This is a genomic window from Colwellia sp. KS18-150 (genome assembly GCF_057551365.1).
The window spans coordinates 115,344-346,029 of record NZ_BAAJMC010000001.1; the positions used below are offsets into that span (position 1 = coordinate 115,344).

Genomic DNA, 230,686 nt, shown 5'->3' on the forward strand with positions numbered 1-230,686 from the left:
CCACCAGCATAAGCAGTGACACAGTAGCGACCACTCCAACCGGCTGCACAGGCATAGGCCGCTAAATCTATCCATTTCATAACGGCACCACCATGTACTTTTCCACCAAAATTTACATCTTGTGGCTCCGCTAGAAATCTTAGGGTGATATCACGTTGTGGCTTATTCATTTATTTTCTCGAAAATTTGTTAGTAAAAGAAATTTATACGGATAATGTTTTTTTAGCAAATAATTAATAATCAAGCTTATGAGGCTTTGGCTATATGTACAGGTTTGTATGAAATTTGAGCTATAGTTAACTGAAGTTGTAGAAACCTTGATGTGAAGATGGAAGGATTAGACATAAGAACTTTAGCAGTGACAAATCTATTGTTAGGTTTGTTTCTTGGCATTGGCTCGTTAGTTTTTGCTCGAATACACCCTTCTTTTCGAGGGTTTAAAGCACTAGGTTACAGTTATTTTTTTATTGCTTTTGGTTTTATTTTACTCGGCCTACGTCAATATATATCTGACTTTTTCTCTATTATTGTTGCCAACTTAGTCATTGTTGGTGGCTATAGTTTGTTAATTTTAGGTGTTCTGCGCTTTTTAAAGTATGAAAAGCGCATCTTTGTTCAAATATCGGTGTTATCACTATTTTTAATGACTCTTGCTTTTCTATATTTTACCTATGTTCAAGAACACACCAATATTCGAATTATCATTGTGAGTATTATGCTTTCTGGGTTATCACTTTTCGCAGGGGCGGTGGTTTTAACCTATAAAAAGCACAAGGGGTTAATTTTTATTCGTTTTCTCGGCGGTGCATTTATCATATGTGCAATTATCTTTTTAATAAGAGTTCATTTTACCTTTACGGAAGTGCCGCTAACTAATTTTATGGATGCTGGAACTATCCATGCATTTTCATTACTAGCTATGCAGCTTGTCACTATTAGTAGCTGCTTTTCATTAACGATAAGTGCCAGTCAGCAATTAGCTAAAAAATTAGCGGTTCAAGCTACCATTGACTCTTTAACTAATATATATAATCGCCGTGCATTTGATGAGTTTGCCACAAAAAGTGTTTTGCGTGCTCAGCCAGAGGATACGCCAATATCTGTAATCATTATGGATATCGATTTATTCAAGCAAGTTAATGATCAATATGGTCATCAAGTAGGGGATAAAGTTTTACAAGAATTTAGTGCAAGGTTAAAAAAAAGCCTCAGGCAATATGATATTTTGGCGCGTTATGGCGGCGAAGAGTTTACTTTGTTATTACCTGATACGGATACCGAAACTGCGATGATTATCGCTGAAAAGTTACGAGATAAAATAGCACAACCTGTGTTTTGTTTTGAGGGAGGAGCAGAGCTTGCTGTAACTGCAAGTTTTGGTGTGGCGACTAGCCAAGGAAAGTACATTGATTGGCAACAATTAATTTCTCTTGCCGATCAAGCTTTATATCATGCTAAAGCAAGTGGCCGTAACTGCGTTAAGCTACATATTGCAGATATTCATAACCTAGCAAAAATTGAAAAGCACCAATAAATTTATTTTTAATCTTTACTCTTCCTTTACACTAGCCAGTAATTTTTTACTTTATACTTGCTGAAATAAGACATTATAAAGTAAAAATTATCATGATAATCAAAAACGCATTGGCGATATTACTAACTTTGTTGTTAATTTCTTGTGGTGGCGGTGGAGACAGTGCTGAAGAGGCTAGCACTGTAATTCCAGAGGTTACGATTCCTGACACGCCTGAAGAAACGCCAACACAGCCAGATGATAGTTCACCCAATATATTGTTAATTATCGCAGATGATCAAGGTGTTGATGCCTCGTCACAGTATTCCTATTCATCTGACACACCTAATACACCAACGTTAAATACTTTAGCTGAGCAGGGCATTATTTTTGATAATGTATGGGCAACTCCTGCTTGTACAACTACTCGCGGTACTCTTATTACTGGGCAATATGGCGTGAATAGTGGTATTGACCACGTTCCCGCTGCTATGTCGACAGAGACACAAACATTACAGCGTTATATAAAATCTCAAACGGTGAGTAGTAACTATCAAACAGCTGTCATTGGTAAGTGGCATTTAGGAGGAGCAAACCCAGATTTAGATCACCCGACAAAAAGCGGTGTTGATTATTTTGCTGGTACCATAAAAGGGACTATTGATGATTATTATGATTGGCCTCTGACAGAAGATGGTGTTCAATCAAATAGTAATGAATACCACACAACAAAAATGACGGATCTCGCCATTACTTGGCTTGGTGAGCAAAATCAGCAAAATACTCCGTGGTTTTTATGGTTATCTTATGTGGCTCCTCACTCACCTTTTCATCTTCCTCCCGAACACTTGCATGACCGCACCGACTTGACAGGCACAGCAGCAGACATAAATGCCAATAAGCGTGAATATTATTTAGCTATGATTGAAGCCATGGACTCAGAAATAGGTCGTTTGTTAGCGTCAATGACTGATGACGATCGTGCCAAGACGGTTATTATTTATGTTGGTGATAATGGCACTCCAGCGGCTGTTATAGATCACTCTGTATTTACACAAGGTCACCATAAGGCAACTTTATATGAAGGAGGTGTTAGAGTGCCTATGGTTGCCTCTGGCTACGGTATTACTCGCATGAATGAGCGAGAAGCCGCTCTAATCAATACCACTGATTTTTTTACTTCAATAGCGAATCTTGCTGGGAGTAGTTTAAGCCAGTTCAATGATAGCTATGATTTTACCCGTTTATTTGATGGCTCCGCGCCTAGCTTACGTCAACTGAACTATAGTGAATTTGTCAGTAATAATGTTACTGGTTGGGCAGTACGTGATGAGCAGTATAAATTGATAGAGCTTGAAGACGGTAGCCAAAGCGTTTTTGATATTAGCGAGTCAGTTGCTGAGAGTGAGGAGGAACTAGTCAGTAATAGCACTATTACCCATGAGTTATCTACTCAGGGATTAGAAATCCGTAATGAAATTGCTCAAGGAGCTATTGATATAACTAACGCTATCATGGTTAATCGAAGTGGTAATTGTGCAGATTATGTCGAGCAATACCAATCAAATGTGATGGATATTAATAACGGCCTTTTATTTGAAGGTGATTTAGTGATTTCAGTGGTTGATAATAAATGTGTTTTTCAAACCAATAATATCCCCAATCATGACTTTAATGATGGTGGTCAAGCGTTTCCGAATGATGTTAGTGCCCAGAATAACAGTTTTGAAATCACAACAGCTCCTAGCCATGCTTTATCTGTAACAGCTATTAGCTTGCAAACTGATAATGCCATACTACTTAATGGTGTAAAAGTTGATTTATTAGCCGCAGCTTGCTTTGGTGTCGGTGATGGTAAAACAGGTTGTAATGACATGAGCCAACCTTGGCGATATGACCCGATGTTTAGTGCCAATGGCTTTAGGGTTGATACTCATAATGCGCATTCTCAACCCGATGGCAGTTATCATTATCATGGCACGCCAAATGCTTTTTATGCTGAAGATGACAGTAGTGCTGAATCGCCCGTAGTTGGTTTTGCTGCGGATGGTTATCCTATTTATGGCCCTTACATTAATGATAACGGCACGGTAAGGAAAGTAACTTCAAGTTATCGAGTTCGTAGTGGTAATAGAGCAAACGATAACGGTAATCCTGGTGGCAGTTATGATGGTACTTATCGTGATGATTATGAGTATGTATTAGATCATGGCGACCTAGATGAGTGTAATGGTATGAGTGTTAATGGCGTTTACGGTTATTACATTACCGAGGGTTTCCCTTATATTTTGAGCTGTTATAAAGGCATACCTGATCCGTCTTTTAATAAATGAATCATCAATTAATGTGCTTGCTATTAGTACCATTACCTGAAACTGAAAGCCCTTTTTTAAATCCCCAAATAAAAAAGCCTTTCTCAAAGAGAAAGGCTTGAAATGCTCGCTTTATGGTCTTGTTAATCAAGATTCTTATTAGTTATTTTAGAAGTATTGTTATTATTAATCGTTGCTTCTTTGCTAGCGCAGCTATTTTATATCAAAGCATTTTTGCTGCTGCAACAACTTTAATAGAGTATAAACTCGACGATTTTTTTCGTATAAAGTCCTGATTTACTTAATCTGTAGCTAAGTGACTGATTGCAGTTGAGTTGATGTTTGTTACTTAAATGTAACAGCCTTGAAATATTTTTTTGTAATCATGTACAAAAAACGACCAAAGTTAATTCTAGTGTCAAAGGATTTGATCTAGTGCATAGATTCAACATACGGCTAATGCTAGAATGAGCATTATAAATTATTCATTTTTTAAAAAGATAATAATAGTTAATAGGCGAGATTTTTTATCTCGCAAATCAAATATAAGAGGATTTATTGGTGACCGAACTGAAAAATGACAATTACTTACGCGCGCTTTTAAAGCAACCAGTCGATTACACACCAGTATGGATGATGAGACAAGCAGGTCGTTACTTACCTGAATATCGTGAATTAAGAGCAACTGCAGGTGACTTTATGTCGCTATGTCGTAATGCCGAGTTTGCTTGTGAAGTTACAATTCAACCTTTACGTCGTTTTAAGTTAGATGCTGCTATTTTATTTAGTGACATTTTAACTATTCCAGATGCGATGGGGTTAGGCTTATATTTTGAAACGGGTGAAGGGCCAAAGTTTACTAACCCAATTACCTGTAAAGCTGACATTGAGAAAATAGGTATTCCAGATCCAGAAGATGAACTGGGTTATGTGATGAACGCAGTACGTACTATTCGCAAAGAGCTCAAAGGTGAAGTGCCGCTGATTGGTTTTTCAGGCAGCCCTTGGACACTGGCAACTTATATGATTGAAGGTGGTAGCTCAAAAGCGTTCACCAAGATTAAAAAGATGATGTTCAGCGACCCACAAAGTTTGCATTTATTACTTGATAAGTTAGCTAATTCTGTCATCACTTACCTTAATGCTCAAATTGCTGCGGGTGCACAATCTGTGATGGTTTTTGATACTTGGGGCGGTGTATTGTCACCACGAGATTACAAAGAGTTTTCATTGCAATACATGGCAAAAATTGTTGATGGCTTAACACGACATGCTGACGGTCGTCAGGTTCCAGTTACCTTGTTTACTAAAAATGGCGGTATGTGGTTAGAAGATATTGCCGCAACAGGTTGTGATGCACTGGGATTAGATTGGACTATTGATATTGAAGATGCCAAAGCACGTGTTGGTGACAAGGTTGCACTTCAAGGAAATATGGACCCTTCTATGTTATATGCACCTCTTCCTCGTATTGAGCAAGAAGTAGCGAAAATTTTAGCAGGATTTGGACAAGGCGGTACAGGTCATGTCTTTAATTTAGGCCATGGTATTCACCCTGATGTGAACCCAGAGCACGCCGGACACTTTATTGAATCGGTACATAGACTAAGCAAGCCTTACCACGTGTAATCGAAGTTATTAAATGATTAGCAATAAAAAAGCCATGAATATTGATATATTCATGGCTTTTTTATTGCGCGAATGGTTTAAAAATTAAAGACGCTTAGTCTTCGTCTACTTCATAGGCGCTAAAATCGGTAATGCCTTTTTCTTCTAGTATTCTACGGACACTTGCTGGTAATTTTTCATCGTTATCTTTAGCAAGATCCTCATCATCAGGTAATGGTTGCCCTGTGAACGCATGTAAGAAGGCTTCACATAAAAGCTCACTATTAGTAGCGTGACGCAAGTTGTTTACTTGGCGTCTGGTACGTTCATCGGTTAATACTTTTAATACACGCAAAGGAATGGATACAGTGATTTTTTTTACTTGTTCACTTTTCTTACCGTGTTCGGCATAGGGATTAATATATTCGTCATTCCACTGAGCCATGTATATTCCTCTGTTGTAATTGTATGAATTATAATTTTTTGTTCTAGTAGGTAATTTTACTGATTGCAGAAACTCAGTCAAGTAGAAGTTTAGATGTCTAAATATCTTGACCTAAATATTCAAAGTGTTTAGAGTTATAGACGTCCAAACATCTAAAGTGTTTGGTGAAATGTAATTCTATATCTGATAAATGAACCTGAGGATAAAATATGTCGAATGCTAAGGTAAATAATATCACCACAAAATCGGTGAGAGCAGGCATTAATACTGATCTGCATCATGGTGCTGTTGTTGCGCCAATTCATTTATCAAGTACTTATTCATTAAAAGGTTTTAATGATAAACGTCAATTTGACTATTCTCGTACTGGTAATCCAACTAGGGCCACATTCGCACAGGCCATTGCTGATTTAGAGCAAGGAAGTACCGGTATTGTAACTAGTACAGGTATGTCAGCAGTACATTTACTTTGTCAGTTATTGTCAACCGATGACTCTGTCGTTATTCCTCACGACTGTTATGGCGGTAGTTTTCGTTTATTTACCCATTTAGCAAAACGCGGCCAATTTAAATTGATTGTTGTTGATCAAAATGATCCAGTGGCGCTCGCAGAGGCATTATCTGAAAGACCTAAGTTAGTCTTACTTGAAAGCCCGAGTAACCCATTACTGCGTTTAGTTGATATTGAAGAAGTGACCAAAGCTAGCCATAACGTTGGTGCTTTAGTTGCAGTAGACAATACCTTTTTATCGCCAGCTTTACAGCAACCATTACTATTAGGTGCAGACATTGTTTTTCACTCTACTACTAAGTATATAAATGGCCATAGTGATGTAGTGGGAGGCGTTTTAGTGACTAAAGATGAGTCATTAGGTGAAGAGCTTGCTTGGTGGGCAAATTGTATTGGCATCACAGGCAGCGCGTTCGATAGCTTTTTAGCTTTACGAGGCTTAAAAACCTTACCGATTAGAATGAAACAACACCAAGAGAATGCTCTGCAAGTGGCGAGTTTTTTAAAGGATCATAACGCTGTCGATGCGGTGTATTTTCCCGGTTTTGAAGATCATCCCGGACACGATATTGCCAAAAAGCAGCAAGCCGGTTTTGGCGCTATGTTAAGCTTTGATATTAAGGGTGGCGTAGAATCAGTTAAAAAGTTATTTGCCAACTTAGAATTATTCACGTTAGCACAATCTTTAGGTGGCGTAGAAAGCTTAATTTGTCATCCGCCGACGATGACACACGCTGGTATGGAAGAAAGTGCACGCCTTGCGGCGGGTATCACTAATTCACTAGTGAGAATTTCAATTGGTATTGAAGACATAGACGATATTTTAGCCGACTTAGCAAATGGCTTAGCAAAAAGTCAGCAATAGTAGATAATCGAGAAAATAATGACGCAAGTAGTGACTCAGCCAAATGATTGGCAATTTGAATTAGCCGCAGATGAGCAGGCTGAAAACCAGTTAGCAAAACATGCTATTCATGTACACAAATTTGGCGGTAGCTCTCTGGCAACGCCGGAATGTATTTTACGTGTTGTTGAAATTATTCAACAAAATTGCCAGCTTAATGACATCGTTGTGGTGTCGGCTAATGGTAAAACTACCGATCAATTGTTTGCGTTATATTCATTAGCTAGCGAGGCTATTCATGATAAAGAAGAGGCTGAATTAGCCAATAATCATGAGCAAGCGCTAACTAACGCCATTGCCAATTTACAACTATTACAAACGGAATTAATTACTCACTTATTAAAGCCTAGTTATGCCAAACAATTAGTATTAGCGCTTGAACACGATTTTTCACAGCTGAATACTTGGCTAACGGGTAATTTAATTGAACATCATAATGATATTCTAGGTTTCGGTGAAATCTGGTCGGCGCGTTTATTATCGGCATTGTTGAATGAGAAAGTTTGCCCGAGTATTAGTATTGATGCTCGTGATTTTTTGGTTATCGATAATGAGCAAAATTGCAGTGTTGATCAGCGACTAAGTGCTGCTAACCTTAAACAAAGAAAACAGTTCGGTAAATTAGCCGTAATTACCGGTTATATTTGTCAAGATTCACAAGGGCGTACTTGTACGCTAGGTCGTAATGGCAGTGATTATTCAGCCACTATAATGGCTTCGCTAGTTGGAGCGCTAAATGTTACTTTATGGACGGATGTTGATGGCATATACAGCGCTGATCCTCGAGTTGTTCCTAGTGCGAGGAAGTTACACCGCTTGCCCAATGGCGTCGCTAAAGAATTAGGTCGTTTAGGTAACCCGGTTTTACATGCAAAAACACTAACCCCGCTAGTGAACGAAACCTTAAATCATCACTGTCACTTACATGTGGCAAATAGTTTTGATGCACAAGTGGTGGGTACTGAAATTGGCAAGTTCGGTCAAATTGCAAAGCAGGAGCTTTCAGTAACTTATTTAAATGAATTACTGTTAGTGCAGTCGAATAGCTTTTCGGGTGAATTATTTACTAAAATTAAGCAAGAATTTACCCCTATTTGTGTTGATGATTCACAGGCTCAGTTTGTTATTCGTCAAGATCAGCAAAAATTATTAAGTCAGTATGTCGCAAGCCAACATATTCAAGTCAAATTTCAACCTGTAGCTATTATTGCGACTGTTGGTCATAAAGTCGCGCAACGTGGTGATATTAAAGTAAGATTTAAACGCTCGTTAAAGAGTGCACAACCTATAGGTATTATTCCCAGCGAAAACAATCATAGTATCATCGCTATTTTGGCTGAGCCTTGTAGTACTGAATTATTAAATAATGTTCATCATGATATGACCAAAGATTCTCGCCATATTGGTGTCGTTGTTGCCGGACTTGGAAATATAGGTCAGCGGTTTATCGAGTTACTACCAGCGCAATTAAATCGAGTTTACTGTTTAGAGAACATCCATTTAGTGGGTTTATTGTCTTCGAAAAAAGCATTAATCAACAATGATGGTCTTGACGTACAACAAGCGCTAGCTTTATTTAAAGAGGAAGCTCAAACATATACTCATCAGCAATTATTGTCTTGGCTGACCAACCATCCATATGATGAACTTATTGTGGTAGATATCACCCCAAGTGAAGAGTTTAGTTTGTTGTATCAAGATTTTCTTGCTCAAGGTATTCATATTATTGGTGCAAATAAGTGGGCTGCGTCTGCCAGCACTGAACAATACAATCAGTTGGTGAACACTGCTGATGAAAACAATAGTTTATGGCTAGGAAATACTACTGTAGGTGCTGGTTTACCAATAAATTACGCGATAAATGATTTAAATAATAGTGGCGATGAAGTTACTGCTATTGCCGGTATTTTTTCAGGAACCTTATCATGGTTGTTTGAGACTTATGATGGCGCAACGCCTTTCTCAACGTTATTAATCGATGCATTAGAGCAGGGGATAACCGAACCAGATCCTCGTGAAGATCTATCAGGACGAGATGTTCAGCGTAAACTGTTAATTTTAGCTCGTATGGCAGGCTTTGAATTAGAATTAGATGATATCGACTGTAAAAATTTAGTGCCTCAAGCATTACAAGACTTAAGTACAGCTGATTTCCTTACGCGCGCAAACGAGCTTGATGAGTATTTTGCTACGGCATTAGCAAATGCTGCAGCTAAAGATTGCTGTATTCGCTATGTGGCGCGTTTAATTGTTGAGAGCACTGGCGAAATTAATGCACAAGTGAGTTTGGAAGTGTTACCTAAAACTGATGCTTTTGCGAGTTTGACACCTTGCGATAACATTTTTCAAATTAGCAGCCATTGGTATCAAGAAAACCCATTAATTATACGCGGCCCTGGCGCAGGTAGAGATGTGACTGCTGGAGGTCTACATTCAGACTTAGTTAATATTTGTCAGCAATTAGCTCATAAGCAACAGCAAGTGAAAATAAAAGGCATTAATTAAGCGCTGTTATTTTGATTTTAAAGGTAGGTTAGGTTTTTAGCTGGTAAATTATCAGGAAAATACTAACCTACTGTGTTAACTATGTTGCTTAGTTTTGATTTTTCTAGCATCATTAACTTTTATCCCTAGTACATTTTCATATTCATGGCTAAAAGTTCTTCTTTTCAAACGCATTTTACCTATCAAGTGCAAGCGTTACTCGCAAAAATTTATGGGCGCAGTAAGCTTAAAGATTCCTTATTAGAGCGTGCAATTGCTTATTTTGATAATCAAAACTTTGCTGGTAATAATGACCAACAAAATGAAGATAAATCTAGGTTAAACGACTTAGAGAAAACTGAACGTACCAGCCATTTACTCAGTATATGCCAAGAAATCATTGAACTCACAGAGGGAGATGATTTTGAAGAAACCAATCGAAAATCAGCTCAACTGTTAGGCTCTATTCAGCTAATTAGCCCGACGGAAGGGAAAAAGGTTGCAGAGAATAACGAAAAAAGTAAAAGCTTATATAAAGCCATTTTATCAATTCGTTTATTAGACAGACTACTGCTAGACAACGATGTTAGTGATAAAAATATTTCTCGTATCATTAATGAATTTCCTGACACAGCTTATGCCGACTTTGATGCCACAGCTAGACGACGTTTTACGGAACAAATCAAAATACCTTTGTTAATGGCGGCATTATTACAAGATATAGGAAATTTTCATCCTCAAGCCCAAGCTATTTTAGTGGGCGCGGATAAAAGTCAAAACCCTCACCGAACACTGGATATTGAACAGCGGAAAAAACTTTTACAATTGAATTATAAATATACTCTCAATTATATGAATGAAGGTTTGGGAGTGATGAGTTATGTTGGTAACTCAAGAGAAGAGCGTGATCAATTTGTGATTGATGAACAAGCCAAATTAGCGTTTATTCAAGACTTGCTTAAATCAAGCGTCAAGCCCAAACAAGGTTTAGGTAACTTATTAAAAGTACCGCAAATTTATACCTCAATTATTTTCTCTACTAAAGAAAGTTATAACTACAAAGTATTGCCTAAAGTTTTTCAAGTGGTAAACAAAAATGCCGAGTTAGGCGCCTGTAGTCAAAAAGTAGTGGACGCTCTTTATCAAATTACCGGCATGTTCCCTCAAGGCTATGGTGTTATTTATATGCCGGAGGATGAATCGGGGCAACAAAGTGATTGTTATGAGTATGCTATTGTTAACAGGCTTTATCCACCAGTTCCTGAGCAGCCCTTATGCCGTATTGCAACCAGGAAATTAACCTTTATTAGTTATGGTCATAACATCGAAGTGAAGAAGAGAAATAATTTATATTTTCCGCATATGGCTAAAAAAATAGCAAATTTAAGTAAGGATCGTTTAAATGAAATTCTTGAACTGTTATCTTCTAACTACCAAGAACGACAATCGTTAGATTTATTACCTCGATGTTGGCATGCCAATGAGTTTTTTTCAGCTAAGGCAAATCAGAAGTTGTGGAATAAAGAAGAAAAATAAAACAAACAATTAGGGAGGATAGAATGGCTAAATCAACACGGATAGCATCAATCGATTGGATGCGTGGCTTTGTGATGATCATCATGGTGCTTGATCATGTGTCTATGGCTTATAATTCTGGACATTTAGCGAAAGATTCTGCGGCAAACTATATTGTTGGTACGCCATTACCCGCTTTTGAATTCTTCACTCGCTGGATCAGCCATATTTGCGCTCCTGTTTTTGTTTTTTTAGCCGGTACAGCGTTAGCCATTAGTGTCGAGCGTAAAGTAAGTAAAGGCTTTGATGGTAAAGCCATCGATAAAGATATCCTATTACGCGGCGCTTTTATTGCTATTTTAGATCCCACTTTGATTTCTATTTTTGGCGGAAGACTCACCTTTCAAGTGTTATATGCTATTGGCATCGCCATGATGTGTATGGCATTTTTCCGCCGACTGTCTAGTCGCACTTTATTAATAATTGCCTTTGCTTGGATCTTTGGTGGCGAATGGGTAACAAGCCTATTTTGGAATTTTGATGTGGCTAGTCAATCTCCAATATCTGCCTTGTTTTTTGCCAAATATTACACTTCAGATTTAAGTATTTCCTATGCCTTTGTCCCATGGTTATCCGTGATGATTATTGGTTGGGTTTTTGGCCGATATATTTTAGATTACGGTCAAGGAAAAACAAAGTTAGAGCCAGCTACTTTGCTCTTTTTGCTAGGAAGTGCAGCATTAGTTGCCTTTGTCGTTATCAGATATTTAAATGGCTACGGCAATATGCAATTATACCGTGAAGGCTTTAGTTGGCAACAATGGTTGCACGTAAGTAAGTACCCACCATCAGCAAGCTATTTGTTTTTAGAGTTAGGGTTAATGGCAGTGATTTTAGCTTTGATGATACGATTGGAAAAAATCATTGGTACCCGAGATAACGGCGTGTTGTTGGTTTTTGGTCAAACCTCGATGATGTTCTATTTAGTACACAGGTTATTTCTTACCGGCACAGCAAACTTTGGCGATTTAAAAAAATTCACGGACCTTCCAACAACTTACTTGATCACCTTGGTGATGTTACTGCTACTTTATCCATTTTGTGTTTGGTATCGAAGTTTTAAAGCCAAGCACCCTGATTCTATTTGGCTGAAGTATTTATAGCTTCTTAGCTAAATAATCCACCAATAATCGGGTTTTGGCAGGCAAGTAAGATTTATCTGGATAGACTGCCCAAACCCCTTCATCGGGTATTTTAAATTTCTCCAGTAAATTGACTAGCTTTCCTGAGTTAACGTATTGCTGCACATAATAATCCGGCAGCTGAATAATACCGATATTTTTAAGGGCAGCGTCAACTAAACCAATACCACTATTACAACTTAAACTTCCACTAACACGCCAATTCTTTTCTTTTTTTTGCTCACTAAAACGCCAATAATTGTTGGCACCAGATAAACAGTTATGGGCTTTCAAGTCAGAGGGAGTCATGGGGGTGCCAAACTCGGCTAGATAATCGGGAGATGCACAAACATGAGTGGCTCTTACAGTTAGTTTTTTAGCTATCAAGGTTGAACTCTTTAAATTTCCCGTTCTGATGGCCAGATCAAACCCCTCCTCCACTAAATTAACATGTGTGTTGGAAAGCACAGTATTCACTTCAATTTGCGGGTGTTCAATAATAAAATCATGCACTAAAGGGAGTATTTTTTGCTCTCCAAAAGTTACCGGTGCTGATAGTTTTATTTTACCTTGAGGTGTGCTTTGTAACTGAGTGACAGCAAGCTCTGCTGCATTAAGACCGTCTAAAACATCTCGGCAATGCTGGTGAAATATTTTCCCTTCTTGAGTGAGTGATACTTTGCGGGTACTACGCTGTAGTAATTTTATCTGCAGCCTTTTTTCTAAAGCACTCACTTGTCGACTTACTTGAGCAATAGAGATATTTAATTGTTTAGCCGCTAAGGTAAAGCTTTCTGTTTCAGCTACCTCAACAAATTCATTAATTCCTTGCCACTTCATGTTAGTCATCTATTATTACCATAGTGTAAAAGTAATTTGCAATTTTGCTATATTATCAACAAACAAGAAACAAATATAATAGCTACAAGTTCAATATTATAGGAAATACCATGACTGCTCAGTTTATTAAATCAAAAGCCGCTATTGCTTGGGGGCCTAAGCAACCATTATCCATTGAAGAAGTTGATGTAATGCTGCCCAAAGCGGGGGAAGTACTAGTGAAAATTATCGCTTCAGGTGTTTGCCATACCGACGCCTTTACCTTATCAGGAGAAGATCCTGAAGGGATATTTCCCACGATTTTAGGTCATGAAGGTGGCGGTATTGTTGAGCAAGTAGGTGAGGGCGTAACGAGTGTTCAAGTTGGCGATCATGTTATTCCTTTATACACGCCAGAATGTGGAGAGTGTAAGTTTTGTTTATCGGGTAAAACTAACCTTTGTCAAAAAATTCGCGAAACTCAAGGTAAAGGTTTAATGCCTGATGGTACGACGCGATTTTATCAAAACGGTAAGCCTATTTATCATTATATGGGCTGTTCAACCTTTTCAGAATACACGGTATTACCGGAGATCTCGTTAGCAAAAGTTAACCCACAAGCGCCATTAGAAGAAGTGTGCTTATTAGGTTGTGGTGTCACTACTGGTATGGGCGCTGTAATGAATACGGCAAAAGTTGAGGCGGGAGATACGGTTGCTATTTTTGGATTGGGCGGCATTGGTTTGTCAGCCGTTATCGGTGCGGCTATGGCAAAAGCCAGTCGTATTCTTGTCATTGATATTAATGAGTCTAAATTTGAATTAGCGAAAAAACTTGGCGCGACAGATTGTATCAATCCGAAAAATTTCGATAAGCCTATTCAAGAAGTGATTGTTGAATTGACTGACGGTGGTGTTGATTATTCTTTTGAATGTATCGGTAATGTGGATGTCATGCGCTCAGCATTGGAGTGTTGTCATAAAGGCTGGGGCGAGTCTGTTATTATTGGTGTGGCTGGCGCAGGACAAGAGATATCGACCAGACCATTTCAATTGGTAACAGGCCGAGTATGGCGTGGTACGGCATTTGGCGGCGTTAAAGGTCGTAGTGAATTGCCTGATTATGTAGAGCGATACCTTGCGGGTGAATTTAAGTTAGATGATTTTATAACTCATACCATGGGGTTAGATAGTATTAATGAAGCCTTCGATTTAATGCATGAAGGTAAAAGTATTCGTACTGTGATTCATATGGATAAGTAAGTGATGATTACTGAATTAAGTAAGGTAAAAACTTTTGGTGGTTACCATTATCAATATAGCCACCAAAGTGAGAGTACAAACTGTGCCATGCGTTTTGCAATCTATTTACCGCCGCAAGCGAGTGAAGATAATAAAGTCCCCGTGCTTTATTGGCTTTCTGGTTTAACTTGCACAGATGAAAACTTCATGCAAAAAGCAGGGGCATTAAAAATGGCCGCAGAATTGGGGATGGCGATTGTTGCGCCAGATACCAGTCCACGCGGTGAAAACGTGCCAGATGATGAAGATAATGCTTATGATTTTGGTCATGGCGCAGGCTTTTATGTTAATGCTACTCAAGCACCTTGGCAGCAACATTATCAGATGTATGATTATGTGTTAACTGAGCTACCAGAGTTGATTGAGTCACATTTTCCTGTGACGAGTAAACGAGCGATTAGTGGTCATTCAATGGGAGGGCATGGCGCGTTAGTTTTGGCGTTAAGAAACCCTGATAAGTATGTATCTGTTTCGGCTTTTAGCCCTATTTGCAACCCGGTAAATGCACCTTGGGGTAAAAAAGCTTTTACTCATTACTTAGGTAGTGATGAAACAACTTGGCAAGATTATGATGCCAGTGTCTTAATGGCAAAAGCACAACAAAGAATACCGGCTTTAGTTCATCAAGGTAGCGATGATGATTTTCTCACTGAGCAATTAATGCCGAGTGCGTTAGTAAATGCCGCTGAAACTTCCATGTATCCTCTGCACTTTGTACAAGAGGCGGGTTACGATCATAGTTATTATTTTATCGCCAGTTTTATTGAACAGCATTTATCGTTTCATAAACAGCATTTGCTTTGAGTTGAAAATGAATAAGTATTGGCATTTCTAATGCGCTCAATAAATTACTGGGTAAACTGCTAAGTTAGGGTTGCCCACGTAATATTTTTTGCGTTTCAACACGATTTGGCTGAAAGACTGTTTCTAATAAGCTAATGGCTTTGTCTGGCTGTGAATCACCACACATAAAGACATCAAAAGCAGCATAATCTCTTTCTGGCCAGGTGTGTACGCTAATATGCGACTCCGCCAATAAAGCGACACCGGTAATACCGCCGCCATCGGTGAACTTATGTAAATGGATATGCAGCAAAGTAGCCCCCGCAATGTGTGAGGCATCAATCAAGGCTTTTTCAATTTGTTTAATATCAGTTAAATGTGATGCCCCATAGAAATCAACAATATAGTGCTTTCCTGCAATACTTTGATCGTGACACTCAATCTGATTATTTGTCGTTGTTAAGCTTTTTTCTTGAGGGAATGTTTTAGTTGTTTTAGATGAAATCATTAGTGACTAGAGTGAAATAGCGTTCAGAATATGATTGTCTTTATATCATGAATAAGAATATTAAACTTTAACTATATCTATTGAGGTAAAACTATCGTTTTCCCTGTATGAGTAAAATGCTTTTATAATCAAAATAGCATTTGCTATTTACTTATCTTAAATAGAAAGTTTTTAACGTAAAGGCATATTGCTCTACAAATAACTATTTAGTTAATTGCAGAGCATCTGTTCTAGTCGTTAAGCCGCTTTTTTAAACTCAATCACTTTATTACTTTTGGGTTTGGACTTAATAAAGTTACTCATAAAGCCAGCGATAAAAATTAATAGCAAAATATACAACCAAGTATAATCCTCATCTATTTCATCCACTTTATTGGCCTGCTCTGCAAGTTTTTGCCCTTGTACTTGCTCTGTCTTCCCTTGTTCAGTATTTGGCTGCTCAGGGGCAACTTGCGGCTCTGCTTGCATGCTATCAGGTAGCAGTGCAGCTAAACCAAAACCTGCAGCCTGATTTTTAAGGTTGTCATTAAACTTAGTGTTGTCGGTAACGACATCAAACGCTTTGGCGAGTTCAGCATAGGTTTGTACCATGGTTTTTATGGTCTGCTCATCCGTTTGCCAATAACCTTTACGCTCAGCTTCTAGCATGCGCTCAATAATTTGCGCTAAAGCGTGGGCATTATTTTTCTCAAAGAACTCACGCATATCAAGCTGATATTTATCTTCAACGTATATTTCAAAGAACTCTTGCCATTGATCGTCACGTACTGCCTCTGGTGTCATGACTTCCCAGCCCCACATGTTATTCATGCGATCAAGCATAACTGTAGCACCGGCATAACCGGCATCTTGCATGGCCTGAATCCAGCGAGGGTGAAAATAACGGCTGCGCATTTCTTGGTTTAAAAAATGCTCCATGGTTTGTGCTTTAATATTGTCTTTTCTACGTAAATTAGAGACATACATTTCAGGCGTTTTACCATCTAAATGACGTACCGCTAAACCAATACCACCAAAGTACTGGAACGGGTCGTCATTAGTCATTAAGGCGTAAAGGTTGGTTGAACGGGAAAATATTACTGCATCGGTGCCAGAAAGCACTTTTGAATACAGCTCGCTATCGGCGACATTTTCACTCCAGCGCTTTTCATCACTACCAAAGGCATAGCCCATACGGTTAAGGTATAAATCGGCTAGTTTACTGTCGTCTTCCCAAGTGTCTGAGGCTAAACTTGCTCCCGCTAAACCGGTACCATAGTTGCCTGTTTCATTGGAGAAAATACGAATAGAAGATAAGTAATCTGCATCTTCTTCTGATTTCCCTTGTGCTAATAGCTCCTCTTTCAGGGCATTGGCGTGGCGATAGACAAAGTTATTGTCCTCTTTCATTTTCGCTATTTTGTCTATTGCCTTAGCAAGCCATAGCATAACGTTTGGAAAAGCATCACGATAAAGGCCCGTGGCAGTAATGGTGACATCAATGCGGGGTCTACCCAGATCTTTATACTCGATAACTTCAGTGCCGATAACATTACCTTGTGGACTCCACTTTGGCTTTAAACCTAAGGCATGTAAAACTTGTGCCTCAAGGGCTCCTTGGTGACGCATCGTTTCTAATGACCACAATGAAAAGGCTAATTTTTCAGGGTAACGACCATGCTTAGCGACATAATCTGCTATGGTTTGGTCCATTAAGGTAACACCAGCTTGATACGCTTCTTTACTCGGTACTTTGGCTGGGTTAAAACCAATTAAGTTACGGCCCGTTGGCGCAGCATCAGGGTTTCTAATTGGGTCACCACCATGGCTAACCTTGATGTACTCTCCATCTAGGGCGCGCATTAAGTTTTGTGTTTCTGCTATATTTTTAAAGTTTTTCCAGTAGGTTTTTGCTTGCTCAAGCTGAGTTTTTAACGACTCAGGTAAATCAGGTAATACTTGATTAGTGTTTGTAGCTGCTAAGTAAGTTTTTAGTAACTGAAAACCAGACAAAGCTTCAAGGTTTTGTACGTTTCGCTTATCTTGTTGAACTTCACTAGGCAGTGATAAACCATGTTCTTGCTCATATTGCTGTGCTAACTCAGTAAACTCATTGCCAAGCATTTGCAAAATAGTGGTGTACACATGCGTAGTTTCGGGTAATAAACCAAAAGTATGTACGCCTAGTGGCTGACTTTGCTGAGCAAGTTCATTTAAATGATCTTGAATGGCAATGACATCGTTATCAAAATTAGCATTGAGTTGAGCTTCACTTAGCTGGAGATCCGTTAAGATATTCAGCTCGCTGGCTAAGGTGACAATATTCGTTTGGGTATTTTGCTTGGTTTGTCCTTCTTCAAGCATTAAATAATTGCTGATTAACTCATTGAGTTTTGCCACGTCGGTATATAAACCCGCTTTAGCAAAACCGGGCGTTAAATGACTGATCATAGTGGCGCGTCCACGACGTTTTGCTTGCATGGCTTCACCGACATTATCAATAATATACGGATAGAAAACCGGTAAATTACCAATGGCTAAATTTGGCGCATCATACACGGATAAACCGCGTTCTTTGCCTGTTAACCATTCTTGCGAGCCATGAGTTCCTAAGTGGATAAAGGCATCTGCACCGAAGGTTTCACGGGCGTAAAGATAAAAGGCCATATAAGCATGGTTAATCGGTGTTTTAGTACTGTGATAAAGGGCGCCGTGCTCTTTTGCATCTTTGCCGCGCATACCTTGAGGTAGCACAATAAGGTTACCTAAGCTCATGCGAGGTATAACAAAAGCAGGCTTACCATTGTGCTCTGTCAGTAAGTTATTTTCTTCAGGAGTGCCCCAACGCTCGTTAATAGGAGTTTGTACATGTTCAGGCAACTGAGAAAACCATTCTTGGTACGTTGCTAGTGGTAAGTAATCTGCTAAGTTTTGTTCAATTAAGCCACTAACATCCTCACCACGATAAAAAGGACGTAATAATTTACCTGCTGATTCAATTAACTGTTCTGCTTCTTTAACTTCGACAGTATAGCCTTCTGCTTTCATGGCTTTAACTATTTGTTCGATAGAAGAGGGCACATCTAAAAATGCCGCACCAATGTTTTTTTCACCGGGAGGGTAGTTCCAAATAAACGTTGCTACTTTCTTATCTTTATTTGCTGTTTTTGCTAAAGAAGCGTGATTATAGGCTCGCTCAACTAAGGCGTTAAGCTGCGCTTTCATTACCACTTTTGCACCGTCTTGTTTAGCGGCAATAATCGTCGGATCTGTACTACCGGTATCTTCTGGCATCACAAGGAAAAATGGCGTTAATGAAGGTGATATACCAGCATGATCTTGCTCAAAAGCTGCTTCGTTACCGTCGTTATAATTTAACGCGTGAAGAACAGGTACACCGATTTTTTCAAACTCGGCTCGACGTTTTTTGACGTAATGTAATGAACGATAATTAATTAACACATCGGCACGAGGTTTTCCTTGTTCATCAAGTAATAGGTCAGTGTAATTAAGCGGCTGATCTTCTCCTTCAAAAAAGAAGGCAAAAGCTTTAGCGCCTTTTGCTTCAAGACCCGTGATAATGGCATTAACAATCTGTTTTTGCTCATAATCAATAGTGCTTCTATGTATCCCTAACGCAATAACGGGCTGATTGTCAGTTGGCGCTAGCCAGTTAAAAAAGGCTTGTTCATCATCAGTAACCGCTCCAGGGAAATCATCATGAAATAAACCAACCGATGGCACAATGAAAGGGGCATCAATTTGCGCATTATTCGTTAAAGATAAAACGTCTGCGGATAAATACTTCATTAGGTTAGCATAATTTTCTCGGCCAGCATTTTGATAGTATTTACCAACGAGTATTCTTTGTTGGTCAGTTAATCCTTGGTTCATCTCTGGGTTATCTATATCACCTAAAGACACTACAGGTACTGTGGGAAATGTTGCTAAATGGGCTTGGTATTTAGCAAACATGAATTTTGATAAAGCTGGGTTGATACCATCTAGTAGTATCAAACTCGCTGATGACCAAGCATTATTAATGTCTGCTTCAGATTTTCCTTTAGCACTAAAATTCACCAATTCAAAAGGTTGCTCACTCGCCATTAGCTGTAATAAGTCGCCTTTAGGTTTTGACACATGGCTTGAAAGCATAATTAATACTTTAGGCTTATCTGCGGCATGAGCAATAAAAGTGAGTAGGGATAGCAGTAAAATGAGTATACGCACGATTAATTATTTCCTTGTTGAATGTTGTTAGTTTCTTTCGAATCTTCAGGGACATATACAAAACTACCGTCAGCCATTTTGTAGGCGACGCCGGCGCGAGATCCTTCACCACTACCAATGGCACCATTGGATTTATATTGTTTAATTTCTTTACCTTTTTTAACGATCATTTCCATATCAGGTTTTCCGGCATTTTTTATTACGGTAACGTCATCAGTGGAATAGATGTTCAGCGGGCTTTGCGCCAAGGCAATTAATAAAGCGGCAATGATCACTAAAAAGACATCCACTAAATTAACCGCACTAACAATTGGATTTAGCTCTTCGTCTTCGTCTAAAAAACGCATTAGATTGCTACTCCGCTTTGTTCATCTCTAAGTTTGCGAATATTAATTAGCTCTTGAGCGCACCAACGTTTTTTTACCGAGGCAGGCCAAAACGTTAACGTTGAAATAGTAAGACCCCAAATAACGGCAGCGAAAGCAATAATGAGATTTTCGCTAATTCCCTGAATGTTGCCATCAGCCATGGCTTGTAATGCAGGCCCCATTGGGATCATGGTGGCAATAAGGCCCAACATAGGGGCAATTCGAGTAACAATACGCAGAGTTTCTAATTTTTTAAGGGCAAAAACTTCCAATTCATCTTCACAAGCTTGTGGGTTAGCAACAAAGTAATTATGTACTGGGTAGCCAGCAATATGATTAGAACTAAGCTGGCTTACTTGTCTGGTGTAACTTAGGGAGTTTTTTTTACGAACAGCATATTGAGAAGCGAAACGTCCCAAGGTAAATATCGCGTAAATCAGTAACAACACAATGGCTAAAATAACTGGCGCCATTAGGAAGGTGGAAATCTTGGCCATTAAGCCTTCTATTAATTGAATATTCATTTATATATCACTCATAAAACGTTAATAGCGGCATTTTACTTTAATTGAACGTTAATGCAAATAATAATGATTGTCGTTTGCAACAAAAAAGAAACTTATGTATGATCGCCGCAACTAGAAAATTACGGTCTCAATCGTCCTGTTTGACTGTGGTTTGTTTTTAAAAATATGAAACAGGAATATAAACATGAAGACGATAAAAAAATCAGCATTAGCACTCGCTATTGCCACCTCATTTATTGCGATACCTAATGCATACGCTGATGCACCCGATGATAACGTTGAAGACTTAGAAGTTATTGTTATTAGTGCTAGCCGCACAGAGAAACAACTGAAAGATGTTGCTGGCAGTATTTCAGTGGTGACTAGTGAGGAACTTGAAAAACAAGTGATTAGCGATATGAATCAATTGTTTAAATATGATCCAAGTGTAAATGTTACCGGCTCAGTTGGTGGTGCGCAAAACTTCACAGTTCGAGGTATGGGTGGTGATCGCGTATTGATGATTAAAGACGGTATGCGCATGAATGAAGGTTACGGTGCAAACGGCTTAAATGATATTGTAGGCCGAGGCTTTATTGAAACAGATACCTTAAAACAAGTAGAGGTAGCTAAAGGTGCGGCATCATCACTTTATGGCTCAGATGCGTTAGCAGGTATTGTGGTCTTTACCACTAAAGATGCCAGTGATTATTTAACTGAAGGTGAAAAATTCGCCGCTGATGTTAAGTTAGGTTATAACAGTGATGGTAAGCAAAGTAATATTGGTACCACGTTAGCTTTAGAAACGGGTAGTTTTGAACATTTATTGAACATCAGTTATCGCGATGGTGAAGATCAGCAAAACTATTATGATACTAAACCCGCATTAGATATTTCTTCAACGAGTGTTTTATTTAAAAGTAAGTTTAATATTAATGACGACGATTATTTAGGTTTTACTGCTGATCTTTGGCAACAAGATGTTGATGGCTTGGTGGCCAATGGTTTGCTGGAGTATTTCCGAGATTTACCAGGCTATGATATCGTCACTGAAAATAGCAGTAGTGAAAAAGATAATGAATCTTTCCAATTGCAATACCACAACAGTAGCGGCACAGCGATTTTTGATGTGGCTAATGTTTCAATTTATTCAAATACGACAGAACAAAGTGACGTTGAATACGGCCAAATAGATATTAATGCCAATTTTGGTTTTCCACTGATTGAGTTAAGAGATATGTGGAATACCGCAGTCTATAAACAAGACACTGTTGGTTTACTATCCAATGCAAGTATCAAATTAAATGCCATGAACACACTTGGCTATGGTTTAGATATTGAAAAATCAACATCAACCCGCCATGTTTCTAAACTCTATTCCGTTGAAGGAACGCCTAAAAATGGTTATCCATTAGAAGAAGATAAATTTCCTAAAACAGAAGTGCTTCGTGCCGGCTTCTTTATTAATGACGAAATCAGTTTGTTAAATGGTGATTTACTTATTACGCCAGGTGCGCGTTTCGATACTTATGAAATGGAGCCAACAGGCGCGATTAAAGAAGATGGCAGTGCTTATAAAAGTTATGACGAAAGTCATGTCTCTCTTAACTTAGGTGTTTTATATAAATTCAACGACATGGCGGTAGTTTTTGCTCAGTATGGTCAGGGCTTTAAAGTACCTGCCTATGACTTAGCTTACATTGATCATGATAACTCACTTTATGGTTATAAAATTATTCCTTCTGATGATTTAGCACCTGAAGAAAGCGACAGTATTGAATTGGGTTTACGTGGCCATCAAGGGGACTTTATTTATAATGCGGCGATCTTCTATTCTGAATATGAAAACTTCTTAGAAACTGCTTTTGTCGGCACCGAAAAATATACTAGCCCATATACAGGCCTAGAAAGTGACATTTATTTATATCAGTATAAAAACATTGATGCTGTAACCATTAAAGGTGCTGAGCTAGGCGTAGAATATCTACTTAATGATAACGTGAGTATTTTTGTTAATGCCGCTTATCAAGATGGTACCGATGATGATACTGGTGACTATATTCAAAGTATCACTCCTTTATCAGGTAATGTAGGTATTAATTATGAAGCTGAAACTTGGTCAACTGAATTAATCGTTAATTGGGCCGATAAAATGGATAAAGTTAATGAAGGTAATGCCGAAATACCAGGATATGGTAGTGTTGATTGGTTGGCACATTGGCAAATTACTCAAGACTTACGTTTTAATCTTTCTGTAACCAATATTCTTGATAAAGAATATGCTCAATATAGTAATGTTGCAGGTCATGCTGAAGATTCATCCCTTGATTATGCCACTGAATCAGGTAGAGAATTTGCTGTGAGTTTAAAGTATTCTTTTTAAGATTTAACCCCAGCTATGATTAGCTAATGAAATAAAAAAGCGGCTTACTTCAAGGTGAGCCGCTTTATATTTATAAGCTGAGTAATTATGCTTTAGATTGTAAGTAGTTTTTAATACCCGCACTGTTAATAAAGAACTGTTGTTCGTCTATCCAATCTATTTGCTCTTCAACATTAGCGAGTAATTTTTCTCCCAAATTACGACTAATATAATCTTGTTGCAGCTCACTTTGTTCAATTAAGGTTTTTAGTGCCGCATGAGATTCAAGCTCTAAAGTCCCATTGGCTTTTAGCATTTCTTCGGTGTTTTCACCGATACGCAAGCGACCTAGCTCTTGTAAGTTAGGTAAGCCTTCTAAAAATAATATTCGCTCTATTAAGTCATCAGCTTGCTTCATTTTTAAAATAGATATTTTATAATCAGCTTTATTGAGTTTTTCTAAGCCCCAATTTTTATACATGCGTGCATGTAAAAAATATTGATTAATAGCAATGAGTTCAATTGCCAGTACCTTGTTAAGTAAGGCGATGATGTCTTTATTTCCTTGCATTAAATACTCCTAGCCGGCTAAATGATTACCCATATGTGATTGGATATAGTTTTGAAGGCCCATTCGATCGATTAAACCAAGCTGTTTTTCAAGCCAATAAATATGATCTTCTTCAGTGTCTTCTAGCAGCTTTAACAGCATTTCACGGGTTTGAAAATCTTGCTCTTGCTCGCAAAGTAAAATGGACTCTTTTAATGCTGTCATTACTTCCATTTCAAGGATGAGATCATTTTTCAGCATTGTTGGTACATCATTGCCGATAATTAAGCCTCGACGGCTGGTTAAGTTAGGGGTGCCTTCCAAAAATAAAATACGTTTAATTAGCGCATCAGCATGGGTGATTTCTTCTTGCATCTCATGATCAAGCTGTTCAAATAGCTTATCTAAGCCCCAATCTTGATACATACGTGAATGGGTGAAGTATTGATCAATTGCGGCGAGTTCATTGTGCAGTAGACCATTTAAGCTTTCAATTACCTTGGCATTGCCTTTCATTATTTCTCTCCAAAACCATAAAATATGTTTAAAAGATAATCTAACAGCAAGCGTTAAACAACACTTATTTATCTTTTACGTGAAATAAGCTGTTGTTTTTAATGGTAATTGTTATCGTTTGTTTTACGTTTATTAGCCTGTAATGATACTAAAGTTCAAATATATACCAGTATGAATAGGCAACGATAACGGCAGGAATGGCAGAATACAATGTTGCTATCAGCGCCATTTTAGGTGCCATAGCAATAGCTGGAAATAAGGCATCACCATCATTGCTAATGGCATTACCAAGCTGAGCAGATAAAGGAATAGTGCCCGAAAGGTATAAACTGGTGGTGATAATTTGTGGGCCACAGCCGGGTAACAAACCAATTGTTACAGCAATTAATGGCGTTAAACTCCCCCATTGGGAGAAAAATTTTGCTAAGTCAAAACCTGAAAAATGCATGGAAAGCTCAAAAAGTAAAAAAGCAACGATGACCCAGCTAGCAACAAAATTAGTATCCTGAGCAACTTTTTGAAATAGGTTGCGGGTATTTACTTTGGAGTCCTCAGAAACAATGGTCTGATAGCTGTTCACTTCTCCTGAAAGAGCCCAGAGCGTCATCACAAATACTGCAATGGCAGCACCAATGATGTTTATTGTGCCAGAGGAGAAGTTAAAGACTTGGTCAACATCTACTTGGAAGGAAAATAGCAATGCGATAAAAACTGTTGGTAATAATAGCCATTGCCACACGACCCCTTGCCACTTAATAAAGTAACTAAAGTTTAACTTGCTTACTGAATTTTGTTTTTCAGCAGGTTTAGTGACTGCTTTTACAGGACTCATGAAGCTATCTCCATGAATATAATCAACAATAATCCCTGAGATGATGCCAACTAAAACACCTACACCAATAACAAATAAACCAATGCTCGGACGTGACGCCAATAATAAGAAAGCAGCATCACCCATGGTGGCAGTTAATACAGCTACAACAGCACCAAAAGAGAACTTACCCTGAACAAACTGAGTGATAACAATAATGGCGCCGCCGCAGCCAGGTAATGCTCCCATAAAGCCAGCAAAAATTACTTGATAGCTACTGTTTGTTTTAGGTACGTTGAGTAGCCATTTATAGCGGATGATTGCACTGGCGATAAGGTGATATAAGGCTAAGCTTGCCGCGACGTAAGCTGAAACCTGCCAAAAGGCATCTGCTAACACATCAATGGTAAGTTGGTATGTAGAGCTATTTAGCAACAAAGCTAAAATCAATACAGGTAAAAGTAAGCGTTTATGAGTTAGGTATGTACTTTTAATACCTTGTTTATTTGTGATGGATTGCGTGTCAAAGGTCATAAATAAAATACCGTGAAAGGGAGATTAATTATTGAGGCGACAGGGCAGGTTGTAGAAACACTTTCAATACTCTGCCTATAATTTGTTTTTTACTAACTGGACCTAATTTTTCGACTGATATACTTGAAGCATTTTCACCTTTACACCATATCAAATGGTTTTTATCGACAATAGCAACAGTTTTGATTATTAAACCGTATTTGGGGTGTTCGATAAGAATAGTTTGATTTGGCTTGAGCCTTTTATAGGTATACCATTTTCCCACAAGCACATAACTATGTTGAGGAATACGAGGGAACATACTATGTCCGGTTACCTTCCAAATTTTCAAGCCAAATAGTGTCATTATTTTAATACTGGATATACCAGCTCTTGCTCTGGAGGATAAGGGCATATGGCCGTGTAAGTTTCATATCCTTTGCATTGCCAAAATATTTCGGCAAAACGGTTTACCTTATCAAGAAGCACTAAAGTCGCCTCTTTATCAATATGCTGCTTGGCACTAGAAGCTGCTAACATGATGCTATGAACTAAAGCATGAAGCTCTGGAAATTTTTCTAATTGCGGTGCTTTAATAAAGTCGCCCCAAATTACATTAATTTCATCTTTTACTTGTTTGCCATGGGTTTCTTTTTGGCTAACTAAACGAGCAAATTTAGCTTGCTCATTAGCGGTGAAGTTATCCTTGTCTTTAAATTCATCCAATAAATCCACCATTCGAACCATAGTTAATACCGCTAACTGGGCAGTAATTGGATCATAAATTTTACAGGGAATATCACAATGGGCAGAAACTGTAGAAAAATTAAATTTCTCATCTAATTTATTGATTAGCTTATAAAGCATATTATTTATTCCTTAACTGTGATTCGTTTGATTTAATTTGATAGTTTCTTTTAAGGAGTTTGCTATATATAACTCCCACAGCAATTAATGCCGGCGCTAACCAGACCAAGTGTACTAGGCTGGCAAATATAGACGTATGATCATGGCCAGCATGAGCAAAGCTTGGTAAAGACAGTAAAAGAGCGCTACAAACGAGTATTAATTGGACTATTTTCATTGTTATTCCTTGGATAAATTAGTGGATAATTTGTTGGTTTACATCAAGACTTGCTTTGAACTCAGCAAGTGATTTTTGACAGGTGTTGCACATAGGATGTCTTTTTGAAAACATCAATATCGGCATAAAGGTCATTTTTAGGGCATTTTGCGCGATGAGCTTAGTATCCTCACAGCTATCATCGCTATGGCAAATTGACAGCATTCGATTGTGTGGAATAAGTAAATATTGCAGAGACAGCTCAGGGTTTTCTTGCACTTCAAATAGCGTCGCTAAATTGTGAGAGGCGCAGATCCATGCCATTAACAACTGTACATTTTGAGTATCAGCTGACCAAAGCGAATCTAAATGGAACGCCGCTTCTTTATAACAATATTCGGCTTGCTGCCAGTTTCTCTTATGAAAGTTATCATTGCCGTCATCTAGTAAATTTTGCCACTGGTACATAGTAATTACTCCTAAAATAAGCTATTTAAGTTTACTCATAGCGGCATCGATGACTTCTTTATTCATCGCAACCCCTACTTTTGCTTTATCCCAATCAGCTTTTGCTTTGCTGCTATCTACGTCATCACCTACCTGTACAATGCCTACCATGCCTAAGGCAAAATGTGGTAAACATTTCACTAGCACTACACCTTCTTCTGAGAACGTGACTTTAGTAGGTTTTCCATATGGTGTATTGAATGAGGATTTATCAGAAGGAACTGAAAATGATTCGGCGTTATGTGATGGGTCTGAAGGAACAAAATTAATAGTGTCTCCAACAGCAATCTTGATAAATAGCGGTTCGAAAACCATCATTTTTCCATCACTGCCTTGAGTTAAAAGTTTTACAGTATGTTCTTTGGCGTTGGTAACTCCGGCACAAAGTAGTAAGCAAAGTGTGAAAATTTTTATCTTGGACATTTAATTAATCTCATAATTATTACTTGTATCAAATAATAATCATTCTCATTTGTGTTTGCAAGTATTTATGGCTTTATTGACAAAATATTCATTATTAGTGAGGAAAATTTAAATAAAGTAGCTATGGCTAATGAGAGAATAGCTATGCACAGTATTGGCTAATCTATAATAGGGGATTTTTTTGGGGGATCTAGAAGGCGCCTATCGGCATTCGGCACCTTCTAGTTTATCTGGTCGGTTTAAAATTTTATCTGATAAATCACTCGTAATAATTCGCTAGTATTAATCTAGATGTTAAATCGAGATCAAGTTAACTTAAACAATAACGTTGGATCATGGTAGTTAAAAGCGTATCGGTTTTTTCTATTTCGCTGTGCGCTAAAAACTCATTAGGTTGGTGCGCTTGATCAATAGAGCCAGGCCCTAATACAAGAGTTTGACAACCAAGCTGCTGAATAAATGGGGCCTCAGTTGCGTAATTAACCGCACAACATTGATGACCACTTATTTCTTCGGCAATACTGACAAAACACTTCTCGACACTAGAGCACTTATCTTGCTCAAAGCTTGGTGAGCTAGGATGTAACTCTTCAAAGCTGATACGCCCTGGAAACTTTTCTGCTAACGGCTTAAGTGTTTCGCTTAACCAATGTAGTAATTCATCGTCACTCATGCCTGGTAAAGAGCGCAAGTCGAGATCTAGCTCACAATGACCACAAATACGATTGGCATTATCACCGCCTTTAATCGCACCCATATTTAAAGTTGGTGCTGGTACGTCAAAAGCTTCATTTTTATAATTAAGGTTAAACTTTTCTTTTAACTCAATTAACGCGCCAATGATCTCATACATGATTTCAATAGCATTAACGCCTAAGCTGGGTTTACTTGAGTGTCCTGATTGCCCTTGGACACTAATACGGTGTGACATGTGACCTTTATGCATATACACAGGTACCAAGTTAGTTGGCTCTCCGATAATTGCAACATCAGGTTTCGCTGCTTGACTTTGAGCAAAGAATCTCGCTCCCGCCATAGTGGTTTCTTCATCTGCGGTAGCTAATATATATAAGGGCTTTTTTAAGTTCTTAGCATTCAAACCTTTGCAGGCTTGTAGAATAAAAGCAAAAAAGCCCTTCATATCACAGGTGCCTAATCCGAAAAACTTATCATCTTTGTTCACAACACCCATAGGATCACTTTGCCAGCGACTTTCATCAAAAGGTACGGTGTCGCTATGTCCGGCTAGCAATAAGCCACCTTCACCACTACCTAATTTTGCTAATAAGTTATATTTATTCTCACCACCTTGATGAGCACTAGGCACTTGTTGAATATCAATATGAAAACCTAATTGTTCAAACCATGTTGCAAGTAACTGAATAACTTTTAAATTGCCTTGATCCCAACTAGGTTGAGTAGAGCTAATAGAAGGGCAAGCAATCAATTCAGTTAAAGATTGTGCGAAGTTTGGTAACTGTGACATAAATGAAATCCAAAAAATAATTCGAATAAAAGCTTAAATACTTATGCTTAATAGTTGCATAACTACCCATATACTGGTAAATTGCTTTTAAAGTGTAAATAACCTGTTTTTATTAGGCTACTTTTATCATAAGGCACAGTGTAATGCTAATTGTTCAAGGAATACGACGACGATAGATAATTATTTTATTATCTCTTGGATGCTTTAGTTATAAGAGATTGGTTATGTCGTTTTAAATATTTGAATAGTAAGGTTTAAGTTGTGTCTGATGTAAAAAAGGTTGCTGTTATTGGTGCCAGTGGTTATGCCGGTGCCGAGTTAGTTGGTATGTTATGCCAACATGATAAAGTTTCAATACAACATCTTGTTGTGTCGGAAAATTCTACTTCCTGTGGAAAACTTTTTAGCGAGTTACATGGTCGCTGGCAGGGGATATGTGATGTACCCCTGCAGTCTTTTTCTCAAGAATGGTTTGAAAATTCTGCACAATCATTAGATGTTGTCTTCTTTGCTACCCCTCATGAGTTTAGTGCTGATTGGGCGCAAGCTTTTGTTGATGCTGGCGTGAAAGTTTTTGATCTTTCCGGTGGCTTTAGGCTGAAGCAAGCTCAAGATTACCCTACCTTTTATGGTTTTGAACATGCGAACGTCGACGCACTTTCACAAGCTAAATATGGCTTAGCCGAATGGCAACAAAGTGATATCGCCAATACTGATTTAGTGGCAGTACCGGGTTGTTATCCAACCGCCAGCTTACTTTCTTTAAAGCCTATTACGTCTAATAATCTTCATATTGAAAACTCATTGATTGTCGTTAATGGCATTAGTGGTGTTAGTGGCGCTGGCAGAAATGCATCTCTTGCTACCAACTTTAATGAAGTGAGTTTAAAGCCATACAACATTTTACAACACAGACATCAGCCTGAGATTTCTCAAGAAGCGAATGCACAGGTAATATTTAACCCGCATTTAGCACCATATAAAAGAGGCTTGTTGGCAACCGTCACCATGCAATTAAAAGCAGAGGTTACTGCTAAGCAAGTTGATGAGGCATTTGAGCAAGCTTATAGCGATAAACCTTTGGTTAGAATTGTGAATGCGTGGCCACAAATTGGCAATGTAGCGCATACACCTTTTGCTGATGTTCATTGGCAAGTTGATGAAGAGAAAAGCGTTGTTGTTATCAGTTGTGCAATTGATAACTTGCTTAAAGGTGCTTCATCACAAGCCTTACAATGTTTTAATATTTCACTCGGCTTACCAAGTGAATATAGCTTACTCCCAATAAACAACGGGAATTAAGGAATAGTCATGACCAAGCCTTTAGTGATAAAAATTGGCGGTGCTATCTTAGAAAAAGAAGATGCATTAACTGCTTTATTAGCTGTGATTGCTGAACTTAAAGCCGTTGCTAAAGTTGTGTTAGTACACGGTGGCGGTTGTGTGGTCGATGACATGTTAGCACAAGCTAATTTTACGACCGTTAAAAAGCATGGCTTACGTGTTACGCCAAAAGAGCAAATAGGCTTAATAAGTGGTGCTTTAGCGGGGACAGTTAATAAGTCAATTGTAGCAACCGCAAACAGTATGAGTTTTCCTGCAGTCGGACTTTCATTAGCCGATGGTGACATGATAGCTTGTACTAAATCTGAATTAGATTTAGGCGAAGTTGGTGTACCAAGCCCTAAATCAAGCCAGTTATTGGATACGTTATTAAATAGCCATTTCCTACCGGTTATTTCATCTATTGGCGCCTTATCAAACGGTGATTTAGTTAACGTGAATGCTGATGATGCCGCGGTCGCTATTTGTCAATTACTCAACGCTGAATTGCTGTTATTAACCGATGTTAATGGCGTAAAAGGTGGTGACGGTGAATACTTAGCTTCTTTAAATAGTAAGCAAGCAAATCAACTTATTGAGCAAGGTGTGATTGCCGGTGGCATGACCGCAAAAGTTAATGCTGCATTACAGGCGGCAAATCAATTACGACGAAGTATCGCGGTTGCTAGTTGGCAATCGCCTGAACAAATTACTGAGCTACTATCAGGTAAAGGTGTTGGAACACAAATACAGCCAGATTAGTACCTTATAACTGTCATATAACTTAGCTAAGCTGATGACAAAACAAATTTAAAAGAAGATACTTATGTCACAATCATTGAATAACTTTTTAGCCGACGATGAGCTAAATAAAACTCAACTTACAGCGTTAATTGAATTAGCCATAAAGATTAAAAGTAATCCTGCAGAGTACAGTCAAGTATTGGCCGGTAAATCTGTGGCGATGATTTTTGAAAAACCATCATTAAGAACCCATGTTAGCTTTGATATGGGCATTAATAAATTAGGTGGCCATGCTCTTTATTTAGGGCAACAAAATGGCAAGCTTGGCGAGCGTGAACGCGTAAGTGATTATGCTAAAAACTTATCGTGTTTTGCCGATGCTATTGTGGCGCGTGTTTTTAGCCACGACTCAATTCAAGGGTTAGCTGAGCATGCCACTGTACCTGTTATTAACGCTTTGTGTGATCTTTATCATCCATGCCAAGCATTAGCAGACTTTGTGACATTAACCGAGCTGCTTCCTGCGCTTGGTAAAAATGAGCTCAGTGAAGTGAAACTCGCTTATATAGGCGATGGTAATAATGTCTCTAACTCTTTAATGATTATGGCTGCGACATTAGGTGTTGATTTTACGCTTGTTACACCAACAGGTTACGAAGCAACGTCAGCGTTTATTGAAAAAACGCAGTCTTTAGCAAATAAGTCAGGCGCAAAACTTAACATTACTACGGATATAAATAACATTGGCTCACAAGATGTCATCTATACTGATACTTGGATTTCAATGGGTGATGAAGATGCCAGTAAAAAAGCTGAAATTTTAGCGCATTTTGCTCCATATCAAGTTAACCATGACTTGATGGCAAAAGCCGATGCAAGCATAGTATTGCATTGTCAGCCAGCGCATTTAGAAGAAGAAATTACTACTGAGTTATTTGATAGTGAAATGGCGGCTGTATTTCAGCAAGCGGAAAATAGAATGTGGGCACAGAATTCCGTGTTAGTAACCTTATTTAGTGAGTAACGATTATCTTTTTGCTATTTAGTCCAATTTAAACGTCAAAAGTACTCACAAATTCATCGGGAATGAATTTGAACATACAAAGGATGGCCTATTAAGGTGGAGTACAGGATGTACGGAATAATGACTAGCGTCAACTCCGTGCTTTTTCCTTTAAATTGAAATAACTATCTGCAAGCTAAAACGTTACTGCAATAATCAATATATTAATTAAGAAATAATTTAATCAAATTTAGAGAATAAAATTATGAGTATTCAAAAGAAACAAATTAAAAAAGTCGTACTAGCGTATTCAGGTGGTTTAGATACTTCAGCCATCATTCCATGGTTAAAAGAAAACTATGATAACTGTGAAGTAGTGGCTTTTTGTGCTGATGTTGGTCAGGGTGAAGAAGAGCTTGAAGGTATTAAAGAAAAAGCTATCGCCTCAGGTGCATCTGAATGCTACGTTGCTGATCTTAAAGAAGAGTATGTTAAAGATTATATTTACCCAATCTTAAAAACGGGTTCAGTATATGAAGGTCAATATTTATTAGGTACGTCGATGGCACGTCCTATTATTGCTAAAGCACACATTGAAGTTGCGCTTAAAGTTGGCGCTGATGCAGTGTGTCATGGTTGTACTGGTAAAGGTAATGACCAAGTGCGTTTCGAAGCGTGTTTTGCAGCCCTTGCACCACAGCTTACCGTTATTGCGCCATGGCGTGAATGGGATATGGTTTCTCGTGAAGACTTATTAGATTACTTAGCTGAGCGTGATATTCCATGTTCTGCTTCATTAACTAAAATTTATAGCCGTGATGCGAATGCTTGGCATATTTCTCACGAAGGTGGCGAATTAGAAGATCCATGGTGTGAGCCTTCTAAAGAAGTATGGACTATGACGGTAGATCCAATGGATGCGCCTGATGCTCCAGAAACTGTAGCTTTAAGCTTTGTTGAAGGTGAATTAGTTTCAGTAGACAGCAAAGAGCTTTCTCCTTATCAAGCATTAATGTACTTAAACGAAAAAGCAGCAGCACATGGTGTTGGTCGTATTGATATCGTAGAAAACCGTTTAGTTGGCATGAAGTCTCGTGGTTGTTATGAAACGCCTGGTGGCACTGTGTTAATGGCTGCTTATAAAGGTTTAGAAACACTTATTCATGATAAAGAATCGTTAAAATTCCGTGAGTCTATCGGCTTAGAATTTTCTCATGTTATCTATGATGGTCGTTGGTTTACGCCATTAGCTAAGTCTCAACTGGCGGCAGCAGCATCATTAGCAGAAAAAGTAACTGGTGATGTGGTTGTTAAGTTATTTAAAGGACAAGCAACTGCTACCCAACGTCGTTCACCTAATAGTTTGTACTCTGAAGAATTTGCAACGTTTGGTGCTGATGATGTTTATGACCAAAAACATGCAGAAGGTTTTATCCGTTTATTTAGTCTTTCAAGTCGTATTGAAGCGCTTAAAGCGCAAGACGAAAAAGCTAAAGGAGAATAACCATGGCTTTATGGGGCGGAAGGTTTAAAGAAAAAGCGAGTATCCAGTTTAAAAAGTTTAACGACTCGTTACCTGTTGATTACCGCATGGCAGTACAAGATATTGTTGGTTCAATTGCTTGGGCACAAGCAATTCATGAAGTGGGCGTAATAAACGATGATGAACTATCACGTTTAACGACGGCTTTAAATGAATTAAAGGTGTCAGTAGAAGAGAACCCTAAACAAATTTTGTTATCTGATGCAGAAGACATTCACAGCTGGGTAGAGATTCAGCTGATTGAAAAAACAGGTGATTTAGGCAAGAAGCTCCATACCGGCCGTAGTCGTAATGACCAAGTAGCGACCGATTTAAAATTATGGTGTAAAGAAACAGGCGGCGATTTATTGTTTGCTTTGGTTAACTTACAACAAGCCATGTTAAATTTAGCTGAACGTGAAAAAGATACAGTATTACCTGGTTATACTCATCTTCAGCGTGCTCAACCAGTAACTTTCGGTCATTGGTGTTTAGCTTATGTTGAAATGTTTAACCGTGATATTGGTCGTTTAAAAGATGCTCTTTATCGTTTAGATGTGTCACCACTTGGCTCGGGCGCATTAGCGGGTACAGGTTACCCAATTGATCGTAAAGGTTTAGCTAACCGTTTAGGCTTTAGAAGCGCGACTATGAACAGCCTAGATGCGGTATCTGACAGAGATCATGTGATTGAATTATTAGCTAGTGCCAGTATTTCTATGATGCATTTGTCACGTTTTGCTGAAGATTTAATTTTCTATAATTCAGGTGAAGCTGGGTTTGTAGAAATGAGTGATTTGGTTAGCTCTGGCTCTTCATTAATGCCACAAAAGAAAAACCCTGATGCTTGTGAGTTAATTCGTGGTAAAGCTGGGCGTGTTTTTGGTTCATTAACAGGTATGTTAACCACCATGAAGGCGCTTGCACTAGCTTATAATAAAGATATGCAAGAAGACAAAGAAGGTCTTTTTGATGCTTTAGATACTTGGCAAGAATGTATGGAAATGGCGGTATTAGTTGCAGACGGTTTAAAAGTTAACCGTAGCCGTACCTTAGCTGCTGCTCAGCAAGGTTATTCTAATGCAACAGAATTGGCTGATTACTTAGTGGGTAAAAATATCCCGTTTCGTGAAGCTCACCACATTGTCGGTGAAGTAGTGTTAGCGGCAATAGAAAAAGGTTGTCCATTAGAAGATTTAACCATCACGCAATTAAAAGAGTTTAGCGATCAAATTGAACAAGATGTGTATCAACATTTATCTATTGAATCGACTTTAGATAAACGTGAAGCACTTGGCGGCACTTCGCGTACGCAAGTAGAGCAAGCCATTGCTAATATTCAATCTGGTAATGAAGATATCTTAAATGAACAAGTTGTCGGTGCACCAGGTAAACAGCAAACACAAATTGCCTTAAAGCAGGTCAAGCAGCGTTTAAATGCCCAACGTGCAGCAGCAATGTCAGTACGTAGAGCACGTATGTCGGATGTTGAAAAAATACATCATCTAGTTAATTTACAGGCGGATAAAGGTGAGATATTGCCACGTACGCTGGACAATATTATTCACGATGTTCAAAACTTTGTTGTCGCGGAGCTTGACGGTAACGTAGTAGGTTGTGCATCGCTTTATATTTATCAAACGGGCCTAGCTGAAATTCGTTCAGTGGTTGTTGATGAAAAAGCTCAACGTCAAGGACAAGGACAAGCATTAGTACAATACTTGCTTGAATTTGCTCACCAGATGGAGTTAGAGCAAATTATCGTTTTAACTTATATTCCTGAATATTTCACTAAGTTAGGTTTTAACGGCATTGATAAAAACTCTTTAGCTGAAAATATTATTGAAGATAGTGAGCCTAGCCCACATAAAGATCCGGCTGATGAAGTAGCAATGGAATACATTGTTGGGCAAACGAAGTAGCAATATAAAGCTAATTCGAAAATGATAAGCGTTTTATAAAGTATGGAAAACATGAATAATAACGATCAAAATTACGTTAAATGGTTTAGAAATGCCGCCCCGTACATTAATGCTCACCGTGGTAAAACCGTGGTATTAATGTTTGGTGGAGAAGCCGTTTTACACCCTAATTTTGCCAATATTATTCATGATATTTCTTTACTGCGCAGCTTAGGTGTCAAGCTTGTTGTTGTGCACGGTGCTCGTCCTCAAATAGAAGATCGTATTGCTCAACGCGGTATTAGCACGCATGTTGAGAATAACATTCGTGTTACCGGGCCTAAAACTTTAGGTGCGGTTAAAGATGCAACGGGCTCGTTGCGTTTACATATTGAAGCTTTGCTCTCAACTGGTTTAGCTAACTCTCCTATGCACGGCTCTCAAATTAGAGTCAGCACCGGAAATTTTGTCATCGCTAAACCTATGGGCGTACGTGATGGCGTTGATTTTAAGTATACAGGCACTGTACGTAGAATAGACTCTGAAGGCATTAACATGCAGCTCGATTATGGCTCCATCGTATTGCTTTCACCTATTGGCTATTCTCCTACAGGGGAAGTGTTTAACTTAGCGCTTGAAGATGTTGCAGCACAAACGGCTATCGCCTTAAAAGCAGATAAATTAATCACCTTAACGGAAGATGAAGGTTTATTAGATAATGCCGGTGAGCTGATTAAAAGCTGTAGTGTCCGCACCGTTAAAACTTTGCTTGATGAAAAAGATTGTCATGTTCGTCAGTTACTACTTCGCGCTATTATACAAAGTGGTGAGAATGGTGTAGAGCGTTGTCACTGTGTTAGCTATCAAAGTGAAACGGCCTTATTACAAGAGCTATTTACCCGTGATGGTGCAGGTACTTTGATCGCTAAAGATCATAAAGAGCAATTATCAATAGCCACTATTGATGATGTCGCAGGTATTTTAGAGTTACTTGCACCGTTAGAGGCGGAAGGCATTTTAGTTAAGCGCTCGAGAGAATTACTGGAAGTAGAAATAGACCAGTTTATTGTCTTGAAAAAAGAGGATGTGATAATTGCCTGTGCGGCACTTTACCCCTACCCAGATGCAAAAATGGGCGAAGTCGCTTGTGTCGCTATTCATCCAGATTATCGTAAAGGAAATCGTGGTGGACGGTTAATGGCAGCATTGGAAACCGAAGCAAAAAAACAGCAACTTGCTTCAATCTTTGTATTAACCACCGTTAGTGGGCATTGGTTTCAAGAGCGTGGATTTGTTGAGCAAGCCATGAACAAATTGCCTAAAGGAAAACAAGAAATGTATAACTTTCAGCGCAAATCTAAGGTTTTTGTCAAAGAAATTTAATAGCTAGGTCATCGCTTGCCAGTTTCTAGACCAAGAAATAATATCTTTAGCTGGCATAGGGTGACCTATGTAATACCCTTGCCCAATATTACAGCCCATCTCTGTTGCTAAACTTAAAACACTCGCACTTTCAATACCTTCAGCAATAGTTTTCAGGTTCAACTTATTTGCTAAAGCAATACTACTATTTATAAGCGATAGTTGTTGAATACTGTCTTTATGTTCGATGAAGTAACTTTTATCTAGCTTTAAATAAGTTAATGGCAACTTTTGTAGTCGCTCTACGGTTGAATGACTTTGTCCAAAATCGTCTAAAGCTAGCTGGATGCCGCGCATATTCATTCTGTTTAAATTCATTAATTCTTGTAATTGGTCTTCTGCCAAAATTCCCTCTGTAACCTCAATACATAGTTTATCGGCGGATAAATTAAACTGTTCTAATAACAAGAACAGGGTATCTGTAAATTCGGGTTGTTGTAGTGCAATTGGGGAAGCGTTAACTGAGAATTTGATATCTAATCCATGTTGAGATAACTTTTGACAGTCTTTAAGAGATCTTTTTAACACCGCTAATGTAATATGAATAATGAGATCGCTTTCTTCTGCTTTATCAATAAATCGATCAGGTGAAACCATACCAAATCTAGGGTGTTGGATTCGACATAGTGCTTCAACACCAATAAATTTTCGTGAAATTAAATCTACTTGTGGTTGATATAATACCTCAATGTCGTCATTTTTAATGGCTCGGATAATTTCATAATTTTTAAGAGGCTCAGCTTTTTGATATTTACCTCTAGAGACTCCAATTTTGTCAATGATGATCTCAAAGTCTATTTCATGGATAGGTTTTAATAATGTCCCTATATAGTTTAAACCATATTTTTTTGCTAACAGCTCGACGGATGATAGTATCTGGGTAGATACCCCGCTCATAATGACAATATAGCCTTTGTATTTAAATTCCTTTAATTGCTCTAATAATTGAATACCATCAAAGTTTGGCATGTTGAGATCAAGAAAGAGTAAGTTAATTTGATTAGGCTGACGGAGAATTTGCAATGCTTCTAGTGCCGAAGACGCAGAATATATATTATCAATATTATAATTTTCTTCGAGTATTTTTTTGACGAGACTTAAGATGGTAACACTGTCATCAATCAATAAAACATTCAGCCAATCCAATCCTTTGTTGCTCATTTTAGCTTCCATTTCACCGTGCTGATTTGTATCGCTAAGTATTGTATAAATAATCTTGAAAGCAAGTAGTCGGCGAAATAATAGCTAAAATATTACTAGTCTAGCTGGATGTCTGCTAACTCTTTATAACCTGTTAGATATAAATTTTCTTGGAATGCTGTTCGACATGCGACAGAGCGGTTTTGTGATAATTTAAATTTACTTTTAACATTCTTGATTTCAAGGGTGAATACTGTAATTGCAGATAACATCTGTTGAACCATTTTTGTATTGGCTTGATTATTAAATTCACTAAACTCCCATTTAGGGTCAAAGTAATGACTTAGCTGCTCCATTGCTATCAATTTTTCTTGGCTAGATTCAATTACGTTTAACCGACAAGTTAATGAAACACTAGCATAATTCCATGTTGGCACCGGTTGTTCACTGTGCCACCTCGGTGAAATATACCCGTGTGGGCCATTAAAAATGACGCTAACTAAGTTATTCTCTTTTGTTGCCTTAATAAGTGGATTATTGTTGGGTAAATGACCTAGAAATTTACCCTCTCCAAGGTGTTGTAAAGGACAATAAACTAGCTCGGCAAAACCTCTTTCTCCAATTGCTGAAGAGAGTATTTGTGCAAAGGGGTTCTTGCGCATAACCTCAAGCTCTGGCTCAGATAAATTAGTCATAAACACACTCCATTTTTGCTTTTAAATTTTCTTTAACAACAGGCCATTCATTTTCAAGGACTGAAAATATCGCGGTATTTCGGTAACTTCCATCTGACAAAATTCGTTGGTTTCTCAATATACCTTCAAATTTTGCCCCTAGCCTTGTGATAGCGTTACGTGATTTGTCATTTTTTTCGTGGGTTTTAAATTCAACTCTAATTGCGCCCAATGTTTCGAAAGCATGTTTTAACAAGCAGTATTTAGCATGGGTATTTATATAGCTTCGCTGAAATTTTGGTGTGATAAAAGTAAAGCCAATTTCAACGCTTCTATCTGCTGAATTTATTGAACAATAACGAGTGCTGCCGACAAATTGGTTAGATTGATTATCATAGATAGCAAATGGCACATGTTGCCCTTGCTCTGTCATTTGCTCAGAATATATTAACCAATCTTTGGTGGCTGATATTGAAGTGCATTTATCCGGGAGTGACCAAGTCCAGATTTCTGGAAAAGAGCCAGCACGATAAAACTCATTTACATGGTCAAGAGTTAACGGGCGAAGCGAAATTTTATCAGTGCTTAGTGTTGTCGTTTTTGGTGGAAACATAGTTAGACCTCATTAAAAAATATCACTATATTTTGCCTAGTTATGATATAAACAAAACAACCAGATTTTATCTTTTACTTAGACCAGTTATGAAAAACTTAACCCTCGACATTGAAAACTCTCAAGAGAAATTATACTTAAAAATTGCCAAAGCGATAATAAAAGCAATTAGAGTAGGGGCTGTTGTTTGTGAAGAGAGATTACCTTCTGCACGAGCGTTAGCAGAGAAGTTATCTGTTAATAGACATACGGTTATGGCGGCTTATAGTGAGCTTATTGCACAAGGTTGGGTTGAAACCGAGCAAAGAAAAGGCTACTCAGTGGCGAAGGTGCTGCCAATATATTCTTCATTAACGAGTGATAGCAAACAAGATGAAAAAATAAACAATCATCAATGGCGAATTTTAAAGCCATTTAAGAACTCTTTTGTAAGGCCTGCTCATGACTACAAGTATAATTTTGCCGGCGGTAATCCTGATGTTGCACTTTTCCCGTTTGATGAATTTAGAGGTTTTGTTAATGACGCGCTAAGAAGACCCGCGATCAATGAGTTGAACTATGGCGAAAATAACGGTTTTCATGCTTTTATTGAAGAAGTAAGTACCTATTTACGCAGAGTTAGAGCGATTACCAATAAAGAAATTATCGTTGTTAATGGTACCCAAGAAGCTCTATATATTATTTCACAAGTATTGCTCGAAGCGGGTGATAAAGTTGCCGTGGAAAATTTAGGGTATCGCCCTGCATGGACAGCATTGCAAAATGTTGGTGCACAATTGATTGGTATTAAGCAGACTGAGCAAGGCATTGATGTTGACGATCTTGAAGTAGCGATAAAAACGGACAAAATTCGTTTATTGTATCTGACACCATTACATCAATATCCAACTACCACTACGCTATCGGCAGCTAATCGTGTACGAGTGTATCAACTTGCCCATAGATATAACATTCCCATCATCGAAGATGATTATGATCATGAATTCCATTATAACAGCCAACCTTTACCGCCCATGGCTGCGAATGACCCAGCAGGTTTGGTTATTTACATTTCTAGTTTTTCTAAAATTATGTTCCCTAGTGCTCGCCTAGGCGTTATAGCTGTCAGTAAAGACTTAGCCCCTCATCTTGTTAGTTATCGCACCTTGATGAATCATAAAGCGAATGTGTTATTACAAGATGCTGTTGCCAGGTGGATGAAAGATGGTGGCTTCGAACGTCATTTACGTAAATCAACTCGGCGTTATCAAAAGCGTAGAAAGTGTATGGTTGATATACTTAATTCGTTTATTGATGAGGGCATAAATATAGAATTTACCGTACCTAAAGGTGGCATGGCATTGTGGATTAGCATTGGTAGGAACGCACAAGAAGTTGCTGAGCTAGCAAAAGCTAAAGGTATATTTTTGCTGGGAGAAGAGGCTTTTCATTTAGACCAGAAAAATAACGAAAATAAATATATAAGATTAGGTTTTGCAGGGCAAAGTGAAGAAAAAATTACCGCTGGGTTAATGTCGCTTAAATCATTGCTATTAATTAACTCAAGCGACACCAAATAATATTAGTCTAGAAAAGCTCCTCTTCTTCATTTTGTAGACCTTCTTCACTTTGAAATATATCAACACTATTATCTTGTCTGACGTATTCCGTAGGAGCAGTATTAATTTGAAAATATTCAAACTCACTACTTTTATTGGTATTTGTACTTAGCTTGCCAGTAACCTTATCAATTCTCACCGAGACTATGTCTGTGGGAGGATCAAAGGTTTCAACCGGTAAATCGGCTAAGGCAACTTTCATAAAATCAACCCAAGCTGGCTGTGCCGATTTTGCTCCAGCTTCAGTACCGGTTATTTGATTCTTGCTTAAATTGTTGTTGTACACTGACTTCCCTAAATTACGACTGTGGTCATCAAAGCCTATCCAAGAAGTAGTCACTAAATGACGAGAGTAACCTGAGAACCACGCATCTTTTCCTTCATTAGTTGTACCTGTTTTACCCGCAATATCGCGACGTTTCAATGCTCTAGCGCGCCAGCCAGTACCTTGCCAACCATTTTCTGCAGACCAGTCAGCTCCCCAAATTGCACTATTTAAAGCCTGAGTGATTAAAAAAGCATTTTGCTCTGAAATAACCCTAGGCGCTGAAACTGGCTGGATTGTAGTAGCGACTTCTTCCGATTTATTTTGAGCACTGTCATCAAGGTTTGTTTGCTCATTATCGTTAAATGATTCGGCTATTTCGCAAGGGTCACATGCTAAAACAGGTGCTGCTTGATAGAGGGTTTCACCTTTAGCACTTTCAATACGTTCAATTAAATATGGCTCTATCAAAAAACCGCCATTTGCAAAAGTAGCAAAACCCGTAACAACCTCCATGGGAGTTAAAGAAGCAGAGCCTAGCGCCAATGATTCATTACGTGGCAATTCATCTGGGGCAAAGCCAAAATTAGATAAATAATCAATCGCTTTATCTAGGCCTATACTTTTGAGTAATCTCACCGCGATAACATTTTTAGACTGAGCTAGCGCTAAACGTACACGGATCGGCCCAACATATTTATCAGGGGAGTTTTTCGGTCGCCACACTTGGCCCGTACTTCTATCCCACTGATTAATCGGTGCATCATTTACAAGTGATGCTAACGTATAACCATTCTCTAAAGCTGCAGAATATATAAATGGTTTGATATTAGAGCCCACTTGTCGCTTTGCTTGAGTAACTCGATTAAATTGACTTTGTTTAAAACTAAAACCACCAACCGCTGCTTTTATCGCACCATCGTCAGGTGAAATAGATACCATAGCGGCACTGGCTGAAGGTAATTGACTAAGACGATAATCTCCATTTTCTTCTTGGCTTACCAAGATGACATCAGCAAGGTTTAATATTTCACTGGCAAGTTTTGGGGCAGGGCCTTGTTTTCTATCATTAATAAATTCGCGTGCCCAAGCTAAACCTGACCAAGGTATTACCGCTTTTTTATTGTTGCGAAGTGTTATATTGACTGAACGTTCATCAACTTGTGTTACTACTGCTGGCTCAAGAGATTGATAAGAATTAACTTCCTTAAGGGCGTCTGCTATTTCTTCATCACTTAAAGGAGGAATCTCTTGAGGTGGAGTATCTATATTGTTAGCTAATTCATCTTCATTGAATTCGGGGCGTAGGCTTAATACCGCACCACGATAACCATGGCGTTGATCATATCGAAGTAAATTGTTAGTAACAGATAAGTTCGCAGAGTTTTGTAGTTTGCTATTTACCGTAGTAAATACCTTATAACCGCCCGTATAAGCTATTTCTGTTCCATACATTTCCACCATTTTTTGATGAGCCATTTCTGCAACATAAGGAGCATTTAGTGCTATTTTCGCACCATGACGTTTTCCCGTTATAGGAGCATTCTTAGCGGTTTGATATTCTTGCTCGGTAATATAGCCACTGACTAACATACGTTGTAAAACTGTAGTGCGGCGAATTTTTGCACGATCTGGACGGCTGATAGGGTTATAAGTTGAAGGTGCTTTAGGTAAGCCAGCAAGTACTGCTATTTGTGCGAGGTTAAGTTCATTAATATTTTTACCGTAATATACTTGCGCCGCTGCGCCGAAACCAAAAGCTCTATGGCCTAGTGGAATTTTATTGATATAAAGGGCTAATATTTCATCTTTAGTTAATAAGCTTTCTATGTGGAAAGATAAAAATATCTCTCTCACCTTCCTGATATAAGTGACTTCTCGAGTAAGAAAGAAGTTACGGGCTACCTGCATAGTAATGGTACTAGCTCCGCCGCTATGATTTCCAGTAATTTGACCTAAAACAGCGCGGGTCATACCAATAGGGTCGACACCAAAATGAAAATAAAAACGATCATCTTCAGTGGCTAAAAGTGCATCAATTAATTGTTGAGGAATTTCTTCAAAGATTAAAGGTATTCGTTTCTTTTCACCAAATTGAGAGATCAATAACCCATCATTGCTGTAAATTTGCATTGGAGTTTGCCACTTTACATCTTGTAAAGATTCAATATTTGGCAATTCACTTCGTAAGCTTAAATATAGTACAAATGTACCGATTAAGGTTATAAAAAGTACAGCTAGGGCGAATTTGAAAATTTTTTTAACTGAAAACACAACAATAACTCTATTTATGGATAAAATTGTCAGATAATACTAGTATATCTTGTAAAACCATGTAATAAATGTATTTATGTGAAAAACATGTCTAAAATAATTATAACAATATAATTTAGTGGGTTGTTATGCTAGATAATCTATGGAAAAAGAAAACCACCATGATGGTAGGGATTGATATTGGCTCCCATGCTGTTAAAGCGGTTTTACTCAGCCAGGGCAGTAATGGCTATATTTTAGAAGACTATGCTATTGAACCAATGACTCGTGGTGCTGTTATTGACCGTGAAATTCAAGATATTGAAGCTGTCGGTAATGTTATTGCTAAGATTCGCCAAAATATTTCAATGAAAGCCAAAGAGGCTGCAGCTGCAGTATCAGGCCAAACGGTTATAACCAAAATAATTTATATGGATGTCGCGTTAAGTGAAGATGAGCTCGCCAGCCAGATTGAAATTGAAGCCGATAGTTTAATTCCCTACCCTTTGGATGAAGTTAGTCTAGACTTTGAAACCCTTGATGTAAATGAATCGGATCCGAGTAAAGTTAATGTTCTTTTAAGTGCTGCCCGTACTGAATCAATAGAGGCTAGAGTAGCTGCATTAGAATCTGGCGATTTTCATGCCAAAGTTATCGATGTTGAATCATATGCTGTCAGTAGATCACATGATCTGTGTTTATCACAATTACCTGATGATGCAGCTGACAAAATGGTTGCCATTGTTGATATTGGTGCGACGATGACACTGTTTTCAGCCACGAAAGCTGGAAAACATGTCTATAGTCGAGATCAAATGTTTGGTGGCGAGCAGTATACTCGCTCAATCGTATCTTATTACAATAAATCTTTTGAAGATGCTGAAGTCGCAAAAATAAACAATGACTTGCCACCCAACTATACCTTTGAAGTTTTAGCTCCTTTTCATACCATATTAATGCAACAAATACGCCGCGCAATTCAAATGTTTTTGACTTCAAGTGGTGTCGATAAAGTCGACTATTTAGTCATTTCAGGTGGCTCTGCGGCAATTGAAGGTATAGAAAAACTACTAACAGATGAACTCGGCATACACACTATAATAGCTAACCCATTTAATGACATGGAAATAGCTAAGACGGTTGATGAAGAAGAGCTTGTTAAAGTTGCTTCACAACTCATGGTTGCAACAGGCTTAGCATTAAGGAGTTTTACGCCATGGCATATATAAACCTGCTTCCTTGGCGCGAAGAAGCACTCAAAGCCAAACAAAAAGAATTTTTTACTATATTAGCTGCTGTTTGTTTATGTGCATTCGCCCTAGTATTTACTGTTAACTTATATTTTCAAGCTCGGGTTGATGGTCAAGTAGCTCGTAATCAATTTTTGAAAAATGAAATTCAAAAACTCGACATTCAAATCGCTGAAATAAAAACCTTAAATAAGAAAAAAGAAGAGCTACAGAAGCGTATCGATGTTGTTGAACAGTTACAACGTAGTCGAAATGTCGGTACACAGGTTCTCGATGAAATAGCAAAAATTATACCTAATGGCATTTACATTACCCAATTAAATAAACAGGGTAATACTATTGAGATTATGGGTAAAAGCGAATCAAATAACCATTTAGCAAATATGATCAGGGCAATAGAATTATCAGATTTGTTCACTGACGCAACACCAGAGTCGATTACTTCAGATGATGGCTCCCCTAAGCTACTGAGTAACTTCAAGATGAAAGTGAAAATTAAAGGCTTAGTAAACGATCCTGATGCGGCACTTGCTAATGTACCAAAAGGAGCTGGAAAATGAAATTTGATGCTTCGCAATTTGAAAACCTTGAGTTAGATAATATTGGTCAATGGCCACCGGCAGCAAAACTTGTCCTTACTATATTTCTTGCCATTGTGGTTATGGGGTTAGGTTACGTAGGTTTAGTGAGTGGTAAAATAGATCAACTTGAACGTGTTGAAGGTGAAGAACAAACATTAAAAACATCTTATCGTTCTAAATATCATGTAGCGGCAAATTTAGAATTGTTTAGAGCGCAAATGATTGAAGCGGAAGATATTTTTGCAAACCAATTACGAAGTTTACCCAATAGCCATGAAACTCCAGGTTTACTTGATGATATTACCTTTATCGGTACCACAAGCGGTTTAGATTTCGTTAAACTCGAATGGCAACCAGAAATAAGCAAAGAAATATATATTGAGTTGCCCATTGATATAGAAGTGAATGGCTCATATCATTCGTTTGGTAATTTTGTGAGTAAAATAGCGGGTTTACCTCGTATTGTTACCTTGCATGACTTCACTATCGATATTACTGCAGTTGGCGCAGAAGTGCTAAACTTGAAGCTTGAAGCTAAAACATATCGATATCAGGGAGCTGAAATAAAATGAGAATAGTAGTTTTATTTGTTCTAGTTTTTATTAGTGGTTGTTTTGACGATACGAGTGATCTCGTTGCTCATATGGAGCAGGTGAAGTCGACCACAACGAGTCAAATTGATCCTATGCCAGAAGTTCACCCTTTTAACCATTTTGATTATTCGGCTCATGAGCTACGTAGCCCGTTTGTGCTACCTAAGCCAGAAGTTATTCAACAAAAAATACAACAAATGTCAGGATGTTTAAGTCCAGACCCACGTCGCCGAAAACAACCACTAGAAAAATTTGCTTTAGGTGATTTAACTATGCGTGGAACTATGGGTGATGATGGTGTGCTTTGGGCCTTAGTTGAAGCATCAGATCAGACACTACATCGAGTGTCAAAAGGAAGTTATCTTGGTTTATTTAATGGTGAGATTACAGAAGTGAGTGCCAGAAGCGTGAAAGTAAAAGAATTAACACCTGATGGTGCTGGTTGTTGGGTGGAAAGAGAAACCACGATGAAAATTGCTCAAACAGATTCTCAAGGGTAAAGGAAATAATAATGCTATTTAATAAAATGAAAAATTATAAAAACTTTACTGGAGTTGCTTACAATCAATTATTTTTGTTGTTTGGTTTAATCCTGTTAGCTCTGGTTTCTACATCATATAGTGTTAAAGCCGAGCAGGCAGAAAATAGTAAGCTTTTAGGAATTTCATACAACACGATTCAAGATGATCAAATTGAATTGGTCTTTGAGTTTTCCGAAAATATATCTGCCTTACCAGCCGTACAAACGTCAATGGATCCTGCTTATGTTGAAGTTAGCTTTAACGCAAACTCTTATAATGAAAATGTTAAAGAAACTTTAGTTAATCACGCTGGTATCACCACAATCGCGGTAGATGATACCTCAGGTAAAGTTGTTGCATTAATTAATCTTGAAAAGCTTGCCGTATTTGATGTCGCTTTAAATGAAAAAGAATTTTCAATCACTTTTAATTATGGAGATTCGGCTCAAATTGTTGAATCTTTAAGCCCTGCAGGCGAGCAATTTATTAATAATGTCAAATCCTTAGATTTCCGTTTAGGAGAGCATAATGCAGCTGAAGTTTTAGTCTACCTAGAAGACAATATGGTGGCTGTTGATGTGAACGACAAATTAGGTAAGGTGAATGTTGAGTTTCACAACACTGAAATAATTGAAGACTTACTCTATAAATTAGACGTTACTGATTTTGGTACCATAGTAACAGGCATTGAAACTTTTAAAGATGGTCGTAATGCTAGATTAGTTATTGATGTAAATTCCCATTTTGAGTTTTCTCATAAGCAACAAGATAATTTATTTGTATTAACCGTTAGAGAAAAAGAAAAACAAGCGCCGGGTTACTTAGGTGACAGTGAAGATTTTACTGGTAGAACTATTTCACTTAACTTCCAAGATATTCCTGTCAGAACTGTTTTACAAATAATCGCGGATTATAATGAATTTAACTTAATTACCAGTGATACAGTAACGGGTAATATAACTTTAAGGTTAGATGGTGTACCTTGGGATCAAGCGCTTGATATCATCTTAAAAGTAAAAGGCCTTGATAAACGCATGCAGGGCAATATTTTAATGGTTGCGCCTAGTGATGAATTAGCGGCACGAGAAGCTAAAAATTTACAAGCTCAGCAGCAAGTGGAAGAGTTAGCACCACTATATTCTGAATACGTACAGATCAATTATGCAAAAGCTAGCGAGTTTGCTGAATTAATTAAAAATGAAGATACCAGTATTTTATCTGCACGAGGTACGGTATCAGTTGATGAACGTACTAATACATTATTAATACGTGATACGGCGAAAAGTATTGAAGATATTAAGCGTATGATTAATATCTTGGATGTCCCTGTTCGACAAGTGGTTATTGAAGCCAGAATGGTTACAGTAAGCGATAATATTGGCGAAGAATTGGGGATTCGTTGGGGAATAACCGATACTGATGGAGATTATGCAACTTCGGGTACACTAGAAGGAGCTGATTCTGCAGCAGCAGGTATTCTTCCTGCAATTGCAGATCGTCTAAATGTGAACTTGCCAGTGGCTAACCCTGCTGGTTCAATAGCGTTCCAAGTTGCTCGCTTAGCTGACGGTACTATTCTTGATCTTGAGTTGACCGCTTTAGAAAATGAAAATAAAGGTGAGATAATTGCTAGCCCGCGTATTACAACTGCAAACCAGAAAGAAGCCTATATTGAACAAGGTGTAGAAATTCCATACCAAGAAGCTGCTTCAAGTGGTGCAACAGCAACACAATTCAAAAAAGCGGTATTAAGTATGACGGTTACACCGCATATAACTCCTGACAATAAAATTATCTTAGACTTAGTAGTTACACAAGATACCATATCAGAAGTTTCAAACGGTACAGCTCCAGCAATTGATACACAGCGAATTGGCACACAAGTACTAGTGAATAATGGTGAAACTATTGTACTAGGTGGTATCTATCAACAGTCAATAATTAGTAGTGTTTCTAAAGTTCCAGTAATTGGTGATATTCCTTATTTTGGCTGGTTATTTAGAAATACCAACCAGTACAATGAGAAAAAAGAGTTACTTATTTTTGTAACTCCGCGAGTTGTAACTGAACATTTTTAGTATTAATTATTAATATGTTAGTCAGTAAGTGGGGATTTTCCCTTACTTACTGACAATGTTACTTGCAATCTTACCCCAACAATTGCGATAATTACGCCCTTGAAATTCCCGAGGGAGACCTCTAAAACGTCAAAGAGCTGTAGGCAGCCACTGTAACAAGCATCTTTGATAGGATCCGTAACAAACGAGTATTAAATAAATCTAATGGCAGAAAAAAGAAATATCTTCCTAGTTGGCCCTATGGGCGCAGGTAAAAGTACTATTGGTCGTGAGCTTGCTGACAGGCTACATCTTGAATTTTTTGATTCTGATCAAGAAATTGAGCGTCGTACAGGAGCAGATATTGCTTGGGTATTTGATCTTGAAGGCGAAGAAGGATTTCGTAAAAGAGAAGAGACTGTTATTGAAGATCTGAGCGAGAAACAAGGTATTGTTTTAGCGACTGGTGGCGGCTCTGTAATTAGCGATCAAGTTCGTAATCGATTATCAGCACGCGGTATAGTGGTTTATCTTGAAACAACTATCGATAAACAAGTCGCACGTACACAACGTGATCGTCGTCGTCCGTTATTACAAACTAAAGAAGAACCACGTACAGTGCTAGAAAACTTAGCACTAGAGCGTAATCCTCTTTATGAAGAGATTGCCGATGTTGTAATCAAAACAGATGATCAAAGTGCAAAAGTTGTAGCGCATAAAATTATTGAGCGTTTAGACTTTTAGCCATTACCATATTACCTAGCAGTACATAATTATGCCAACACTTCAGCTTGATCTAGGCACCCGTAGTTATCCCATCTATATTGATTCAGGGCTGTTTGAAAATGCAGCCTTATTCGCTAAGCATATCCGCAGTAAACGCGTTTGTATTGTAACTAATACTATTATTGCACCTTTATATCTTGATGCTATCAAAAATCAACTTTCTGAATTTACTCTTGATGAGGTAATTCTACCTGATGGCGAAGCAGAGAAAAGCTTAGCAAATTTTGAAGTAATCATGTCGCATTTACTAGCGAATGGACATGGCCGTGATACCACATTAATTGCGCTTGGTGGTGGAGTAATTGGTGATATTACTGGTTTTGCTGCTGCTTGTTATCAGCGTGGCATTGATTTTATTCAAGTGCCAACGACAGTGCTATCACAAGTGGACTCCTCAGTAGGCGGCAAAACGGCAGTAAACCATGCTTTAGGTAAAAACATGATAGGTGCTTTTTATCAGCCAAAAGCAGTTATTATAGATATAGATAGCTTATCCACTTTACCTGTACGAGAATTTAACGCAGGTATGGCTGAAGTAATAAAATACGGTATTCTAGGTGACAAAGACTTCTTTGTTTGGCTTGAAGAGAATATTGATGCGATAAAATCAAATGATAAAAACATTTTATCAACAATGATTGAAAAGTGTTGCCAATGTAAAGCTGATATCGTCGCTTGTGATGAAACCGAAGCTGGTGTTCGCGCTTTACTTAATCTAGGTCATACATTCGGACATGCTATTGAAGCCGAGCAGGGCTACGGTAATTGGCTTCATGGTGAAGCAGTTGCCACTGGCATGGTACTTGCTGCTAAGTTAGCAGTAGCAATGAATTTGCTCGAAGTGTCAGAACTTTGTCGAATTGAGTCACTTATAAAAGCATTTGATTTACCATTATTAGCGCCAGAAAGCATGAGTTTAGACGATTTTGTTCGTCACATGCAGCGGGATAAGAAAAATATTGGTGGTAAATTACGCTTTATAATACCTACCAGTATTGGCCAATCAGAAATTCGCGATGATGTAACTGTGGAGATGCTTCAGCAAATTCTATAAGTGTTTTTAACTGCTAATTTATCTAGCAGTAAATATTATAGAAAGGGTTGAATATGTCCGCACTAGAAAATACGCGAGCAAATCAAAATATCTTCAGTGTACCGACAAACAGTCGTGATAAAGTAGCAGCTATTGATAAACCAACGGCGGCTATTAGTGTTACGGCTCGTATTGATTATATACAACGATTTTCAAAACAATTAACCCTAGTGGTGGATAATACACCTGCGGTATATTCACAACTATCTCGTCAGTATTTAGCTAATATAAGTCAAGAATCTGGCAAGCAAGAAAATAATGTCGCATTCGTAGCAGCATCCGCTAAATTAAATGACATTCAAATGCGCTGTCGATTAATCGAACAGTTGTTTGCTAATACCCTATTCGACCCAGAGCAATCATTGGCGGTAAGTCTTTCACGTCTAGCCAAACAAACTAATGACACCATCATCATTATTGTAGAGCATGCTCAATCATTATCTCTACAGATAAAATATGAATTGTGCCAGTTAGTTGATGTAGCAAAAAAAACACAACATAACATCCATGTGGTGTTATTTGGTTTAGAGCAAGCAGCCCAAGAAATAGCAAAGAATAAAAGTATTTTTGATAAGAAAACTAGTATTGTTGATGCGAATACAGGGCAAGTTCTTGCACTTGATCACACACGTTTTAAAAATAAGACCGAATTATTCAAGAATGACTCATGGGTTAAAATCAGCATTATTAGCTTGCTAAGCGTAATCCTTTTTAGTTTTATTGTTTTAATACTTGTTGAACACGAAAGTTTTGGTCTCTCTAACTTACCGGAAAAAGCACCTGAAATAAAAACAACTCAGCTTACGGTGCAAAACAATGAACTTGACTCAACCCCAAATCAAATAGCTAATGTTGCTGAAATTCATACTGCTCTTTTAGCAAGTAATATCAGTCAAGTGTTACCTAATTTGAAAGCTGAAAATGAAGATATTTTAAAAGCACTCGCTATAAACGAAAGCAGTATCGAAAAACAGGCTCTTGAAAATAGTGACAGTGTTGTAACGAAAACTGACGATGTGGCAGTAGTACCGCAAGTTACTCCTGAGGCGAAAAGTAATATAAAGCCTAGTGAAATAAATCTACTTAACTTACCTTTTGATAAAGACTATTACTTGAATTTAGAGCAAGGTTACGCAGTTCAAATAACTGGTTTTAGCCATTTAGCTAGGCAAAAAGAGTTTATCGCACAACATGGCGCGATGAAATTATACACTTATCAAAGAAAATTAAATGAACATAGCTTTATCGTGATAACCACTGAAATATTCCCAGATAAAGCAGCAGCTAAGGCTGCATTGAATGAACTTCCACAAGAGTTAAAAGGTCTTGGCGCTTTTTTGAAGTCGGTATCTATAATTAAGCATGAAATCAATACCGTTGCGCGTTAAATCAAGCTACAATCCGCAGTTAGAAATAAATGAACAAAATAGTTAGCAGAAAGGTTTTGTTCATTTACATATTAAAACTAATATAACGCGGTAGTATGAACATAATTCAGTATACATTGTTAAATTGTCCTAGATATACCAGCGATAAGAACAAAACTCTACCTCTTCAAAACGCACAGTCCGTGTCAATCGATGTAGTGCTTTTTAGTTGTATGGAAATTTCGGGATAAGCTGTGACTGAACGTTCGAATAAAAATAACATGCGTTCTGCGCTTAAGTGGGCAGGAGGAAAGAAAAAGCTTATTGATCATATTAGCCGAAATTTGCCTATGGAAGGTAAACAAAGGTTAATTGAACCTTTTGTTGGTGGTGGTTCTGTATTTCTTAATCTGGATTTTGATGAGTATCTGCTTATTGATATGAATGCAGATTTAATTAATTTATTTAACCTTTTAAAAACAGAACATTCCTCATTTATTGTCGAAGCAGAAAAATACTTCACCGCTCAGCAAAATACCCCAGAACGTTATTATGAACTAAGAAAAGAGTTTAATGGCTCTACCGATCCACTTTATCGTTCTCTTATTTTTCTTTATATGAATCGGCATGGTTATAATGGCTTATGCCGTTACAACAAAAGTGGTGGATATAATGTACCTTTTGGCCGCTATAAAAAACCATATTTTCCGAAAGCAGAGTTAGAGCATTTTGCTGAAAAGGCGCAAAAAGCTCAGTTTCGACAAGGTGACTTCAAGCTGGCTTTTGATGAAGCTAAATTAGGCGATGTTATCTACTGTGATCCTCCGTACTCACCAATAAACCGAACCTCTAATTTTACGTCATATTCAGGAAATTCATTTGGCGATGTTGAGCAAGTTAGGTTAGTAAATGAGGCAAAAAAAGCACGAAATAAAGGCGTAGCTACACTTATCTCTAATCATTATGTAACTTTCACTAAAGAGCTATATAAGAGCGCAGATAAAATTGATGTATTAAAAGTACAACGTTCAATTAGTCAAAAAGGGCATCAGCGGGTTAAAGTTGATGAAGTGATGGCCTTATATTCAATTTAATACTTTGGAAAAGAAAGCGAGTTTTTCATTGATTGTAATAACGAGTTATATCTTAACCCTCAGGCATAACCAGACTAACCACAGCTATTAAGCAACAAATAAAAACGATAACCGATAAAATTCCAACAATAATAAAGTGGCTTAACTTACCTTGAGAGAAGTCTTGCTCTCTATTTTTATTACTTTGAACGCCAAAAAAAGCAGCTGCAACGCTTTTAATAGTGCGAGTTATTGAAGAAGAATTTTCAGACATTGTGTTTCACCTAATCATCAAATGATTATAAAGTTGTTAATGAAAACTATAATGCAAAAGCTCAACTAAATCTAAGAAATGTAAATGAGCAGATTTTTTATCGTTGCTAACCCAAGATAACCAACTCTTATTTTGCATGTAAGTAGCATTACATGGGTGACTACTATGATTTACTGGAAGATTTGATTCGACAGCCATACACGAAGCAAGTAAATTGCTTTGTTTATTAGCTGTAGCGTTACTTATATTAATGGATACCGCTAAAGTAATACTTAATGCTAGCGTAAATGTGGTCAATTTTGTCATCATCCGTTTTGACATGTTAGCCTCGTGGTGTAGAAAATAAAAAAACGTTAATCGGCGTTATTATAGCCAATTAACGTTTTAATGTCTGTACCTGTTTTAGTTTTACAGTTTATTGAACTGTATTACTTATAAATCAATATCTACAGAGTATGATACATAAACTTTAACGTCGCCAGCTGCGTCGTCTAAATCAGTTGCTGATGCACCAAAGGTAAAGCCTGATTTTGAAATGCTTACACCGTAATCAATTGAATCTTCAGCTAACCAGTCACCAGAATATGAACCAAGGTGTAAGTTTACTTCTGTGTCGTTACCTAAATCGATAGCATAATCAACATTAGCATAAATAGTATCACCAGCATCGGCGCCTTCACCTGATGTTAATACTGCTACACCAAAGGTTAAAGATTTGAATGTTAAGCTACCGTATACTTCTGAAAAGTCAGCATCACCAGATGTTTCATCAGGGTATGCGTAATAAATAAAGCCAACATCGTAAGAAAGGTCATCATTGATGTCGCCACCAAAACCACCGTAGAAGTCTAACTCGTAAGTCATACCGTCAGCCCAGTCAGCATTTGATGCCCAAGTACCCACATAAAAACCTGAATCAGCAGCATAATCGATACCACCAGAAACAGCGGCTTTACCATTAGTTTGTTCTAGACCACGCCATAAGTAGTTAGAAGTTACAGCTGCGTTAGCGCTAAGTCCTTCAACTGCAGAAGCAGAAGTAGAAACAAAAGCACTAGTGGCTAAAAGTGAAGTTAGTGCGATGCTTAGTAATGATTTTTTCATAAGTCTCTCTTTATTTTATTATTAATTTTAATCCTGATTATTATTTAGCAAAGATAGTGCCTGTATGAATGCTGAATATCATATGTTGAAATAGTTGTTTATTTTCAGTTGTTTATTGTTTCTGCTTTTTGCACTACTAAAGCGCAGGTTATTTTTTGCACGCCATGCTGGTGCAATGAAAAGTGGTTTGTACGAACTTGGTGCATCGCGTCGGTTATTTATTTGTATTATGCCATGCTCGCATTTAGTGAGGTCTTGGGTATAATACGCGCATATTTTCTTATTGAGCAAAAGTGATGTCTTCTTTTTTAATTGCACCTTCTATTTTATCTGCAGATTTTGCTCGATTGGGCGATGATGTCGCTAAGGTATTATCTGCTGGCGCAGATGTTGTCCATTTTGACGTTATGGATAATCACTTTGTACCTAACTTAACATTTGGGCCAATGATCTGTAAGTCATTACGTGACTATGGCATAACCGCCCCCATTGATGTTCATTTGATGGTGAAGCCTGTTGATAGTCTGATCCCTGAATTTGCTAAAGCAGGGGCTGATATTATTACTTTTCATCCAGAAGCGAGTGATCATATTGATCGCACTTTACAGTTGATTAAGGATCATGGTTGTAAAGCGGGTTTAGTATTAAACCCGGCAACACCTTTGCACTGTTTAGATTTTGTTATGGATAAACTCGACGTTATTTTGTTGATGTCAGTGAACCCAGGTTTTGGTGGGCAATCTTTTATACCCACCACGCTAGATAAATTACGCTTAGTAAAAGAAAAAATTAATCAAAGTGGTCGAGATATACGCTTAGAAGTAGATGGTGGCGTGAAAGCCAGTAATATTGCTGAAATTGCGGCCGCGGGTGCAGATATGTTTGTTGCCGGTAGTGCAATTTTTTCTCAAGCCGATTATAAAGCCGCCATTGATGAAATGCGCGCACAATTAGCCACTGTTGCTAAATAGTTAATCGCACATTTTAAAGTTTTAGATAAGACATACCGTTTAAAGGAAAGTTATGAGTAAACCTATTGTATTAAGTGGCTGCCAGCCATCAGGCGAGTTAACCATTGGTAATTATTTAGGCGCATTAAAACAATGGGTCAATATGCAGTCTAGCCATGAATGTTATTACATGCTGGTAGACCAACATGCGATTACTGTACGTCCGAAAGCGGAAGATTTACGTAAAGCGACATTAGATGGATTAGCCCTGTACTTAGCCTGTGGAGTTGACCCAGAGCAAAGCACTATTTTTATTCAATCTCATGTGCCAGAGCATGCGCAATTAAGCTGGGTGCTAAATTGTTATACCCAAATGGGTGAGTTAAATCGCATGACTCAATATAAAGATAAGTCACAAAAATCTGAAGCCAATATGAACTCAGGCTTGTTTACTTATCCGGTGTTAATGGCGGCTGATATTTTGTTATACCGCGCTGATAGCGTGCCCGTTGGTGATGATCAAAAGCAACACTTAGAGTTATCTCGCGATATTGCCACACGCTTTAACAATCTTTATGGTGATATTTTTACCGTGCCAGATCCATTTATTCCACAGCATGGCGCTCGAGTGATGAGCTTACTTGAACCGACTAAAAAAATGTCGAAGTCTGATACCAATCCAGGTAACTTTATTGGCTTGCTTGAAGATCCGAAAAAAGTGGCTAAAAAAATCAAACGTGCAGTGACAGATTCAGACGAGCAAGCGCGTATCTACTATAACTTGGAAGAAAAGCCAGGTGTATCTAACTTACTTTCTTTATTGTCATGTACTACAGGTAAATCTATTGAGAGCTTGGTACCTGAATATGAAGATAAAATGTATGGGCATTTAAAAGGTGATGTTGCGAATGCAGTTGTTGCAATGCTTGAGCCTATTCAAACTAAATATCATCAATATCGTGAAGATCAGGCCTTTCTTGAGCAAGTGATGAGAAGTGGCGCAGAAAAAGCCTCTGAAAGAGCAAGCAAAGTGTTAACGTCTGTTTATGATGCGGTAGGTTTTATTCCTCGCCCATAAGCAGTATGCATTGAGTTGATATTATTAATAAAAAAGGCGGTAGATAACATCTACCGCCTTTTTTATTGGATGATTTGCCTCTTATTCTTCTAGTGCCTTTTTACTGGTTTTATCAAACAGCTTACTAGTATCTTCAATAAAGTCATCAACACTACTGCTAGGTGCAAGTAAAAAGCTTGGCATCATAATTGTGGCGTCGTATTTTGGTCTTGGATTAAACTCAGGTTTATTAGAGTATTGAACTAAGTAGCTTCCGCCAAAGAGTAAGGTAGTGATACTGGCAGCTACTATTATTCGGCGTCTAGCACTCATATGAAAACCGATATAACCATTTAACCAAAATAGGCTAAAAGCGAGTGCAACAGAGATAAGCGTAGTGACCAAGGGCAATAAAGAATTACTGGCACTATTAAAAGTTGCAACACTTTCTAAAACATCGCTAAACCACATAATGTTAAAGAACGCGAAGCTTACTCCAAGTTGAGCCATTATTCTGGCATCGTGTTTACTTAAATGTGATACCAAAGATACGCCAGCAGGCCACAAAGCAAACCCAAGTGCCATACCAATAGCGGGCACTAATAACTGACTGAAATTGACTTCGATTGGCTTATTTAAATAAAACATGCCTCCGGCAATAAGTGCAAATAAACTAATACTTAAAAACAATGCTATTGGATGTCGCATTAATTCAATAAAGCTTTCAAATGGACTAAAAGCCAGCGTTGGAGCGACTTTATGATCGGTAAATAAGATACGTAACTGGCTCTTACCTATACTGATAATATCGCCATCGTTCACTATATGTTGATTAGCATCATGCTTTTTCTGCTTGGGATTTTCAACGAAAGAGCCATTAATGGTTTGGTGATCGATAATACGCCAATCACCATCAATAAACTCGATACTAATATGACTTGGGCAAAGATGCGGATCAGAGATAATAATATCGTTGTGATAATCACGACCTATGTGAATTTTATCTTTGTTTAATTTATGCCGATGTAAGAGTTTGTGACCTTTACTGACTTCTTCAATTATGATGTCAGTTGGTATGGCTTTAGTATTTGAGCTTTCCACCTCTAAGTCGTTTAATTCTATGCTATCTATTTCCATGACACAGCCTCCATAAATTTACGTGTAAAGGCTAAAGCATTGGCTTGGTTAACACCGGCAATAGTGAAGTGACTCACTAGTGCTTGCTTGTCTTTGTCTACAGAAGCACTTAAGTAAAGGACATCATATAAGCTAGGAAATTTTTTATAGGCTCGAGTACAAAAAATGCTTTTGTTATTTATAGCTTTATTATCAGGCATAACTAAGTCGTGGTGACACTGGTATTCGGTAACATTATCTTTACCAGCTCTGTTACCTGCGCCTGCACGAGATATTTGTTGTTGGTATAAATGATAAAACTTATTGGCGCCAATCTCTTTCGCTTGCATGGTGCGAAATTCAATCTCCATTGAGCCGGTAAAAAAATGTGAAGATAGATAAGTGTTTTCATCTAGTGAACAGTTAGCAACGGCGGTTAAAATAAGCGCATCGACTTTATCTGCGTTTGAGTCACCCCAACACCGGATAAAAGGAACATCAATAATAGGGATTGCTGCTTGTTTACCCAATTGTTTAGCTTGCCAAGGGCTATTGAGAATTTCAGTCATCATCTTGTCTTGATTGGCTGTTAATTGCTGAGCCATTTGCTCTTCTATCGAACTAGGTGGAGCTTGTAAAAAAGCTTGGTATAACGTCACTAATTTATCATGTGGTACCAAAAATCCAATCGAATTACCTGAGGTTGCTACGTTAACACCAACCACTTCAGCAGCCTTATTTACGACAGGGCCGCCACTCATGCCTGAGTTAATTGAACCGGTGAAATGAATTTTTTCGTTAAAGGATTCTTTTTTCAAGCCATTGTATGTGCCGGGTACAACAATCATTCCCAAATCATGTGGATTACCTAATGAGAATAACTGCTCACCTTTATGAGGAGCTGTTTTTGAGAGCTCGAAAAAAGCCATTTCTTGTTCAATATCGCGTCGTACTAATGCAAGGTCGTTAATAACATCAACACTTTGCAAAGTTAAATTGCCTTTGTTACCCAAGTTATCTAAATACTCAATGCGATATTTTTTTGGGTGCAGAGCATAGCTAGAAATAACATGGTAATTAGTGGCAATAATACCATCTTTACTGATTTGAAAGCCTGAGCCTATGGAGGATTTCTCGCCACTGGCTTTATCAATTAACTTTATTTGATAAAGCGATGGCTTTAACTGATTGAATAATTGCTCTGCCTGCTCGGTAGCGAAACTACTAGCGCTTAGTACAATAAATACCAAGGTAAAAAAAACTTTCATTAATGTTCCTACTAAATAATTACTTTTCTATTGTGCCATCGTCTGGGCATTAGTCACTCAATATTTTGTGAATTATTATTTCCGAGTGGTGAAGTTGACAAAATATATAGACAGGATGATTTTCTCAGAGTTATCAAACTATTAATAATGAGATCATAATTAGGTTATTACAGTAACTAGACACTGGCAAGTGATGAAACGACTTAACCTCAGTTTCAGCTCAATATAGGCATTATTCAAGGCATAAAATGAGGGGAGATTGATGAAATGATGAATAACGTTTTAGCCGAAAAGTCTTCTTTATTGATCTAGTGCAAATATATGACATTTTACCTGCGACAAATTGTCGCGCATTGCGCATTTCCCTTTGTTTTAAATAAGTTAAGCCGTGAGAATAAGCTCAATTAGAACCAATATATAAAGTGAAATACTATGCGAGCTTTTCTTACTCCTGCAGCGATGGCTGTGAAATTAGTGTTGTTTTCGACAATAACCTCATCAGCTATCTCATTTTCAGCGCAAACATTAGCAGATGAAGCACCTGATGCCATTGAGGATTTAGAGGTTATAACCATTACCAACCAAAGGCATCATGGTATCGAAAGAAATGAAAGTTTTGCTCAAGGTAAAACTAGCGCACCTGATTTAGCAAATTGGTTGGCAACGGTTCCAGGTGCCAATATTAATAGAAATGGGCCGGTAACAGGCATCGCGCAATATCGTGGTTTATATGGCGATCGTATTGCTGCAAATTTAGATGGACACATACTCATTGGTGCTGGGCCAAACGCGATGGATACTCCACTAAGTTATTCAACACCGTTAATTGTTGAGTCAATGAGTGTTTACCGAGGAGTCGCCCCTGTGTCTGCGGGCATTAATACGTTAGGTGGTGCCATCGACGTTAAAATGCGTAAAGCAGAAGTAAGTAATGCCCAAACGACTCAAGTGAGCGGCGACGTTCAAGCGGGTTATCGCAGTAATAACAGCGCCAATACTTTTTCTGGCGTGGTAAACATCGCGCAAAATGATTTTGCTTTAATGGCTTATGCTAACCAACAAAAAGGTGACAGCATGGAGTCAGGTGACGGAACGCTTATCTCCCCAACAGATTTCAACAAGACGCAAGCAGGTACAGATATTCGTTACAGCAAGGGTGACAATGAAGTTGGCGTGAGTTATCACTATACCGACACAAAAGATTCAGGGACACCAGCCTTACCCATGGATATTGAGTACATTGAAAGTCATCGAGTCAATATTGATGGTAAATTTGTGCTTTCAGGTTGGCAAGGTGAATGGTTAGTCGGTTATTTAGATGCAGATCATGGTATGACGAATTTTCTTATGCGTAGTAATGATGATATGGACAAGCATAGAAGAAATACTGCGTTAGCTGATACCACAGATTTCAAAATTGAATTATCTAAAGGCTTTAGCTTTGGTGAATTAATGTTTGGTATTGATGGCTATTCGGCGACACACGATTCAGTGATTACCAACCCCAATAATGCCATGTTTGAAGTGGTTAATTTTAACAATGTCCTTGATAGACGTTACGGCATCTATGGCGAGTGGCAGGAAAAATTTGCTGATACAACCGTTAATTTGGGGGGTAGAGTAAAACGTGCTGATGCCAATGCTGATGTAGTGTCAACATCAATGGCCATTATGTCAGGTATGAATATGGACTCAGGTATGGACATGGATTCGGGCATGGACATGGATTCAGGTATGAATATGGATTCAGGTATGAATATGGATTCAGGTATGAATATGGATTCAGGCATGAGTACTATGCCATCGATGGCGGAGTTAGCGAGCGATCTAAGGGATGATTTTAATAACGCCGATCGAAAAGTGAATGACACTAATGTTGATATTGCCTTGAGCACTGAAACTCAGTTATCAACACACGCTTCGTTATACTTTGGTTTAGGTGTTAAAAATAGAGCCCCGTCGTATCAAGAGCGTTACTTATGGACGCCTATGGAAGCAACAGGTGGCTTAGGTGATGGTCGCACTTATATAGGTAATATAAATTTAAAATCAGAAACAGCCTATCAAATTGATCTGGGCTTAAACTATCAATCTAAAGCTTTTAGTGTCGCACCGCATATCTTCTATCAATCAATTGATGATTATATTCAAGGAACGCCCCTACCTATGGAAGCAATGTCTGCCTCTATGATGGCTTCAATGATGGCAGGTGATGACTCACCATTACAATTTAACAATGTCGACGCCAAGCTTTATGGCGCAGATGTTAATTTTTCTTATGCTATTTCGGATTCCCTTTCAATTTCAGGTCTTGCCAGTTACGTCAAAGGTGAGCGTAGAGATATTGATGATAATTTGTATCGTATCGCCCCATTAAATGGTCAAATTAGTGTTAGTTATGCTTTTGAAAACCTAATTACTAACTTAAGCTTAGTGGCAACAGCAGCGCAAAATGATGTATCACAAACTAATCAGGAGCAGAAAACAGCTGGCTACGGTGTCGTTAATCTTGATGCTAGTTACTTTGTCGGTAACAACCTAACCTTAAGAGCAGGTGTAGATAATTTACTCGATAGAGAGTACCAAAACCATTTAGGAGGTTATAATCGGGTGAAGGGTACTGGTACGCCTGTAATGTCAAGACTACCAAGTGAAGGGTTAAGTGCTTGGGTAGAAGCGACTTATAGCTTTTAATTTAATCGTGAATAACATAAAAAGCCAAGGCACTTAGCCTTGGCTTTTTAAGTTTTAACATTCAAATGATCACCGTCTAATTAAAAAGCTTTAACTATATTGACTTTGAATTTCCGCAGGCGTCACAGTAAAGTATTTCTTAAACGCCGTAGAAAAATTTGATACATGCTTATAGCCAGCAATATAAGCGACTTCACCAATAGTTTTTTTATCGAAAATTAATGATCTTCTAGCATGTTCTAGTTTTTGATTGCGAATATATTCTTTTATGGTGAGTTGATGTTTGGTTTTAAAGTAGCGTTGTAAACTACTTATGCTTGCGCCTAAATGCAGAGAAATGTCTGTTAAAGACAGCGATTGATAGATGATCTCTTCAAGATGTTTCTCAAAGTAATCATCTTCATTAATACGCCCTCTAACTGAACTGACTGGCGACGTTGCATGATCGCTAGTTACTAGTGCGAGTTGTTGATAACAGTAGCTAAATAACTGAAAGGCTATTTGCTCGGCTTGTAAATTAGCTAACAATGAATCTTCATGATGAAAATTGAATAATTTAGCCACAAAAGGAAGTAATTCTTTATCGCATGACCATTGATAAACGGCTTGTTTTTCAGCAAAGACTTTAGTTGCAATCAGTTTATCTTGCTCGTTTCTACACCGTGAGAGTAACCAGTGTTTATCCACTGAAATATTCAACTTTCTAATATGTTTACCGCGACTAAAATAGCGGGTGAACAGTTGCTGTTCGCCAATACAGCTAATCAAAATAAGTGGTTTATCATCAACAGAAAAGCTAAAGCGGTTATTATCTAAACAATATTCGACACTTCCTTCCAGTAAAAAATTGATGCTAATACATTCATCTATTTCAGAGGTTGTTCGGCCCGATTGCTCTTCAACAACATCAGTACAATGTAATTTCATGCCAGAAGGAAGAGTGTTAAAGCACAGCTCTCCTTTCACTATTGTTGAAGTGTTTTTTTGTAATTTAGCGTTAGCTGAGAGATCAACAACAACTTGTTGATAACCGGCATCCTTGAGGGTGCGAGTTAGACCAATTTTAGAATGCTCTTGTGTTTTTTTCATCTCAATTCTAATTTTTATCCAAGTGGCGATTTAGCATAAGAAGTTGACGATTTAGCATATAAATTACACTAAATAGGTGCACAACAACACTGATATAATACGAATTATTATCATTAACATCATTGTTCTAAGAATTAACTTATTTATAAAGGAAATATCATGCTTACTAAGCATCTTGGTCAAAGTGCCGTTGCATTAGCTGTTACCAGTGCCATTTTTTCATCCTCTTTACTTGCTGAACAAGTACAAGATAGCGATGAAGTAGAGCGTATTTCAGTGTGGAGTACGCAAGTTAAATCATCTTCAGTCTACATGGGCAATGTGGCTATAGCAACTAAGCAAGCTGACCACATTAGCGATTTACTCCGTACTATTCCAGGCGTTGATGTCGGTGGTGCTCATTCATTAAATCAGCGTATCACTATACGTAGCATGGATGATAAAGATCTAAAAATTACCATTGATGGTGCTAATCAAAATACTTATATGTATCACCATATGGGTAACTTACAAATTCATGCTGATATTTTAAAATCTGTTGATATCGAAGTGGGTAGTAACTCGGTTATTAATGGTGGTTTAGGTGGCTCGGTACGTTTTGAAACGAAAGAAGCGAAAGAGCTGTTGGCAAAAGATGAAAAGTTTGGGGCAAGAGCTCAAGTAAGCTATGCAGATAACGCCTCTAAAGGTTACTCGTTAACAGGCTACGGGTTATTAACCGATAACATCGATTTTCTTGCTTATTATAACTATGTTGATCGTGAAAACTATAAAGTTGGTGGCGAAAAAATATTAGACTCACAAGGCAATGAAATTGACGGCACTAATGGTGAAGTTGTTGGTCTTGAGGGCGAAGTAAATGATGCTTTAATTAAATTTGGTTGGGATATTACTAACGAACAACGTATCGAGCTTGGTTATGAAAGTTACACAGATAAAGGTGATTATAGCTATCGACCGGATATGGGCTTAGCTACTGATATTGCTATTGGTGGCGCTTTAGGTTTACCGCTAGTGTGGCCAACAGAGTTTAGCCGTGACACCTTAACAGTAAATTATGATGCCAACTTTGGAGATAGCTCTTCTGTAAAAGTGGCGCTATTTAATAATGAAAGTGAATTGCATCGTGATGAAACGGGTATGGCTGAAAGTCCTTGGTATGTTGATGCGGCGGGTTATATTACCGGCACGGCTGAAAACACTGGCGTTAATGTTTTGGCTAATTCAGTACTAGGTAAAGGTATTGAACATGAACTAACTTACGGTCTGGATATCGTTAAATATAAAACCAGTTATTATGCAGATTACATCAATGTAGAGGATGCTAGCTCCGGTGAGAAAGCTATAAACTCAGCTGTTTTCATTGAAGATCGTATAGATTTTGGCAACGGATTTTTCATTATTCCGGGTGTGCGGTACGACAGCTACGATTTAGAGTCTACAGTGGTGGACGATACTTTTAGTGATTTTACCGCAGCCTTAGCGGCTGAGTATTCTTTTAATGAAAATTTCATCATTAAAGCAAGTAGTACGCAATTATTTAAAGGCCCTGAAATAGGTGAAGTTTTCATTGGCGCAGGACTGGGTGATGTTGAAAATGCAGACATGAAGGCAGAAACTGGTTTTAACCATGAAATTGCTTTTGCTTACGATGATGATGTCTTAGGTGCCGACTCATTTACTGTTGGTGTGACTTTTTTCAAAACTAACATTAATGATTATATCTATGATTATGCGGCAGTACCCGGTGGCGGTCCAAGAGATACTTGGAAAGATAATATTGGTGATATGGATGTAGACGGTTTTGAATTTTACACCGGCTATGCCATTAGCGAACTCGCCCTACAGTTAACCTATGCATCAGCAGAAAGTGAATTAAATGCTTTTGATGATTATAGTGATTTTGATGGCGCTAGATTAGATCGTCAACAAGGAGACACCTTAACGTTATCAGCCGATTATACTATTCCGGCAGCTGATTTAGCCCTACATTGGGATATGCAAATTGTGGATGATGTTGAAGATGCGTTAGCACTTGATGCTTCTTCATCAGTAACAGCCAAAGATGGTTATACTCTACATAACCTTTCGGTAAGTTGGCAGCCACAGCAAGCCGAAGGTTTGTCCGTTATTTTTGGTATTGATAACGTATTTGATGAATTTTACGTGAACCAGTCATCAAGAACCGGCAGTACTTTCCATCCGTTATTTGGTGAACTTTATCTGGTCGATTATGAGCCTGGTCGAAATATTAAAGCGACTGTCTCGTATCAATTTTAATGTCGATAATTAGACCTCAAATACGCACTAAATTTGCTCGGAGTGGGGCTACTTCTCCTCCGGCTAAAAAAGTAAAAATTAGTGCAAAATTTCGAAACCCTAAGGCTAAACGTTTGTTTAGCCTTTGTCGTTGGCTACATATCTATATTTCATCGGCGCTGTTCTCCTTGTTACTATTTTTCTGTGTCACGGGCATTACCTTAAATCACCCTGATTGGGCAAGTGGTAGTTCTACAGATGATTATTCAATTGCACTACCTGCAGCGTTAAGCCAAACAAGTGCCGATGAAGAAGTTCCACTGAAACAAATTCAACGTTTTGTTGAAGAGCAAACCGGCTTAACACAGCCGCGCAGTGTCGATTTAGCCCTAGATATTGGCGAGATAACTTATGATTATCCACTGCCGTCAGGTTATGCCTTTGTAACTGTCATACTTGAGGAGCAACTAGTTGATATTGAATATAGCCAAGGTGGCTGGCTAGCCTTGTTTAACGATTTACATAAGGGCCGACATAGTGGCGCTGTTTGGTCGTGGTTAATCGACCTATCAGCAGCACTAATGGTGCTATTTACCTTAACCGGCATTATCATTTTATTGCAAAATGCCAAACACCGCCGACAAGCTTTATATATTTTATTTATTGGCTGTTTAACACCGGTTTTATTGTATTTATTTGCAGTACCTAGATTACTTTTATAAAGGACGTTTATGAAACATTTACTATTACTAACCCTTGTCATTTCAACCTTGTTAGTTACCTCTATTTGCGCGGCAGAATCTCTTGATGTTTCGGTCGAAGTGCCAGTGATTAACGCTAACCCCTATCACAAACCTTATGTTGCCGTTTGGATTGAAACGCCAAAGCGCAAAGGGATACATACCTTAGCTTTTTGGAAAGAGCAGTCGGATTGGTATAAAGACCTACGCCAATGGTGGCGAAAAATAGGCCGTAAAAAGTCACCTAATTATGACGCGGTTTCTGGCGCTACGCGCAAACCTGGGATTTATAAACTCAGCTGGGATGGCAAGCTTGAGTCCGGTAAGCAAGTGGTTTCTGGAGAGTATGTACTGCATATAGAGGCCGTACGAGAGCAGGGCAGTAGAGAATATTTACGCCAACGTATTCGCTTAGGTGAAAACCAAAAGCAGCAATTTGAATTACAGGGCCAAACTGAGCTTGGCAAAATATTAATTTCAATAAATTAGGGAAATGTTATGACATTGATAAAACGAATTTCAACCTTAGCTAGTTTTTGTTTACTAGCGAGCACAACGACTTTTAACTCTATCGCTCACGAGCGATTTATTGTGCCTACTCATACCTTATTATCGGGAGATAAAGCGCAAGCTATCACTCTGATGGCGAGTATTTCCAATGATATTTTTCATCCGGACAGACCACTTGGGGATAGTAATACCGGTGCTGATGTTGGGGACTTGAAGAACCTTTTTAAGGTATTGCAACATAGGGTGATAGCACCTGATGGTTCAATATCAAATAATACTCGCTGGCAAGCCTTTGCACGTTTGTCAGTGGCTGATGTCTGGTTGAAAGACTCGGGTACGTACCGAATTGGCTTGATTCAGCCAGAAGTTCCCATGACAACCTTTAAGAAAAGTGATGGGACGCCAGGGCGAGTCTTTGGTAAAAATCCGGCGCTACCTAAAGGTGCTACTAATATTGTTAGGCGAACCACATCATCTCGTGTTGAAACGTTTGTGAGTCTTAACTCACCAAGTACCGCCGCGGTGAAAGCCATTGGAAAAGGCGTAGAGCTGGCAGGTGAAACTCACCCTAATGATCTCTTTGTTGGCGAAGAAGCTAATGTTCAATTACTTTTTGATGGTAAACCTTTAACGATACCAACCAATATCAAGGTTATTAAAGCAGGTACACGTCATCGTAATAATCGTAATGAAGTCTCTCTTACTGCTAATCAGTCAGGAGAATTTACCTTCACGCCGACAGAAGCAGGTTTTTACTTTTTAGCCGCTGAAACGTCAGTAAAAGTGCCTCAACCTGCGGAATTTGATATTAAACACTACAGCTTATATTTAACCTTAGAAGTTTTCCCAGAGTAACTTTAGCCCTAGTAGATTGAAACGATAATATTAGGGGCTGTTGATCTTTCGCGATTAAATTTTGTTCGAGATAAAAGCGTTTTAATCGCGGCGAGTAGTTTTTAGCCTAGTCATTCTAAGCAAATACTACTCAACAATGAGTAAAGCGCTTTTAGCCGAATCCTTCGGACAGCGTTTGTTGGTCATTTTTACGGCGTCATCGCCTTTTTATGTGGAACAACCACATGGCAAAGGCTCTACCTTGTATAAATACCCAACAATTCGCTGCAAAAACAATCTCGAAAGATCAACAGCCCCTATTGATACATATCAATAATATTATCGAGGTAATTCAATAATCGCGACATTATGTCACACCTCAAAAATCAATAAATACTTTACTATAACAACAGTTTAACTAATCAAAGAAATTCTGTTGTTATGAATAAAAGTCTTAAAATCTCCTTACTTGCTACCCTAATAAGCCAATCTTGCTCTGTCGCCTTAGCTGACGATGATGCACCACGTTATGATGACAATAGTTTTGAGCGCATTACCGTTACCTCTTCAAGACAAGAAAAACTGGATACCGATTTAGCGATGTCAGTACAAGGTATTGGCAAAGAAGAGCTAGCATTAGATAACGGCCAACATGTGGCTGAGTCACTTAATAGTATTTCAGGGGTGTTAATCGACCAACTTTCAGGTGGTCAAGGTCATAAAGCGGCCATCAGAATGCCAATGAACACTAGTGGTTACTACTTATATTTACAAGATAATATCCCACTGCAATCACCGGCCTTTTTTAATCATAATGCCTTGTGGTGGTCTAGCTTTAATTCTAATGTTGCTCGCATGGAAGTACTAAAAGGTGCAGGTACTGCTTTATATGGCTCTGGCGCTGTTGCTGCTACGGTAAATATTTTATCCGCTGATGTTAGCGATTCTCCTGAGACAACCGCGGATGTGATGTTAGGTGAAGATGGCTATGGCAAAGTGCAGCTAAGCCACAGTAATAATATTTCAGATACACAAGGCTTTCGTGTTTCAGGCTCTTATTTAAAAAATGATGGCTGGCGTGATCATACAGGCTCTGAAAGAGCTGAATTAACCTTTCGTCATGAGCTAGAATTAGGTGCAAATGAGCGCTTAGTAACATCATTAGTGATGTCAGATCTCGAGCAAGAAATGGCTGGCAGCTTATCAGAGGAGCAATATGAAAACGATATCACTAACTCAGGACTTTCTGATGAAGTGTTGGCGAGTGATCCATTGAGGAAAACTCAATATATAAGATTATCAACACAGTGGGATAAAACTTCAGGTGATGATTATTACTCATTAATACCATACCTTCGCCACCGCACTAACGATTATACGGCAACATGGAATCAAAACATGCCTAAAGTAGAGTCGGAAGTGAATACTTTAGGGTTGTTAGCATTAGCTAACTTTGACCATCAAGGTGACAGTAATACCACGGTAGGTTTAGATATTGAGCTTACCGAAGGTGATCAGTTGTCCTATCAGCCGCTTGATTTCACTACTACCGGTTGGGGAGCAGATACCTTTGTAAAAGGTGAAAAATTTTACGATGACACCACCCAATATATTGGTATTTCACCTTATGTTCAGCATCAACGCAAATTAACCCAAAACTTAGATTTAACCTTAGGTGCTCGCTATGATTACGCTAAATATGATTTTGACAATCATCTTGGTGTCTATGGTGATATTGGCCATGGCAAGATAAGTGTCGAGAATCGTAGTGATGATTTTAATCATTTTAGCCCGAAGGCCAGTTTGAACTATCACTTAACGCAAGACTCTAGTGTTTACGCAAGATATGCCAATAGTTTCCGTTTACCTACTGCTGGCAGTTTGTATCATTTAACCACAAAAGATGACGGCAATGCCAAAGCGGTTGACCCAGAAGTGTCAGATACTTACGAGCTTGGTTATAAAGCGAACTGGCAATCTGTTACTTTTGACACGGCACTTTATTATATGGATGTTGATGATGGTATCGTTCACGCCTATAACGATAATGGTCAACGTTATTTAACCAATGCCTCACGCGTTACTCATAAAGGTGTTGAAGTGTCACTGATGTGGCAAATTAATGAGCAATTTAATATCAGTACGGCTTACAGCCACTCAGAGCATGAGTATGATGAACATGATGACTATTCAGGTAATGAAATGGCAGCAGCACCTGATTACATTGCTAATGTTCGTTTTCGTTACAATCCTAACTTCTTAACTGGATTAACCGCCATGCTTGAAGTGCAATCGATTGGTGAATACTGGCTAGATGATGCCAATAGCCAAGACGATGAAGGTAATGATCGTATTGAAGACGGCTATACTATTGCTAATTTAAAAATGCGTTATCAAGTAAACGGTGCTTTGTCGATAAATGCGAGAGTGCTAAACATCAGTGATGAGAAATATATTCAAGAAGCCTCCTATCGTTATGGCTCGGTAAGTATTTCTCCAGGCGCGCCAAGAACCGCTTATGTAGGTGTTAATTATCAATGGTAAATGTAATGACTAAGTTTAAATTGTTAGCAAAGCTCGGCTTATTGTGCGCCTTGGTTTTTAGTCATGCGTGGGTGAATGCGAATGCCCATCAGCACTCAAGTAAAGGACACTCTAAGGAAGAACATAAACAGAAAAATCTTTGTGATAGCAGTAACATACAATGTGCTAAAACTGTGACTTCTGCTTTTGCACCTAACGGTGATTTATGGCGAGTTTGGGCGAAAGATGCTGCTATCTACTATCAAATATCCGCTGATAATGGCAAAACCTTTAGTGAAGTTAAGCGAGTTAATACGATAAAAGAAAACATTTCAGCACGAAATGAGAATCGCCCGAAAATCGCCTTTGATAATCACCAAGGTGTTTACCTCTCATGGGCGATGCCTCGAGAGAAAAAATATACTGCCGATGTCAGGTTTGCCTATTCTAATGACGATGGAAAAACCTTTAGTCAGCCAATAACGGTGAATAACGATAATCTGCTAACCGGCCATAGCTTTAATGAAATGTTAGTAACGCCTGAAGGGGACATAAGCATTGTTTGGCTTGATGGCCGCTTAAAATATCAATTGAAAAAGGCAGGTAAAGAAGCTAATGGCTCCGCTTTATATCTTGCTAAGGCTAACTTTAGTAAAGGAGAGGGTACTTTTACCAATCAGGCGCTAGCTAATAATACTTGTGTTTGTTGTCGCATTGCCATGGACTATAACCAAGAAGGTGAATTATCGATATTTTGGCGACATATTTATGGTGATAATATCCGTGAGTTTGCACTATTAACACTGAGTAAGGCCAATACAGCACCACTTGAACCTTATCAAATTAGTTATGATCGTTGGCAAATAAATGGCTGTCCGCATCAAGGTGGTGGCATCAGTGTTGACGCGAATAACCGCTACCATATGGTGTGGTTTAACCAAGGAGAATTAGGTAAAGGCATTTTCTATGGCAGTAGTGATGATCAAGGAAAAACACTCTCAACACCGATTGCCGTTGGTGATAATAAAGCACAGGCAGCTCACCCCCATTTAATTGTAAATGGTAATAATATTGATATAGTTTGGACACAGTTTAATGGAAAAATCCATGAGCTTTGGTGGCAACAATCAAATGATAATGGTCAAAGTTTTGCTAGTGCCAAAGTTATTGCTACAGCAAGCTCAGGTGCAGATCGTCCATTCATCATCAACAAAGGCAACACTAATTATGTTTCTTGGCAACGCCTTAAACAGGGACATATATTGCAGGCCTTATGAAAAATATAATTAATATATTATTGGCAACAATACTGGCGTTAGCTGCCTCAAACGTTTACGCCAGTTCGAGTGTGTTTACCAAGGCTGAACTTGAGCTAGTGAAAAAGCAATACCAAGGTCAGCAGTGGTTAATGCTGCTTTGGTCGGTAGATTGTCCTCCTTGTTTTAAAGAGTTAGCTATAATCCAAAAGCTTAAAGCAAGCTCGGCAAATCTTAAAGTCATGCTAGTGAACACGGATGCTGATGAAGAAAGTTATTTGGAGCGAGAAACCATTGTTAAACAGTTTGACCTGCAGTCATTAGCAAATTATCACTTTGTGGATGGCCAAGGAGATCAAAGTCGTTATGCCATTGATCCTCAATGGTACGGTGAACTACCCCGGAGTTATTTCTTTAAAGCTAGCGGTGAGTCAATTGGCAAAAGTGGTTTAGTGAATGAGGTATTAATCAAAAAGTGGCTAGCGTTATAAAGCGTTTATTCTTAGCTAAATTTCTATCACATTTATACTCTTTCCTTGCCACCCCATAAATAATATAAATTTGGCTCTTTAGGGGGAAACTTTGCTGAATATTTATACTACAGTCTATTCGAACAAAGTTTACACATGAAAGAGTAATAGCCCTATTTCTATATTCAATTAATGTTGAGATAAAGATGTGACGGTTTCAGATATATTGGCCGCGCCACTTTTAATATCATCCATTACTTTAACCACTTCAGATATTTGTACAGTTCCTTTTTCAACAAATTCAGTAACAATAGCCATTCCTTCTTGTACGCCGCTGGTAATCTTTTGATTATTAGAGACGACACTCTCTATTTCATTAGTTGACTGACTTGTTCTAGAGGCAAGTTGTCGCACTTCATCAGCTACTACTGCAAACCCTCTCCCTTGTTCTCCAGCTCTAGCTGCTTCTATAGCTGCGTTGAGGGCAAGTAAATTTGTTTGATCGGCTATCCCTCTAATTGTTGAAACAATCGCTTGTATACTCTCAGATTGCTCACTCAGTTTATCTATTTGCTCTGTTGTGCTTTTTGCTTTTTCGGAAATATCACAGGATAACTCTACCGATGAGGTTAATAATGCTGATGCATGTTCGGTTATTTTTACTGTTTCTAATGAAGTGCTACTTGCCATTTCTGAAGCATCTCTAACTAATGCCTCTTTCTCTATATTTTCAGTGATATCACTAGCAAATTTTATGACTTTAGTGACGTTTCCCTCGTCATTAAAAATTGGGTTATAAGTTGCTTCAAGCCATATTGTTGTTCCATGTTTGTCTTTGCGTAAAAATTGTCCGCTATTAAACTCCCCGCCCTTTAAGCTACTCCAGAAGTTTGGATTTTCCTCGTAAAATTTATTTTCACAGAAAATTCTATGGTGTTTACCAATAATGCTATTTAAATCATATTTAACCGTATTAACAAAGTTCTCATTGGCAGTAAGTATTTCGCCGTCGGGCGTAAACTCTATAATTGCTTGAGAGCGATTTAAAGCATTAAGAATTTGCTCTTGCGCTTGAGAGTCGATAACTTCGGTAGTCACATCTGAAGCAATTTTCATTACTTTTATAACAATATTATCAAGTAAGATAGGAAAGTAAGTTGCTTCAAGCCAAATGATATCGCCACTTTTATTTTGACGCTTAAACCTTCCTTTTTGTGCTTTGCCGGCTTTTAAGTCGTCCCAAAATTTTTTATATTTTAGCGTTTTTACATAATCTGTGAGGCACATTGCAGAGTGATGCTGTCCAATGACCTCACTTTTTTGGTACCCCGCTATTTCAAGAAACAGCTCATTTACATCGGTAATTCTTCCATCTGGCGTAAACTCTATTGTTGCTACATTTCCTTTTATAGCGTTGATAACTGATAAATACTCAGCTACTTGTGCTTGGGAGCTCTTTAATTCGTCTTTAATTTTCTTATTAAACATAGCTACCTACTACCTTTTCATAGTTAGATGGTTAATTATATGTTAGGAGTAATTAACTAAAATGGCCAATGAGAGTGTTCTTTATTCTAATCAGAGAGCTAGCTGTTGATTAAAACAATACTATTTGTGAGTTATCATATGGCTAGAGTAATAAAGTATTTCGTTCATTTTAGCTTGCAGCTAAAATGAATTTTCATATGTTAATAGAGGGACATGTTATGGTGGCCAGTTTCGCTGAGTTACAAGCTGAGAAATACCTGCTTAAGAAACCTGAGGTTAGGCTCGATTATCCTTTTGGTGATGATGTTAAAGTTTTTAAAGTGAAAAATAAAATGTTCGCCACGTTAGCATTAGGGAAAATGGGTAAAGGTGATGGAGAGAAAAAAGATTGGTGGATGAATTTAAAGTGTGATCCCGATGAAGCTATTATGCTGCGAGATATTTTCCCTTCGGTAATCCCAGGTTATCACATGAATAAGCGATTATGGAACACCATTATTCTTGATGGCTCAATCCCACAAGGAGAGGTTGAACGCATGATAGATAATTCGTTTAAATTGGTGGTGAGTAAAATGACCAAGAAAGATCAGCAGTCGTTATTACTCCATATTTTATAAATATCTATCTACTGTAACTCTGTCGATTACTAGTAATATTAATCGATATTTAAGTAACCATGAATATCTTAATATCGGCCCTTAGCCTCTTAATGGTATTGGAGTAATAACAAAGAGCTATTTAATTCCGTCCCCACCTTGATTGATACTTCTTCAGAGTAACTACACCATATCATAATAAATTTCATTTCAAGCACATTTACTATTGACAAGAGACTGCTGGTCTTCTACATTTGTCATTAAGAGACCGGTAGACACTAAAGTGATTCGTATGAATTGGCAACGAGCGAGAACAGACGAAAATAAAAATGCGCGCAAAGAAGCAATTTATAAAGCTGCTTTTACGCTATTCAAAAACAATGGCTACGATAAAGTGAGTTTTAACGCAATTGCTGTTGAAGCAGGGTTTACCAAGTCCAATATGTATCGTTACTTTAGTTCAAAAGGTGAAATATTTTTGAATATATTTGCCGATTTATTTGAACACTGGGCAGGTGACTTTAGTCTGCAGTTGCAAACACTTGAACAAGAGGCTGCGGCAAAGTCATTTGCTGATATATGGCTAAACTCAATGTTGTCGCATCCCAAATTGTTAGATTTAATGCCCATTCTTTTTACTTCTTTAGAAAGAAATAGTTCATTTGAACAGTTAATAAAGTTTAAGCGTCTGTCGATGAATTTACTCTATCGCCTCACATTGGATATCACGAGAGTTTACCCTGACATTGAAGGTGAAAAGGCCTTTAAGCTTTTAAACTTAAGTTATGCAGCCACGACAAATTCTTGGACAGCTGCCATGCAAAGTGACGAACTAAAACAACTTTATCAACTTGATGAATTTCAAGCATTGAAGCCAGACTTCGAAACTGATTTAACCACATCAATAGAAATAATTATTCACGGCTTAAAAGCAAGTAAACAACACAACAAGTAAACAACAACAGGCATATTCATTGAGCTAGCTAATCATTAATTAGCTAGTTTGTAGAAATTAAATAAAAGGTAGATATCATGGCGCATCATAGTGAAAGGACATTAAAGGTAAATGTACCAGCAGAAAAAATTTGGCAGGTACTTGAGGACTATAACAATATTGAAAAGTTTGCGATGACGATTAAATCATCAGCTAGTGCAAATGAAATTAGCTCAGGTTTAGGCGCAAAAAGAACTTGTACTTTTAATGACGGTTCAAGTCTTGTAGAAGAAATTATTGAATACCATACAGGGCAAGGCTATAAGATGGATATTTCAAATCATTCAATGCCATTAAAAAGTATGCAATCAGAAATGAAAGTGACGGCTATTGATGAAAACACCAGTGAAATTTATATGTCAGCGGACTTTGTTGTCAAAGGAGGGCCACTTGGTTGGGTAATGGGGCAATTGATAATGAGATCTGTAATGAAAGCCATATTTAAGAAAGTAATGACAGGTTTAGCGTATCATAGTGTGACGGGCAAAGTTATTGGGGAAAAATTACCACCAAACGATGAGTTATCTAAAATAATTCTCGCATAAATCAGCATACCTATAAAATTTATATAATGAATCATAACCTTGTATATTCATTAAAATTCAATTGACTTCAAGTAAGTACAATATCTCTCAATATTAAGCGATTATGGAACACCGTAATTCTTGATGATTCAATTCCGCAAATTGGGATTGAATGCATGATAGATAATTCGTTCAAACTAGTAGTAAGTAAAATGACCAAGAAAGACCAGCAGTCGATCTTGGTTCATATTTGATTACTAATACTTTAAATATGTTAAGGACGAATAAAGCTATTATGTGCTAATTCAACTTTTTACGACTCATACAATTGTTGACATGATCATTGATAAGTTCAATTACTTGCTTAAAGACGTATACGGTTGTGGACCATAATTTGAAATCATTTTTTGCATCTTATTGTTATTCCTGCTTGATATTAATCGAGTAGAAACTGTAAACGTGGGTCAACTTTTTTTGCTTCAATCTCAAGTATTTCTGCGCTGACAACATTGTGAACTACAAAAGGATCTTCATTTACTCTACTTTCTAATTCACTCAATAAACGACTCGTTGCGATGACTGAACCGCCTAAATTGGGCTTAAGGCTTCCAGCAAGAATAAATACACCATCGTCAAAGCCCTGTTTTAGCCATTGATTATGACCAGCCATAAAGTCACTTGCCATATGTTTGTTGTCTGAAAATGTTAATAATACGATGAACATAAATTCTCTCTGTTTAAGGGTGAATAGAATTGATATAAGGGGTTAACCATGCATGCAAACTGTCTACTTCTTGTTTGATATAATCTTTATCATCAAATGCACTGGCTAATGTTGCTATCCCTTGGCTACGAGCCAATAAATGCATAGCTAACATATCAGCATTATCATGATGATTAAGCTCGGTAAATTGGCGATTTAACCAAATACGGAATAAAGTAAAAACCGCTTTAGCATTCTCTTTCGCGGGATGATTTAGTTTAATTAATTCACTACTAAGTGTGCCGACGGGGCAACCAAATTTTTTAATTTTTTCACCATTGACCAACAGAATATTAATGAAGCTTTTGATTCTCATATCGGGAGTCTCTCCTTCAATTTGCCATTGTTCCAACATAGTTGAAGTGTTTTGAAGCCTTTGGTTTATCACTGCTATTAATATGTCGTCTTTGGTTTTAAAGTGATAATAGAAATTTCCCCTCGATATTTTTACTTGCGTCGCTATTTGTGAAAACGAGGTATGTTCAAAACCTTGTTGATAAAAGAGTGTGTCTGCTGCATTAATAATTTTTTCACGTGTTAAGTTTTTATTCATAAATTAAAGACTAAATTTGATTTTTAGGACGGTTGACCTATTTAGGTTAGGTCGACCGTCCTATAAAGTCAATATTTAATGTGGAAAATGATCTTAAGTATGGACTTAAACCCATTTGGAAAATAACTTCTTTAAGAAAGAGAGGTAAAGGTTGATTTTGTTGTGAGTATATTGAAGTGTATAAATAAGTGTTTATGGAACATCATCATTCTCGATGGTTCAATCCCGAAAATTGGGATTGAACGCATGTCAGAAAATTTATTTAGTTGCTACTCTGCAAAATGACCAAGAAAAATCAGCAATCAACCTTGGTGCATTATTGAAACGAAGGATATTAGCTTTGTTCTACAGTTACTTCTTTGGTTGCTATAAGGTTAGTAGCATCAAGTGGTAGGCTCCAAATACTATTAGTTTCACCATGGAAAGCCCGTTGTTTAGTCTTAAAAGCACCATAATAAAATACTCCGGCAAACACTAATGCAATTAATTCAACAATATAGCCCGAATAATTATCGACCGCCCATAGGGATAAACTTGGAACTGTATTAGTTAACATTGTTGTTAATGGAATGAATATGCAGACGACAAATAAAGCTTGCTGTATATGAATGGCACTTATTGCTGCCCCTCTAATAAAGCTATAAAGTACCGCGGCAAAAAAGACGATGTAATAACAAGCGATGTAGCTTTGATTAATTTGAGCATCAATTATATACAACCATTTACTCACAAGGACAGTACAAGCAACAGCCAGCATTGATCCCAAGCACATACCAATGGTTAGTGATGCCATAAACCGGTTAGATGTACTTTGTACAAGTTGTTTTTTTCGGCGTTTTTCTAACCATATTAAGTTACCACTATAGAACAAAAATGCACCTAGTAATCCCATAATAAAATAAATCCAGCGTCCTAAATCACCAGCAAAGCCGCCAAAATGTAGTGAGAAAAAACTCGCCACTAATGGCGTATACAGATCATTATTCGTGACCGGAATACTGCTAAAGTTAACTTTGTAAGTATAGGGGTTCATATAAATAACATCACCACTACTGTGTCGCATCATTTCTTTGTTATTTACCAGAGTAATACCTACGGAAGCGCGGGGTGAAGATAGCTCTGAAAATGTCATTGATTGAACTTGATAATCATCAGTTAACTCGTCAACTTTTTTAATATAACTAGCAATAGAGGGTAAATCTTTAATCGTGTATTCAATTTTGGTTTTTTCGCCACGTTCAAACAATGGTTTATCGCCATAGGCCACACTTAAACCACCATAAAACACATCATGAAAGGCAAAAACAACCACAGTAATAGAGATTATTATATGGAATGGTAAGCTGATAATGCCGACAAGATTGTGACTATCAAGCCAAAAACGATTTACGCCTTTGTTTCTTCTTAAAGCAAAAAAGCTTTTCACCAGTGTTGGCAATAAAAATATAATGCCGGAGACTATAGCCAAGAAATATAGTATTGAGGCAACACCTAAAACTAAGACCCCAATGTCTTCATGGCCTACTTTCCCTGTTATCCCAGCGGTACGGTGTAATGTATCAGTTAAGTCGCCTAATTCATTACTTAAGTTAACTTGAGTGATTAACTCCCCTTGTTCGGACAGGGTTGCATGCCTTACAACATAGTTTAACTTAAGCCCACGACCTCCGCCTTCTTCAGACCATGTTAACGGAGATGACTTTTCATCGAAATTAACCGTAAAGCCATCTTGGGCTTTATCAAAACTTGATGAAGATTTGACAATCAAATCATCGAATAGCTCTGTTTGTATTTGTGGTAAATGATGACTAGAAGGGGTTGCCCAGTGAGATATTTCATCTTCAAACATACTCAAAGAGCCAGCATAAAAGCCAATAAATAAAACTAAACCTGCAATAATACCCGTCCACGTATGTATAGACTGGTAAGTACGGAGAATATCGCCACGAATTTTCATGAAAACCACCTCAATAAAAAAAAGAGGCTATAAAAGAATATATTTGCTGAGCCTAAATAAATAAAAGCTTTGAAGCCTGTTTTAAAGAGATAAGTAAAGCTTAATACTAATAACCAAATAGGTGTAATCATCCACATATTAAACTGAACCTTAACTGGCGCATCAATACCACCTGGGCCATACCACGCAAAAATAGCCACTAAAGCATAAGCGAGTAATAAGCCAAGGAATAGCCCGGAGAATGTTTTAGACCACCAATGAGGTTGGATCTTTTCATCAGAGGTTAATCGTGTCATGAAAGCTTCTTTTTCGGTTTGGTTAAGCTCGTATTCAAGCTAATTAATGGAATAATTATTAAAGCGACAACACTAGTAAAAAGCCATATAAATACAGCAGAACTAACTACAAGTATTTGTAACCAAACGGCTAATGAACATAAAGCGCATAAGTAGCCGATTACTCGCCAAATCTTAGCAATAGGTTTTTTAATAAAGCCTTGATGTTTATTACTTAGATAAATAAATGTTGAGCTAAGAATCGTTAGTACTAATGCAAAAATTTGCCACATTAAACAACCCCTCTTAAATGTAAAATAGAACTCTTGCATATTATTGTAAATAAGAATCATTTTCAATTCAAAAGTTGTTGCCAGACAATATGACATATATCAATAAGGTGTAAATGATAATGGTTTTTATTTGCGTTTGTGTCTTGGTTGCATTAAATTATTGCCTATAAAAATAAGTACCGTTTTCTTTTAACAAAAATTAGGTTACACATGAAAAACACAACAATGAAATTCAGTGCAATTACAGTGGCTTTACTAAGCGCATGCACAATATCAAACGCATTTGCTGACGACGAGCAGCAATTACAATCAATTGAAAAAATTACCGTTCGGGGTGAAAAAACTGAACGCTCTCTAAAAGATACTAGCTCTTCTGTATCGGTGATCACTGAAGAAACGTTAAAGACCATGCAAAGTCTCAGTATGAGTGAAGCTATTTCTGATATTCCCAACGTTGTTGTTTTATCTAGTGCGGCACCAGATATTCGCGGTGTTTCAGGCAACGGCGGTGCCTCTGGCTTTAATGCATTTAGTGGTGGTGCTAAAACTCGTGTATCTACCTTAATTGATGGTGTTGTTGAACCCTTTGTTGCTTATGTGACAGGTGATTCAGGGATTTGGGATATTGAACAAATTGAAGTGTTCCGTGGCCCGCAATCAACAAACAATGGTCGTAACAGTATTGGTGGTGCGGTATATATTAAAACTAAAGATCCAACATTTGATTGGGAAGGTGCGGCTCGTTTAGGTTATAGAAATCAAGACAGTTATATAGATACTTCTGCGGTAATTTCAGGGCCACTTATTGATGATGAATTAGCCTTTAGAGCGTCATTTCAACGCCTTGATGGTGAGACTGTGGATAATCCGATCTTTTTTGACACTAATACACCAGATCATGACTTTAAATCGGTAGAAACTAATCGTTTTAAAACCAAATTATTATGGAAGCCAAAAGCAATTGAAGATTTTTCTGCTTTACTAACCTATTCAAGTAATAACGAAGAAGGTAATGCAGGCCGTAAGTATTACTCTGGAGATGATCCATACGCCTATGTGCCTATTAACCCAACTCATACAGATACTGACTCTCAAAATATTAACTTAAAACTTGATTACGCTGTCAACGACTCCATCTCGATTGATTTCCTAGCAGCTGTCATGGGTTATAAATGGAGTATGGAAACTTATACTGCGCTTGAAGCGAGAGATCAACATGTAGTAATGGATGAAGATAGTACAACCATTGATGCTAAAGTTAATTTTGGCAATAATAACCCAACGCTGAATGGTTTTATTGGTTTCGCCTATTATGAACGAGAGCAAGAATTCAGTGCCGGCGGTGGCTTCCCATATAGTGGAGAAGATAGTAGTGACTCAACTGCGGTTTATGGTGAAGTTAGCTATGCATTTACAGACGCATGGACAGTTATTGCCGGTGGTCGAATTGAGCGAGAAGCTCAAAATCGTTTTTTTAAAATGCCAGCCTTTGGTGTTGAACTAGCCGAGTTGGATAACAGCAAAACAATCACCTTGCCTAAGCTAGTTTTGCAATATCAAATTACCGATGAAACTACCTTATCTTTAAGTGGCCGTAAAGGTTATAACGCTGCTGGTGGTGCACTAAACTTTACTACACAAGAATATTATTTTTATGATGAAGAATCAGTAAATACCTATGAATTTACTGTACGTAGTGCTTTATCAAACGATATAAACATCAGTGCCAATGCTTTCTTTAATAGTTTTGATGGCTACCAAGCAGTAAATTCATTACGTGCAATTGTTAACATGGATGAAGCTGAAACTTACGGTGTTGAATTTGAAATATCAGCAATGCTTACAGATGATTTTCAAGTGAATGCTGGTTTAGGTTTCTTGAAAACTGAAATCACCGATGCGGGTGAAGATTATGCTGATGCTACCGGTAACGAGCTAAACTCAGCACCTGCAATTACCGCTAATGTTGGTGGTAAATATTGGCTAACTGAAGAACTAAACGTTGGTATTTCAGCTAATTATGTTGATGAGTATTTTGGTGATTTAGCCAATACTGAAGAGCGTGTCGCAGGTGGTTATGTACTGACACGACTTAATGTTAATTATGAAACAGAAAATTGGTTAGTCGCAGTTTTTGTTAATAATGCACTTGATGAAGAGGCATTAACGTTAAATTCTCCTGCAGATAGATCTTACCCTAACGGCTATTCATCGATAGTTGATCCTAGAAATATTGGTGCTTCTGTCACTTATTCATTCTAAATAAGAATGTAATAAATAGTAAATAAAGTCTCCTTAATTATTAGTTAAGGAGACTTTTTAATAATTATCAACCAAATGTTTGAGAATTACTATGGCGATATCACGCAAGGCAATGAAGTATTGGCATGCTATTCATAAGTGGAGTAGCTTAATTTGCACGGTGTTTTTATTAATGCTGTGCGTTACAGGTTTGCCACTCATATTTCATGCTGAAATAAATGAATTATCATTGCCTGAATTTGTTGAAGTACAATCACAGCAACAAGCTAAATTGGCTGATATTGAGGTATTAGCGAGAGCTGAAAAGCCTGATGATTTTTTAATGTTTTTGTTTTGGGATGACAGTAAACCTATGGTGAGTGCTGTGATAGGTGAGTCTATGTCAGCCGGAGAAGGAGAAGTATTAATAGTGCCATTTGATAGTCGTACCGGAGAACGATTATTAGCTCCTCCTCAAAATGAAGGCGTTATGGCATTTATATTAGACTTACATGCCAGTATGCTAATGGGTTTGCCCGGTACTTTGTTTTTAGGGTTAATGGGTTTAATTTTCTTTATCGCTATTATTTCAGGTATTGTGGTTTATGCGCCATATATCAAACGTTTACCTTTTGCGACTGTAAGAAAAGATAGAGATCCTAACATTGAACGCTTAGATACCCATAACATGGTGGGAATTATTACCGCCGCTTGGGTTAGTGTAGTCACTATCACCGGCATCATTTTAACGCTAGTAACACCGCTTACGGCAATATGGCAAAATGGCGAACTCGCAAACATCAAAGCACAATATCAAAATTCAGCACCGATAAAAGAATATGTATCACCAGATATTGTACTTGCTTCTGTATTAGCGAAAATCCCTGACGCTAACATTTCATTTATGTCATGGCCAGAGAGCCCTTATGCAACACCATATCATTATACCGTTGGCTGGAAAGGCAATACGCCTTTGACTGAACACTTGTTAAAAGTGGCATTAGTTGATGCAAGAACGGGAGATATTTCATCGATAAGAAACACGCCTTGGTATTTAGATATGATCAATATTTCAGTGCCATTGCACTTTGGCGATTACGGTGGCTTACCTCTTAAAATAATTTGGGCTATTTTGAACATAATGGCAATCGTCGTGTTGTGGACAGGGCTGATGTTGTGGCTTAAAAAGCACCAAAAAATAAAGCAGCAAGATAAGACTGAGATAGCCACTAATGAGTTAGTTGGAGAAATGAAATGAAAGACAAAGATAAAAAAAAGTCACTAAATCAATATACTTGGCGTTTACCAATATTGATAAATATTGTTGCGCTTATTGGCATTATTGTCGCACTTATTGGGCATGGTTGGCTTGATGCATTATCTTGGCTTTGTTTAGGCGGTTGCGCAGTATTTGTAATTTATAAATATTATTTCACCTCTTCAGTACGCTAGCTTAACCAAGCGTAGCTCTATATTTCATTTGTTTAAATACATCGTGGCTTTAACAATAAAGAAAAATACGGTTATAAAGTATAGGCTTAAAAGCAGCGTGAAAGGTTATATAATTGAGCGCATGATAGATAATTCGTTCAAATTAATAGTAAGTAAATTGACTATGAAAGATCAGTCACTGATCTTAATGAATTTTTGAAAAGTAGATTGTGGTTTTGATAAAAAGCACCACTATATGTGGTGCTTTTTTCACACAACTTTACCTTTTAATTCTTTTCCATTCTGCGTGCAGCTAGACCTAATAAGCCTAATGCAAAAACTGCCAATGTTGATGGCTCTGGCACTGCCGTGGTGAACATTACACCTGAGTTACTAAATTGGCTGATATTAGAGCCTCTATAATATTCTATACCTTGAGAAGCATCTGCATTTTCAATACCTATTGTATGAATACCGCTGTCAGTTAATAGTGCTCCGTACTGAATTTCTAAGTTATTAGATGTTTCATGCAAAATCATTTCAAAAGTAACATTGTTGCCTGAAGGCCAATGTGCAACATCATAAAAACCTACAACAAATTCACGGCTTCCAACTGCCCCTAATGTTTGAAAGTACATGGTGCCTGTTGTGTTTTCATTAGAATCTAAATCTTCCCACAAGCCAGCGAATAAGTTGTTATAAGCATCATTGACAAGTAATTCTCTACCAGAACAACAACCGCTAGCAGGACTCCCATCAAAGTCTATAAAGCCATTTGATGAGACTTGTATAGAGCTATACATATTATCAAAGAAATTGAAATCAAATCCGATGTTGAAACTTGAAGAAAGCTGATCATCTGACAAATTAATTTGTGTACCTGTAGTACTTATATCTCTTAAATTACTAGCAACTTCATCTGCGGAATAAATCACCCCCGCATTAGCATTAAAAACAAAACCTAAACCTATTAATAAACCTAAAGCTAAACTTCTCATTAATCTCTCTATCCTAGAATAATTATTAAAAATCATCCTTTGAAGGCAATTATTAAGCCATGGTGTAAGTTGTTGTATTTTAGGTGCTATTTTTTATTGTTTTTATTTTATGTATAAAATCCTGACAATCTGAATAAACGAGTTGAGTGCTAAAAAGATATGTTATGTCAACTATTGTTAGAGCTTGTGGTTAAGGATAAACAGTAATTATACAATTAGTTAACTTGCTTGCTATAACACCATTTTAAAGCATTGAGTATGAGTTGCTTTACTGTTGGGTGCTGCCAGCCTTCGGAATTATGGCAAGGAGTGAGTACACAAACTCGGCCTGATTCTTCTACTCTTGTCCAGCCAGCAATGCTTTGACCATATTTTGAGGTTGAGGTTGAGGTGAGGGATATTGCAGCATTTGGATCATTTAATTCAACAACGTAATGCTCATCTTTAAAAGAAAAGTCAGCTAGACCCTGAGTTATCTCGTGTTGACTGTTAGCGTTAATGTGCACTTCACATTGGGGAGGATGCTCGATAAATCGTCCGCCAATAAGGCGGCTGATAATGGTTATATTTTCATAATCGGCTAAACCTGAATGCAGCACTAATAAGCTTTTTCCTTCTTGCACAAAGCTGACAAATAGCTGGGCAAGTGGCTCATTCATCCATGGCTGTGATGTATTATCATCAAGACAATTTGATTTTGCTAAGATTAAACAATCAAACGTACTTAAATATTCTCTGTTAATCCCTTCAACTGCTGTCGCTAATTCAAAGCTTAATTTATCCGATGCAAACTGTTTTAGCGCATCAAAAACCAAAGATGGCTTATGCCAATCATCACCACAAAAAACAAGGTTTTTCATGGTTTTTTCTGAGTACTTGCTTGAATAACAAGTATATCAACGGGCTTATTAGAATTGTTAAATAAGCCATGACAACCAAAAGGAGGATTAAGAATAAAATCCCCAGTGGTAACGGGAATTTTTTCATTGTTTAGGTGCATTTCGGCGTCACCCTTTAAGATAAAATATAACTCTTCATTATTACCATGTTGGTGCTCACCAATAGAGGTGTTAGGGGGCATCACCAGCTTGACTGCAAAATCAAATGAGCTTTGAAAATCTTCAGCAGAAAAAATGACTTGTTGTTGTACTGTACCTACTCCCTCGTGTAGGTTTTTTATAGCTTCAACAGGGAGCTCGGTAAGCTTTTTGATCATGGTGTTCCTTAATTACATTATGGTAACGGGTATATTAACTAATAGAGTGTTGCAAGTTGACTGTCATCGTAAGCACGTAATGGAAGGTTATTGGTTAATCGTTTGACCAAATCAGCATTAGCAATAAAGGGCCTACCTATGGCAACTAAGTCAGCATGCTCCTCTTTAATGACTTGATTACCTTTCTTGGTATCGTAGCCGCCACTGGCAATAACGGTGCCATGATAATGCTTGCGAATAAATTGCGTGGCGGTACATTTAAGCTGTTCAATATAGTCATCATCAAACTGACCTTTGTGAATATAGGCTAAATCATAGTTGTTTAACTGGCTTAATAGGTACTCAAAAACGGCAATATCTTCTTCTTGCGAGACCATAAATAAAGGCTCTAAATGGTAGGGGAGTATGCGAATACCTACTTTATTCGCCGGAACCTTAGCCGTTACTGCCTCGAGTACTTCAAAAAGGAAACGGCTCATGTTTTCAACACTACCACCATAATTATCAGTGCGTTGATTACTTGAAAAGTGTAAAAATTGATCAATAAGATAACCGTTAGCACCATGAAGCTCGATACCATCAAATCCCGCTAATATGGCATTTTCAGCTGCCGTAGCATATAGCTGAACAACTCTATCAATATCTTGTTGCGTCATTGCTTGTGGAGTTTCATATGACAAGTTATCCGTTTGAAATACTCTTCCTTCTAAGGCTATGGCAGAGGGAGCTATAGGTACATTGCCTTGATGATAAATAGAGTGTGACACTCGGCCTGTGTGCCATATTTGCGCAAAAATTTTACCACCATTATTGTGAACCGCTTCAGTGACTTTTTGCCAAGCGCTAATTTGCTCTTTAGTATATAACCCCGGCCCTCTAGGGTAACCTTGTCCCTCTTGAGCAATGAGTATTGCTTCAGAAATAATCAAGCCGGCATCTGCTCTGCGAGCGTAATAAGCTGCCATTAACTCTGTAGGTGCAAGTTGTTCGTCTGCCATAGAGCGCGTTAATGGCGCCATAACTATTCTATTTTTTAATTGGAGCTCAGTATTTAACGTAAATGCTTCGAACAATGGATTGTCTTTCATGCTTGCTTTCCTATGGTTGCTACAAGTGTATGAACAATATTATAGAGCTATCTATTGTTATGAGTAGATGCTATTTTTACATTTCTTCGTTCTAAAAAAGAGAACAATAAAAGCGGTTAATAAGACATTGCTATGGATGAATTAAAAAGAATAGGTACTTTTAAAAAAGTAGCTGAAGCAAAGAGCTTCTCTGCAGCAGCAAGACAAATAGGTGTAGCCAAGTCGGCAGTAAGCAAACAAATAAGCTTGTTAGAAAAAGAGGTGGGAGTACGACTTTTTCATCGAACAACAAGGCGTTTAAGCCTGACAGAAGCAGGAGATATTCTATATAAACATAGTACGGATATTGCAAAACTAACTAATACCGCTTTAGGCGAATTAAGCCAATATCAAAAGCAACCAACGGGTACATTGCGTGTTTCTTGTCCTTCGTCTTTTGGTGCTAAGTATCTTGTCCCTGTCATAAAGCAAATTACAGATCAGTACCCTTTGCTCAATATTGAACTTATGTTTGAAGACCGTATCATTAATATGGTTGAAGAAGGTATTGATTTGGCGATAAGAGTTGGATGGATGGAGGAGTCTAACTTAGTGGCAAGAAAGCTATGTGAAACCTCAGTGGTTATTTTTGCTGCGCCAAGTTATCTTTCTGAGCATGGTATTCCTAAAAAGCCAAAAGATCTTCAGCGTCATCAATGGGTGAGTCTTTCTTTATTTAAATCGCCGTTACGTTGGTCCTTTGAAAAAGAAGGAACAACCGAGGTTATTCAGCTAAAAAGTAAATTAAAAACTAATAGTGTTGAAAGTGTTATATCACTAGTGAAAAGTGGGCAAGGGCTTTCCGCTATTGCAAAATATAACATTGAGGATGAATTTGAAAATCAAGCGTTAACACAAATATTGCCTGACTATAATCTTAATAAAATGGGGATATTTGCGGTTTATCCGCATCGTGATCATGTGCCAGCAAAAATAAAAGTGCTGATTGAATTACTGGTTGAGCAGTGCAAAGAAATTGAGTCTATATAACGAATGGTGCTTATAGCACTCGAGCTGAGTTTCATTTTTATCCTGTCATACTCGCTAAGTCACCCTTAGTGAGAATATTTCCTTACAGTGAGATTCGATAACAATGAAAAAATTATTATTACTAGGAATGCTTTTATTAAGCACTCTTACTTCCTATGCATCAATGTTAGGTGCAGAAAATTTAAATGAAAAATTAACCAAGCATCAGCTAAAACAAGGGCTCGATGGCGTAATAAAGGTTTTAGAGAATAAATATATTTTTCCTGAAAAAGTGTTACTGATAGAAAATGAATTACAGCATAAATTAGCGACTAAGAAGTTTGATGATATTAGCGATTGGTATTCATTTATCAGGCAAGTAAATCAAGTTATAAGGCAGGTAAGCGGTGATATGTACTTAGATATTGTTGAAACTACCCCTAGGTTTACGCTTGAAAAACCGCAAAATACCTTAAACCATAAGGAAGGTTTAGAGCATTATAATATCAACATACTTTCAGGGAATGTTGGTTATGTTAAGTTGAAATACTTTTATCAAAATTCTGAAGCCGTAGTCGATATTTCCCGTGCTTTTGAAACGCTCTCTACGGTTGATGCATTGATTATCGATGTACGTAATGCAGAAGGGAAATCACTATCGCTTGCGCAATATGTCATGAGTTATTTTCTGGAAGAGGGCACTATTTTAAGCGAGATACTCTTTGAACAGCAAAATAAACGTAAGTTGATAAGAGCAGGTAATAATCATGGCAATGATAGATTCAAGCGTAACTTTCCTGTGTACATACTGACGTCATCGTTTACTGCTAATGCTGGCGAGTTTTTAAGTTACACCCTTAAACATTTGGGAAAAGCAGTTGTGATCGGTGAAGAAACAATGGGAGTTGCCTATGTGCAGCAAACGCTGGAAATAAATTCACATATCAGTATCAATATACCAGTCGCTATCCCTATTCACCCCAAAACCAAAAGTAATTGGGCCCATAGTGGCGTAATTCCGGATTTACATAGTAAGGCAAATTTGAGCTTAGAGGTGGCACATAAAAAGGCTAAAGAATATTTAGCTGTATTTTAGTTACATATAAATAAGTACTTATAGGGATTGATACTCTGGTATCAATCCCTATAGTCAATATTGCTTTTTATAAGTAATCTAAATAACAAGATCGCTAATTTTATACACCTACAATGCTCGCTATCGCAAAACTACTTAAATAAAAGTATATATGCCTTGGTAGTGATTATTTAAATGCTTGAGATATTTTTTTTACGTAATCTAGCGATAACTTAATCTCTTGTGCATCTTCACCAACAGACTTAGCATTATTATAACTTTGCTCTGCAAGATCGTTAGAAGCTTGAATGTTTCTGTTAATTTCTTCAGCAACAACGCCTTGCTCTTCAGCAGCTGTGGCTATTTGTGCGGAGTGATCGTTAACTACCAACATCATTTCAGTTAAGTTTTGCATTAACTCTTTTGAGGCTAATGTTGTCTCCTTACAATCAGCCGCTTGGGATATATTTTGTTCTATAATGTCATGCCAATCTTCTATGGTATTTACTATGGTGGAAATCGAAGCCTGAATGTCTTCACTTGAACTTTGTGTTCGTGTCGATAATGAGCGGACTTCATCGGCTACCACAGCAAACCCTCTGCCTTGTTCACCAGCTCTCGCCGCTTCAATGGCAGCATTTAAAGCCAGTAAATTGGTTTGCTCAGCAATGCCGTTAATTTCTTGCATCATGCCGTTTACTTTATTTATTTCTTGCTTTAATTGCTCGGCAGATGAGGCTGTGGATGAAATATTCTCAACAAGTTTTTCTATGCCAAGATCATTCACATCAATATGTTCGTTCACCTCCCGGCATTTTTCAGATGTTTGCTCGACTACCGATAAACTTTCATTAGCATTTTTAGCGATATCTAAAGACGTCGTCGCCATTTCATTCATGGCTGTAGCAACTTGAGTTAATTCAGATTTTTGTTGCTCAGTGTTATCTATCCCCTGAGATGATTTACCTAATAATTCTTCACCTATGGTTTGTAATTGCTCACTCAAATCAACAAACCGACCTAAAATTGTTCGTCCCTTTGCCTTGGCTAAACCAATGTGAAAATCAAACACTGAATGTAAGCCTTTACCTGAATAAACAAAGCGACTGACACTGTCAAAATCTTCCTTCAAGCTGGTACTTAGTTTAGGGGCAGAAAGGAGCTCTTCTTTGAAAATAAATAAAAAAGCAATCAAGGATAAGGCAAAGAGAAAAGCAGCAGTAATATCAGCGAAGAAAGCAAGTAAAGCAAAAAATATGACCGAATTAATCATGGCAAAGATTAACTTTTGCTGGTGATTAATTTCACGAGTTGTTTTAGCCTTTCCGTTATTTATATCGCCGTATAGTTGTTGAGCTCTTTGCTTCATTTCATTACTAGGTCGTACTCTCACCGATTGATAACCAATGACTTGGTTCTTTTCCATGATAGGAGTAACGTAAGCATCAACCCAGTAGTAGCGACCATCTTTACAACGATTTTTTACTACACCTCGCCATGAATTACCAAGCTTCAAGTGATGCCATAAATCTTTAAACGCGGCTGCGGGCATATCAGGATGTCTAACTAGGTTATGGTTTTTACCCACTAATTCTTGCTCTTCATATCCTGCGATTTGGCAAAATTTAGCGTTAGCATAGGTTGTTATTCCACGTAAATCTGTGGTTGAAACCAGCTCATCATTTTCATGTACTAATACTTCTTCGTCGGTTGATGATCCTGTACGGCGATTTTTTTTCATGTGCAACAATTTCTATTTAATAAAGAACATTAGCAAGCAATTATAGGTTAATATCAATAATAACCATAAATTAAATATGGTTTATTTGTTAACAATTGTTTTTTACACCTTAATTGTTGGCGTTGTACCTTTACAATACCGCCAATGAACATTGGTAGGATACTGAGCAATGCCAGTAAAATAATCAATTCTGAAATCCAGTCGATGACTGTATAAGGTTCAGAGCTATTATCTCATAAGGCTTACAGCTATATTTTTATTGCTCTAATGTCACGTTTAATATATTTTTTGACATTAATCGAGTTAACTTGAGTCTTTATTTTTTGTTAGTAATCCATACTGTTTGATACGGACTCAATTCAATGCTTGCTGTTATTTCGCTAATCTTTTCTCCAGAGATAAGCTCAAACCAATCTTCAGTTACAATTAAGTTAAGCTCATTTAAAGGTAACGTTATTGCTTTATTGGTAATGTTACTAATACAAAAGATACTTTGTTGCCTATTTTGGCTTTGACGCCAAAAACCGAAGAGTTCAAGCCCTAAATGCAGGGTAAATTGTGTTGCATTTGGGTGAAATGCTGGTTGTTCAATTCGAATACTCAATAAAGTGTTGAGGTTTGAAAGTACCTTGGCATGATGTAAAGAGTCATCAGCTAGTGCTGTTTCTAAAGCGTTTTTCTCCCAACGGTGGCGATTAATAGACCGGTTATGCTGGGTATGTGCTAACTTTTGGTAATCATTTTTCGTGCCTAAAGTGCTGTGAATATAAATACCAGGGATACCTTCTAATGCAAACATGATGGTATGTGCACAAATAAAACGCTCAAAGTTCCATTGGTCTGTACCATCGGCGGTACCTTGTAAGGCATCATAGAGTGAAATATTTAATTCGTATGCTTTTTGTTCACCATTATCACTGGTACGCCAGGATACTTCTCCGCCAAATTTTTGTACGGTAGTAGTGAGTGTTGCTATTTCTTCGTCACTTAATAGCCCCTCAGCAGGGCGTAAGCCAATGCCGTCATGTGAAGCAATAAAGTTAAAGTACATAGTACCATTTTGCGCCGGTGGCATACTCATTAACCAGCGTTTTAAATATAAACAATTACCGGTTAATAAGGTGTTTAATAATAATGGTGGCAATGAAAAATTATAAATACCGTGAGCTTCATTAGCATTGCCAAAATAAGTTAAATTTTGCGTATTAGGTATATTGGTTTCTGTAATTATTACCGCTTCTGGCTCTGCAGCTTCCATTAAGGTTCTGAGTAACCTCACCACTTCATGTGTTTGTGGTAAGTTAATGCTCTTGTTGGCCACTATTTTCCATAAAAATGCAACAGCATCTAATCTAAATATTGTAACGCCGCTATCAAGGTATTGCCTTATAATGCTAGTAAAGGCTTTTAATACCTCAGGGTTACGAAAATCAAAGTCGACTTGATCATGGCTAAACGTACACCAAACATATTTAGTACCTTGCTTTGTTTCTACCTCTTTTAACAATGGGCTTGTTCGTGGTCTTACGACAGGTGATAGATCATCACTGGGTAGTGCAGTAAAGAAAAAATCATGACCTATTCCTTCCCCTTGAATAAAGTTTTGAAACCAAGCACTACGACTAGAGCAATGATTAATGACTAAATCAGCCATTAAGCGGCGCTCTTTACTTATTTGTTCTACATTTTGCCAAGAGCCTAATGACTCATTTACTGATGAGTAGTCGATGACAGAGAAACCATCATCAGAGCTGTACGGGAAAAAAGGTAATATATGTACACTATTAATAGTATTATCGAGTTTACTATCGATAAACCACTTTAATGTGCTTAATGGTGCTTCATCTTTACAGATAATGCTGTCACCATAGGTGATCAATACAATATCTTTTTCTGACCAGTGATTCGTATAAGGTTGTGTGTCAGCGACTTGTTCCTTTAATCTCATTATGTCGAGCAAATGTTGAGCGATATTATCTATTGATTGCTCAAGAGGGATACCTTTGTAAATAAACGTAAGCTGCTGAATTAATTTTTGTTTTAATGAATTAAGTTGCGCTGTCATAGGCTATTTTTCCTCAAACAATTGACTGAATTCTTGATTATCTAACTCAACTGCCTCTTTTAGTTGAGATAAAATATCCGGAATTGCACTAATCACCCTGCTCCATGAAGGAATAAAAGGTGTATCCATGGGTCTTTCTAAGAAAGTGTTACCTGCTGTTAAAATGTTTTCAGCAAACATTTCTACCGCTTTTTCTTCATTGTGAATATCTAATGATAAGCCATTCATAATGGCGTCATTACGATATGTTTCAACGTAATCAAGAGCAATTCGATAGTATGTTGCTTTTAAAGTTCTAAACTTCTCGGCAGTAAAAGTTTCGCCCTGTGTAGCTAGTTTACGAATGAAGGCTTTACTGATGTCAATTGACATTTTTGATAAGCCACCTTCGGTATTGTCTAATGATAAATCTTGATGTTTATGATCATAGGTGGCGGCAATATCAACTTGACACAAGCGATTAGATGAATAGTTACGGTGCATTTCAGAAAGCACACCTATTTCTAACCCCCAATCACTTGGAATACGTATATCTGTTAAAACATCGCGACGGAATGAAAACTCACCTGCTAATGGGTATAAGAAACTATCCATGTACTCTAGATAATCACAATGACCAACAGTTTTCTTTAACGCTTTAATTAATGGTGTAACGAGTAAGCGAGATACACGGCCATTAATTTTGCCACCGGCAACACGTGCATAAAAACCTTTGGAGAACTCATAGTTAAATAATGGGTTGGCAACAGGGTAAAGTAATCGGTCTAACAATGAACGTTCGTAAGTTAGAATGTCACAATCATGCAGTGCAATAGATTCAGTTTTTCCTGAAGCCAATATGTAACCCATGCAGTACCAAACATTGCGGCCTTTACCTAGCTCTTTAGGCGCTAAACCGAGTGCTTGGAGCTTTTGATCAATCGCCTGTAAACGTGGGCCATCATTCCATAAAACGCGGTGATGTTGTGGTAATTGTCCAAAAAAAGATAATGCTTTTTTATATTGCTCTAAATCTGCTCGGTCTAAACCAATAACAATCTCAGATAAATAATTTACATCTTTTATTTTATTAATAATATCAGGCAGGGCCTTGCCTTCTAGCTCAGAAAAAAGTGATGGTAGGATAAGACCTAGCGGCCTTACCTTAGAAAAAGAAGCGAGTTCTGCCGCCATATCTTCAGGCGCACGCTGCGCTAAATTATGTAATGTTGTAACGGTTCCGTTTTGATAAAAATCAGCCATGATTTACCTCTTAGTTAGATGAGTGGTCGTTAAATATTAATGTTTGAATACTTGAAGACCATCCTGCTGGTCCATGAAGGTCGGTTTTAATAATACCTAGTTGGCGTGTTAATAGTGGAAAGTCGTGTGTTGGAGATTTAACTTGGACAGCAATATCTGCAGCATCTAGCATCGGAGTATCATTGCCTCCATCACCTAATGCAATGGTTCTAAAGGTTGTGCTCTTAAATTGTTCAGCGTATTGGCTAGTGAGCCACTGTAAAGCCAACCCTTTGTCACAATGATCACTAATGTGCATAAATCGTCCACCGTGCATGACATTAGCTCCTAATCTTTTTAAGGTGGCAACAAAGCGTATTTTATTCTCTTCGTCACCTGTCCAATGAATAGGTTCACCGTATTCTCTTTGTTTAGCTTGCTTCGCTTTCTCAGGAGTTAATCCTGTATGGTTGCACAACTCATCTACTGAAAATGATGAAAACCCTTGGTAAAAACCTTTAAATTCAGCTAACTGGGTATCTAGCATTTTTAGCCAATATGTCCGTGGCAATGAAAAGGTTTTTACCCAATATTCGCCATCGTCTTCAGTTCCTACAGGTTGTTGCTCAAAAGTAGATTTTGGAATAAAGACCGCTGATCCATTTTCAATAATAAAAGGTGCGTCTAGTGCTAATTCCTGTTGAATTAGTTCTAATTCTGCTCTTGTTTTACTGGTATTGAGAATAATCGGTATTTGACGTGCTTTTAATTGTTCAATTGTTTCTTGCGCATCACTCCACTGATAGGTGTAATGATCAAGTAATGTTCCATCTAAATCTGAAAATATAAGATCGCAAGTGCGTTCCATCATTTCTCCTTTATAATCATTTTGGTTATTTTACGGTTATCATCTAGTCGTAATGTTACATCTGCGGTGGTTGCTAATGTTTGGATTGAATATTCCGTGAGCCGTTGAAAGTACTGTATAAAGTTATTTACTTCAGCAGGATTCATTATTGCTGATTGTTTAATATTTTGTGTCTTACCCGCGAGTTTTTGCTCTTGTTCTAAACGCCATTGATAAACACAGTCAAATGAAGGGGGTTGTAATGTCACCCAATAGTTCATCATGTTGTATAGTGGTTGGTAATATTGGCTTAATTGCGTATTAACATAATCTCGCCAAATTGATTGTGGATCATGCTCTGCTTCTAAAGCATTAATTGGGTTAACAAGTTCCTGCGTTGTTTGTGCAGGTACACCCCAGCACCACCCTTCAAATAAAATGATATCAACCGGCTTAGTTATACGGCTCCAATCTGCTTCAGAATATGGGTTGTCAGTAGCTTTGTTGAATCGTGGTATTAGCAAGCCTGTTTTTTGAACAGCCAAATCAGTTAATGTTTGTTGAAGTAAATTTGTATCGTGTGTGCCAGGGACCCCTCGTGTTGCTAATAAAGGGTGAATGGCTGTTGCTAATTTTTGCCGTTCTTTACTTGGTAAGTAAAAATCATCAAGCGACAAAACTGCCACATTAAGATGGTGATTTGTTGTTAAATATTCAGCAATAAACTCAGTGAATGTTGACTTTCCACTACCTTGACAGCCATTAATTCCAACAAAGTATGGGGAGCCATGATGATGAAATTCATCAAACACGCTTTCTGCAATGGGTTGATAAAAATTGTTAGCTGTAACAATAAACTCTTGTGGCAATTGTTGTTCTGCAATGAATTTTTCAAGCATAAATACAACCATTAGCGTTAAGTATTGGTGTCTTTAGCTTTTCAAGTATTATGCCATTTCAGAAAATCACCGTGTTAGCTGGCTCAATCCTTTATAGAATAAGGTTTGTTAATGAACTGTAAATCAATGATTGCTTTATATATCATAATCTCACTGCACCAAATCAGTTCTATGTTTTGAAACGGTGCATTAATAAACAATAGTATGTTGTTTATTCATCGTTATATGTACTTTTTCTACTCTGCTCTTAAAACTAAGCTGTGATGAGCAATCTTAGCTATGAGGTTTAGTATTTTAGAAATCAAAAAAGACGATCTTTCTTGATCATATAAGTGAATAAGTATTGACTCTATTTGGTTGGCACAACAGAGTCGGCTAATAACAATAATTCAAAGCCCTTAACTAACTCCATTTTCATAAACGATATTACCCCATGCATTACGATTAGTAGGGTTTGATATTCAGCTTTATGCTTGGCGGCGATATTTTTTGCATAAGAGTAACCTTGTTGCTCGTAAGCTAAAAGTAGGGCGACGCTATGCTCTTCTGGGGTTATTGTTCGTGCAATGGGCGTATAGCCTAAAGCTTGGATAACATTTTCAGAAAGAGTCCATACTGACCATGGGTTTTGGCCGGTAATTAAATTTTTATCTTGGCTTACTTGGTCTAAATAGGTTGTACCAGAGACAAAATTTGCGCCACGCTCGGTGAGTTTATCTTGCAATAAAAAAGGAAACACTTGTTCAGCATCAGGAATTAGAAACAGCTCTTCATCGTTGGTAAAAGCACTAACATTGGCATTATTTACCAGCCATTCACCATTATCGAGTTTTACATTAACTAAGGCCGCAGGCCCGTGACACACCGCTGAAATAACCTTGTTATTACTGTGCATTACTTTCACTAACTCTTGAATGGCAATATTATCTGGGAAATCAAACATAGCGCCTTTACCGCCGACAAAATAAACCGCCTGATAGGCGTAAGCATCAACATCAGCTATTTTTAAAGTGTTATTTACTTTTGCTTGTGTTGCGGCATCGTTCAAGAAGGCATAGTCATAGTGAGCCATATCATCATCGTCAAGCACCACGGGAGATTTACCTCCTTGCGGACTGGCAATGTCTACTTCAAAGCCATTAGCAGTAAATACCCAGTATGCACGTGCTAACTCTGTTAGCTCGTAACCTGTACTTTTACCACTATCCCCCATTTTGTCCGTGCTAGTGATCACCGCTAAAATTTTACCTCTGTTTTGAGGTAAGGCTTGTTCAAGGTATGGCAGCTGATCTGCGGTGGTCGCTTCTAATTGACTCATGTTAGTGTCTTCAGGCACTAAACTGAAAAGCCAATAAATACCAGCTCCACCGATACTTACAACTAGGGTGATAATAACAGCACTGGTAATGAGTATTTTCTTTAACATAATGTATTCCTCGTTTGGTTAGGAATACTTTAATTAGGGTTAGGTGAAAATAAGGTGAAATTCACCGATTATTTTAACTTTATTTAGTTTATGTTTTAGGTGTGATGGCAAATGAAAAAGTATTATTTACCTGTTGTAGTTGATATTGCCAATCAAAGCACTCAACAATTCGAGTGACCAAATATAAGCCTTGGCCAACGCCATGACTGGCTTTGCTTTTATTACCCTGAAGTGTGATGTCGTTTGGCAGACTTTCCTGAGCTGCATTTTCAAAAATTAAGCTATTATTTTGCTCACGAATGATCAATGCTTTTGAGCTTGCATGCTCACGGGCATTATCTAATAAATTTCTAAGCATTAAATGAAATAACGTTGGGTTGGCACTAACTTGAAACCCTTCGCTGATCTCTAATTTTACCTGTAAACTATCTTGGCTTGTAGATAAATTGCTGAGTATAATTTGTTCCAATATCATTTTTACATTACATGGCTCTTTTTCCAGGGACTCAGAACGTGCTAAAGCCAGTAGCACTGATACTGTGTTATCCATTTGTTTACTGACTTTATTTAACTGAGCGAGATCATTATCTTTAAATCCTCGTTGTTCGATTAGTGTAAGCGCATTGTTGAATACGGTTAGTGGCGTGCGTAATTCATGGCCCACATCAGTGGTGAAAGCTTTTTCTCGCTCAAACATCAGTGTCAATTCTTTAAAGGTCTCTTCTAAGGCGTTTGATAAGTAGCCTAATTCGTATTCTAATTGCGGAAAAGGTTTGTCTTCACCCAGTAATTGTTTAGATTTTACGGTATCAGCTAATAAAATAACGGGTTTAACGATTCGTGTTGAAAATTTTAGTGATAAATAAACCGCTAAGCCAAGTGTAATAAATAAGCTTATTAAGAATATTTGAAAAATTTTAGGGTGATTAGTCACCACGAGTAAATCAGATACTTCTGCTAATAAATATCCGGTTTTATCTTCAGTTAATCTAAGGGGGATATAATGGTAATGCTTTTCGTCGTTGGTGAATATTTCATTGTCTTGAGTGACATGTAATATACTGTCTTTAGCCCATGCTGGTAGCTGGCTAGCATCTTCATAAGTCTTGATAAATTGTAGGTTTGATAAAGGCAGTTGACCTGTTTTTTGATATTGGTTTTCATTGTAATAAGCTTGCGTTTTTAATAAATTATTAATCAATTCATCTTCGACAATAAAAGCGATCACCACGGTTGATGCCAAGTATAATAAGGTCAAGCCAGTGGTTAGCCCAACCAACAAGGCTAGAGTTTGATGTTTAATACTTGAGATGATTTTCATGTTAACACTCCAACTTGTAGCCGACATTCATCACGGTTTTAACAGTAACATTGCTCAAAGGTGTATCGAGAGCTTTGCGTAAAGTATAAATATGCGATTTTAGCGCATCGCTGTCTGGCGGTGAATCTGACCACAGTTTATGGGTGATAAAAGAGCGGCTTACTGGCTCTGGATAAGCTTTTACTAATAACGCTAAAATTTTAAATCCAATACTGGTTAGCGCTAAGTTTTTACCCTCAATGGAGGCACTATTATTACTAAGATCTAATGTGAGCTGTTTCAAGGTGATCGTTTTAGATTGATGTAAATTGTGTCGACGTGTAAGTGCTTGGCAGCGAAGCACTAATTCACGTAAATCGAATGGTTTGGTTAAGTAGTCATCAGCACCTTGCTTAAATCCTGCTGACTTATCTTCAAAACTATCTCTTGCCGTTAACATTAATATCGGCGGGGTGATCTGGGCATTATCTTTAATTATTCGGCAAACTTCTAGGCCATCTTTATCAGGTAAATTTAAATCCAGAAGAATGACATCATAGATTTCAGCCAATGCTAGCTGAGAGCCTAATTCCGCGTTGCTGGCGTGATCTACTTGCCATTGGTGACTAGATAAAAATTCAACTATTTGCAGCGCTATAGTGTGGTTATCTTCTATTAAAAGTATTTTCAAAGTAAGCCGTCAATTTAACTATTTTAATTAGCATACTGCAGATAAAGTGAAATCCAAGTGAAATATGACATATATTATTTTTATGCTAGCTTGATAAATGAACCACTATAGTAAATTCCATAATTGTTTGGCTATTGGCTCTGAAGGTGTGCTTAGCCTGAACTTTAACTGCTTACTTCGTAAATAAAGCCTAGTTTGAAATTTGAATGCCATGGTAAGAAAAAGATAGTTAGACATAAAAAAACGGCTCTTAAATGAGCCGCTTTGATAATGAATATTTATTTTGAATCGTGAGGTCGAGAAACTCTAAGCCCAATTATAGCTAAACTTAATAAAAGTAATGAGCTTGGCTCAGGAACTTGTGTTGATACTATCTGCCAACTTCCTTGGGGCGCAAGTCCAGAGCAATTACCTGAAATTTGTTCGTGATAACGCCCTTGATTGAAGTCGTTTCCTGATTGATAACCATTACCACGACTAAAACAGGCAGCAGCAGCTTGGGCGTGAATAGTACTAATACCCGCGTTATCAGAGTTAAGATTTATATCCCAAAAGGTGATGTTACCATCAGTATCAGTGGTTACTCCTGAATCTCCTAAATTGACACCAAGATCGCCAAACGTTAGCGTTTGTTCGCCATCGCTCATGGTTAACGCAAAACCAGCAAAGCCACTTACCTCATCTAGACTGAACCAAGCACCATTTGATGGGCCGAAATTAGCAGGTAATAGCTCATCAAAGCTCATTGATAAAGTGACTCGGTTAGTATTGTCATAACTAGAGGGGTCAGTAAAGTTATGAAAATATTCTCCTGTATAGTTATAAATCACGCCCGCCTGTACGCTACTTGCAAATAGCATAATGGCTGAGATTCTAACTAAAGTTTGAGTTACGTATTTTAATCTAGGTTTTACGAAGGAAAGTAGAGGTCGTCGCATTGTTTGCTCTCATTATTGTTAATGATTGAATTAGAGCAAATACAGTGCCATTAAATTAATTTGATAATAATCAAAGGTTTGCCGTGTTTAAATGTAACAAAATTGTACAAGTGTAAAATATTCCGACATTGTGCATTTGTTCAAAATCAATACATCAATTTGTTTGGAGTAATATTTTATTCATTGGCCGTGTTAAAAGTAATGGTGACACTCGTTCCTTGTAACTCTTCACTCACTATTTTTAAACGCCAATTAAGCTTTTTAATAATACGTTGCACTATAGATAATCCCAAACCAATACCGTCCGGTTGTAAGCTATAAAAGGCTTGCTTAATGTTATTGATTTCTTCTTTAGGGACACCTAATCCTGTATCCGTAATAGAGATTGAGTGGTTAAAATAACTAATATTGATCTTACCTTCGTTAGTGTATTGCATTGAATTAGCAAGTAAGTTCATCAATACAATTTCAAGTAATGCCGGATTAACCGTGAGAATTTGATGTGTGTCTATTTTGTTAAAAATACTAATAGTTTTTTTACTTCGTAGATGACTAAGCTTATTAATAACTTGATTTACATAGTTATATAGCTCTATATCTTTTGTTGGTGCACTTTCAGGCTTACTTTTGGCTAACCACAAAAATGTGTTAATAAGACGAGTCATATCAATATTTGCTCTTTTCATTCGCCCCAGTAATTGTTCTTGACGCTTATCAAGTGCGGTAGTTTCAAATAGCTCTATCGCCATAGTTAAGCTGGTTGTTGGGGTTCTTAATTCATGACTGACTTCTCGAGAAAAGCGTTTTTCGTTTTCAACATACTTTTCAATACGGGCGATAAATAAATTGAAGGTATTAGCTAATTCGCCTACTTCGTCAGGGTAATAATGTTCGGTAAGTGGTGTTGAAAGTTGCTCCGGAGACACTGATGTAACTTCAGAGGCAAGCGTGGTTAAGGGTTTTAAAATTGTATGTGTAAGACCGATACTCAAAAGTAGCGCTAATAAGCCGACTAACACTGCTAACGGAATTAAAACTAATAATACGAAGCTATCACTCCATAAGTTATTAGGTTCGACGGCAGTTTCGTAGTTGGAAATATCATAAATGACATAAAGCCATTCGGATTGCCATGGGCTTACTACTATTTGGAGTTCAAGTATGTTGTCGATTAATTCAAGATCAATAATCTTATGCTGATCCGGATAAATTGAGGTATGAGTAACTTCAAATATGTCCTCAAGCCTCAAGGATTGATGGTCATTAATACCTAAGGAATATTTATCTATCAATGACTTAGTTAATGTTTCTTCATTACCGACAACAGAAAAGCTATGTAGATTATTTTGAGGGAGCATATTTTCTTTGAGCGCTTGTTTATTGATTGACATGATATGCCAATTAAATAGGCGGTCATCCGATATTTCATAGATGAACCATGAAAAAACCGAGTAAATTAGTGCGCTTATTAAGGCTAGTGAGGTTATAGCTAACGTGATGCGAAGCCGTAAACTACGTCGGTATTTACTTATTCGCATAAACGGAAACCTCTTTTGGAGACGGTATGTATCAAAGGTTGGGCAAAAGGTTTGTCTAGCTTTTTACGAAGTGTGTATAAATGGCTTCTGATGGCATCACTGTCAGGGACAATATCTTGCCAAATCTCAGTCTCTAACTGTTGACGAGAGACAACATTGGGCGAGGCTTTAGCGAGTATCAATAGAATTTGATAACCAATAGGAGATAAGTGAATAGTTTCATTATCACGTGTCACTTGGCATTGTTGCGTGTCTATACTTAGCCCAGCAATAGTGATGCGCGATTCACTATGCTGTTTACAGCGTTTTAATAAGGCATTGATTCTGGCCAATAGCTCGGCAATTTGAAATGGCTTGACTAAATAGTCATCTCCACCTGCTTCAAAGCCCGCTAATTTATCTTCTAAACTATCTCGCGCGGTTAAAAACAATATTGGGGTGGTGGAGAGCGGATTTTGGCGCAGTAATTTACACAGTGATAAGCCATTTAACCCTGGCAAGCCAATATCAATTATAAACAAATCAAAATATTGCTGAGTGGCAATATGTGAGGCAGTAATGCCATCACCTGCAAAATCGACAACATGTCCATGTAAAGTCAGAAAATCGCCGATACTTTCTGCAATATCCCTTTGATCTTCTACGATTAATATACTCGCCATTACCAATACCTTTTAAAAACGGACTGAAACACCTAAACCCACAAAAGGTTCATCAGGAAATTCATAATCGGCAACTGATTCGGTGTAATCGGCATTCCATTCATCTTCCTGAATTTTTTGATGTCCATAAATGTTTAAAATATCGACATAAACATTGATAGGATACTGAGCAATATCAGTGAAATAATCAAGCCTGATATCTAACCTATGGCTAGCATCACGTTCAGAGCCATTGAAGTCCCCGTATATTGGTTGATAAAAAACGGGTTCATTAATATTTTCATCTTCAGCGTAGATAGGAGTGGAGCCCAATACTTCAGTGTAACGTCTACCACTTCGATAAAGCCATTTTATTCCTAAATGCCAATGCTCATTAAATTGATACTGTGCAACAAGGTTAGCAATGATAGGAATATCGAACTCATACTCGAAGCTCTCGTTTGTTTTGGTATTTTTCCGCTCACTATTAGCATAAGCGAGTGAAAACCAGCCATACCAATTGTCAGTTAGGGCTTTATTTATGATAAATTCTGTCCCCCAAGCTGTACCTTCACCGTCATTTACATATTGTGGCGGGGTATCTGCACTATCACTCATGGTAGACGCTATTTGTGCCTCCGGGTTAGCTATAATCAAATCGATTAGCTGTTTATAATAAACGTCAAACTTCCATTGCCAACCGTCATTTAATTGTTGAGCAAAACTTATTCCCAGCATATTCGCTTTGTTTTGTATAAGGTCTGGGTTACCAAACACAGGGCTTAAATAATTGTAATTGCGAAACCATTGGTGATGACGGCCTAAAGATAAGCTTATGTTACTGCTCTCGTTGATGTTATAGCGCGCAGACAAGCGGGGTTCAAATAAGGTTTCGTCAGTAAAATCATTGTTGTTAATCAAAGCCCCTACTTCTGTTTGCCAGTCACTCGTAACATTGTGCTGCCAATGTACGAATCCAGAAATAAAACGCACGTCTTCTTTAGTAAAGTCTTCGACGATGGGAGCAAAGCTTGATGGTGGGCAAGTAGAGAATTCACTATTACAAGGTTGCAACCTGCTTTTGTTGGTTTGTTCTATCTTTTGTTGTTTAAGCTCTCCGCCCCACAGCAGATAACCATCTGATAAGGACGTTTTTGTTGTTGATTTTAATAAAATTTCGTCAACATCTGAGGTGCTTTGTTCAGCTATACCTTCGCTAATATTTAAATGAGTGGACAAAAAATTAAGTGCAGCGGTAGTTTCACCTAAACTAGAGTCATTTAACCAAAGTATACCAAGATTATTATAATCTCCTTCAAACCCCTCACCACTTGCTAAATCTGGGTTGCGAGCAACTTCGCTAGCCCCTTCTTTATAGGCTTGCCTTACTTTATCTTCTGCACCTGTAGCGACTAGCTTTAATGTATTATCGAGGTTTATATCCCAGACAAATTTAGCTTGATAGTCATGATTTCGGGGTGGTTGTGAAAAGGTAAAATCTTCGTCTTCAACGATATCGTCAACAAAGTTATGAATGAGTGATTCTCGGTAAGAAACATAAAAAGCGGTGTTATCCGTTAATGGCGTTTCAAAAAGCACACCAGATCTGATCATACTTAAGTCAACAAATAACTGTGCTTTTTCAAACGAAGGGTCTCTTAATTGTGTGGTAATAACACCGCCAATAGCATCATTATATTCACCAGACCATCCCGAGGTTTTTAACTGAAAGTTTTCAATTAACTCAGGATTAAAGGTACTTAAACTGTCTTGATGAAAAACATAACCGACAGGTAAAAAGTCACTCAAATATTGGTTGTCTTGTGGTGAGCTACCGCGAATAGCTGGTTGCGCTACAGGTCCGCCACTGCTAGGAGTGGCAAGTATCACACCCGGTAACGCGTTTAGTGCTTTTAATGGATCTCCTAAGCTACCCGGCATAGTTGCCATTTGTTTTGACGAAATGGTTATACTGTCTGACTTTATCGCAACTACTTCTATTATTTCTATAGCTTCATTATTACTGAGTTCTTGTTGAGGTTTTTCTTCAATAGCCTGTGCGTTGAAATGGCTAAGCAAACAGCAAGAGATTAATATCGGTTGTGGCTTAATTTTCATTATATTTCCTTGTTAAAAAATCTACTGATATTTTTAAACAAGTAAAATCAAAGCAATGGCAATAAAATGTGAAAGTTTAGTGAACAGTTACATATTTTTTACTAGTTACGTAATCCTATTAGTTTTACTGATAAAAGCCGCTGATTTACTGCAATGTATTCCGGTAAAGAGCAGTGACAAATTCAATAAATGCTTTTACTTTGGGGATATTAGCTCTATTACGAGGGTAGAGAGCACAAACATCTAGATCTTTCATGCCCCAATCAGGCAGTATTTTAACGAGTTTTCCTGATTGTATTTCATCACGCGCCATATACTCAGGTAAAACCGCAATACCGACACTATCTATCATGGCTTGTTTTAACATGGCAAAATCATCAACCAGTAAACGAGGTTTACACTTTATTTGAACTTGCTCATTTTGCGTGGAGACTAAATCGAGTCGAAGATCATTATTTATCGGATTCATAATTAATAATTGATGCTCTAACAGTTGATATACGGAGTTAGGCACACCATTTTTTGCTAAATATTCAGGGCTCGCATACAACCTTCGTATCACAGTGCCTAAATTTTTGGCGATTAATGAAGAGTCATCTAATTGTCCGATGCGAATAACAACATCATAACCTTCTTCAATAAAGTCTACTCGGCGGTTAACAAGATTTAACTGCACTCTTATTTCGGGATATTGGTGTAAGTACTTTGATAAAGCCGGCTTTAATATTTGATGACCTGTGGATATTGATGCACCAACTTTAAGATCGCCTTGGAAGTTTTGTAAAAGTTGTGATACCGAATCCGTTGCTAAATCAAGCTCTTCATGAATACGCTTACAATGTTGTAAATATCGACTACCCACTTCGGTTAGATGTTGAGAGCGCGTTGAACGCTCTAATAAGGTGACTTTCAACTTTTGCTCTAGTCTAGATACTTTACGACTAACATTGGCTTTAGGTATACCTAGCCTGTCTGCTGCTAGAGTGAAACTACCTGTTTCTACTACTGCAAGAAAAACCATCATGTCGTTTAAATCGTGATCCATAGAATATTCACTCTGAACTGATTGTTGTTATAAATGAAATTATCATATCAACATAAGTGTATATATCAAACAAATGCTTAGCTTTATTATTACCCTACTGAAGTAAATAACTACATTATGTCAACGGAGTAGATCATGAAAATATTAACAAGAAAGTCGTTACCTTTAGGCGGTTTTGCCGGACTAACTGAACATCGATTAGTGACAGATAAACGTATCTTTGGTGCTAGAAAATCACCTGAAACGTTTAACGGCATTGGTAATTTTGTTTACCTAGCAGACGCAAAGTTTAATCCTCACGGCGAAACGCATATGCATCCTCATAAAGAAATTGATGTCATTACTGTGATGATGGATGGGCGAGTTAGCCATGAAGGCTCACTGGAGCATGGTCAAAATTTACATGCTGGCGAAGTACAGGTTCAGCGCGCTGGTGGAGAAGGCTTTTCCCATAATGAGATAAATCCAGATAATAGTAAAAACCGATTATTACAATTGTGGGTATTACCTGATGAATTGGGACAAGCTGCTGGATATAAACATTATGTGTTAAAGGATAAAGGGGTAACACGCATTTATGGCGGTAATAAGAACCAAGATGCTACTTTTAATAGTCATACCAATATAGACATAGTGCGTTTATCTTCTGGGGAGCGTTTTAACATTGAGGGAGAGTCCTTGGTATATTTGAGTCGAGGTAAAGCTGAATTATCTGATGCGAATAGTCATTTTCAATCAGAAGAGGGTGATTTGATTGTTAGTGTCGATACTGAAATTTTAGCCCAGAATAACGTTGAAGTTGTTGTCGTTACCAACACTTAGATATACCTAGCTTATGCTCAATTTGTGGAGAAATATGATGAAAGTACCTAATAAGCATTTAATCGCTTTGATAAATTATATAGCACTCGTTCCTTTAGTATATCTCATACCTCAATGGTTAATGCCGTATTTACCTGGCAATCCATTTTTCCAAGTGCTGATTATAGTGGCTATTATTGTGCCAATTATTTCTTATGTAGTTATGCCTATTACTATGAAAATACTGAATTAGTTACTCCACGTTGGATTAATTCACTAGCAATAACTGTCCTGTTTTTTTACAACTTTAAAGAGAACTTGAACAATGGTCTTATTAATGTGCTGAAAAATATAGTTATTATTTTTTGGCACACTTTCTGCTTTTAGCGAAGCAACTTTACTCTCATTGATCTATTTAAATGTTTAAAAATACGCGTAAAAATTTATTAGTTGTTTTATTTTCTTTTTTAGTTGCTAACACTGCATCAGCTACACGCATAGACTTTTCGGCTGCGACACTAAATGAGGTTGCTAGCACGGCATACAACTCTGTTGGTTTAGTCGTGGATGATATTGATGTCACAGTTACGGCTTACACTATAATTAATGATGGTAATGGCGCTATTACTTCATTAACTCTGCTTGATGAAGTTGGTACAGGTGTTTATGTTAGCTCTAGTGACAACCTAGGTGTGAGAAGCCATCCGGATGATGGTAGTTATTTAGATGGTGGCGATGGTTTTTTTGACCCTATTACCAATATCGACTACGACAAAGATGAAGGTTTACTTTTTAGCTTTGATCAACAAGTAAGTCTTGATTTTGTTGATTTTGACCGCTTTGGTGGCGATGATGATTTTAACTTAACCGTTGATGGCACTTTATATTTAGTTGATTTTTATGCAGGAGATTTTTCTGTTTACGCTAATCAAGCGGCTCTAGGTGATAGCTCTGAATTTGATTTTCATAATGTGGTAGGTACAGAATTCCTTTTTTGGGCTGATGGTGATTCAGACGGTTTTAAAATTGACGCTTTTGAAGTCACCGCAGTGCCAGAGCCAACATCAATTATTTTATTAGCCATCGCTTTACTTGTGCTTGCACAACGCAAGAAGCAATTAAACGGTTAAATAATATAGCTAGGCTGCTTTCTATAGTTGCGCCTAGCTATTTTCCTAAAGAAACTTTAATCATTTCCTGCTAGCATTGAATATAAGAGAACACTTTATATTTTGGTAAGAGGTTTATGAGTTTACTTTTTGTGTATGTTTTTGCTGCTATTGCTTTTTCTTTTCTTTGTTCCATTCTTGAAGCCGTATTATTAAGCGTTAACTCTGCGCATATCGCCATGTTAACAAAAGAGGGAAAAGAAGCGGGTACTTTATTCAAGCAGTGGCAGAAGGATATAGATAAACCTTTAGTGGCTATTCTTACCTTAAATACGATTGCCCATACTGCAGGTGCTGCTGGCGCCGGTGCACAAGCGGCAGCTGTATTTGGTAGTGCTTCTCTAGGTATATTTTCTGCCATTTTAACCTTACTTATTTTATTCTTTTCTGAAATCATTCCTAAAATGTTAGGCGCACGGTATTGGCGTACCTTATCCGTTTTTGCTGCGATTACGTTAAAATATATGATCTGGTTTCTATACCCGTTTATTAAAATGACTGACGTTATAACTCGTCGCTTTAAAAATGAAAATAGCTTGTCCGGCTTTAGTCGTGAAGAGTTTGCGGCTATGGCGGAATTAAGCTCTGAAGAGGGACAGCTTGAGGCGCAAGAAAGTCATTTTTTAAAAAACTTGCTATCACTACGTAGCATGCGAGTTAAAGATGCTATGACTCCGAGAACGGTAATTTTTAGCGTACCTGAAACCTTATTAGTAGAAGAGTATTATCATAAATACGACCAAGTATTTTTTTCAAGAATACCTGTATATCAAGGGGATTCAGAAAATATTACCGGTTATGTATTTCGAAGTGATCTGTTATTAGCTCAAGCGCGCGGTAATGGTCAAAATGAACTGAAAAACTATCTTCGTCCTATTGAAGCTGTGTTAGAAAAAACACCAATACAAAGTGTTTTTAATAAGCTATTAAATAAACGCACTCATATTATGTTAGCGGTGAATGAATACGGTAGTGTCGATGGAATTATTACCTTAGAAGATGTGATTGAAACTGCACTGGGGTTAGAGATAGTTGATGAAAAAGATCGCGCGATAGATATGCAGCATGAAGCCCGTAAATTATGGAAGAAAAGAGCAAAAAATCACGGTATTGAAATAGATAGCTGATAAGTTATAGCGCTGTAATATAAACGCGATCATAGCTGTGCTCACAATATAAGCATTTAACGTGGACAATTTGGTTTGGGCAAAGCAGGCGATGATATTTTTAGCAAGTCATAATTATTGAGAAGAGCAGAGAGCCTACGCGAATGTTTACTGGCATCAGCGTAACTCTCTATATTTGAAGAGGTGAGTGTTAACTATGCGACTGTATCAATAAGAATAATTTCACAATCTGTTGTGGCAGTTATTGTAATAGATTTAGAGTTGGTTATTTCAGCACCATCACCCTTATTCACCGTCACAGTAGTGGTATTATCCGTCACTTTGAACATGCCATGCGAAGCTAATAAATACGCTTGGTGGTCAATCTCATAGTCGATAACCATACCTTTAGTTAGTTTCGCACCATAAATTCTTGCTTCTTGATTTATAAACAATGCCTTATTTTTATCTTCGAGGTAACCTGAAACTAATAAGTTTAATGAGGGGCTTACTTTAGTTGGGGATTTTTTACTTTCCCATCTCGGCGTTACATTTTGCTTATTTGTTTCTATCCAAATTTGATAAAAAGTTAAAGGTTGCTTCGTCAGGTTATATTCTGAGTGAACAATACCAGTACCGGCACTCATCACTTGAACTTCACCCGTTTTGATTACACCTTTATTGCCAGTATTATCTTGGTGCGTAATAGCTCCGGTTCTAATAACACTGATAATTTCCATGTTACGGTGTGGGTGAGCCGAGAATCCTGTGCCAGCTTCTACCCAGTCGTCATTTATAACACGAAGAGTGCCAAACCCCATGCGTCTTGGGTTGTAGTAGTTAGCAAAACTAAAATGGTGTGAAGATTTTAGCCAACCATGGTTAGCTTTGCCTAACTGCTTAAATGGAAAATGTTTAATCATGATTGCTCTCCTATTCGTCGTAATTGGGTTTTCGTTAATATTGTCGCTCTCTATCATGCGGAGCATTAAACTGAGGTACTGGCCCTAAAGGTACAATTTTCGTTGGGTTAATTGAGGTATGGCTAGCATAGTAATGAATTTTTGAATATTCCAAATCTACTGTTTCTGCTACACCTTCGACTTGATATAACTCATTGACATAATTGCTTATGTTATGAAATTCATTTAACCTTTGGCGATTACATTTAAAGTGACCATGATAAACAGCATCAAAGCGAACTAATGTGGTAAATAAGCGCCAATCCGCTTCCGTAATCTGCTCGCCAACTAAATAGCGCTGGTTAGCTAACCTTGCCTCTAACCAGTCAAGACCCGCAAATAACTCGTTATAAGCTTGATTGTATGCTGTTTGAGAGGTGGCAAATCCAGCCTTGTAAACACCATTGTTAATGGTGTCATATATGCGAGTATTTACTGTTTCGATCTCATCTCTTAGTTCAACAGGAAAGTAATTATCGTGGTTTCCTGTTAACTCATTAAATGCGAAATTAAATAAGCGGATAATATCAACCGATTCATTATTGACTATGGTTTGTGTTTTCTTATCCCATAAAATAGGTACAGTAACTCGGCCTTGATAATCAGGGTTAGCTTTTAAATACAGTTGATAAGCATAATCTAATTGGTATAAAGGATCGCCATTTTCACCAAACTCCCAACCGTTTTCCATCATTTTCGCTTCAACAACGCTGACAGAAATAACCTCTTCAAGTTGTTTTAATTGTCGAAAAATTAATGTGCGATGTGCCCAAGGGCAGGCTAATGAAACGTATAAGTGATAACGCCCAGCCTCCGGTGTAAATTGACTACCTTCTTGTGAAGATATTTGTTGCTTAAAAAGACTGTCTTGACGGATAAACTTTCCATCATTATTTTCTGTATCGTACCACTTATCTACCCATTGACCGTTTACTAATAAACCCATAATAAAATCCACCTATAAATTTTTGATGCCTACACAAGTAAGTATCAGGAAATAACGTAATTTGTTTGTTAAGCTGCTGTGTTCAATTTTTTAAATATAAGATTATCAATAGAATACTTACCTGCTCCTTGTACTAATAATGTTAGGGTTATGGCTATAAGTGCTAGACCAAACTCATAACCATTGTTAGCCATAAATAATCCGTTTGAGATATGCACTGAAAAAATAGCCACTATCATAGTGATAGCCAGCACAAAGCTTGTCGGTCTAATTAATAAACCAGCGATAAGTAATAAGCCGCCAAAAAATTCAGCACTACCAGCTAGAAAAGCCATATATACACCCGGGGAAAGACCGATAGAATCCATCCATTGACCAGTGCCGCTTAATCCGTAACCACCAAACCAAGCAAAAAGTTTTTGTGCACCATGTGCCGTAAATATAATACCTGCAATAAGACGTAACGGCAGAGTAGCTAGTGATTGTTCAGTTTTAATAATGTTTCTAATATTCATGTTAACCCCTTGAAGGCCTGTTTTTTTAATGTGAAGCTATTATGAACCTTGAGATGAAATTGAATAAGTCCTATTATTTGTTTAGTTTGTTCAAATAATTTGAACAATAAGTTGTTTTGGAGAGAAACATGTTAGTGCCACCTATTACTGTTGAAGCATTGTTGGTATTAGATGCCATAGAAAGTCGTGGCAGTTATGCGGCAGCTGCAGAGCAACTTAATAAAGTTCCTTCAGCTTTATCCTATATAGTGCAAAAGTTAGAAGAGCAGCTTAATGTCACTATATTTGAGCGACAAGGACGGCGTTCGGTATTGACACCAGCAGGTAAGCACTTGCTTGCAGAAGGAAGAAAAGTACTTAGCGCAATGAATACTTTATCTGAGCAAACCCAAACAATAGCCAACGGTTGGGAAACAAGAATTCGTATAGTGTGCGATACCATTATTGATATTCAACCTGTTTTTAATACCTTGGCCGAATTTTTAGCTGAGCATGAAAATATTGAAATTGATGTGCAAGAAGAAGTATTAAACGGTTCTTGGGAGGCATTAATTGAAGATAGAGTTGATTTAGTGATTGGTGCGCCGGCTCCTGTTCCGCCGCAAAAGGGCATACGAGCCATCAAAGTTGTGGAGCTTGAGAATGTACTCGTGGTGCATAAATCACATGAGTTAATAAAGGCAAAGTCGCCAATAGATGCCGCAGCGTTAAGTCAGTATAGATCGGTTGTCGTTCATGATTCAGCAAGGCAGGCAATACCAAGATCGGTTAACATTATCACGGGCAGCCGTCATATTTATGTTAGCTCAATTCAGCAAAAAATTGCTGCTATTGTCGCAGGAGCAGGTATTGGCTACCTACCAAGACAAAGTATTCAGCATTTATTAGCAGATGGCACATTAAAAAGCATTGAATTACTTCAAGAGCGTCCTAAGCAAGAGTTGTTGATGGCATGGAAAATAACCAATAAGGGCAAAGGCTTGTTAAGGTTAAGTCGCTTATTAGAGAAACAACTTAACCAGTAACCTATTCGACTCACCAATTTAGAATTGTTGAGTCGTTTTTTTAGGGAAGGCTGTGCTGAAACGGAATTGCTGGTAGCAAGGACATATCGTATAGGTTGGCAGGGCTGTTATCTGCCCAGCCATAACGCACCGATTTAGGCTGAGTTATTTTATCACTATAAACAAATACTTTACTGCCAATAATTTTTGCTTGCCCGTTAACATAGTGTTGATCTTGTCCTGCTATGGCAAAACCTTGAATTTCATTTCCTGTATGTTGAATTTTAGTTTCTTTACCTTGAAAAGTAATGAGTAAACCAGATTTACCATCGACTTCACTAGAAGTCATCGCGGCTAAAACAGGGCCGGAATAGTTAACCTCATCATTAAATACCAGATGTTTTGCTGCTAACCACAAACGTTTCCCAACGTCTGCTTTATTTCTTGGATGTATATCGTCGGCGTCACCTATATCAATCGTGACAGCCATGCCGGTATAAGGTAGTGCTAACGCTTCTGTTTGCGCTTGCCTTAACTCCGCCCACTGGCTTTCCCTTGGGTCTGACTGCTCTTTCATAAAACTGGCAAGTTGTACAAACAAGAAAGGGAGCTCAGGTTGCTGAAATTGTATACGCCAATCTTGAATAAGTGATTTGAATAACTTTGCATAATATTGTGGTTTGTCAGCGTTACTTTCACCCTGATACCAAATAACGCCTGTTAGGGCATAATTGGTTAAAGGTTTGATCATTGCGTTGTACAATACCGCAGATTGCCAATTATATTTTTTAACTACAGGCAGTTTAGGCTCAAGGCTATTAGTGTAATTCCATTGTCCTTGTAAGTTTTGGATATTGTTATCTAACTTAAGCCATAATTGCTCTGTCTTACCAACGATGACTTTATTATCCCAGTCATTAATTACTCTCATTGCAAGAATGTTCTTTCCTAACTTGAGTGAAGATACCGGAACTTTTACTGCCTTGGTGGTATCTTGCCAACCTTCTTGATAAATGATTTCACCATTGAGGAAAACTTTTCCGATTTGATTCATTTCACCGATATTAATCTCAGCTTTATTAGGAAGAGCATTTAAAGTAAAAGATTTACGTAGCCATACGATATCGCTAAGTGGTTTGTTTGGATCAGTAGGTAACGAAATAGTTTGCCAGTGGCTATCATCAAAGTCAGGTGATAATACTTTACCATCGGCGTAGTAACTATCATCCTCAATCATCTGCCATTTTTTAGTTTCATTTATAATGTTTTGAGCAAATTTATCTTGCCATTCTTGGCGGTTATTCTGCATGTTTTTAGCTTGTTTTTCATAACCAGGCACTTCAATTAATGAGGGTAGAGATAACCAAGCCTCAGCTGGTGTGCCTCCCCAAGTACTATCGATAATAGCAACCGGAACTTTCTTTTCAGCTTGATACCGCTTAGCAAAGTGCCAAGCGACAGCGGAGAAGTTAGCTGCTGTTTCTGGGCTCGCTATCTGCCATTTTCCGCCGGCTAGTTGTTCTTGCTCACTGGCATGTAAAGCATTAGTCACTTCAAAAAAACGAATGTCATCATTGCGGCTATTAGCAATTTCAGAGGCTGCATTATTAACTTTCCAGCCTAGCTTCCACTCCATATTTGATTGCCCCGAGGCTAACCAAACATCACCAAATAAAATATTATCGATAGTGATGGTTTCTTCGTTGCTGTTAACAATTAATTGGTACTCATTACCGCTTTTTTGGGCAGGTAAGCTCGTAAGCCATTTACCCTGACTGTTTGTTTGCGCAGTGATTGATAGTTTTTTACTACCTGATAAAAGCGTTATTTCCACAAGACTATTTATCTTGGCCCAGCCCCACAGAGTAATTTTTTGATCACGTTGCATGATCATATGATCAGAAAAAATAACCGGTAAAATTAATTCATTACTGGGGTTTGGGGATTTACTTATAGGCTCTGCGCCTAATTTATTTAGCATATTCTGTGTGGTTAATAGCATTATTACTAATATTATACATTGCTTCATTAACTTGCTCTTCAGTATGTTTGTTATTAAAACTAGCTGTTGTAAATAAAACAGCTTAAGCATTGGTTAAACTTAATTTTTGTATAGTTACAGAAAAAGTTAACCGGTTCAACTTTTTCTGGTTAAATCGATAAATTGATGTTTAGATTGTCTTGAATTGATTGTCGGCTCAGTATTATAGTGGGAAAAAGCTCTAAGAAAAATTTACCGTTTCACTTAGAGCATTAATACAATAGTGTAGGGGCTGTTGATCTTTCGAGATTGTTTTTGCAGCGAATTGTTGGGTATTTATACAAGGTAGAGCCTTTGCCATGTGGTTGTTCCACATAAAAAGGCGACAACGCCGTAAAAATGACCAACAAACGCTGTCCGAAGGATTCGGCTAAAAGCGCTTTACTCATTGTTGAGTAGTATTTGCTTAGAATGACTAGGCTAAAAACTACTCGCCGCGATTAAAACGCTTTTATCTCGAACAAAATTTAACCGCGAAAGTTCAACAGTCCCTAGTAATTTCTCACTCTATTTTTAATTATTTCACAGGCTAACTTATCCCATGCCTTACTGTTATAGCTTTCAACCATGTTGTTATTTACCTTAGTCCATAACGATGTAGTGGCATTATCAAGTTTGAAGACTTGAATATAATCTTGTTTCACCACAATAAATTGACTTTTATAAGGCAACAGCCATTTATTTTTTATCTGTCCCGAGAAGACTTCCTCGGCTTGTTGATAATCTGCAAACCATTCATTGATAAAGCCGTTACAACCTTTGGTATAAAAAAAGCTACCCATTTCTATATTCTCTTCAGGCTTTTTATTACCCGATAAAATATATTGAGCATGGTGCCAATTATCAAACCCTAATGCTTGAGAAACTATTGATAAACAGTGCTTGAGTTGTATATTTTCTGTTGAGTTTAAGGCTAACCTTTTCAACGCGAGTAGCGTATTTTTATCAGTCTCTTTACCTGCTCTTAGTACTTTTAATAACTTCTTAGCCTGAGTTTTCACTTCATTTAATGCAAGTTCCATGATGCTCTCCTAATTCAGCTCTATTAAAGCATTAAAGGCGATGGAGTCACCCAATGATAAATTACAGCTAGCAATGAAATTAATGGCAACTAAAGGCTGGCATTGAGTAATGATGATGATAGCGATAAAGAACAAAACCAACTTATTAAGAAAAATCCGCTTGGTAGTTTTAATAAATAGATTGGTATTATAATCAGCATAGCGCTGAGGTTTTTGTTGAATAGTCACAATTCAATTTCCTCTAAGTATATGTGGCATTCCGCAAAGCCTACTTAGTTCGTATTGAACTGATTAATATTTGATATCAGAGTGAATTCATCTTTGGCGGAAAAGGCGTCTCTGCAACCTGAAGCGGATTCTATGCCTAATTTTTAGCCAAGTCAACGTTCAAATATGAAAATTAACTTGGCTAGTGAGCGCTCTAATTAATGTACTTGATATTATTGTGAAATATCTCGACAAAGTAATAAGTCTTTCAATTTATGTGAAGCCCCATTATATAAACCCACCTCATCAGCAAACTCTTTTGGGTTATTAAAAGTGCCAAAAATAATATCAAAAATGGGCAGGTCAGAATAATTATAGGCATGAACACCTTTTTGGTGATGCACTGAGTGGCTTTCTGGACGCTGAATTATATAGCCTAGCCACTGTGGTGTTTTGATATGGGTATGTTGAAAAACCACCAAAAACATATTGATATATAAAAACCAAGTAATAGCATCAGGCGACAAACCAATAACGACGCTTAATGCCAAACTTGATAAGAAAGTGAAACCTATCATGTCCAAAGGACTAAAATAAAAAGCGCCAAAAGTATCTACCCGTTCAGCACTATGGTGCATCTGGTGAAAAGTACGCCACAAAAAGTTATGCTGATGCATAGTACGATGCCAAACATAAATAAATAGCTCAAATACTAGTAGGGCGATAAACGTACTAAGATAAGGATTAGTATTTTGTAAGTCGAATAACTGATAGGGTAGTAAATATTGATCCCATATCAATGGCAAATAAGTTGATAAGTAAAAATAGATTATAAATACTAACAGTGATTTAGGTACCCAGTTTTTCACTGGTTTAAGCTGCGTCGCTGGAGCAACGGCTTCCAGTAGCATAAGCGCGCTGTAAATAGCGAGTAAAATTAAGGAAATGGGATCGAGTAATATTTCAAGTGGTGTTGGCATCATTGCGTCCTTTTTAATAATTAAAATCTTGTTAATTATTATTAAATGGCGAGAATTAACATGATGGTTAGGTAATATTTAGCTAATTAATCGATAATGTTTTAATTATTCTATAAAACGGAGTTTACGGTGCACTACCGGTTAAAAAATATCGAAATAGATATGAATCAATACGAGATTCGAGAGCATGGTCAGCTATTACCCGTTGAGCCAAAAGTATTTGATCTCATTATTTATCTGATAAGTCACCGTACACGGCTAGTGTCTAGGAATGAATTGCTAGAACAGGTATGGGACGGCCGCGAAGTATCTGACACAACATTAAGTAACCATATTAAGAGTGCTCGTAAAGTATTGGGGGATAACGGAGACCTACAAAGCGTTATTAAAACGGTACGTTCTAGAGGTTATCAATTCATTGCTCATGTTGATGAGTATATGAATGATTCTCGAAAAAACGCTATTGATAACCAACTTAATATTCCTATTGCAGAGCCACTAAAGAGTCAGACGAAAAAAAGGCAAGTTAACATAGTATTGCTAACTGTTTTATTGTTTACATTATTAGCTGTGTTGTGGCAATTATATCCTAAGTTATCTGCTCCCAAACAAAATCCGCATGTTCTCGTTGTGCCTTTTTCGATTGCTAGTAATAATGCTGAAAATTGGGGGGCATTTGCCGATCAAATGACCAGAGAGTTAATTCAAGATTTACGTAAAATTTCTGGTTTAACTATCGTACCACCCCCATCTGCATTTACCTTTAAAGGAAATAAGTTTCGAGAGCATATTAAAGCTCAGCTGCCACAAGTAAGCCATGTATTAGACGGTGTAGTCAGTGAAGGAGTTAATGGCAATATTAGAATTACTATTGAAGTGGAAGATCTAGCCACTGGTGTATTGTTGTGGAATGGTGATTTTGATATTCAGCGTGATAACAATAACCTTTTTACCATACAAGGTGATATTGCTGCCTCGGTTTCAAAGTCGCTGAAAGTAGTCATGCTTGAGGAAGAAAAACTACAGATAGCCCAATCGCCAACAGCAAATCTACAAGCCTATGAATACTATATTAAGGGCCAACATCAGTTTTCACTAATGACACATGAATCGGTATTAACGTCGATAAATAGTTTTGATCAGGCGATAAGGTTAGACCCACATTTTGAAGCGGCCTATATTGCCAAATCTAATGCTTACCGGGTCATTATGGTGTTATTTGATAAGCCGAAAGATGTTTTACCGAAAGTAATTTCATCGGCCATAGAGCTATTAACAATAAACCCCAATTCAGCACAAATAAAATCGTCATTAGGTTTGGCTTATGTGCACGCTTGGCTTTGGGATGATGCTTGGAAAATGCTTATTGAAGCGAGAAAAAGTGATCCTGATATAGCGCTTACCGAATTGGGGTTCGCTCTTTACTATTCAGCTATGGGAAATGCTTTAGGAGTAAAGAGTGCTCTATTAACTGCTGACAAACTTGACCCACTAAACATTGAGATAGCTGATTGGGGTTTATGGGCTTTGATGATGGTTGGTGAGTTCGATGAAGCTGTAATTTGGGGGCAAGAAAAAATGCAGCAACACCCCAATATTGCTAATTTACCGTTGGGGTTAGCAATTGTAGAGTATATGCAAGGTAATCATCAGCGAAGTATTGCGCTGGCTAAAAAAGGTGTCAGCTTAGCTAAACGAGACCCTTTTGGATTAATTATTCTTGCTCAGTCATATGCCGCAGCAGGTAAGTTTGATTTTGTGCCTGCACTAATTCAAGAGGCTGAATTGAGCAATCAATATATGTGTCCTTATGAAACAGCGATAATCCATGAGCTTATGGACGAAAGGGATAAAGTATTTCCACTATTAGATAAAGCGGTTGAGTATCAGTCGAATTGTTTGATCTTTACTCGTAATGATCCGAGGCTCAAGCAATTACGCACTGAGCCAAGATACCTGAAAGTATTGAAGGATATTAGGCTTGATGATGAGTCGGTAAGTCAGTACTCTCAATAAACTTAATTAAGGTAAACATTAAAATGCTGTCAATCGTTCAATAAACCATAGTGTAGCCACAACGCCGCAAAGATAACTCATGGGTAAGCGTAGCATTGGCAAAGTTAGCGGTTTCCTAAACAGCCATGTGTAGAGATATGACACGAGTTTAACGGTGATGAACAAGGCTAAAACAAACAGTAATTGCCCTAATTCAACACCAATATTAAAGCTTAATAAAGCAAAGAGCTTTTCAGTTTCAGGCAAGCCTATATCACTTAGTACCGCGGCAAAACCAAAACCATGCAGCAAACCAAAACTTGATGACACCAACACTGGATAACGTAAACTCAAGCTGTTTTTCCTATGCTTGGCTATCTCCCAAGCTAAAAATATTATACTTAGCGCGATCACCGCTTCAACGGGCTCAATTGCAATAACGATAATATTACTTGCTGAAAGAAACAGAGTGATTGAGTGAGCAACCGTAAAACCAGTGATAGTATAAAATAGCTTTTTACGAGTACCTGAAATATAAACCAAACAAGCGACAAATAATAAGTGATCTAAACCGATGAGAATATGCTCTATGCCCAGCTCGATATAAGTCATCATAGTACTGAAAGTGGTTAAGGGAATTATTTTTTGTATTTCGTAACTGGGTTTATCCGCGTTAAGTACCGTGGTTAAAGTTTCTTGATTGCTGCCAATAACTCGAACAAGTACATCGCCCGATGAACGTTCGATATTATCAATGGCCAGTGTCATGCCAGACAAACCTGCAGCTCGCTGGAAGTGACTATATTCTATATAAGCATTATTGATAATGTGCTTTCTTGTTAACCCCACTTGTTTACTTTGCTCAGGTAAAACAAAGCTGATTTCTTCTTTCTTGCCATTTTTTAACGGTACTTTCCAAACAACATCAAAAGCGGTATCACTGGTAGCGGTAACGGTTAAAGAAGCCGGTCTCATGTCATCAGCAAAAACAGCACTACAAAAAAGAGTGAAAAAAGCTAACAACAAGGTTAGTGGTGGTAGTACTTTTAGCTTAGTCAATGTGATCATTGTACTACGTCGCCTACCGATGCAGGCTCTTGCTCTATGGTATAAATTTTGAGTAGCTCTTCTTCAAAGTTGGCTTTCGCACGTTGTAAATTATCATATTGCCAATCCGTTAATACTTTTGGCTTTACGGACTCAAACGTTTTACTGCTCGCGGGTATTTTTTGCTCTACCAATACAAAGTGAACACCATAGGATGATTTTATTGGGCCTGACCATTGTGATAATGGCGCAATGGATAATTGTTCACTAAAATTTGCACCGAAAGCTCGATCAATTTGTATCGTGCTTTTTTGGCTAAGCTGGTAAGGCAGTAACTTTACCTCACCCTGTGGTGCTTTTCCTTGTGCAATAAGTGCCTGTTGCTGAGATATCTTTTGTTGTAATTCATCTTCAGCGCCATCAGTAGATAAATGGATTTGTTGAAAACTAAACACGGGTTGATTTTTGTATTTATCAATATGCTGTAGATAATATTGCTTTAATTCACGGGTGTCAGGCTCTTTCGTGGTGGCGTGATCTTCAATCAAAAATTCTATTTTTTGTCGTAAGCGCCTATCAATCACTTTATCGCCTAAGTCCATATTGAGTGCGCGAGCTTCACGAATATACATTTCATTAATGGCGTAATGACGTGTGGCATTTTCTAACTCTTTAGCTAAAGGCGATCGGCTCCAACGGGTAATAAAGCTTTGCTTTATTTGTTCTATACGCCCTTGGCTAACGAAAATTGTGTTGGGGTTTGACTCTTCAGCGTTAAATTGTTTAAAGAGAAAAAATAAAATAATGGCGATAACTAAAAAGTGAACCAGTGGCTCGGTGATAAATTTTTTAAGCATAGTATGACGAGTAATATATTAGAGACGAAAAATACGAATGTACGCTATAGCGGGTAGAAAATAAAACCCCTGACAGTCATTGGTTGTCAGGGGAAATATCTTAGTTAATACTTATTTAGCTGAATACCAAATTGGAGAGCTATAAGCTCGCTCTTGACCAACTAATTCTGCTTCTTTAGGTAATACTGCACCTAGTCTTACTTTATCGTAAAGTACCCAGCGCGGTGTTGGTATTTCAATAACACGGGTGTAGTAGAACGACGACTCATTTTTATCAAAATCAGGGTCAGTCCACACGGTTGATAATTGTGCATCGCCTATGCTGTTGCTCCACGTTGCGGTTTTAAGATCGACAGTATTGCCAACTGCTTTTTTCACTCGACCAGACTTATCAATTTTACGACCATCTGATACAGCAACATCATAAACACGTTCATGTAATTTACCTTTGGCATCTAACCAACCTTTGACAATTTGGATGCGATCAAGATAGGCGCTTTTAGGGTCGCGCATTGCATAAACCATAAATGAAGGGGATTTATTCGATTTTTGCTTAACAAGATCGCCCCCCATAGGAACTCCTTTTGCGTAGCCGACTTTAGCAGGATCGTTTGCCAGTAAATCTTTTTGGTTATAATCCCAACCACCAAAAAAACGTACCGTCATACGTGGCCCTGTTGTTCCGTATGTTTCTTTACGCTTCATGGCATCAAATAAAGCACCTCGAGTATTCTCATGCGCCCATATACCGGTATAACCTGAAGCAACTAATTTATAGCCTTCAAAGGTACCTAGCTTAGAGGATACAAATGGGTGATTAATGCGATCTTGAGAAGGCTCCACACTGGTTGATTTACCAAAAAAGTTATCTTCATCGGCCGTAGCTAATGAGGTATGACTGTCTGTCGCGCCACCAAAGCCAAACTTATACGGATTAACTCCTAGTTTCTTCTCTAACAACAAACCTTGCTTAAGGGCTTCACGCGCATATTCGCCTTTTAGCATGTCAGGTTTTTTAAGTTCAGATATATCTAAGTTACCAACATCCCAAGTTTCGTAATCAGCAAACTCATCTTTAGGTGATAAATAAGGGTGAGCTTCACCATCACCTTTTATTTGAGTAATTTCGTAATGGGGTTCCCATTTAGCTCTAAGTTTTACGTAGTTTTTGTCAACCACGCCACCTGCATAAGTGCCTTCAGTTGGGAACATCCAACCATTTGATAAATTACCATTGTGTGCAAATGAAAATGCTTGACCACCATGTTTATTTTCATAGGTTTCTAACCACTGATAAAGGGCTAATGGATCTGTACTGCCCAGTGGCGGTTGAGTGGTTAATGGTTCAACTTGTAGCGCTTTATCGGCATTGTCACGTAAAATTACATTACGGTGTAAGTTGAACCCCTTAGGGACTGATGTCCATTCAAAACCAATAAAAGCGGTGAATAACCCCGGTTCATTGTGCTCTTCTGCGGCATTGACTATTGTTTTCCAAATACGGCCAAAAACCTCAGAGCCAGGGCTATAATCTTTAACAAGTTGCTTTGGTAGTGTCATTTGAGAAAAATTACTGATTAAGTCAAAAGCGGCCTCACCGGCGGCTTTACCACCTTTTTTAAACCCTTCGTGCCATTCTTTGCCTTTAGGGACTGCTAAGATGTTATCAGTACCTGCTTGAATATCCGTTGCGACACCCATCAAATCGGAATGATCGGTAACGATTAACCAGTCTAAAGGACGAGCAAGTTTTACGGGAATACCTTTGGCGGAGTTTACTTGTTCGCCGCGGGCTAGTCTGTAGGCATCATCAATACTAACTGTGTTACCAAATAAACCGGCATCAAGTGACAAGCCTGTATGAAGGTGAGAATCTCCCCAATAAACATTATTTGGCTGAGTACTATTTGCGTAAGGTGAGTACTTTTTATCTTGCTCGGATACCTTTGAAGCTAAAACCTGTTGGCTGCTTGCTAATAAGCACGCAATGCTAGCTACTTTTAGCACTGTTTTATATGGCATAACAATTCCTTGTATATAGATTAGTTATTCTAAAGTAGCATTAAAACTCAGATAATAAAAGAACACATTAATTGCATAAAGCACCAATTTGATGCAGGGCGTATTTATAGAGATTTTTTATTGATACTTAGCTAACCAGTCTAAAGTATGAGACCAAAGTACTTGCGACGTTCGACTAAAAAACTTCATATGACCAATTTCATTTAGATTATGATCTTGTGCTGTTAAGGTAAGTCGTTCAGCGCTAAATTTGGTAAATACTGATATCATGTCATCGACATTTTCATCGATGGCTATGAAGTCATCAACCGCATTAACCCACATTGAAGGCGTTACTAATTCATAGTATAAGTGTCTATTAATGGTTTTACCAAATGCTGTCTTCACATAGCCTTGGCCGTTACACCATTCTTGCCACTGCTTCGCTACTTCCTTAGGAAGTGGCTCTCCCATGCCTACCCAATCAGATTTTACATAACCAAACAGAGCATTTGATATCGGTATGAAAAAATTCATAAAAAAGTTTGCTTTTAGCCAGTGACGTTTTTTCATGTTTTTTAATCGTCCTGAAGAACAGGCAAAATTATAGATTGAGCTTAACTCTTTGGCGTTATGCATTAAACCAATAAGTTGACCGCCAGCGCTATGACCAATTAAATGATAACTTGAATCTGGAAATGAGCTCTTTAATGCTTCTAAGGCGGCTGGCATATCTTGCTCCCCCCAACATTGCAGCGATGCTTCGCAGTCTTTTATATTCCCATTTAAAGAGCCACCAATGCCTCTATTATCAAAAGTAATAACACCATAACCTTGCTCTGCAAAGTAGGACGCAAAATTGGCATAGAATTGTCTCTTTATACCCGTTGCAGGGCCAATTAATATGGCTGCCTTAGGGGCTTCACTCGGGGAATAGCAAGTGGCGGCCAGCTCAACTTGATCACTACATGTTATAGTTACATCTTTAGCGGAATAAAGTGTCATAGGATTAACTCATCATTGGGGGAGTTAATAAAATAGCAGTGGTCAAACCAGCTTGCAAGTATGAAAAAAAAGCACCAGCCAAAGGCATGGTGCTTTTTAAAAGAGTGGGGGCTCTTTTGAATCTATTTTAACTCATTATTTTCTAGCGCGACGTGCAGTTAAACCTAAAATACCTAAAGCAAATATAGCAAGAGTTGTTGGTTCAGGAATATCGTTACTTACATTACTTCTAACTACCCATACATCTGAGTTATTGTGAATTGAAGGGTTTGGCGCATAATTAACTATATAACGGCCTGTTCCATCACTATAATCACATTGATTCATATTTGAAAAATATGATGCAGCACATTTGAAGCTTGAAGAGGTACCAAAGTCAGCAGCGGTAGGTAAATCACGAAGAAAGTCAGCAGTTTCCGCTAGAGCCCATCCATATTGAGACTGAAAAAGAATATCTAGTTTATAATTGTCTAGGCCAGTTGATGCATCATCTGTAACAGCAGCTGCCCATGCCCAATCGTACTCACCAATAGTAATAAATAACTCATCAGGAACCTCTGCTTCTATTAGAGCAGCATTAGCTTTTAAAGATGTAAGTTGAGTAAGTAATAATGTGCAAAGAATAAATAGTAAATTTTTCATGTATGAGCTCACGGTTGATGAATTTGTATATATATATCTATAAGCATGGAGTGTGCCAATAATTTAACTGATTGATTTTTAGTGTTTTTATTTGTTTTGTAATTAAAAAAGGTAAAAGTTGTAAATAATACTGACAGAGAGACTACAATGGCGTTACGAAACCTTCAGGCACTTATATGCGTTAAATGATTATCCCATTTTAGTGTCGAAAAAGTTAAGGCAAGTTTTTCGGCTGACGGGTTAGAGTCAGCTTTTGTTGAAATTAAACGTCCCTTACCACTCGTGGCGTATATCTTGTCTAGGTGAGTTAAACCGGCGCCATCAGCAAATTTCTCATGGCTTAAGTATTCTCCTTTACTTAAAGACCAATAGGTAATTAAGTCAGCTCTTGGGCAGCTAATCGCAATCATATCTATACTATCATCGATGCAAACACTGGCGGTATATTGGTTCATTCGACGCCAAGTATTGTTGTTGGCGGTTAAATATTGCAATGCCCCTTCACCATGATGCGAGACTGCCAAAGGTACTAAATCATTTTTTGATCCCTGATACTGCAAACCAGCGATAACTTTACCTTGTTTACTTACTGCTAAATGTCGAATACTGAGCTTATGATTATCTAACGTGAATGAATCGGTTACTTTACCTGAAGTTATATTTAAATAGGCAAGGTTGGGTTCCATGGTTTCTATATTAAGCTTTTTACGTGGTATCTCTGGGTGTGTTTGAATTCCACCATTAGCGATAACAATGGATTTTCCATCTGGCATTAAACTTAGTTGATGTGGGCCAATGCCGCCGGAAGAAAACTGCTCAACAACTTGATAGTTTTGCGCATCTCGTAACACGATTAAGCCTTGACCTTTAGCGAAATCATTTTCACTGGTTAACAGTAAGTTATGCTTTGTAGAGACCACACCATGACCATAAAAATGTGAATGACTCTGTGACGTGATTTCATTAGTTATGGTGCCGGTATTAAAATCAACTTCGAGAATAAAAGTACCGGGGCGGCGAGCAAAAATTAACGCGTGCCCTGGTTTATCAGGTATCGCAATCGCATCATGACCACGTGCGGGCAATTTAACTTGATTGACAACATTTCCGTTTAAATCAAATGCAGCAACAAAGTGCTCGTTATGATTATTACTACAAGCACTCACTAACCAGTGTTTGTTACCTTGAGCAAAAGGCATAAATCCTAATGCTGCAGCAGATCCCGCTGCAGCAGCACCGAGTAGTAATTGACGACGTGTGATCATAAATTCAGACTTATTCGTTTAGTTAAAATGTATACTTAATGCCAACAATCGCTTGGCGAGGCTTACCAGATCTTGCCCCAAAAGGTCGGCGTGACACTATGACGGTTTCATCGGTTACATTGTCAACTTTACCGTAAAGCTTGATAGCATCATTAAGTTGATACCAAGCAGCAAAGTCCACTTGTTGAATATTGTCAGTGTAATAACCTTCAAGTTCAGTGGAGGTACCTGCCGCCTCCAACATCTCATCAACATATTTAAATAATAATGACACTTGCCAATTCTCATGAGCTAAAGCAACTTCAACACTCAACTGATTTTCAGGTAAGTAGGGGAGTTCATCTCCTTCGCTTACTGTGCCCCATTGAGAAAAATCAGATTGAAAACTGTTTTGAAACTCAGATTGAGTAAAGGTATAAGCAATATTTATCGGAAGTTCGATACTATCACTGACAGTAAAGCTTGTATTAACACTGGCTTCTACGCCATAAATATCAACTTCACCACCGTTAAATTCTTGGCCAAGATCTTCTTCACAACCATTAGAAAAAGTACAGTTGCCTTTAAGATTACTGTAATCATTATAAAAACCAATTAGCTCGGCTTTAGTGATGTTATTCCCATAGCGCAGACCAAACTCATAATTCCAACTTTCCTCTGGGTCAATACTGTCATCTTGACCAGGGCTGTTTGGTACATAGCCTTTGTTGACCCCAAATAGAGCACCTAGGTTGTCAGAAATTTTATAAAAAGCGCCAAACCCTGGCATAACTACCGTGGTGTCATTTGTTGAAGTACTTTCTTCTACACCAGTTTCTAGGTCAAAATTGATGGCTTCGCCTTCGATATATTCAACTCTTAAGCCAGCAGTTAGGTTAAGTTGACCAAAATCTAAGTTAGCATTAGCATAAGTTGCCAGTGCGGTAGCGGTATCTTCGTTTAAAGTAATTGTTTCTCTGTTACCTAGTAGGGTTAAATGACCGTCTTGCATGGCATATTCATCTTGGCGGTGGTTTCTAGCTACTTGGTCTTGATGGAGTCTGACACCAAAATCCATAGCGAGATCTGCATCTAACCAACGAGTATCCCAAAATAGCTTTGATTCAATACCTTGAGAATAAAACTTTCTGTCATTTAAGGTAAATAATAACCGTTCTTGGCTGGTTAATGTATCGCGCTCACCTTTGAGTACTTGCATGTACAAGGCATTAATACCCGTATCTGGTGAGGTTAAAATGGTGGCCATACTACGGTTAGTATTAAAGCTGTTAAATCTGTCCCAGTCTCGGTCAAAGTCACGACGATAGGCTTGTGTGTAAATACTGGTATCGCCACTGAGTTCAATGTAGTGAGATAATTGAAACTGGTAATGTTCCCAATCCATTTTATCATTTTCACTGGCAACATAGCGGCGAGTGGGGGACTGGGCAAAGTCGTCATCGGTTAAACCTAAATAGGTTTCATGAGACACTTCTTCACCATAGCCCATTTTAAATTGCCAGAATTGATAATAGTCACTATTAGCTGGTGTGAAGTTAGCTTTAAAGATCACTTCGCTTTTATCAAAACCAGTATCTGTATTAGAGTTTTGATTGGCATCATCATTAGTATCTAAATCTTTAAAGCCATCGGAAGATACGGTAATCCCTTCAAGTAAAAAACCGAGCTCACCAAAATCATCAATGTCGTAACTTTCACTATAAAAGCCATGTGCCTTTTGGTAATTAGTTTCACCGTAGGCCAAGTCAATTTCGGCCTGACGACCTTCATCTAACGTAGCAACAGAGCGAGAAACCATGTTTATTGCACCGCCAACCGTATTAGGCCCGTATTTTATTGCAGCCGGCCCTTTAAATACTTCTACCTGAGTCATTCTTGAAATAAGCGGAAAGTAATAAGCGGCCGGAGCGGCATAGGCTGCAGGGGCAATTAATACGCCGTCTTCCATCAACGCTATTTTACTACTACGCTCAGATGTAGCGCCGCGTAAACCAATATTAGGCCGTAAACCGTAACCATCTTCTTCGCGAATATAAACCCCAGGTACTGATTGTAAAACACGGTGAATATCGTCGAATTCATTTAACTCTAGCTGCGCTTCATCTAATACAAAGGCAGAGCCAATGGCGGTTTCTAGTGCATTTCGTTGGCCAAAAATACTGATGACTTCCACTTGTTTGTTAGTGGTTTCTTTAGCCTTTTCATCATGTTCAACATTTTGCTCTTGAGCAAATACTGCACTAGAGCCAGTTAACATTAATGCTATTGCTATTTTACTTACTTTCATTCTATTCAGTGTCCAATAAAATCTTTAATTGTGATCGTTGTCGTTCGCTAACATTAACGTGCTTATTAGTCGCCGTCGTTGGAGTTAAAGCCGATGTTGATATCTGTGGCTTGTACAAAATCAGCGGTAATCACATCTCTTAATTCACGAATTTTCTGTATTACTTCAGTAAGCTGTGTTCGGCTAGCGTCATCATTAAGTAATTGTTCAAAAGTCATATTCGTGTCTAAGGCATTTAATGACGTCTCGATAGCTGCAATTTTTGCGGTTATATCATCACTAATCGTTTGTTGGTCAAAATGGTCGGTTAGAATGTCATCAAAACCATGACCATCACCGGCAGTGTATAACTGACTAAACGCCAAATTATTCAATTTAACACTTGAGATAACTTCATTGGTGAGAGTAAATTCTGCAATATTAAGAATACCTGGCGCATTGATGGCAAGCGGCTGTAAAAGCTTTTCATCTTTTACTTTTTCAACTTGCTCTAGCCAGTTTGTGATCAATTCTTCAACGGCATCTTTCTTACTGGTGAAATCACCGGTACCTGACGTTAAAGAAGCGGCATAATTATCGCCTGTGCTTTGCCATTCACTGTTTATTGCGGTAGAAATATTGACTAAATTCTCGCTGATGGCGACAACGGCTTCACAGCGCTTTGTTTTATCACTTGCGGATAATAAAGAGTCACTACCAAATAAAAAGATTTCTAAAGCAGGTATCCCTTGGCCTCCGACATACTTAGCGGCAAACAGATCGGCGGTAATTTCTGGTTCATCAAGTATTAACGCAATATCACTTGCCACAGAGCCGTTATCGTCTGGCCATAGCTCTAGTCTAAAAATACGGCTTTCTTCTAGTACTGGGCCCACTTTTAACCATTGAATACTTTGCCAACTGTTATTAAAGTCTGCCCAGTTTTGTTGCAAAGTTTGTAAGTCACTATTGCTTGGGCTACTAAGCGCACAAAAACTAGCACTTTGATTTGATAACGCTTGTGCTTTAGTTTGTAAATCTTGATAACCAGGCAAGATAACATTATTGGCTAAATCGGTAAGCCATAAACCAAATTGCTCCTCATCTGTAGAAGTGGGCGTTGTCGGTGTTGTTGTATCAGGCGTGGTATCTGGTGTTGTGCTTTCTGAGCTTCCGCCACCACCACAGGCAGTTAATGCTAAAGTTAATGCCAATACTATCGGGGTAGTCGCCTTTAATGGTAATAAATTAGTCATAATATTCCTAAATTGATTTTATGAAGGTGAGCAATGCTTGGCGCTCATCTTTGGATAATTGTATAAACTGTGCTTGGGCGAGTTTGGCTTCACCACCGTGCCATAATATGGCTTCGGTAATTGTCCTTGCTCGACCATCGTGTAAAAAGTGTTGTTGGCCAGTAACTCTTTTTTGTAAACCTATGCCCCAAAGCGGTGGAGTTCGCCACTCAGTGCCTGTGGCATTTGCTTCATATACACCATCTGCTAACTCTGCCCCCATATCATGTAGGGCGAGATCGGTATATGGCCAAATCTTTTGATTGGCTAAGGCGGGATCTGCGTAGTTTTCATCGGTGATATAACTTGGGGTATGACACTGGGCGCAGCCTATTTGATGAAACAATAACTGACCTTGTTTTTGCTTAGGTTTAGTTAAACCTCTTGCCGGTGGTACTCCCAGTAAACGGTTAAAAGTGATGACCAAATCAAGGTTTTTATCTTCAATTTCAACAGTGTCATGCTCACCAAGTGCACTTGCTTGTTGGCAAAATAACTGGCTTTTAGAACAAGCTTCAGCATGAAAGAAACTGTTGGTTATGCCTATATCATCTCTAAAAGCTGCAGCCACTTGCTGTGCTAGACTAGGGTGCTTGGCTTTCATACCAAAGCGCCCTATGGATTCTTGACCTGTTTTAACATCAATAACGCGGTTATATTTAGCTGAAATACCATCATTATTTTTATCTTGAATATCTTCTTGCGCTAGTAAGTCTTGCTCTTTAATAGCATCTAATAATCCACTACCAAATACGTTGGGAGAATACCTTGGGGAAAGCGCTGCATGCTCTGGTAATTCGCCATAAGCAAGTTTAGTTAATTGATAATGAGGCTTTTGTAGTTGATAAGCTTCACCATCAGCGAACTTACCATCAATGACTGAATAGCTTAAATTCAACCAAGCTTCGTTTTGCAAGGTTTGATTGAGGTTATTATTGATGTACTTAATAGCACGGTGTTGAATTTGCCCACCGTAGTTATTGTTTTCATGAGTAAGGCCAGGTTTAGTAAAGCCCACACGTATTAATAATGCGGTTGGTATACTTTCACCACTTTCAGGCATAGGCGCGCGTGAGCCGTCTTGGTGACAAGCAACACAAGATCTGGCATTAAATAGTGGCCCTAAACCGTCTCGTGCTTTGGTCACACTTGGCGCAGTAACCCAAGGGTCTCTAAAAAAAGAAAAACCACTCCAAAAATCTAGCTGTTGCCTACGCGTTGCAGATTGTCCGGGGTAGATATAACTGCGCTTGGATAACCGCTTCACAGTCATGCCACCACCGGCGCTTTTTTGCTCGGCTAAACTCTTTGGCGTTAAGTTAGCATCACTGGCATAGACACATGAAGTGACTACATTTGCCAAGAACATAAGCGCTAGCCCTAGACCTAACCTAAGTGTGATTCTAGCGCTCATTTATAGCGACTCAACAAAAGCGATTAACTGTTGACGTTGAACTTGACTCAGTGCCATAAAAGCTTCTTTTCGAGAAGTCGCTTCTCCGCCGTGCCATAAAATAGCTTCTTCAATCGTTCTGGCTCTACCATCATGTAAAAAACTAGCGTTCGGGTTGACGGTTTGTACTAAACCTATACCCCACAGCGCCGGTGTTTTCCATTCAGTGCCAGAAGCATCACCTTGAATTAAGCCATCAGCAAGACCTTCACAGCGCTGCACATACATGCACTCAGCGCCATTAGTACATGAATCGCCTAAAGATGTTTCACGCGTAACAGCACAAGAGCCCCCCATGTCATGGAGTAAAAGATCAGTGTATGGAAAAATAGTTTGCTCAGACAACATAGCGATCGGCTCAGCGTTTTCTTCTAAACCAAGTAAGGTTAATTTACCTAACACGCTCCCTTGCGCTTCACCTGTTACATGTCTGGGTGTATGACAATCAACGCATTGGGTATCAAAAAATAGCGTACGTCCAGCGGCGATATCTTCATCCCAAGTGTTTGTATTTTCATCATAACCACGACGGGCTGGAGCACCTAACACACGGTTATAAAACTCTACCAAAGCTAAATTTCTATCAGGAAAGTCAAAGTCAGTACCGACTTTATTCTCTTGCTCTGCCACCATCTGACAGGCAACTTGTTGTTCGGTACAGGCTTCATCAGGGAATATGCTGGTTGAAATGCCGATATCACCACCATAGGCGCCGGCGACTTGCTGTAATACTGAAGTGTTTTGGGCTTTATAAGCAAAACGACCTAATTTAGTTTCACCGCTAAAAGCATCCAGTGCCATTGAAGCACGACCCGAAATACCATCATTATCATCATCGTTTTCATCAGCAAGTGAGATAATATTATCGGCGGGAATAGCATCTAATAAACCAACACCAAACGCTTGTGGAGCAATGCGTGCAGAAAAATTAATATTCGCCATGAAGGGGCCGAAACTTAAATCTTTTACTTTATAAACGGGGTTTCTTAACTCATAGCTAGTGCCATCAGGGTAGGTGCCGTTAATGATTTCATACTCAATAAAGGGAAATGCTTCACCGTATAACTCGGTACCGTTAATTGAACCATCGTGAACAGAAACGCCGGAATTAAAATCGGAGCTAGAAAAACTTTGTACAGCAAAAGGCTGTAATTGATCGCCGTATATAGGATCGGCTGCACCACTATCATCACCTAACTTAAACAACATGCTTAGCATTGGCGATGTTGGTGAGTCAGGAACACTGCCACGACCATCATTGATGTGGCAACCTTGGCAATTTCCGGTACTTAGCAGTGGACCTATGTCTTGCTCAGCCGTACGAAATAAATGATCTCCTGACGTAAAGAAACCATCAGCTTGAAAGTCATCCGCTATCATGTCTGGGCGAGTACTAAAGGCATCTTCATCGGCTACAAAAACGGTAGCATCACCGCCAGGTAAGTGCTCGTTTTCATCGATAAGTTCACTACTAAGCGGTGTTAAACCACTATGATCAACAATAGGAGTAGGTGGCTCTGGCTCTGGCGTGACGGGTGGTTCAACTTCACCAGATCCACCACCGCCACACCCTACTAAAACGATAGTGAGTATACCGACATAGATATTAGCTTTAATGTTTGAAAAATAGGACATTTTTTTCATGTATGGTTTCCAGTTTCGCTCTAAAAAGTGTGATAACTTACAGGGTAATCGTTTATCAAATGTTAAAACTTGATCTAAATCGCAAATCTAAAAGATAATGATTATTATTAGTGGTAGTTCAGAAACTAAAAAATAGGCTCAAAAGCCTATTTTTTAAATTCGATATAGAAGTTGTTGTTTTATTAGATTAAATATCTTCTTCTGTATCTTGTCTTAGATCTTCAGTCGTTACGCCTAAGGCATCAATAGCTTGTTCAATAACATCTGTTTGTGCAGAAAGAGCTGCAATAACGGCAACAACATTGGCTTGATTGAAACCATCTTGAATTAACAAATCAAATGGCATGCCTGTTTTCGCTTTAGTATCAATAACCGTAGCGGCTGCCATAGTTGCTTCTAGCGAGGCACGTAGAGTGTTGGCTAATTCATGATCACCATTTACCACAAGTAAATCGTAAATTGACGCACCAGAAACTACTTCGCCATCTATACGAGTGTATTGAGCGTTGTAGCTATTTTGTACACCTTTAGCATTTAAGAAAATATCTCTGTGGGTGTTATCACTAAAACATGAGTGCTCATCTTCTTGAGAGTTATTTACTAGCGCAATATTGATACGTTCACCAGCTAGTTCACCGAAGCTTAAACGGCCCATACCTTCTAAAATAGTGGCTAAAGAGTCATCACCGCCGGCAATGAATTTTTGGTAGTGATTGTCAGTACCACTTGGCTCCCAAGCTTCAACGATATCCGTTAAATCAGTTACTAATAATGAGGCTACGGCTTGTAAGTATTGTCCACGTCGAACACAAATTTCATCAGCAGCCATATTTTCACCTGAAGTACATGCGCTTGCTACATTTGAGTAATCAGATACTGGGCGTTGACCAGCGCTGCTGTCACGTACACCACTACCAGATAAGTCATTATTTAAATCTTGACCCCATAATAAAAACTCAATAGCGTGATAACCTGTGGTAACAAAACTCTCATCGCCTTCTAATTCGAAAACGGCATCAATAGCATCTGATGTGATAGTAGGGTAGTCAGCCGTGTTAGCGATGATATTACCCGCTGAAATATTAGCTGCATCACCAGAGTTTGCTTCACCGTCTACTTCTACTGCAACGTAATCAATTACCGCTTCACCTAAAGGCCATGCGTTGATATTGCCTTCACGATCTTCAATTGGACCTTCACGAAAACGATAAACTTCAGTTTGACCGTAAGGTTCGCGAGCATCTAACCAAGCTTCTTTAGCAGCAAGCATGTTTTCATCTGTTGGCTCAGCAACAAAAGTGTCAATAGCTGTTGCTAAATCTTGTGCAGAAATTAATGAATCAGAATAAGCAGCATACGCAATATTCGCATTGGTTTTTAATACATCATCAACAGTTACAAAAGTGCTAACACCATCAGTACCATTAGCGCCCGTCGCACCATCTGTACCTGCTATTCCATCATCACCGTCGTCTACACATGCTGTTAAAGTACAGGCAACAAGTAAGGCAACTGATACTTTTTTAAGATTCAAATTCATCATAAATTCCACAAATAAAAGGTTAATAAAAATTATTCTTGTTTAGATTTGCGCAAAATTGTAATCAATCGTAACTTTAATAGCAAGCTAAATGAGAACTGTTTTTATTTGTGTTTAGTTTGTTGGGGATGATGCTTACCCGAGGAGAAATGATTATCTAATAAATAGCTAGCAGAATTACTTCGCAAAGCCTTTTAATTCGCGTTTGTGCTCACTTCAACTACACTTATTTTCATAAAAAATAAAAAGGAAGCTATACACATGAAAAGTTTAAAGTTTTTATCTGCATTAGTTGGTTCGCTAATAATATCTCAAATCGTTTTTGCTGATCAGCAAGAGGTTACTAATCTTATATATACAGAAAAAGGCCTTGCAGGTAAGCAGGTGATGACCAAGATTTCAGCTACCCAGTATCAAGGTATGTTGGATGTTCGTTGGAATAACCGCGTGTTTAAAATAGATGAAAAGATTACGGTTAACGATAAAGGCGCGCCTATAAGCTATGAATCAACAGGTTTATCGCCTTTTGGAGCACCAATAAAGGAAAGCTATACATGGCAAGATGGTATCGCGACGTGGGAAAGTAACAAAGATGATGGTCAAGTTAAACTTAGTCAGCAGGCTTTTTATTTGCCAGCGAATAGTGCTGTAGTCGTTGATAATTTGATGGTTCAAGCCATGCTCAAGTCGATAGACAACTCAGTTCAACTATTACCTTCTGGTAATGCACAGCTAAGTAAATTGACAAGCGTAGAGATAAGTAATGGTACAAAAACCGAAAAAGTATACTTATACGCAATTAACGGTTTAGGATTTTCGCCTGATTTTAGCTGGTATGACAGTGAAGGTAATTTTTTCGCAAAAGATATTTCTGGCTTTCTGAGTATTATTCGACAAGGTTACACGTTAGATAACTTTACTCAGTTAAGAACCATTCAAAATAAAGCAGAGCAAGATTATTTAGAAGGAGTGAATACGTCATTAAGTCATGCTTATACGAGCTTGCTTATAAAAAATGTTCAGTTGGTGGATGTACTTGCGGGTGAAGCACTTGTTAATACTGATGTTTTATTAAGAAATGGCAAAATTGCTAAAGTAGCCAAAAACATTGATGTTAAAAAATCCACTCCAACTATTGATGGCAAAGGTAAAACGTTAATTCCGGGGTTATGGGATATGCACGGTCACCTAAGTAAAGGTGATGGTTTACTCAATATTGCTGCCGGTGTGACAAGCGTCAGAGATATCGGTAACAATCATGAAAATATCATGGAAATTGAAAAGCTATTCAACAGCAATACTCTAATTGGAAATCGAGTGTTTCGCGCCGGATTTTTTGATCAAATGAGTGAATACTCGGCTGGTTTGTCAGTAGAGTCTCTTGAAGAAGCCCACGAAAAAATAGATTGGTTTGCGGATAATGGATATCTGCAAATTAAATTATATAGCTCTATTGACCCTCTTTGGGTGCCGTCAATTGCAGAGCATGTTCATCGTCGAGGCATGAGATTAAGTGGTCATATCCCTGCATTTATGACAGCAGAGCAAGCAGTAGAAGCCGGTTATGATGAAATACAGCATATTAATATGTTGTTCTTAAACTTTCTTGCCGGAACAAAATTAGATACTCGTCAACAATTACGGTTTACCTTAATTGGTGAACACGCCGGTGATTTAGATATTAATAGTAATGAGTTCAATCGCTTAATTAAACTATTAGCGGATAAGCAGATTGTTATTGACCCGACAGTGTCCACTTTTAGAAGCTTACTGCTAAAAGAGCGCAAAAAAATTGACCCTGAATTTACTGCTGTTGCAGCGCATCTACCACCCAATGTACTAAGACAATTAAAAGGGGCGGAAATGGATGTCGCCCCTGATCTTATAGACAATTATCAAGCTGGAGCTAAGGCCATGTCTAATTTAGTGAAGAAACTATATGACAATGGCATTCCACTTGTGGCGGGCACAGATAACATTGCTGGTTTTACACTACATCGTGAATTAGAGCTCTACGCTGAGGCAGGTATTCCTAACATGGAGGTACTTAAAATTGCCACGATAAATTCAGCAAAAATCGTCGGTGCAGCGTATGAGTTAGGCTCTATTAGTGAAGGAAAGTATGCTGATGTTATTTTAATTGATGGTGACCCTTTAACTAACATGAGTGATATTCGTAAAATATCACTCGTCGTCAAAGGGGATAATTTTTATAAACCTGCTGAATTGTATAAGGTGTTAGGAGTAAAACCCTTTGTTGCAGCGAGCGTTTTTCAATAGTGTATATTGATAATTAACTTTTGATATCAGGCTAATTAGAATAGTTAGCCACCAATAACTATTTCTTGAGTGGTGATATCGCTCATGATCAGCGCTTCATTGTCAGGTAAGGGCTCATGACCCGATAATAAATAGATAACTTTTTGCCCTTGCAATGCTAATTCGAGTGCATGCTGGAAGTTTATTAATATACTCGAGGTAATGACTTGAGGAAACTTTTCAGCATCGCGACGAACATATTCAATAAGTTCAATATTGACGTCATCATCATAAAATACCGCATCAGCAAACTGCATCGCTCGATGGGCGCTTAAGGTTAAATTGTCAGGGTTACCTTCTTTAGTGTGAATAAAAATAATCTCACCTGATGGTGGTGCAATTTCTTGTTTGATACTGGCAATTAATTGTTGCTCAGCTTGCTGTTGGTTACCATCAAGCACAGCTTGGCCAATGGGGCCTCGCAGAGTATTTTCCCAAAAACTACGACGATTACGTAATCCTTTCACTCTTGCTTTAACATGATCACGAAACTTAAAAGAAAAGTCAGCTAGCTTGCCGTAAGCCTGTGGTAAAGTTTTTTCAATTTGTTCACGTAACATACGTATTAAAATAGGTGAACTACCCGAACTTGAAAGAGCAATAATCATCGGACTTCTGTCAATAATTGCCGGGGTAATATAAGTGCATAACTCTGGCTGGTCGACAACATTGGTTAAAATATTTAATGGTGTTGCTTCATGATAAATAGCTTGGTTGACAGATAAGTCATCTGTGGCAGCGATAACCAAGTTTATCTTGGCAAGATGTCCGGCTTGATAGTTGTGCTTTAACCAAGTTAATTGGTGCAAGTTAATTAAACGCTCGACACCTGAGCAGACAGTCTCACTCATGATAGTAATATTATTGGTGGACTTTAATAGCAATTCAATTTTTCGAGAAGCGACTTCTCCGCCACCGATAACCATGGCTGAGATATTGTTTGCATCGAGGAAAACAGGAAAATATTTCATAATAAATTTGTGTTATTTTATGGGGTAGTTAAACGCCATTTATGCAGTATTTGTTGGTATTGGCCGTTGGCTTTAATTTCTGCTAATCCGGCTCGTAATTGACTAATAATTTTCTCATCAGTACCTTTACTTGCTGCTAGATATAAATCAGAGGCAATATTCGGGATTTTATAAATAATATCAATCTGGCTAGGATCTAACATCGAATCTGCAATTTCATATCTCCAGACTATATTATTGGTAAAGGCAAGCTCTGTTCTTTCACTATAGAGCATTTGCCAAAGTACTTGGTAATCACTACTTAAATATAAATTTTGGTTTTCAATAAAACCATGCTTACGCAGGTAAGATTCTGCTAAATCTTGTCGAATACTACCAACGCTATATTTTTTGGCGTCGTCAATTGATTGGATATTATAAGTACCGCGACCTTTTAATGCCACTAAATAGGAGTTTATAGCGAATAATTTACCTACCCAAATAAATTTATCTTCTCTGTCTTCACCCCTTAACATCGAAAATATCAAGGTGTTCTTTTGTTCTAGCGCTATTTGATAACTACGTGCCCACGGTAACATTTCAATATTGCTATCAATACCTGCTTTATCTAACAGCAGGTGAACAATATCAGCCATGGCACCAGTGATTAAGCCATCACCTAGGCGTATTTGTAATGGAGGGAGTTTTTCAGTAACGATGCGAACTGATTGAGCTTGTATAAAGGAAGGAAATAATATTAAACACGTTAATAATATGACTTTAATGCCGCTCATATAATTCTTCCCTTTTAACTATACTTATAAATCTATCCTACTACGTAGAATAAAGCCTGTATAGCCGTAAAGGTGTTTGCTTGATCTAGCTTAAAGATAATTGTTGTTGACTGATTGCCAAGCCGTTTGCATCACCATAAATGTATTGGCCAGGTAGGAAGTCAACACCAGCAAAGTTGACAGCTATATTCACTTCACCAACACCAAGTTTTTCAGTTTTAATTGGATTACAGCCAAGTGCTTTCACTCCAAGTGGTAAAGTGTTAATTGTGCCGGCATCTCTGATACAGCCGTTGATTACTATTCCTTGCCAGCCATTTTTTACTGCTTTCTCAGCGAGCATATCACCGAGTAATGCCCTGATTAAACTTGCTTGACCATCAACTACCATCACTTTGCCAGTACCATCGGTTGCAACTAATTCTTTTACTTTTGAATTATCATTTACACAGGAAACGGTAACAATTTCGCCACTAAATATGATCTTTCCACCATAGTCATTGAATAATGGCTCGGCCAGTTGTAGTTGTGATTCAAAGTTATCGAATAAGTCAGGAAGTAAATCAAGCATAATATTTATACTCAGTAATAGGTGAATTTGTTCCTACTCTAGCACCAATGAATGATAAACTATCATCAACCACAGTTATTGTGATCATAAATCAAATCGGAAATAGAAAATGCCTTGGATTCAACTTAGATTAAACGCCAATGAAGAAACTGCAGAAAAGTATAGTAACTGGCTCTCTGCAGCGGGCTCGCAAGCTGTGACTTTTATTGATGCCCAAGATACACCAATTTATGAGCCTTTACCAGGAGATGAAGTTATTTACTGGTCGAATACCGTCGTGATGGGGTTATTTGAAGCAAGTCATGATATGGATAAAGTAATTGGTTATTTGCAAAGTATTCACCCAGATAAAGACCAAATGCAATACAAGTTAGAGCAATTGGAAGATAAAGACTGGGAACGAGAATGGATGGACAATTTCCACCCAATGAAGTTTGGTGAGCGTTTATGGATTTGTCCTAGTTGGCGTGAAGTACCAGAGCCAGATGCCGTTAATGTTATGCTTGATCCAGGCTTGGCGTTTGGTACCGGTACACACCCTACAACAGCACTATGTTTAACTTGGTTAGATGGTTTAGATTTACAAGATAAAACTGTGGTGGACTTTGGTTGTGGCTCAGGCATTTTATCATTAGCAGCCTTAAAACTTGGCGCTAAAAAGGTTATTGGCGTTGATATTGACCCACAAGCTCTACAGGCCAGCCTTGCGAATGCCAAGCGTAACCATGTTGATGACAGACTTGAATTGTACTTACCTAAAGATCAGCCAACACTTAAAGCTGATGTGGTTGTAGCAAATATTTTAGCTGGCCCACTACGTGAGTTAGCGCCTACTATTATCGAATTTGTTGGCGATAAAGGTTTGCTAGCCTTATCAGGCGTTTTAGAAGAGCAAGCCCAAAACTTACAAACAATTTACGGTCAGTGGTGTGATATGGAGCCGGTTAGCGTGCAAGAAGAATGGGTTCGATTAAACGGTCAACGTAAATAACCTGAGCTCGGCTTAATACCTGTTTATCTAGCTCGAGATATTTATAAAGTAATTTGTCACTTTATTTCAATGAGTTAAATGTCTCTTAAACCGAGTTCAGGTTGAATAACCTGAACCCAAGTTATTTTGGTATTAAAAGATATTTCTTGAATCGTCTAATTGCATGGTTTGTTGTACAGGCTTTATTTCAAAAATAGTTGTTCGGTCACGCCCTGCGTGTTTTGAACTGTAAGCTGCACTATCAGCATCAGCAAGTAATTTTTCTAAATCATAACCACTGGTGTTTGCATCGGTAACACCAAAGCTTGCGGTGATGGTGAAGTCAAAGCCCGAATCAGCAGTATTAATAGCAGCAATGGCTTTTCGACACGCTTCTGCTCGTTCAAAAGCTATCTTACTGTCACAACTGTTTAGCAATATACAAAACTCTTCGCCACCTAAACGTGCAAAGATATCATTCTGGCGACCAATATCTTTACAAACTTCAACGGCTTTTTGTAACGCCCAATCACCACATGCATGGCCAAAGGTGTCATTGATTTTTTTGAAGTGATCCAAATCAAACATGATCAGGCTTAAATCTTGCTCTGCACTTTGACAATATTTAAGTGCGTTGTTAGCAACCTGCACAAAGTGCCCACGATTAAAAATACCTGTTAATGAATCGTACTCCGCCAGCTCTTTAATTCGCTTGTGAGCTTTTAGTAATCTAAGCCCCCAAAAAGTAAGTACAGATAAGGTCAGCGCTAATACAAGAATGATCAGGCGGTTGTTAGCTGCATTGGCACTAGCCAAAGCTTGCTCAGCTGTTAAGAGTGAATTTTTTTTATTTAGTAAATCTATTTGATTTTTTTGCTCGATAGCTTTGTGTTGAGCAAGTTGAAAGGCTAGGTGTTTGGCTTGGGTTTCATTAATATAAGTTTTATCAAGCTCTGCGTGAGTTTCATGTAAGTTGAGTGCTTTTTGATGCTCATTTTGAGCTTTTGCTACTTGGTAAAGTAACTTATAAGCGGCAACAACAGCTTGAGTCGTTTTAAAGTTCTGACCTGTTTGTATTGATTTTTCAGCGTATAATGATGCGTTATATAAATCGTTTTGTAACCAATAAGCTTTTGCGAGTGAAGTATAAATTTCAACAATAAGCCTTGGGTATTTAGTTGATTCTATCGCTGGTAAATGCGGAGATAAAAAGTTGATTACTTTATTATATTTATTATTTTCTAAATAATACTTGGCTTTGTAGGAGCGGATAAAGTTAATTGCAATCGCTTCATCGGCACACTTCAATATTAACTGGTTACTCTCAATATCACTTTTCTTTAATAGTCTTAAATGAAGCTTAGATTCTATAATTAAACTTTCTGCCACGCATTCAAGCCTTTTATCTGGCGTTGATTGTATTATTTTTTCGGCATATTTTAACCCTGAGCTGTATTGACCTAATTGGTTATAAAAAATTGCAGCTATAGCTAAACCATTTAAGTAAAACTCAGGTTGTTGAATATTAGGTAAGTCTTTTAAAATAAAAAATAAGTGTGATAGGCCTTTAGTCCAGTTTTGCTCTATAGCAAAAATATTGATAATAGTTAATCTTGATCTGAATTTTATAAGATTATCAGCTTCGTTAGAGTTGATAATGCTTTGGAATAGAGGGATCGCTTTATTAGAGTTGCCACTGTAAGTAAGCTGATATGCTTTTAAGTATTTTAAATAATTTTGTTGCTGCTGAGTCATATGAAGCGAATGAGCGCTTATAGCTTCTAATTGCAATGAAAACTCTACAGGCTTGCTACTTCTAATCTTATCTATCGCTTCTAATTTTATGGCAAAATCTGTTGTATTTTGAGCAGCCATACTGTTTGATGAAAATAAAAGAAAGCATTGCATTAGGCAGAAGACAATAAAGTTCTGCCTAATGATATTCATATTACATCTGATAGAAAGCATATTACCTATTTACAACTGCTTTTTCTTCACTTGATTCGTCTTCTGCATCACTTTCAGCTTCCTCATCTTCAGCAGGTAAAAGAAAACAAACAATATCAGGGCAAACATCTAATTGTTGTTCAAGTGAAATTACATCTTTATTAGATATTGCATCTGCAAACGTATCTTCAATGTTATTATCTTTCAGTAATTGCTCAGTGGCGCTTGAGCTTTGTAAACTAGCATCGCTAGCCAATTGTACTAGGGTATCGATTACTGCTGTCATTGGTTTACTCCATTGTTATTGTTGTGAAATTAGTATTTTTCTATCTAGCTTTATAACACTAGCCTTAGTTTAGGTCTATGTTTACTTTGTGCTTCGTTATGATCAATTTCGGCTAACTTATCTAAAATAACTTGGTTAGGCTGCATTTTTGCACAGGGAGGAATAACTAAGGTCGTGTGCATAAATAACTCTGCAGTTACTAACTCTGTTAAGGTAATGTATTCGGCTCTTACAGTATCAATAGGAAGTACTTTCGCTTGATATAAAATCACTTGGTGGTCGCTTGGGTAAGTTTCTAATAATAAATCCACAAGTATTTGGCGATAGGCACTGCCAGTGGAATATTTGGCTAGTGTTTTATCACCTGCTAAGCCTACTTGCCAAAGCACCAAATAAGCAGCAGGGTCAATATTACGTTGATAAAACATAAATTGACTGGTTTCAAAATGGATACAGCCTGTTTTACCTGGATCAATAGCAAGGTCTGCATATAAGCAGCCTTCAGCAGATATTCCTGGTTCCATGTGTGCAAAGAAGTTTTCTTTAGTTGCTTTGCTTATAGCACGATGAGCAACACAGGCAAAAACACCTGGATGTCCATAAAATGCTGCAACGACTTTTTTAGCTGCTCGTACTTCTGTTAATATGACTTCCACCATTTCGTTGTACGTGGTGTTGCGGTTTTTTCCTTCTTGGTAACAGTATTGTAGGCTTCGCACATCAGGATGCATTTCATCAAGCCAACGTTCAGTAATACCCGTCGACATTAATGAAAAAACGACATCAGCGTTATTGATATGGCTTTGAGCTATTGGAGTGAGATGAGCTCCAATAGTCATGCCTGTACCGACACAGACTAAACTACCTGACATTCATTAAAAACCTTGTATTTTTATAAAGGAGATAAAATACCAGTAAATAGTTTTGTTTAAAATAAATATATTACAATGCGATCAACAAAAGGATTGTTTAATGAACCTTTTTTTCCAATCTTCATTAAAGAACTGATCTGAGAATGTATCAGTATCATCTGACGGATGTTTTTGTTTTTGAATGAACCCCAGTTTCTTAACAAAGCGCTTGGTTGCAAGGTTTTCTTTAACATAATTTGCCATAATAACTTTAACCTTTAGAGAATTAAACGCAAACTCCATTAACGCACCCATAGCTTCTTCGGGGACTAATTTTCCATTACTATTTCTCAGAAGCATAATTCCTATCTCAGCATTACTAGATGTTTTGAAATTTAGTGCTTGAATTCCAACAGCTTGTTCATCATCCAGAGTCACTATCGCCCAAGTCATCACTTTAGTCTTTTCAGTCTGTATGGCTTTTAAAGTATTGTTAAAGGCTTTTTCAGCAGCAATTTTCGATAATGGTTTACCTATATGGCGCATTATTTTTGCATCGGTATAAAGGCTGATATATAGCATTTTATCTTGTGCTGCTAACGGCCTTATTAATAATCGTTCAGTAGTGAAAGCGTGCAATGATTTATGTCCTTGTTATTTTTGCTGTGCGAACTTGATAACGCCAGTGGTGTTTACCGAACGGTCGAAAATCACGTAGTAATTATTTAATAGTGGTAACCCGATTATTGATTGATTTGGCCATTGAGGTAACTGGCTAAGAAAACGAAAACAGGCTTTACCATAACTTGGTGTATTAACTTGCCAGTAGTTTTGCGGCGTACAGGTTAATTGTACGGTTTGTTTTTGTTGGTCAATGATGTCACTAACAAAAGTAAAAGTGATATCAGGCCATTGCTCAAGGTTTAGTTTATTTACATCAATACCTACTTCCTGTGCACTTATGTCTTTAAATAAACTGAGCAGAGAAGCAAAGCTGTTATTTATGCTGATTAAATCGCTAATCATTTGTTGGTAAATGTCGGCTGTTAATACGATTCCACCAGCGCCTGTATCAATAATGGCATTGGTAAAATAGCTATTAATTTTATCTGTTTGCAAAGGTGCGGCGGCAATTGGCGTTTTATCACCTATTTGCATCGAGACTAATTCAACATTGTAGTAAATATCATGCTCTACTTTAATGTAACTGAAATCGCCACTATATAAGTCTGTTTGTTCTTCTCCACCACCAAAAATCAACCAGCCTTGATTCAGAGGGTCTTGTTTTAATTGCTCAGTAGTAGATTGTTTATCACAATTTTCATTTATATGTATGGCAGAGCGTTTGCTGTAAAAACTGAGTTTATTGGCACAGAGGTTATGTAGCGCTAAATCGGTAAAGTAGGGGGTAATATCATCTTCAGGGTATTGCCACAAAAATTTTTTAAACTGTTTTAGGTTGCCACTATCTTCTAGAGGGGCTTGTGAGAAGGGCCAAGGATAAGTGTGAGCAGGATTAATTTGTTGTGCTTTTAAATACTCACTAACATCGAAACCTTTATTCAGGTGATGGTAAGCAAGCCCTACCATGCCATCTGCTTTACCGAAAGTGGCATATTGAGCTTTATTTGAAACGAGCGCCAGTGTTGCGTTTTCTAAAGTAATATTTTGCAAGTGCTCATCTTCAATTGAAATACTGGTATGTACCACTGAACCATTCCAACCGCCAATGCCATAGTTTACTTCTTGAGCAATAGCCGTAGGAGTGAGGCTTTTATCCAAGTGTGCTTGATATTTTTCATCTTTTACAACGAGTGTACTACTACCACTATCAAGAATTAGATTCACAGGTGTTTGGTTGCTACCAAGATTAAAAGTCGCGCAATAGTCGCCTTTAGCATAGACATTGGTAATAGGGAGTTTTAAAAATGAAAGCATTTTAGTTTAATTATGATATTTTTCAGTAACTTTACTGTGGCACATATAAGTGAAATTTTCGAGAGTTAAATAAACAGTTTCTTTGACTTTGTTGTTAATGAATTGTACGAATTATGTTCGCATCAATACTTTGTCAAAAGTCAATATATAAAACATAAAAAAAAGCTTAATTTGTTTAAAAACTATGCTTTTCAAGGGAGAGAAAAACACGTAAACTTAGCGCCCTTTTGCAGTGATGCTTAAAAAATAGTCAGCTTTTTTGTTGTCAATGTGGTGATGGTTTGGTAATCGGTTCATATCAATTCGATAGTAATGTTTTTCTTGCCCCAATGGCGGGAATTACGGATCAACCTTTTCGAGAGTTGTGTTGTCGTTTAGGTGCGGGTTTGGCTGTGTCAGAAATGGTATCGTCGAATCCTAAAGTATGGAATACCGAAAAATCTAAGCTAAGAATGATTCACAGTGAAGAAGCTGGTATTAGAAGTGTGCAAATTGCGGGAAGTTGTCCTGATGAGCTAGCGTTTGCTGCTCAAATCAACCGCGATAAAGGCGCTCAAATTATTGATATTAATATGGGTTGCCCGGCAAAAAAGGTAAATAAAAAATTAGCAGGATCGGCATTATTAAAAGAACCAGCTCAGGTTGAACAAATAGTAAAATCTGTAGTGAACTCTGTTGATATTCCGGTGACGTTAAAAATTCGCACTGGTTGGTGTGAAAACAGCCGTAATGGTATTGAAATAGCAAAAATTGCTCAAGATAACGGTATTGCTTCGCTTGCAGTACATGGTCGAACACGTAATGACTTTTATAAAGGCAATGCGGAATACGACACTATTAAAGCAATTAAACAGGCGGTTTCAATTCCTGTTGTGGCAAATGGCGATATAACCTCAGTTGAAAAAGCTGAGCATGTATTAAGCTATACCGGAGCCGATGCAATTATGATTGGCCGAGGTGCCCAAGGGAGACCTTGGATTTTTCGAGAAATTAATCACTTTTTGAAAACAGGCACTAAACTACCTGCTCCCTCAATGAATGAGGTACGTTCAATTTTACTTGGACATGTAAAGGATTTACATCAGTTTTATGGTGACTTTATGGGGGTAAGGATTGCCCGTAAACATGTGTCTTGGTATATCCAATCGCTTGCTACTTATGGTGAAAGGTTTTCTGTGCATTTTGCAGGCGACCAAGGCAAAGCTTTTAGAGCTACTTTTAATGGCTTATCGTCGACAAGTGAACAGCTTGAGACGTTAAACTTATGTTTTGATCAACTCGCTCATTAATGAGCGGTTGGTTGTTTAATTTATACTTATTATAGAAAGAGTTGTACATTATGTTCGAACAAAATATTTCTTCTCCATTTATCACTGGTGATATTCAAACGCAAACTAAAACGTCTCCGTTACGTACACAAGCTAAAATAGCTATCAATAATTACTTAAAGCAATTAAATGGTAACGACGTTGATGATATGTACGACCTTGTACTAAGTGAAATAGAAGCGCCAATGTTAGAAGAAGTGATGATGTATACGCGCGGTAACCAAACAAGAGCCGCCAACTTACTAGGTATCAACCGTGGTACATTACGTAAGAAATTAAAAAAATACGGTATGAACTAATACTAGGGCAGGTTTATCCTGCCAAATAAAAGCACCTTCGGGTGCTTTTATGTTTTTAGCGCCCAAGAAATTTGGCCATTTGGTCAAGAATTTAATTTAATAAAGGTACAAATACATAATGGATACTCCTCGTCCAATTAAACGCGCACTATTAAGTGTTTCTGATAAAACTGGTATTGTTGAATTTGCTCGAACTCTAGCAGACAAAGGTGTTGATCTACTTTCAACAGGTGGTACTGCTAAATTACTAGCTGATAACGGTATTGCTGTTACTGAAGTTTCTGATTACACCGGTCACCCAGAGATTATGGACGGTCGTGTTAAAACATTACACCCTAAGGTACACGGTGGCATTTTAGCTCGTCGTGGTACTGATGAAGCAGTAATGGATGAAAACAATATCAGTGCAATTGATATGGTAGTAGTTAACTTGTATCCATTTGCTAATGCAGTTAGCGATGAAAATTGTACCTTAGAAAATGCCATTGAAAATATTGATATCGGTGGACCAACTATGGTTCGTGCCGCAGCAAAAAATCATAAAGATGTAACTATTGTTGTTAACGCTAGCGATTATGATCGCGTATTAGCGGAAATGAATAACAATGATGATTCATTAACGTATCAAACACGTTTTGATTTAGCGATTGCAGCTTATGAGCACACAGCTAGCTACGATGGCATGATTGCTAACTACTTCGGTAAAATGTTATCAGCATATGGCGATAAAGAAGCGACTCCTTCTTTCGAAGAGAAAGCTAAATTCCCACGTACCTTCAATAGCCAGTTCGTTAAAACACAAGACTTACGTTATGGTGAGAATTCTCATCAAGATGCGGCTTTTTATAAAGAAGCTAATCCAGAAGAAGCGTCAATTTCTACTGCGAATCAGATCCAAGGTAAAGCATTATCTTACAATAACATTGCAGATACCGACGCAGCCTTAGAATGTGTTAAAGAATTTGATGAGCCGGCATGTGTCATTGTTAAGCACGCTAATCCGTGTGGTGTTTCTATTGGTGAAAACATCCTTGCAGCTTATGAAGGTGCTTATAAAACTGATCCAACATCAGCATTTGGCGGAATTATTGCTTTTAACCGAGAATTAGATGCCGATACTGCTGAAGCGATAGTATCTCGTCAGTTCGTGGAAGTAATTATTGCTCCATCAGTATCTGATGCTGCAGCGCAAATCGTTGCCGCTAAGCCAAACTTACGTTTGTTAGAGTGTGGCCAATGGGATACTTCAACGTCAGGCTTCGACTTTAAACGCGTTAATGGTGGTTTATTAGTTCAAGACAGAGACCAAGGCAAAGTTGCTAGTGATGACTTAAAGGTAGTAACTAAGCGTCAGCCAAGTGCTGATGAGATGCGTGATCTGCAGTTTTGTTGGAAAGTCGCCAAATACGTTAAATCGAACGCCATTGTTTATGTTAAAAATAGCATGACCATAGGTGTTGGTGCCGGCCAAATGAGTCGAGTTTATTCTGCTAAAGTTGCCGGAATTAAAGCTGCTGATGAGAATCTTGAAGTTAAAGGTTCAGTAATGGCCTCTGACGCATTCTTCCCATTCCGTGATGGTTTAGACGCAGCAGCAGAAGCTGGTATTACTGCCGTAATTCAACCGGGCGGTTCAATGCGTGACGATGAAGTTATTGCCGCTGCAGATGAGCATGGCATTGCTATGGTATTTACAGGAATGCGCCACTTCCGCCATTAATAAATAATCTTGTTGCTAGTTGAAGCAAACTCTTCTTGATAAGTACTCACGTATAGTCATACGCTCCGTGTTTATCAATTGATTTTGAGTCAGCTAGCTTAAATATTATCTATTAACCGTTGCTGAAGTTAAGCAGTGATAGTAACAATATATCTGGCAGTATTGGTTTGTTCATAGTTAGAAACAAATTCATCGCTGCTTGTTTATTTTAAATCTGGTATAACTAGAGTTCTTTGAATAACTTAAATCACTTAATGGATATATCATGACGCAATTTAAAACTTTAAAATCACTGTTAATTACAGCAACACTTGGCCTAAGTGCTCTATCAAGTAGTCACTTATATGCGCATGTTGATCATGATCACAGTAGTGCAGCATTGAAAAAAGCGGTTACTGGTGAACATCGTTCAGCTAAAAACAAAGCACGAGATCAATATCGTCATCCAGTTGAAACGTTAAGTTTTTTTGGTTTTCAGCCAACGATGACCGTTGTTGAAATAACGCCAGGTGGTGGATGGTATACAGAAATTTTAGCTCCTGCGTTAAAAGGACAAGGTAAACTTTACGGCGCTCATTACCCTGATACTGGCGAAGATAATTATTTTTCTAAATCACGTAAAAAGTTAGAGAAAAAATTAGCGTCAGATGTTGTGTTTAGTGAAGTAGTCTTAACGGATTTTGTTCCACGTAAAGAAAGTGAATTAGCACCTCAAGGTAGTGCCGATTTAGTGCTGACATTTCGTAACTTACACAACTGGAAAGATGCGGGTGTTGAACAAGTATTTAAAGATGCGTTTAACGCATTAAAACCCGGTGGTGTACTTGGTGTTGTAGAGCATAGATTACCAGCAGGTGGAGATCTTAAAAAATCTAAAGGCTATGTTTCTGAAGCTCATACCATTAACCAGGCAAAAGCAGCTGGTTTTCGTTTTGCAGGGGCGAGTGAAGTCAATGCAAATCCAAATGATATGACAGTATATGAAAAAGGTGTGTGGACACTACCGCCAGTTTTAGCATTAGGTGATACCGATAAAGAAAAGTATTTAGCGATTGGCGAAAGTGATCGTATGACTTTAAAGTTTGTTAAACCTGAAAATACCAGTTTTGATGACTTTAAAAAGCAAATAAAATAATAGGAAAAATAAATGAAAATTTTAGTTATAGGCTCAGGTGGCCGTGAACATGCTTTAGCATGGAAAGCTGCGCAATCTAGTCAAGTTACTAAAGTATTTGTAGCGCCGGGAAATGCCGGCACAGCAATTGAAAATAAGTTAGAAAATGTCGCTGTAGACCCAAGTGATAACAATGCATTAGTTGCCTTTGCACAGAGTGAAGATATTGCACTAACGATTGTTGGACCTGAGCAGCCATTAGTTGACGGTGTTGTTGATGCTTTTCAAGCACGTGGTTTAGCTATTTTTGGCCCAAGTGCTAAAGCAGCGCAACTTGAAGGATCTAAATCTTTCACTAAGGACTTCTTAGCTCGCAATAAAATCCCTACGGGTAGTTATGCGAACTTTACTGAAGTTGAGCCAGCGCTTGCTTATGTACGCGAACAAGGCGCGCCTATTGTCGTTAAAGCGGACGGTTTAGCAGCAGGTAAGGGCGTTATTGTTGCGCTAACATTGACGGAAGCAGAAGACGCGATTAAAGACATGTTAGCGGGTAATGCTTTTGGCGATGCTGGCCACCGTGTGGTAATTGAAGAATTTCTTGAAGGTGAAGAAGCAAGCTTCATTGTAATGGTTGACGGCAAGAATGTACTGCCGATGGCAACCAGTCAAGATCATAAACGTGCACTTAATGGTGATTTAGGTCCTAATACTGGTGGTATGGGAGCTTATTCTCCTGCTCCGGTAGTAACGCCTGAAATTCATGACCGTATTATGGCTGAAGTTATTATGCCTACAGTTGAAGGTATGGCGGCAGAAGGTGCTCCTTATTCTGGCTTTTTATATGCTGGCTTAATGATTGCTGCCGATGGCACACCTAACGTTATTGAGTATAACTGTCGTTTTGGTGATCCTGAAACACAACCTATTATGATGCGTTTACAATCAGATATTGTTGAATTATGTTTAGCGGCCACTCGTGGTGAGTTAAATCAAACGACAATTGATTTTGATAGCCGTGCAGCAGTAGGTGTTGTACTCGCTGCGAATGGTTACCCTGCGAGTTACCCTAAAGGTGATGTAATTTCTGGTCTTGAGACTAATACTAATGATGCAGCTAAAACCTTTCATGCAGGCACTAAGCTAAATGAGCAAGGTGATGTTGTTACCAATGGTGGTCGTGTACTTTGTGCCACTGCTTTAGGTCATACCGTGACTGAAGCGCAGCAGTCTGCTTATGAGTTATTAAAACAAATTACTTGGCAAGGTGTTGAATTCAGAACGGATATTGCATACCGCGCTATAGAACGTGAGCAAAATAATGCTTAGTGTTTAGTAATTTTATAACTTTGAAAAGGCCGATAATGACTATTATCGGCCTTTTTTATTTCATCAAGGTGAAAAGCAACGAATTGCGAATAATTGACTATCATTTGCTAAATTCATGCCGCTAAGTTAACGTAACCTCCATCTTAAAAGGAAACTACAGGAAGTATTGATGTTAATTAGCAACTTAGAAGTTATTCCAGGCGTAACCATTAATGAGCATTTAGGTCTGGTTCAAGGTAGCACTGTGCGTAGCAAGCATGTTGGCCGTGACTTGATGGCAGGTATTAAAAACATATTTGGTGGCGAACTGGTCGGTTACACCGAATTATTACAAGAAGCCAGAGAAGAAGCCGTTGAACGTATGAAACAACAAGCACAATCTATTGGTGCAAATGCGGTTGTTAATGTTCGTTTTTCAACCTCTTCGGTGACACAAGGAGCAGCTGAACTCTTTGCCTATGGTAGTGCAGTGGTAGTGGAGTAATGCCATGGAATTATTTCATTTAGGTATCGTATTTCTTTTACTCATTCTCGGTTATTTTTTTGGCCGATACGCTGAAAGAAGACATTTTGAATCAATTATTAAACGTGAAGCTGAATTAGCTCATGTTGTGGTTGTTGCAGCAAGAAAGCTAACGTCGAACGATGCGACTAAACCTGGACAGATGGTGACAGGTAGCGTGGTAGTGTCAGTAGATTACTTTAAGCGTTTTTTAGCCTTGTTAAGATCAATTGTAGGCGGCAGAGTTACCGCGTACGAAACGTTATTAGATCGTGCAAGGCGTGAAGCAATACTTCGCTTGAAGCAAGAAGCGCTCTCGTTTAATGCAGATAGAGTTTTTAATATAAAAATTGAAACGGCATCCATTTCAAAAAACGCAGCTGGTAATATTGGCTCGGTAGAAGTTTTCGCTTACGGTACCGCCTTAATAAATTCACCAGAGTAATGAAATCTAGTGTTAAGTGAATTAAATTGATTTGATGAAGTATTCCAACCCTAAAATTCCGGAAGGGATAAATACCACGGAAGAACATCCCTTAAAAGAGTTTGCGCTATTATCGACCGGTATACTCGTCTTTATTATTGTTTTAGTGATGCTGATAGGCGCAATGTTAGATTGGGCCACTCGCTTTATCCCTTTTAGTTATGAGCAACACCTTGCTACGCCTATTATTCAGGAGTTTTCTGGTGAGAAGGGTATTGTTGATGACTATTTACAAACTTTAGTTGATGAAGTCGCTACTAAGATGGATTTACCTGAAGAGATGACTATTCAAGTTCAGTATGTAAATCAGGATGTTGTTAATGCGATGGCAACGTTAGGAGGAAATATATTTGTCTATCGTGGGCTTTTAGAAAAACTACCCAGTGAGAATGCTTTGATGATGCTTTTAGCTCACGAAATAGCGCATGTAAAACTTCGCCATCCATTAAAGTCTCTTAATAAGGGATTAATCATTAATTTACTTATTGCCATGATTGGTGGTCAAGCAAGCTCTGATGTGACGAGTTTGCTTTCTGATACCTCCCTTATAACTTTGTTGAGTTTTAGCCGTAGTCAAGAGCAAGATGCTGACTATGAGGCGGCTATCGCAAATTACCGACTATATAACCATATGCAAGGGGCATTTGAATTGTTTAATGTGTTGAAGCAAGAAAGTCTAGCAACTGGCTTTCATAGTGTTCAATTCCTTCAATCCCACCCTGAAATTAAAGTACGTAATGAGTTAGTGAGCGCTTTAGCTGCGTCAAACCAATATTTGACCAAAGGTGCAACGATACCTATTCCTGATAAGATTCTCGAAAAACTTAAGCTAGACAAGTTAGCAGAAACTAAAGATAAAACAGAGAGCTAGAGCTAATTTTTTAAGCTCTTAATATTGTTTAAGTTTGATGGGACTAAACGTAGTAATAAATGACAATTAAACTTCAGGCACAAAAAAGCCTACCGAAGTAGGCTTTTATATTAACTTATATTTCTAATGAAATAGGTTAATTATTTTCTAGCAGCTTCTTTAGCTTCTTTAGCCGCTTTGGCTTCAGCAATTACTTCTTCAGCTACGTTGTTTGGACAAGGCATGTAGTGAGAGAATTCCATAGAGAATTGACCACGACCTGATGTCATTGTACGTAAAGATCCGATGTAACCGAACATTTCTGAAAGTGGTACGTCAGCTTTAATACGAACACCAGAAACACCAGCGTCTTGACCACCGATCATGCCACGACGACGGTTTAAATCACCAATAACATCACCAACGTGATCATCAGGCGTAAACACATCAACTTTCATGATAGGTTCAATTAACTGAGCACCAGCTTTTGGAATTGATTGACGGAAAGCACCACGAGCAGCAAGTTCAAATGCAACAGCAGATGAATCGACAGCATGGAAGCCACCATCATATAGTTCAATTTCAACGTCAAGTACAGGGAAACCAGCAAGAACACCAGTATCCATCATGCCTTTGAAGCCTTTCTCGATTGCTGGGAAGAATTCTTTAGGAACATTACCACCAACAACAACAGAGCTGAATACGAAACCAGAACCAGGTTCGCCAGGCTTAATACGGTAATCAATTTTACCGAATTGACCAGAACCACCAGATTGTTTCTTATGCGTGTAAGAATCTTCAATTTCTGCAGTAATTGTTTCACGGTAAGCAACTTGAGGTTTGCCAACTTCTAATTCAACACCGTAAGTACGTTTTAGAATATCTACTTTGATATCTAAGTGAAGCTCACCCATACCAGATAGAATTGTTTCACCTGAATCAACATCAGTTTCAACTTGGAAAGTAGGATCTTCTGCAACCATTTTACCGATAGCAATACCCATTTTCTCAGTTGAACCTTTATCTTTAGGCTTAACAGAGATAGAGATTACCGGCTTAGGGAATACCATAGCTTCTAGGATGATTGGATCTTTAGGATCACATAATGTGTGACCTGTTTGAACGTTACTCTTCATACCAACAATCGCGATAATATCACCGGCTTGTGCTGAAGTTAGTTCGTTACGATCATCGGCTTGCATTTCACACATACGGCCAACACGCTCAGTTTTACCTGTTGCGGCATTAAGAATGGTATCGCCTTTCTTTAATGTACCTGAATAGATACGTACGAAAGTTAATGTACCAAAACGGTCATCTGTGATTTTGAATGCTAATGCTTTGAATGTTTCATCTGCAGAAACAAGTGCATGTGCGCCAGTAGGCTCACCTTCTTCATCAGTAAGTGGTTGTGGATCAACCTCTGTAGGTGATGGTAAGTAATCAACAACAGCGTCAAGAATGTTTTGAACACCCTTGTTTTTGAAAGCAGAACCACAGTAAGTAGGGAAGAAGTCCATAGTACGTGTACCTTTACGGATACAACGTTTGATATCTTCCATAGAAGGCTCAACACCTTCTTCTAGGTATGCTTCGAAAAGGTCATCGTCTTGCTCAAGAGCAGTTTCGATAAGCATTTCGCGGTATTCTTCTACTTTTTCAACCATGTCCGCTGGAACATCTTCGATTTTGTAGTTTTCAGGAAGACCTGTGTCATCCCATACCCATGCTTTACGGGTAAGTAGATCAACAACACCAACAAACTCATCTTCTTCACCAATTGGCAATACCATAACAAGTGGGTTAGCACCTAATACGTCTTGAGTTTGTTTAACAACACGGTAAAAATCAGCACCTAAACGGTCTAATTTGTTTACAAAGATAATACGGGCAACTTCTGAGTCATTCGCATAACGCCAGTTAGTTTCTGATTGTGGTTCAACACCACCAGAACCACAGAATACACCAACACCACCATCAAGTACTTTTAATGAACGGTAAACTTCAACAGTGAAGTCAACGTGACCAGGAGTATCGATAACGTTGAAACGGTGATCGTTCCAAAAACAGCTTACCGCAGCAGACTGGATGGTAATACCGCGCTCAGCTTCTTGCTCCATGAAATCTGTTGTTGACTCACCGTCATGTACTTCACCAGTTTTATGGATCTGACCTGTTAATTTTAGGATACGTTCAGTTGTTGTGGTTTTACCCGCATCAACGTGAGCGAAAATACCAATATTTCTGTATTTGGATAAATCTGCCATTACTTTTACTCTACTTAGTTAATGTCTATTCTGCTTTCTTATAGTTATAAAATAAAAATATCTATATAAGTATAAGAAAGCAGAACTGTTGAAAATTTGCGCGCGAGTATACCATTACTCGACAAAGATCGGTAGAAGATTGACAATTAAATTGTAAATAGTATAAAAAAGCAGCGAAGTGCTGCTTATATATAGGAGGATATGAGAACTAACTCTGTTTATTGTATTAATAGAGTTTATCTTAATGCTCTACGTAATAATTTACCGACAGTGGATTTAGGGATCTCATCGATAAATACCACATGTTTAGGAACCTTATAAGCAGTGAGCTTTTGGCGACAGAAACTTATCACATCATTTTCGGTAATACCTGAATCTTCTTTGACTACGAATAACTTGACTGCTTCACCTGAATTAGCATCATCTACACCAATACAAGCCGATTCTAATATACCCGGCATGTTTGCCACTTCAGCTTCTATTTCATTAGGGAAGACATTAAAGCCGGAGACATTAATCATATCTTTTTTACGATCAACGATATGAAAAAAACCTTTATCATCAAGCATGGCAATATCGCCAGTTTTGAAGTACCCATCAGCGGTCATGCAGTTGCTCGTTGCCTCTTCATTATTCCAATAGCCGGACATGACTTGTGGGCCTTTAGCGCATAATTCACCGGATTCTGTCCCGGCGACAATATTACCGTGATCATCACGAATTGAAATATCGGTACCGGGTATAGGAATACCAATACCAGCGATATAATCAGTTTGATCACTGTTACCAAAATTTAGCGTTAAAATTGGTGACGTTTCAGATAAACCATAACCTTCTTGTAAACGTACACCCGTAACCTCTTGCCATTTATCTGCTACAGCCTGTTGTACAGCAGCGCCACCACCAATAGCAAGTTTCAACGCAGAGAAGTCAACTTGATCAAAACCAGGCGTATGTAATAAACCATTAAATAAAGTATTAACACCTGTGAACATGGTAGCAGGTGTATTCTTCCAAATTTCAACAAAGCTTGGCATATCTCGTGGGTTAGTTACTAAGACATTTTTTGCCCCGAAATAGAAGTAAGCTAGGGTATTCGCCATTAAAGCAAAGATGTGGTACATAGGTATAGCTGTTATAACAACGTCTTCACCGTAATTAATATGGTTTTTAGAGAACTCTTGGTATTGCAGAATGTTGGCAATTAAATTGCCATGACTGAGCATTGCTCCTTTTGATAATCCCGTTGTACCACCTGTATATTGTAAGAAAAGTAAATCATCTTGGCGCAGTGTCGGTTCAGTAAATGCAAGTTTTTTACCTTGCTCTAATGACTCGGAGAAACTGATTGTATCAATGAGTCGTTCGTCAACGGGAGCACAAGGTAAGCCTTTATTGACTAAGTCGTCCAAAGTAACCGTAATAATATTTTTAATATTTGTATTATCAATAATGTCAGCTAACATTTTCGTTGAGGGAGAAAATATAACAATAGTTTCAACCTGAGCGTCGTTAAGTTGATGCTGTAATTCACGTGATGTGTACATAGGATTAACATTAACTTGTACAGCTCCAACACGAACAATACCCCACATAGCGATAGGGAAACTCAAGGTGTTAGGGCACATTAAAGCAACATGGTCGCCTTTTTTTATCTGTAAATTTGACTGAAGAAAAGCAGCAAAATATTGAGATAGCTCATCAACTTGCTCAAACGTTAGTTCAGTACCGAAATTACTGTAAGCTGTTTGTTGCTGATATTTAGTGGTTGAATGTTGAAATAAATCAATCAAGGAGCTGTGTCGATTTAAATCAATGTCATGTGCGACATTAGCCGGATAATTATTAAACCAAGATTTAGTCATACTTTCCTTCACTAGTCAGATTTGTTTTTGCTTGATAATTGCTATATTAGAATAAGCGATGAAACAAAGCAGTATAAAATTGTAATTTAAATTCAGTTTGTTAAGGCGACTAATCTTAAACGAATATTATTGAAAACAATTACTAACATAGGTGTTCCGTCAACAAGGTAGTATGAACATCAAATAGCCCGCGAATCATGTTTTTATAATTGATGTGATAGGGATTAACGTAAAAGGATATAATTTAATATGATTATTTTTTTCATATGTTTAACATTACTCATTTTAGGCTATAAGTTTTATAGCCCCTTTGTAGAAAAACAAGCTGGCATAGACTCAACGATTAAAACGCCGCAAGTTCGTTTTGATGAAGGAGTTGATTATGTCGCCATTCACCCTGTAAAAGCTTTTCTTATACAGTTTTTAAATATAGCGGGAGTAGGTCCCATTTTCGGCCCAATACTTGGTGCACTATATGGTCCTATTGCTTTAGTTTGGATTGTACTGGGTAATATTCTAGGTGGTGCTGTCCATGATTATTTTTCCGGTGTAATGAGCATCAAGGAAGATGGTAAAAGTCTTCCTGAAATAGCAGGCCATTACTTTAATGTTTTTTATAAAGCCATCATGTTGATTTTTACTGCCATGTTACTGTTTTTTGTTGGTGTGGTATTTATCATGAGCCCAGCAGGACTGCTTGGCAGTTTGAGTTATTTTGAAGGGACTTTTCTGGCAGGCAATACTTTTTGGGTGCTTGTTATTTTAGGTTATTACTTTCTGGCGACATTACTGCCCATCGATAAAATTATCACTAAGCTATATCCATTGTTTGGTCTACTCATGATAGTGATGACAACACTTATAGCGATAACATTACTGATGAGTGCACCAAATCTCCCTGAAATGGGAGATTTTCTCGGTTACTTTAACCATGATCATTTTAGTCATGACTTCTTAGAGCCTAATCCGGATGGTTTGCCTGTGTGGCCTTTATTATTTGTCACCATAACTTGTGGTGCTATTAGCGGATTCCACTCAACACAAGCACCTATAATGGCGCGTTGTTTAACTAATGAGAAATATGTCCGTCCGGTTTATTATGGCGCAATGATGTCTGAAGGTATTGTTGGCTGTGTATGGGCACTTGCTGGAATAGCCGCTTTCCCCGAAGGTTATACAGAATTAAAAGCCATGTTAGATCAAGGTGGCCCTGGATTAGTAGTAAACCATATTGCGACTAGTTATTTAGGTGCTTTTGGCGGTATTATGGCCATTATTGCCGTGGCAGTATTTCCGATTACCTCAGGTGATACAGCATTCAGATCATTGCGCTTAACGATAGTAGATGCTTTTAATATTCCACAAAGCATGCGTAATCGTATCTTCTTAGCAGTACCTATTTTAATCATTGCCTATTTCATGACGAAAATAGATTTTTCATTAATTTGGCGATATTTTGCTTTTTCAAATATGCTACTTTCTACTAGCGTACTTTGGTTGGCGACTAAGTACTTATTTGACCGTGGAACATTCCATTGGATAGTAAGTGTTCCTGCTGTTATCGGAACAAGCGTCACGGTATCTTATATCATGACTGCAGGTATTGGCTTTAATCTTCCTGTACAATTTAGCCAATATATAGGAGCTGTTGTTGCTGTTTTATTAATGACTATTTTAAGTTTACTGCATATGAAGCGAACAACGCCAACACAAGCGTGAAGGTATATAAAATAATGGCACATATCAGTAATTGGAAGTGTGCCCATAGGCCATAGTCATAGACCCTTATAAATTGACTTACATGTTAATAGTGGAATTTAGTTAAATAGGGGTTTTGATAACACAAGTTAAAAACGTGTTGTAATATAACTTCCAATATACTGAAGAGAATAGAGTGAAGTTGATGAACATAACAATAAAAATACTTAAAGCTTCTTTAACAGTTGTGTGGACATTGACCATCGCAGGTTTGTTAGATATCTCTCCGTTACCACAACTAATTCAATTTTATCTTTTCATAATTGCAACAGGAGTGCTGTTAATACACTTAATTGAATATTATTACTTGAGAGTTAAATTTGAGAGAGAAACCACAACGACAATGAATTTTATACAAACTATGTTGTGGGGATTTGGTTATTGGCTACCTATAAGAAAGCGCGCTCAGACAGAAAACGAGTAATGAAAATAAGCGCTTGCTCAATTAACAAAATTAGGTATAATACGCGACCACATTCAGGTAACTGAGTGTGCGAAAGCCTAAAATTAATTGTTTTGGCTTTTTTACAGCAACGCTAATTTTGCGTTGAATGTTTATTTTGTAATACACCCCCTTCCGGTACATAAGGAAGCAGAGGGATGTATTTTTTTGTTCTTTTAAAAGGGGATTTGATAAATGTCAAATCAAAGAATTCGCATTCGTTTGAAAGCGTTCGATCATCGTTTGAAAGCGTTCGATCATCGTTTGATTGATCAATCTACAGCAGAAATCGTTGATACTGCAAAGCGTACTGGCGCACAGGTTCGTGGTCCTATTCCACTTCCTACTCGCAAAGAACGTTTCACTATCTTGATTTCTCCACACGTTAACAAAGATGCGCGTGACCAGTACGAAATTCGTACTCACAAACGCATGATTGATATCGTTGAACCAACTGAAAAGACTGTAGACGCTCTAATGCGTTTAGATCTTGCAGCTGGTGTTGATGTTCAAATCAGCTTGGGCTAAGAGGAGTTTTAACAATGACTATAGGTCTAGTTGGACGTAAAGTAGGCATGACACGTATCTTCACTGAAGATGGCGTATCAACACCTGTTACCGTTCTAGAAGTTGAAGCGAACCGTGTTGCTCAGGTTAAAACTGTAGACAACGATGGTTATTCAGCGCTTCAAGTTACTACGGGCAAGCGTAAAGCAAGCCGTGTAACAAAACCAGCAGCTGGTCATTTCGCTAAAGCAGGCGTTGAAGCAGGTCGTGGCCTGTGGGAATTCCGCTTAAACGAAAATGAAGGCAGCGACATTGAAGCGGGCAGTGAAATCACTGTTGAGCTTTTCAATGACACTAAATTAGTAGACGTAACTGGTACCTCTAAAGGTAAAGGTTTCCAAGGTGGTATCAAGCGCTGGAATTTCAGCATGCAAGATGCAACGCATGGTAACTCGATTTCTCACCGCTCTAACGGTTCGTTAGGTCAGTGTCAAACACCAGGTCGCGTTTTCAAAGGCAAAAAAATGTCTGGTCACATGGGTGCTGTGCGCGTTACTACACAAAACCTTGAATTGGTTCGCGTTGATGCTGAACGTAACTTGCTACTTGTTAAAGGTGCAGTTCCGGGCGCAATCAATGGCAACGTAATCATCAAACCAGCTGTTAAAGCTTAGTCCAGGAGATTTTGTGATGGAATTATCATTAAAAGACGCATCAGGTGCTCTTGAAGTTTCTGAAGCAACTTTTGGACGTGAGTTTAATGAAGCTTTAGTACACCAAGTAGTAGTTGCTTATGCAGCTGGTGCTCGTCAAGGTACTCGTGCTCAGAAAACTCGCTCAGAAGTTAGCGGCGGTGGCAAGAAGCCATGGCGTCAAAAAGGTACTGGCCGTGCACGTGCTGGTACTACTCGTGGTCCAATTTGGCGTTCAGGTGGCGTAACATTCGCTGCTAAACCTCAAGATCACAGCCAAAAAGTTAACCGTAAAATGTATCGTGGTGCTATCGCTAGCATCCTATCTGAATTAGTTCGTCAAGAACGTTTAGTAGTAGTTAACGATTTCGCGGTAGAAACACCTAAAACTAAAGACTTAGTTGCTAAGTTGAAAGGTTTAGAACTTAAAGACGTATTGATTGTAACTAAAGAAGTTGACGAGAACTTGTTCTTATCAGCACGCAACTTATATAAAGTTGACGCAGTAGATGTACAAGCAATCGACCCTGTAAGTTTAGTTGGTTTCGAAAAAGTTTTAATTACTGCTGATGCAGTTAAAGAAATTGAGGGGATACTAGCATGATAAACGAAGAACGTTTGTTAAAAGTGCTTTTGGCACCAAATATTTCTGAAAAAGCAACTGTAGCTGCTGAAGCAAACAACACTGTTGTTTTCAAAGTAACTACTGATGCAACTAAAGCTGAAATCAAAGCGGCAGTTGAGAAGCTTTTTGAAGTTTCTGTTGTTGGTGTTAATACACTTAATGTTAAGGGTAAAACAAAACGTACAGGTGCTCGTTTTGGTCGTCGTAACGACTGGAAAAAAGCCTACGTTACTCTTGCAGAAGGTTCTGACATCGATTTCGTTGGCGCAGAGCAATAGGAGATAGAAAATGGCTATAGTAAAATGTAAACCTACTTCTCCGGGTCGTCGTCACCTAGTTAAAGTGGTAAACAAAGAGCTTCATAAAGGTAAGCCTTATGCACCACTATTAGACACTAAGTCTAAGTCTGGTGGTCGTAACAATAATGGTCGTATTACTGTTCGTCATATTGGCGGTGGTCATAAGCATCATTATCGTATCGTTGACTTTAAACGTAACAAAGATGGCATTCCAGCCAAAGTTGAGCGTTTAGAATACGATCCAAACCGCAGTGCTAACATCGCTTTAGTATTATACGCAGATGGCGAACGTCGTTACATCCTAGCCCCTAAAGGCTTAACAGCTGGTGATACAATCCAGTCTGGTGTAGACGCTCCAATCAAAGCGGGTAATACCATGCCACTTCGCAATGCTCCATTAGGTAGTGTTGTTCACGCAATCGAACTTAAACCAGGTAAGGGCGCGCAAATTGCTCGTGCTGCTGGTACTTACGCACAATTAGTTGCGAAAGATGGTGCTTACGTTACTTTACGTCTTCGCTCTGGCGAAATGCGTAAAATCGAAGCAGATTGTCGTGCTACTTTAGGTGAAATCGGCAATGCTGAACACATGCTTCGCTCTCTGGGTAAAGCTGGTGCTTCACGCTGGCGCGGTGTTCGCCCAACTGTTCGTGGTGTTGCCATGAACCCAGTTGACCATCCACACGGTGGTGGTGAAGGTAAAACATCTGGCGGTCGTCACCCGGTATCACCTTGGGGTGTACCAACTAAGGGTTACAAGACTCGTAAGAATAAGCGTACTGATAAATTTATCGTGCGTCGTCGTACTAAGTAATTAGTGCATTAAACTAAATACTCTCAATTATCGGCATTAGGTCGGTAATTAGAGTAATGATAATTAAGGAATCACCATGCCACGTTCCCTCAAGAAAGGTCCTTTTATTGACCTACACTTGTTGACGAAGGTAGAGAAAGCGGTGGAAAGCGGGAATAAAAAGCCAATTAAAACTTGGTCCCGTCGTTCAATGATCATCCCTACGATGATCGGATTGACCATAGCTGTCCATAATGGCCGTCAACACGTTCCTGTATTTGTAACCGAAGAAATGATCGGTCACAAATTAGGAGAATTTGCACCAACTCGTACTTATCGCGGTCATGTCGCTGATAAGAAAGCTAAGAAGTAAGGGGAAGTTAAATGGAAGCAATTGCTATACATAAATTTGCCCGCGGTTCTGCTCAAAAAGCACGTTTAGTTGCGGATCAAATCCGTGGCGTACACGTTGAGAAAGCACTTGAAATTTTAACTTACAGCAACAAATCAGCTGCTGATTTAGTTAAAAAAGTACTTAACTCAGCGATTGCTAATGCAGAGCACAACGAAGGTGCAGACATTGATGAATTATTCGTTAAAACCATTATGGTTGACGATGGTCCAACAATGAAACGTATTATGCCACGTGCGAAAGGTCGTGCCGATCGCATCATAAAGCGCACAAGTCACATCACTGTGATTGTGTCTGATAACTAGGAGTATATTAGTATGGGTCAAAAAGTTAATCCTACCGGTATTCGCTTAGGTATCACAAAACCTTATGCGTCTACTTGGTTTGCAAGCAGCGCTGATTTTGCTAACAACTTAGATGGCGATCATAAAGTTCGTGAATATCTAACTGAAAAGCTTAAGCGTGCATCATTATCTAAAGTAGTTATTGAACGTCCAGCTAAATCTATCCGCGTAACAATTCACACGGCTCGTCCAGGTGTTGTTATCGGTAAGAAAGGCGAAGATGTTGAGAAGTTACGTTTAGCGGTTTCTAAAATTGCTGGTGTTCCTGCTCAAATCAACATTGCTGAAGTACGTAAGCCAGAAATGGATGCGCAGCTTGTTGCTGACAGTATTGCTAGTCAATTAGAACGTCGTGTTATGTTCCGTCGCGCTATGAAGCGTGCCGTACAAAACGCAATGCGTTTAGGCGCCAAAGGCATCAAAGTACAAGTTAGTGGTCGTTTAGGCGGCGCTGATATTGCACGTGCAGAATGGTATCGTGAAGGTCGTGTACCTCTACATACATTACGTGCTGATATCGACTACGCAATTGCGCGTGGTGACACTACTTACGGTGTTATTGGTATTAAAGTTTGGATCTTTAAAGGCGAAATCATTGGTAAAATGCCATTGCAAGCAGAGCAACCAGCTGCTAAGCCTAAAAGAAAAAACAACCGCAAAAACAGTAAGTAAGAGGAATAAGTAATGTTACAACCAAAACGTACTAAATTCCGCAAGCAGATGAAACTGCGCAACCGTGGCTTATCGCACACAGGTAGCTCAGTAAGCTTCGGTACTTACGGTTTAAAATCGGTTGAGCGTGGTCGTATGACTGCTCGCCAAATTGAAGCCGCACGTCGAGCTATGACTCGTCACGTTAAGCGTCAAGGTAAAATCTGGATTCGCGTATTCCCTGATAAGCCAATTACCAAAAAGCCTCTTGAGGTTCGTATGGGTAAAGGTAAAGGTTCAGTAGAATATTGGGTTTGCCAAATTCTTCCTGGTCGTGTTCTTTATGAAATGGAAGGTGTTTCAGAAGAATTAGCACGCGAAGCTTTTGCTTTAGCAGCTGCTAAACTTCCTTTCAAAACAACCTTCGTAACTAGGACGGTAATGTAATGAAAGCTAGCGAACTTAAAGCAAAAAGCATTGAAGAGCTTAACGCTGAATTACTAGAGCTTCTACGCGAGCAGTTTAACTACCGCATGCAAGCAAGCACTGGTCAATTAGCACAAACTCACTTGCTAAGAACTGTACGTCGCAACATTGCACGTGTTAAGACTATCATCACTGAAAAGGCAGGTAAGTAATGAGCGAAGCCAAAATCCGCACACTACAAGGCGTTGTTATCAGTAACAAAATGGATAAGTCTATTGTTGTAATGATCGAACGTCGCGTTAAGCACCCTATATACGGTAAATTCATTACGCGTTCAACTAAGTTGAAAGCACATGATGAAGCTAACGTATGTAACGAAGGTGATGTAGTAACTATCACTGAATGTGCACCAATTTCTAAGTCTAAAAACTGGAAATTAGTAGACGTTCTAGTTAAAGCTTAATTAGTATTTATACTTAATTTAACTTTTTCAAAGTGACCGTTAAAAACCCTTATCATTAATTTGGTAAGGGTTTTTTTATTGTGTATTATTTAAATTATTGACTAACTAATGCCGTTAGCAAAAGTCATTTTTCATTGGCTGGAGCGTTAGACACTTAAATAAAACTCTATAACTTTACAGAGCTAATTTTAGGGTAGGAGACTTAGCAGGGAGGGTTTTAAGATTAATTGATTCTTGTATTAGCTTGCCTTCTTTAAAGCGATTAATCTCGGCTGTCGTAATATTAAGCTTTTGGCAAATTCTGTAAAACACCTGATAGTCCTTTTCACTCAGACCTTCATCGTCTCGACACATGAAACCATCTATGTGCGCGGTATCCCCATAGAAATTTAAATTAGCAATAGCGCTATAGGGTTCACCGTAATTATCTACTTTGATGGCACGGATAGATTTTATTTCAAAAATCCAATCATTCATTTTCATAATACGCAGTGGAATATCACTCATAAATAACCTTTAAAAAGGCCGACTGATAAAATGTGTTGGGAGCAGCCGGCAAAAAATAGCAAAGAGAAAACGGAATATTCAGTAAAAATATCCCGTTTTAATTTGTAAAGTGAAAGGTAAGGTGTTTATTTAACTTTATTGATATATGTAGATAGTTCATCTTGGCTGATACTGGCGTCACCATTAATATCAACATTTGCGAAATCATTATGTAAAAGCTCATTCCCTTTTGTTTCTGAGATACTCAGCAAGCCATCTTTATCTGTATCAAGTGCAGCGAATGAAATTTGTTCACTAGGTAGTGACGTAATGGATGGAGCTATATCTGGAGTGTTATTTTCTGCGCTTACGTAAGTTGACGCTAAAGTTGTTATATATACAGCTAAAGTAACTTTGATTAAACTAATATTCTTCATGTTATATTCCTAGAGTTGGTAGTTGTAGTGTTCAACATGAGATAGCACAACTTGCGCCAACTTTCTAAGTTATTGTTTTTAGGTTGGTTGATGGGGTTGTTGTTAATATTTATTGGTTTGATTGTCAGCAAATAGAGACAGTTATAATTATTTAAATATTTTTCTTTAAATTTAACCGCTGTTAATTATTTATAATGTATTGATAAATTGGGAATAATTCTATTCAGTGTAGGTTTATATCTGTGTCTCTATTTAGCGACAGTATTGTGCTTTAACTAGAATTGAATTAAAAATGCGATAATGACCTAATTTAAAGCTGGAAGCTTAAAGCAATTGCATTCAACAAAAGCACATAAACTGTCTGGGCTACTAAATAAAATCAGTAGCCGAACTTTATCAATTAAAAAGTTAACTTTATTAGGATTTACGTTAGCCGTTGTACCTCTAGTGTTTGCACTTATCTACAGTGCGGTGAAAGTGAGTCAAATATCTAAGCAAGCAAGCCAAACAATATTCTCAGTTGTAAATCTAACAACAATAACGAGTGAGTTAATTGAAAGTCAGTTAAAACTTGAGCGGTTTGCTAGTCAATATATCATCCTTAACGATGAAGAACTCAAAGAAAGTTATTTGAGTCTTGAACGTCAGGTACTTGTACTTATTGATTCTGAAATATCTGTATATCAAGATGAAAAACTGACCAGACTAGCAAATGAATTAAAAAGGGTTATTAATGTAATTCATCTTCAATTCGATAAAGAGGCTACTACCAATGACAGGTTAAGACTTATTGAAAATGACTTTATTATTGTAAGTAAAATCAGTCAGAGTATTGATCAACGAGGTCGGGAGTTAATCAAAGAACAAGCGGTTAAGATTAACTTAATGACACAGCAAGTCAGTAATACAATTTTACTTAGCTTGTTAATCATTCCAATTACGTTACTTATTGCAGGTATATTTGTTTATCTAATTACAACTCCGTTAAAACTATTAATATCAAAGATTGAAAATTTAGAACGAGGAGAATTTGATAATCAGATAAAGTTGAATGGAACGATAGAAGTAAGAGAAATTGCCAATGCTCTTGAGATGATGCGTCTTCGTTTACAAGCATTAGAATTACAAAAATCGAGTTTTATACGACATATATCACATGAATTGAAAACACCTCTCGCTGCTATGCGAGAAGGAACAGAGCTGCTTTATGATAATAGTGTTGGAGAGCTTAATGATGCCCAACAAGAAGTGTGTGAAATAATTAAAACCAGTGTCAGTCGATTACAGCTTTTAATTGAAGAGTTATTAAATTTTAATATTGTATTAGACTCCACTAGTTTACAAGATAGAGAAGCGATATTTATACACGCATTGGTTGAAGAGGTTATTAGTGATCATATATTAGATATTAAAAAGAAAAACCTTCAAATAATACCCAGTTTGGGAAAAATCACTGTTTATTCTAATTACAAACAATTGAAGGTCATACTTGATAATATTATCTCTAATGCAATTAAGTACTCTAAAGAAAAAGGTAGAATATCTATTGACTGTTTACTTAAAAACGAACAATTGCAATTATCAATAGAAGATAATGGGGTAGGCATAAATGAAAATATTCAAGGTAACGTATTTGATGCTTTTTATCAGGGGCCTGAGCCCAAAAGTGATCATATTAAAAGCAGTGGGCTTGGGCTTACGATAGTGAAGGAGTTGATAATGCGTTTAAATGGTGACATTCAATTAATTAGTCAAACTAAAGAAGTCTCGGGCACCAAAATACAAATAACGTTACCAAAAGCTGAACGATTAGTAGATACAGCATGAGTTTATTTGAAACTAACTTTACCCGTAAAGGGGATAACGAATTTAAAAGAAAATTTAAACAATGGAGCGTATATCTATTGATGGCTTCAATGTTGTTTGCTTGTCAATCTATACCTGAGTCTACTTCTCAAAATAATGAAGTTAGTGATTATTATTTATGGCTAACAACACTTAACAATGTCGAGCTTACACAGGAAATAAATAGCATAAAAAATAAAGGTGTAATAGCGAATAATAAAGTAAATATACAATTAGTTGTACTATATAGCTTACCTAACTCACTGATATACAACCCTTATACAGCTAAAGCTAAATTAAATCTTCTGGATTTAAGCGCACCTCAAGACTCTTCTTTCAGCGAAGCAGATTTAGCTTTTATTACTATGTTAAAAGATCAGTTAAACCAACAGTTGTTGCAATTAGAGCAAATGAATAACTATAAAGGTGCGTATAAACAGAGCAAACAGACTATTAATGCACAGCAACAAACAATTTCGACATTGAATAAACAAATTGTACAGCTTAAAAATATTGAAAAAAATATCAATGAACGTGGCCAATAAACACACATGCATAATACAGAGAATGACTTAGTTAAAAAAATCTTGGTTGTTGACGATGATCCAAGTTTATTACGTTTACTAACTATAAGATTGTCAGCCCAAGGTTATAGTGTTGAATCGGCAGAAAACGCGAAAGTGGCCTTGGGAATATTAAAAAGTTTTCATCCACATATGGTTATCAGCGATTTACGCATGGAAGGGATGGATGGCATGGCATTATTTGCACAAATTAGGAAACAGTACCCTAATATGCCAGTAGTTATCATGACCGCGCATGGCACGATACCAGATGCCATTAATGCAACTAAAGAGGGGGTATTTGGTTTTCTTACCAAACCATTCGAAAGCCAAGAGTTGTTAGATACTGTAAAGAAGGCGATTAAATTACAACCAACAATCACGCGAAGTAAAACTAAAGAATCGGCGTGGCGTGCAAAAATTATCAGCAGAAGTGCAATAATGGAATCATTGTTACTTCAAAGCAAGCAAGTTGCACAAAGTGACTTTAGCCTATTAATACATAGTGAAAGTGGAACAGGAAAGGAATTACTTGCACAGGCGATACACCAAGTAAGCAGACGGAAAGATAAGCCTTTTACTGCCATTAACTGTGCTGCAATACCTGAGCAGTTATTAGAGTCAGAATTATTTGGTCATGTGAAAGGAGCCTTTACAGGAGCTGAAAAGAAACATCTAGGGTTATTTCAAGCAACGCAAGGAGGAACGCTCTTTCTTGATGAGATTGGCGATATGCCAATGAACTTTCAAGTGAAATTACTCAGAGCTATACAGGAAAAGGAAGTACGACCCATTGGTAGTACTACATCAGTAAAGGTGGATGTACGGGTTATATCTGCTACTCATAAAAACTTACAACAAGCTATTGCCGATAAAACCTTTAGGGAAGACTTATATTATCGATTGAATGTCGTTGAGTTAGAGTTACCTCCTCTATCAAAGCGTCGCGAAGATATACCTCTGTTAGCACGACATTTCCTAGATAAAGCAGCGACAAAAGCGGCAATAGAAATTAATGACTTCTCTGTTGAGGCAATGGAGCTACTAATAAGTGCACCGTGGCCTGGTAATATACGACAATTACAAAATGTTGTTGAGCAAGGTGTCGCTTTATCCACAGATTCTTTAATTAACGCCAGTTTAATAAGAAATGCAATAAAGGAAGAAGATACACAGTTACCCTCATTTCAACAGGCCAAAGAACAGTTCGAGCGAGACTATTTGGCCAATTTACTTAAGTTGACAGCAGGAAACGTTTCTCAAGCGGCAAAAATAGCGCAACGAAATAGAACTGATTTCTACAAATTATTGAAACGACATTTCCTGAATGCAGAATCCTTCAGAGAAGAAGATGTTTAACATTGCCGGTAACCTCAATTAATAGCCTATCTATTTATTAGTACATTAAACTACCACTTTCACATAAGTGGTGTTATAATCTCGCGCCCGCTAACTTTGAGTGCCCGACTATTAGTCGGTTTTTTGAGCGAATGGGTGGTCTTTTTAAGGCAGTGACGGGTCAAATTTCTGGCCTTGAATTTTAACTTACCTTTTGAAATTTTCTCATGGTTTTCATGTGGATAAAAGGTAACTAATGGAGCAAAAAATCAATGATCCAAATGCAATCACAGCTGAATGTTGCTGATAACAGTGGCGCTAAGCGTGTTCAATGTATAAAGGTTCTTGGTGGCTCGCACCGTCGCTATGCACGCATTGGTGATATCATCAAAGTTGCCGTAAAGGAAGCAAGTCCTCGCGGTAAAGTAAAAAAAGGTGATGTTCACACTGCGGTAGTGGTGCGCACTAAGAAAGGTGTTCGTCGTACAGATGGTTCTGCCATCCGTTTTGATGAAAACGCGGCTGTAATGTTAAATGCTAACTTACAACCAATTGGTACTCGTATTTTCGGGCCTGTGACACGTGAACTTCGTAATGAGAAATTTATGAAGATCGTATCATTAGCACCAGAAGTACTATAAGGAGTCACGATAATGGCATCTAAGATTCGTCGTGATGATGAAGTAATCGTACTTGCAGGTAAAGACAAGGGCAAAACTGGTAAAGTTACTAAAGTTCTTGTTGAAGACAGCAAAGTATACGTAGAAGGCGTTAACTTAATCAAAAAGCACACTAAGCCTGTACCTCAGTTACAGCAGCCTGGTGGCATCATTGAAAAAGAAGCACCTTTGCATGTTTCTAACGTAGCTATCCTTAACCCGAAATCGGGCAAGGCTGACCGCGTTGGTTTTAGAATTGAAGACGGCAAAAAAGTTCGTTTCTTCAAATCTGATAACGAATTAATTTAATTGGAGTAAACGATGGCGAAACTGCATGATTTTTACAAAGATACAGTTGTTGCTGAACTTGCTAAAGAGTTCGGTTACAAAAGTGTCATGCAAGTCCCTCGGATTGAAAAGATCACCCTTAACATGGGTGTTGGTGAAGCAATTTCTGATAAGAAAGTGTTAGAACACGCCACAAATGATCTTACTGCAATCTCAGGTCAAAAGCCGGTCACGACAGTAGCACGCAAATCAGTTGCGGGCTTCAAAATTCGTGAAGGCTATCCTATTGGTACGAAAGTAACTCTACGCGGCGAGCGTATGTGGGAATTTTTAGAGCGTTTAATCTCTATTTCAATTCCTCGTATCCGTGACTTCCGTGGCTTAAATCCTAAGTCATTCGATGGTCGTGGTAACTACAGCATGGGCGTTCGTGAGCAAATTATCTTCCCTGAAATCGATTACGATAAAATCGATAAAATTCGCGGAATGGATATCACTATTACTACTAGCGCGAAAGATAACGAAGAAGGACATGCTTTATTGTCTGCCTTCAACTTCCCGTTCAAGAAGAAGGTGTAGAGTTATGGCTAAAACGTCAATGAAAGCTCGTGAAGCTAAAAGAACCAAGTTAGTAGCACAATATGCTGAAAAGCGTGCTGCGTTAAAAGCAATCATCTCTGGTGTAGATTCTTCTGAAGAAGAACGCTGGGATGCTGTATTGAAACTTCAAAGTTTACCTCGTGATTCATCAAGTAGCCGTCAACGTAATCGTTGTAACGTTACTGGTCGTCCACATGGTTACTTACGTAAATTCGGCTTAAGCCGTATTAAGTTGCGTGAAGCAACTATGCGTGGTGAAGTTCCAGGTCTTAAGAAAGCTAGTTGGTAATTCACGGGAGTAAATGGTTATGATGACTGATCCTATCGCGGACATGTTTACACGCATCCGCAACGGTCAATCTGCAGCAAAAGTTGCAGTAACAATGCCGTCTTCAAAGTTAAAAGTTGCAATTGCTAACTTACTTAAAGAAGAAGGTTATATTTCAGATTATTCAGTAGCGGGCGATGTAAAGCCTGAGCTATCTGTAGAATTGAAATATTTTGAAGGTAAAGAAGTAATTGAAGTGATCAAGCGTGTTTCACGTCCTGGTCTTCGTATATACAAAAGCTGTGATGAACTTCCTAAAGTTCTTGCTGGCATGGGTATTGCGATTGTTTCTACTTCTAAAGGTTTGATGACGGATCGTGCCGCTCGCTCTGCGGGTATTGGCGGTGAAGTTCTTGGTTTCGTAGAGTAAGGAGAATACTATGTCTCGTGTTGCAAAAGCACCTGTCGTTATCCCTGCTGGCGTTACCGTTACGTTATCAGGTCAAGACATAAAAGTTAAAGGTCCAGTAGGTGAATTATCACGTACGATTCACAGTTTTGTAGCAATTTCTCAAGAAGAAAATGCAATCATTACTGGTGTTTCTTCAGATGATAAAAATGCCTGGGCACAAGCCGGTACTGCACGTGCTTTAATCAATAATATGGTTGAAGGTGTAAGTAAAGGTTTTGAAAAGAAATTGGTTTTACAAGGTGTTGGTTACCGTGCAAAAGCTGCAGGTAAATCTCTTGATTTATCTTTAGGTTTTTCACACCCTATCAAGCACGCTATTCCTGAAGGAATTAAATGTGAAACTCCTAGCCAAACTGAAATCACACTTACCGGTGCTGATAAGCATTTAGTTGGTCAAACCGCAGCGAACATTCGCGCTTACCGTAAACCAGAGCCTTATAAAGGTAAAGGTGTACGTTACGCTGATGAATACGTTCGTCGTAAAGAAGCTAAGAAGAAGTAGGGTAATACTATGGATAAGAAAACATCTCGTTTGCGCCGCGCTAAACGCGCTCGTGCAAAAATTAGCGAGTTGGGTGCGAATCGTTTAGTTATATTCCGTACTCCTCGTCACATTTACGCTCAACTTATTGCTCCTACGGGTTCTGAAGTAATCGCATCAGCGTCTACTTTAGACAAAGAAGTTGCAGCTAAAGTTGAAAAAACAGGTAATGTTGCAGCAGCAACTGCAGTAGGTACAGCAATTGCTGAACGTGCTGTAGCCAAAGGCATCTCTAAAGTTGCTTTTGATCGCTCTGGTTTCCTTTACCACGGTCGCGTAAAAGCGTTAGCAGAAGCAGCTCGTGAAGCTGGTCTTCAATTCTAGGGGTTGATAATGGCTAATCATAATCAAGAAAACTCACAACAAAGTGATATGGCTGAAAAGCTAATCGCCGTTAACCGCGTATCAAAAGTGGTTAAAGGTGGTCGTATTTTCAGTTTCACCGCATTAACAGTAGTTGGTGACGGAAATGGTCGTGTTGGTTTTGGTTACGGTAAAGCACGTGAAGTGCCTGCTGCAATCCAAAAAGCAATGGAAAAAGCACGTCGTAACATAGTAACTGTTGACTTGAAGGGTACTACTCTTCAACATGCCATTAAAGGCCGTCATTCAGGTTCTAAAGTTTACATGCAACCAGCCTCTGAAGGTACAGGTATCATCGCCGGTGGCGCGATGCGTGCAGTACTTGAAGTTGCAGGCGTTCAGAACGTATTGTCAAAAGCATACGGTTCTACTAACCCAATCAACGTAGTTCGCGCTACTGTTTCTGCCCTAGCGAATATGCATTCGCCAGAAGGCATGGCAGCTAAACGTGGTCTTAGCGTTGATGAAATACTGGGATAATTCAGCATGTCTAAAACAGTTAAAGTAACACAAGTTAAAAGTTCTATTGGTCGTTTACCGAAACATAGAGCTACATTGAAAGGCCTTGGCTTACGTCGTATCAATCATACAGTTGAGTTAGAAGACACTCCATCTGTACGTGGTATGATTAACAAGGTTTATTACATGGTTAAGGTGGAGGATTAATAATGCATTTAAATACTTTATCCCCTGCACCGGGATCTCACAAAGCTAAGAAGCGCTGTGGTCGTGGTATTGGTTCAGGCATCGGAAAAACTGGTGGTCGTGGTCACAAAGGTCAGAAGTCACGTTCTGGTGGTAGTGTACGTCCTGGTTTTGAAGGTGGTCAAATGCCATTGAAACAACGTTTACCTAAATTTGGTTTTACTTCACGTAAATCTTTAGTTCGCGCTGAAGTACGTTTACATGAATTAAACCTTATCAAAGGTGATGTTGTTGATATTCACGCGTTAAAAGATGCTGGTCTAATCAGCCGTAACATTGAAACAGCAAAAATCATGCTGTCTGGCGAAATTACTCGCAAGATCACTGTTCGCGGTTTAGGCGTAACTAAAGGTGCTCGTGCAGCTATTGAAGCTGCCGGTGGTAACATCGAGGAATAATACAGATTATGGCTACACCAGGAATGGATAATAAGGGCGCAGGCGGTTTGTCTGAGCTTAAACAAAGATTATGGTTTGTATTCGTTGCCTTAGTTGTGCTTCGTTTAGGATCATTTGTACCAATCCCTGGTATTGACGCCGCTGTATTAGCTCAGTTCTTTGAACAACAAAAGGGCACCATTGTAGAAATGTTTAACATGTTCTCCGGTGGTGCACTTGAGCGAGCCTCGGTATTGGCATTAGGTATTATGCCGTACATCTCAGCTTCAATTATTATGCAACTGTTAACTGTGGTAAGTCCTAAGTTTGCAGAGCTTAAGAAAGAAGGTGAAGCTGGACGACGTAAAATCAGTCAATACACACGCTACGGCACATTAGTTCTAGCAACAGTACAATCGATAGCGATTGCCAGAAGTTTACCGGATATGATGCAAGGCTTAGTTATAAATGCTGGCTTTGGTTTCTATTTCACGGCAGTAGTGAGTTTGGTTACTGGTACCATGTTTTTAATGTGGTTAGGTGAGCAAATTACTGAACGTGGTATTGGTAATGGTATATCTATAATTATCTTCGCGGGTATTGTTGCTGGCATGCCATCAGCAGTTGGTCAAACAGCTGAGATGGCGCGTCAAGGTGAATTGCACTTATTAGTATTATTGCTAATTGGCGTTGTGGTATTTGCAGTAACTTTCTTAGTAGTCTTTGTGGAACGTGGTCAACGACGTATTGTTGTTAACTATGCTAAGCGCCAACAAGGCCGTAAGGTTTTTGCTGCGCAAAGCACACATTTGCCACTGAAAGTGAATATGGCGGGTGTTATCCCACCAATCTTTGCCTCTAGCCTTATCTTGTTCCCTGGCACGCTTGCGAGCTGGTTTGGACAAGGTGAAGGGCCAATGGCTGATTTCTTACAAGGTGTTTCTCAGGCGATGTCGCCAGGGCAACCTTTGTATGTATTGATGCTTGCAGCAGCAATTATATTTTTCTGTTTCTTTTACACGGCGCTTGTTTTCAATCCGCGTGAAACAGCAGATAACTTGAAAAAGTCAGGTGCGTTCATTCCAGGGATTCGTCCGGGTGAACAAACATCCAAATATATAGATAAAGTAATGACGCGTTTAACCTTAGCTGGTGCGATGTATATTACCTTTGTCTGTTTGGTTCCACAGTTTATGATCATGGCATGGGACGTTCAGTTCTATTTCGGCGGTACATCATTATTGATTATCGTGGTTGTGATTATGGACTTTATGGCACAAGTACAAACGCATATGATGTCTCATCAATATGACAATGTACTTAAAAAAGCGAACTTAAAAGGCGGCGGTCGTTAGACCGAGCCCAAAGAGTTAACGGAGTATAAAATGAAAGTACGTGCATCCGTAAAAAAGATTTGTCGTAATTGTAAAGTGGTTAAGCGTAAAGGCGTTATTCGCGTTCTTTGCTCAGAGCCAAAGCACAAACAAAGACAAGGTTAATTTTAAGCGTCAAGCTTGAAAATAACCCAAATCTTTTTGAACTGGCATTATGCAGATTTTTCTGTATAATGCCGCTTCGATTTGCGAAAAAAGAGAATGGTTGGGTATCCTAACGGGCTTTCCAACCAAAGTAATTTTAAATAACTATAGGAGATGTGTTAGTGGCCCGTATCGCTGGCATTAACATCCCTGATCGTAAGCATGCAGTAATCGCCATTACTGCGATTTACGGTATTGGAGCTACACGTGCGAAAGCAATCTGTGCAGCAACCGGTATCGCAGAATCAACGAAGATCAGTGAATTAGACGAAGCAAAAATTGATTTGCTTCGCGCTGAAGTGGACAAATTTACCGTAGAAGGTGATTTGCGCCGTGAAGTTTCAATGAACATTAAACGTCTTATGGATTTAGGTTGTTTCCGTGGCATTCGTCACCGTCGCAGTCTTCCTCTACGTGGTCAACGCACTAAAACAAATGCGCGTACCCGTAAAGGTCCTCGTAAGCCAATTAAGAAGTAAGAGGAACTAGACAATGGCTAAAACACCAGTTCGTTCGCGTAAACGCGTAAAAAAACAAGTTGCTGATGGCATGGCTCATATCCATGCTTCTTTCAACAACACAATCGTGACTCTTACAGACCGTCAAGGTAATGCTTTATCTTGGGCGACTGCAGGTGGTTCAGGTTTCCGTGGTTCACGTAAATCTACCCCTTTTGCTGCGCAAGTAGCTGCAGACCGCGCAGGCGCTACTGCAAAAGAGTTTGGCTTGAAGAATATTGAAGTGTTCGTTAAAGGTCCAGGTCCAGGTCGTGAATCTGCTATCCGTGCCTTAAATGCTGCTGGTTTTAAAATCACCAACATTACTGACGTTACACCTATTCCTCATAATGGTTGTCGTCCTCCTAAGAAACGTCGCGTTTAATCGCTTTTTTTAGGATAGTTGGAGAAAGAAAATGGCTAGATATTTAGGTCCTAAGTTAAAGCTTAGTCGTCGCGAAGGTACAGATTTGTTCCTTAAAAGCGGTGTAAGAGCAATTGACACTAAATGTAAAATCGAAACAATACCAGGTCAACACGGCGCCCGTCGCGGTCGTTTGTCAGACTACGGTGTTCAACTTCGTGAAAAACAAAAAGTTCGTCGTATTTATGGCGTACTAGAAAAACAATTCAGTAATTACTACAAAGAAGCGGCACGTTTAAAAGGTAATACAGGTGAGAACTTGTTACAACTTTTAGAAACTCGTTTGGATAACGTAGTTTACCGTATGGGTTATGCCAGCACTCGTGCTGAAGCTCGTCAATTAGTTAGCCATAAGGCTATCGTGGTAAATGGCGGTGTAGTTAATATTCCATCTTTCACTGTTAAAGCTGAAGATGTGGTTTCTGTTCGTGAAAAGTCTAAAACTCAAGCACGTATTGTTGCTGCATTAGAGTTAGCCGACCAACGTGAAAAACCACTTTGGGTTGAAGTAGATAACAAAAAACTTGAAGGTACGTTCAAGCGTATTCCTGATAGAGCTGATTTATCTGCCGAAATTAATGAACAGTTGATTGTTGAACTTTACTCTAAGTAGTAAAGTTGCACTTTAAGAGAGGACATATATGCAGGGTTCTGTAACCGAATTCCTTAGACCACGAATGGTTGGTATTGAAAACGTTAGCCCTCGTCGCGCTAAGGTAACTTTAGAGCCATTAGAGCGTGGTTTTGGTCACACTTTAGGTAATGCTTTACGTCGCATCCTTTTATCTTCAATGCCAGGTTGTGCTGTAACTGAAGTAGAAATTGATGGCGTATTACACGAGTACAGTAGTAAAGAAGGTGTTCAAGAGGACATCATCGAAATATTGCTAAACCTTAAAGGGCTTGCAGTTAATTTAGAAGGTAAAAATGAAGCCGTTCTAACATTAACTAAGTCAGGTGAAGGCCCTGTAACGGCAGCTGATATCCAACATGATGGTGATGTAGAAATTGCAAACCCAGATCATGTAATCTGTACTTTAACAGGTGAAGGTTCTATCAGTATGCGCATTAAAATTGAAATGGGTCGTGGTTACGTACCTGCTTCAGCGCGCCGTGATGCCGAGGAAGAAGATCGTGCTATTGGTCGTTTGTTAGTTGATGCTTCATTCAGCCCAGTAGTAAGAATTGCTTATGATGTTGACTCTGCACGTGTTGAACAACGTACAGATTTAGACAAATTAGTTTTAGATATGGAAACCAATGGTACATTGGATCCGGAAGAAGCTATCCGTCGCGCTTCAACTATTTTAGCTGAACAGCTAGATGCGTTTGTTGAGTTACGTGATATTAAAGAAGTTGAACAAGTGGAAGAAAAACCATTGTTTGACCCAATCTTGCTTCGTCCTGTTGATGATCTAGAGCTAACTGTCCGTTCAGCTAACTGTTTAAAAGCAGAAGCAATTCAATATATTGGTGATTTAGTACAACGTGCTGAAGTTGAGCTTCTTAAAACGCCTAATTTAGGTAAGAAGTCATTAACTGAAATCAAAGACGTGTTAGCGTCTCGTGGTTTGTCTCTAGGTATGCGCCTAGAAAACTGGCCACCTGAAAGCATCGTTGACAACGACTAGTTCGATCATCGTTTTTTTAATAGTTTTTTAAGAAGGATTAACACATGCGTCATCGTCAAAGTGGTCGCCAGTTAAACCGTAATAGCAGTCATCGCCAAGCGATGTTCCGCAATATGGCAAGCTCTTTAGTTAAGCACGGCGTTATCAAAACGACTGTAGCTAAAGCTAAAGAACTACGTCGCGTTGTAGAGCCTTTGATTACATTGGCTAAAACCGACAGTGTTGCAAATCGTCGTTTAGCATTTGCTCGTACACAAGATAAAGAAGTAGTAGGTATTTTATTCAGCGAACTTGGTGAACGTTACCAAGAACGCCCAGGTGGTTACACTCGCATTTTAAAATGTGGTTTCCGTACTGGTGATAAAGCTCCTATGGCTTATGTTGAATTAGTAGACCGTCCAGCAGTTGAAGAAGCTGTTGAAGAAGTTGAAGAGTCAGCAGAAGCTTAAGCGATAGCTTAACTTACTTAAAAACCCAGCCTTGGCTGGGTTTTTTGTTTTTTGTGGAATAAACCTTAGCTTGTTTATAATTAACGAAAACAAGTCTATAGCTGTACTTGATCTTCGGCTTAATTCCCCGTATAAAATAGCTATCATTTCCTTATACTGATTTATAATAATTGGTATTCCTAGTCAGAGTTAGTTGCCATGTCTTCTCGAAACCCTATTATTGCTATTACTGGTTCATCTGGTGCAGGGACTTCCACTACTACAGCGGCCTTTGAACACATCTTTCGTTCATTAGGAATAACATCGGTTAATGTTGAAGGGGATAGTTTCCATCGTTTTTCAAGACAAGAGATGGATGTTGAGAAACGTAAGGCTAAAGAGACACATACAAATATTAGTTATTTTGGTGATTTGGCAAATGATTTTGGTGCCTTAGAAAAGTTATTTAGTAATTACGGTGAAACAGGAAAAGGTATGATGCGACGTTATCTTCATACTTTTGATGAAGCTGTTCCTTATAACCAAATGCCTGGTACATTTACACCATGGGAAGAATTGGGTGAAGGTACAGATCTATTATATTATGAAGGTTTACATGGTGGTGTAGTCACCGAAGATAATGATGTCGCTAAACATGTTGATTTATTGATAGGTATGGTTCCAATTGTTAATTTGGAGTGGATACAAAAGATAATCCGCGATACTAACAAAAGGGGTCATAGTAGAGAAGCTGTAACGGCGAGCATAGTGCGCAGTATGGAAGACTATATATCTTTTATCACACCACAGTTTTCGCGAACTCACATCAACTTCCAGAGAGTTCCAACCGTTGATACCTCCAACCCGTTTAGCGCAAAAGCGATACCCAGTTTAGATGAGAGCTTTGTGGTTATTCGCTTTCGTGAAGTTAAAAATGTAGATTTCCAATATTATTTGCGCATGATTGACGGCTCGTTCATGTCGCGAGTTAGCACGTTAGTAGTGCCGGGTGGTAAAATGGGCTTAGCTATGGAGCTTATTTTAACACCGTTAATTCGAGATTTGATTGAGCGCAAAACGCAGGCTAATAAACAATTAGATTGGATGAGTGACCTGTAATATGTTGATCTCTTAACCATATTATTTATGAGTGCTATGCCCACTTATTTGCTAGTAAGCATACTTACTTATATTAAGATAGCTTATCTATAGAATGTTTATTTCAAGGCCTCTGAAAGCTTATATAGAACTTCTTAAGGCAATAGTACGACCATACTACTCGTTAATACTAATAATCTTTTAAAATAGCTTCTGAGCTATCACTAAGATATTTCACTATTGATAATAGAAAAGTCGTGACTAATACTTACTTTGCCGTTTAGCATCAACGCCACCGAGCAATATTTATCTGCAGACAAGGCAACTGCGCGCTCAACATGTTTCTCTTTAATATTTTTGCCCGTGATAACAAAATGTAAGTGTATATCTGAAAAAAGTTTAGGAACTGTTTCGACACGCGTACCGCTAATTTCAACTTTACAGTGACTTATTTCTTGACGAGCTTTTTGGAGAATACCCACTACATCAACCGATGAACAACCGCCTAATGACATTAGAATATTTTCTAGAGGGCTAGGTGCCAAGTTACCGCCATTAGCATCTAATACCAGTGTATGGCCACTTTCTGAAGTACCTAGAAATAACTCTTCTCCTACCCATTCTACTTGTGCTTTCATTATGTTAACTCGTGAGAAATTTAAAGGAATATAGTAGCTAAAATACAATTGCATCACTAGAGGGCAGTAGAATAAATATTGTTGATACTTGTCAATAAGCTTTGACAGTTGGCAATGTAATTATGGGGCTTCGATGAGTTGGTTGTTAATTTCAGAGTCGAATAAATTTTTAATTAAACCAGAAAATTCTTTAATAAATCGACTTTGTTGTGTTGTTGCAGGGTTATTAATTACGCCTGATAATATTTCTTCGAGATCGTAAACAATGGCATCTATTTCGCGGATAATAGCATTACGTTGATTAAAGGTAAGGTTTTCGTTTTGGTTACAAACTGAGATGACTTGCTCACTAAGCTCTTGCTCAATTAACACTATAATACTATCTGCACTGTCATCAGAGCTTGTTGAATTTTCAAAAAAACTTAAATGCTCAGTTAAATATTCAATAATGTGAATATAACCCTCAGTATCTATGACCATAAAAGGTGGCAGCGCTCTTTTGTTTGAACTTGTTTTCAGTATAGCGGTATTTTATTACCGTTGTGGAGTTTTTTAAAAAAAGATATTAAGGTAATTAAATGAGGCTGTTATCGTAAATTCAGCCTCATTTTTGCAGAATTAATTAATCGGTACTGTTTGTGCTTTCAAATATCTTATCCGCAGAAGCGGCAACAAAACCTGTATATAATTCGCCGTTTGCTAATGGGTATCGTTTAGCAAACTCATAAAAACAACTTGGAATTTCAAGCTGTTTATCACTAAATTCTACGATTGCTTTATCAGCTAGAGTTGATGATTGTTCTAATTTAACATTTTCATCACCTTTAATTTCTCCACCACTAGTATTTAGTTTATGACCCGCATCTTTAAGGCGACTATTAACTTCAGTGATAGAGTCGAAACCATCTAAGTGGTTAATACTCACGGTAAAGTGGTTAGCACGATATCCCCATGCTGCAAGCCAAGCTGCATATTCACTTTCGGCAAGTAGCGTTTGATAGTCAGATGAGCTAATAGCCCATGGTCGACCTGAGTAAAGAAAGTTTGGTTGCTGACTTATGTTTTCAGGTAAAGAATCAACTAATTTATGGATGATTTGTTGGATCTCTGAAGAAAACTCCTCAACGCGTAGCTCACTGATGAATACCTTTGGCATTGTGTCATCACTGTGCTCAAAATGTTTAGCGGTAAGTTTTTTCGCAGCAAAATCATATTGCCCACATTCGGTGTAGCCAATTGCTAGCAAATGATTAGCTAGTTTATTTAAGTTAACCTTATCGATGTTAAAAGTACGGTAAGCAACATGGTCGTTGATGACATCATTACCATTACCTAGTAATTGATGAATTTTATCTGCTGATGGAGTGACGGCAAGATACTGCTGCCATATGTGATTAAATAATTCTGTAACTTGAGCTGTCATAAGTTGTCCTCTGATGTTAAATCTAATAAAAATTAAAGTGTTAAAATTTTTGTTGCAACGAATAACAGTGAAAAATAACTATGGTTTTACAGTTTATATAACAAAGAAATTTTTGGCGACAGTATCCGCTACCGCCAAAGTTTAGATTTGATCGATACTTTTAAAGAAGCAGGGACGAAACCCTTCTTCTCTTTTATGTGCAAATATATAAGTATCTTTAAGACGCATTATTAAAGCTTAATACCTGGGCTTAATGTTGCTGGTAAGCTTACTTTTTCAGCTTCTACAGAAGCGATAGGGTATGCACAGTAGTCAGCAGCATAAAATGCACTTGCTCTATGGTTTCCACTTGCTCCTATGCCACCAAATGGTGCGGCACTACTGGCACCAGTGATAGGTTTGTTCCAGTTAACAATACCTGCGCGTATGCGTGTAAAGAAGTGATTATATAATGCTTCACTGTCACTAAGTAAACCAGCAGATAAACCAAAGCCAGTGTTATTGCCTTCATCTATTGCGTCATCAAAATCTGTATAACGATATACTTTTAATAAGGGGCCAAAATATTCTTCATCAGGAACGTCAGCAACAATGTCAGTGACATCAATTATCCCTGGTGAAACAAAGCCGGTATTTTCTTCTAAGTGTTTCAACTCTAGTAAAGACGTTGCACCTAAATCAAGTAGTTTCTGTTGAGCAGCAACTAAGCCTAACGCTGCTTTTTCAGAAATCATAGAGCCCATAAATGGTTGCTCTTCATCATCATAATAACCAATAGCAAGCTCTTTAGTCGCACTAATCAATTTACTCATAATTGCATCGCCTTGTTCACCATTTTCGATGAATAAGCGACGGGCACAAGTACAACGTTGGCCAGTTGTTACAAAAGCAGATTGGATAATATCGTGTACCACAGCCTTAACATCACTGATATCTTTAACGATGAGAGGGTTATTTCCACCCATTTCAAGAGCAAGGATTTTCCCCGGTTCGCCGCCAAACTGTTCGTGTAATAAATGCCCTGTAGCTGAACTACCTGTGAAGAATAAGCCATCAATCATTTTATTACTTGCTAATGCTTTGCCTGTCTCTACTTCACCTTGTACTAGGTTTATAACACCTGCAGGTAAACCTGCCGCTTGCCAAAGTTTTAGCACTTCTTCAGAAACTTTCGGAGTTAGCTCACTTGGTTTAAATACAATGGTATTACCGGCGATAAGTGCTGGCACAATATGGCCATTAGGAAGGTGGCCAGGGAAATTATACGGACCAAATACCGCTACAACACCGTGTGGTTTATGACGGATAAATGCTTTAGCACCTGGCATCGGATTTTCAACGGTACCCGTACGTTCTTTGTAAGCGTTTAATGAAATATTAATTTTACCTATCATTGCGCCTACTTCACCCAATGTTTCCCAGCGAGGCTTTCCGGTTTCAAGTGCAATGGTATTTGCTAAAGCATCTTTGTTTTCACCAAGTAGTTCAACAAATTTGGTCACTATGTTAACGCGCTCATCAAAGCTGATCGTTGACCATGACTCAAAGGCCGAGCGAGCACAAGTAATGGCTTCTGCCACTTGTTCAGGAGAAGCTGTTTTACCTTTCCAGATAACTTCATTTCGAGCAGGGTTTAATGAGGTGATTTCATGTCCTTGGCCTGCAAGCCATTGACCATTTATAAATTGAACGTTTGACATATATTTTCCTATTTAATTAGGCGATTAATTACTTAGTAGGCGAACCCAATCACCTTGCTGTACTTGTAAGGCATTGGCAACATCACTTTTCAAAACCACTTGTTTAGCGGTTTCTCGAGGTGTTAATTTGACTTGTGTCGCCCTAAAACTCTCTACCTTAGTGTTGGTAACTATGTATTTTTGAGTGCCTTCTTCAGCACAAGTATCATCGATTAATACTTGATATCTACTACTCTTGCGTACTGCTTTTATTTGACTTAACTCAGCTTCAACGGTTGGGCCAGCATCAAAAATATCAACATAACCACGACGAGAAAAACCTTCAGCTTCAAGTAATCGTAATGCAGGAACAGTATTGCTATGAACATTATTAATAACTTGCTGTGCTTCTTCACTCAGCAGGTTGACATAAACAGGATACTTAGGCATTAAATCTGCGATAAAGTCTTTATTACCAATACCTGTTAAGTAATCGGCCTTAGTAAACTGAATGGAAAGAAAGTGTTCTTCTAACCAGTCATAAAAAGGTGATCTTCCTTCTTCATCACTGACACCACGCATTTCTGCGATAACGCACTCTGAAAAGCGTTGTTTGTGCTCAGCCATAAATAAAAAACGACAACGAGATAAAAATCGACCATTACTGTTTTTACGATGACTTTGTTGTAAAAACAAAGTGCATATTTCGGTTGCTCCAGTGTAGTCATTACATAACGACAAAGTTGCAACCGTATTATGAATACCTAACTCACGAGAGCTATGGACTACTTTACCTAGGTGATAGTGATAAAATGCATTATCTAAACCAACGGCAGCTTCAATACCTGTAGTACCAACGACTTGCCCCGCTTCTGTATCTTCCATTACGAATAAATAACCTTGATCACCAGGTTGTTCTACTTGTGCTTTAAAAGATTCTTCAGAATGGCTAATGCGGGCTCTTAATATATCTTCATTAACAGGTAATGAAGTAAAACCATGGCCAGACTCTATGGCAATACGATATAGATCGTCATAATCAGTCATGCTAATTGGGCGGATGATAATCATAAATAGCTCTCGATGATTAGAAGACAATATTGCTAACGTTTCTTTGTAAAACGTTAGCAATCGGTAGGCTGTTTTTTAACTTAAGAAACTAAAGTAGCAACGGCTTTTTCAAAACGAGCTAACCCTTCTACTATATCTTCATCAGCAATAATTAATGATGGTGCGAAACGTACGATACTTGCGCCGGCAACTAATACCATTACACCTTCGGTCATTGAGGCATTTAAAAAGTCTTTTGCTTTACCTTGGTAGTTGTCATTTAAAACCGCACCAATTAATAAACCTTTACCACGTATTTCTTTAAATACATTGTACTTAGCATTAATTGCATTTAAGCCATCAATATAAAGTTGTGATTTAGCTTTCACACCACTTTGAACTTCTGGTGTATTGATAACGTCAAGTACAGCTTCAGCTACAGCACAAGCTAAAGGGTTGCCACCATAAGTGCTACCATGAGTACCAATCACTAAATGTTTAGCAATATCAGTTGTTGTTAACATGGCACCAATTGGAATACCGCCACCCAAGCCTTTTGCAGAGGTTAAGATATCTGGAGTTACGCCAAGATCCATGTATGCATATAGTGGCCCTAAACGACCTGCACCCGTCTGTACTTCATCAAAAATTAATAATGCATTATGTTTATCACATAAATCACGTAACCCTTGGATGAATTCTGGTGTTGGTGAAACAATGCCACCTTCGCCTTGTAATGGCTCAACCATGATGGCACAAGTGTTATCAGAGATAAGTGCTTTAACACTGTCTAAGTTATTATATTCAGCATGTTCAATATCAGCAGGGCGAGGGCCAAAACCAGCAGAGTATGCTTCTTGACCACCTACGGTCACGGTGAAGAAAGTACGACCGTGAAAGCCTTGTTTAAAGGCGATAATTTGCGATTTGTCAGCGCCGAATTCATTTAATGCCCAACGACGAGCAAGTTTAAGTGCAGCTTCGTTTGACTCTGCACCTGAGTTGGCAAAATATACTTTGTCAGCAAAAGTGCTATCGACAAGTTTTTTAGCTAAACGTAAGGCAGGTTCATTAGTCATCACGTTCGATAAATGCCATATTTTCTCGCCTTGCTCTTTTAGCGCGGCTACTGATGCTGGGTGACAATGACCTAAACTACTAACTGCAATGCCGCCAGCAAAATCAACATACTCATTGTCTTGTTGATCCCATACTCGAGAGCCTTGACCGCGAACTGGAATTACCGCTGAAGGTGCGTAGTTAGGCACCATGACATCATCAAATAACTCGCGATTTACAGAAAACTGTTCTGACATTGTAAACTCCTCAAAATGGGCTGGTTGTGTGTTGCTTAGATAGCGCTAAATTTTAGTATATAAGTAATATAATATTTATGCTGAAAATATTGCTTAGCGCTTAAAAATAGAGCGTAAGTATGTCAGATTTTATTAGCTTTGTCTCGTCAAATCATGCTGTAGGCTATATAAATCAACGGTTTGTCAGGTTTTATTCAGCAAAGGTGAATATTTATAGGTGATGGTTGAAATGTACTTGTTGTGATGGTTTCATAATGGGGTTGAGTTTGGGTGCTAAGAATTAATTAACAGCAAACTTCATAAATACACAAAATTAATTTAGCTTATTTGCTGGTATTTTGTCTAAATCTAATTAAATTTGAGCTTAATATGATTAATATCGCTTTTATTTAATAATGATATTTCATCTTTATTAAGCTTGACCAATTCAAATAATTCTTTAGTTTCGTCATCATTAATTAAAGACGCTTTGGTTAAGCTGCGATAATTTACATACGCTTTAGCTTTAGCGACCAATTGAGCAATTGGACACATTTTACTGATATCTTCAGAATAAGCTAAATCAAACATTGCTTCAGTTATTTGTAATCGATCGAATTGCATTAATTCAATTAAGTCAGCAGATAATTTACTACTTCGCAACACTAGTTGTTCTAGTAATAATTCTGGTGAGTTATCCACTTTTACGAGTACATTATGTAAACGCTTATCTTTGGCTTCAAAGGCTTGGCGTAGCTCTTCTTTATACATATCGTTATACGTTGTTAAAAAACAACGAGTCACAGCCATTTGTCCAATATTAGATAACATACCCGTGGTAAAAGCTGTGTAGCGGTCTAGCCCTTGCTCTTGTGCCAAAGCACTTGATGCAAGAGCGATAGATAGACTGTCATTCCAAAGCTTTCTCTTCATTAAGCCATAAGGCGTGGTACTTTTTGGTAACCAATGTTTTAATATAAAAGTAGGCATAACCAGTTTTAAGTTATCTAAACCAATGTAACTCAACGCTAAACTAGCATCATTAACCTGAACATCTGCACGTTTTCTGTATTGAGGCTTATTCACCAAGCTAACTAGATCTGTTGATAACCATGACAAAGACGTTGCCAGTGGCTTAATTCTATTAATAGAGGTGGCTCTAAGCGACAATAACTCTAAAATTGTAGGGGCAGCATCTTCAACACAAAGTACATTGCTATAAAGGTTAGTTTTGTTATCAAACTCTTCATTCACTTGGCTACGCACTTGTGAATAAAATAGCTCCATCACTTGATTACGAAAATGCTCTTCGCCATGGGCAGCGACAATTTTTTCTTGTTGAGCTTTTATTTCTACGGCTAATAGCTCCCGACGACGGTTCTCTTGCTCGCTACCTTGAAACTGGACAATATTAACTTTACCGTGCTGTTGCCCAGCAAAGTCCTTACTAATACATAAGCTTAAAGAGCGCTGATGTATGGTTGAAATAGTGTCATTGGTGTCAAAAATTTGCATAGTGTTTAGCGAAAATAGTAAGAAGTCAGGTCAATATATTAAGATGGTCTATTAAGTTTATCGTCTTATAGCAATAAAGCATTAATTTTATGGTTTTATTTTAATTATTTAACATTATGTTTACGACTGGCAGTTAAAAAGTTCTGTAATAACTGATGACCCTGTTCAGTCAAAATAGCTTCAGGGTGAAATTGTACGCTATAAATAGGTAAATACTTATGCTCCATGGCCATAATTTCTTTTTTACTTTGATGGCAATCACTACTGTAAGCACTAATAATAAAATCGTCAGAGAGTGTCTGCTCATCGACAATAAGAGAGTGGTAACGAGTAACCTGTAATGGCTGTTTAAGTTGATGAAATAGCCCTTTAGCGTTATGGGTTATTAAACTCGTTTTGCCATGCATTAATCGTTGTGCTTTTTTTACCGTGGCGCCAAAGTGCTGTGCAATACATTGGTGCCCTAAACAAACACCAAGCAAAGGTGTTTTTCCAGAGAACTCCTTAACTACAGCTAACGAAATACCTGCTTCGTCAGGTTCCCCAGGACCAGGAGAGATAACAATAAACTCAGGTTTTAATTGCTCAATGGTAGCAATATCTATTTCATCATGACGAAAAACACTCACTTCTTGACCCAATGCCTGAAAATAATGCATCAGATTAAAGGTAAATGAGTCGTAATTATCGATCATTAATAACAAAGTAAATAGCCTAGCAAAATGAAAACGCGGCTATTCTAATCCTTCAACAAGCTCAGGACAATCGGAATTTATATATGTAGTTAGATATATAAAGCAGTTTACACAAAAAAGCACTTGCTGGTTAACAAGTGCTTTGACTAGGAATTTGTGATTAATTAAAAATTAGCCGTTGCCTGTAACCAAAGTTTATTGGTATCTGTCGCATGATCATCAGCGCTGTAATTCGCGAATTTAAGCAAAACACCATAGGTTTTGTTAATGCTGTAGTTTGCTACTAAATCGAGTTCATTACCGTAATCAATACTATTAACGTCAGAGGTTAAGTTGTGATAAGTTGCGCTAAGCTTCACACCCGATACAGCCCCTTTAACTGTTAAATAAATATCTTGGATACCATCAGCAGGTGTCCCTAAGAATTTATCTGCCCAACCTTGGAATTTATGCTTTGTTGCTAATGGCGTATTAAAACCAACACCATTATCACTACCGAGTAATTCATATCCGCCTAAAACAGTGATTCCGGAGAACTTTGAACCCACTTCAGCATTTAAATAAGTAGCGGTATAACTATTTGGATTATCGCCATTGTCACTTTGACTAGCTGCACTGGCATTAACAAATACAGGGCCGAATTTACCATTATATAAAGCGCCATAAGTGCTACTAGAATTAGCTGCAGCGGCATCAAAATCTAGAATGTAGGCAAATGCTGAGACTTTATGGGCTTTATTTATTTTGTAGCCTAGGTTAGCCAAATGAAAGTCACCACTGTCATTTTTGGCGACAATGTTATTAACATTATGGATATAGCTATAATCTACTGAAAATGCGCCGGTATTATATTGAGCACGAACACCATCATAAGTTTGTTCGTTTTGACGCCAGCCAACACCACCAACAAAACGTTGATTGTTATGTAAAATACGTTGGCGACCTACAATAGCGCTAAAACCACTGTTTGCGTATTTTAAGTAACCTTGGTTAACATCGGTTCCTTTTGGATCGGCCACAACAGGGTATTCAGTTTGGCCATTTCTATTACTGTTGTAGTCATCAACTAAGGCACTAACGTTATCTACTTCTAAACCGAGAGAAAAATTTTGATAACTACCGGTATTGACTGTTATTCGGCTTTTTACTGTTAAGGCATCCGCATTTTCGTCAATACCATCTTGATCTACGCCTTCATAGCGAGCACGAAATGATAATTGTACTGTACTGTCACTTAATGCTTCGGTAATTCCTTTTCCATGAGCTGGCTCCGCTGCAAACGCCATTGGTGCGGAAAACATCGCCATTGTTAAAAGTGAGAGACTAAACTGTTTTGTGTTGATGTAGTTCTGGTTCATAAGGTTCATCCTAGGTTTATGTTTTAATCATTGATAAATAGAAGCCAGTACTTTATTTTTGTTGTTTTTGTACTCGTTAAGCTCATATTAGAAACTCTGTCTAATTTAGTGTTTGATTTTAATCAATTGATTGCAATAAGTTACATCTTTGCAACGGTATGTTGATTTACGTCAAACTTTTTTTACAACATCACTCTACGCAGAGAAGTCTACAACATTATGACAAATATTGTTAATTTCAACTTCTCTGCTATTGTTGAAGTAGAGTGTTCGGCTTGATTATCACTGTTTTGTAAAGGTAGTTTGTCCGTGGTTCAACTAGGAGAAGTTTAATGCCAGAAGAAAGACGTAAAGTAGAAGCAAAGATAAAGCAGTTACTAAAGGAATTGAGTGTCGCTCAACAATGTTCATTAAGTGAGATTAGTCATTTTGGTTATACACTTTCTTTTGTAAGGCAAACACCTGACGGAAAGTTAGCCGTAGTACAAATGGATGATACTGCGATCACAATCGATGAGGATGGAGAAATAGATCACAATTCAGCGATAAAAACCCGCAATTAAAAACAAAGTACCGTTTAATTTATTAATGAGACTATTAAACAAATCAACAATATCGTAGAAACACCTTGCCAAAACCGTACTGGATTTCTCTCTAATAAAGGCTGACTTTTATAGTCCTTAATTGCATCGATATTTGGTTTATTTAAATTACTATAAAATTCAGAAAATGCCTGTGAACGCATAGTCGGATTAGGTTGGGTGGCTTGCTGTAAAGTTAAATCCACCCATAAAGGGAGATCATGACGGTACTGTTTTACACTGCGGTAGTGCCATTGTTGGTAGCTATTATAGTTTATTGATTTAGATTGTGGCTTATAAGGAAATTGCCCTGTTAGCATTTCATAGCAAATCACACCCAGTGAAAAAAGATCACTTAGATGATTTGCTTGCATACTCAGTTGAGTCTCAGGAGCGACATAATTTATTGAGCCTTGAGGGATAGTTTCCGTAAGTGTTTCTTGATTTTCATCGAGTGAGGCAACAAATACCGCACCATAATCAATCAATTTCACTTGTCCATATTTGTCTATCATGATGTTATCAGGCTTTAAATCTCGATGTACGACATCGAGGCGTTGGAATGCACGTAAGGCAGAAATAACCTGTTTGATGATGTCCCTAACTTGGGCAATGCTAGGCTTAGGGTTGTCATACATCCACTGACTTAATGTATGACCATCAATATATTCGCTGGTATGGTACAAAAAATCACTACCATCATTAATGCCATTTACTATCATCACATTTTCATGTTTTACGCGTGTACCAAGCCAGGCTTCCCGCATAAATGCTTGTAGATAAATTGCATCATCGACAAAATTTTCAGAAGGTGCCTTCAACGCTAACTGCTCACCAGTGTTAGTATCTTCAACTAAATATAAATAAGAGCGAGTACTAGCATGGATAATCTTTTTGACTTGATAACTATCAATAGATTGGCCAACCTCTAAGGCAGGAGGAATGGATTTTTGTCTTAAATCGCGCTCAATTTCGGCTAGTTGTTTGTTAGGGATATCATGTATAAATACCAGTAAACAACTAACATTATCATCACTACCAGCAGCTAAAGCCTGTTTAACAATAACTTCACTTAATTGTTCCAACTCTTTATTGTCAGGAGAAGAGGACAATGTCGATAACGCTGCTTTGAGCTGTTTAGCAGATAAAAACTCATGTACACCATCACAAGTTAGTAGGTAGATGTCATTTGCTTGCAAGTCTACTTGATGTACATCAACTTGTAATCGAGAATCAGCGCCTAAAGCTCGGGTAAGAACCATAGAGTTCGAGCCTTGTTTGCAATTGTGATCTTGACTAATAGCTTCTAACTGCTGGTGTCGATATTTACTAATTCGAGTATCGCCAACATGAAAAATATAACCGGTTGCCGATTTAAGTATCATGGCTGAAAAAGTGGTTAGCCATTGGTGTTGTTGTTCAGAGTAATGATGACCGCCAAGGCTACTATTTTGAGAAAATAACCATTGATTCAAACTAGTGATGACTTTAGCGGCACATTTATTGGTCGACCACGTTTCGGGCGTGGCATAATAATCACCAATAAATTGAGTGACAGCTAGCTGTGAAGCTTCAGCGGCTTTAGTCGCGCTTGAAACTCCATCAGCAATACAAGCAATGGCGCCTTTTGAGCTTAACTCACTATTTTGAGGGATAAACGCAGCAAAAGCATCTTGATTTTCTGCCTTAACTCCTGCGCAAGAATATCCACCATATCCAAGTTTTAAGTTCGCGCAGGATGCTTTCGCTTTTCCCCGTTCATTGCTGGTATTATTTGTCATCAAGTTATAGGACCTACTTAGTGAACTTTTATCAGTTCAACAGTGCCGTCTTCGCGCACTTCAGTAATAGTACCGCTAGGCTCTTCCATAAACAATAAAGTAATAAAGCCAACAATTGCGGTAATTGCAATCACGGTAAAGAAGGTCGAGTAATCAACCATTGTTAATACTGTTAAGTATACTACAGCACCAACGTTACCATAAGCGCCTGTCATACCTGCAATTTGACCCGTTAAACGACGTTTAATTAATGGTACGGCAGCAAAAACTGCACCTTCACCTGCTTGTACGAAGAATGAACATGCCATGGCTGCAATTACAGCTAAAACAATTGGCCAGCTGTTATCGATAGCCGACATAGTGAAGTAACCTATCGCTAAACCAGCTGTTAAAATTAATAAGGTTTTCTTACGGCCAAATTTGTCTGATAACCAACCGCCACCAGGACGAGACATTAAGTTCATGAATGCATAGGTTGAAGCAAGCATTGCTGCGTAAACCATGCTAATTTCAAATGTTTCAGCAAAGAATAACGGTAACATAGATACTACAGCCAATTCACTGCCGAACGTAGCAAAATAAAGAATATTTAATACCGCCACTTGCTTGAATTTGTAACGGTGAATTTCAGCGACAGGCTCTTTGAATACGTGACCATTTACTTTGATGGTTTGCTTAACTTCTAACGCGTATAATGCAACCAATGAAATATAAGCAATTAAAGCACTGCTTTCAGTTAATAAGCTAACACCTGCTGGAGAAAGCTTCCATGTTAATAACGCTAACGCTCCATACATAGGTAATTTCATGATTAGTAGTAACCAGAAGTCGCCTTTAGAAGTAACTTCCATCGCACCTGTTTGCTTAGGTTTGAAGTATGTTGACCCTTTAGGGGTATCTGTTACGTTTGCATACCAAATAAAACTGAATGCTAAGCTTAACGCACCCGTGATACCAACTGCATATCTCCAGCCGTCATCACCACCAAACATTAATGCAACAGTCGGTAAGGTCATTGCCGCAGCGGCAGAGCCAAAATTACCCCAACCACCGTAGATACCTTCAGCTGTACCTAATTCGTTCGCAGGGAACCATTCAGATACCATACGAATACCGATAACAAAACCTGCGCCGATGAAACCTAGTAAGAAACGAGCAATTGCCGCTTGTTCAAACGAGTCAGCCAAAGCGAACATGAAACAAGGAATACTACATACAGCAAGCAGAACAGCGTAAGTTAAACGAGGGCCGTATTTATCCGTTAACATCCCGATAATAACACGTGCTGGGATGGTTAATGCAACGTTAAGTAGCATTAAGGTTTTAATTTCTGATTTTGTCAAACCAAGAGAGTCTGCAACAACAGATACTAATGGTGCAAAGTTAAACCATACTGCAAAGGTGATAAAGAACGCTATCCAGCTCAAGTGTAAAACTTTCATTTTACCGGTAAATGACAGAAGCTTAATGCCCGCTTGTGTACTCATAAGTAATTCCTATTTCTAGTCGTACGTAGATGATAAAGTTAAATTAACAGATATAGAGCAAGTGAAGTGCCAATACGTAAAAGTAATTTTATTTATTGTTATCAGATGTTTATATGTTTTCTGTCTATATGTGTTCTGTTTTTTTGCACTGTTTCCACTATGTTGCACAGCTAAAGTGCAAAGCTTGTCGTAGTGACTTTTATGCTGTTACAATAAGTGATTACTTTGATAATCATTTTATGTAAAGGACTTCCTATAAATGAATAACTCGTTGAATTCTGTATTGATTTTACTGGTTTTGTTACCGTGTATTTCAATAGCTGAAACCAAGACTGATGAGAAAAATTGGCAGAAACCCAATCCCGTTTTTAAGCAAGAATTTGACTGGTTAAAATTGAGCTCCGATGAATGGTTAAAAGGCGATATCGTTTCAATGTACGATGAAGAGCTCGAGTTTGATAGTGATGAGCTCGATATGCAAACGATTGATTGGGATGATGTAGCAGAGCTAAGAAGTAAAGATGTTCTTAGTATTCGGATGATTGATGGCACTATTGCTGAAGGATACCTTGTCGTCAAAGAGGGTAAGCTAACTTTAGTGAAAAATGGTCAAGCAGTTAACTATAAACTCTCAGAATTAATTTCAATCGCATCATCGGAAAAAAATGAAATAGATTTATGGGATGGTTATATTAAACTGGGAACTAATTTTCGTCGTGGTAATACCGTTCAATTTGATTATACAATCAATGCTGGTGTACAACGAAGAAGTTCGAGTAGCAGATTCAAAGCGGATTACACTGCCAATTACAGTCGTTTTGAAGACCAAGATACCGGAGTTGAGTCAACCACCGCTGATAGTAGTAGGCTAACGTCGACTTATGATTGGTTTTTTAGTCAAAAAATATTCTTAAGAGCAATGGATTTTGAATATTTCAGTGATGAATTTCTCAATGTAGACTATCGGGTAAGTTACGGTGTCGGTGTTGGTTATCATATGATTGATAATAGTCGTACTTCATGGGATGTAAATGCTGGTCCTAGTTATCAAAAAACACACTTTAAGACTGTAACTGGAGATGAAAAACAAAGTGAAACGTCCCCCGGTTTAGTATTAGGAACAGATTTTACTTACGAAATCACTAGTGATATTGATTTTGAAACCTCTTATCAAATTCAATTTGTCAATGAAACATCAGGTGAATATTTGCATCACTTTGAAACCAGTTTAGAAATTGAGCTTGCTAATGATTTTGATCTTGATTTGGCTTTTACAGTAGATCGAACAGAGAACCCTCATTCTGATGAAAATAATAACATTCCTGAGAAAAATGATTATCGCTTTGTGGTTAGTTTAGGCTACGATTTTTAATTTTTTAGGGTAGGTTGTCTTTGAAGTTCATGGTTAAATTTGTCGTTTGTGTTTTATTATTTGGTTTAAATGAAACTGTTTTAGCGCAAACAACAGGTAAAGGTTTTCCTGTTTGGCAAAAACCAACACCGGTTTTTAGTCAAGATTTTGATTGGTTAAAACTGACTTCTGAAGAATGGCTAAAAGGTGACATCATCTCTATGTATGATGATGAGCTTGAATTTGACAGTGATGAGTTTGGCGTTAAGTTTTTCGACTGGGAAGATGTTAGCGAATTACGCAGTCGGTTTGATCAACAAATTCGTCTAGCTGATGGCCGAATTGTGCAAGGGTTTCTCATCGTTAAAGAAGGGCACTTAAAGCTCATTAGTGCCGGTACTGAGCAAAACTTTCCGTTATCTGATTTACTTTCTATTACTTCGGCTGCAGATACACGAAGAGACTTATGGGATGCAAAAGTCAGTATTGGTATTGACTATAGTCAAGGCAATTCAAATCAGCTTGATTATATCGTCACCGCCGAAGCTCAGCGCAGAACACCCACGACGCGTTTGAAAGCTGATTTTGTCTTTACTTATAGTGAAAATACGCTTGAAGATACCAATCAAGTTTCTATCAACACCAGACGATTAACGACTTATCTTGATTGGTTTATCAGTGCTGATGTTTTCTGGCGAGTTATCGAGTATGAAAATTACAGTGATTTACAGCAAAATATAGATGTACGCAATAGTATTGGTAGCAGCTTAGGTTATCATATTCTTAATACTAAACGCATTGAATGGGACTTTACTGTAGGACCAAGTTATCTAGCCACTAAATATAATTCAGCGGTTGCTACAACATCTGATAATAGCGGCGCATTAAGTCTAAGTACCTTATTTGATTATGAAATATCTAGTAAAATAGATTTTATACTGGATTATCAAATGAAGTTTGTAAGTGAAGAATCTGGTGAGCGCAACCATCACTTTAAAACCGGATTTGAGTTTGAGTTTATAGATGATCTTGATTTAGATATCATGTTTTATCTCGATAGAATTGCTAAACCTGTCGTCGCTATTGAAAATGAAACTCCTGAGTCAAATGATTATCGCTTAGCGGTTAGTTTTGGTTATCAATTTTAATGATAAAGTATGATAACCTCACGGGTTAATCATGTTTTATGGTTACGTCGGTTCTCGGTATACTAGAGCAGCATAAAATATAGCCGTTTTGTACTTCTTGTGCCGTTAATCCATCAGTGGCTAACTGTGTTACTTCTCCTTTGATGAGCTTGGCTTTGCAGTTACTACACATGCCAGCTCGGCATGAATAAGGCAAGATTAGGCCAGCATCTTCACCATGCTCTAATAACGTCTTTTGGTTTTTAGTTTTATAGTGTTTATTCCATTTTTCAAAATGAATCTTAACTTCATTATTAGTCGGTTTTTCAGTGCTTTTCATTGTCTTTTTACTTCCAAAAATTTCATAGTGATATTGCTCTTTGTTCAAGCCAAGTTTTATTAAATACTGCTGTGCGGATTGTCGAAATCCTTCTGGGCCGCAAACATACACTTCATAATTTAATAAATCAGGAATGTTTGATAACATTTTTTCCGTTAAGTGCCCTTGATAACCCTGCCATTGAGGTTTAACTCGCTGAGTTAATGTGTAGTTTATTTGGCAATTACCGTGTTGCTTTGCCAATTCAGATACTTCTTGTTGGGCTATTAAATCATCTTCACTATGAGCACTATGAAAAAAGGTAATTTGATTTTTTACTTGTTGCATTGTCATAAAACGCAACATTGACAACATGGGAGTTATGCCGCTACCAGCAGATAATAAGAGTACTTTTCTTGGTATAACTTCAGGCAAATGGAAGTTACCACTTGGTGCTCGTGACGTTACCGTATCGCCAACACTGAAATGATCATGAAAGAAATTTGATACTTTACCATTTGGAACACGTTTGATGGTTATTTGCAGTTGTTTTTTTACCGAAGGTGGGGAAGATATAGTGTAACAACACACTTGCTCAATACCGAAAATATTTATTTTGAAGCTAATGTGTTGGCCGGCAAATTGTGTAACTTGGCTGTCACCACACCAAGAAAATACAAAGGTTTTTACATCATGGGTTTCCGGTATTATTTGCTGACAAGTAAGTTGCATCTCTTGCCCTAATTGTTGTTCGGTTTTATTTGCCTTATCTATGAGTGTAGCTGGTTTTATTTGAGATTCTTTGAAGGTTAGTGGCTTTTGCTTACTTAACACGACTACTTTATCCCCTGGCTTTATTTGTCCTTGGTTAAGAGGAATTAAATTTTGTCCAAACATCACTTCACCTTGTAACGTTTGTCGAAAAGATTTTAATGTTCTTAATGGTTGAAACTCTTGTTTTTTTTCAGCTGTTTTAGGATTTATCGTGGTAAATATACATCGCTCACAAGGTTTACTAACTATAAATTCAACCTCGCCAATTCGAATATGATGCCAAGTATCCTCTTCAAAGGCTGAACAATCCTCAACGACAATATTAGGGCGAAAATGCGCCATGGAAACACTATCAACTTGTTGGTTTGCAAGACGCTGATTTAGATCATCTAGTGAAGCTTGAGAAATTAACAATAACGGGTAACCATCGGAAAAAGCGACTTTTCGCGCTTTTTCTGTGCCTGGTTTTCTCTCTCGATGTGATTTCGAGCCGAAAAATAGTAACTGGCATGGTCGTTGTAAATAGTCACTAAACCACTGGCTAGCTAATGAAGAACATAGCTGCCCGTCAATATCATCTCCCCAAACATTGACTTGCTGATATTGGTTAGTAAATTCTGCATACGATAACGTTAGTGGCTGCATATTCTCTGCAGTTATCAATAAACCTTGCTCAGTTAACTCCGTTTTTACTAAACATAATCTAGGCTCTGTTCTAGCCGTAATAAATTGCCCAGTTGGATCACTTAAAACAAAACGTCGATCAAAGTCCAAACCTAATTCAGTGACTTGTGCAGCCGGGATATCAATTCCTGCTGTTGATTTGATAGGGTAAATATAAAGGCTGCTAACGTTGCTTTTTGACATGTGTTATCCGATTTGCGTTAAAATTAAACAGGTAAAATGATTTTGCACTCAAGCATTGCTTTATAAGGTATATTAACCACCATTATCTTTCATCTTATTTAATGTTTCTTTTTCTTTTTTATGGCAAATAAAACTCAACATATACATATTCTTGGCATTTGCGGTACGTTTATGGGCGGCATCGCAGCTTTAGCGAAAGAGCTTGGTTTCCGAGTCAGTGGTTGTGACGCTAATGTTTACCCACCTATGAGTACACAACTTGAACAGTTAGGCATCGAATTAAAGCAGGGCTATAAAATCGAACATTTTGATGATGAGCCAGATCTCATTATTGTCGGTAATGCCATGTCACGAGGGAATGCTATGGTGGAATATATGCTGGACCGTAATATCCCTTATATATCGGGTCCACAATGGCTATTAGAGAATGTACTTAAAGATCGTTGGGTGTTAGCTGTATCTGGAACGCACGGCAAAACAACTACCAGTAGCATGCTAGCTTGGATTTTAGAATATGCCAATTTGACACCGGGTTTTTTAATTGGTGGCGTGCCACAAAATTTTGATAGTTCAGCTAGATTAGGCAATGCCCCATTTTTTGTTATCGAAGCAGATGAATACGACACAGCATTTTTTGATAAACGTTCTAAGTTTGTACACTATCGACCAAGAACGTTAGTGATAAATAATATGGAATTTGACCACGGTGATATTTTTGATGACTTAGCGGCGATTCAGCGACAATTTCATCATTTAGTCAGAATGGTACCCAGTAATGGTTTGATATTATCACCAAAAAATGAGCCGGCAATAAATGACACCATAGCGATGGGGTGCTGGACGCCAACAGAGCAAAGTGATTGTCAGTCAGGCTGGCAGGCAAAGAAACTACTTAGTGATGGCAGTCAGTTTATCGTGACATTTAAGGGTGTAGAGCAGGGCACAGTAACGTGGCCACTCATTGGTGATTTTAATATTGATAACGGTTTAATGGCTATTTCTGCAGCACGTCATGCCGGGGTACCTAGCCACATCGCTATCGAAGCCTTAGCAAGTTTTGTTAATACTAAGCGTCGATACGAGTTAAAAGGGGAGGTGAATAATATTCGTCTTTATGATGATTTTGCTCATCACCCAACAGCCATTGCTAAAACTTTAGCCGGCGCTAGAGCGCAGCTTGATATTCGTCAAGCACAGCAGCATAGCAAAGGTCGTCTTATCGCTGTGTTAGAGCCTCGTTCTAATACGATGAAGTCAGGTATTCATAAAAAAGCTTTACCACAGTCATTAAAAGCAGCCGATCAAGTGTTTATTTTTCAAGATGAACAAATTCAGTGGTCAGTAAGTGAACTTATTAATCAATGCCAACAAACCTGCACAGTAGAGCAAACTATCGATGACTTAGTAATGAGAATTAGCGAGCAAAGCCAAGCGGGTGATACTATAGTGGTGATGAGTAATGGTGGCTTTGGCAATATTCATCAAAAAATATTATCGGCGTTAACCAGTAAGTATCGTAATTTAACAAATGAACAAAATGGATAAGCAAGTGGCAAAAATTAACATGGCGCAATTTGACAAAAAAATAACATTAGCCATAACGGGAGCTTCTGGCTCTGCCTACGCGTTACGACTTTTAGAATGTTTAGTCGCAGCTAATTATCAAGTATACCTGCTGTGCTCAAGTGCAGGTCGTGTGGTTTTGGATACTGAGCTAAATTTTAAATTACCCTCGTCGCCAGATGCGGCTAGCGATATATTGATTAAAAAATTTAATGCGCAAGCCGAGCAAATAAAAGTGTTTGGTAAGGAGCAGTGGTTTTCTCCGGTTGCTTCTGGATCTGCAGCACCGAAACAAATGGTGGTTTGTCCTTGTTCAACAGGAACGTTAGCAGCGATTAGTCAGGGCATGAGTGATAATTTAATTGAGCGCGCTGCTGATGTGGTGATTAAAGAGCGTGGCCAGCTTATTTTAGTTGTACGTGAAACCCCTTTTTCAACCATACACTTAACCAACATGTTAAGTTTGTCTCAGCAAGGCGTTACTATTATGCCTGCAGCGCCAGGCTTTTATCATCAACCAGAGTCCATTAATGATTTGGTCGATTTTATGGTGGGGCGAATGTTAGATCATCTTGGAATAGAGCAAAAAATTATGCCTAGATGGGGTTATCAGCAATAGTTGTAGAATGTTATTAATACACTTCATCTAAGAAAGTGATCACTTCTTTAGGTGGATTGGTATAACTTAGTTAATGCTTGATTTTTGGAAATAATAAGACATCTTATTGTTATCAATTATATGGTTTAGCACAGGTGAAATACTTTTTAAGTAGGCTCTATTATTTTCATTATCGTGGCAAGTGATCACTAAGCGGTCAACTGCCATTGGAGCACCAATGTCATAATTCGCTTGAGGGTATTTTAAGTGCTCGGTCATGTTGATGAAATCACCATGATCGTGAATTGCGACATCTATCCGACCATGATTTAGCATTTCTACTAAAAAAGCTAAATTACTGACTTGTATATATTTAGCCCCCTTAATATTAAACCGCTTCACATAATTCCAAGTGCCTTCATCTCTAATTACACCAATGGTTTTGTTAGTGAGTTCGTCTTTAGTGTGAATGGTTTTCTGATTTGGCGCGGTAAAAGCAAGATAGTTTACTTGGGCAAAACTCTCACTATGAATAACATTTAAACCGGTAAAATAGGGAGGATGTAAACTGCTAGGGATTAGACAGTCGCTACGTTGACTAAATAGCATTTTTGCTCCGCGAGCGGGAGAGAAAACTTGATAAATTTGATTAACGTTACTTACTTTAGCTAAATCCGCCATCATGATATCAAACGCCCCTAATAAATTTTGCTGTATTGCACCACTGAATTCTAATGCGGCGATATTCACAGTGATAATATTGGCAGGCGTTTCAGTTCTTTTTATCGTGTTTTCTTTAGTATTTACCACAAATGTTACTAGTAATACGCTGAAAAAAAGCAAAGTTTTGATAATAATACCTGAGCAAGCTAAAAGATAAAACTCGTTCTATATTAACCCATCGATAAAAAAATACTAGTTATCGTATTCGGCTACACTTTTGTTTATCAATATGTTTTAGTGTTGGCGAAAATGCATTATATTGTATGCAATTCGGTTATATGTAACCGTAATAATAATCTTTCAAAGGTATTGAAATATGTTTTTCCCAACTAAGATGATAAAGGCAATGTCAGTATGTATTGCCAGTGCAACCTTACTTGTTACTATGGAGATAAGTGCTGTAGAAACAAAACAAGCTGAGGCGGATAAAGCAGATAAAAAAGCTCCATGGTCAGTAAACTCTCCGCAAGGAGAATTTAAAGATGTCAACATTGATGTGACTTCTGGCACTTGGATGAACCTTGATGTTAGCCCAGATGGGAAAACGATAATTTTTGATTTGCTCGGCGATATTTATACTATGCCGATTAAAGGTGGCACAGCTAAACCTTTAATGACAGATATTGCTTGGCAAATGCAGCCAAGATATAGTCCCGACGGTAAATATATCGCTTTTACATCTGATGAAGATGGTGGGGATAATTTATGGATTATGGACCGGGATGGCAATAACGCTAAAGCGGTTTCTAAAGAAGAGTTTCGCTTATTAAATAGCCCAGCTTGGTCACCTGATGGTAATTATCTTGTTGGACGAAAACATTACACTAGCACACGCTCACTAGGTGCTGGAGAAGTTTGGCTATACCATAAAACGGGTGGCAGTGGTGTCATGCTTACTAAAAGGCCAAACGATCAGAAAGATCTCGGTGAGCCAGCATATTCTGCAGATGGTAAATATGTTTACTTTTCTCAAGATGCCACACCTGGAAAAACATTTCATTATTCAAAAGATTCAGTTAAAGGCATTTATAAAATCAAACGTCTTGAACTTGCCAGTGGTGAAATAGATACCATCATCAGTGGTAAGGGTGGTGCAATTCGACCAACGCCTTCACCTGATGGTAAATCCATTGCGTTTATTAGCCGTGATGATTTTTCTACTAATTTATATTTGTACAATTTACAAAGTGGTGAAGAAACGCTGATTTATGAAAATCTAGAGCGTGATATGCAAGAAACATGGGCTATCCATGGGGTTTATCCTAATATTGCTTGGACTCCCGATAGTGACAGTTTAGTGTTTTGGAATAATGGCAAAATAAACCGTATTGATTTAGCATCAAAAAAATCATCGGTGATCAATTTTCACGTCAAAACCACGAAAAAAATTCAACCGGCGCTACAGTTTAAACAAGAATTACCACAAGATAACTTTACCGTGAAAATGTTAAGGGATGTTGAAATATCACCTGACGGTAAAAAAGTAGTCTTTGAATCAATGGGACATATCTACACACGCAATATAGTAGACGGTAAAGCTAAAGGGAAAGCCAAGCGTCTAACCAAGCAAAAGTCTCATTTTGAATTAAACCCGAGCTTCTCTCGTGATGGCAAGCAAATTGTTTATGCGACATGGCAAGATCAACAACAAGGGCAAATTCGTATTGTCTCGAGCCGTGGCGGAAAGGGGAAAACGCTATTAAAGGAAAGAGGCAAATACATTGAGCCAGTCTTTTCACCAGATGGAAAAACCGTGGTATATCGCAAAATCTCAGGTGGTTATATTACTGACCCTACTTGGGATTTAAATACAGGAATTTATGCTGTTTCAGCGAAAGGTGAACGAAAAACAACTAAGCCTGTGTTGATCACGGAAAATGGTTATCAAGCGCATTTTGGTGTTAGTAACGATAATATTTATGTAATGCGTGGTGGTGAAGAGCCAAAACTTGCCTATGTTAGTCTTGATGGCAAAGAAGATAGAGTTTTATATCAAGGTAAATTTGCGACAGAATATAAAGTATCACCAAGTGGTGAGTACTTAGCTTTTGCCGAGCGTTTTAAAGTATTCGTAACGCCGTTTATTGAGCGAGGCGATGCTATCTCTATTGGTCCTAAAGGTGGCAATTTACCAGTTAAACAATTATCAGTACGTGCAGGACAGGGCATTAACTGGCACGGTGATTCTACTAAACTGTACTGGAGTTTAGGTGCTGATTTGTATCAAGCAAGTATTGTTGATTTATTTGCTATTACAGCAAGCAATAAAGATGGGAAAAACCAGCCAGCTGAAAAGTCACCAGTCACCAAAACTCACCTAGGTTATAGCAAAAAAGTGGATAATCCTGCTGGTGTAATCGCATTTGTTGGCGGTAAAGTCATTACCATGGAAGGAGAGCAGGTTATTGAAAATGGTGTTGTTTTGGTTGAAGGTAATAAAATCAAAGCGATTGGTACGCAATCAGAAGTGAAAATTCCTTCTTCAGCGAAAGTTTTTGATATCTCAGGTAAGAGTATTATGCCGGGTTTGATTGATGCCCATGCGCATGGCCCTCAAGGAAGTAATCAAATCATCCCACAACAAAACTGGAAAAACTATGCTGGCTTAGCGCTTGGCGTGACCAGTATCCATGATCCGTCCAATGATACTAATGAGTTTTTTGCGGCTAGTGAGATGCAAAAAGCTGGAGACATAGTCGCAGCACGTTTGTTCTCTACGGGTAAAATACTATATGGTGCAAATTATGCCGGTTATACCGCACATGTGGATAATCTAGAGGACGCTAAATTTCATGTTGAGCGCTTGAAAAAAGCAGGTGCCTTTAGTGTTAAGAGTTATAACCAACCACGTCGAAATCAAAGGCAACAATTCATTCAAGCAGCTCGAGAATTAGAAATGCTTGTTGTGCCTGAAGGGGGCTCTTTATTACAGCATAATTTAACTATGGTGGTTGATGGTCATACAACCTTAGAGCACTCTATTCCAGTGGCAAACATTTATGATGATGTTAAACAGTTATGGTCACAATCTAATATGGCTTATACGCCAACACTAGTTGTTGCCTATGGTGGTATTTGGGGTGAAAATTACTGGTATGACACTACAGATGTTTGGTTGCACCCTCGCCTGAGTCAGTATGTACCTGCAGAGTTTTTACAGCCTAAATCGATGCGCAGACCAAAAGCTCCATTGCATCATTACAATCATATTCAAGTAGCTAAGGTGGCTAAAGAATTACAAGATATAGGAATTAAAGTTAATGCCGGTGGCCATGGGCAGCGTGAAGGCTTAGCTATGCATTGGGAAATGTGGATGATGGCTCAAGGCGGAATGACACCGTTGCAAGCTATTCGTACTGCGACAATTGCGCCAGCAAAAACCTTAGGTTTGGATAAGCAACTAGGCTCCATAAAAGTTGGCAAATTAGCCGATTTGATTGTTATTGATGGTGATGTGAGCCAAGACATTCGTTTAAGTGATAAAGTGCAGTACACCATGATTAATGGTCGCTTATATAATGCTGAAACAATGGATGAAATTGGCAACTACGATAACAAGCGAGCTAAATTTTATTTTGAAAACTAAAAAATTGATGAATTAGGTCTACAACAATCATTTATCAAAGTTACGTTAAAGCACTATATCAAGTAGATATAGTGCTTTTTTTGTTAGTTTCGCCTTTATAATAGTACTGATAGTTAACCTTAATCTAATCTTAACCTAGGTATGGTAAGTGAGCATTTACTTGTCTTGGCAAATGCATATTATTCAATAAGCTAGTCGTAACCGTCGTTAATTTTCAATTGGTATAATTCTGTACAAGGGGAGGCAATTTCATTAAGCTATAGATAATTGTAGTCGTATTACTAAATTCTGCTCGGCTACCCAAGTAACCATAAATGTTGGTCTGATATGGAATGTTATAAAAACTTTTACTTAGCTTTTAGAAGAAAGTATGTCCTAGGTGTTCGAAGCATTAACCTTTCCCTTGTGATAATATTCTCTCTATTTTTTCCTTCTTTCTCAGCGAATGCAGCTCAGCATATTTTTTCTTTCGATAATAGTTTATTAACCTTCATTTTAGGGATTTGTTTACCTATTCTCATTTTTATGTGTTGGCGTTTTTTTTATAACAAACCTAATCAGCAAGAAGATTACACTATATCTAAAGACGAGCTATTTAATTATACCCACGACTTAACGACTAATTTACCTACGGCTCAGCACGCATTAAAACAATTTGAACAGGTACTTAAAGCCAATAAAGATAGTCGGATGGCGGCGGTAGTTTTTAAGCCTATAAACTTCAAACAGGTGAATACTGTTTTAGGGCATCATAATTCAGATATTTTACTGTTGCAGTTAGCGTATTGTTTACAAAAAAATGTAGCAGAAAATCAAGCCTTATTAAGTTTTGATAGCAACCCTGAGCCAGTTCGATTAGCGAGATTACAAGGGTTAGACTTTTTAGTGGTCTTTGACCTCTCAACTTCTAGCCATGAGGCTAATCACGTTATTGATGATTTATGTATGCAGCTTGCCAATGCTGTTCCTGATGCCATGAGCTTTAAAAGCTTCTCATTAAATTTTGAGTTAGCCTTTGGGATCGCAATTAGTGATGAGCATGGTAATAGTGTTCATGAAATCGTTGCTCATGCTACAGACGCTTTATTAAAAGCGGAATCTAAAGAGCGAACTATTCAATACTTTGACAATAGTGCAGTACTTTATACCGAGCAGCAATTAGCGCTGATGGAGAGTTTACGCCAAGATATTTTAGCAGAAGATTTGCGCTGGTATTTACAGCCGCAAGTTAATGTCGATGATAACTCATTGGTAGGCTTTGAATTAAAAGTACATTGGTATAACGATGACAAAGAGCCAATGGAACTGCCTGATTTTGTTGATTTGGCTGAACACAGTGGCGAAGTATATCGTTTGACTAAACAGATGTTTAAACAAGCATTTAAGGCACTGTTTACCTTACACAAAATGGGCGTCTATCAAAGAGTATCTGTCAGCCTTTCCAGTAAAAACCTACTTGAGCCAGATTTAGTTGATTATATTGAACAGCAAATGAAAAATTTCAATATATCTGGTAAATATTTGATGATAGAGCTTAATGAGCCAATGATGTTATCTGCATGTCAGCGTGCAAAAAGTACTATTGATCAATTAAAGTCATTGGATGTCACCATAGCTATTTTTAATTTTTCCGGTGGCTATGAGTCATTACGCTATCTTAGGAAAATGGCTATTCATCAAGTTAAAATTAACTGCCAGCAATTGGGTAAACTTGACAGCAATAGTGCGGATAAAGCGATTATTAATGCGTTAATCACATTAACACGGAGCATGAAAATACCGTTAATAGGTACTAATATCGATAAACATGAAGCCGTTAATCAATTTGTTGCAATGGGAGGGAAACTCATCCAAGGTGATATCATCAATAAAGGTGTTGTACCCGATGAAATAGAAATTTGGCTAGCTAGATGGTTTAGTCAACACCCAGAAGCTAAACCCAGACTCTAATTATTCAATATCTAAAGCATCCGGTGAAAGAATAATGCCGGTATTATCTGCGTAGATATGATCGTCTGGTAATATGGTGACGCCACCAAAGTTGATAGCAACATCACTTTCACCTAACTCGGTATCGGTTGCTCCAACAGGAATAGACACTAAACCTTGAATACCTATTTCTATGTCTTCTAGTGCATCAACATCACGGACACTGCCATAGCAAATAATACCTTCCCAACCATTGCTTGCCGCCGCTTCTGCGATATTTATGTCAATTAGGGCACGTCGAGGGGAGCCACCACCGTCTATCACTAGTACTTTGCTGGTACCGTCGGTGGCAACAATTTTCTCTATCAATCCCAAGCTTTCAAAGCATTTAATGGTGACAACTTTGCCCCCAAAAGAGCTTCGTCCGCCATAGTTGCTAAAAATAGGATCAATTACATCAATTAATCCTGCGTATGTGTTACATAATTGTGAGGTATTATATTCCATAAGAGCAACCTTTGACTGAAAGAGATAATAGTTATCAGTATATCCATTTTCAGCTAAAGTTAAATAGCCACTTGTATTTTATAATAAAAGTCTTTCTAATAGTGAATAGCACTTTTCTACAAAAACACTTGCCATCTAAATGTTAGAAAACTTAGACTCCATCGCTTTTTTGTTTGCCACACAAGCAATAGTTTTTGCCATTTTATCTTTTGTATTTTTTATGTACTTTCGCGCTTTTGGTCGTGAATATGTCAAGTACTGGATGTTCAGTTTAATAGCATTAAGTTGTTATTATGCGAGTAGTACCATGCTGCAAGAAAATAGCAGTTACTACGTTAACAGCTATTATTTTAGCAATTATATTCAATTACTTTATGCACAAATACAGCAGTCAAGTTTCTACTTATATTTAGTCTTTTTGTTATTAGGTCTTTATAGTGCCAAAAAACAAAAACAAGTCAGTGGTGCAGTTGTTAGTTTTGTCTGTAGTGCCGCTATTATTGTCGGTGTTGCATCTACAACCCTGTACGCCTTTGATGAAGCAAATGTTTTTAACCGCTTTTACTTAACGGTTAGCTTGAAAAATTTTGTCTTTGCCTGTGCTTTTCTCACCGCCAGTTTTTACCTCTATGTTGATAGAAAACCTCATTTCTCCAGCCGAGTGCTTTTGGGGTATTGTTTATTTCTAGGCCTTCGATATTTATTGCATTCTTTTGTGTCTATTATTGCGTTGACTGAGCCATGGTTTGGTCAGTTACAAATATTTTTACTTTACTTTGATGTGGGGGCGCATAGTACTTTAGGCTTTATTTTGCTGATCTGGATGCAAGGGGCAGAGCGAAATGTGGCTGTTCATGCTATTAGCAAAGCACAATATCTAGGGAAACATGACTCATTAACAGGCGCACTCAATCGTGGCCAAGTGATGGCTAAGTTATCAGAAGCTATGATTGCTGCAGATGTGAAAAAATCACAATTGGCGATTTTTTTAATCGATATTAAACAATTTAAATTTGTGAATGATACCTATGGATTAAAAACAGGCGATTATATTTTAGGTGAAATAGCTAAACGATTAAATAACAGCATTTTATTACCTAAGGCGGTTGGTAGACTCAGTGGTGATTCATTTATGTTTGTGATTGAGTCAGCTCAAACGTCGACGATAAAGCGTGCTCCTGAACATTTACACCAATTAATTAATCGAGTGTTAAGGTTCAACAACCAAGATATATATATTCAATCAAGTGTAGGATATTGTTTATATCCTACAGATGGAAACGATGCGGAAGAGTTATTACACAATGCCAACCTTGCTCTTCATCACGCCGAAACTAATGGTCTTGATACTGTTAGTTTCGAAGCGGGTATGCAGGCAGAAGGGCGACGCTTATTGTTGGTAAAGAAAGCGCTTAAAGCGGCCTTAGCCAATGATGAGTTTGTTTTATATTACCAACCACAGCTCAACCTATTAACCAACCAATTAGAAGGTGTTGAAGCGTTAGTTCGATGGCAGCACCCTGAAGATGGTTTGTTACCGCCTGCTGCCTTTTTAGATGATATCGACGCATTGCAAATGAATAGCGAATTCGATAATTATATCTTAACTAAAGCATGTGAGGCGAGTGCTCGCTGGTTCAAAAAATATAAACGACGTGTAGCTATAGCCGTTAATATAACGGCAAGTGAATTTCAAGATCCACAATTAGTGGCCAATATTCAATCATTAATGTTAGCGTATAATTTAAAGCCTAAGAATCTAGAATTGGAAATTACTGAAAATGTAGTCATGACAGATATTAATACTGCGATGAGCACTATTGTTAGCCTTCAAAATATGGGCATCAAGGTTTCTATTGATGATTTTGGAACCGGTTATTCTTCTTTGGCTTATTTGCGGAAACTGCCCATTGATAAAATTAAGATAGACCGAAGCTTTATTGATGAGGTTGCTTCAAATGATTCTGATATGACCATAGTGAAGTCTATGATTGAGCTTTCTCATGGCTTAGGTAAGCGTGTACTTGCTGAAGGTGTTGAAACGGTTGAACAACTCAATGTTTTACGTAACTTAGGCTGTGATGCTGTTCAAGGCTACTTTATTAATAAACCCCTCCCTGAAAGTAAATTAATTCAACTTTTATTAAGAAAAGGTAATGATTAAACGTGTGTTAATTAAATTAATTAAAGCTGCTTAAAATTGATCATTGCTTCTCTAGAGTGACCAGAGGCACTTAATTGCTTTAAGTACTCTTGCCAGCGGGGTTCTTGCTCTGCAATTAAAGCATCAAGATAGATAAACGAATATATCGCACTATGATTGTCATCAAAAATGAAACGGTAGCCGTGTTTTCCCACCGCTTCAATCGCGAGTAATAACACTTGTTTTTTATGTGTTACCACCTCGGTATTTTTATTATCCATTTGCTGTGGTGAAAAAACACGTAAGTACTCAAAACTCAATTCAAAATTACCACCCTTACTATTAGTAATGAGTAACTTTTTCTGACTTTTATTTAAAGTAAAACGCTCAATTTTCACCGCAATGCTCCAAGGTATTTTTACCCAGTTAAATTTTTATAAAATGAAACGACTTAAATCTTCGTCTTTAACGACTTCATTTAACGTTGATTCAACATATTCTTTATCAATCAAAATAGTTTCACCAGAGCGTTGATCTGCATGGAAAGATAACTCTTCTGTTAAGCGCTCCATCATGGTGTGTAAACGTCTAGCACCAATATTCTCGGTTGTTTCATTTACTTGCCACGCCGCATTAGCTATCGCTTGAATACCATCCTCACTAAAAGCAATATCAACGCCTTCGGTAGCTAATAGTGCGATATATTGCTCTGTCAGTGAAGCAAAAGGCTCTGTTAAAATTCTAACAAAATCATCTGTTGTTAGTGCTTTTAACTCAACACGAATGGGTAATCGCCCTTGTAACTCTGGAATTAAATCAGAAGGTTTAGCCATTTGAAAAGCGCCTGAAGCGACAAACAAAATATGATCAGTTTTAACCATGCCGTGTTTGGTGCTAACCGTTGAACCTTCTACTAACGGTAATAAATCGCGTTGTACACCTTCACGAGAAACATCGCCACCACTATTGCTATCAGCACGTTTACAGATTTTGTCAATTTCATCGATAAAAACGATACCATTTTGCTCAACAGCGTCTATAGCTTTTTGCTTAATATCATCTTGATTAACTATTTTTGCAGCTTCTTCTTCTTGCAGCGCTTTAAAGGCATCTTTAATTTTCAACTTACGCTTTTTAGTTTTATCACTCGACATGTTCTGAAACATGCTTTGTAATTGCGATGTCATGTCTTCCATGCCCGGAGGTGCCATAATTTCAACACCAACTTGCGGTGCTGCTAGGTCTAACTCAATTTCTTTATCGTCTAACTTACCTTCACGCAATTTTTTACGGAATATTTGTCGAGTGCTATTGGTACTGTCATCATCTTGTTTTTCAGCATTACCAAAACCATCACGGGCAGGAGGTAAAAGTACATCTAAAATACGCTCTTCTGCAGCCTCTTCAGCTAGATGTTTCACGCGACTCATTTCGTCTTCTTTAACCATTTTTATTGCCATATCGGCAAGGTCGCGAATAATAGTTTCGACTTCTTTACCGACATAACCTACTTCGGTAAATTTTGTTGCTTCAACCTTGATAAAAGGGGCGCGAGCTAATTTAGCTAATCGTCTGGCAATTTCTGTTTTTCCTACACCAGTAGGGCCTATCATCAGGATATTTTTTGGGGTAACTTCATTGCGCAACGCTTCATCAAGTTGCATGCGACGCCAGCGGTTTCTTAAGGCAATAGCAACGGCACGTTTCGCGTCACTTTGGCCGACAATGTGGCTGTCTAACTCATGGACAATTTCGCGGGGAGTCATATCTGACATAGTTAATTCCTCATTTGTCTGGTTTTATTAACAAGACAATTAAATTGGTAATAATGAACAGCATTTTTCATGCTTGCAGTACTTCGACTAGTAATATCGCGCTCATCAAAGGTGAACCGTTAATCCTGAACTTGTCGAAGGAAACTTACAGTTCGTCTATTGTTTGTGATTGGTTGGTAAATACACAAATACTGCCGGCAATAGTTAATGATTTTTCAACGATTTCTTTAGCAGATAACTCGGTGTTTTCTAATAGTGCGGTGGCAGCTGATTGCGCAAAATTTCCACCACTACCTATAGCAATAAGATCATGTTCAGGTTGTACTACATCACCGTTACCTGTAATGATTAAGGAAGCTGTTTCATCAGCAACGGCGAGTAAAGCTTCAAGCTTTCTTAATGCTCTATCACTGCGCCAATCTTTAGCAAGTTCAACAGCTGCTTTAGTTAAGTGACCTTGATGTTGTTCAAGTTTACTTTCAAAGCGTTCGAATAAGGTAAAAGCATCGGCTGTGCCACCGGCAAAACCCGCTAATACTTTATTGTTGTATAGGCGGCGCACTTTTTTAGCATTGCCTTTCATAACTGTGTTGCCAAGGGAAACTTGACCATCACCACCTATGGCTACTTTGCCATTGCGTCTTACTGAAACGATAGTAGTCACATTAACTCCAATCTAAATAAATACATTTTTGATGGTAATTAAATTGGGGTTGTTACTGACTTTTCAAGGATAGAGTTAATTTTATTCGAGATAAACTGAAAACGTTTATTTCCATAACCAAATTTGGCAATCATTAATATTATTGTTTCTCAGTTTATGTTTATTTTTTTCAGCGGTTCGTTTTCGTTCGTATGGCCCCAAAACAACTTGATACCATGTACGTGTTTTACCTTGTGCGGCAACAACTTGACTTTCTATACCAATAAACGCCATTTTAGCTTTTACTGACTCCGCTTGTCCTTGTGTTTTGAATGAGCCACATTGCATTTTGTAAGGACCATTTTGTTTTACTTCATATTGCCCCACTTCTACTTCTTTGTTTTTAAGGTTATCAACATACTGCCATTTTTCTTGTGGAGGTTTAGGTAAAGCCGCAGCTTTCTTTTCTACAATTGTTGCTGCTGGGGTGTTATTAGGTGTTTTAGTGCTAGGGCTAGTTTTCAGTAACCATAAGCCATAAGCAAAGGCTGCAATGAGCAGAATAAGAATGACAATAATTATTTTAGGTTTAGCACTGTTGTCAGACTGTTGTTGAGCAGGCTTTTTTTTATATGGGTTATTTTTCTTTTTTTTAGCTGGGCTACGAGCAATGTAATCTTGATTTGACATGAGCGGGAAAGAATAGCGGAAAACTTGGCTTATTCTAACCACTCACCAATTTAAATCAATAGGGTCTATATCTAAACTCCAGCGTACTTTACTGTGTAATTCAATATCAGGGATTTTTGCCAGTAGTTGTCTTATTGCCTGATGTAAATGCTTTCTCGATTTTGATTGGATTATCAGATGATAACGAAACTTTCCGGCTTTTTTCTCCATAGCTGCAGGTACTGGCCCGGCAAATTCACATTGATGTAAACTATGCTCAGTGAGAGCGCGTAAAAACTTATCAGGATAGCTAGGGTAGTTCGCTTCGGCGCGAATTAATGCTTGAAAACTAAAGGGAGGTAATAAGGCTTGCTGGCGCTCTTTAAGTGCTTGTTGAGCAAAGTGTTGATAGCCATTATGGACTATTTCTTGTAATAACGGATGATCAGGATAAGCCGTTTGCACTAACACTTTCCCCGGTTTACTTGCTCGACCTGCACGGCCGGCAACTTGTACCAGTAATTGTGCCATTTGTTCGCTAGCGCGAAAATCAAAACTGAATAATGCGCCATCACCGTCTAGTACTGCCACTAAAGTCACATCGGGAAAGTGATGGCCTTTGGCAAGCATTTGTGTACCAATTAGTAGCTGATGCTTCTTATCACTAATTTCTTGTAATAACTTAGATAACTCACCTTTTTTTCGAGTGCTGTCTCGATCAATTCTCACTAAGCTGGCATCAGGAAATAACTCACCAATACGCTGCTCTAGCTGCTCAGTGCCTTGGCCAATTGGGTTTATTCTGATGCTGCCACAACTAGGGCATTGTTTAGGGACACGCTTTTGACTACCACAATGATGGCAAATAAGCAGTTGCTGCTTTTGATGAAATGTATATGGCTTATCGCAACGTTGACAATCAGCAATCCAATGGCATTCCTGACAGTTAATTGCCGGCGCATAACCACGTCGATTTAAAAATATCAGTGTTTGCTCACCACGGGCTATTGTCTGCTGTATTTGCTGTTTTAATGTGCCAGAAAGACCAAATTCCATTTGTTGTTGGGCAACATCAATCAGAGCTATTTTGGCTTTGTTGCTATTTCCAGCGCGTTTATGTAATTGATGATATTGATATTTACCCGACAATGCATTCTGTAGCGATTCAAAACTTGGGGTAGCACTGCCAAGTAAAACAGGGATGTTGAGCTGTTTAGCGCGTAAAATAGCCAAATCACGTCCATGATAGCGAAAGCTGTCTTGCTGTTTTAATGAACCATCATGCTCTTCATCAACAATGATCATCCCCATATGCTGCAGAGGGGTAAATATAGCTGAGCGTGTACCAATAACAATGGCCGCACTATTTTGTCCTGCATTTAGCCAAGTATCTAAGCGCTCACTATCATTAAGGTTAGAGTGGTGTAGGCAAATAGGTACATTAAAACGTTGCTCAAAACGCAGTAAGGTTTGAGGCGTTAACCCAATCTCTGGCACAATAACAAGTACCTGTTGATTGTTAGCTAATACTTTTTCCATCGCCTGTAAGTAGACTTCAGTTTTACCGCTACCGGTGACACCATCAATTAAATGACAAGCAAATTGATTATGGGTTTGATTAATTGCAGCGACAATTACGGCTTGCTCGGTTGATAAGCGTAATTTGTTATCTTCGTTTAATGCTTGCTCTTGCCAGGTGAACTCTTTGACCTGTTGTTTCTTTTCAACAATCAAATCTTTAGCAACCAAAGCATTAAGTTGTGCTTTGCTATAGTTTAAGGTTCTTAATTCAGGCCAGCTAATTCCTTGGTGCTTATTAATCAGTGAAAATAATGCATGCTGCTTTGGGGCTTTAGTGGCGATTTTTTCAAGTTGCTGATCATCAATACCGGTTTGACTATGCCAAACCATAGGTGGTTGAATGTCTAACTTTTTCACCTGTCTTAACAACTTGGGTAATGCTTGCTGAAAAACGTCACCCATGGGGTGATGGTAATAATTAGCGCATAAATATAAAAAATCGACTAAAGACTGACTTAAATGAAAGCTATCATCGAGGCGCTTACTAATTGCTTTAATTTTTTTGCTATCAATATCACAGTCATCGCTAAGCCCTATTATTACCGCAATAACTTGTCTCGAGCCAAACTGCACGGCGATACGCTCACCGATGCGTAAAGGGGGAGATTGCATTGCACTTGGCACAAGGTATGTGAATAGTTGCCGCATAGGAACAGGTACGGCGACTTGTATATATTGCTCTGACACTAAAGTAGCTATTTTATTAGTTTTATATCGTCCCATTTTGACCTGAGAAACCTGTGCTGCCAAGTGGCAAGCACACTTTATCGGTAATTATTTGATGATTTGCTTTAAGGTGTGGGAAATCTACTATTTTTTAAGCAATTTACACTCTTTGCGCTTGCAGTTGAATCGGCTTTGCATTATTATTCGCCCCCATTAATTTTTAACTCGTATGGTGCTTGGCGTTATTGGCTTTTTAAAGAGGCAAAGCGGCTAAGTGGCGATGCGCCCAAGTTCTCGAAAGAGATAGAGGTTCCCATGAAAGACGGTATCCACCCTAAATATGTAGAATTTAAAGCAACTTGTTCTTGTGGCAATGTTGTAACGACTCGTTCAACTACAGGCAAAGACATCCATTTAGATGTATGTTCAGCTTGTCACCCATTCTACACTGGTAAGCAAAAAGCTGCTGAGACTGGTGGTCGTGTTGATAAATTCAACAAGCGTTTTGGTGCACTTTCTAAGAAGTAATGATTACTTTTTAAGTACCAAACGAAAAAAAGCGCCAATTGGCGCTTTTTTTGTGTCTATTCATTAACGGTCAACCCAAATACTGTCTTTCATTTCATTCAGCGACTTTTGTTGGCAAGCAACATTATCAACACACCTCACTGAAGGGAGTCTAGTACCAGTGGACTTAACTTTTGATTTAAAATCTATCAGCATATAATCAAAAATACTTGCTAAAGATGGCGTTGAAATAGTAATACGTTCTATCTTGTTTTTATCGATAAGGGTTTCGTTACTCTCCTCAGATGGAGGAGGTATTTCTGTTAGCAATAAAGGTAAGTTTACCTTGTTGAAGTTTGGCTCTTTATTTATTTGTGATATCCATCCTGCGATATCCACTTGATTTGCCTGATAAGCCAAGGTTAGCCATTTGTCCGCGTCGGAATAATTAGCCTCATTGTAATAAGTTATCCCCAGTAAGAAGGCGGCGTTTTGATGTCCAGAGTTCCCAGCATTCGTTAACCACTTTATTCCTTTATCATAATCGTAAGTACTTTTATTGGTTAGTAATAAATAGCCGGTTTTAAATTTTGCTTCAAAAATCCCTTTTAATGCTGCTTTTTTATAATATTTTAATGACTTTTCTAAGTTTATTTCAGTGCCATAGCCATTTTGATAGAACTTTCCTAACATATACATGGCTTGAGGGTGACCTCGCTGTGCTGCCTTTTTGAATGAACTAAAATAATCCGCGCATTCTTTAGTATCACAGGCAGTTATTTTAATGGCAGTGCTTGAAAAACACATTAGGAGTAAACTTAAGATAAAGATTATTCTATTCATTATAAAATCTCCAATTAACCTAGTGGCAATATTTTTTATCAGTAAAGTTTAAAGTGCATCATTGCTCTTTTTAATCACTTATATTTATAAGAAGAAGAAAGATTTAACATTGGTACCATAGCTACGATAAAAACGTTTTAAAGTATCATCAAAGTTTGGGGTATAAGACATAGCATAAGTGCCTAACGTCCAATGTTTAAAGTAATATTCGCCAGTAATACTATATAAACCATCATTATCGCCATCGCGGAATAATTGTTGGTAAGAAAGCTCTACTCGTCCATGGTCTGAGTGACGATAAAATCCACCTAATCTTAGGTTTTGAATATTATCACTATTACCATTGTAATCTGAACTGTCTAAGTACAGGTTGTTTGCCCCGACACTGATACCAAAATTATCACCTAAAGCAAAAGTACCATCTGCTTGTAAATATATTATGTCAAATCCAGACTCTTCAGAGGTAAATTTAGTGGAGTAACTAGCCGTATTTTCTGCAACAGCTAAGTTTTGCTTGCTATGAACGGGAGTCATAAACGCCAGTGTAGATAGGGCTAGCGGTAATAGTACATGTTTCATATTATCTCCTTATAATATTAGTGACATTTAGTTTATATATTCTTAATAAAATTAATTAGTTAACTATTATCAAATCAAGTTATCATAAAGGAATAAATAAAGGAAAGATAAAAAATTAAATCACCTTTAAACCTTTTTTTGTCATACTGCATCTTACTTACTATAACCACTACTTATGAATGATTAATGAGACCCTTTTTTGAATAGTTCCCAAGTTATTGATGCGCAAAAGTTATTTGCTAGCTCTCAAGAACAAGATTGGATTGCTCAAGCTAAGCAAGGCTCACAGACGGCTTTTCATCAGCTTTACCAATTACATCATCGCAAAGTCTATGCTCTTTGTTGGCGTATGCTTGCCGATAAGGATAGTGCAGAAGATGTTTGCCAAGAAGTATTTGTGGTGTTGTGGCAAAAAATTAATAACTTTCGAGGAGAAAGTAAGTTCAGTACTTGGCTGCATAGTGTCGCAAGTAATGTCGTTTTAGGACATTTACGTAAACAAAAAAACTGGCTGCAAAGAGTGTTTAGTATTGAAGATCAAGGTGAAAATAGTCAGGGGATTGAAGAGTCAGTTCCTTTAGATGATTCCTCTGAGCTCGAAGTGTTAGATCGACACATCGCCAAATTGCCAGAGCGAGCGCGGTTAGTGTTTGTACTGTTTGCTGTTGAAGGTTACCGCCATGAAGAAATAGCCAATATGCTTAACATGGCAGTAGGCTCAAGTAAGTCACAATATCATAGAGCAAAATCTTTGTTAAAAGAATCGCTTAGCGAAGAAGCGTCTTTAGGAGAAGCAAATGAATAACGAGAATAAAATTGAGCAGATAACCGATCAGGTTCTAGCTGATCAAGTAACTCATTTGCCTGATGAATTAACTCCACAACGAGATTTGTGGGCGGGTATTGAACGAGCTATACAAAATAAGCCTCAACTTGAGGCTGATGAGTCGTTTAGTACTGATAAAAAACCGTATTTCGTACCAGCAACTTGGGCAGCTTCAATAGTTGCTGCAGTATTGGTGACATGGATATCATTTTCACCTACAGACGAAGTAAATACCCCTTTAACAGCGAAAAATAGTGACGTTAGTCAACAAACCAAGCAACCGTTAGTTAGTGATCAGTTAGTCGCAATGATCCAAGAAAATTTTTCAGAGCAAAAACAAGCTATGTTAGTGAGTTTTGGTCAACCAGACTTAAAACAGTTACCAGCTAAAATGCAAGAACAATTAACGCAATTGGCGCAAGCAAGAGCGAGTATAGAGAAAGCATTGAAAAATGATAAAAACAATGTCGATTTATTGAATTTACTCCGTTTTACTCAGCAGCAAGAATTAAATTTATTGCAGCAATTATTGCCCTACACAGGAAGTAATGCTCCTAAATGGCAAACGATTTAATAAAAGAATTAGCAGGATATAAGGTAAGAGGTTTTTATGAATAATATTAAGCAATTAGTGCTAATACCTATGGTGATTTTCAGCGCGGTATTTTATACCAGCACAGTTATCGCAGGTGAAAAAGTTGACGAAACCCTAGCAGTAAATGATGCCACGGCCGTTGCGATAGAGAATATTAGCGGTAAGGTAAACGTTATCGGCTGGGATAAAGAGAGTGTCCATGTCAAAGGAGAGCTTGATGATGATGCCCATAAGCTTGTTTTTGAGCAAGTTGGCAGCACTATAAACATTAAAGTGGATCTAGATAATCATAACAATTGGAACTCACATGGTTCACAGTTAACCATTCATATGCCAGTTAATTTGAGAGTTAATTTTGAAGGTGTATCTAGTGATATTGAATTAGACAACTTATCACAAAGTATTACGGTGAAAACGGTTAGTGGTGATATTCGAGCTAAAGATTTAAGCGAAAATATTGAGTTGAGTAGTGTTAGTGGCAATATAAAAAGTAACAACCTACAAGGTAAAATAAGTTTAGCCGTTGTTAGTGGTGACATTGATGATAAAGATTCAGCTGGGCGTTTACAGCTACAAGCAGTAAGTGGTGATATTGATTCACAAACTCGCGCGAATGAAATATTTGTCAATAATGTTTCCGGCAATACAGTACTTGATTTACAAGAAACCAATGAACTTAGAGTGTCAACTATTAGTGGTGATGTAGAGGCGAGGTTATCATTGCAACAACACGGGATAGTAAAGGCATCAAGCGTGAGTGGTGGTGTTGAATTAGATTTTCAACAAGACGTTGCAGCTGATTTTCGCTTAAAAGCGAATGCTGGCGGCGACCTAATTAATAAACTGACTAATCAAAAGGCGCAAGAAGCGAAATATGGTCCTAGCAGTAAACTTTATTTTCAAACAGGTAATGCTAGCGGTTCAGTTCGAGTTAGTACCGTCAGTGGTGATGTTATCGTAAAATAGTTTTTTATTGTATTAGCCTAACACCAAGGCAGGTAATAACTCCTGCCTTTTACATACTTACCCTATCTGCTCTTTTTTATCTGTTAACTTGCACTTAATAAATCGTGATAGTTGCTTTTTCTCTTTTTAATCCTCTATTTTTATCTCAAATTCTGCTACATTAATCATCCTTTGTAAGGTGATGAAAAAGCGCCTTAGTCAAAAACAATTTCGAACAGTAAGGGCCAAGTAAATGGCAGATAGAAAACCAGGTAAGTTTGCCAAAGAAAAGCAATTTATCAAAGACAAACAAATTGATGAATTAAAAATACCGCCACACTCGTTAGAAGCCGAGCAATCGGTGTTAGGTGGTTTGTTACTGGACAATGAAACTTGGGATCGAGTCAGTGAAAAGACGGTAGCCGATGATTTTTACAGTCGTTCTCATCGACTGATCTTTGAAACCATAGGCGCCTTAATTGAGTTGGGTGAGCCCGTTGATTTAATTACTCTGTCTGAAGCGTTAGAAAATGATCAAAAATTAGATGATGCCGGTGGTTTTGTATACCTGGCTGAAATGATGAAAAACACGCCAAGTGCGGCGAACATCGCAGCTTATGCTGATATTGTTCGTGAACGTGCTGTAACTCGTGAAATGATCAGTGTTGCTAATGAAATTACCGAAGCGGGTTATGATACCCAAGGCCGTACCAGTGCAGATTTATTAGACTTAGCTGAGACTAAGGTCTTTGCAATTGCTGAAAAGCGCGCAAGCAAGTCTGAAGGCCCTGAGAGTATTCATTCGGTATTAGAGAAAACCGTTGATAGAATTGAAAAACTTTGTTCCACTCCTTCGGGCGGTGTGACTGGGGTGCCAAGCGGTTTTACTGATTTAGATAAAATGACAGCGGGCTTACAAAAATCCGATCTCATCATTGTGGCAGCCCGTCCATCAATGGGTAAAACCACTTTTGCGATGAACTTGGCAGAGCATGCGGCGATGACTCAAGATAAGCCTGCACTCATATTTAGTTTAGAGATGCCCTCAGAACAAATCATGATGCGTATGTTGGCTTCATTAGGCAGAATCGATCAAACTAAAATTCGTACCGGACAGTTAGATGATGAAGATTGGGCACGTATGTCATCAACAATGGGCTTACTCATTGAGAACGGTAAAATGTTCATTGATGATGCCGCGGGTCTGACACCGACTGAAGTTCGTTCTCGAGCAAGGCGTATTCATCGAGACCATGGTGGTATCTCAATGATCATGATTGATTATTTGCAATTGATGCGAGCACCACAGTTTTCAGATAACCGTACCTTAGAAATTGCAGAAATTTCACGTTCATTAAAAGCGTTAGCCAAAGAATTACAAGTACCAGTGGTCGCTCTTTCTCAGTTAAACCGTGGTTTGGAGCAAAGATCGGATAAACGACCTATTAACTCGGATTTACGTGAATCAGGCTCTATTGAGCAGGATGCCGATTTAATCATGTTTATTTATCGTGATGAGGTTTATCACGACGATAGTGAGTTTAAAGGCATGGCAGAAATTATTATAGGTAAGCAGCGTAACGGACCGATTGGGCGAGTGCCATTAACTTTCCAAGGTCAATTTTCACGCTTTGATAACTATGCTGGGCCACATGTTCTAGAAGAGGATTAGATTTTATTCACCATTAAGGGTAGCGACGAGTGTGCGGCTACCCGCATGGTTTCTATGCTCCCCTAAGTATATTCCTTGCCAAATTCCTAAGTTAAGTTGGCCGTGACTAATTGGAATGCTAATACTTGCCCCTAATAAGCTTGATTTTATATGTGCTGGCATATCATCACTGCCTTCATAAATATGCTCATAATAGCTAGCACCTTCAGGTGCTATGACATTAAAGTGCTTTTCCATATCAGAGCGAACAGTTGGATCGGCATTTTCATTTATCGTTAGTGATGCTGAAGAGTGCTTGATAAATAGATGTAAGATACCGCACTTGATAGCTGAAATTCCGGTCAGCTGATGTAATATTTCATCACTAACTAAGTGAAAGCCACGCCTTTTTGCTGATAATTGTATTTCTTGTTGTTGCCACATGCTAGATATCACCATTTATATTTATTAAACCGTCGCTATAAGTTTATATTAACTACTTACAGACATAAAAAAAGCACTATTAATATAGTGCTTTATTTGTTCACCTAGCGGGTTTACTCATCAAAACTAAATTCAATGTAAGCTTTACCAGCTTCCCCTTTCAGAGCAATGATAACCACAGGGCCTTTCGATTTATGATGAATGGTATGATCAGGGCCTGAAACAACGACAGGCGTCGCCATATCAAATTCAAAACCTTTTTCACTTAACATGCGTTTTGCGCCGCCAGTCACCATATTAGTAATTTCACCGACTAAATCAGTTATTTCATCATTTACTTCATCAGGCGCTTCGCCAACCATACCTTTCATAGTGGCTAGGGCTAATGGAGCATCAAAAGTAATAGATAATGACCCTTTAGTTTCAGGGCTCACCATACCAATTAAACCAGAAACATCACCGCTAGCAATTTCACCTTTTTTTAATTTAGGTTTTTCAGGGGTTAAATCCATCTGTGCCATAGTTGACATAACATTTAACATGGATGATAAAAACGGGTTAATAAACTCTACTTTCATGAAGCCTTCCGAGCCTTAGCTAGTTGCAATACTTTGATTTTGCACACTTCCGTAACAAATGTAAATCAATGGTGGAAAATATTTTACTGTTTGTCACCAGAGCTATCCATCTGGTTTTTCAAGTTCTTAATTTTAGCGACTCTACTATTATAATTAAACGTTAGGCTACCTTGCAGTTTAGTCTTGGGTGCAAAAGTTAAGTCTTGATAATTCACAGTATTTATTTGTTTAGCATAAGTATCGACGAGTATGGTATTTTTTACCACTAAATTAGCTAAAAAGTTTTCGCTAACACTCTCTTGATAAGCGAATATTTTTCCGCGTTTGACTTCAAAACCAATCCAATTTAATGGAATAGGGCGACTGTTTTTCTCCAGCATGAAATGCTCTTCAATATATTCTTGTATATATTGATCATAATTAGCATGCTCTGCTGAGAAGTGAGTTTGCTTAATCTCTGCGATAGTATTTTCAATATCATGGGCAGTAAATTGGTGGATGACTTCAATGTGTTTACTTTGAACATTAACACTAAGTTCGGTGACACCAAAGAAGTAAGTATGGGCAGCAGCGGGCGCTGCTAACCCAATAAGTAAGGTACTTATTAGTACCTTACTTATTAATGCGTTCAATAAAGAACGTGACAAAATTAACATTAGAGAGCGGCTTGCTTTTTAGTGTCTTCGTCAGTTGACTTTAAATCTTCATTAAAGTCATGCATCATGTCTTTTTTCTTTTTCTTGTATAGCTCAAAACGTGATTTAATAGGTCGAGCTGGCCAGTAGTTATTATTAACATCCACATCGGCAGTTTCCCAGTTTGGATCTATAGCTAATGCGGTTATTTCTTTATCACGAATTAATAGCTTTGATGTTTTCTTAGTATTCAAGCGCCAAATCTCAGCCGGAATTTTAATGAACTCTTTGCTGCCATCAGCGTAAGTAATATCTAAAAGAATAGGCATTACTAAGCCGCCGATATTTTCAAAATCAATTACGTAGAAGTTACTTTGATTAAGTAATAACTCTTTTTGCCATGGTTCGAGTTTCTTAATGTTCTCGTTATACGTGTTTCGAGCTGCGTTGGTAGCAGTGAACTTATCATGTTCATTATAAAAATCTAATAATTCAGGTTTGTCATGGGTACGACGCCATTGATCTTTATTTAAGATGTCCGAAATAAATTCTGGATTTTCATTATCTAAAGCACGTAACCAAGCTTCTTCAGTATCCGGGTTTTGGCTATCAGCTGTGTAAAGGTGAATATTACCTAATGCAATATCAACATGATCCGTTGTGTAGAACCAGCCCCTAAAGAACCAGTCTAGATCAACCGCAGAGGCATCTTCCATGGTACGGAAAAAATCTGCAGGAGTAGGGCGTTTAAACTTCCAACGCTGTGCATACTCTTTAAAAGCAAAATCAAATAATTCACGGCCCATAACAGTTTCACGTAAGATATTTAATGCTGTAGCAGGTTTACCATAAGCATTATTACCAAATTGTAAAATAGATTCAGAGTTCGTCATGATCGGCACTTGATTGTTACTTTTCATGTAACTGATGATATTAGCAGCATCACCACGACGAGATGGATAGCCTTCTTCCCATGCTTGTTCAGCAACAAACTGTAAAAAGGTATTTAAGCCTTCATCCATCCATGTCCATTGGCGTTCATCTGAATTGACTATCATAGGGAAGTAGTTATGACCTACTTCATGAATGATGACACCGACTAAACCGTATTTAGTGCGACGAGAATAGGTTTTTTCACCTGTTTCTTTATTTAAGGTTGGGCGAGGACCATTAAAAGTGATCATCGGGTATTCCATACCACCTACAGGGCCATTAACTGAGATTGACACAGGGTAGGGGTAGGCAAAAGTATACTTGTTGTATTGTTCCATAGTATGAATAATAGCTTCAGTAGAATACCTCTCCCATAAAGGGTTACCTTCGTTAGGGTAGAAAGACATTGCCATAGTGTCAGTACCACCTTCTTGGTAACCTTGCGCATCCCAAATGAACTTACGGCTAGAAGCAAAAGCGAAATCACGAACATTTTTCGCTTTAAAGTGCCAAGTTTTGTTTTTAGTAGCTCGAGACTTTTCATTAGCTAGCGCTTCGTCAGGAGTCACAACCAATACTGGCTTTTTAGCCTTTTCTGCTTGTTCTAAACGTTTACGTTGTGTTTTCGTTAATACTTTCTTCGGGTTTTGTAATACACCGGTAGCAGCGACAATGTGATCGGCAGGGACGGTTATTTTTACATCGTAATCACCAAATTCTAAGGCGAACTCACCACGACCTAAAAACTGTTTATTTTGCCAGCCCATTACATCATAGTAAGCAACGGCGCGAGGGAACCAACTAGCCACCTCGTATAAGTAATTATCGTCTTTTTTGAAGTACTCATAACCTGAGCGGCCACCCAGTACTTTCTGTTCATGTAACTGATAATTCCAAGCAACGTTAAATTCAGTGTTATCACCAGACTGTAACGGTTTTGGTAAATCGATACGTAACATAGTTCCGTTAATCACGTAAGGTAATGGCTTACCATTACGGGATGTAACCTTAGTAATAGTGTAACCACCATCAAACTTAGGCGTTTCAATCATTTTACGAGCGTTAGTATAAGTGACTTTTTCAAGTGGTTTTGTTGAAGTTGATAATTTTGCTTCTGAATTACGCTTTAATTTGTTTTGATCAAGTTGCAACCATATATAACGCAGGGTATCAGGGGAGTTATTTTGATATTTTATAGTTTCTGAACCTGTTAAACGTTGATTTTCATCATCAAGTTTAATGTCGATATCATAATCAACTTGTTGTTGCCAATACTTGTGGCCCGGAGCACCGGAAGCAGTGCGATAAACGTTAGGAGTTGGTAAAACTTCAGCTAACTGACGGAATTTGTCATCAGCGATAGTTTGTTTAGCTTGAGCATTATTACTTAATAAATTACTAGTGAAAGCAACTGTTAAGCAAACAAGTGCGGTTGAGATCGAATATTTCATAACCTTCCATCAAACAATGATATGTATATACAGGTGAATTTTGACCGGACGTTATATCATATATTCAAATTATTGGTAACGCTTGAAAGTTATTTTGAGATAAAAGGCAAATTAAACAAGATTAATGGCAATTTCTACAGTGGCCATGCGCTTCAACAATTTGATGACTAATTGTGAAGCCATTGGCATCAGCCATTGAGCGTAATGCTAAATCAAAGTTATTAGATTGAATTTCTTCCACATGACCACATTCATCACAAATTAATAGTTGTACTGGGTGGTTACAATCACCAAAGTGGTGACACATAATAAAAGCGTTAATCGATTCAATTTTATGGACAAAACCTTGCTTAGATAAGAAATCTAAAGCGCGATATATTGTCGCTGGTTTTGCTGCAGGGTCTAACTCTTTTAATTCGTCTAACAAATCATAGGCACCAACGGCACCTTCATGTTTAGCAAGAAGTAAAAATACTTGCTCACGAGTCTTAGTTAAACGAGCACCTTTGTTTTGGCAAACTTGCTGAGCTTGTATTAATAATTTTTCGGTAGACATAGCAGTTAAAATGATGATTTTTTTTCAGTTTAACATCATTGTTATTTATTGCACACGTGTGATGGTTTTATTATTGACAGAAATCATTATTATTTGATTCATTTATTTGTTATATTTTAGAATGACAGCGCTGTCTTTGGCGTTGTGAAATAGGTAATTATAATTGGATAAGATATGACACGTTACGTAGCTCTTGATGCCTTTAGGGGGATTACCATTGCTTTAATGATATTAGTAAATACACCCGGTAGTTGGGAGAATGTTTATTCACCTTTACTGCATGCTGATTGGCACGGGTGCACACCAACAGATTTAGTCTTTCCCTTTTTCTTATTTATTATTGGCTCAGCAATGTATTTCTCGTTTAAAAAGACAGGTTTTGAAGCGAGTAGTGAGCAATTTATTAAAATTTTTAAACGTGCTTCCATTATGTTTATTATTGGTTTTTTACTCAATACTATTCCCTTTAATACCCCCATCGAGCAGTGGCGTGTATTAGGCGTATTACAACGTATTGGTATTGCTTATGCTATTGCAGCATGCTTAGTGTTATTACTAAATCGTCGAGGCGTTTTTATCATTTCAACTATTATTTTACTTGCCTATTGGGGGATATTGCTCAGTATCGGGGAGGGAGCTTTAACACTTGAAGGTAATATTATAAGGCAGTTTGATATCGCAGTCTTAGGGAGTAATCATATGTATACCATGCGTGGTATCAGTTTTGATCCCGAAGGCTTGTTAAGTACTATACCTGCCGTTGTAAGCATGCTGTTAGGTTTTGAGTTAACACGTTATTTAACCAATATAAGCGATCTAAAATCTAGTGTAATTAAGCTGACGTTAATTGGTGGATTAGCGATAGGGTTAGGCGCACTATGGAGTATTATTTTACCTATCAACAAGTCTCTTTGGACCAGTTCGTATGTTATTTATTGCACAGGGTTTGCCTGTCTGCTATTAGCCGCTTTTATCTGGATAATAGATATCAAAGGTCAAACCAAATTGGTATCGCCTCTACTTGTGTACGGTACGAATCCACTATTTATATATGTAATCTCTTTTTTAACGGTGACTTTATATTTAAATATTCCGATAGGAGAAAATAATTTTTATCTTTGGTTATATGAAAAGTTTACGCTTATTGCTGATCCTAAATTGGCCTCTTTTTTATTTGCACTGAGTCATGTCGTGTTATTTTGGTATGTGTCATTAAAGTTATACCAACGAAAAATAGTCATCAAAATTTAGCCTTAATATAAGCTTGTATTTATGAATGCGATTTTTAGTTTTTCAATAATAAATAAAGCTGAGTAATCATGGTTTTATTGTTATGATTAGTAATGCAGTATTGATTGTTGGAGTACTATTAAAGAGTGAAAAAGCTAAGGCTATCTCAAGACGAAAATTTATCGATAAAAATAACGCATCAATTATTACCTGAAGCGCAGCAACGTGTGGATCTTTATTTTTCACTACCTGTTGAAATGGGCATTAGCCCAAGCACTTTAAATGCTGAAGATTACTTTTACAGTAATATAAAAAGTCATAGCGCCTACTACTCAGATCAAATACACCTTCCCTTAGTTCGAAGTCGTTTCATCAGTCAACGTTTTGAAGGGGAGGATAAAACAGAACAAAGTGATTACCGGCTTAACTTAAATTTATTTTCTTATCAGCTAAAAATAGCCTTAGATGCTGATATCAAACAAACGTTAAAGTTAAAGTCAGCTGAAGATTTTTATCCCGCGGCTATAGAATTAGCAGAGCAAATTGCTAATTTAATGAAAAAATTGCGCCGTTATACCCCGTCCGATAGTAAGTTAAGTTCTTTTTTTGAAAATGCTGATAACTACTTAAGTTGGCATATAGAACAATCGTTTCTAAAATTATTATCTAAAGGACCTAAAAGTAGTGACTTTGCTGTCGAGAGAGAGTTTTTATTGGCATTGTGCCGTGATGAAAACAATTATCGGATAGCGTGTAAATATAATTCAAAAATTACTTTAGATGATCCTAACCGAATAACAAATAAAATGCGCCTGTTACAGCGCTTGATAGAATATGGTGTGGTTTTTCAAAAGCACACACGTTATTTAGATGTAAATTTGAAACGTTTAGTCAGAGGGGGAGTTACTGCCGTGATCATGGCTTTCGTAATGCTCCTAGTGCTTAATGCTCGTTCAAGCTTTACAGAAGTTACCCTTGCTTTGATTGCCTTTTTAGGGGTGATTTACGGCTTAAGGGAAACCTTTAAAGAAGATCTTACCAGTCTTATTTGGCGTAAAATTCAAAAAGGGCGCCCTAAGTGGCAAAATTTATTTCGCCATAGTGTTAACCAAAAACGTATTCTCAGCCAAACACTGTGGTTGGAATACATCAATAGTAAAGATCTGCCCAAAACGGTCAATGATTTATTTCAACAACGACGTCAACAAAATAAACAAGCCGCGCAATTATTACATTTTCGTTGTGATAATAAGGTTATTGTTAAGAAATTCTTACCAGGCTATGACGAAATCCAGCAACAAATATTTTTCAATTTAACACCCATTGTTAGGTTTCTAAAGAAAGGAGCTGGGCGCCTATATACTCTGGATGGTCAGAAAATATCAAACCAAGGTGTAGAGCGTCGTTATCAAGTTAATCTTATTCTGCGTAATATTGACGATGAAGGAGAGCATTTACAGCGTTTTAAAATTACTTTAAATCGTAGCGAAATTATTAATATCGAAGGAATGAAAGAAGGGGTGTTAACATAAAAATTATGTTAACACCCCTTTATTACTTATTGAAAATTTTGAGTGTTAAATACTTCTTAGTTGTTGATAATTATTGGGTTTGTAACTAAGATTATACATGTTAAATTATTGTTATATGTCTTTTGTTTTTCTTTATATTGAATTTCTAACTATATTGCGCATTATGTAGTTAATTATACTATATTCAGTTAATAATAAGTAACTCTATAGAATTCGTTATAGTAAGGATTATCATGACTCAAATTAATAAAGTATTTTCAATCGTACTCGTTGTGCTATTTGTTGAGTCCATAGTTTTGGCCTTTGTGCACGGTACTTATATGGAAGCTTTTTTTGTCGGCGGACCGGCAATGCTAGTACCGCTTTGGATGATGAATACCGCTCCCAAAGCAGCGTTAACAAGACACTCTGCTGCGATAGCTGCAATGATATTTGCTTGTTTGCATATCCACCAAATGAACGGCCTGATTGAAGTACATTTCGAGATATTTATCTTAATGGCTATTTTAATTGTCTTTAGCGACTGGAAGTTATTTATTTCAGCGATAGCCCTAATTGCCGTTCATCATCTATCTTTTTATTTTATGCAAACCAATGGTATGAATGTCTTTGTATTTGATAAAGATCGTTTGTTATTTTCAACCGTTATATTACACGCAGCCTATGCTATTGTTGAGGCTGTTATTGCGGGCTTTATCGCAAAAATTTTATACGACGATAGCCAAGTTGGTAAAGAGCTTGCGAAAATAACACATAAATTAACGGCTGATGAAAACTCCCTTGATTTGAAAATAAGAACTAACGCGAATGATAACGCGGTATTAGAGGGGTTTAATCACTTACTCTCTGTACTTGATGATGTTGTTGTCGGCGTAAAAAATCAAACCAATGATTTTATTGTAAACTCTAATAATTTAATGACTGCGAAAATGGAGCTTGAAGCCTCTGCGAGCAATCGATTGCAAGAAACAGAAATGATTGCTTCTTCAGTTGAGGAAATGTCAGTGACGGTATCTTCAATAGCACAAGATACCTCTAAATTGAGTGACCAAATGCAAGACGCTAGTGCCGCTACAAAGGCCACCAATACTTACATAGAAGAAATAAATGTAAAAAATAATGAGCTAATTGACGCATTGAATAAAACCAGTGATGAAATAACAGCACTAGCAAGCTCTAGTGACGTTATCACTAATGTTTTATCTGAAATCACAAGTATTGCTGATCAAACTAACTTACTTGCTTTGAATGCTGCCATTGAAGCTGCTCGTGCTGGAGAGCAAGGACGAGGTTTTGCGGTCGTTGCTGATGAGGTAAGAGCGTTAGCAAACAGAACAAAGGAAAGTACTGATAAAATTGGTGATACTTTAACTAAATTGTCGAATCACTCAAAATCTTCAACACAGTCAATGGAAAACTGTATAAAGGCGGTGGATGTGGTGACTGAAGTTGCTGAGAAAGCAAATGAAGAAGTAACTAATGCTTCACAATTAGTATCATTGTCGAGTGATATTGCTAATTCTGTCGCTGCTGCGGTAGAGGAGCAATCGGTCACTACTGATGGTATTGCTCAAAGCACTGAAAATATGAGCTTATTAGGAAAAGATGATGCGATAAAGGTTGATATGCTAGCACAAGAAGCAAATCAAATATCTGAGTCGGTTACTTCTTTGGAGTCTAGCATTGCCTGCTTCAAATAATATTACACGCTATCATTATGTGGTGTTTTTACTTTGGCTCTCTTTAACATTGATAGCAGCGATATACTTTATTGGTAATCGTTTGATTCTATTCGACCCTCTCAATAAATTGTCAGGGAAAGGCAGTAGTGTCATTATCGAAAATATTAAACAGAATATTCAGCTAAGTAACAGTATGTCTGGTAGTTTCAATTTAAGTAATACCATCATTCATTTTACCAGCGATAATTGTTCATGTACTCAATTTAGTAAAGACCATAAGGTAGCGATTAACGATAAAGCCATAGGGGATGCTTTTAGAGTTATCAATATCAAATTACCTGAAGAATCACCGATAATTATTCCATCGACACCGTCAATTTTAATTGTAAACAAAGCCGAAGAGTTGTTGTATTTTGGTCCTTACTCTGCGGGTTTAGCTTGTTCAGAGTCTAATGGATACGTTGAAACCGTATTACAAAACTATGCGAATGGTTTTAATTCAAATTTAATTATTAATGATGTAAAAGGCTGTTACTGTAATATTTGATTGTAGCCAAATAGCCTGAGTTCGTAATACTTGGGTTTTGACCTTAACACTCACTGAAATCACTACCAACAATTGATGGTGATACCGTTGTTGGAATAGGACTATCATTTTGATTAAGATAATAGATATAACAATTGTCTTGATTTACGTTATTGCCAAAAGGAAAAATAACAAAACCTCTACCTGTGCCTAGTTCTGAGTGCCCTCTGCTTACAAACCAATTAATGCCACGTTGTCGAACACACCAATCTAAATTAGTGTCAGTGCAGTTATTGGATGATACTTGTTCAATGTTTTCAAAGTCGACAAGGTACGAAAATGTATTGTTCCAACGACCATCTGCGAGCTTGCCTCTCACTCTAATATTTTGACCACTACTCAAAGTAAATCTATTTTGATTGTTGTTCAGCAGGTCTGGACGAAGTTTTATTTTTAGCTCAATTAAGGATTCCGCTGATTTCAACGCCGCTTCCATGGTTAACATGTTGGCTTGTACGGCGTCTTTTTGTAAATCAATAAATTTTGGCGCAGCAACGACTGAGAGTATCCCTAATATAACAATAACCACTACTAGCTCTATTAAGGTGAAACCTTTATTTCCCATGTCATTGTTCTAAATTTAAAAGTGTTAAGTTCATGTTAACAGGCTTGTGCTTATCAATCTACGGTATTTGTAAAAAGCAGATGAAGTCATTTTTTAAACTTCGTCTATAATTAATATTTATGAAGATTTACCCTTAGACCTCTGAGTTTAATGGAGTTGTCTGTTTTAATTTTTCAATGGATTAAACAACCATGACACAAATTGAAAAATCAATTTATCGCTTATTCGAAATAACCCCTATCCCAATTGCGTTATCATTTCCTGATGGTCGTTTAGAGTATGTCAACCCAGCATTGAAGGCTATGCTCGGCTATGAAGGTGAGCACATTTATGCCGATGAGGTCACGATTACCCATTTAGATGATTTAAAATTAAATATGGACATAAGAACGCAGCTTAAAAGTAACCCTTGTCGGGCTATTACGGTAGACAAACGCTATTTACATAATAATGGCAGTACTGTGTATGCCCAGCTAAATATTGTTGGACAAGTTGAAGAAAATGGTGAAATCAAAAGGTTTATCGCGCAAATTATTGATTTGACTCAAATCAAAAAAGCAGATGCTGCCGAAATATTACTGAACTATTTGGTGAATCAATCTAATGATGCCGTTTACGTTGTCGATCCAAATTTTGGACAAATTTTAAATTGCAATCAGCTTGCCTATCGACGACTTGGCTACACTAAAGCAGAGTTATTAACTTTAACTGTTGCCCACCTTAACCCGGTATTCCAGCTTGAAGGAAAGTGGCAGCAGCATGTTGAAAAAATAAGAAGTGATGGCTCACTTATTCTTGAGTCTACGCACACACGTAAAGACGGTACTGATTTTTTTATCGAGGCAAGTATCAGTTTTATCGAATATGATAAAAAAAATTACCTTATTGCTATTGTTAGAGATATTTCTCGCAGAAAAAAGAAAGAGCAAGAAGCGCTAGAAAAAGCGGGTTTAGATCCGCTAACCAAGCTTCCCGACAGAAGAGTATTAGAAGGTAAGTTAACGGACATTTTTGAAAAAGCGAAAAAAAGAAATACCTATGTTGCTTTTATTTATATCGATCTTGATAACTTTAAGGAGTTAAATGACAACTATGGTCATGGTTTTGGCGATGATGTTTTAGTTAGTACCGCTAACAGACTTAAGCATACGATGAGAAAATCAGATCTTGTTATCCGTTTAGGTGGTGATGAATTTTTGGTGGTGATACCCAACATTGAAAATAAACCGTCAATAGAGCTATTGGCGAATAAAGTCATCGCCGAGTTTAACTCGCCATTTAAAATTCAAACTAAATTAGTTCAAGTGGAAGCTAGCCTTGGGGTTTCTGTTTATTCAGGCAAAGGTGGAGATGCTCATACGTTAATTCAATTAGCGGATGAAGCTATGTATCAGGCGAAAAAACATTCAGGAACGTCAATATACTATCTATAATAAGAAGTTATGTGTGGAGGAATACTTTAGTAAATATCGCCTAGCTTTTCTAATTGCGTTAAGTATATTCGTAAATCTAACTCTACTTGATGATAGTCGCTCATCATGTACTCACATAAATTATAAAATGCTTTGTTATGTTCTTTTTCTTTAATGTGGGCTAGTTCATGTACCACAATCATAGTTAAAAACTTTTCAGGTGATTTCTTAAACAAACTACCTATACGTACTTCATTTTTACTCTTTAATTTACTTCCTTGTTTCCGGGAAATGTAGGTATGCAATCCCAAGGCGTTATTGATGATATGAATTTTATCATCGTATTTAATTTGGCTTATTGGCGCTGACTTTTTTAAATACTGATTCTTGATGTTCATGACATAACCTCGCAAGGTTTTATCATTGCTTATCTGGTGTACTTTAGGGTATTTACTTAATAAGTATTTGGCTAAAGTATTGTTATCAAGCATGTGTTGGACTTGATATTGCACTTTTGGTGAATAAGCGGAAAGGTATTTTAACGTGTTTGACATCAGACCTAACGGTTTTCATATTGGCTTTTAATAGGTGTTATTATACGTGAATTTAGCAATACTGAGAATTGATAAAATAAGGATTAATATTTGTGTTTAGTCACGCTGTTGCTTTGTGTCATATCGCAGTATCCAGTATAATTGACAAAAATATCAGACGTTAATTATGACGACTGGACTCGCTTTACATTTAAGGTTTCACTGTTAATTATATGATTTCCCATAAGCTTTCTGTAGCCCCTATGCTCGATTGGATTTGTCTTTTTAAAATACTTAATTAAAACAATGATGTAGTTAAGGTTTGTTTTTATAGGGGTATAAAAGGGTATATAATTACTTGCTATTCTGTATTCTATTTTTTCTTTTATATGTTCGGTGCTTGTTAGAATTTAACTGGATTTAAACTATTGACTTGAATATCCCCAAAAATTTATTAAATTGTGGCTGAATATGTTGGTGTTGTTTATTTATTAAAACAAAGATAAATAATTAATGCGTTAGATAGTGTCAGCTTTCTTTGCACTTTAGTTGATGGCTTTCGTGTTTTGTTTTTATCTAATTGTTATTTATTGTTTTTTATTGTTGGTGTCTTTGTTGCTTGTATAGAAGTGTGCTGTTTTTAACAGTACATAATTAAATTAAACTAAAGAGGTTAGATAAGTTAAAATGAAAAACAAATTTATGAAAGGAATTATAGTTAGTGGGGTGTTTTGCATTGGCATTTTGAGTAATATATCACACGCTGGTATTATCACTCAAAACTTTCAAGGCACTGCTACATCTACTAACTGGATATTTGGGACAAATGGTATTAATTATGATTTTTCATGGGGAATAACTTACGACACCGATGCTAATCAGGGTACTTTATACTCACAGTATAGTGATGGAGTAAATGGAGTAGCTGAATTTGGTAGTGCTGGTTCTGACGATACGGAGATAGGAAAAGGAAGCCTCCATAGTACTAATTTTAGTGACGCCATTTTTACAGGTCTTCGTCAATCAGTTCAAGATGTAATAGACTCTGCAAATGCTAACAATACCTTTTTTGAATATTCTATAAGAGACTCAATGAATTTTAACTATGCTACTTATGGTTTAAATGCTCTTAGTGGAGGGTATGATACTCAGTTTTATAGTGCAGATGGAATATATGCATATTTTGGTAATGCTTCTGTTGGTTCACCTCTTACTGGTGCTGCAACAATACAATTATATCAACGAGACCTCACTACACAAGTGATTTCAAATACACAAGCTCAAATCTTGATTGGAGGCGCAGCTGTAGTTACTAGTGTACCTGAACCATCTACACTTGCTATTTTCGCATTAGGAATGATTGGTTTAGTATCGCGCCGATTTAAGAAATATTAATATTTAACTTTTAATATTAGACTCTAAAAAAGCATTAATTTTCATGATTGGTGTTTTTTTATATCTAGTGATTGTTAATTAAGGTTTTAATGGTCACTGTGCTGCCTAAGTTTTGTTTAGGGTGATTATTCTAAATTACCTTGCTTTCAAATTTATGAGTTCTTAGAGAGTTGGCTTGTGTCAAAATTGACTATTAATAACTTAAGGATACTATTTTTGTTTAATAGGTAGATAAACCGTATAATCGACCAATACTCCAGTCGTACTTTTACTATAGGGAACGACTTTATATCTAACTGGTTTATATGTAATTTTATGATTTCCCACAAATTATCTTGTGCGCCCATGCTCGATTGGACAGATCGTCACTGTCGTTATTTCTATCGTTTAATGTCAGCACACACTGTTCTTTATACCGAAATGGTAACAACAGGAGCTATTTTGCATGGTAAAGGAGATTATCTAAGCTATAACAACGCTGAGCACCCATTGGTACTTCAGCTTGGTGGTAGTAATGTAAAAGACATGACTGAATGTGCCAAAATAGCAGAGCAGTATGGATACGATGAAATAAATATTAATGTTGGCTGCCCATCAGATCGTGTCCAAAATGGTCGTTTTGGTGCCTGTTTGATGGCTGAACCGCAACTTGTCGCTGATTGTGTCAGTGAGATGCA

The 230,686-nt window shown here is 37.9% G+C and carries 219 protein-coding genes (2 of these 219 only partly in view); 113 read left to right on the forward strand and 106 right to left on the reverse strand.

Features of this window, described 5'->3' with window-relative positions:
• On the reverse strand, positions 1-170 hold the 5' portion of the coding sequence (locus AC27IF_RS00570) for an acyl-CoA thioesterase (protein WP_487051127.1). The gene continues 307 nt to the left of window position 1, outside the view; 170 of the gene's 477 nt are visible here — the first part of the coding sequence; it begins with the start codon at positions 168-170; its stop codon lies off the left edge, out of view.
• A gap of 188 nt (positions 171-358) precedes the next feature.
• Here AC27IF_RS00570 and AC27IF_RS00575 point away from each other — a divergent pair, with 188 nt between their 5' ends.
• From AC27IF_RS00575 to hemE, 3 genes are all read left to right on the forward strand, one after another.
• Complete coding sequence (locus AC27IF_RS00575; RefSeq protein ID WP_487051129.1) at positions 359-1,534, forward strand: GGDEF domain-containing protein; 1,176 nt, start codon at positions 359-361, stop codon at positions 1,532-1,534.
• A gap of 92 nt (positions 1,535-1,626) precedes the next feature.
• Positions 1,627-3,846, forward strand: coding sequence for a YHYH protein (locus AC27IF_RS00580; protein WP_487051131.1), 2,220 nt, complete (start codon positions 1,627-1,629; stop codon positions 3,844-3,846).
• A gap of 540 nt (positions 3,847-4,386) precedes the next feature.
• The gene (gene hemE / locus AC27IF_RS00585) at positions 4,387-5,454 is read left to right on the forward strand and encodes a uroporphyrinogen decarboxylase (protein WP_487051133.1); all 1,068 of its coding nucleotides are present in this window, start codon (positions 4,387-4,389) and stop codon (positions 5,452-5,454) included.
• Positions 5,455-5,548: 94 nt separating this feature from the next.
• Here the strand turns inward: hemE and metJ are convergent, their stop codons facing one another.
• Positions 5,549-5,878: a met regulon transcriptional regulator MetJ gene (gene metJ, locus AC27IF_RS00590; protein WP_487051135.1), complete on the reverse strand. Its 330-nt coding sequence runs from the start codon at positions 5,876-5,878 to the stop codon at positions 5,549-5,551.
• Between the two features lie 209 nt (positions 5,879-6,087).
• On the opposite strand from metJ, the gene metB reads away from it, so the two are divergent.
• The 4 genes from metB to AC27IF_RS00610 all read left to right on the forward strand — a co-directional run bounded on the left by metB (position 6,088) and on the right by AC27IF_RS00610 (position 12,455).
• Complete coding sequence (gene metB, locus AC27IF_RS00595) at positions 6,088-7,254, forward strand: cystathionine gamma-synthase (protein WP_487051137.1); 1,167 nt, start codon at positions 6,088-6,090, stop codon at positions 7,252-7,254.
• Between the two features lie 18 nt (positions 7,255-7,272).
• The gene (gene metL, locus AC27IF_RS00600; protein ID WP_487051139.1) at positions 7,273-9,798 is read left to right on the forward strand and encodes a bifunctional aspartate kinase/homoserine dehydrogenase II; all 2,526 of its coding nucleotides are present in this window, start codon (positions 7,273-7,275) and stop codon (positions 9,796-9,798) included.
• 144 nt (positions 9,799-9,942) lie between these two features.
• Positions 9,943-11,313 (forward strand): hypothetical protein, encoded by a 1,371-nt coding sequence (locus AC27IF_RS00605; RefSeq protein ID WP_487051141.1) that lies wholly within the window; start codon positions 9,943-9,945, stop codon positions 11,311-11,313.
• 23 nt (positions 11,314-11,336) lie between these two features.
• A complete protein-coding gene (locus AC27IF_RS00610) occupies positions 11,337-12,455 on the forward strand; it encodes an acetyltransferase domain-containing protein (RefSeq protein ID WP_487051143.1) in 1,119 nt (372 codons plus the stop codon).
• Here the strand turns inward: AC27IF_RS00610 and AC27IF_RS00615 are convergent.
• Positions 12,450-13,313 (reverse strand): LysR family transcriptional regulator, encoded by an 864-nt coding sequence (locus tag AC27IF_RS00615; protein ID WP_487052193.1) that lies wholly within the window; start codon positions 13,311-13,313, stop codon positions 12,450-12,452. The two genes, AC27IF_RS00610 and AC27IF_RS00615, sit on opposite strands and share 6 nt — an antisense overlap.
• Before the next feature lie 110 nt (positions 13,314-13,423).
• Between AC27IF_RS00615 and AC27IF_RS00620 the strand changes: the two genes are divergently transcribed.
• Together AC27IF_RS00620 and fghA are read left to right on the forward strand one after the other, a co-directional pair.
• Complete coding sequence (locus AC27IF_RS00620) at positions 13,424-14,554, forward strand: S-(hydroxymethyl)glutathione dehydrogenase/class III alcohol dehydrogenase (RefSeq protein WP_487051145.1); 1,131 nt, start codon at positions 13,424-13,426, stop codon at positions 14,552-14,554.
• Positions 14,555-15,397, forward strand: coding sequence for an S-formylglutathione hydrolase (fghA, locus tag AC27IF_RS00625; protein ID WP_487051147.1), 843 nt, complete (start codon positions 14,555-14,557; stop codon positions 15,395-15,397). It begins immediately after the preceding gene.
• Positions 15,398-15,461: 64 nt separating this feature from the next.
• Here fghA and speD read toward each other — a convergent pair whose 3' ends face one another.
• From speD to AC27IF_RS00645, 4 genes are all read right to left on the reverse strand, one after another.
• On the reverse strand, positions 15,462-15,884 hold the full coding sequence (speD, locus tag AC27IF_RS00630; protein ID WP_487051149.1) for an adenosylmethionine decarboxylase: 423 nt from the start codon (positions 15,882-15,884) through the stop codon (positions 15,462-15,464).
• A gap of 237 nt (positions 15,885-16,121) precedes the next feature.
• Complete coding sequence (cobN, locus tag AC27IF_RS00635) at positions 16,122-20,093, reverse strand: cobaltochelatase subunit CobN (protein ID WP_487051151.1); 3,972 nt, start codon at positions 20,091-20,093, stop codon at positions 16,122-16,124.
• 2 nt (positions 20,094-20,095) lie between these two features.
• A complete protein-coding gene (locus AC27IF_RS00640; RefSeq protein WP_487051153.1) occupies positions 20,096-20,440 on the reverse strand; it encodes a DUF2149 domain-containing protein in 345 nt (114 codons plus the stop codon).
• A complete protein-coding gene (locus tag AC27IF_RS00645; protein WP_487051155.1) occupies positions 20,440-20,985 on the reverse strand; it encodes a MotA/TolQ/ExbB proton channel family protein in 546 nt (181 codons plus the stop codon). Before AC27IF_RS00645 ends, AC27IF_RS00640 begins: the two co-directional genes overlap by 1 nt.
• Before the next feature lie 187 nt (positions 20,986-21,172).
• Between AC27IF_RS00645 and AC27IF_RS00650 the strand changes: the two genes are divergently transcribed.
• Positions 21,173-23,350, forward strand: a complete 2,178-nt coding sequence (locus AC27IF_RS00650; protein ID WP_487051157.1) for a TonB-dependent hemoglobin/transferrin/lactoferrin family receptor — start codon at positions 21,173-21,175, stop codon at positions 23,348-23,350.
• Between the two features lie 85 nt (positions 23,351-23,435).
• Here the strand turns inward: AC27IF_RS00650 and bfr (AC27IF_RS00655) are convergent, their stop codons facing one another.
• The 9 genes from bfr (AC27IF_RS00655) to argE all read right to left on the reverse strand — a co-directional run bounded on the left by bfr (AC27IF_RS00655) (position 23,436) and on the right by argE (position 29,198).
• Positions 23,436-23,900: a bacterioferritin gene (gene bfr / locus AC27IF_RS00655; RefSeq protein ID WP_487051159.1), complete on the reverse strand. Its 465-nt coding sequence runs from the start codon at positions 23,898-23,900 to the stop codon at positions 23,436-23,438.
• A 9-nt stretch (positions 23,901-23,909) separates the two neighbouring features.
• Positions 23,910-24,395: a bacterioferritin gene (gene bfr, locus AC27IF_RS00660; RefSeq protein ID WP_487051161.1), complete on the reverse strand. Its 486-nt coding sequence runs from the start codon at positions 24,393-24,395 to the stop codon at positions 23,910-23,912.
• Between the two features lie 148 nt (positions 24,396-24,543).
• Positions 24,544-25,740 (reverse strand): putative manganese transporter, encoded by a 1,197-nt coding sequence (locus AC27IF_RS00665; RefSeq protein WP_487051163.1) that lies wholly within the window; start codon positions 25,738-25,740, stop codon positions 24,544-24,546.
• A gap of 28 nt (positions 25,741-25,768) precedes the next feature.
• Positions 25,769-26,086, reverse strand: a complete 318-nt coding sequence (gene sodX / locus AC27IF_RS00670) for a nickel-type superoxide dismutase maturation protease (protein WP_487051165.1) — start codon at positions 26,084-26,086, stop codon at positions 25,769-25,771.
• Positions 26,086-26,586, reverse strand: a complete 501-nt coding sequence (gene sodN, locus AC27IF_RS00675) for a superoxide dismutase, Ni (RefSeq protein ID WP_487051167.1) — start codon at positions 26,584-26,586, stop codon at positions 26,086-26,088. The genes sodX and sodN overlap by 1 nt, the downstream gene beginning before the upstream one ends.
• Position 26,587: 1 nt before the next feature.
• Entirely contained in the window at positions 26,588-26,803 is a 216-nt protein-coding gene (locus AC27IF_RS00680) for a hypothetical protein (RefSeq protein ID WP_487051169.1), read from the reverse strand.
• A gap of 18 nt (positions 26,804-26,821) precedes the next feature.
• Entirely contained in the window at positions 26,822-27,250 is a 429-nt protein-coding gene (locus tag AC27IF_RS00685) for a hypothetical protein (protein ID WP_487051171.1), read from the reverse strand.
• A 21-nt stretch (positions 27,251-27,271) separates the two neighbouring features.
• The gene (locus AC27IF_RS00690) at positions 27,272-27,712 is read right to left on the reverse strand and encodes a plastocyanin/azurin family copper-binding protein (protein WP_487051173.1); all 441 of its coding nucleotides are present in this window, start codon (positions 27,710-27,712) and stop codon (positions 27,272-27,274) included.
• 310 nt (positions 27,713-28,022) lie between these two features.
• Positions 28,023-29,198, reverse strand: coding sequence for an acetylornithine deacetylase (gene argE / locus AC27IF_RS00695; protein ID WP_487051175.1), 1,176 nt, complete (start codon positions 29,196-29,198; stop codon positions 28,023-28,025).
• A 261-nt stretch (positions 29,199-29,459) separates the two neighbouring features.
• On the opposite strand from argE, the gene argC reads away from it, so the two are divergent.
• From argC to argA, 6 genes are all read left to right on the forward strand, one after another.
• Positions 29,460-30,500: an N-acetyl-gamma-glutamyl-phosphate reductase gene (gene argC / locus AC27IF_RS00700; protein ID WP_487051177.1), complete on the forward strand. Its 1,041-nt coding sequence runs from the start codon at positions 29,460-29,462 to the stop codon at positions 30,498-30,500.
• Between the two features lie 9 nt (positions 30,501-30,509).
• Positions 30,510-31,283 carry an acetylglutamate kinase gene (argB, locus tag AC27IF_RS00705; protein ID WP_487051179.1) on the forward strand — a complete coding sequence of 258 codons (774 nt, stop codon included), beginning with the start codon at positions 30,510-30,512 and terminating at the stop codon, positions 31,281-31,283.
• A 76-nt stretch (positions 31,284-31,359) separates the two neighbouring features.
• Complete coding sequence (locus AC27IF_RS00710) at positions 31,360-32,289, forward strand: ornithine carbamoyltransferase (protein WP_487052195.1); 930 nt, start codon at positions 31,360-31,362, stop codon at positions 32,287-32,289.
• A 244-nt stretch (positions 32,290-32,533) separates the two neighbouring features.
• Positions 32,534-33,772, forward strand: coding sequence for an argininosuccinate synthase (locus tag AC27IF_RS00715; RefSeq protein WP_487051181.1), 1,239 nt, complete (start codon positions 32,534-32,536; stop codon positions 33,770-33,772).
• A 2-nt stretch (positions 33,773-33,774) separates the two neighbouring features.
• Positions 33,775-35,712, forward strand: a complete 1,938-nt coding sequence (gene argH, locus AC27IF_RS00720; protein ID WP_487051182.1) for an argininosuccinate lyase — start codon at positions 33,775-33,777, stop codon at positions 35,710-35,712.
• 51 nt (positions 35,713-35,763) lie between these two features.
• A complete protein-coding gene (gene argA / locus AC27IF_RS00725) occupies positions 35,764-37,074 on the forward strand; it encodes an amino-acid N-acetyltransferase (protein ID WP_487051184.1) in 1,311 nt (436 codons plus the stop codon).
• 3 nt (positions 37,075-37,077) lie between these two features.
• Here the strand turns inward: argA and AC27IF_RS00730 are convergent, their stop codons facing one another.
• From AC27IF_RS00730 to AC27IF_RS00740, 3 genes are all read right to left on the reverse strand, one after another.
• The gene (locus tag AC27IF_RS00730) at positions 37,078-38,274 is read right to left on the reverse strand and encodes an EAL domain-containing response regulator (protein WP_487051186.1); all 1,197 of its coding nucleotides are present in this window, start codon (positions 38,272-38,274) and stop codon (positions 37,078-37,080) included.
• Positions 38,275-38,369: 95 nt separating this feature from the next.
• Complete coding sequence (locus AC27IF_RS00735; RefSeq protein WP_487051188.1) at positions 38,370-38,948, reverse strand: FMN-binding negative transcriptional regulator; 579 nt, start codon at positions 38,946-38,948, stop codon at positions 38,370-38,372.
• Positions 38,941-39,540 (reverse strand): GNAT family N-acetyltransferase, encoded by a 600-nt coding sequence (locus AC27IF_RS00740; RefSeq protein ID WP_487051190.1) that lies wholly within the window; start codon positions 39,538-39,540, stop codon positions 38,941-38,943. Before AC27IF_RS00740 ends, AC27IF_RS00735 begins: the two co-directional genes overlap by 8 nt.
• A gap of 89 nt (positions 39,541-39,629) precedes the next feature.
• Between AC27IF_RS00740 and pdxR the strand changes: the two genes are divergently transcribed.
• On the forward strand, positions 39,630-41,099 hold the full coding sequence (gene pdxR / locus AC27IF_RS00745; protein WP_487051192.1) for a MocR-like pyridoxine biosynthesis transcription factor PdxR: 1,470 nt from the start codon (positions 39,630-39,632) through the stop codon (positions 41,097-41,099).
• Positions 41,100-41,106: 7 nt separating this feature from the next.
• Here the strand turns inward: pdxR and AC27IF_RS00750 are convergent, their stop codons facing one another.
• Entirely contained in the window at positions 41,107-43,677 is a 2,571-nt protein-coding gene (locus AC27IF_RS00750) for a penicillin-binding protein 1A (protein ID WP_487051194.1), read from the reverse strand.
• A gap of 128 nt (positions 43,678-43,805) precedes the next feature.
• Between AC27IF_RS00750 and AC27IF_RS00755 the strand changes: the two genes are divergently transcribed.
• The 9 genes from AC27IF_RS00755 (at position 43,806) to AC27IF_RS00795 (ending at position 52,998) form a co-directional block, all read left to right on the forward strand.
• Entirely contained in the window at positions 43,806-44,885 is a 1,080-nt protein-coding gene (locus AC27IF_RS00755) for a pilus assembly protein PilM (protein WP_487051196.1), read from the forward strand.
• Positions 44,873-45,466, forward strand: coding sequence for a PilN domain-containing protein (locus AC27IF_RS00760; RefSeq protein WP_487051198.1), 594 nt, complete (start codon positions 44,873-44,875; stop codon positions 45,464-45,466). The genes AC27IF_RS00755 and AC27IF_RS00760 overlap by 13 nt, the downstream gene beginning before the upstream one ends.
• The gene (locus AC27IF_RS00765) at positions 45,463-46,059 is read left to right on the forward strand and encodes a type IV pilus inner membrane component PilO (RefSeq protein ID WP_487051200.1); all 597 of its coding nucleotides are present in this window, start codon (positions 45,463-45,465) and stop codon (positions 46,057-46,059) included. The genes AC27IF_RS00760 and AC27IF_RS00765 overlap by 4 nt, the downstream gene beginning before the upstream one ends.
• On the forward strand, positions 46,056-46,580 hold the full coding sequence (locus AC27IF_RS00770; RefSeq protein WP_487051202.1) for a pilus assembly protein PilP: 525 nt from the start codon (positions 46,056-46,058) through the stop codon (positions 46,578-46,580). Before AC27IF_RS00765 ends, AC27IF_RS00770 begins: the two co-directional genes overlap by 4 nt.
• Positions 46,581-46,591: 11 nt before the next feature.
• Positions 46,592-48,679: a type IV pilus secretin PilQ gene (locus AC27IF_RS00775; RefSeq protein ID WP_487051204.1), complete on the forward strand. Its 2,088-nt coding sequence runs from the start codon at positions 46,592-46,594 to the stop codon at positions 48,677-48,679.
• Positions 48,680-48,883: 204 nt separating this feature from the next.
• Positions 48,884-49,402: a shikimate kinase AroK gene (gene aroK / locus AC27IF_RS00780; RefSeq protein WP_487051206.1), complete on the forward strand. Its 519-nt coding sequence runs from the start codon at positions 48,884-48,886 to the stop codon at positions 49,400-49,402.
• A gap of 31 nt (positions 49,403-49,433) precedes the next feature.
• Positions 49,434-50,498 carry a 3-dehydroquinate synthase gene (gene aroB, locus AC27IF_RS00785; RefSeq protein WP_487051208.1) on the forward strand — a complete coding sequence of 355 codons (1,065 nt, stop codon included), beginning with the start codon at positions 49,434-49,436 and terminating at the stop codon, positions 50,496-50,498.
• Positions 50,499-50,551: 53 nt separating this feature from the next.
• Complete coding sequence (locus AC27IF_RS00790; RefSeq protein ID WP_487051210.1) at positions 50,552-51,925, forward strand: SPOR domain-containing protein; 1,374 nt, start codon at positions 50,552-50,554, stop codon at positions 51,923-51,925.
• Between the two features lie 260 nt (positions 51,926-52,185).
• Positions 52,186-52,998 carry a Dam family site-specific DNA-(adenine-N6)-methyltransferase gene (locus AC27IF_RS00795; RefSeq protein WP_487052197.1) on the forward strand — a complete coding sequence of 271 codons (813 nt, stop codon included), beginning with the start codon at positions 52,186-52,188 and terminating at the stop codon, positions 52,996-52,998.
• 52 nt (positions 52,999-53,050) lie between these two features.
• Here the strand turns inward: AC27IF_RS00795 and AC27IF_RS00800 are convergent, their stop codons facing one another.
• The 3 genes from AC27IF_RS00800 to AC27IF_RS00810 all read right to left on the reverse strand — a co-directional run bounded on the left by AC27IF_RS00800 (position 53,051) and on the right by AC27IF_RS00810 (position 54,355).
• Entirely contained in the window at positions 53,051-53,251 is a 201-nt protein-coding gene (locus tag AC27IF_RS00800) for a DUF2970 domain-containing protein (RefSeq protein WP_487051212.1), read from the reverse strand.
• A 36-nt stretch (positions 53,252-53,287) separates the two neighbouring features.
• Entirely contained in the window at positions 53,288-53,572 is a 285-nt protein-coding gene (locus AC27IF_RS00805) for a hypothetical protein (RefSeq protein ID WP_487051214.1), read from the reverse strand.
• A 111-nt stretch (positions 53,573-53,683) separates the two neighbouring features.
• Entirely contained in the window at positions 53,684-54,355 is a 672-nt protein-coding gene (locus AC27IF_RS00810) for a TorF family putative porin (protein WP_487051216.1), read from the reverse strand.
• A gap of 296 nt (positions 54,356-54,651) precedes the next feature.
• On the opposite strand from AC27IF_RS00810, the gene rpe reads away from it, so the two are divergent.
• The gene (rpe, locus tag AC27IF_RS00815; protein WP_487051218.1) at positions 54,652-55,326 is read left to right on the forward strand and encodes a ribulose-phosphate 3-epimerase; all 675 of its coding nucleotides are present in this window, start codon (positions 54,652-54,654) and stop codon (positions 55,324-55,326) included.
• Positions 55,327-55,378: 52 nt separating this feature from the next.
• Positions 55,379-56,383 carry a tryptophan--tRNA ligase gene (gene trpS / locus AC27IF_RS00820; protein ID WP_487051220.1) on the forward strand — a complete coding sequence of 335 codons (1,005 nt, stop codon included), beginning with the start codon at positions 55,379-55,381 and terminating at the stop codon, positions 56,381-56,383.
• A gap of 81 nt (positions 56,384-56,464) precedes the next feature.
• On the opposite strand, the gene AC27IF_RS00825 is transcribed toward trpS, so the two are convergent.
• Together AC27IF_RS00825 and AC27IF_RS00830 are read right to left on the reverse strand one after the other, a co-directional pair.
• Complete coding sequence (locus AC27IF_RS00825; RefSeq protein WP_487051222.1) at positions 56,465-57,499, reverse strand: FHA domain-containing protein; 1,035 nt, start codon at positions 57,497-57,499, stop codon at positions 56,465-56,467.
• On the reverse strand, positions 57,490-58,746 hold the full coding sequence (locus AC27IF_RS00830) for a S1 family peptidase (protein WP_487051224.1): 1,257 nt from the start codon (positions 58,744-58,746) through the stop codon (positions 57,490-57,492). Before AC27IF_RS00830 ends, AC27IF_RS00825 begins: the two co-directional genes overlap by 10 nt.
• Before the next feature lie 432 nt (positions 58,747-59,178).
• Between AC27IF_RS00830 and AC27IF_RS00835 the strand changes: the two genes are divergently transcribed.
• Entirely contained in the window at positions 59,179-61,440 is a 2,262-nt protein-coding gene (locus AC27IF_RS00835) for a TonB-dependent receptor (RefSeq protein ID WP_487051226.1), read from the forward strand.
• A 90-nt stretch (positions 61,441-61,530) separates the two neighbouring features.
• Here AC27IF_RS00835 and AC27IF_RS00840 read toward each other — a convergent pair whose 3' ends face one another.
• Positions 61,531-62,529 (reverse strand): helix-turn-helix domain-containing protein, encoded by a 999-nt coding sequence (locus AC27IF_RS00840; RefSeq protein WP_487051228.1) that lies wholly within the window; start codon positions 62,527-62,529, stop codon positions 61,531-61,533.
• Between the two features lie 159 nt (positions 62,530-62,688).
• Between AC27IF_RS00840 and AC27IF_RS00845 the strand changes: the two genes are divergently transcribed.
• The 8 genes from AC27IF_RS00845 to AC27IF_RS00880 all read left to right on the forward strand — a co-directional run bounded on the left by AC27IF_RS00845 (position 62,689) and on the right by AC27IF_RS00880 (position 71,142).
• A complete protein-coding gene (locus AC27IF_RS00845; protein WP_487051230.1) occupies positions 62,689-64,809 on the forward strand; it encodes a TonB-dependent receptor domain-containing protein in 2,121 nt (706 codons plus the stop codon).
• On the forward strand, positions 64,809-65,510 hold the full coding sequence (locus AC27IF_RS00850; protein ID WP_487051232.1) for a PepSY-associated TM helix domain-containing protein: 702 nt from the start codon (positions 64,809-64,811) through the stop codon (positions 65,508-65,510). Before AC27IF_RS00845 ends, AC27IF_RS00850 begins: the two co-directional genes overlap by 1 nt.
• Before the next feature lie 9 nt (positions 65,511-65,519).
• A complete protein-coding gene (locus tag AC27IF_RS00855; protein WP_487051234.1) occupies positions 65,520-66,017 on the forward strand; it encodes a DUF2271 domain-containing protein in 498 nt (165 codons plus the stop codon).
• A 9-nt stretch (positions 66,018-66,026) separates the two neighbouring features.
• Positions 66,027-66,893 carry a DUF4198 domain-containing protein gene (locus tag AC27IF_RS00860; protein WP_487051236.1) on the forward strand — a complete coding sequence of 289 codons (867 nt, stop codon included), beginning with the start codon at positions 66,027-66,029 and terminating at the stop codon, positions 66,891-66,893.
• Between the two features lie 136 nt (positions 66,894-67,029).
• Positions 67,030-67,209, forward strand: coding sequence for a hypothetical protein (locus AC27IF_RS00865; RefSeq protein WP_487051238.1), 180 nt, complete (start codon positions 67,030-67,032; stop codon positions 67,207-67,209).
• A 104-nt stretch (positions 67,210-67,313) separates the two neighbouring features.
• On the forward strand, positions 67,314-69,416 hold the full coding sequence (locus AC27IF_RS00870) for a TonB-dependent receptor (protein WP_487051240.1): 2,103 nt from the start codon (positions 67,314-67,316) through the stop codon (positions 69,414-69,416).
• 5 nt (positions 69,417-69,421) lie between these two features.
• The gene (locus AC27IF_RS00875; protein WP_487051242.1) at positions 69,422-70,672 is read left to right on the forward strand and encodes a sialidase family protein; all 1,251 of its coding nucleotides are present in this window, start codon (positions 69,422-69,424) and stop codon (positions 70,670-70,672) included.
• Positions 70,669-71,142, forward strand: coding sequence for a TlpA family protein disulfide reductase (locus tag AC27IF_RS00880; RefSeq protein WP_487051244.1), 474 nt, complete (start codon positions 70,669-70,671; stop codon positions 71,140-71,142). The genes AC27IF_RS00875 and AC27IF_RS00880 overlap by 4 nt, the downstream gene beginning before the upstream one ends.
• A gap of 168 nt (positions 71,143-71,310) precedes the next feature.
• Here AC27IF_RS00880 and AC27IF_RS00885 read toward each other — a convergent pair whose 3' ends face one another.
• Positions 71,311-72,609, reverse strand: a complete 1,299-nt coding sequence (locus AC27IF_RS00885) for a methyl-accepting chemotaxis protein (protein WP_487051246.1) — start codon at positions 72,607-72,609, stop codon at positions 71,311-71,313.
• Between the two features lie 185 nt (positions 72,610-72,794).
• Between AC27IF_RS00885 and AC27IF_RS00890 the strand changes: the two genes are divergently transcribed.
• The 3 genes from AC27IF_RS00890 (at position 72,795) to AC27IF_RS00900 (ending at position 74,744) form a co-directional block, all read left to right on the forward strand.
• Positions 72,795-73,226 (forward strand): MmcQ/YjbR family DNA-binding protein, encoded by a 432-nt coding sequence (locus tag AC27IF_RS00890; protein WP_487051248.1) that lies wholly within the window; start codon positions 72,795-72,797, stop codon positions 73,224-73,226.
• A gap of 271 nt (positions 73,227-73,497) precedes the next feature.
• Positions 73,498-74,160 carry a TetR/AcrR family transcriptional regulator gene (locus tag AC27IF_RS00895; RefSeq protein WP_487051250.1) on the forward strand — a complete coding sequence of 221 codons (663 nt, stop codon included), beginning with the start codon at positions 73,498-73,500 and terminating at the stop codon, positions 74,158-74,160.
• A gap of 77 nt (positions 74,161-74,237) precedes the next feature.
• On the forward strand, positions 74,238-74,744 hold the full coding sequence (locus AC27IF_RS00900) for an SRPBCC family protein (protein WP_487051252.1): 507 nt from the start codon (positions 74,238-74,240) through the stop codon (positions 74,742-74,744).
• Positions 74,745-75,159: 415 nt separating this feature from the next.
• On the opposite strand, the gene AC27IF_RS00905 is transcribed toward AC27IF_RS00900, so the two are convergent.
• From AC27IF_RS00905 to AC27IF_RS00920, 4 genes are all read right to left on the reverse strand, one after another.
• The gene (locus AC27IF_RS00905; protein WP_487051253.1) at positions 75,160-75,447 is read right to left on the reverse strand and encodes a YciI family protein; all 288 of its coding nucleotides are present in this window, start codon (positions 75,445-75,447) and stop codon (positions 75,160-75,162) included.
• Between the two features lie 13 nt (positions 75,448-75,460).
• The gene (locus AC27IF_RS00910) at positions 75,461-76,039 is read right to left on the reverse strand and encodes a TetR/AcrR family transcriptional regulator (protein ID WP_487051255.1); all 579 of its coding nucleotides are present in this window, start codon (positions 76,037-76,039) and stop codon (positions 75,461-75,463) included.
• A gap of 334 nt (positions 76,040-76,373) precedes the next feature.
• Complete coding sequence (locus tag AC27IF_RS00915) at positions 76,374-77,996, reverse strand: PepSY-associated TM helix domain-containing protein (RefSeq protein WP_487051257.1); 1,623 nt, start codon at positions 77,994-77,996, stop codon at positions 76,374-76,376.
• A complete protein-coding gene (locus AC27IF_RS00920; RefSeq protein ID WP_487051259.1) occupies positions 77,993-78,292 on the reverse strand; it encodes a hypothetical protein in 300 nt (99 codons plus the stop codon). The genes AC27IF_RS00915 and AC27IF_RS00920 overlap by 4 nt, the downstream gene beginning before the upstream one ends.
• Before the next feature lie 482 nt (positions 78,293-78,774).
• On the opposite strand from AC27IF_RS00920, the gene AC27IF_RS00925 reads away from it, so the two are divergent.
• The 3 genes from AC27IF_RS00925 to AC27IF_RS00935 all read left to right on the forward strand — a co-directional run bounded on the left by AC27IF_RS00925 (position 78,775) and on the right by AC27IF_RS00935 (position 82,257).
• Positions 78,775-80,826 carry a TonB-dependent receptor gene (locus AC27IF_RS00925; RefSeq protein WP_487051261.1) on the forward strand — a complete coding sequence of 684 codons (2,052 nt, stop codon included), beginning with the start codon at positions 78,775-78,777 and terminating at the stop codon, positions 80,824-80,826.
• A gap of 91 nt (positions 80,827-80,917) precedes the next feature.
• Positions 80,918-82,063 (forward strand): PepSY-associated TM helix domain-containing protein, encoded by a 1,146-nt coding sequence (locus AC27IF_RS00930; RefSeq protein WP_487051263.1) that lies wholly within the window; start codon positions 80,918-80,920, stop codon positions 82,061-82,063.
• Complete coding sequence (locus AC27IF_RS00935) at positions 82,060-82,257, forward strand: hypothetical protein (RefSeq protein ID WP_487051265.1); 198 nt, start codon at positions 82,060-82,062, stop codon at positions 82,255-82,257. The genes AC27IF_RS00930 and AC27IF_RS00935 overlap by 4 nt, the downstream gene beginning before the upstream one ends.
• 266 nt (positions 82,258-82,523) lie before the next feature.
• Here the strand turns inward: AC27IF_RS00935 and AC27IF_RS00940 are convergent, their stop codons facing one another.
• From AC27IF_RS00940 to AC27IF_RS00955, 4 genes are all read right to left on the reverse strand, one after another.
• A complete protein-coding gene (locus tag AC27IF_RS00940) occupies positions 82,524-83,234 on the reverse strand; it encodes a PEP-CTERM sorting domain-containing protein (RefSeq protein WP_487051267.1) in 711 nt (236 codons plus the stop codon).
• A 215-nt stretch (positions 83,235-83,449) separates the two neighbouring features.
• Positions 83,450-84,094: a ThuA domain-containing protein gene (locus tag AC27IF_RS00945; protein WP_487051269.1), complete on the reverse strand. Its 645-nt coding sequence runs from the start codon at positions 84,092-84,094 to the stop codon at positions 83,450-83,452.
• On the reverse strand, positions 84,091-84,450 hold the full coding sequence (locus AC27IF_RS00950; protein WP_487051271.1) for a cupin domain-containing protein: 360 nt from the start codon (positions 84,448-84,450) through the stop codon (positions 84,091-84,093). The genes AC27IF_RS00945 and AC27IF_RS00950 overlap by 4 nt, the downstream gene beginning before the upstream one ends.
• Before the next feature lie 38 nt (positions 84,451-84,488).
• The gene (locus AC27IF_RS00955) at positions 84,489-85,538 is read right to left on the reverse strand and encodes an alkene reductase (protein WP_487051273.1); all 1,050 of its coding nucleotides are present in this window, start codon (positions 85,536-85,538) and stop codon (positions 84,489-84,491) included.
• A 132-nt stretch (positions 85,539-85,670) separates the two neighbouring features.
• Here AC27IF_RS00955 and AC27IF_RS00960 point away from each other — a divergent pair, with 132 nt between their 5' ends.
• Both AC27IF_RS00960 and AC27IF_RS00965 read left to right on the forward strand, forming a co-directional pair.
• Positions 85,671-86,567 (forward strand): LysR family transcriptional regulator, encoded by an 897-nt coding sequence (locus AC27IF_RS00960; RefSeq protein WP_487051275.1) that lies wholly within the window; start codon positions 85,671-85,673, stop codon positions 86,565-86,567.
• A gap of 103 nt (positions 86,568-86,670) precedes the next feature.
• The gene (locus tag AC27IF_RS00965) at positions 86,671-87,642 is read left to right on the forward strand and encodes a S41 family peptidase (protein ID WP_487051277.1); all 972 of its coding nucleotides are present in this window, start codon (positions 86,671-86,673) and stop codon (positions 87,640-87,642) included.
• 166 nt (positions 87,643-87,808) lie between these two features.
• On the opposite strand, the gene AC27IF_RS00970 is transcribed toward AC27IF_RS00965, so the two are convergent.
• From AC27IF_RS00970 to AC27IF_RS01030, 13 genes are all read right to left on the reverse strand, one after another.
• Positions 87,809-89,362 carry a methyl-accepting chemotaxis protein gene (locus AC27IF_RS00970; protein ID WP_487051279.1) on the reverse strand — a complete coding sequence of 518 codons (1,554 nt, stop codon included), beginning with the start codon at positions 89,360-89,362 and terminating at the stop codon, positions 87,809-87,811.
• A 316-nt stretch (positions 89,363-89,678) separates the two neighbouring features.
• Positions 89,679-91,427 (reverse strand): sugar phosphorylase, encoded by a 1,749-nt coding sequence (locus tag AC27IF_RS00975; RefSeq protein WP_487051281.1) that lies wholly within the window; start codon positions 91,425-91,427, stop codon positions 89,679-89,681.
• Positions 91,428-91,430: 3 nt separating this feature from the next.
• Positions 91,431-92,669, reverse strand: coding sequence for a glycosyltransferase family protein (locus tag AC27IF_RS00980; protein WP_487051283.1), 1,239 nt, complete (start codon positions 92,667-92,669; stop codon positions 91,431-91,433).
• 10 nt (positions 92,670-92,679) lie between these two features.
• Positions 92,680-93,516, reverse strand: a complete 837-nt coding sequence (locus tag AC27IF_RS00985; protein ID WP_487051285.1) for an HAD-IIB family hydrolase — start codon at positions 93,514-93,516, stop codon at positions 92,680-92,682.
• Complete coding sequence (locus AC27IF_RS00990) at positions 93,516-94,394, reverse strand: kinase (RefSeq protein WP_487051287.1); 879 nt, start codon at positions 94,392-94,394, stop codon at positions 93,516-93,518. Before AC27IF_RS00990 ends, AC27IF_RS00985 begins: the two co-directional genes overlap by 1 nt.
• A 349-nt stretch (positions 94,395-94,743) precedes the next feature.
• Positions 94,744-95,820 carry a type 1 glutamine amidotransferase domain-containing protein gene (locus tag AC27IF_RS00995; protein ID WP_487051289.1) on the reverse strand — a complete coding sequence of 359 codons (1,077 nt, stop codon included), beginning with the start codon at positions 95,818-95,820 and terminating at the stop codon, positions 94,744-94,746.
• 88 nt (positions 95,821-95,908) lie between these two features.
• The gene (locus tag AC27IF_RS01000) at positions 95,909-97,141 is read right to left on the reverse strand and encodes a sensor histidine kinase (RefSeq protein ID WP_487051291.1); all 1,233 of its coding nucleotides are present in this window, start codon (positions 97,139-97,141) and stop codon (positions 95,909-95,911) included.
• Position 97,142: 1 nt separating this feature from the next.
• Positions 97,143-97,811, reverse strand: a complete 669-nt coding sequence (locus AC27IF_RS01005; RefSeq protein ID WP_487051293.1) for a response regulator transcription factor — start codon at positions 97,809-97,811, stop codon at positions 97,143-97,145.
• A 278-nt stretch (positions 97,812-98,089) separates the two neighbouring features.
• Entirely contained in the window at positions 98,090-98,749 is a 660-nt protein-coding gene (locus tag AC27IF_RS01010; protein WP_487051295.1) for a PEP-CTERM sorting domain-containing protein, read from the reverse strand.
• Positions 98,750-98,925: 176 nt separating this feature from the next.
• The gene (locus AC27IF_RS01015; protein WP_487051297.1) at positions 98,926-100,140 is read right to left on the reverse strand and encodes a sensor histidine kinase; all 1,215 of its coding nucleotides are present in this window, start codon (positions 100,138-100,140) and stop codon (positions 98,926-98,928) included.
• Between the two features lie 137 nt (positions 100,141-100,277).
• Entirely contained in the window at positions 100,278-100,949 is a 672-nt protein-coding gene (locus AC27IF_RS01020; protein WP_487051299.1) for a response regulator transcription factor, read from the reverse strand.
• A 12-nt stretch (positions 100,950-100,961) separates the two neighbouring features.
• Positions 100,962-103,046 carry a TonB-dependent receptor plug domain-containing protein gene (locus tag AC27IF_RS01025; RefSeq protein WP_487051301.1) on the reverse strand — a complete coding sequence of 695 codons (2,085 nt, stop codon included), beginning with the start codon at positions 103,044-103,046 and terminating at the stop codon, positions 100,962-100,964.
• A 145-nt stretch (positions 103,047-103,191) separates the two neighbouring features.
• The gene (locus AC27IF_RS01030) at positions 103,192-104,091 is read right to left on the reverse strand and encodes a LysR family transcriptional regulator (RefSeq protein WP_487051303.1); all 900 of its coding nucleotides are present in this window, start codon (positions 104,089-104,091) and stop codon (positions 103,192-103,194) included.
• Positions 104,092-104,226: 135 nt separating this feature from the next.
• On the opposite strand from AC27IF_RS01030, the gene AC27IF_RS01035 reads away from it, so the two are divergent.
• The 3 genes from AC27IF_RS01035 to AC27IF_RS01045 all read left to right on the forward strand — a co-directional run bounded on the left by AC27IF_RS01035 (position 104,227) and on the right by AC27IF_RS01045 (position 107,188).
• Complete coding sequence (locus tag AC27IF_RS01035; protein WP_487051305.1) at positions 104,227-104,913, forward strand: pirin family protein; 687 nt, start codon at positions 104,227-104,229, stop codon at positions 104,911-104,913.
• A 398-nt stretch (positions 104,914-105,311) separates the two neighbouring features.
• A complete protein-coding gene (locus AC27IF_RS01040; protein ID WP_487051307.1) occupies positions 105,312-106,022 on the forward strand; it encodes a PEP-CTERM sorting domain-containing protein in 711 nt (236 codons plus the stop codon).
• A 116-nt stretch (positions 106,023-106,138) separates the two neighbouring features.
• Positions 106,139-107,188 (forward strand): CNNM domain-containing protein, encoded by a 1,050-nt coding sequence (locus tag AC27IF_RS01045; protein ID WP_487051309.1) that lies wholly within the window; start codon positions 106,139-106,141, stop codon positions 107,186-107,188.
• A 194-nt stretch (positions 107,189-107,382) separates the two neighbouring features.
• On the opposite strand, the gene AC27IF_RS01050 is transcribed toward AC27IF_RS01045, so the two are convergent.
• The 3 genes from AC27IF_RS01050 to AC27IF_RS01060 form a co-directional block, all read right to left on the reverse strand.
• Positions 107,383-108,090, reverse strand: a complete 708-nt coding sequence (locus AC27IF_RS01050; RefSeq protein ID WP_487051311.1) for a pirin family protein — start codon at positions 108,088-108,090, stop codon at positions 107,383-107,385.
• Between the two features lie 34 nt (positions 108,091-108,124).
• Positions 108,125-109,075 carry a glutathione S-transferase family protein gene (locus AC27IF_RS01055; protein WP_487051313.1) on the reverse strand — a complete coding sequence of 317 codons (951 nt, stop codon included), beginning with the start codon at positions 109,073-109,075 and terminating at the stop codon, positions 108,125-108,127.
• 68 nt (positions 109,076-109,143) lie between these two features.
• Positions 109,144-109,590, reverse strand: a complete 447-nt coding sequence (locus AC27IF_RS01060) for a DoxX family protein (RefSeq protein ID WP_487051315.1) — start codon at positions 109,588-109,590, stop codon at positions 109,144-109,146.
• 128 nt (positions 109,591-109,718) lie between these two features.
• Between AC27IF_RS01060 and AC27IF_RS01065 the strand changes: the two genes are divergently transcribed.
• Positions 109,719-110,615, forward strand: a complete 897-nt coding sequence (locus AC27IF_RS01065) for a LysR substrate-binding domain-containing protein (RefSeq protein ID WP_487051317.1) — start codon at positions 109,719-109,721, stop codon at positions 110,613-110,615.
• 40 nt (positions 110,616-110,655) lie between these two features.
• Here the strand turns inward: AC27IF_RS01065 and AC27IF_RS01070 are convergent, their stop codons facing one another.
• The 4 genes from AC27IF_RS01070 to AC27IF_RS01085 form a co-directional block, all read right to left on the reverse strand.
• Entirely contained in the window at positions 110,656-112,623 is a 1,968-nt protein-coding gene (locus AC27IF_RS01070; protein ID WP_487051319.1) for a sialate O-acetylesterase, read from the reverse strand.
• 503 nt (positions 112,624-113,126) lie between these two features.
• Positions 113,127-113,657, reverse strand: a complete 531-nt coding sequence (locus AC27IF_RS01075; protein WP_487051321.1) for a hypothetical protein — start codon at positions 113,655-113,657, stop codon at positions 113,127-113,129.
• A 9-nt stretch (positions 113,658-113,666) separates the two neighbouring features.
• Positions 113,667-113,885 (reverse strand): hypothetical protein, encoded by a 219-nt coding sequence (locus tag AC27IF_RS01080; protein WP_487051323.1) that lies wholly within the window; start codon positions 113,883-113,885, stop codon positions 113,667-113,669.
• Positions 113,886-114,097: 212 nt separating this feature from the next.
• Entirely contained in the window at positions 114,098-114,847 is a 750-nt protein-coding gene (locus AC27IF_RS01085) for a sterol desaturase family protein (RefSeq protein ID WP_487051325.1), read from the reverse strand.
• 159 nt (positions 114,848-115,006) lie between these two features.
• Between AC27IF_RS01085 and AC27IF_RS01090 the strand changes: the two genes are divergently transcribed.
• Positions 115,007-116,860 carry a winged helix-turn-helix domain-containing protein gene (locus AC27IF_RS01090; protein ID WP_487051327.1) on the forward strand — a complete coding sequence of 618 codons (1,854 nt, stop codon included), beginning with the start codon at positions 115,007-115,009 and terminating at the stop codon, positions 116,858-116,860.
• Positions 116,861-116,878: 18 nt separating this feature from the next.
• Here the strand turns inward: AC27IF_RS01090 and AC27IF_RS01095 are convergent, their stop codons facing one another.
• The 11 genes from AC27IF_RS01095 to AC27IF_RS01145 form a co-directional block, all read right to left on the reverse strand.
• Positions 116,879-117,907, reverse strand: a complete 1,029-nt coding sequence (locus AC27IF_RS01095) for a HupE/UreJ family protein (protein ID WP_487051329.1) — start codon at positions 117,905-117,907, stop codon at positions 116,879-116,881.
• Positions 117,904-118,743, reverse strand: a complete 840-nt coding sequence (locus AC27IF_RS01100; protein WP_487051331.1) for a peptidyl-prolyl cis-trans isomerase — start codon at positions 118,741-118,743, stop codon at positions 117,904-117,906. The genes AC27IF_RS01095 and AC27IF_RS01100 overlap by 4 nt, the downstream gene beginning before the upstream one ends.
• Positions 118,744-118,854: 111 nt before the next feature.
• Complete coding sequence (locus AC27IF_RS01105; protein WP_487051333.1) at positions 118,855-120,765, reverse strand: DUF3604 domain-containing protein; 1,911 nt, start codon at positions 120,763-120,765, stop codon at positions 118,855-118,857.
• Between the two features lie 117 nt (positions 120,766-120,882).
• Positions 120,883-121,749 (reverse strand): alpha/beta hydrolase family protein, encoded by an 867-nt coding sequence (locus AC27IF_RS01110; protein ID WP_487051335.1) that lies wholly within the window; start codon positions 121,747-121,749, stop codon positions 120,883-120,885.
• A 135-nt stretch (positions 121,750-121,884) separates the two neighbouring features.
• Positions 121,885-122,391: a PEP-CTERM sorting domain-containing protein gene (locus tag AC27IF_RS01115; protein ID WP_487051337.1), complete on the reverse strand. Its 507-nt coding sequence runs from the start codon at positions 122,389-122,391 to the stop codon at positions 121,885-121,887.
• 164 nt (positions 122,392-122,555) lie between these two features.
• A complete protein-coding gene (locus tag AC27IF_RS01120; RefSeq protein WP_487051339.1) occupies positions 122,556-123,656 on the reverse strand; it encodes a DUF1513 domain-containing protein in 1,101 nt (366 codons plus the stop codon).
• 22 nt (positions 123,657-123,678) lie between these two features.
• Positions 123,679-125,943, reverse strand: coding sequence for a TonB-dependent receptor family protein (locus AC27IF_RS01125; protein ID WP_487051341.1), 2,265 nt, complete (start codon positions 125,941-125,943; stop codon positions 123,679-123,681).
• Positions 125,944-126,008: 65 nt separating this feature from the next.
• Positions 126,009-127,178: an imelysin family protein gene (locus AC27IF_RS01130; protein WP_487051343.1), complete on the reverse strand. Its 1,170-nt coding sequence runs from the start codon at positions 127,176-127,178 to the stop codon at positions 126,009-126,011.
• Between the two features lie 7 nt (positions 127,179-127,185).
• Positions 127,186-128,631, reverse strand: a complete 1,446-nt coding sequence (locus AC27IF_RS01135; RefSeq protein WP_487051345.1) for a di-heme oxidoreductase family protein — start codon at positions 128,629-128,631, stop codon at positions 127,186-127,188.
• Positions 128,632-130,314, reverse strand: coding sequence for a di-heme oxidoreductase family protein (locus AC27IF_RS01140; protein ID WP_487051347.1), 1,683 nt, complete (start codon positions 130,312-130,314; stop codon positions 128,632-128,634).
• Between the two features lie 187 nt (positions 130,315-130,501).
• Entirely contained in the window at positions 130,502-131,857 is a 1,356-nt protein-coding gene (locus AC27IF_RS01145; RefSeq protein WP_487051349.1) for an imelysin family protein, read from the reverse strand.
• A 258-nt stretch (positions 131,858-132,115) separates the two neighbouring features.
• Here AC27IF_RS01145 and AC27IF_RS01150 point away from each other — a divergent pair, with 258 nt between their 5' ends.
• Positions 132,116-134,134 (forward strand): amidohydrolase family protein, encoded by a 2,019-nt coding sequence (locus AC27IF_RS01150; protein WP_487051351.1) that lies wholly within the window; start codon positions 132,116-132,118, stop codon positions 134,132-134,134.
• Positions 134,135-134,178: 44 nt separating this feature from the next.
• On the opposite strand, the gene AC27IF_RS01155 is transcribed toward AC27IF_RS01150, so the two are convergent.
• The 3 genes from AC27IF_RS01155 to AC27IF_RS01165 all read right to left on the reverse strand — a co-directional run bounded on the left by AC27IF_RS01155 (position 134,179) and on the right by AC27IF_RS01165 (position 136,488).
• Complete coding sequence (locus AC27IF_RS01155) at positions 134,179-135,144, reverse strand: precorrin-2 dehydrogenase/sirohydrochlorin ferrochelatase family protein (protein WP_487051353.1); 966 nt, start codon at positions 135,142-135,144, stop codon at positions 134,179-134,181.
• 17 nt (positions 135,145-135,161) lie between these two features.
• On the reverse strand, positions 135,162-135,917 hold the full coding sequence (locus AC27IF_RS01160; protein ID WP_487051354.1) for a substrate-binding periplasmic protein: 756 nt from the start codon (positions 135,915-135,917) through the stop codon (positions 135,162-135,164).
• An 85-nt stretch (positions 135,918-136,002) separates the two neighbouring features.
• Positions 136,003-136,488, reverse strand: a complete 486-nt coding sequence (locus tag AC27IF_RS01165; protein WP_487051356.1) for a putative 4-hydroxy-4-methyl-2-oxoglutarate aldolase — start codon at positions 136,486-136,488, stop codon at positions 136,003-136,005.
• A 109-nt stretch (positions 136,489-136,597) separates the two neighbouring features.
• Here AC27IF_RS01165 and prmA point away from each other — a divergent pair, with 109 nt between their 5' ends.
• Positions 136,598-137,479, forward strand: a complete 882-nt coding sequence (gene prmA, locus AC27IF_RS01170) for a 50S ribosomal protein L11 methyltransferase (RefSeq protein ID WP_487051358.1) — start codon at positions 136,598-136,600, stop codon at positions 137,477-137,479.
• Positions 137,480-137,611: 132 nt separating this feature from the next.
• Here the strand turns inward: prmA and AC27IF_RS01175 are convergent, their stop codons facing one another.
• The 5 genes from AC27IF_RS01175 to AC27IF_RS01195 form a co-directional block, all read right to left on the reverse strand.
• The gene (locus AC27IF_RS01175; RefSeq protein ID WP_487051360.1) at positions 137,612-139,333 is read right to left on the reverse strand and encodes a GGDEF domain-containing protein; all 1,722 of its coding nucleotides are present in this window, start codon (positions 139,331-139,333) and stop codon (positions 137,612-137,614) included.
• Between the two features lie 94 nt (positions 139,334-139,427).
• Complete coding sequence (locus tag AC27IF_RS01180) at positions 139,428-139,691, reverse strand: hypothetical protein (protein WP_487051362.1); 264 nt, start codon at positions 139,689-139,691, stop codon at positions 139,428-139,430.
• A 50-nt stretch (positions 139,692-139,741) separates the two neighbouring features.
• Positions 139,742-140,563: an SAM-dependent methyltransferase gene (locus tag AC27IF_RS01185; RefSeq protein WP_487051364.1), complete on the reverse strand. Its 822-nt coding sequence runs from the start codon at positions 140,561-140,563 to the stop codon at positions 139,742-139,744.
• 81 nt (positions 140,564-140,644) lie between these two features.
• Complete coding sequence (locus tag AC27IF_RS01190) at positions 140,645-141,181, reverse strand: GNAT family N-acetyltransferase (RefSeq protein ID WP_487051366.1); 537 nt, start codon at positions 141,179-141,181, stop codon at positions 140,645-140,647.
• A gap of 15 nt (positions 141,182-141,196) precedes the next feature.
• Complete coding sequence (locus AC27IF_RS01195) at positions 141,197-142,480, reverse strand: pepsin-like aspartic protease (protein WP_487051368.1); 1,284 nt, start codon at positions 142,478-142,480, stop codon at positions 141,197-141,199.
• A 281-nt stretch (positions 142,481-142,761) separates the two neighbouring features.
• Here AC27IF_RS01195 and dusB point away from each other — a divergent pair, with 281 nt between their 5' ends.
• The 8 genes from dusB (at position 142,762) to AC27IF_RS01235 (ending at position 150,127) form a co-directional block, all read left to right on the forward strand.
• Positions 142,762-143,769, forward strand: coding sequence for a tRNA dihydrouridine synthase DusB (gene dusB / locus AC27IF_RS01200; protein WP_487051370.1), 1,008 nt, complete (start codon positions 142,762-142,764; stop codon positions 143,767-143,769).
• 50 nt (positions 143,770-143,819) lie between these two features.
• Entirely contained in the window at positions 143,820-144,107 is a 288-nt protein-coding gene (gene fis, locus AC27IF_RS01205) for a DNA-binding transcriptional regulator Fis (protein ID WP_114325692.1), read from the forward strand.
• A 118-nt stretch (positions 144,108-144,225) separates the two neighbouring features.
• Positions 144,226-145,827, forward strand: coding sequence for a bifunctional phosphoribosylaminoimidazolecarboxamide formyltransferase/IMP cyclohydrolase (gene purH, locus AC27IF_RS01210; protein ID WP_487051372.1), 1,602 nt, complete (start codon positions 144,226-144,228; stop codon positions 145,825-145,827).
• Positions 145,828-146,092: 265 nt separating this feature from the next.
• On the forward strand, positions 146,093-146,962 hold the full coding sequence (locus AC27IF_RS01215; RefSeq protein WP_487051374.1) for a class I SAM-dependent methyltransferase: 870 nt from the start codon (positions 146,093-146,095) through the stop codon (positions 146,960-146,962).
• 12 nt (positions 146,963-146,974) lie between these two features.
• Entirely contained in the window at positions 146,975-148,270 is a 1,296-nt protein-coding gene (gene purD / locus AC27IF_RS01220; protein WP_487051376.1) for a phosphoribosylamine--glycine ligase, read from the forward strand.
• A gap of 169 nt (positions 148,271-148,439) precedes the next feature.
• The gene (locus AC27IF_RS01225; protein WP_487051378.1) at positions 148,440-148,754 is read left to right on the forward strand and encodes a YbjQ family protein; all 315 of its coding nucleotides are present in this window, start codon (positions 148,440-148,442) and stop codon (positions 148,752-148,754) included.
• A 4-nt stretch (positions 148,755-148,758) separates the two neighbouring features.
• Positions 148,759-149,217, forward strand: coding sequence for a YbjQ family protein (locus AC27IF_RS01230; protein ID WP_487051380.1), 459 nt, complete (start codon positions 148,759-148,761; stop codon positions 149,215-149,217).
• A gap of 34 nt (positions 149,218-149,251) precedes the next feature.
• Complete coding sequence (locus AC27IF_RS01235; protein WP_487051382.1) at positions 149,252-150,127, forward strand: M48 family metallopeptidase; 876 nt, start codon at positions 149,252-149,254, stop codon at positions 150,125-150,127.
• Between the two features lie 140 nt (positions 150,128-150,267).
• Here AC27IF_RS01235 and fusA read toward each other — a convergent pair whose 3' ends face one another.
• Both fusA and AC27IF_RS01245 read right to left on the reverse strand, forming a co-directional pair.
• Complete coding sequence (gene fusA, locus AC27IF_RS01240) at positions 150,268-152,373, reverse strand: elongation factor G (protein ID WP_487051384.1); 2,106 nt, start codon at positions 152,371-152,373, stop codon at positions 150,268-150,270.
• A gap of 236 nt (positions 152,374-152,609) precedes the next feature.
• Positions 152,610-154,238, reverse strand: a complete 1,629-nt coding sequence (locus tag AC27IF_RS01245; RefSeq protein ID WP_487051386.1) for an AMP-binding protein — start codon at positions 154,236-154,238, stop codon at positions 152,610-152,612.
• Positions 154,239-154,487: 249 nt separating this feature from the next.
• Here AC27IF_RS01245 and AC27IF_RS01250 point away from each other — a divergent pair, with 249 nt between their 5' ends.
• The 12 genes from AC27IF_RS01250 (at position 154,488) to rpsQ (ending at position 161,650) form a co-directional block, all read left to right on the forward strand.
• Positions 154,488-155,957: a carbon starvation CstA family protein gene (locus AC27IF_RS01250; protein WP_487051388.1), complete on the forward strand. Its 1,470-nt coding sequence runs from the start codon at positions 154,488-154,490 to the stop codon at positions 155,955-155,957.
• Positions 155,958-156,633: 676 nt separating this feature from the next.
• Positions 156,634-156,966 (forward strand): 30S ribosomal protein S10, encoded by a 333-nt coding sequence (rpsJ, locus tag AC27IF_RS01255; protein ID WP_487051390.1) that lies wholly within the window; start codon positions 156,634-156,636, stop codon positions 156,964-156,966.
• A 14-nt stretch (positions 156,967-156,980) separates the two neighbouring features.
• A complete protein-coding gene (rplC, locus tag AC27IF_RS01260) occupies positions 156,981-157,619 on the forward strand; it encodes a 50S ribosomal protein L3 (RefSeq protein ID WP_487051392.1) in 639 nt (212 codons plus the stop codon).
• A 16-nt stretch (positions 157,620-157,635) separates the two neighbouring features.
• On the forward strand, positions 157,636-158,241 hold the full coding sequence (gene rplD / locus AC27IF_RS01265) for a 50S ribosomal protein L4 (protein ID WP_487051394.1): 606 nt from the start codon (positions 157,636-157,638) through the stop codon (positions 158,239-158,241).
• Positions 158,238-158,540: a 50S ribosomal protein L23 gene (gene rplW / locus AC27IF_RS01270; protein ID WP_487051396.1), complete on the forward strand. Its 303-nt coding sequence runs from the start codon at positions 158,238-158,240 to the stop codon at positions 158,538-158,540. Before rplD ends, rplW begins: the two co-directional genes overlap by 4 nt.
• A 10-nt stretch (positions 158,541-158,550) precedes the next feature.
• On the forward strand, positions 158,551-159,375 hold the full coding sequence (gene rplB, locus AC27IF_RS01275; RefSeq protein ID WP_487051398.1) for a 50S ribosomal protein L2: 825 nt from the start codon (positions 158,551-158,553) through the stop codon (positions 159,373-159,375).
• 76 nt (positions 159,376-159,451) lie between these two features.
• Entirely contained in the window at positions 159,452-159,727 is a 276-nt protein-coding gene (rpsS, locus tag AC27IF_RS01280) for a 30S ribosomal protein S19 (RefSeq protein WP_011041718.1), read from the forward strand.
• Positions 159,728-159,738: 11 nt separating this feature from the next.
• Positions 159,739-160,071: a 50S ribosomal protein L22 gene (gene rplV / locus AC27IF_RS01285; RefSeq protein ID WP_487051400.1), complete on the forward strand. Its 333-nt coding sequence runs from the start codon at positions 159,739-159,741 to the stop codon at positions 160,069-160,071.
• A 12-nt stretch (positions 160,072-160,083) separates the two neighbouring features.
• Positions 160,084-160,782 carry a 30S ribosomal protein S3 gene (gene rpsC / locus AC27IF_RS01290; RefSeq protein ID WP_487051402.1) on the forward strand — a complete coding sequence of 233 codons (699 nt, stop codon included), beginning with the start codon at positions 160,084-160,086 and terminating at the stop codon, positions 160,780-160,782.
• A 12-nt stretch (positions 160,783-160,794) separates the two neighbouring features.
• On the forward strand, positions 160,795-161,208 hold the full coding sequence (gene rplP, locus AC27IF_RS01295) for a 50S ribosomal protein L16 (RefSeq protein WP_118958500.1): 414 nt from the start codon (positions 160,795-160,797) through the stop codon (positions 161,206-161,208).
• Complete coding sequence (rpmC, locus tag AC27IF_RS01300) at positions 161,208-161,399, forward strand: 50S ribosomal protein L29 (protein ID WP_159821672.1); 192 nt, start codon at positions 161,208-161,210, stop codon at positions 161,397-161,399. The genes rplP and rpmC overlap by 1 nt, the downstream gene beginning before the upstream one ends.
• Positions 161,399-161,650, forward strand: a complete 252-nt coding sequence (rpsQ, locus tag AC27IF_RS01305; RefSeq protein ID WP_487051405.1) for a 30S ribosomal protein S17 — start codon at positions 161,399-161,401, stop codon at positions 161,648-161,650. The genes rpmC and rpsQ overlap by 1 nt, the downstream gene beginning before the upstream one ends.
• 174 nt (positions 161,651-161,824) lie before the next feature.
• Here rpsQ and AC27IF_RS01310 read toward each other — a convergent pair whose 3' ends face one another.
• Positions 161,825-162,157: a hypothetical protein gene (locus AC27IF_RS01310; RefSeq protein ID WP_487051407.1), complete on the reverse strand. Its 333-nt coding sequence runs from the start codon at positions 162,155-162,157 to the stop codon at positions 161,825-161,827.
• 125 nt (positions 162,158-162,282) lie between these two features.
• Positions 162,283-162,573: an EF-hand domain-containing protein gene (locus AC27IF_RS01315; protein ID WP_487051409.1), complete on the reverse strand. Its 291-nt coding sequence runs from the start codon at positions 162,571-162,573 to the stop codon at positions 162,283-162,285.
• A gap of 333 nt (positions 162,574-162,906) precedes the next feature.
• Here AC27IF_RS01315 and AC27IF_RS01320 point away from each other — a divergent pair, with 333 nt between their 5' ends.
• The 21 genes from AC27IF_RS01320 (at position 162,907) to AC27IF_RS01420 (ending at position 176,229) form a co-directional block, all read left to right on the forward strand.
• On the forward strand, positions 162,907-164,400 hold the full coding sequence (locus tag AC27IF_RS01320; RefSeq protein WP_487051411.1) for a HAMP domain-containing sensor histidine kinase: 1,494 nt from the start codon (positions 162,907-162,909) through the stop codon (positions 164,398-164,400).
• Complete coding sequence (locus tag AC27IF_RS01325) at positions 164,397-164,963, forward strand: hypothetical protein (RefSeq protein ID WP_487051413.1); 567 nt, start codon at positions 164,397-164,399, stop codon at positions 164,961-164,963. Before AC27IF_RS01320 ends, AC27IF_RS01325 begins: the two co-directional genes overlap by 4 nt.
• 6 nt (positions 164,964-164,969) lie before the next feature.
• Complete coding sequence (locus tag AC27IF_RS01330; RefSeq protein WP_487051415.1) at positions 164,970-166,340, forward strand: sigma 54-interacting transcriptional regulator; 1,371 nt, start codon at positions 164,970-164,972, stop codon at positions 166,338-166,340.
• Between the two features lie 251 nt (positions 166,341-166,591).
• Complete coding sequence (gene rplN, locus AC27IF_RS01335; RefSeq protein WP_011041461.1) at positions 166,592-166,960, forward strand: 50S ribosomal protein L14; 369 nt, start codon at positions 166,592-166,594, stop codon at positions 166,958-166,960.
• A 12-nt stretch (positions 166,961-166,972) separates the two neighbouring features.
• Positions 166,973-167,287 (forward strand): 50S ribosomal protein L24, encoded by a 315-nt coding sequence (gene rplX, locus AC27IF_RS01340; protein ID WP_487051418.1) that lies wholly within the window; start codon positions 166,973-166,975, stop codon positions 167,285-167,287.
• Between the two features lie 12 nt (positions 167,288-167,299).
• Positions 167,300-167,845, forward strand: coding sequence for a 50S ribosomal protein L5 (gene rplE / locus AC27IF_RS01345; RefSeq protein ID WP_487051420.1), 546 nt, complete (start codon positions 167,300-167,302; stop codon positions 167,843-167,845).
• 4 nt (positions 167,846-167,849) lie between these two features.
• On the forward strand, positions 167,850-168,155 hold the full coding sequence (rpsN, locus tag AC27IF_RS01350; protein ID WP_487051422.1) for a 30S ribosomal protein S14: 306 nt from the start codon (positions 167,850-167,852) through the stop codon (positions 168,153-168,155).
• A gap of 19 nt (positions 168,156-168,174) precedes the next feature.
• Entirely contained in the window at positions 168,175-168,564 is a 390-nt protein-coding gene (gene rpsH / locus AC27IF_RS01355) for a 30S ribosomal protein S8 (RefSeq protein ID WP_487051424.1), read from the forward strand.
• 10 nt (positions 168,565-168,574) lie between these two features.
• Entirely contained in the window at positions 168,575-169,108 is a 534-nt protein-coding gene (gene rplF / locus AC27IF_RS01360) for a 50S ribosomal protein L6 (protein WP_487051426.1), read from the forward strand.
• A gap of 9 nt (positions 169,109-169,117) precedes the next feature.
• Positions 169,118-169,471, forward strand: a complete 354-nt coding sequence (gene rplR / locus AC27IF_RS01365; RefSeq protein ID WP_487051428.1) for a 50S ribosomal protein L18 — start codon at positions 169,118-169,120, stop codon at positions 169,469-169,471.
• 9 nt (positions 169,472-169,480) lie between these two features.
• Complete coding sequence (gene rpsE, locus AC27IF_RS01370) at positions 169,481-169,990, forward strand: 30S ribosomal protein S5 (RefSeq protein WP_487051430.1); 510 nt, start codon at positions 169,481-169,483, stop codon at positions 169,988-169,990.
• A gap of 6 nt (positions 169,991-169,996) precedes the next feature.
• Positions 169,997-170,176 (forward strand): 50S ribosomal protein L30, encoded by a 180-nt coding sequence (gene rpmD / locus AC27IF_RS01375; RefSeq protein WP_353537953.1) that lies wholly within the window; start codon positions 169,997-169,999, stop codon positions 170,174-170,176.
• Between the two features lie 2 nt (positions 170,177-170,178).
• A complete protein-coding gene (gene rplO / locus AC27IF_RS01380) occupies positions 170,179-170,613 on the forward strand; it encodes a 50S ribosomal protein L15 (protein WP_487051433.1) in 435 nt (144 codons plus the stop codon).
• Between the two features lie 8 nt (positions 170,614-170,621).
• The gene (gene secY, locus AC27IF_RS01385) at positions 170,622-171,947 is read left to right on the forward strand and encodes a preprotein translocase subunit SecY (RefSeq protein ID WP_487051435.1); all 1,326 of its coding nucleotides are present in this window, start codon (positions 170,622-170,624) and stop codon (positions 171,945-171,947) included.
• A 30-nt stretch (positions 171,948-171,977) separates the two neighbouring features.
• Positions 171,978-172,091 (forward strand): 50S ribosomal protein L36, encoded by a 114-nt coding sequence (gene rpmJ / locus AC27IF_RS01390; protein WP_130603190.1) that lies wholly within the window; start codon positions 171,978-171,980, stop codon positions 172,089-172,091.
• Positions 172,092-172,252: 161 nt separating this feature from the next.
• Complete coding sequence (rpsM, locus tag AC27IF_RS01395; protein ID WP_138622977.1) at positions 172,253-172,609, forward strand: 30S ribosomal protein S13; 357 nt, start codon at positions 172,253-172,255, stop codon at positions 172,607-172,609.
• Positions 172,610-172,622: 13 nt separating this feature from the next.
• On the forward strand, positions 172,623-173,012 hold the full coding sequence (gene rpsK, locus AC27IF_RS01400; RefSeq protein WP_114325558.1) for a 30S ribosomal protein S11: 390 nt from the start codon (positions 172,623-172,625) through the stop codon (positions 173,010-173,012).
• Between the two features lie 31 nt (positions 173,013-173,043).
• Entirely contained in the window at positions 173,044-173,664 is a 621-nt protein-coding gene (gene rpsD, locus AC27IF_RS01405; protein WP_487051438.1) for a 30S ribosomal protein S4, read from the forward strand.
• A 28-nt stretch (positions 173,665-173,692) separates the two neighbouring features.
• Positions 173,693-174,682, forward strand: coding sequence for a DNA-directed RNA polymerase subunit alpha (locus AC27IF_RS01410; RefSeq protein ID WP_487051440.1), 990 nt, complete (start codon positions 173,693-173,695; stop codon positions 174,680-174,682).
• Positions 174,683-174,726: 44 nt separating this feature from the next.
• Positions 174,727-175,131, forward strand: a complete 405-nt coding sequence (gene rplQ, locus AC27IF_RS01415; protein ID WP_487051442.1) for a 50S ribosomal protein L17 — start codon at positions 174,727-174,729, stop codon at positions 175,129-175,131.
• A gap of 198 nt (positions 175,132-175,329) precedes the next feature.
• On the forward strand, positions 175,330-176,229 hold the full coding sequence (locus AC27IF_RS01420; RefSeq protein WP_487051444.1) for a phosphoribulokinase: 900 nt from the start codon (positions 175,330-175,332) through the stop codon (positions 176,227-176,229).
• A gap of 203 nt (positions 176,230-176,432) precedes the next feature.
• Here the strand turns inward: AC27IF_RS01420 and AC27IF_RS01425 are convergent, their stop codons facing one another.
• The 9 genes from AC27IF_RS01425 to AC27IF_RS01465 form a co-directional block, all read right to left on the reverse strand.
• Complete coding sequence (locus AC27IF_RS01425; protein WP_487051446.1) at positions 176,433-176,846, reverse strand: OsmC family protein; 414 nt, start codon at positions 176,844-176,846, stop codon at positions 176,433-176,435.
• Positions 176,847-176,966: 120 nt separating this feature from the next.
• Positions 176,967-177,326, reverse strand: coding sequence for a DUF3802 family protein (locus AC27IF_RS01430; RefSeq protein ID WP_487051448.1), 360 nt, complete (start codon positions 177,324-177,326; stop codon positions 176,967-176,969).
• Positions 177,327-177,468: 142 nt separating this feature from the next.
• The gene (locus tag AC27IF_RS01435) at positions 177,469-178,269 is read right to left on the reverse strand and encodes a 2-oxoadipate dioxygenase/decarboxylase family protein (protein ID WP_487051450.1); all 801 of its coding nucleotides are present in this window, start codon (positions 178,267-178,269) and stop codon (positions 177,469-177,471) included.
• A 230-nt stretch (positions 178,270-178,499) separates the two neighbouring features.
• A complete protein-coding gene (astD, locus tag AC27IF_RS01440; protein ID WP_487051452.1) occupies positions 178,500-179,969 on the reverse strand; it encodes a succinylglutamate-semialdehyde dehydrogenase in 1,470 nt (489 codons plus the stop codon).
• A gap of 24 nt (positions 179,970-179,993) precedes the next feature.
• Positions 179,994-181,019, reverse strand: coding sequence for an arginine N-succinyltransferase (gene astA / locus AC27IF_RS01445; protein WP_487051454.1), 1,026 nt, complete (start codon positions 181,017-181,019; stop codon positions 179,994-179,996).
• Positions 181,020-181,099: 80 nt separating this feature from the next.
• Positions 181,100-182,314: an aspartate aminotransferase family protein gene (locus AC27IF_RS01450; RefSeq protein WP_487051456.1), complete on the reverse strand. Its 1,215-nt coding sequence runs from the start codon at positions 182,312-182,314 to the stop codon at positions 181,100-181,102.
• 348 nt (positions 182,315-182,662) lie between these two features.
• Entirely contained in the window at positions 182,663-183,808 is a 1,146-nt protein-coding gene (locus tag AC27IF_RS01455; protein ID WP_487051458.1) for an HDOD domain-containing protein, read from the reverse strand.
• A 104-nt stretch (positions 183,809-183,912) separates the two neighbouring features.
• Positions 183,913-184,512 carry an anthranilate synthase component II gene (locus tag AC27IF_RS01460; protein WP_487051460.1) on the reverse strand — a complete coding sequence of 200 codons (600 nt, stop codon included), beginning with the start codon at positions 184,510-184,512 and terminating at the stop codon, positions 183,913-183,915.
• Between the two features lie 155 nt (positions 184,513-184,667).
• Positions 184,668-185,861, reverse strand: a complete 1,194-nt coding sequence (locus AC27IF_RS01465; protein ID WP_487051462.1) for an alginate export family protein — start codon at positions 185,859-185,861, stop codon at positions 184,668-184,670.
• A 332-nt stretch (positions 185,862-186,193) separates the two neighbouring features.
• Between AC27IF_RS01465 and AC27IF_RS01470 the strand changes: the two genes are divergently transcribed.
• Entirely contained in the window at positions 186,194-186,424 is a 231-nt protein-coding gene (locus AC27IF_RS01470) for a hypothetical protein (RefSeq protein WP_487051464.1), read from the forward strand.
• A 14-nt stretch (positions 186,425-186,438) separates the two neighbouring features.
• On the opposite strand, the gene AC27IF_RS01475 is transcribed toward AC27IF_RS01470, so the two are convergent.
• Entirely contained in the window at positions 186,439-188,223 is a 1,785-nt protein-coding gene (locus AC27IF_RS01475; RefSeq protein ID WP_487051466.1) for a bifunctional protein-serine/threonine kinase/phosphatase, read from the reverse strand.
• A gap of 17 nt (positions 188,224-188,240) precedes the next feature.
• Positions 188,241-189,710 (reverse strand): NarK family nitrate/nitrite MFS transporter, encoded by a 1,470-nt coding sequence (locus tag AC27IF_RS01480; RefSeq protein ID WP_487051468.1) that lies wholly within the window; start codon positions 189,708-189,710, stop codon positions 188,241-188,243.
• A gap of 259 nt (positions 189,711-189,969) precedes the next feature.
• Between AC27IF_RS01480 and AC27IF_RS01485 the strand changes: the two genes are divergently transcribed.
• Both AC27IF_RS01485 and AC27IF_RS01490 read left to right on the forward strand, forming a co-directional pair.
• Positions 189,970-191,082 carry a DUF481 domain-containing protein gene (locus AC27IF_RS01485; RefSeq protein ID WP_487051470.1) on the forward strand — a complete coding sequence of 371 codons (1,113 nt, stop codon included), beginning with the start codon at positions 189,970-189,972 and terminating at the stop codon, positions 191,080-191,082.
• 29 nt (positions 191,083-191,111) lie between these two features.
• Positions 191,112-192,209, forward strand: a complete 1,098-nt coding sequence (locus AC27IF_RS01490) for a DUF481 domain-containing protein (RefSeq protein ID WP_487051472.1) — start codon at positions 191,112-191,114, stop codon at positions 192,207-192,209.
• A gap of 25 nt (positions 192,210-192,234) precedes the next feature.
• Here the strand turns inward: AC27IF_RS01490 and AC27IF_RS01495 are convergent, their stop codons facing one another.
• Positions 192,235-194,148, reverse strand: a complete 1,914-nt coding sequence (locus AC27IF_RS01495) for an MOSC N-terminal beta barrel domain-containing protein (protein ID WP_487051474.1) — start codon at positions 194,146-194,148, stop codon at positions 192,235-192,237.
• Positions 194,149-194,268: 120 nt separating this feature from the next.
• Here AC27IF_RS01495 and mpl point away from each other — a divergent pair, with 120 nt between their 5' ends.
• Together mpl and AC27IF_RS01505 are read left to right on the forward strand one after the other, a co-directional pair.
• Entirely contained in the window at positions 194,269-195,693 is a 1,425-nt protein-coding gene (gene mpl, locus AC27IF_RS01500) for a UDP-N-acetylmuramate:L-alanyl-gamma-D-glutamyl-meso-diaminopimelate ligase (RefSeq protein ID WP_487051476.1), read from the forward strand.
• Between the two features lie 19 nt (positions 195,694-195,712).
• Positions 195,713-196,330 carry a flavin prenyltransferase UbiX gene (locus AC27IF_RS01505; protein ID WP_487052199.1) on the forward strand — a complete coding sequence of 206 codons (618 nt, stop codon included), beginning with the start codon at positions 195,713-195,715 and terminating at the stop codon, positions 196,328-196,330.
• A gap of 66 nt (positions 196,331-196,396) precedes the next feature.
• Here the strand turns inward: AC27IF_RS01505 and AC27IF_RS01510 are convergent, their stop codons facing one another.
• Entirely contained in the window at positions 196,397-197,119 is a 723-nt protein-coding gene (locus AC27IF_RS01510; RefSeq protein WP_487051478.1) for a hypothetical protein, read from the reverse strand.
• A 298-nt stretch (positions 197,120-197,417) separates the two neighbouring features.
• On the opposite strand from AC27IF_RS01510, the gene AC27IF_RS01515 reads away from it, so the two are divergent.
• Both AC27IF_RS01515 and AC27IF_RS01520 read left to right on the forward strand, forming a co-directional pair.
• The gene (locus tag AC27IF_RS01515) at positions 197,418-200,618 is read left to right on the forward strand and encodes an amidohydrolase family protein (protein ID WP_487052201.1); all 3,201 of its coding nucleotides are present in this window, start codon (positions 197,418-197,420) and stop codon (positions 200,616-200,618) included.
• A gap of 327 nt (positions 200,619-200,945) precedes the next feature.
• The gene (locus AC27IF_RS01520) at positions 200,946-202,568 is read left to right on the forward strand and encodes an EAL domain-containing protein (RefSeq protein WP_487051480.1); all 1,623 of its coding nucleotides are present in this window, start codon (positions 200,946-200,948) and stop codon (positions 202,566-202,568) included.
• Here AC27IF_RS01520 and rraA read toward each other — a convergent pair whose 3' ends face one another.
• Positions 202,569-203,054: a ribonuclease E activity regulator RraA gene (rraA, locus tag AC27IF_RS01525; RefSeq protein ID WP_487051482.1), complete on the reverse strand. Its 486-nt coding sequence runs from the start codon at positions 203,052-203,054 to the stop codon at positions 202,569-202,571.
• Positions 203,055-203,193: 139 nt separating this feature from the next.
• Here rraA and AC27IF_RS01530 point away from each other — a divergent pair, with 139 nt between their 5' ends.
• Positions 203,194-205,218: a putative bifunctional diguanylate cyclase/phosphodiesterase gene (locus AC27IF_RS01530; protein ID WP_487051484.1), complete on the forward strand. Its 2,025-nt coding sequence runs from the start codon at positions 203,194-203,196 to the stop codon at positions 205,216-205,218.
• Between the two features lie 20 nt (positions 205,219-205,238).
• Here AC27IF_RS01530 and AC27IF_RS01535 read toward each other — a convergent pair whose 3' ends face one another.
• The 5 genes from AC27IF_RS01535 to priA form a co-directional block, all read right to left on the reverse strand.
• Positions 205,239-205,595: a gamma-butyrobetaine hydroxylase family protein gene (locus AC27IF_RS01535; protein WP_487051486.1), complete on the reverse strand. Its 357-nt coding sequence runs from the start codon at positions 205,593-205,595 to the stop codon at positions 205,239-205,241.
• A gap of 36 nt (positions 205,596-205,631) precedes the next feature.
• Positions 205,632-206,972: an ATP-dependent protease ATPase subunit HslU gene (hslU, locus tag AC27IF_RS01540; RefSeq protein ID WP_487051488.1), complete on the reverse strand. Its 1,341-nt coding sequence runs from the start codon at positions 206,970-206,972 to the stop codon at positions 205,632-205,634.
• A 145-nt stretch (positions 206,973-207,117) separates the two neighbouring features.
• Positions 207,118-207,636 carry an ATP-dependent protease subunit HslV gene (gene hslV, locus AC27IF_RS01545; RefSeq protein WP_487051490.1) on the reverse strand — a complete coding sequence of 173 codons (519 nt, stop codon included), beginning with the start codon at positions 207,634-207,636 and terminating at the stop codon, positions 207,118-207,120.
• Between the two features lie 105 nt (positions 207,637-207,741).
• Positions 207,742-208,305, reverse strand: a complete 564-nt coding sequence (locus tag AC27IF_RS01550) for an SPOR domain-containing protein (protein WP_487051492.1) — start codon at positions 208,303-208,305, stop codon at positions 207,742-207,744.
• A gap of 42 nt (positions 208,306-208,347) precedes the next feature.
• Positions 208,348-210,615: a primosomal protein N' gene (gene priA / locus AC27IF_RS01555; protein WP_487051494.1), complete on the reverse strand. Its 2,268-nt coding sequence runs from the start codon at positions 210,613-210,615 to the stop codon at positions 208,348-208,350.
• 231 nt (positions 210,616-210,846) lie between these two features.
• Here priA and rpmE point away from each other — a divergent pair, with 231 nt between their 5' ends.
• The gene (rpmE, locus tag AC27IF_RS01560; RefSeq protein ID WP_487051496.1) at positions 210,847-211,059 is read left to right on the forward strand and encodes a 50S ribosomal protein L31; all 213 of its coding nucleotides are present in this window, start codon (positions 210,847-210,849) and stop codon (positions 211,057-211,059) included.
• Between the two features lie 63 nt (positions 211,060-211,122).
• On the opposite strand, the gene AC27IF_RS01565 is transcribed toward rpmE, so the two are convergent.
• Positions 211,123-211,881 (reverse strand): tetratricopeptide repeat protein, encoded by a 759-nt coding sequence (locus AC27IF_RS01565; protein ID WP_487051498.1) that lies wholly within the window; start codon positions 211,879-211,881, stop codon positions 211,123-211,125.
• 84 nt (positions 211,882-211,965) lie between these two features.
• A complete protein-coding gene (locus AC27IF_RS01570; RefSeq protein WP_487051500.1) occupies positions 211,966-212,460 on the reverse strand; it encodes a hypothetical protein in 495 nt (164 codons plus the stop codon).
• A gap of 199 nt (positions 212,461-212,659) precedes the next feature.
• Here AC27IF_RS01570 and AC27IF_RS01575 point away from each other — a divergent pair, with 199 nt between their 5' ends.
• The 4 genes from AC27IF_RS01575 to dnaB all read left to right on the forward strand — a co-directional run bounded on the left by AC27IF_RS01575 (position 212,660) and on the right by dnaB (position 216,498).
• Complete coding sequence (locus AC27IF_RS01575) at positions 212,660-213,265, forward strand: RNA polymerase sigma factor (protein ID WP_487051502.1); 606 nt, start codon at positions 212,660-212,662, stop codon at positions 213,263-213,265.
• Complete coding sequence (locus AC27IF_RS01580) at positions 213,258-213,860, forward strand: hypothetical protein (protein WP_487051504.1); 603 nt, start codon at positions 213,258-213,260, stop codon at positions 213,858-213,860. The genes AC27IF_RS01575 and AC27IF_RS01580 overlap by 8 nt, the downstream gene beginning before the upstream one ends.
• Positions 213,861-213,896: 36 nt before the next feature.
• A complete protein-coding gene (locus AC27IF_RS01585; protein WP_487051506.1) occupies positions 213,897-214,847 on the forward strand; it encodes a DUF4097 family beta strand repeat-containing protein in 951 nt (316 codons plus the stop codon).
• A gap of 232 nt (positions 214,848-215,079) precedes the next feature.
• On the forward strand, positions 215,080-216,498 hold the full coding sequence (gene dnaB / locus AC27IF_RS01590) for a replicative DNA helicase (protein ID WP_487051508.1): 1,419 nt from the start codon (positions 215,080-215,082) through the stop codon (positions 216,496-216,498).
• Positions 216,499-216,501: 3 nt separating this feature from the next.
• On the opposite strand, the gene AC27IF_RS01595 is transcribed toward dnaB, so the two are convergent.
• From AC27IF_RS01595 to zur, 5 genes are all read right to left on the reverse strand, one after another.
• Positions 216,502-216,921: a secondary thiamine-phosphate synthase enzyme YjbQ gene (locus AC27IF_RS01595; RefSeq protein ID WP_487051510.1), complete on the reverse strand. Its 420-nt coding sequence runs from the start codon at positions 216,919-216,921 to the stop codon at positions 216,502-216,504.
• Between the two features lie 113 nt (positions 216,922-217,034).
• Positions 217,035-217,499, reverse strand: a complete 465-nt coding sequence (locus tag AC27IF_RS01600; protein WP_487051512.1) for a chemotaxis protein CheX — start codon at positions 217,497-217,499, stop codon at positions 217,035-217,037.
• An 83-nt stretch (positions 217,500-217,582) separates the two neighbouring features.
• Entirely contained in the window at positions 217,583-218,155 is a 573-nt protein-coding gene (locus AC27IF_RS01605; RefSeq protein WP_487051514.1) for a DUF6702 family protein, read from the reverse strand.
• A complete protein-coding gene (locus AC27IF_RS01610) occupies positions 218,155-220,518 on the reverse strand; it encodes a M1 family metallopeptidase (RefSeq protein ID WP_487051516.1) in 2,364 nt (787 codons plus the stop codon). The genes AC27IF_RS01605 and AC27IF_RS01610 overlap by 1 nt, the downstream gene beginning before the upstream one ends.
• 121 nt (positions 220,519-220,639) lie before the next feature.
• Entirely contained in the window at positions 220,640-221,074 is a 435-nt protein-coding gene (zur, locus tag AC27IF_RS01615) for a zinc uptake transcriptional repressor Zur (protein ID WP_487051517.1), read from the reverse strand.
• A 174-nt stretch (positions 221,075-221,248) separates the two neighbouring features.
• On the opposite strand from zur, the gene AC27IF_RS01620 reads away from it, so the two are divergent.
• From AC27IF_RS01620 to AC27IF_RS01635, 4 genes are all read left to right on the forward strand, one after another.
• On the forward strand, positions 221,249-222,325 hold the full coding sequence (locus tag AC27IF_RS01620) for an acyltransferase family protein (protein WP_487051519.1): 1,077 nt from the start codon (positions 221,249-221,251) through the stop codon (positions 222,323-222,325).
• Between the two features lie 125 nt (positions 222,326-222,450).
• Positions 222,451-223,836: a hypothetical protein gene (locus AC27IF_RS01625; protein WP_487051521.1), complete on the forward strand. Its 1,386-nt coding sequence runs from the start codon at positions 222,451-222,453 to the stop codon at positions 223,834-223,836.
• Between the two features lie 233 nt (positions 223,837-224,069).
• A complete protein-coding gene (locus AC27IF_RS01630) occupies positions 224,070-225,536 on the forward strand; it encodes a methyl-accepting chemotaxis protein (RefSeq protein WP_487051523.1) in 1,467 nt (488 codons plus the stop codon).
• Positions 225,520-226,065: a DUF6436 domain-containing protein gene (locus tag AC27IF_RS01635; protein WP_487051525.1), complete on the forward strand. Its 546-nt coding sequence runs from the start codon at positions 225,520-225,522 to the stop codon at positions 226,063-226,065. Before AC27IF_RS01630 ends, AC27IF_RS01635 begins: the two co-directional genes overlap by 17 nt.
• Positions 226,066-226,108: 43 nt before the next feature.
• On the opposite strand, the gene AC27IF_RS01640 is transcribed toward AC27IF_RS01635, so the two are convergent.
• Complete coding sequence (locus AC27IF_RS01640) at positions 226,109-226,669, reverse strand: type II secretion system protein (RefSeq protein ID WP_487051527.1); 561 nt, start codon at positions 226,667-226,669, stop codon at positions 226,109-226,111.
• Positions 226,670-226,860: 191 nt separating this feature from the next.
• Between AC27IF_RS01640 and AC27IF_RS01645 the strand changes: the two genes are divergently transcribed.
• Positions 226,861-228,102, forward strand: a complete 1,242-nt coding sequence (locus AC27IF_RS01645) for a diguanylate cyclase domain-containing protein (RefSeq protein ID WP_487051529.1) — start codon at positions 226,861-226,863, stop codon at positions 228,100-228,102.
• 26 nt (positions 228,103-228,128) lie between these two features.
• Here the strand turns inward: AC27IF_RS01645 and AC27IF_RS01650 are convergent, their stop codons facing one another.
• Positions 228,129-228,635, reverse strand: coding sequence for a M48 metallopeptidase family protein (locus tag AC27IF_RS01650; RefSeq protein WP_487051531.1), 507 nt, complete (start codon positions 228,633-228,635; stop codon positions 228,129-228,131).
• A gap of 666 nt (positions 228,636-229,301) precedes the next feature.
• On the opposite strand from AC27IF_RS01650, the gene AC27IF_RS01655 reads away from it, so the two are divergent.
• Positions 229,302-230,009 (forward strand): PEP-CTERM sorting domain-containing protein, encoded by a 708-nt coding sequence (locus AC27IF_RS01655; RefSeq protein WP_487051533.1) that lies wholly within the window; start codon positions 229,302-229,304, stop codon positions 230,007-230,009.
• A 315-nt stretch (positions 230,010-230,324) separates the two neighbouring features.
• Positions 230,325-230,686: the 5' portion of a tRNA dihydrouridine(20/20a) synthase DusA gene (gene dusA, locus AC27IF_RS01660; protein WP_487051535.1), read on the forward strand. Its footprint extends 625 nt past the window's final position; only the first 362 of its 987 coding nucleotides appear in the window; it begins with the start codon at positions 230,325-230,327; its stop codon lies beyond the right edge, outside the window.

Bases quoted from the DNA above. Each gene is read 5' to 3' on its own strand.
- AC27IF_RS01060 (WP_487051315.1), bottom strand. From the start codon at position 109,590: ATGAATATTAGAAACATTATTAAAACTGAACAATCACTAGCTACTCTG.
- AC27IF_RS00805 (WP_487051214.1), bottom strand. From the start codon at position 53,572: ATGTCAAAACGGATGATGACAAAATTGACCACATTTACGCTAGCATTA.
- rpmC (WP_159821672.1), top strand. From the start codon at position 161,208: ATGAAAGCTAGCGAACTTAAAGCAAAAAGCATTGAAGAGCTTAACGCT.
- AC27IF_RS01605 (WP_487051514.1), bottom strand. From the start codon at position 218,155: ATGTTAATTTTGTCACGTTCTTTATTGAACGCATTAATAAGTAAGGTA.
- AC27IF_RS00960 (WP_487051275.1), top strand. From the start codon at position 85,671: ATGGATGAATTAAAAAGAATAGGTACTTTTAAAAAAGTAGCTGAAGCA.
- AC27IF_RS01230 (WP_487051380.1), top strand. From the start codon at position 148,759: ATGGAATTATTTCATTTAGGTATCGTATTTCTTTTACTCATTCTCGGT.
- rpsK (WP_114325558.1), top strand. From the start codon at position 172,623: ATGGCTAAAACACCAGTTCGTTCGCGTAAACGCGTAAAAAAACAAGTT.
- AC27IF_RS00580 (WP_487051131.1), top strand. From the start codon at position 1,627: ATGATAATCAAAAACGCATTGGCGATATTACTAACTTTGTTGTTAATT.
- astA (WP_487051454.1), bottom strand. From the start codon at position 181,019: ATGATTATCATCCGCCCAATTAGCATGACTGATTATGACGATCTATAT.
- AC27IF_RS01480 (WP_487051468.1), bottom strand. From the start codon at position 189,710: ATGAGTACACAAGCGGGCATTAAGCTTCTGTCATTTACCGGTAAAATG.
- AC27IF_RS00930 (WP_487051263.1), top strand. From the start codon at position 80,918: ATGGCGATATCACGCAAGGCAATGAAGTATTGGCATGCTATTCATAAG.
- AC27IF_RS01125 (WP_487051341.1), bottom strand. From the start codon at position 125,943: ATGAAAGTAAGTAAAATAGCAATAGCATTAATGTTAACTGGCTCTAGT.
- rpmJ (WP_130603190.1), top strand. From the start codon at position 171,978: ATGAAAGTACGTGCATCCGTAAAAAAGATTTGTCGTAATTGTAAAGTG.
- sodN (WP_487051167.1), bottom strand. From the start codon at position 26,586: ATGCTTTATAAGCTAATCAATAAATTAGATGAGAAATTTAATTTTTCT.
- rplR (WP_487051428.1), top strand. From the start codon at position 169,118: ATGGATAAGAAAACATCTCGTTTGCGCCGCGCTAAACGCGCTCGTGCA.
- AC27IF_RS01045 (WP_487051309.1), top strand. From the start codon at position 106,139: ATGAGTTTACTTTTTGTGTATGTTTTTGCTGCTATTGCTTTTTCTTTT.
- AC27IF_RS00810 (WP_487051216.1), bottom strand. From the start codon at position 54,355: ATGAAAAAATCATTACTAAGCATCGCACTAACTTCACTTTTAGCCACT.
- bfr (WP_487051161.1), bottom strand. From the start codon at position 24,395: ATGAAAGGCAATGCCAAGGTAATTGAAAGCTTAAATGGTCTACTGCAC.
- aroK (WP_487051206.1), top strand. From the start codon at position 48,884: ATGGCAGAAAAAAGAAATATCTTCCTAGTTGGCCCTATGGGCGCAGGT.
- AC27IF_RS00865 (WP_487051238.1), top strand. From the start codon at position 67,030: ATGAGTAAAGCGCTTTTAGCCGAATCCTTCGGACAGCGTTTGTTGGTC.
- AC27IF_RS01195 (WP_487051368.1), bottom strand. From the start codon at position 142,480: ATGCTTTCATTTTTAAAACTCCCTATTACCAATGTCTATGCTAAAGGC.
- AC27IF_RS00835 (WP_487051226.1), top strand. From the start codon at position 59,179: ATGCGAGCTTTTCTTACTCCTGCAGCGATGGCTGTGAAATTAGTGTTG.
- AC27IF_RS00945 (WP_487051269.1), bottom strand. From the start codon at position 84,094: ATGAAAAACCTTGTTTTTTGTGGTGATGATTGGCATAAGCCATCTTTG.
- purD (WP_487051376.1), top strand. From the start codon at position 146,975: ATGAAAATTTTAGTTATAGGCTCAGGTGGCCGTGAACATGCTTTAGCA.
- AC27IF_RS00680 (WP_487051169.1), bottom strand. From the start codon at position 26,803: ATGAAAATAGTCCAATTAATACTCGTTTGTAGCGCTCTTTTACTGTCT.
- mpl (WP_487051476.1), top strand. From the start codon at position 194,269: ATGGCAAATAAAACTCAACATATACATATTCTTGGCATTTGCGGTACG.
- AC27IF_RS00995 (WP_487051289.1), bottom strand. From the start codon at position 95,820: ATGTTAAAGAAAATACTCATTACCAGTGCTGTTATTATCACCCTAGTT.
- fis (WP_114325692.1), top strand. From the start codon at position 143,820: ATGTTCGAACAAAATATTTCTTCTCCATTTATCACTGGTGATATTCAA.
- purH (WP_487051372.1), top strand. From the start codon at position 144,226: ATGGATACTCCTCGTCCAATTAAACGCGCACTATTAAGTGTTTCTGAT.
- rplF (WP_487051426.1), top strand. From the start codon at position 168,575: ATGTCTCGTGTTGCAAAAGCACCTGTCGTTATCCCTGCTGGCGTTACC.
- AC27IF_RS00975 (WP_487051281.1), bottom strand. From the start codon at position 91,427: ATGACAGCGCAACTTAATTCATTAAAACAAAAATTAATTCAGCAGCTT.
- AC27IF_RS00665 (WP_487051163.1), bottom strand. From the start codon at position 25,740: ATGACCTTTGACACGCAATCCATCACAAATAAACAAGGTATTAAAAGT.
- rplC (WP_487051392.1), top strand. From the start codon at position 156,981: ATGACTATAGGTCTAGTTGGACGTAAAGTAGGCATGACACGTATCTTC.
- rpsS (WP_011041718.1), top strand. From the start codon at position 159,452: ATGCCACGTTCCCTCAAGAAAGGTCCTTTTATTGACCTACACTTGTTG.
- AC27IF_RS01520 (WP_487051480.1), top strand. From the start codon at position 200,946: ATGGAATGTTATAAAAACTTTTACTTAGCTTTTAGAAGAAAGTATGTC.
- AC27IF_RS00795 (WP_487052197.1), top strand. From the start codon at position 52,186: ATGCGTTCTGCGCTTAAGTGGGCAGGAGGAAAGAAAAAGCTTATTGAT.
- rpsJ (WP_487051390.1), top strand. From the start codon at position 156,634: ATGTCAAATCAAAGAATTCGCATTCGTTTGAAAGCGTTCGATCATCGT.
- argB (WP_487051179.1), top strand. From the start codon at position 30,510: ATGACCAAGCCTTTAGTGATAAAAATTGGCGGTGCTATCTTAGAAAAA.
- AC27IF_RS01070 (WP_487051319.1), bottom strand. From the start codon at position 112,623: ATGAAGCAATGTATAATATTAGTAATAATGCTATTAACCACACAGAAT.
- AC27IF_RS00765 (WP_487051200.1), top strand. From the start codon at position 45,463: ATGAAATTTGATGCTTCGCAATTTGAAAACCTTGAGTTAGATAATATT.
- rplO (WP_487051433.1), top strand. From the start codon at position 170,179: ATGCATTTAAATACTTTATCCCCTGCACCGGGATCTCACAAAGCTAAG.
- rpmE (WP_487051496.1), top strand. From the start codon at position 210,847: ATGAAAGACGGTATCCACCCTAAATATGTAGAATTTAAAGCAACTTGT.
- AC27IF_RS00905 (WP_487051253.1), bottom strand. From the start codon at position 75,447: ATGTTCATCGTATTATTAACATTTTCAGACAACAAACATATGGCAAGT.
- AC27IF_RS01225 (WP_487051378.1), top strand. From the start codon at position 148,440: ATGTTAATTAGCAACTTAGAAGTTATTCCAGGCGTAACCATTAATGAG.
- AC27IF_RS00740 (WP_487051190.1), bottom strand. From the start codon at position 39,540: ATGTTTCCACCAAAAACGACAACACTAAGCACTGATAAAATTTCGCTT.
- AC27IF_RS01645 (WP_487051529.1), top strand. From the start codon at position 226,861: ATGACACAAATTGAAAAATCAATTTATCGCTTATTCGAAATAACCCCT.
- AC27IF_RS01025 (WP_487051301.1), bottom strand. From the start codon at position 103,046: ATGAAAATTAAGCCACAACCGATATTAATCTCTTGCTGTTTGCTTAGC.
- argE (WP_487051175.1), bottom strand. From the start codon at position 29,198: ATGTCACAGTTACCAAACTTCGCACAATCTTTAACTGAATTGATTGCT.
- AC27IF_RS01495 (WP_487051474.1), bottom strand. From the start codon at position 194,148: ATGTCAAAAAGCAACGTTAGCAGCCTTTATATTTACCCTATCAAATCA.
- AC27IF_RS00850 (WP_487051232.1), top strand. From the start codon at position 64,809: ATGTCGATAATTAGACCTCAAATACGCACTAAATTTGCTCGGAGTGGG.
- AC27IF_RS01160 (WP_487051354.1), bottom strand. From the start codon at position 135,917: ATGAGCGGCATTAAAGTCATATTATTAACGTGTTTAATATTATTTCCT.
- AC27IF_RS01485 (WP_487051470.1), top strand. From the start codon at position 189,970: ATGAATAACTCGTTGAATTCTGTATTGATTTTACTGGTTTTGTTACCG.
- AC27IF_RS00920 (WP_487051259.1), bottom strand. From the start codon at position 78,292: ATGACACGATTAACCTCTGATGAAAAGATCCAACCTCATTGGTGGTCT.
- rplV (WP_487051400.1), top strand. From the start codon at position 159,739: ATGGAAGCAATTGCTATACATAAATTTGCCCGCGGTTCTGCTCAAAAA.
- rpsN (WP_487051422.1), top strand. From the start codon at position 167,850: ATGGCTAAAACGTCAATGAAAGCTCGTGAAGCTAAAAGAACCAAGTTA.
- rpe (WP_487051218.1), top strand. From the start codon at position 54,652: ATGTCTTCTTTTTTAATTGCACCTTCTATTTTATCTGCAGATTTTGCT.
- AC27IF_RS01505 (WP_487052199.1), top strand. From the start codon at position 195,713: ATGGCGCAATTTGACAAAAAAATAACATTAGCCATAACGGGAGCTTCT.
- AC27IF_RS00950 (WP_487051271.1), bottom strand. From the start codon at position 84,450: ATGATCAAAAAGCTTACCGAGCTCCCTGTTGAAGCTATAAAAAACCTA.
- trpS (WP_487051220.1), top strand. From the start codon at position 55,379: ATGAGTAAACCTATTGTATTAAGTGGCTGCCAGCCATCAGGCGAGTTA.
- AC27IF_RS00895 (WP_487051250.1), top strand. From the start codon at position 73,498: ATGAATTGGCAACGAGCGAGAACAGACGAAAATAAAAATGCGCGCAAA.
- secY (WP_487051435.1), top strand. From the start codon at position 170,622: ATGGCTACACCAGGAATGGATAATAAGGGCGCAGGCGGTTTGTCTGAG.
- rplN (WP_011041461.1), top strand. From the start codon at position 166,592: ATGATCCAAATGCAATCACAGCTGAATGTTGCTGATAACAGTGGCGCT.
- AC27IF_RS01155 (WP_487051353.1), bottom strand. From the start codon at position 135,144: ATGAAATATTTTCCTGTTTTCCTCGATGCAAACAATATCTCAGCCATG.
- AC27IF_RS01465 (WP_487051462.1), bottom strand. From the start codon at position 185,861: ATGAACCAGAACTACATCAACACAAAACAGTTTAGTCTCTCACTTTTA.
- AC27IF_RS00840 (WP_487051228.1), bottom strand. From the start codon at position 62,529: ATGAAAAAAACACAAGAGCATTCTAAAATTGGTCTAACTCGCACCCTC.
- AC27IF_RS00875 (WP_487051242.1), top strand. From the start codon at position 69,422: ATGACTAAGTTTAAATTGTTAGCAAAGCTCGGCTTATTGTGCGCCTTG.
- AC27IF_RS01015 (WP_487051297.1), bottom strand. From the start codon at position 100,140: ATGTCAATCAATAAACAAGCGCTCAAAGAAAATATGCTCCCTCAAAAT.
- AC27IF_RS01420 (WP_487051444.1), top strand. From the start codon at position 175,330: ATGTCTTCTCGAAACCCTATTATTGCTATTACTGGTTCATCTGGTGCA.
- AC27IF_RS01145 (WP_487051349.1), bottom strand. From the start codon at position 131,857: ATGATGAATTTGAATCTTAAAAAAGTATCAGTTGCCTTACTTGTTGCC.
- AC27IF_RS01085 (WP_487051325.1), bottom strand. From the start codon at position 114,847: ATGATGCCAACACCACTTGAAATATTACTCGATCCCATTTCCTTAATT.
- AC27IF_RS00855 (WP_487051234.1), top strand. From the start codon at position 65,520: ATGAAACATTTACTATTACTAACCCTTGTCATTTCAACCTTGTTAGTT.
- AC27IF_RS01330 (WP_487051415.1), top strand. From the start codon at position 164,970: ATGCATAATACAGAGAATGACTTAGTTAAAAAAATCTTGGTTGTTGAC.
- AC27IF_RS01250 (WP_487051388.1), top strand. From the start codon at position 154,488: ATGATTATTTTTTTCATATGTTTAACATTACTCATTTTAGGCTATAAG.
- pdxR (WP_487051192.1), top strand. From the start codon at position 39,630: ATGAAAAACTTAACCCTCGACATTGAAAACTCTCAAGAGAAATTATAC.
- AC27IF_RS01055 (WP_487051313.1), bottom strand. From the start codon at position 109,075: ATGGGTTTATTAGTAAACGGTCAATGGGTAGATAAGTGGTACGATACA.
- rplB (WP_487051398.1), top strand. From the start codon at position 158,551: ATGGCTATAGTAAAATGTAAACCTACTTCTCCGGGTCGTCGTCACCTA.
- AC27IF_RS01000 (WP_487051291.1), bottom strand. From the start codon at position 97,141: ATGAAAATCATCTCAAGTATTAAACATCAAACTCTAGCCTTGTTGGTT.
- AC27IF_RS01040 (WP_487051307.1), top strand. From the start codon at position 105,312: ATGTTTAAAAATACGCGTAAAAATTTATTAGTTGTTTTATTTTCTTTT.
- metL (WP_487051139.1), top strand. From the start codon at position 7,273: ATGACGCAAGTAGTGACTCAGCCAAATGATTGGCAATTTGAATTAGCC.
- metJ (WP_487051135.1), bottom strand. From the start codon at position 5,878: ATGGCTCAGTGGAATGACGAATATATTAATCCCTATGCCGAACACGGT.
- AC27IF_RS00985 (WP_487051285.1), bottom strand. From the start codon at position 93,516: ATGGAACGCACTTGCGATCTTATATTTTCAGATTTAGATGGAACATTA.
- astD (WP_487051452.1), bottom strand. From the start codon at position 179,969: ATGTCAAACGTTCAATTTATAAATGGTCAATGGCTTGCAGGCCAAGGA.
- AC27IF_RS01110 (WP_487051335.1), bottom strand. From the start codon at position 121,749: ATGACACTTTATTCCGCTAAAGATGTAACTATAACATGTAGTGATCAA.
- AC27IF_RS00970 (WP_487051279.1), bottom strand. From the start codon at position 89,362: ATGAAAAAAAATCGCCGTACAGGATCATCAACCGACGAAGAAGTATTA.
- sodX (WP_487051165.1), bottom strand. From the start codon at position 26,086: ATGACACTATTTGGCTTGAAAATTTGGAAGGTAACCGGACATAGTATG.
- rplP (WP_118958500.1), top strand. From the start codon at position 160,795: ATGTTACAACCAAAACGTACTAAATTCCGCAAGCAGATGAAACTGCGC.
- AC27IF_RS01215 (WP_487051374.1), top strand. From the start codon at position 146,093: ATGACGCAATTTAAAACTTTAAAATCACTGTTAATTACAGCAACACTT.
- AC27IF_RS01010 (WP_487051295.1), bottom strand. From the start codon at position 98,749: ATGCGACGACCTCTACTTTCCTTCGTAAAACCTAGATTAAAATACGTA.
- fusA (WP_487051384.1), bottom strand. From the start codon at position 152,373: ATGGCAGATTTATCCAAATACAGAAATATTGGTATTTTCGCTCACGTT.
- dnaB (WP_487051508.1), top strand. From the start codon at position 215,080: ATGGCAGATAGAAAACCAGGTAAGTTTGCCAAAGAAAAGCAATTTATC.
- AC27IF_RS00965 (WP_487051277.1), top strand. From the start codon at position 86,671: ATGAAAAAATTATTATTACTAGGAATGCTTTTATTAAGCACTCTTACT.
- AC27IF_RS00870 (WP_487051240.1), top strand. From the start codon at position 67,314: ATGAATAAAAGTCTTAAAATCTCCTTACTTGCTACCCTAATAAGCCAA.
- rplQ (WP_487051442.1), top strand. From the start codon at position 174,727: ATGCGTCATCGTCAAAGTGGTCGCCAGTTAAACCGTAATAGCAGTCAT.
- AC27IF_RS00690 (WP_487051173.1), bottom strand. From the start codon at position 27,712: ATGTCCAAGATAAAAATTTTCACACTTTGCTTACTACTTTGTGCCGGA.
- AC27IF_RS01610 (WP_487051516.1), bottom strand. From the start codon at position 220,518: ATGAAATATTCGATCTCAACCGCACTTGTTTGCTTAACAGTTGCTTTC.
- AC27IF_RS00730 (WP_487051186.1), bottom strand. From the start codon at position 38,274: ATGAGCAACAAAGGATTGGATTGGCTGAATGTTTTATTGATTGATGAC.
- AC27IF_RS00830 (WP_487051224.1), bottom strand. From the start codon at position 58,746: ATGAAAGTTTTTTTTACCTTGGTATTTATTGTACTAAGCGCTAGTAGT.
- AC27IF_RS00910 (WP_487051255.1), bottom strand. From the start codon at position 76,039: ATGAATAAAAACTTAACACGTGAAAAAATTATTAATGCAGCAGACACA.
- AC27IF_RS00825 (WP_487051222.1), bottom strand. From the start codon at position 57,499: ATGGAAATAGATAGCATAGAATTAAACGACTTAGAGGTGGAAAGCTCA.
- argA (WP_487051184.1), top strand. From the start codon at position 35,764: ATGAATAATAACGATCAAAATTACGTTAAATGGTTTAGAAATGCCGCC.
- prmA (WP_487051358.1), top strand. From the start codon at position 136,598: ATGCCTTGGATTCAACTTAGATTAAACGCCAATGAAGAAACTGCAGAA.
- AC27IF_RS01470 (WP_487051464.1), top strand. From the start codon at position 186,194: ATGCCAGAAGAAAGACGTAAAGTAGAAGCAAAGATAAAGCAGTTACTA.
- AC27IF_RS01140 (WP_487051347.1), bottom strand. From the start codon at position 130,314: ATGAAAAAAATGTCCTATTTTTCAAACATTAAAGCTAATATCTATGTC.
- AC27IF_RS00990 (WP_487051287.1), bottom strand. From the start codon at position 94,394: ATGCTTGAAAAATTCATTGCAGAACAACAATTGCCACAAGAGTTTATT.
- AC27IF_RS01570 (WP_487051500.1), bottom strand. From the start codon at position 212,460: ATGAAACATGTACTATTACCGCTAGCCCTATCTACACTGGCGTTTATG.
- AC27IF_RS01490 (WP_487051472.1), top strand. From the start codon at position 191,112: ATGGTTAAATTTGTCGTTTGTGTTTTATTATTTGGTTTAAATGAAACT.
- AC27IF_RS01410 (WP_487051440.1), top strand. From the start codon at position 173,693: ATGCAGGGTTCTGTAACCGAATTCCTTAGACCACGAATGGTTGGTATT.
- AC27IF_RS01425 (WP_487051446.1), bottom strand. From the start codon at position 176,846: ATGAAAGCACAAGTAGAATGGGTAGGAGAAGAGTTATTTCTAGGTACT.
- rpsC (WP_487051402.1), top strand. From the start codon at position 160,084: ATGGGTCAAAAAGTTAATCCTACCGGTATTCGCTTAGGTATCACAAAA.
- AC27IF_RS01530 (WP_487051484.1), top strand. From the start codon at position 203,194: ATGTTAGAAAACTTAGACTCCATCGCTTTTTTGTTTGCCACACAAGCA.
- rpsH (WP_487051424.1), top strand. From the start codon at position 168,175: ATGATGACTGATCCTATCGCGGACATGTTTACACGCATCCGCAACGGT.
- AC27IF_RS01450 (WP_487051456.1), bottom strand. From the start codon at position 182,314: ATGTCAGAACAGTTTTCTGTAAATCGCGAGTTATTTGATGATGTCATG.
- AC27IF_RS01630 (WP_487051523.1), top strand. From the start codon at position 224,070: ATGACTCAAATTAATAAAGTATTTTCAATCGTACTCGTTGTGCTATTT.
- AC27IF_RS01135 (WP_487051345.1), bottom strand. From the start codon at position 128,631: ATGAGCGCTAGAATCACACTTAGGTTAGGTCTAGGGCTAGCGCTTATG.
- AC27IF_RS01515 (WP_487052201.1), top strand. From the start codon at position 197,418: ATGGAGATAAGTGCTGTAGAAACAAAACAAGCTGAGGCGGATAAAGCA.
- AC27IF_RS01115 (WP_487051337.1), bottom strand. From the start codon at position 122,391: ATGAAAAATTTACTATTTATTCTTTGCACATTATTACTTACTCAACTT.
- AC27IF_RS01475 (WP_487051466.1), bottom strand. From the start codon at position 188,223: ATGACAAATAATACCAGCAATGAACGGGGAAAAGCGAAAGCATCCTGC.
- AC27IF_RS00935 (WP_487051265.1), top strand. From the start codon at position 82,060: ATGAAAGACAAAGATAAAAAAAAGTCACTAAATCAATATACTTGGCGT.
- AC27IF_RS01640 (WP_487051527.1), bottom strand. From the start codon at position 226,669: ATGGGAAATAAAGGTTTCACCTTAATAGAGCTAGTAGTGGTTATTGTT.
- AC27IF_RS01550 (WP_487051492.1), bottom strand. From the start codon at position 208,305: ATGTCAAATCAAGATTACATTGCTCGTAGCCCAGCTAAAAAAAAGAAA.
- AC27IF_RS01620 (WP_487051519.1), top strand. From the start codon at position 221,249: ATGACACGTTACGTAGCTCTTGATGCCTTTAGGGGGATTACCATTGCT.
- AC27IF_RS00650 (WP_487051157.1), top strand. From the start codon at position 21,173: ATGAAGACGATAAAAAAATCAGCATTAGCACTCGCTATTGCCACCTCA.
- bfr (WP_487051159.1), bottom strand. From the start codon at position 23,900: ATGCAAGGAAATAAAGACATCATCGCCTTACTTAACAAGGTACTGGCA.
- rplX (WP_487051418.1), top strand. From the start codon at position 166,973: ATGGCATCTAAGATTCGTCGTGATGATGAAGTAATCGTACTTGCAGGT.
- aroB (WP_487051208.1), top strand. From the start codon at position 49,434: ATGCCAACACTTCAGCTTGATCTAGGCACCCGTAGTTATCCCATCTAT.
- AC27IF_RS01100 (WP_487051331.1), bottom strand. From the start codon at position 118,743: ATGCTTAAAAAATTTATCACCGAGCCACTGGTTCACTTTTTAGTTATC.
- AC27IF_RS00845 (WP_487051230.1), top strand. From the start codon at position 62,689: ATGCTTACTAAGCATCTTGGTCAAAGTGCCGTTGCATTAGCTGTTACC.
- AC27IF_RS01310 (WP_487051407.1), bottom strand. From the start codon at position 162,157: ATGAGTGATATTCCACTGCGTATTATGAAAATGAATGATTGGATTTTT.
- AC27IF_RS00645 (WP_487051155.1), bottom strand. From the start codon at position 20,985: ATGAATATTCAATTAATAGAAGGCTTAATGGCCAAGATTTCCACCTTC.
- AC27IF_RS01030 (WP_487051303.1), bottom strand. From the start codon at position 104,091: ATGGATCACGATTTAAACGACATGATGGTTTTTCTTGCAGTAGTAGAA.
- AC27IF_RS00915 (WP_487051257.1), bottom strand. From the start codon at position 77,996: ATGAAAATTCGTGGCGATATTCTCCGTACTTACCAGTCTATACATACG.
- rplW (WP_487051396.1), top strand. From the start codon at position 158,238: ATGATAAACGAAGAACGTTTGTTAAAAGTGCTTTTGGCACCAAATATT.
- AC27IF_RS01095 (WP_487051329.1), bottom strand. From the start codon at position 117,907: ATGATCACATTGACTAAGCTAAAAGTACTACCACCACTAACCTTGTTG.
- AC27IF_RS00770 (WP_487051202.1), top strand. From the start codon at position 46,056: ATGAGAATAGTAGTTTTATTTGTTCTAGTTTTTATTAGTGGTTGTTTT.
- AC27IF_RS00880 (WP_487051244.1), top strand. From the start codon at position 70,669: ATGAAAAATATAATTAATATATTATTGGCAACAATACTGGCGTTAGCT.
- AC27IF_RS01165 (WP_487051356.1), bottom strand. From the start codon at position 136,488: ATGCTTGATTTACTTCCTGACTTATTCGATAACTTTGAATCACAACTA.
- AC27IF_RS00610 (WP_487051143.1), top strand. From the start codon at position 11,337: ATGGCTAAATCAACACGGATAGCATCAATCGATTGGATGCGTGGCTTT.
- AC27IF_RS00790 (WP_487051210.1), top strand. From the start codon at position 50,552: ATGTCCGCACTAGAAAATACGCGAGCAAATCAAAATATCTTCAGTGTA.
- AC27IF_RS01175 (WP_487051360.1), bottom strand. From the start codon at position 139,333: ATGGCTGCTCAAAATACAACAGATTTTGCCATAAAATTAGAAGCGATA.
- AC27IF_RS00735 (WP_487051188.1), bottom strand. From the start codon at position 38,948: ATGACTAATTTATCTGAGCCAGAGCTTGAGGTTATGCGCAAGAACCCC.
- AC27IF_RS00685 (WP_487051171.1), bottom strand. From the start codon at position 27,250: ATGTACCAGTGGCAAAATTTACTAGATGACGGCAATGATAACTTTCAT.
- AC27IF_RS01120 (WP_487051339.1), bottom strand. From the start codon at position 123,656: ATGATCACACGTCGTCAATTACTACTCGGTGCTGCTGCAGCGGGATCT.
- AC27IF_RS01150 (WP_487051351.1), top strand. From the start codon at position 132,116: ATGAAAAGTTTAAAGTTTTTATCTGCATTAGTTGGTTCGCTAATAATA.
- AC27IF_RS00715 (WP_487051181.1), top strand. From the start codon at position 32,534: ATGAGTATTCAAAAGAAACAAATTAAAAAAGTCGTACTAGCGTATTCA.
- AC27IF_RS01050 (WP_487051311.1), bottom strand. From the start codon at position 108,090: ATGATTAAACATTTTCCATTTAAGCAGTTAGGCAAAGCTAACCATGGT.
- AC27IF_RS01315 (WP_487051409.1), bottom strand. From the start codon at position 162,573: ATGAAGAATATTAGTTTAATCAAAGTTACTTTAGCTGTATATATAACA.
- AC27IF_RS01430 (WP_487051448.1), bottom strand. From the start codon at position 177,326: ATGGTCATAGATACTGAGGGTTATATTCACATTATTGAATATTTAACT.
- AC27IF_RS00620 (WP_487051145.1), top strand. From the start codon at position 13,424: ATGACTGCTCAGTTTATTAAATCAAAAGCCGCTATTGCTTGGGGGCCT.
- AC27IF_RS01065 (WP_487051317.1), top strand. From the start codon at position 109,719: ATGTTAGTGCCACCTATTACTGTTGAAGCATTGTTGGTATTAGATGCC.
- AC27IF_RS00955 (WP_487051273.1), bottom strand. From the start codon at position 85,538: ATGAAAGACAATCCATTGTTCGAAGCATTTACGTTAAATACTGAGCTC.
- AC27IF_RS00615 (WP_487052193.1), bottom strand. From the start codon at position 13,313: ATGAAGTGGCAAGGAATTAATGAATTTGTTGAGGTAGCTGAAACAGAA.
- metB (WP_487051137.1), top strand. From the start codon at position 6,088: ATGTCGAATGCTAAGGTAAATAATATCACCACAAAATCGGTGAGAGCA.
- AC27IF_RS01655 (WP_487051533.1), top strand. From the start codon at position 229,302: ATGAAAAACAAATTTATGAAAGGAATTATAGTTAGTGGGGTGTTTTGC.
- AC27IF_RS01580 (WP_487051504.1), top strand. From the start codon at position 213,258: ATGAATAACGAGAATAAAATTGAGCAGATAACCGATCAGGTTCTAGCT.
- rpsQ (WP_487051405.1), top strand. From the start codon at position 161,399: ATGAGCGAAGCCAAAATCCGCACACTACAAGGCGTTGTTATCAGTAAC.
- AC27IF_RS00640 (WP_487051153.1), bottom strand. From the start codon at position 20,440: ATGCGTTTTTTAGACGAAGACGAAGAGCTAAATCCAATTGTTAGTGCG.
- AC27IF_RS00885 (WP_487051246.1), bottom strand. From the start codon at position 72,609: ATGTTTAATAAGAAAATTAAAGACGAATTAAAGAGCTCCCAAGCACAA.
- AC27IF_RS00925 (WP_487051261.1), top strand. From the start codon at position 78,775: ATGAAAAACACAACAATGAAATTCAGTGCAATTACAGTGGCTTTACTA.
- AC27IF_RS01020 (WP_487051299.1), bottom strand. From the start codon at position 100,949: ATGGCGAGTATATTAATCGTAGAAGATCAAAGGGATATTGCAGAAAGT.
- AC27IF_RS01180 (WP_487051362.1), bottom strand. From the start codon at position 139,691: ATGACAGCAGTAATCGATACCCTAGTACAATTGGCTAGCGATGCTAGT.
- AC27IF_RS00940 (WP_487051267.1), bottom strand. From the start codon at position 83,234: ATGAGAAGTTTAGCTTTAGGTTTATTAATAGGTTTAGGTTTTGTTTTT.
- AC27IF_RS01435 (WP_487051450.1), bottom strand. From the start codon at position 178,269: ATGACAGCTCAAGTTACAGAATTATTTAATCACATATGGCAGCAGTAT.
- AC27IF_RS00760 (WP_487051198.1), top strand. From the start codon at position 44,873: ATGGCATATATAAACCTGCTTCCTTGGCGCGAAGAAGCACTCAAAGCC.
- AC27IF_RS01565 (WP_487051498.1), bottom strand. From the start codon at position 211,881: ATGAATAGAATAATCTTTATCTTAAGTTTACTCCTAATGTGTTTTTCA.
- AC27IF_RS00755 (WP_487051196.1), top strand. From the start codon at position 43,806: ATGCTAGATAATCTATGGAAAAAGAAAACCACCATGATGGTAGGGATT.
- rplE (WP_487051420.1), top strand. From the start codon at position 167,300: ATGGCGAAACTGCATGATTTTTACAAAGATACAGTTGTTGCTGAACTT.
- AC27IF_RS01105 (WP_487051333.1), bottom strand. From the start codon at position 120,765: ATGCCATATAAAACAGTGCTAAAAGTAGCTAGCATTGCGTGCTTATTA.
- AC27IF_RS01130 (WP_487051343.1), bottom strand. From the start codon at position 127,178: ATGACTAATTTATTACCATTAAAGGCGACTACCCCGATAGTATTGGCA.
- AC27IF_RS01585 (WP_487051506.1), top strand. From the start codon at position 213,897: ATGAATAATATTAAGCAATTAGTGCTAATACCTATGGTGATTTTCAGC.
- rplD (WP_487051394.1), top strand. From the start codon at position 157,636: ATGGAATTATCATTAAAAGACGCATCAGGTGCTCTTGAAGTTTCTGAA.
- AC27IF_RS01035 (WP_487051305.1), top strand. From the start codon at position 104,227: ATGAAAATATTAACAAGAAAGTCGTTACCTTTAGGCGGTTTTGCCGGA.
- AC27IF_RS01650 (WP_487051531.1), bottom strand. From the start codon at position 228,635: ATGTCAAACACGTTAAAATACCTTTCCGCTTATTCACCAAAAGTGCAA.
- AC27IF_RS01455 (WP_487051458.1), bottom strand. From the start codon at position 183,808: ATGCAAATTTTTGACACCAATGACACTATTTCAACCATACATCAGCGC.
- AC27IF_RS01245 (WP_487051386.1), bottom strand. From the start codon at position 154,238: ATGACTAAATCTTGGTTTAATAATTATCCGGCTAATGTCGCACATGAC.
- speD (WP_487051149.1), bottom strand. From the start codon at position 15,884: ATGATTTCATCTAAAACAACTAAAACATTCCCTCAAGAAAAAAGCTTA.
- AC27IF_RS01235 (WP_487051382.1), top strand. From the start codon at position 149,252: ATGAAGTATTCCAACCCTAAAATTCCGGAAGGGATAAATACCACGGAA.
- AC27IF_RS01185 (WP_487051364.1), bottom strand. From the start codon at position 140,563: ATGTCAGGTAGTTTAGTCTGTGTCGGTACAGGCATGACTATTGGAGCT.
- zur (WP_487051517.1), bottom strand. From the start codon at position 221,074: ATGTCTACCGAAAAATTATTAATACAAGCTCAGCAAGTTTGCCAAAAC.
- rpsD (WP_487051438.1), top strand. From the start codon at position 173,044: ATGGCTAGATATTTAGGTCCTAAGTTAAAGCTTAGTCGTCGCGAAGGT.
- AC27IF_RS00775 (WP_487051204.1), top strand. From the start codon at position 46,592: ATGCTATTTAATAAAATGAAAAATTATAAAAACTTTACTGGAGTTGCT.
- AC27IF_RS01075 (WP_487051321.1), bottom strand. From the start codon at position 113,657: ATGGAACTTGCATTAAATGAAGTGAAAACTCAGGCTAAGAAGTTATTA.
- AC27IF_RS00605 (WP_487051141.1), top strand. From the start codon at position 9,943: ATGGCTAAAAGTTCTTCTTTTCAAACGCATTTTACCTATCAAGTGCAA.
- rpmD (WP_353537953.1), top strand. From the start codon at position 169,997: ATGTCTAAAACAGTTAAAGTAACACAAGTTAAAAGTTCTATTGGTCGT.
- AC27IF_RS00860 (WP_487051236.1), top strand. From the start codon at position 66,027: ATGACATTGATAAAACGAATTTCAACCTTAGCTAGTTTTTGTTTACTA.
- AC27IF_RS01325 (WP_487051413.1), top strand. From the start codon at position 164,397: ATGAGTTTATTTGAAACTAACTTTACCCGTAAAGGGGATAACGAATTT.
- AC27IF_RS00800 (WP_487051212.1), bottom strand. From the start codon at position 53,251: ATGTCTGAAAATTCTTCTTCAATAACTCGCACTATTAAAAGCGTTGCA.
- rraA (WP_487051482.1), bottom strand. From the start codon at position 203,054: ATGGAATATAATACCTCACAATTATGTAACACATACGCAGGATTAATT.
- AC27IF_RS01595 (WP_487051510.1), bottom strand. From the start codon at position 216,921: ATGTGGCAACAACAAGAAATACAATTATCAGCAAAAAGGCGTGGCTTT.
- hslU (WP_487051488.1), bottom strand. From the start codon at position 206,972: ATGTCAGATATGACTCCCCGCGAAATTGTCCATGAGTTAGACAGCCAC.
- rpsE (WP_487051430.1), top strand. From the start codon at position 169,481: ATGGCTAATCATAATCAAGAAAACTCACAACAAAGTGATATGGCTGAA.
- AC27IF_RS01600 (WP_487051512.1), bottom strand. From the start codon at position 217,499: ATGAAAGTAGAGTTTATTAACCCGTTTTTATCATCCATGTTAAATGTT.
- argH (WP_487051182.1), top strand. From the start codon at position 33,775: ATGGCTTTATGGGGCGGAAGGTTTAAAGAAAAAGCGAGTATCCAGTTT.
- AC27IF_RS00900 (WP_487051252.1), top strand. From the start codon at position 74,238: ATGGCGCATCATAGTGAAAGGACATTAAAGGTAAATGTACCAGCAGAA.
- AC27IF_RS00890 (WP_487051248.1), top strand. From the start codon at position 72,795: ATGAATTTTCATATGTTAATAGAGGGACATGTTATGGTGGCCAGTTTC.
- AC27IF_RS00980 (WP_487051283.1), bottom strand. From the start codon at position 92,669: ATGGCTGATTTTTATCAAAACGGAACCGTTACAACATTACATAATTTA.
- AC27IF_RS01090 (WP_487051327.1), top strand. From the start codon at position 115,007: ATGAATCAATACGAGATTCGAGAGCATGGTCAGCTATTACCCGTTGAG.